Origin of the sequence: Dactylosporangium maewongense, from assembly GCF_039531485.1 — a bacterium.
In the GTDB taxonomy this organism is placed as follows: Bacteria; Actinomycetota; Actinomycetes; order Mycobacteriales; family Micromonosporaceae; genus Dactylosporangium; species Dactylosporangium maewongense.
In genome coordinates this window covers 785,284-1,008,829 of the sequence record NZ_BAAAQD010000001.1, presented here as the reverse complement: position 1 = coordinate 1,008,829, position 223,546 = coordinate 785,284, and the positions used below count along the sequence as shown (strand labels likewise).

Here is a 223,546-nt window from a genome sequence, read left to right as displayed (position 1 = left end):
CGTCGCCCGCCGCGGGCGAGATCCGTATCCGGGTGCACGCGGCCGGGCTGAACTTCGCCGAGGTGATGGCCAGGCAGGGCCTCTACCCCGACGCGCCGCGCCTGCCGTGCGTCGTCGGCTACGAGGTGGCGGGCGTGGTCGACGCGCACGGCCCGGGCGTCGACGGCCCGGCGATCGGCAGCCGGGTGCTGGCGCTCGTGCGCTTCGGCGGGCACGCCGAGCTGGTGTGCGCCCCCGTCGCGCAGGTCGTCGAGCTGCCCGACGCGCTGGGGTTCGAGGAGGCCGCCGCCATCCCAGTCAACTACCTCACCGCGTACCACATGCTCTTCCGCGTGGCGAACCTCCGCGCCGGCCACCGGATCCTCGTGCACATGGCGGCCGGCGGCGTGGGCCTCGCCGTGCTGCAGCTGTGCCGCACCGTGCCGGACGTGGTGACGTTCGGGACCGCGTCGGCCGGCAAGCACGAGGTGCTGCGCGAGTTCGGCTGCACGCATCCGATCGACTACCGCACCGAGGACTACGCCGCCCGGGTCCGTGCCCTCACCGGCGGGGACGGTGTCGACATCGTCCTCGACCCGCTCGGCGGTCGCGACTGGAAGCGCGGGATGCGGCTGCTGCGACCGGTCGGGCAGCTCATCGCGTACGGCTTCGCGAACGCTGCCTCCGGTGAGCGGCGCAGCATCCTTCGGCTCGCCCGGCAGGCGGTGGGCGTGCCGCTGCTGAGCCCGCTCGGCCTGATGAACCAGAACCGCACGGTCAGCGGCGTGAACCTCGGCCACCTGTGGGGCCGCCCCGACCTGCTCCGCGAGGAGCTGTCGGCGCTCATGGACCTGTGGCACGCCGGCGTGGTGAAGCCGCGCATCGACGGCGTGTATCCCTTCGACCGCGCCGCCGACGCGCACCGCCGCCTCGGCGAGCGCCACAACATCGGCAAGGTGCTGCTGGTGCCCTCCGGCTGACCTACGTCGCCGCCCGCACCCACAGGTCCCGGTTGCCGGCGATGACGACCCGCCCGTCGCGCAGCGTCGCGACCGCCTGCGGCGGGGCGTCACCGCAGCCCAACTCCCCGCGCTGCCACGCCCCGGCGCCGTCGCCGAGCCAGACGACGCCGCAGTAGTCGTTGCGCTCGTCCACCTTGTGCTGCCGGGAGTCGTCGATGACGCCGACGACCACCACGGTCCCGTCCCCGCCCGCGGTGACGTCCGCGACCCGCCCGGCCCCCATGCCCTCCACCGTGCCCCGCGTCCACGTCAGCCCGTCGGCGCTGGTCAGCACGTACGTGGAGTCCTGCTGCCCGCCGCCCTCGATCCCGCCGAACGCCAGCCACCGGTCGGCGGCCTTCACCAGCCGGGTCAGCATGAGACCCGCCGGCAGTCCCTCCACTGTGGACACCTGCCAGGTCCGGCCGCCGTCGGTCGACCGCCACGCCCCTGGCTGGTCCCATCCGTAGCCGATCGCGACCACGGTGTCGCCGTCCGCCTCGAGCACCGCGAGCAGCTGCCGCTCCGCCCGGCTCTGCCGTGGTGCCGCCGGCAGGTCGACCCGCCGCAGCGTCACGCCCCCGTCGTCGGAGACAAGGACCGCCGGTGGCTGCTCCTTCTTCGCGGTCAGGTCGGCGTTGACGATAATCCTGCCGCTCGCCGTCCTGACCATCCCCCTGACCAGGCTCCGCGACCCCTGCCCCTCGAACCCGGTGGTCGACAGGTCCAGCCTGGCCAGCTGCTGGGGTTCGCCGCCGCGGTACCGGTAGAGCCCGGAACTTCCGGCGGCGAGGACGCTCCCCTCCGCCTCGACGACGAACCCGTCCCCGCCGATCCCGCCACCGGCCCACCCGCCGCCCTTCCCGGGCGGCCGGTCCCCGCCGGCGTCGCTCCCGCCCGGCGCGGGGTCGATCGCCAGCCGGTCGCACGTCTCGTTCCCCGTCCAGTTCGCCCCGACCGCCCGGAACCCGTTCTGATACGTGCCGATCCCGAGCACGCACCCCCCGACCGGCAGCAGCCGCTGCAACCCCTGCCCTTGCGGGATCCAGTCGGACACCGCCGGCCACTCGACCGCCCCGCCGTGCCTGACGAACCCGAGCTCGGTCGCCGGCACCTTCCCGAGTCCCTTCCGCCCCTCGGTGTCGGCGCTCCACCCGCCGTCGCCGACCTGCTGCCCGCACCCGCCGGAACCCAGCATCATCGCGACCACGACGACAGCACGAACCGCTCGGTACATCCCCGGATCCTCCCAGACCCCCGCGAATCCCATCGCCCGTGCGAGCGGCCGGAGATAGGGAATTTTCCTCTTCTGGGGGTCGGGCGGCGGCCGGAGACTCGCGGCATGGGTGACGAGGCGGTGCCGTGGGCGGCGGAGCTGGGTGAGCGGCTCTTCGTGACGCCGGGGCGATGGGGGTGGCGGAGCGTCGACGTCGTGGCGGGCGAGCGGCACGACGGGCTCGTGCCGTCGGAGCGGCCGGAGTGGGTGGAGCCGCCGCGGCCGGACACCAGCGAGCTGCGACGGGCGGTGTCGGTCGCGTTCTGGGCGCTGATGGGGCAGGTCCTGGCCGTGGTCGGCGGGCTGGTCGCGGCCGGCGTCCTGCTGCCGCGGGTGCGGCAGTGGCTGGCCGAGCAAGGGTTCGAGGGGGACGCCTACCCGGCCGTGCGGCTGTTCGCGGGGATCGGCCTGCTCGTGCTGGCGTTCAAGGTGCTGCCCCGGGTGGGCGCGTACTACGTGGCGCTGCGCAACCAGCGGGAGTTCGAGGCGCCGTTCCGCCGGGCGAGGAGGCTGGAGCGGCAGCGGTACGAGACGGCCGCCGCCGAGTGGAACGACGCGATCCGCCGGCGGGACGAGCGGGTGCACGCGCGCAGGGACGGGCCGGAGTGGATCCCCGTGCTGCCGGAGGTGCCGCCGGCCCGTACGGACGTGATCGGCGGCGACCCGCGCCGGCACGGCTGGGCGAGCCTGCTCGTCACGCTCGGCACGTCGGTGCTGGCCGGCGGGGAGCGGATCGCGCTGATGGACCTCACGGGGCGGGACGTCGGCGGCGGGCTCGAAGCGGTCGCGCGGGCCCGGGGGCGGGCCACGCACCGGGTCGACCTGCCCGGGGCGGGCGTCGACCTGTTCGCCGGCGTCGGCGAGGAGGCGCTGCTCGACGTCGTGACGTACACCCTGACCGGGCGCGACGAGACCGGCGACCTGCGGCACGAGCGGGCCCTCACCAGGGACCTGCTCCGGCAGGTCCTGCGCACCCTCGACGGGCCGGTCACCCTCGCGCGGCTGGCCGCCGGGGTGCAGGTGCTGCGCAGGGCCACGGCCGCTCCGGTACTGACCCCCGCCGAGCTGCGGCAGCTGGCCGAGCGCGTCGGCGAGGTCGGCGACGACGACTGGTCGGTCCGGCAGCTGCGGTTCGTCGCCGGGCAGCTGGCCGTGCTCAGCGACGGCGAGACCGTCCGGGTGGGCAGCCGGCCGCTGTGGGCGGACGCGGCGCTGTCGGTGGTGGCGACGGCAGGCGGCCGGGACGACCGCAAGGACCTCGTCGACCGGATGCTCGCCCACCTCGCGCAGGCCGCGATGCACCGCGGCCGGAGGTTCGCGGACGTGTTCGTCGTGGCGGGCGCGGACCGGCTCGGCGCGGCGACCCTGGAGATGCTGTCGGACAACGCCCGCGCCGCCGGGATCAGGCTGATCCTGATGATCGACCAGCCGCAGGGCGACATCGAGCGGACCGTCGGCACCGGCGGCGCGGTCTGCGTCATGAAGCTGTTCAACCACCGTGACGCCGAGGTGGCCGCCGCGTTCATCGGCCGCGAGCACCGGTTCGTGGTCAGCCAGGTGACCCGGGAGGTGGGCCGGGCGTTCACCGACGGCGGCGGCGACACGTTCACCGGCGCGACCGACCGCGCCTCCAACGCCCTGCCCGGCGCCGTCCGCGAACGCGGCGCCACCACCGGCCTCGCGGAGTCGCGCGGGCACACGTGGTCCGGGGTGCGCAGCTGGTCCTCGACGCAGCAGGTGAGCTCCGCCTCGGTGTCGTCGCGGGTGTACGAGTTCCTGGTCGACCCGCAGCAGCTGATGAGCCTGCCGGAGACCTCGTTCGTCCTCGTCGACAACACGGCGCGCGGCCGCCGGGTCGAGCTGGCCGACGGCAACCCCGGCATCTGCCTGCTGGACCGGGTGGCGCTGCGGGGCGAGGACGGGTGACCGGGGACGCGCTGCGAGGGTTCCGGTTCCACCGCCTGCTGGAGGTCCCCGGACCGGCCGGCGACGAGGAGCTCCGGGCCGCGGTCGACGGCTCCCACGCCGCACTCGCGGGCCACCCGGACGCCGCGGTCATGGCGGTCTGGACGCGCCCACCGGCGGACCGCCGGCTGCGGCTCCTGCTGGCCGGCCGCCCGCTGTTCCCGCCCGCGGTGGACGGCGGGGTGCTGTTCCCGCCCGGCGCCGTCGCCGAGCCGTTCGACGCGGGCGCGGCCACCGCGCTGCTGGACGCGTTCCCGCACTGGGTGGTGTGCGAGGGCCGGTTCGACCCGCTGTGGGGCGGCGAGGAGGGGCGCGGCGCGTTCGACAGCTTCGTCGGCCACCTGAGCGAACCGTTCGCGTTCCTCGTCGTCGCCGGGCCGCTGACCGCCGCCGCCGTCGAGCCCGAGCTGGACGGCCTCGTCACCGACATCGTGGTCCTCGACCGGCCGCAGCTGAGCGAGGCCGGCCGCCGCACCCTGGAGCGCAAGCAGGCCAGGCACCGCGAGCTGACCCGCGCCCAGCTCGGCGGCGCCTGGCGGGTCAAGGTGCTCGTCGCCGGGGCCGTCCCGCGGCAGACGGCCGTCACCGCCGCGATGCTGTGCGCGGCCGCGCAGCTCGACGGCCTGCCCTACCGGCTGATCCCCGGCGACCAGGCGCGGCCGCTGCGGGACGCGCTGGCCGCCGGCGGCTGGTTCACCGCCGGTGCGCCGCTGCTCACCGCGCTGCTCCGACCGCCCCGGCGGGAGCTTCCGGGACTGCGTCTGGTCACCCCGCACACGTTCGACGTGACCCCGGAGCAGCCGCCCGGTGAGAGCGTGCGGCTCGGCGCCGTCCTGGACCGCGCGAGGCACCCGTGCGACGAGCTGTGGCTGCCGTTCGGCGCGCTCAACCGGCACACGCTCGTCTGCGGCACGACCGGCGCCGGCAAGTCGCACACCGTGCGGCACCTGCTCCGGCAGGCGACCCGGCGGGGGCTGCCGTGGCTGGTCCTGGAGCCGGCGAAGGCGGAGTACGCCCGGCTCGGCGGCGCCGTCGTCATCCGCCCTAACGACCCCGACGCGCCGCCGGCCGGTCTCAACCCGCTCGAACCGGCGCCCGGCTTCCCGCTGCAGACCCACGTGGAGCTGCTGCGGGCACTGTTCCTGGCGGCGTTCGCGGCGCACGAGCCGTTCCCGCAGGTGCTCGCCGCCGCCCTGCACCGCTGCTACGAGGAGCTCGGCTGGGACCTGACCCTCGGCGCGCCCGCGCACCCCGGGCAGCGACCGCGCTACCCCACCCTCGGCGACCTGCAGCGCGTCGCCGAGGCCGTGGTCCGCGACGTCGGCTACGGGCGGGAGATCTCCGACAACGTGCGCGGGTTCATCGCCGTCCGCCTGGCCAGCCTCCGCCTCGGCAGCGTCGGCAGGTTCTTCGACGGCGGCCACCCGATCGACGTCGGACGGCTCCTGTCCCACGACGTCGTGCTGGAGCTGGAGGACGTCGGCGACGACACCGACAAGGCGTTCCTGATGGGCGCGGTCGTCATGCGGCTCGTCGAGCACCTGCGGGTCGCGCCGGCCGCCCGCGGCCTGCGGCACCTGACGGTGGTGGAGGAGGCGCACCGGCTGCTGCGCCGCCCCGGCGCGGACACGCCCGGGCCGGCCGCGCACGCGGTCGAGCTGTTCGCGGCGCTGCTGGCCGAGGTCCGCGCGTACGGCGAAGGCATCGTCGTGGTCGAGCAGATCCCCGGCAAGCTCGTCCCCGACGTCGTCAAGAACACGGCGGTCAAGGTCGTGCACCGGCTCGCCGCCGCCGACGACCGGGACCTCGTCGGCGCCGCCATGAACCTCGACGAGGAGCAGTCGCGGCACCTGCTGACCCTCGCGCCCGGCGAGGCGGCGGTGTTCCCCGACGGCGCAGACCACGCGCTCCTGGTGCGGGTGCCCGGCGGTACCGACGCTGAAGACGCGAACAGGTCGGCCGCCGGCATCGGTGCCGTCATCGGCCGGCGCAGCGCCACGTGCGGCGCCGCCTGCCTGCGGTCGGCGTGCACGCTGCGGCACATGCGGACCGCGCAGCAGCTGCTCGCCGCCGAGCCGTGGCTGGCGCTGTGGGCGGAGCTGGCGGTCCTGGCGCACCTCGCCGGCCACCCGACGCCGGCGCCGCGGCCCGACCTCCTCGAGGCCCTCGCGGGCCGGGCGGCCGGCGCGCGGGTCCTGGACTGCGCGATCTCCCACGCCGTCGACGACGCGGTCGCCGTCCGGTCGTCCGTGCTGCAGCCGTCGGTGAGCCCGGACGCCCTCGCCACCCACGTGTGCGCGGCCCTGCGGGCGCCGGGAGGGCACCGGTGCGGGGACGACGCCCTGACGTTCCTCGCGCGGCCGTACCGGTGGGAGCGGGTGCGGCACGCGCTCACCCTGAGCGGGCCGGACGGACCGGACCCGCGGACGGCACGGTGGCAGCGCGAGCTCCACCGGATCATCCCCGGCACGACCCGAGCCGAGCAGCTGGCGGCGGTGACCGGCTGGCTCGCCGAGGAGCACCGCGACCGGCCACGGCGCGACCTGGTGACGTTCGGCGCCCGGCGACCGTCCACTGTGGAGCTGACGGTCGGCGGTGTACCGGACGCCGGGGACTGGCCCGAGCGGGTCGGCACCGCCCTGACCCAGTTCGACGGCTGCACCTGGCCCACCATCCACCTGCTGAACCCGGCCCAGCGAAGGAGCACCCCGTGAGCGACACCGGTTCCACGTCCAACGACTCCGTGTCCAGCTCGATGTCCACCTCGATGTCCACCTCGATGTCATCGTCGAGCGGCGCCGACTCGCGCGGCGACCAGCACAGCGACGCACCGGCCCAGACCACGGCGAGCACCGCCGCCGACCACGACCATGACTTCCACTACTACGTGACCAGCCCCCGCGAGCCGTCCGGCGACGACACCACCGCCGACGCCGCCGCCACGGGCTCCCCGATCGGTGACGGCGGCCAGACCGGCGTCACGCACCCGGCCGACGGTGAGAAGCCGGCCGGGTACTCCACGGGGGTGCAGGACCACGGCGCGGTCGCGAGCGTGCCCACCCAGCACGACAAGGACGTCGCGACCTGGATGGAGCAGGAGGCCCAGATCGCCAAGGCCCTCGCCCAGCAGGCCGAGCTCGAGAAGATGCCCGCCATCGGCGCCACCCACGCGGACACCCTCAAGACACTGGACGACGCCGCCCACTCCGCGGCCGCGGCGTATGTGGGCAACGTCGCCAGGAATCTCGGCGCCGACGAGTACGACGTCCAGCACTACTCCAAGGGCAGCGCGGGCGTGAGTGACCTCGCGAGCAGCGTCGCCATGACCAAGGGCAGCGGCGGGGCGTCGCTGCCCGGTCAGGAGTCTCCTCAGCAGACGGTCGACAAGGCTCAGTCCGCCACGGGTCGCTGACCGGCGCTCCAGTCGGCGGCGGTGTCGCGGACGTACGACTCGTAGGTGCGGGGCGGGAGGTGCACGGCGGCGGCCTCCAGCCCGGCGTCGTGGGCGCTCAGCGCGAGCAGTTCCTCGACCTGTCCGAACCGCCGAGACGCGGTGTCCGGGGTCCAGGACGCCCTGGATCGACGCGACGAGCGCGGGCCTGCATGCCGCGTACGCTACGCGCCGCAACCCCCGCGGCAGCGCCCGAAACCCGACACCAGACCGTGTTACGGTGCTGGTCGATCGGGGGCGAGATACAGATGAGTGAGCGCGGGGCACGGGTCCGCGAGGTGCGCCGCCGCCTCGCGCAGGACGGTCCGCCGTGGACGCGGGACCACGAGCTGGACTTCCAGACGGTCACGATGCCGGAGCGGGACTGCGACCTGCTCCGCGACCTGCTGATCGCCGACGGGGCCGGGACGGTCGTCGAGGTCGGGCTCGCCTACGCCAGCTCCGCCCTCGCGGTCGGCGAGGCGCTGGTCACGGTCGACCCGCCGCACCCCCGGCACGTCATCGTCGACCCCTTCCAGGACCAGGCGTATTCCGATGTCGGCTGGGACCTGCTGCGCGCCGCGGGCCTGGACTCCATCGCCACGCTCATGCGCTCGCCGTCCTCCGCCGCGCTGCCGGAGCTCGTCTCCGAGGGGTTCACCGCCGACGCGGCGTTCGTGGACGGCAGCCACCGCTTCCACGAGGTCTTCGTGGACCTCTACTTCCTGCGCAAGATCGTCCGGCCGGGCGGGCTGGTCGTCATGGACGACGACTGGACGCCGTCGGTGCGCACCGCGGTCCGCTACTACGAGCGGCACCTGGGCTGGACGGCGATGCCCGGCGCCTTCGCCGCCGGCACCCTGCGGCACATCGCCGACGACCCCGCTGCCGAGGCGGTGCCCCGCTGCCGCGCCCTCCGGCTGCCGGACGCGCTGGTCGAGCCGCCCTTCACCGAGTTCCACCCGTTCTGACCGGTCCAACCGGGGCGGGCGGGCCGTCGCCGCCCGCCCCGTGCCGCTCGTCGAGTTACACCGCGTACACCTCGAGCTCGTTCACGCGGACGTAGTTGAGCTGATGGGTCGGTCCGCTACGGCCGGAGATGCGGATCAGCCGGGCCGTCCGCGACGGGAAGGTCGACGTGATGCTCAGCGCCGTGTTGCCGCGCACCGACGCGACCGTCAGGAACGAGATGCCGTTCCAGACCTGGATGTCGTAGTCGCGGATCGGGTAGCCGGCGCTGGTCTTGACCACGACCCTGGAGAAGGTCTTGTTCACGCCGAAGTCGGCCTGGAGCCATTCCGGGTTGTTCGGCGGGTACGTGCCGCTGTTGTTGGCCCAGCTGTACGCGGGGCCGAGGCGGGTGTCGGGGTTGCAGTCCGTGGCCCTCGACGGGGAGTACCCGGAGAAGGTGCTGGACGCCGACGCGAGCGCGCCGCAGGCGAGGTTCTCGATGCCGGTGCCACCGTCGCCGCCGGTGCTGCACATGTTGAACCTGATCAGGCCGGTGTCGTACTCCTGGAACGTCGACTCGCTGAACACGACCGCGGCGCCGCCGCCGTTGTCGTCGCGCTCCTGGCCCGACACGGTGCTGGTGATCGTGCCGCCGCCCTGGACGGGGACGCTGACCGCCGTGCTGGTGGTGCCGCCGCCGTCGAGCTCGAACCACTGGTAGGCGATGGCGTTGCCCCACACCGCGCGGTCCCACGTGGTGATGAACACGTCGGAGTTCTGCCAGCTGTCGATGTCCCGCTTCCTGACCTTGGGGAAGAAGTAGGTCTTGATGATGCCGCCGATCGAGCCGATCACGACCAGCTTCATCTCCCGCTTGCCCTCGAACAGCGAGCCGAACGAGCTCCGGTCCGGCACCCGCCAGCGCTGCAGGTACTCGGAGCCCTGGTTGTTGCGCAGCCCGGTCGGGTTGCACGCGGCGGCGAGACCGGCACCGGCCGCCTGGGTGGCCTGCGGCCCGGCCGGCTGCGCCTGCGCCTGCAACGGCGCGACCGGCACGGGGCCGCCGTAGTTGATCTTCTCGTTGACCGAGAGCACCCACACCTCGTAGGAGGCGACCCGCGTCTCGTCGATCATGTATGGGGTGGGCCGGATGACGCCGTTGAGGTCCACGTAGTAGCCCTGCACCGACGTCGTGGCGTCGCTGGCCGGCGCGACCGCCACGTCGACGACGGAGGTGGGGAGGGCGCCCTCGCCGAAGTTCGGGATGTAGATCTGCGGGTCGTAGCGGTATCCGTTGACGACGAAGTTGAGGGTCTTGCTCTTGAAGGACTGCCACCACGACGCGCTGGTGTCCACGATGCCGCCCGCCTCGGCCTCGGCGATGACGGTCGACAGCAGCGCGTTGGTGTCACCGTCGAACTGCCGGCTGACGACGTTGCGGGTCAGCGCGCGCAGCTGGCTGTTGGCCGACGCCAGGAGCGTCTCGTTCAGCATGTTGCGCAGCTGGCTCTCGATCTGCTGGTCCACGCTCGGGATCACCGCGGCCTGGGCCGCCGGGGCCGGCATGGCGACGGCGGGGATGACGAGCACTCCGCCCAGGAGCACCGTCACCGCCCGCCGCCACATGCGTGAGATCCGGGGTTTGTTCATGGGGTTCCCCTCGGGGTGGTTGTCAGGGCGGAAGCGATGATGCCGCCGCATCCGGCGGCGCGGCGCGGATCCTGAACACGCCTGAACAACCCTGGCCAAAGGCGAACGTCGATCCCTAGACTGTGACCGCTCTGCGACAGTGAGTGATCATGGGGGGTCGGCGACATGGGCGACGATCTGACCGACGCGGGACTGCGTGCCAACGATGTCACCAGCACTCAGCAACTGGCCCAGATCCTGCGTCAGCTGCGCCGACGCGACGCCCGCCGGCGCGGGGAACCCGAGCTCACCTACCGCCAGCTGGCGGCCCGCACCGGATGGTCGATCGGCCTGCTCGCCGGCTACTTCGGCGGTGACATCCTGCCGCCGACGGACCGGTTCGACGTGCTCGTCGAGCTCCTCGGCGCGGCCCCCGGCGAGCGGGGCGTGCTGGCCACCGCGCGCGACCGGGTGCACGAGACGCGCCGCCGCCCCCGCCCGCCGGCCCCGGTCCGGCCCGTGCCCCGCCAGCTGCCGGCGGTGAGCTTCCGCCTGGCCGGACGGACCGCGCACCTCGCCGAGCTGCACCGGCTCGCCCGCGGCGACGACGAGGACGACGGCGGCGCGACGGGACGCATCGCCGTGGTGTCGGGCACCGCCGGAGTCGGCAAGACCACCCTCGCCGTGCACTGGGCCCACCTGGTCGCGGCGCGGTTTCCCGACGGCCAGCTCTTCGTCAACCTTCGCGGCTTCGACCCCGAGCGGCCACCGGCCGACCCGGCGGAAGCGGTGTGCGACATCCTCGACGCGCTCGGCGTCGCCGTCGACGCGCGACCGGGCAGCACCACCGCGCAGGCCAACCTGTGCCGCAGCATCCTCGCCGACCGGCGGGTGCTCCTCGTGCTGGACAACGCCCGCGACGCCGAGCAGGTCCGGCCGCTGCTGCCCGGCGCGCCCGGCTGCTTCACGCTGGTGACCAGCCGCACCCAGCTGACCGGCCTCATCGCCGTCGAGGGCGCCCACCGGGTGATCCTCGACCTGATGCCGCTCGACGAGGCCCGCGACCTGCTCGCGCACCGGCTCGGCGCGCAGCGGGTGGCCGCGGAGCCCGGCGTCGCCGACGAGATCATCGACGGCTGCGCGCGGCTCCCGCTCGCCCTGACCGTGGTCGCCGCCCGCGCGAGCGCCCGCCCCGCGTTTCCGCTCGCCGCCGTCGCCGAGGAGCTGCACCGGGCCCGGGGCAGCCTCGACCCCTTCACCGGCTCGGACGCCGCGGCCGACGCCCGGGCCGCGTTCACCTGCTCCTACGAGCATCTCACCGCGGCGGCCGCGACGACGTTCCGGCGCCTCGGCGGCCACTGCGGCCCCGACCTCACCGCGCCCGCCGCCGCCAGCCTCACCGGCCTCTCCCTTGCCGGGGTGCGCCCCGCCCTGGCCGAGCTGGCGCACGCGCACCTGATCATCGAGCACGTTCCCGGCCGGTACACCATGCATGACCTGCTGCGGACGTTCGCCGTGGAGCAGGCGCAGCGGCTGGACACCGACCACGACCGGGGCGCCGCGGTCGAGCGGATGCTGGATCACTACCTGCACACGGCGTACGCCGCGGCGGTGCTGATGTACCCGGCGCGGGACCGGATCGCCGTGACCGAGCGCCGCGCGGACACGACCCCGGAGCGGCTGCCCGACCGGGAGGCCGCGCACCGCTGGCTCGGCCGCGAACACCGGGTGCTGATCAACGCGGTGACCCAGGCCGCCACCGCGGGATTCGACACCCACGCCTGGCAGCTGGCGTGGGCCCTGAGCGACTTCCTCGACTGGAGCGGCTACTGGCACGACTTCGCCGCCGTGCAGCGCGCCGCCCTCGACGCGGCGGAACGCTCGGCCGACCTGGTCGGGCAGGTCCACGCCGGCCGCTACGCCGCCCGGGCCTGCATCCGGCTGGGCCGCGACGACGAGGCGCGCACCCGCCTCGACCACGCCATCGAGCTGTGTCAGGCGATCGACGAACCCGCCGTGGAGGCCGGCTGCCGCATCAACCTGTCGCTGACCCTGGAACGCGACGCCGACCACCGCGGCGCGCTGGCCCACTCGCTGCGGGCCCTCGAGCTGTTCCGGGTCGCCGACCACGAGTCCGGCTACGCCCTGTCGCTCGGCATCGTCGGCTGGTATCACGCGCTGCTCGGCGACTACGACCACGCCCTCGACTGCTGCCGTCGGGCCCTGGATCTCCAGCGCCACCTGGGCGGCGAGATGCCGTCCACATTGGACAGCCGCGGCTTCGCCTACCACAAGGTCGGCCGCCACGCCGAGGCCGTCGCCTCCTACGAGCGGGCCATCGAGCTCTACCGCGACGCCGGCAACCGCTACTACGAGGCCGACACCCTGGTCCACCTCGGCGACTGCCACTGCGCCGCGGGCGCCGCCGGCCTCGCGGTGCAGGCCTGGCGGCGCGCCCTGGACATCCTCGACGACCTGCACCACCCCGCCGCGGCCGACCTCCGGCTCCGCGTGGACGGCGCCGACCGCCTGGCGTGACGGGCGTTCCCGCGTGTCGGGTGGCTTGTCGCCGGGTGGCGTTCCTCGATGTGGCCCCGGCGCGAAGCGTCCGGCAACGTTCACCAGGCGTTTCCGGCGCCGCCGGCTTCCGGGGCGGTGCGACGCGAGTGGGTGGTGTAACGCGAGTGGCCGGTGTGGCGCTCTTTCCGGCGTGCGGCGCTACCGCGCCGCACGGTCAACCGGACATTCCTGACGGAGGGAACACGGTGAGACATTCTCGTCGAACTACGCTGGCAGTCGTGTCGGCGCTGGTTGCCGGGGCCGGGGCTGTGGCCACCACCTCGGCACCGGCGTGGGCGGTCGGGCCGGAGAGCACGTTCCTGGTGCTGGCGCCGCAGGGGCAGTCGACCGCCAAGGCGGTGAGCCGGGTCGCCGCGGCCGGCGGCACGGTCGTGGCGCGCTACGACCAGATCGGCGTGCTCGTGGCCCGCACGACCAACCCGGCGTTCCAGTCGGCGGTCGCCGGGGCCGGTGTCGACGCGGTCGCGTCCACCGGCGGGCTCGCCACCGCGCTGGACGACGACGAGACGGTGGCCGTCGTCGACTCCGCGACCGTCCAGGCGACCGGCGACCCGACGGGCGAGCCGCTGTGGGGCCAGCAGTGGGACATGACGCAGATCGACGTCCCGCAGGCGCACAAGGTCACCACCGGCAGCCCTGACGTCGTCGTCGGTGTGCTTGACAGCGGCATCTCGAGCACGCACCCGGACCTGGTCACGCAGATCGCCAAGGACAAGAGCGCGTCCTGCATCGGCGGCGTCGTCGACACGACCGAGGCCGCCTGGAACCCGACCACGTCGGACCACGGCACGCACGTCGCCGGCACCATCGCCGCGGCCATCAACGGCGTCGGCGTGGCGGGTGTCGCGCCCGGCGTGAAGGTCGCCTCCGTGAAGGTCGTCAACGACGACGGGTTCATCTACCCGGAGGCCGCCGTGTGCGGGTTCATCTGGGCCGCCGAGCACGGCATGCGGGTCACCAACAACAGCTACTTCATCGACCCGTGGGAGTTCAACTGCCGCAACGACGCGCGGCAGCGGCCGGTCTGGACCGCCGTCCAGCGCGCGCTGCGGTACTCGCAGAGCAAGGGTGTGCTCAACGTCGCGTCGGCCGGTAACTCCAACGTCGACCTGCAGCACAAGTTCGTCGACAGCGGCAGCCCTAACGACGGCAGCTTCCCGGTCGAGGACCGCACCATCACCGGCGCGTGCGTCGACCTGCCCGCCGAGGCTCCGGGCGTGCTCACCGTCTCCGCGGTCGGCCCGACCAAGCAGAAGAGCTACTACTCCTCCTACGGCCAGGGCGTCGTCGACGTGACCGCGCCCGGCGGCGACACTCGCTTCCGCACCGGCGGCAGCCCGTCGACGATCACCGACGGGGTGCTGTCGACGACCTTCAACACGGTGACGAAGACCAACGGCTGGGGCTACAAGCAGGGCACCTCGATGGCCGGCCCGCACGCCGCGGGCGTCGCGGCGCTCGCGCTGTCCGCCCACCCGAACCTCACGCCCGGCGCGCTCGCCTCGTTCATGGAGCGCACCGCCGTCAGCCTGCCGTGCCCGAGCGGCGTCTACAACCCGGTCCCGAAGCTGGTCGGCTACGAGGCCACCTGCTCCGGCGGGAACCGTAACGGGTTCTACGGCGCCGGCGAGATCAACGCCTACAACGTCGTGCGGTAGCTCCACCCTGCCCCGTCCGGCAGCCGTCACCGTCCCGGTGGCGGCTGCCGCGTTTTTGCCCCCGCATGGCACAGCGTCGCATCGGCGACAGAACGCGTGTCAACAGGCGGAGAGCGGTGTTGCGTCTGGACCCGCGAAGGAGGTTTCCCAGCGTGACATTCGAGGAGTACATCGCGGCGCGCGGGCCCAGTCTGATCCGGTTCGCCCGGGTCCTGACCGGTGACCCGCACCGCGCCGAGGACCTCGTGCAGGAGGCCCTCGCGAAGGCGTACCCGCGGTGGAGCCGGATCCTGCGCACCGACCAGCCCGACGTGTACGTGCGGCGGGTCATCGCCAACGCGGCGCACTCGTGGTGGCGGCGGCGCAGCAACCGGGAGCCCGCGGTCGGCGAGCCGGTGGACGGGCCGGCCGCCGGGGACCACGGGACCGAGACGGTCGAGCGCGACGCGATGTGGCGGCAGATCCGCCGGCTGTCCGAGCGGCAGCGCACCGTGCTGGTCCTGCGCTACTACGAGGACCTCGACGACGCAGCGATCGCCGACATCATGCGCTGCAGCCAGGCCACGGTGCGCACGCACGCGGCCCGCGCGCTGCAGGCGCTGCGCCTCCGGCTCGGCGTGACGGAGCCGGTACTGACGGGGAGGACCGGATGAACCACACCGAGCTCGTGGACTCGATCGCCGACGCCCTGCGCCCGCGCGGCGAGGGTGACGTCGACGTGGCGGCGCTGCGCGCCGGCACCATGGCCCGGGTCAGGTCCGCCCGGCGGCGCCGGATCGCGGTCGCCGCGGCAGGGGTGGTGGCCGCCGTGGCCGTGACCGTGACCGTCGAGCCGCAGCTGACCGCAGGCCGGGTGCCGGAGACCGGGGCGCCGCCGAACGTCTCGGCCAACAGGTCGTCCCCGAGGGCCGCGGCCCTGCCGGCGGCGAACGTGCCGGGTGCGGCGCAGCGTCCGGACACGGTCGGGACCGATCGGGCGGTGCTGCACTTCGACGTCGACCTGGCCGCGTTCGGTGGAACAGGCGCCTTGTGGGAGACCGAACCCGGCAGGGAACGGGTGAGCGTCTGGACCGGTTCAGGCACCCGGGATGCCACCACGGACCAAACCGCGAAGGTGGTGATCAGCCAGACCCTGGACCGGGCGCAGTTCGGCGGGATGACCACCCGCACCCTGCCGCCGAACAGTCCGGCACCGGTCACGGTCACCGTGGCGGGCCGGCCGGGGAAGATCCAGGCGTACCCCGGCGGGTGGGAAGCGGCGAAGGTGGCATGGGTGCTGTGGTGGCAGCCGGCCGACGGGGTGTGGGCCGAGGTCACGATGGACGCCGACGACGCCGGCACCGTCGTCGCCGCCGCCGCGACCGGCATCCATCTCGACCGGTCGCAGCGGTGCGCGGTGCCGATCCGGGTCGGTGCCGTGCCGGCCGGCACCGAGTGGGAGAACTGCATGACCGTCATGGCGCCGGCGGGTGCGGACGGCCGGTCGTGGCAGGCGGGTTCCCTGGAGTTCCGGGGACCGCGCGGTGACACGCTGATCCTCGCCTACGGCGACATCCGCGACTGGGACGCCGACGGCGACAAGTACGTGCCGAACCGGATCGTCCGCGGGCGGCCGGCGATGTGGTTCCCGAGCGGCCCAGGTCATCAGCTGGCGGTGCCCGACACCGGAGGTCGCAACCTGTTCGTCAGTATGCACGGTGAGAACGTCACCGAGCAGGACGCGGTCGCGCTCGCCGAGGGTGCGACGTTCAGCGACGACCTGGTCGACCTCGACACCTGGCCGAAGCGTCCGGTCGGCTGAGAGCCGGTGGGGCGCCCCTGTGCGAGGGGGCGCCCCACCATCAGGTCAGGCCATCGGCTGCACGCGGGCGATCCGGATCGTGGTCGCGTTCGCGCCGGCCGCCGCGTAGGCGACGCTGCCGTCCGGATACGCCTTGAACGCCTGGTACGCGTGGTCCTTCGCTTCGACGGTGAACGTGCCGCCGACGGCGCGGCCGGCGCCCGTGTCGTACACCTGCGCCGTCATCGACGAGCCGGACTCCCACGCCAGCAGCATCCGGCCGGAGCCGTAGGCCACCAGGTGCGGATGGGCGGTCTTCGCCGAAGTGGTGACGGTGGCGTCGGACGCGCCGGTGCTGAAGTGTTCGAGGCGGGCCTTGCCGCCCTGGCTCCACGCGGTCCAGTAGCCCTTCGAGGCGGCGAGGACCAGGTCACCGCCGAAGAGCGTGCCGTCGCAGGTGCCGGAGGCGACGGTCCGGTACGGATTGGGCTGCGCGATCCGGCACGCGTTGTCGGTGGCGCAGACCATCGCGAAGCGGGAGACCCGCGGGTCCCAGGCGATGCGGGTCGTCCAGCTGTGACTGCACCCGACCTCGAAGCTCCCGCGGCCCGGCACGAGGGCCCCGGAGGGCCCGACGACCTGCATGCGGTCGCCCTCGTGGATGTCGACGCAGGCACCGTTCTTGACGGTGATGGCGACGCCGAAGTAGGCCGCGTAGTTCGTGCCGTCGTACGCGAGCCGGCCGTGGTGCTGGTACCACCAGATGAACCTGGCGCCGTCGTCGTAGCCGGTGCGGTCGCCGGTCAGGTTCGTCACCTGCCGCTCCCACACCTGCTTGCCGGAGTTGTCGAACCGGATCATGTGCATGGTGTTGCACGGGCTCGACGAGCCGCCGCAGAGGGTGCCGCCGCCGCAGTCGCCCTTGCGGGTGAGCAGCAGCACGCCGCCGTTCGCGTCGGCGGCGACGTCCTGCAGGTCGATGCCGGTGAAGCTGGTCGGGCTGCCGACGAGCTTGTCGTCGCAGCCGAGCCGGCCGAGATACACGCGACCGTCGGTGCCGAGCCACGCCAGCCACGACCCGCCGCCGGGCGCCGCCGCGATCGCCATCGGCAGCGGGTCGGTGTCGCCCTCGCGGCCGTAGCCGGTGACGCGGACCCCGGTGGCGACGTCGGTGACCTTCACGACCGGCGCGGCGCCGACCGGGCGGGAGCAGGCGCCGGCGGTCTGCGCGGAGGCGGACACCGAGGCCGACGGGCCGGCGCTGGTGAGCCCGGCCCCCTGGGCGCCGTCGGCGGGCAGGCCCGCCTGCTCCGCCGCCTGGACCTGCGGCCGCTCCCCGCCGGCGCCGCCGCCTGACCCCGTCGTGACGTAGAGGGTCACGGCGAGTGCGACGGCGGCCACCGTACCGGCGACGACACCGACAATCAGGCGGCGCCTTACTCTGAGCTCCATGTCCGTCCATATTCGATGCCGAAACCCTTTTCGGCAATCGATGTGACGGCGCATGAGCGACTCTTCACGAAGACCAAAGGTTGACTTCCTCCCCACGGCTGAAGCCGGGGGATTCCCGTGGCTGAGGCGCGTTCATGCCGAGCGCCGTTCGGGTGGTTGGCGCTTCGCGGACCGCCCGGTGGCGAGGTCTCCACGCCCGGTGACCGCCAGTCCGGCGGCCAGGATGTTCTTTGCCGCGTTCACGTCGGCGTTGTCCTGGTGCCCGCAGGCGACGCACCGGAAGACCGCTTGGCTCTCGCGGCTGTCCCGGGCGATGTGCCGGCAGGAGTTGCAGGTCTGCGACGTGTACGCGGGGTTGACCTTGACGACGGTCGCGCCGTGGTAGCGGGCCGCGTGTTGCAGGGTGAGCAGGAACCCGCCCCAGCCCTTGCCGAGGATGGCCCGGTTCAGCCCGGCCTTCTGCCGCACGTTACGGCCGGGCTGCTCGGCGGTGCCTCTCGCGCTGGCCGTCATGGTCGTCACGCGCAGGTCTTCGACGGCGACCAGGCCGTGTTCACGGACCAGCCGCACGGCGGTCTGCGCAGCGAAGTCGGCCCGCCGCGCCCGGATGCGGGAGTTGAGCCGGCCGAACTGGGCACGCACCGCGTCGCGTCGGTTGGAGCGGCGGTTACGGCCATCGGTGCACAACGATCGGGACAGGCGTTGCTGCAACCGCTTGAGACGTGCCGTCTCGCCCGGGGTGGCGAAAGCCCGGTCGTGCAGGCCGCCGTCGGAGGTTGCGACCGCAACTGCCACGCCCCGGTCGACGCCGACGGGCGGCCTGCCGTTCCCGGCGGCCTCGGCGACGCCGTCCTCGACGCAGAATGAGACGTACCAGCGCCCGCCGTCCCGGGACACGGTGGCGTTGCGGATGCTGCCGCCGAGCGGCCGGGTCCAGCGGAACCGGACCGGGCCGAACTTCGGCAGCCGCACCTCACCCCACCGCCGGTTCAGCCGCCGTACCGCGATGTGCTTCGGGTCGGGGAACCGGAACGACGGCGCGGTCCGCGTCTTGGACCGCCACCGCACCTTCCACATCCCGTGGGTCCTGCACGCCCGGTCCAGGTCCCGCAGCGTCTGCTGCAGCGTGTGTGACGGGGCGTCGGCCAGCCACCCGCAGTCCGGGTCCTTCTTCGCCTCGGCCATCTGCCGGGCCTGCTCCACATAGGAGATGAATGCGCCGCGGCGACGGTAGACGCGGCGCTGCTCCAGCGCGGTGTTCCACACCGCACGGCAGACCGCGCCGACCGCCTCGGCGTAGGCGGCCTGCTCGTCGGTGAACGCCAGCAGATAGCGGCGGCCGGTCAGCATTCAACGGTCCTTCCGCTGACCGACGTACGCCCGGACCGCAGCCAACGGGGCACCGCCCGTGCTCGCCACGAAGTACGAGTTCGTCCACAGCGTCGGCAGCCGCGAACGAAGTGACGGGAACTCGTCGCGCAGTACCCGCAACGTGCGGGCCTTGACGGCCTTCACCAGCTTATGGACGCCGAACTGCGGGTCGACCTTGACCAGCAGGTGGACATGGTCGGGCATGACTTCCAAGGCCACCAGCCACGCCCCCTTCTCCTCCACGACTCCGCGGATGAGTTGCTCGAGTCGTTCCTCGATCCGGCCGCCGAGCACGCGTCGCCGGTACTTCGGGCACCACACCACATGAAACGCGCACTGAAAGACGATGCTGCTGTTCGACCGCAGCCTGACGGACACACGAACAATACACAGCAACGCGCTTTCCACTGTCCGCGCAGAGTTGACGCGCTAACCCCACGGCTGAAGCCGGGAGTCTGCGCGCTACGCATTTCGATCACGAAAGCGGAGGGTCCTCGCCGACGAGCCCGTCGATGGCCTCACGGAGCAGGTCGGCGTGGCCGACGTGGCGGGCGTACTCGTCGTGCAGGTCCATCACGAGCCGCCGGAGGTTCGGCCGCCTGCCGTCGTCGAACGCCCGGTACTTCGCGGGCTGGTCGAGCCCGCCGTCGGCAAGGGCCTCGGCCATGGCGGCCCGGGAGCGCTCGACCGCGCCGCGCCACAGCTCGTAGAGGTATTCGGCGGAGTCCCCGGCCGCGCTGCGCCACACCCAGTCGAGGTCGGTGGCCGCCTCGGGCGCGTCGAGCGGCGGGCCGGGCGCCCTGCCGGTGAAGTCGATCGTGTACAGCTCCTCGACCAGCGCCAGGTGCTTCAGCAGCCCGGCGAGGGTGAGTGTGGACGGCGGCTGGGCGCGCCGCAGCCCCGCCTCGTCGAGCCCGCCGGCCTTCCACGCGAACTGCGCGCGGGACCGTTCGAGGGCGAACAACTGCATCTCCGCCTCGCCGGCGTCCGGCGGTGGCTCGTTCAGCATCATGCCGATCACGGTAGGATCGGTTCCGGACGTTTCGCGTCCGGATTCACGGAAGGGCGACCGTGGAAAGTCCCGCCTCCCGGGCGCTGCTCGCGCTGGAGCTCGTCCAGGCGAGCCCGGGCATCACCGCCGACCGGCTCGCGGCCAGGCTCGGCGTGTCGGAGCGGGCAGCGCGGCGGTCCATCGCCGTGCTCCGCGACGCGGGGATCCCGATCGAGTCGGTCCGCGGACCGTACGGTGGCTACCGGGTGGGTCGTGGCCTGCGGCCGCCGCCGCTGACGTTCACCGCCGCGGAGGCGCTCGCGCTGGTCATGGCGGTCCTCGACGGTCACCACGACGCCGGTGACCCGGCGAGCCCGGTCGGCGCCGCGCTCGGCAAGCTGGTTCGGGCGCTGCCCGAGCAGGTCGCCGCGCAGGCCGACGCGGTGCGGCGGGCGACCGCACCGGCCCCCGACCGCGCCGCCGCCCGGCCCGACCCGCAGATCACGGCCACGCTCGTGCAGGCGTGCGCCGGCTTCCGGCGGTTGCGGGTGTCGTACCGCAACGAGTCCGGCACCGAGTGGGACGGCGAGGTCGACCCGTGGTCGGTCGTCGTCCGGCACGGAAGGTGGTACCTGATCTGCTGGTCGCACGCGTCCGGCGCGCGCAGGGCGTACCGCATCGACCGGATGCTGGACGTCGCGCTACTCGACACCCGCTTCGACCCGCCGACGCCGTTCGACCCGGTCGCGGTGCTGGAGGAGCATCTCGCGTTCGGCTGGGAGTACACCGCCGACCTGGTCCTGCACCGCCCGCTCGGCGAGCTGTCGGGTCGCGTACCGGCGGCGCTCGGGCGGCTCGAGCCCCTGGACGACGCGTCGTGCCGCCTGATCGGCTCCACCGGCAACCCATGGTGGTACGCCGAGCAGCTCGCCGCCCTGCCCTGCGACTTCCGGATCGTGGGCGGCCCTGAGCTGCGCCACACGGCCCGCGCCATCGGCCGCCGCCTGCTGGACGCCGCCGGACCTACCCCGGGTTGACGGACGGCCCGCCGGACCACTCCCGCCTGAGCGCCGTCCGCTCGCGGGTGCGAGCGCGCAGCAGATCGTCGACCGGCGGCGGCAGACGCGAGTGCCTCGACGCGACGGCCCAGTCCATCGACTGGGTCAGCATGGCGGCGGTCGTGGCCGGCGACGGGAGAGCTGCATGTGGGTCCTCCAGGGATGTCAGGCGAGCGTGCAGGCGGCGCCGTTGAGGGTGAACGCGGCCGGGCGGGCGGTGTTGCCGGTGTGGGTCGCCTGGAAGCCGATGGTCGTGGACGCGCCGGGGGCGAGCACGGCGTTGTAGCTGACGTTGCGGGCGGTCACCTGGCCGCTGCCGGGGCTGATCGTGGCGTTCCAGGCCGACGTGACGGTCTGCCCGGCGGGCAGCGTGAACGCCAGCGCCCAGCCGTTGACGGCGGTGGCGGCGGTGTTGGTGATCGTGATGCTCTCGGTCAGCCCGGTGTTCCACGGGTTGACCACGTCGGCGACCCGGCAGGCCGTGCCGCCGGGCGGCGGGCTGGACACCGGCGGCACCGACGGGCTCGCCGATCCCGGGGCGCTCGGCGAGCCGCTGGGGCCGCCGCCGGGCGTGGCGAGGCCGAAGAACGCGACGGCGTAGGCGGCCATGCCGGCGGAGGGCAGGCTGTGCCCGGCGCCCTGGATGCTATACGCCTCGACCTGGACCGTGCCGGACGCGTCGGCGTAGCGGCGGCGGTTCCATCCGGACTGCGGCGTGTCCGTCGACGTGGGGTTCTGGCTCAGCCCGAACACGTCGGTCCACTGCTCGATCTCCTCCTGCAGCAGCCGGTACGGCACGAGGGTGTCGTTGGTGCCGTGCCACAGCTGCATGCGGGGGCGGGGTCCGGCGTACCCGGGGTACGCCTGGCGTACGGCGTCGCCCCACTGCTGCGCGGTACGGTCCAGCCCGCCGTTGCCGGTGCAGCGGCTGCTGCCGGGCGGGTAGTCCGCGGCGCCGGCGAAGCAGTTGAACGGCACGCCCATGAACGCCGCGCCGGCCTTGAACACGTCCGGGTAGAGGGCGAGCATGTGGTTGGTCATCATGCCGCCGGAGGAGCTGCCGGTGGCGTAGACCCGGTTCGGGTCGCCGCCGTACTGCCGCTGGACGTAGGTCACCATCGAGATGATCGAGACCGGGTCGCTGCCGGCGCCGCGCCGCTTGGCGGTGTCGGACCAGGTGTCGAAGCAGTTGCCGAAGCCGGCCTGCTGGGTGGCGGTCGGGTAGATCACGATGTAGCCGTGCCGGTCGGCGAGCGAGGCGAACTCGCTGCCTGCGTAGAAGCCGGGCCCGGATCCGCCGCAGCCGTGCATGGCCACGACGATCGCCGGGTTGGCGGGGCGGGTGTCGGGCACGTACACGTGCATCCGCATGCCGCCGGGGTTCGCGCCGAAGTTGGTGACCTCGGTGAGGGTCGCCGCGTAGGCGGGTCGCAGGGCGACCAGGCTCAGGCCGGCGGCGAGGACCGCCGCGGCGGGGGCGATCAGGAGCTTCCAGGTGATGTGCATGCGCCATCTCCTCCGATGCCGCGACCCGTGTCACGGCCCGTGGGTGAGATCGATCGATCGGATCGACGAGGACAGCGCGGCTCCCGAACCATGCGCGGCACTTAGTGTGCCTCCGGTCATCACAAGTGTCAATCGACGAGATTCGCTACAGTCGACCGGTCCCGCTCTACCGCCGGAGGTCGCGTGTCCAGCCCGTTCGACATCGAGGAGATCTTCCCGGACGAGGACGCCGCGGCGGTCCGGCTGCCCCGACGGCAGTCCGGCCCCGCACCGCAGGGCCTGGCGGTGACCCTGCTCGCGGACTACACCATGCGCACCGGCGCCTGGCTGCCGTCGGCGGCCATCGCGGCGCTGCTCGCCGAGACCGGGGTCAGCGAGGCCGGCGCCCGCACCGCGATCAGCCGGCTTGCCCGCCGCGGCGTGCTGCACGGCAGCCGGCAGGGGCGGCACAGCTCGTACCGGCTCGCGCCGGCCGCCGTCGCCCACCTGTCCGAGGGCGGGCGCTGGATCGTGCGGTCCGCGGCGGCCGCCGAGCCCTGGGACGGGTGGTGGACGCTGATCGCGTTTTCCCTGCCGCAGCAGGAGCGCACGCGCCGGCGGGCGCTGCGAGGTCAGCTACGGTGGCTGGGGTACGCGCCGCTGTACGACGGGTTGTGGATCTCGCCGCACCCGCTGACGCCGGCCTCCACGGCGCAGGTCGCCGGGGTCGCGCCGGGCGCGGTCACCGTGTTCCGGGCCCGGCACGTCGAGCTCGGCGCCATGACCGGCCGTGAGCCGCTGCGGGCCTGGGACGTCGCGGCGATCGCGGCGCACTACGAGTCCTTCCTGCGGCGGTGGCGGCCGCTGCTGCCGGATGTCACCGCCCGGCGGGTCGGCGGCGCCGACGCGGTGCGCGCCCGGACCGAGGTCATGGACACCTACCGGCGCTTCGCCGTGCTGGACCCGCGGCTGCCGGTGGCCCTCCTGCCGGCCCGCTGGCCGCGCGCGGCGGCCCTCGAGGTGTTCACCGCCGTGTACGACGGGCTGGCCGGCACCGCCGAGGAGCACGTGCGGGTGGTCGCCGGGCGGTTTGCCGACGGGCCGCTGCCGGCCGTGCGGTCGCACACCGTCGCGGACCTCCTCGCCGGCGTCGGCCGGATCGCTGAGGCCAGCGGCGTGTGAAACTCACGGCGCCTCCACGCGCGATCAGATCAGGAATCGAGAAGTCGGTCCGACGAGATCGGATTAGCGTGGACGGGAGCCGACGACAGAGGGAGATGTGATGGCCGACGAGCTGATCCGGGTGCGGGGCGCACGGGTGAACAACCTCAAGGACGTCAGCATCGAGATCCCGAAACGCCAGCTGACGGTCTTCACCGGCGTGTCCGGCTCGGGCAAGAGCTCGCTCGTCTTCGGCACGATCGCCGCGGAGTCGCAGCGGCTGATCAACGAGACCTACAGCACGTTCGTGCAGGGGTTCATGCCGACGCTCGCCCGGCCCGACGTCGACGTGCTCGAGGGGCTGACCACCGCGATCATCGTCGACCAGCAGCGGATGGGCGCGGACCCCCGCTCGACCGTCGGCACGGCCACCGACGCCAACGCGATGCTGCGCATCCTGTTCAGCCGGCTCGGGCAGCCGCACATCGGCTCGCCGCAGGCGTTCTCGTTCAACGTCGCCTCGATCAGCGGTGCCGGCGCCGTCACGGTCAAGAAGGGCGGCCAGACGATCAAGGAGCGCCGCGCGTTCAGCATCACGGGCGGCATGTGCAGCCGCTGCGAGGGCCGCGGCAAGGTCAACGACATCGATCTTTCGCAGTTGTACGACGACAGCAAGTCGCTCAGCGAGGGCGCGCTGACGATCCCCGGCTACAGCATGGACGGCTGGTTCGGCCGGATCTTCAGCGGCTGCGGCTACTTCGACATGGACAAGCCGATCCGCAAGTACACGAAGCGGGAGCTCAACGACCTGCTGCACAAGGAGCCGACGAAGATCAAGGTCGACGGGATCAACCTGACCTACGAGGGGCTGATCCCGAAGATCCAGAAGTCGATGCTGTCCAAGGACGTCGACGCGCTGCAGCCGCACGTGCGGGCGTTCGTGGAGCGGGCGGTCGTGTTCGGGGTCTGCCCCGAGTGCGGCGGCACCCGGCTCAGCGAGGAGGCCCGCTCGTCGAAGATCGACGGTAGGAACATCGCCGACGCGTGCTCGATGCAGATCAGCGACCTGGCGTCGTGGGTCAGCTCGTTGTCTTCATCCCAGCCGTCGGTCGCGCCGCTGCTCGCGGCTTTGCGGCACACCCTGGACTCCTTCGTCGAGATCGGGCTGGGGTACCTGTCGCTCGACCGCCCCTCCGGCACGCTGTCCGGCGGCGAGTCGCAGCGGGTCAAGATGATCCGGCACCTCGGCTCGCCGCTGACCGACATCACGTACGTGTTCGACGAGCCCACGATCGGCCTGCACCCGCACGACATCCAGCGGATGAACGACCTGCTGCTGCGGCTGCGCGACAAGGGCAACACGGTGCTGGTCGTGGAGCACAAGCCGGAGGCGATCGCGATCGCGGACCACGTCGTCGACCTCGGTCCGGGCGCCGGCTCCGGGGGCGGCACGATCTGCTACGAGGGCACCCTGCCGGGCCTTCGCAACAGCGGTACGCTCACCGGCAAGCACCTCGACGACCGTGTCGCACTGAAGCCCGACGTGCGGTCGCCGTCCGGGTATCTCAAGGTCCGCGGCGCGAACGCGCACAACCTGCGCGACGTCGACGTCGACATCCCGCTCGGCGTGCTCTGTGTCGTCACCGGGGTGGCCGGCTCCGGCAAGAGCTCACTGGTGCACGGATCCGTTCCCGCGTTCGGCGACGTCGTGTCCGTCGACCAGAGCCCGATCCGCGGCTCCCGGCGGAGCAATCCCGCGACGTACACCGGCCTCCTCGAACCCATCCGCAAGGCCTTCGCGAAGGCCAACGGCGTGAAGCCCGCGCTGTTCAGCGCCAACTCGGAGGGCGCCTGCCCCAACTGCAACGGCAACGGCGTCATCTACACCGACCTGGTGGTCATGGCCGGCGTCGCCACCGTCTGCGAGGTGTGCGAGGGCAAGCGTTTCGACGCGTCGGTCCTCGACTACCACCTGGGCGGCCGCGACATCAGCGAGGTCCTGACGATGTCGGTCGCCGACGCGTTCGAGTTCTTCGGCCCCGGGACCGACGCGCACACGCCGCCGGCGCACGTGATCCTCGGCCGGCTGGTCGACGTGGGGCTCGGGTACCTGACGATCGGGCAGCCGCTGACGACGCTGTCCGGCGGCGAGCGGCAGCGGCTGAAGCTGGCCACGCACATGGGCGACAAGGGCGGCGTGTACGTGCTGGACGAGCCGACCGCGGGCCTGCACCTCGCGGACGTGTCGCACCTGCTGGGGCTGCTCGACCGGCTCGTGGACGCGGGCAAGTCGGTGATCGTGGTCGAGCACCACCAGGCCGTGATGGCGCACGCCGACTGGATCATCGACCTCGGGCCGGGGGCGGGGCACGACGGCGGGCAGGTCGTGTTCACCGGGACGCCCGCCGCGCTCATGGCGTCACGTTCAACGCTGACCGGGCAGCATCTGGCGGAGTACGTCGGCGCCTGAGTTATTGTCGTACCTCGTCGTTAGTGTGTCGGCGTGGATCTCGAGTTTCCGGCCTCCTGGCGCAAAGTGTTCATCCCCCGCCGGGGCGGCACCCCTGGGCCCGCACTGAAGCACGACCGGGCCCGGGGGACGGAGCTCATCGCCGCTGCGCGGGGCATGATCGACGCCCGGCTCGACCATCCCGACAGCGACCCTTCGCTCGTGGCGCCCGCGCGGGCGTATCTCGCCGACCCCTCCAGCGGCCCTGCCGCCGGCGCGGGGGTGGTGGCGGCGCTCGTCGCCCCCTACGTGGCGTGGAAGGACACGGGCCGGCTGGCCCGGCTCGCCGACCTGTGGATCCCCTCGCGGGGGCTGCTGTTCGCCGCTGCCGCCACGGTGGAGGCGGTCGACCTGGACACCGGCGGTTACATGCACAACAGCGTCCAGGTGCCGGCGCGGGTGACATGGCGGACCCTGCCCGGCTGGGGCTACTTCCCGCACTGGGTCGCGCTCGCCGGGCGGGTCAGGGCGGCGCTGGCGGTCGCGTCCGACGACGACCACGCCGCGGTGGTCGCGATGCTCGCCGGCCACCGGGACCACTCGGCCTACCGGCGGGCCGCCGCCGCGTTCCTCGTCCCCACGCAGCGGGACTGGGTCGACGGCGTCGCCGCGGAGCTGGCCGGCATCACCGACAACTACCGGGCCAAGCTGCTGTGGTGCGCGGCGTCCGGCAGCGCGCACCTGGCCGCGGCGGCGCCCGCCTCCGGCGGCTGGTGGCTCGCCCGCGACACTGAGGCCCTCGCGACCGCCGTGGACGGCACCGGACCCGCCGTCACGCCGCACCTGCTGGAGTGGCTGGACACGGGCAACGTCGACGCCGAGATCCAGCAGCGGCTCGTGAGCGCCCTGGCGCTGTTCCCGACCGACGAGGCGTTCGCGGGGCTGGTCACCCGCCTCGACCGCAAGTACGTGCCGCTCGCCGCCCTCGACGCGGCCCGCCGTTTCCCGGAGCGGGCGCTGCGCATCCTCGCCGCCGACGCCGGCCGGGCCGCGCAGGACATGCTGCGGGTGCACGTCCTCTCGCACCGCGACCTCACCGCCGGCGTCTCTCTGCCGCCCGCCGCGCAGGCGCGGGTCGAGGCCATCCTGGCCGACGACAGCGCCGTGCCCCTGGCGTCGCCGCCGGCGCTGCCGGAGCTGCTGGTCACCCCGCCGTGGACGGTGCGGCGCCCGCGTTCGCGGCCGCAGGTCGTCCCCGGCCTCGGCTTCACCGCCGAGCCCGTGCTCGACTGGGCGCCGGGCGAGCGGGACGCGTGGGCCGCGCGGCGCGTGCCGAATGCGACCTGGTGGGCCCTCGACACCTCCATCGAGACCGCGGTGCGGCACTACCGCGCCGGCGCCCTGCAGGGGCACCACGAGGTCACGCTCATGCTGACCGCCCCCGACGACGTGGTCGCCGAGCTGCTGCCCGACTGGCGCCCCCAGCGGATCTGGGACGCCCCGCAGTGGTTCCCGCCGATCGCCGCCCGCTTCGGGCTCGCCGCGCTGCCGGCCGCCCTGCATCTCGCGGACAAGCAGGCCGGGACGTGCACCGAGCTGCTGCTGCCGTTCGCCTCGCCCGAGGTCGCCACGCACATGGCCCGCTCGCTGCGGCGGCTCAAGTCGCTGCGGGCGCTCGTGCTCGCCTGGCTCGACCGGCACCCGGCGTATGCGGCCCGGGCGCTGACCCCGGCCGCGGTGGGCCCGACCGGCCCGGACCGGCAGGCGGCCGAGGAGGTGCTGCGGATGCTCGCGGTCCGGCACCGCGACGAGGTCCTCGCCGCCGGCACCTCGTTCGGCCCCGACGCCGCTGCGGCGCTCGACGCGCTGCTCGGCGGCAGCACCCTCGACGTCCTGCCGGCGAAGATCCCCGACCTGCCGGCCTGGGCCGACCCTTCGCTGATGCCCCGCATCCTGCTCAAGGACCGCTCCGCCGCCCTCGGCGACGAGCCGGCCCGCCACCTGTGCACGATGCTTGCCATCTCCCGCCCCGACGAGGTGTATGCGGGCGTGCCGCTCGTCGTCGAGCAGCTCGACCGCCGCTCCCTCGCCCAGTTCGCCTGGGTCGTGTTCACCCAGTGGCAGTCGGTCGGCGCCCCGCCGAAGGAGCCGTGGCCCCTGCTCGCCCTGCAGTGGCTCGGCGATGACGACACCGTCCGCCGCCTCTCCCCCGTGATCCGCGCCTGGCCCGGCGAAGGCGGCCACGCGAAGGCCGTCACCGGCCTGGACGTCCTCGCCGGCATCGGCTCCGACCTCGCGCTGGCGCACCTGAGCGGGATCGCGCAGAAGGCCAAGTTCAAGGGCCTCAAGGAGCGGGCGACGGAGAAGGTCGCCGAGGTCGCCGCCTCGCTCGGCCTCACCGAGGAGCAGCTCGCCGACCGCCTGGTCCCCGATCTCGGCCTCGACGCCTCCGGCTCCCTCCTGCTGGACTACGGGCCTCGCCAGTTCGTGGTCGGCTTCGACGAGCAGCTCAAGCCCTATGTCACCGCGGACGGCGGCGCGCCGCGCAAGGACCTGCCGAAGCCGGGGGCGCGCGACGACCAGGAGCTGGCGCCCGCCGCGTACCAGCGCTACACCGCCCTCAAGAAGGACGTCCGCACCATCGCCGCCGACCAGATCCGCCGCCTGGAGGCCGCGATGGTCAGCCGGCGCCACTGGACGGCAGCATCGTTCCAGGACCACGTCGTGGCGCACCCGCTGCTGCGGCACATCGCCCGGCGCCTCGTGTGGACCGCCACCCTCCTTCCGACCGAGCCCAGCGTCGACGCGACCACCGCCGCCGCGGACAACGGTGGCATGACCACGTTCGGCGTGACCGCTTTCCGTGTCGCGGAGGACGGCACCTTCGCCGACGCCGCCGACGACTCGTTCACCCTCCCGCCCACCGCGGCCGTCGCCCTCGCCCACCCCGTCCTGCTCGGCGCGGACCTGCCCGCCTGGGTGTCGCTGTTCGCCGACTACGAGATCCTCCAGCCCTTCGTGCAGCTGGGCCGCGCGGTGCACACACTGACCGCGTCGGAGCGGGCGTCGACGAGCCTCGCCAGGTTCACCGACCTGAAGGTCCCCACGAAGACCCTCCTCGGCCTGGAACGCCGCGGCTGGCGACGCGGCGAGCCCCAGGACGCCGGCGTGCAGTGCTGGATCTGGCGCCCCGCCCCGGACAACCGCGCCATCGTCATCGACCTGGACCCCGGCATCCCGATCGGCGCCCACGACATCTTCACCGACCAGGAGCTCAGGACCATCTGGCTCAACGACCACCCGCGGGGCACCTGGGCCCCACGCACCCTGACCCGCACGTTCGACGCCCTCGACCCCGTCACCGCCTCCGAGATGCTCCGCGACCTGACGGAGGTCCTCACTCCCCAGCAGCCATGACCTCAACCCCGCACACCGTCCGGCGACCGCCGCGGCCAGCGCCGTGTACCGCCTCGTCGTGAGCTACGCCCGCGGCTGGTTCCGCCTGCAGGTACGCCGGTCCTGGCCCCGGCAAGGGATGCGCATCACCGCGTACAACACCACCGGGGGAGCCTGCCTGGTCGCGGGTTCGCCAGCTGGTGCGATGGACCAGTTCGATCTTCAGGGTCGACCAGAAGTACTCCATCAGTGCGTTGTCGAACGAGTCGCCGACGGGCCCCATGGACGGCCGGATTCCGTTGTCGGTCAGACATTGCGAGAAGCGGAAGCTCGTGTGGTTCCCGGCGTCGCTGTGTCTCCTCCGCCGCGGTCAGTGCTGCACCGGGGTCACACCATGATCCGTCAGTTCCGCGATGGTGCGAGCGGCGGCCAGATCGGCCAGGCAGGTCTCGACGTCGCGACCCTGCGCGTCGAAGCCGACCCGTCGCTCGACGACCCGTCCGGCCGGTCAGGTAGCAGCCGTGCACCGCCAGGTAGTCCATGTTGATCTCGATCCCGGACCGCGCCGAGCTCAGGTGACAGCGCCACCCTGCGCGCCGGGCGACCGGCGACGCCGGACCGTTCGAGCCCGGTCTCACGGACGAGGCGGCGGCTCAGCAGCTCTTCGACGAGACTCGACACGGTCGTCTTGTGCAGGCCGGCGGCGATCGCGGCCCGGGACCGCGGCCCGCTGGCGCGGATGTGCCGCAGCGTGCGGCTCAGGTTGCCGCGGAGCACCGCCGGCTGGTCCGTCGTCTCACGGACCGGTCCCACCCCGCACGCTCCATGACCACCATCGTGCCTCCACCCGACGCACCCGGGTTCGGCGGGCGGTCCTACAACTGCATCGCACCGCATGCGGGTGTCGAAAGGCCAGCGATCCAACCGCGTTCGAAAGGCCGTTACCTCCGCTACCCGCGTGGCTGCCGGCGGATCAGGGCCGCGTCGATGACGGCGGACGGGCCGGCCGGGCTGGGGTTGCGCTGCGCGGACGTCAGGTGCTCGGTGACGAGCCGGTGCACCTCGTCGGCGGCGCCCTGCTCGATGAGCGCGAGGATCCGGCCGTGCACCTCGCCGGCCGCGCGGCGTTCGCGCAGTGGTACGCCAGTGGTCTCCCGGATGCGGGTGGCCCAGTCCTGCTCGTGACTGGACCACAGGGCTTCCAGCGCCCCGGCGAGCACGATCAGCGGCGGGTTGCCGCACAGGCCGACGAGGGCCTCGTGGAAGCGGCGGGACACGCCGACGACCTCGACCAGGTCGTCGATGCGGGCCAGATACTCCTCGTGCAGCGCCCGCAGCCGCGGGACCACGGTGTCGGCCCGGTCGGGCCGGCCTGCGCACAGGGCGGCGCAGGCCGGCTCGACGTGGCGGAGCGCGGTGGCGACGTCGTCGATGCCGACGCGTTGCGCGGCGAGGACGAGGCCGAGGTTGTAGCCGAGGTTCGCCGGGGAGGGCCGGTGCACGACCGCACCGCCGAGCCGTCCCCGGCGGACCGTGATCAGGCCTTCCGCCTCCAGGATGCGCATCGCCTCGCGGAACGTCGGCATGCTCACCGGGTAGCGCTGGATGAGTTCCTCCGACTTGGGCAGCGGGGCACCGTCTGCGAGCTCACCGCGCACGATCTGGCCGCGGATGTGATCGGCCACCTGCTCGGCGAGCCGGTCGGCTGAGACCATGGAGGCGGAGTCTAGTAGGCGTCCGGGTCGTCCTGGACCGCGGGTGGGACCGGGTGCCGGTATACCCTGGACGCGTTCTCCCAGGTCATCTTGCGCACGTCGGCGTCGGGCAGGCCACCGATCTCCTCCTCGATGGTGCGCTGGGTGTGCGGCCAGGTCGAGTCGCAGTGCGGGTAGTCCTGCTCGAGGAAGATGTGGTCGACGCCGATGACGTCGCGCAGCGCGAAGGACGACGGGTCCTCGACCGCGCAGAAGTAGAAGTTGCGCAGCAGCACCTCGGCTGGGGTCAGGTCGATGCCCTTCCAGGTGCCGTACATCTCGTGGTAGCTCAGCATGTGGTTGAGCCGGTCGACGAGGCCGGGCACCCAGCCGATGCCGCCCTCCGACAGCACGATCTTGATGCCGGGGAACCGCACCGGGATACGGGAGTACAACCAGTCCACGGCGGAGAACATCGAGTACCCGAAGAACAGCACGCCGACGACGTCCGGTGGGGCGTCCGGGGCGGTGGACGGCGAGGTTCCCGACGAGCCGATGTGCAGGTTGATGACGGTGCCGGTCTCCTCGCAGGCGCGCATGATCGGGTCCCAGTGCCCGGTGTGCAGCGACGGCATGCCGAGCAGGTGCGGTGCCTCGGTGAAGGTGACGGCCTTGAACCCGCGCTCGGCGTTACGGTAGATCTCCTGGGCGCCGACCTCGGGGTCCAGGAAGTACGGCAGCTGGCAGGGGATCATGCGGTCCGGGTAGGCGCCGGACCACGCCTCGATGTTCCAGTCGTTCCAGGCGCGGGTGGCGGCGAGGGCCAGCTCGGTGTCCTTCGTGGACAGTTGCAGGCGCTGGCCGGCGAAGCCGGGCAGGAACGACGGGAAGCACAGCGAGGCGTACACGCCGCTGAGGTCCATGTCCTTGATGCGTTCGTGGATGTCCCACGAGCCGCGGCGCATGTCGTCGAAGCGGCTCGGTTCCATGCTGTACTCGTCGACCGGCCGGCCGACGACAGCGTTGAAGCCGACGTTCGGGAACTCCTTGCCGTCGTAGATCCAGACGTGGCTGCCGTCCTGTTCGACGACCCGGGGCGTCTGCTCGGCGAACTTCGCCGGCATGCGGCCCTCGAACGCGTTGGGCGGCTCGACGATGTGGTCGTCGACGGAGATGAACGTGTACTTGCGGGGCTGGCGGGGCGGGTCGGGCAGGAAGGTCACCTTCGACCGGTCGGCGATGGTGAACGAACTGTTCTGCAGTAACTCGTCGATCGATGCCATGACGTTGCCTTTCAGTCCAGTACTTCGGGCTCGCGGCGCAGCAGTGAGCGCACGGCGCCGGCCCAGAACACGTCGGTGCCGCGCTCCAGCAGTGACTTCTTCATGCCGTGCCGCAGGCCGGGGGCGATCTCCAGGGGGTCGCGGCCGAGCAGCATGACGTCGTAGGCGAGGCGGCAGGCACGGTCGATGCTCGCCGAGCGGTATGTCGCCTCCTGGATCGTCGGGGCGGTGACGATGATGCCGTGGCTGGCGAGGATGACCACGGAGCTGTCCCCGATCCGGCGGGCCAGGTCGGCGCCGAGCGCGGCGTCGTCGACCTCGCCGGTGTATTCGTGCACGAACGCGAGGTCGCCGTCGTACATGCACCCGGTCTGGTGCACGATTTGTGGCAGCACCCCGATCGCGGCGAGCACGGTGACGTAGTACGGGTGGTTGTGCACGACGACCCTGGCGTCGGGCCGGACCCGGTGCAGTTCGGTGTGGATGTGGATGGCCGGGGTGACGTCCCACCGGCCATCCAGGACGGTGCCGTCCCGGTCGACCACGCACAGGTCGGACGCGGAGATCTCCTCCCACCACAGGCCCCACGGGTTGACCCACATGGCACCTTCGGTGCCGCCTTGGCCGTCTTTGACCATGGTGATGTGGCCGGCGATGTTCTCGCTGAAGCCGCTGTTCCCCAGGATGCGGAACGCGCAGGCCAGGGCCTGCCGGTCGGTGAGGTCGACGCCGATCGGCGGGGTGATGCGGGGCGACCAGGTGGCGGTCCCGCCGTCGCGCATGGGCGCGTCGGTCGAGCCGGGCGGTGCTGTCGTGAGTGTCACGGCTCACCTCCAAATCTTTTAGAAGATTAAGCCGCACCCCGCCAGCAAATCAAGCAATCGCTTGGTTGAATTCGCCTCGCCACTGACGTGGCGCCGCCCAAGGCGGCAGCATGACTACCCAGTGGATTGCCGGTCTGCTGGGACCACCGATCCACCGGGTAGACGGCGTGTTCATCAAGCCCCGCGGGCTAGCGCTCCTTGGCGCAGATGACGACGCCCTTGCTGCCGGGCCGTTCGCGCCAGTAGTCGAAGGCGGCGTCCGGCCAGCGGGCGCAGATGATCGAGACGTCCCTGGCGTCCTCGTCGGTGCGGTTCTCGACCCGGCCGAGCACGACGTACCGCGCGCCGGTGGACCCGCAGTCGGCCGTCTCGAACGTCGACGGGGTGGGTTTCCTCAGGCAGTCACCGGCGTCGGGGGCGGCCGGCTCGTCGCGGACGAGGAACCACACGGCGGCGACGGCGACGGCGAGGACCGCCGGGTGCGGCGTCGCGAGATATCGAAGGACATGGCGAACGAACACCAGCGCCACGGACTGTCGGCAAACCGTCTCGGTGTGACTGTGCGCGCGACGTGGCCTGCTACGACAGCGGCGGCGCGCGGGTCAACGCCGGCTTCCTGACCAGCGCCGACTCCAACAACTGACCGTCCGTCGGGAGCCTCGCCGCCCTCACGCGGGCGGCGGGGTGTATCGGTAGACGGCGATGACGAAGTCGGGGCAGACGATCTGGCAGGCGGTACATCCAGTGCAGCCGTCGTGCAGCTCCGGATACCGGTAGCCCTGCTCGTTGACGGTCGCGGACATGCTCAGCACGCTGGGGGGGCAGGCGGCCAGGCACAGCTCGCAGCCCTTGCAGCGGTCGGTGTCGATGACGAGGGTGCCACGGCTCACGGGGTCGTTCCCTTCAGGACGGCCGCCGCGTCCGTCCACTCTGCACCGTCCACGACGGACGGTGGGAAGACGCCGCGGCGGCGCAGCGCGGCGACGGCGTTGTCGGCGGTGAGGCGCAGGTGCGCGAGGGCCGCGGCGCCGGCGGCGTCGGGGTCCCCGTCGCGGATCGCGGCGTATTCGGCGTGCAGGGCGGCACGCTCGGCCGGCAGGGCGTCGTCGATGGAGAACCGGGCCGCGGCCGGGACCAGGCCGCTGAACGTGCGCAGCAGCGCCCGCAGGTGGTTGCGGGCGCCGGCGACGTTGACGACCCGGCGGAACTCGCGGGCCAGGGACTCGAATTCGGCCGGGTCGTCGCAGCCGGCCAGGCTCTCGTCGAGCTTGCCCAGAGCCTCCACGACCGCTGGGTCGCGGCGCGCGGCGACGCGGCGGTTGGTCAACGCGCTGAGCATGCCGTAGAGCTCGAACGCCTCCCGGACGGTGGCGTCGTCGAACTCCGCGACGAACGCCCGCCTGTAGTGGGCGCGTTCGACGAGACCGTCGCGTTCGAGCTGGATGAGGCCCTCGCGGACCGGCACCCGGCTCACGCCGAGCCGCGAAGCGATCTCGTCGAGGTCGAGACGCTGGCCGCTGCGCAGCTCACCGGCGAACAACAGGTCCAGCACGTGCGCCGCGACCGCCTCGCTGGTGTTGGCCCGCTGCAGCTTCACCGGGTCACCAGCTCGCCGATGCCGTACGTCTGCTCCATGGTGCCCTGCTGATACGACGGTCCTTCGGCGGTCGGCACGAACCAGCCGGTCGGGCACATGGTGAGGATCTCCACCAGGCTGAACCCGCCGCCGGCGAGCTGGGTCTCGAACGCCTTGCGCAGCATCCGTTTCGCCTGCAGCACCCCACCGGCGCTGGAGACGGCGCCGCGGGCGACGTAGCCGACGCCCTGCAGCGACGCGACCAGGTCGGCGACCGGGATCGGGTAGCCGTGGGTGTCCGGGTCGCGCCCGTCGATGCTGGTCTTGGTGCGCTGGCCGAGGACGGTGGCGGCGGTCTGCTGGCCGCCAGTGTCGCCGAAGACCCCGTTGTTGAGCATCACGCAGGTGATGTTCTCACCGCGGGCGGCGGCGTGCAGCACCTCCTGCAGCCCTTCGTTGGCCATGTCCCCGTCGCCCTGCAGGGTGAACACGGCGACGCCGGGGCGGACCCGTTTGATGCCGGTGGCGCACGCCGGGGCGCGGCCGTGCAGGCACTGCAGGACGTCGACGTCCATGATGCGCACGAAGCTGCCGTAGCAGCCGTGCCCGACGACGCCGATGCTGCGCTGCACGATGTCGAGCTCCTGCAGCACCTCCAGCAGGATCCGCAGGGCGACGGGCTCGCCGCAGCCGGGGCACAGCGAGTGCTCGCCGAGCAGGAGACTGGGCTTGAAGTCGGCGACCTGTTTCGCCGGGACGGCGGGCGGCCCGGACGTGTCGATGATCATGTCGCACCTAGGATTCGTTCGCGGATCACGGGGGCGTCGAGCAGGGGACCGTAGGAGAGCCCGGACTCGGCGATGCTGACCCCGCCGACGAACCGGACGGCGTCGCGGTCGGCGGCGTGGATGCGCACGTCGTCGAGCATCTGCCCGGCGTTGAGCTCGAAGACCAGGACGTTGCGGGCGCCGGTGGTGGCACGGCGCAGCGCGGCGCCGGGAAACGGCCACAGGGTGACGGGCCGGAACCAGCCGATGCGGTGGCCTTCGGCGCGCAGCCCGGTCACGACGTGCTCGACGAACTTCGCCGCCGTGCCGAACGCCACCACTACGGTCTCGGCGTCGTCCACCATGGACTCCTCGTGGCGCTGCTCCTCCGCGGCGATCCGGTCGAACTTGTCGGCGACCGCGCGCCAGTGCCCGTCGGGGCCGGGGCCGGGGTCGTTGGCCTTGCCCATCGCCCAGGTCCAGATCTGGCGGCTGCGGCCGGTGCCGCCGCCGGTGCCGTCCAGCGCCCAGTCCTTGGCCGGCAGCGGGCCGAAGTCGAGGGCCTGGACGTCGACGCCGACGCGGGTTTGCGCGAGCAGCGGGTCGCCGTACAGCATGACCGGCGCGCGGTGCTTGTCGGCGAGGTGGAACAGCAGCTGGGTGTGCTCGATGGCCTCCGGGACGTCCTTCGGGGCGAGGGTGATCGTGCGGTAGTCGCCCCAGCCGCCGCCGCGGGTGGCCTGGAAGTAGTCCTGCTGGTTGCGGGCCAGGTTGAACACGACGAACGGGGTCTCGTTGAGCGCGGCCTCGGCGATCGCCTCCTGCATCAGCGCGATGCCCTGCCCGCACGAGCCGGTCGCGGCGCGGGCTCCGGCCGCGGCGGCGCCGAGGGTCATGTTGACGCCTTCGATCTCGCTCTCCGCGTTGAGGCAGACCCCGCCGGCCTTGGGCAGCCGCCGTGACATCTCCTCCAGCAGGCCGGTGAACGGTGACATCGGGTAGCCGGTGAAGAACCGGCACCCGGCGGCGATCGCCGCCTCAGCCATGGCGGCCCCGCCGTCGAGCAGCTCCAGGCTCATGCCACACCGGCCCGCACGGTCAGGGCGCCCGCCTCGAGGGCGCGCGCGTTGGCGGGGGCGTGCTGCTGCCGGTAGGGAGGCAGCAGTTCCTCCATCGCGGCGACCAGCGACGCCGCCGCCACCATCGTGGTGAGGGCGTTGTAGGCGCCGAGGAGGACGAACCCGGACGCGTTCGGCGCGCCGCACTCCTTGGCCGCGGCCATCGCGTCGACGACGAAGACCCGCAGGTCGGCGCGGAAGCCGTCGGGATCGACGAGCGGGGTGTTGGCCACGACGATGCCGCCGGGTCGGAGCCGGTCCTGCACGCCCTCGGCGAAGCGATGGTGGGCGAAGATCGCGGACCAGGCTGACGGCAGGATCGGCAGGGCGTGCAGTGGGGCGTCGCCGACGACGACGCCGGCCTTGGACGGCCCGCCGCGCATCTCGCCGCCGTAGTCCGCGGCGAGCATCGCATAGCGCCCCTCCCGGGTGGCGGCGAGGGCGAGGGTCTTCGCGAGCAGCTGGATGCCCTGCCCGCCGACCCCGGTGACGATGAGCTCCCGCTCCATCCGAGCCTCCCTTGACGAGATTTGAATATTGAATACAAAATCTAACTGCACCGTCAAGCACGGCCGAGGAGAGCATGAGATGCGGGCACTGGTACTGCACGGCTTCGGCGATCCGACCGTCGAGGAGGTCCCGGACCCGGTCCCCGGGCCGGACGAGGTCGTCATCGACGTCGCCTGCGTCCAGCCGAGCGTCACCGAGTGCATGCTCATCGCCGGTGACCCGGTCGCCATGCACGACGTCCTCGCCGCCCGGCTCGCCGCCGGGCCGACCCGCTTCGGCGGCCACGAGTTCGCCGGGGTCATCAGCGTCGCCGGGCCGGGAAGCGGGCACGCGGTCGGGGACCGGGTGACCGCCGTCGAGACGGCCGCGTGCGGCACCTGCGCCGCCTGCCGCCGGGACCGCCCGGACGCCTGCCCCTCCCCCGGTGTGCTCGGCTTCACCCGGGCGGGGGCGTTCGCCGAGCGGGTCGCCGTGCCGGCGAAGTCGGTCGTCACCGTCCCGGACGGGGTCACCGCGGCGCAGGCCGCCGCCGTGCAGCCCCTCGCCGGCGCGCTGCACGGGCACGCCATCGCCGAGGTGCGGCCCGGCGACAGCGTCCTGATCCTCGGCGCCGGCGTGATGGGCGTGCTGCACACGCAGGTGGCCCGGCACGGCGGCGCCGGCCTGATCATCGTCACCGGCCGCAGCCCCGCCAAGCGGCGGCTCGCTCTCGCGGCCGGTGCCGATGCAGTCATCGACGCGACCGAGGACGTCCACGCCGCGGTCCTGGAGGCGACCGGCGGCATCGGCGCCGACGTGGTGTTCGAGACCGCGGGCGGCATGCCGAGCGCCGGACTCGCCGGCACGTCCACCTTGGAGCTGGCCGCCCAATGCGTGCGGCGCGGCGGGCGGATCGTCATGGTCGCGGTCCTGCCCCGGCACGCGAGCGCACCGCTGGGCCTGCTGCGGGAGCGTGCCGTGGCACTGCTGCACCCGCGGTCCGGCGCGGGCGGCTACTCCCCCGGCGGCAGCGCGTTCGAGCAGGCGCTGCGCCTGGTGCGCCGCGGCTACGTCGACCTCGACTGCCTGGTGACGCACCGGCTCGACGGCGTCGACGCGCTGCCGAAGGCCCTGGAGATCACCCGCGACAAGGCGGCGCACGCCGCAGCCGGCCCCGCACAGGTCAGCATCGGCCCCTGGGACGCAGCCGCATGAGCCTGCTGATCGGGGACATCGTCACGCTTGCCGCGCTCACCGCCCCTGGACGGACCGCTGCCACCCTCGGCGCGGGGGCGGTGACGTTCGCGGAGCTGGACGTCGCCGCGAACCGGACCGCGAACGCCCTCGCCGCCCGCGGGGTCGGCACCGGCGACATCGTGCTGTGGTGCGCGACGCCCACCCTGCGCTCCCTGGACGTGTTCGTCGCCTGCGCGCGGCTCGGCGCGGTGTTCGCCCCGCTGAACCCCGCCCTGCCGGTGCACGAACGCGACGCGGTCCGCCGGTACCTCGACCCCCGGCTCGTGCTGTCGGACCTGGCGTTCGGCGAGGCGGGAGTCGTACACCACGAAACCCTCGGCAACGGCTCCAGCGTCTGGGACCGGCGGCCGGTGGACGACGCGGCGCCGCACATCGTGTACCTGACCAGCGGTAGCACCGGCACACCGAAGGGCGCCCTGGTCAGCCACCGGGCGAGCTGGCTGCGTGCGGCACCCGGCGGCGGCACGTTCACCAGCGGCCTGCGCGGGCACGGCGGCGTGGTGTGCACGTTCCCGCTGTACCACTACGGCGGCTGGCACTACGTGATGGAGGCCTGGCAGCACCGCACCGCCGTGCACCTGGTGCGCCGCGCCGACGCCGTCGAGGTGATCGACGTGGTCCGCCGGCAGCGCCCCTCGGCGCTGTACTGCATCCCGGCGGTCTGGGAACGTCTGCTGGACCGGGAGCACCGCGCCGCCGACCTGCGCTCGCTCCTGCACGCCGACACCGGCACGTCCAGCGTCGCCGCGGACCTCGTCGAACGGATCAAGGCCAGGCTGCCCGGCACGACCACGACGATCCTGTACGGCTCCACCGAGGCCGGCCGGATGGCGGCACTGCACGACTGGGATCTGGCCCGCAAGCCCGGCAGCGTCGGGCGGGCCGCGACCCCGAACGCCTTGTGGCTGGCCGCCGACGGCGAGGTCTGCGTCGAAGGCCCCGCGCTGATGAACGGCTACCTCGGCGCCGACCCGCTCACCGGCGAGTACCGCTCCGGCGACCTCGGCCGCCTCGACGAGGACGGCTACCTGTTCCTGACCGGCCGCACCCGCGAGGTGATCCGCACCGGCGGCGAGTCGGTCGGCCCGGCGGAGGTCGAGCACGCGCTACGCGACCTGTCGGGCGTGCTCGACGTGGCGGTCGTCGGCCTGCCCGACGACCGGTGGGGCGAGGTCGTCTGCGCGGTGTTCGTGGTCCCCGACGGCTGCCCGCCGCCGACGGTGGCCCAGGTGCGGTCGCATGTGGAGGGCCGGCTCGCCGGGTTCAAGGTGCCCCGCCGAGTCGCGACGACCAGCACGATCCCCCGCACCCCCGCGACCGGCCAGATCCAGCGCGGCCGCCTGCGCGATCTGCTCACCGACCCGAAGGCCTGACGGCCCGGCAACGCCGTTCAGGCACGCAGGCGCTGGCGGAGCTGGGCCTTGGCGACCTTGCCACCGGAGCCGCGGGGCAGGTCCGGCACGATCTCCAGGCGCTCCGGCCAGTTGTCCCGGGACACCCCGCGCACGTCGAGGTGCTGGCGGAGCCCGTCGAGGTCGAGGGTCTCCGCGTCGCGCAGCACGACGAAGGCGCAGACCCGCTCGCCGAATGTCGGGTCCGGCACTGCCACCGCGGCGACCATGGCGACCGCGGGGTGCGAGCCGACGTGGTCCTCGACAGCGGCGGCGCTGATGTTCTTGCCGCCGCGGATGATGAAGTCGGACTTGCGGTCCACGACCCGCAGGTAGCCGTCGGCGTCGATGGTGCAGATGTCGCCGGTGAGCATCCAGCCGTCGGCCGTGAACAGCGCCTCGTTGGCGGCCGGGTCGGCGAAGTAGCCCAGGCACGTGGCGGGGCCGGCGCACGCGGCCTGGCCGGGGCCGCCGACGGCGGTAACGTCGGTGCCGTCCTCGGCGAACAGCCGCACCCGCATCGCGTCGATGACCTTCCCGGCGGTACGCAGCCGCTGGTCGGTGGTGTCGGTGACCGAGGTCCGCGACAGTGCGCCGGTCTCGTTGGAGCCGAAGAACTGCAACACTCTGGCGCCGGTGCGGCGTTCGAACTCGGCGGCCCGCTCGAACGGCACGGCCTCGCCGCCGGTGAACATGACCCGCAGCGACGACAGGTCCACGTCCGAGGCGACCGGCGAGTTGAGCATCATGATGAACTGGGTGCTGACGCAGCACACGACGGTGACCCGCTCGCGCTCGATGAGGCGCAGCGCCTCGTCGGCGGAGAAGCGGGGCATGACCACGGTTGGGGCGCCCAGCAGCGTGGGGGTGAAGTTGGCGGTCCACTGCGCGAAGCCGTAGGGCGCCGGGATCAGCGTCAGGAACACGTCGTCGGGGCGCAGGTCGCCACACTCGACGGCGAGCTCGTGGTAGTAGAACCAGCGGTCCTGGTTGTGCACCACGCATTTGGGCATGCCGGTCGTGCCGGACGTCGAGTTCAGCAGGTGGATCTCGTCGCGGCGCAGCTCGTGCGCCCCTTTCGGCGCGACCGTGCCGTCCTCGAGTTTCTGGATTTCGAGGTGTACGACGATGCCGAGCCCCTCCACGAGTGCGGCGACCGGCTCGTCGCGGTGCCGGGCCAGACTGACGAGCGCGGTGGCACCCCCGACGGTGAGCAGGTGCCGGACCTCCAGACGGGCCGCCCGCGGGCCGATCGCGACGACGATCATGCCGGCCTTCATCGCGGCGAGGTACACGACGTGCACCTCGACGCCGTCGGGCAGCAGGACCCCGACGCGGGTGCCGCGCGGGAGCCCGGCGTCGGCGAGCCGCTGCGCGAAGGCGGTGGAGCGGGCGTCGAACTGCGCCCAGGTGAGCCGGTCGTCGCCGGCGACGAAGGCGACGCCGTCCGGTTGCGCCGCGGCGTGCCGGCGGACGGTGTCGGGCAGCGTCTCGCCGTCCCGCACCTCGGCGAGGCGGTCGGCGACGTAGCGCTCGTGGACGCTGCCGGGCGCCGGCGCGGCTCCGGCGGGGAACAGGTCGTGCACGAAGAACCCCCAAGACCTCTACCAAACAAGCGCTTGGTTGTGCCATTCTGTTCCTGACCCTTCGAGCATGTCAAGGTAGGGAGCGCCGCGTGCCGGACCTCTGGACTGCCCCCGCCGGCACCCCGGCGGACCTTCGCATCCTGCCGCTGCTGCCCATCCCGGCGGACGCCCACGTGGAGCAGCTCATCTGGCACGGCGACCCAGCGGGTCACGGCAACGACCCGCTGCGGCTCACCTCCGTGGAGGGTGCGACCGGCGGCCGGGTGGTGATGCTGCGGCTGGTGCGGGGTGAGCGGCTCGTCGCCGACCTCCGCGTGCGCCACGGCGCACCCCGCGACGAGGCACCGCACCGGCTGCTGCGCACCGACCTCGGCCCAGGCGCCTCCCGCACCCGCACCTTCACGGTCACCGCGGACCAGACCACCGACCACGTCCCGGACACCGAGCCGGTGCTGAGCACCCCGGCGCTCATCGCCTGCCTGGAGGACACCGCCGCCGACGTCCTGCGCCCGTATTTCGCGCCGGCAACCGCGTCACTGGGCACCTGGATCGGGGTACGGCACACCGGCCCGGCCCGCACCGGCCAGCAGTTCGTGGTGACGGCCGTCCTTGCCGACGTCCGCGGCCGGCGCTACCTCTTCGACGTGCACGCCACCCTCGACGGCCGCCCCATCGGTGACGGCCAGGTGGCCCAGACCCTCATCAGGCACTGAAGCTGACCTACCTGGGCCAGCTCACCGTCGTACAGCGACGGCTCCACACGCGTCTCGGCCTGCGCTGCCAGCCGCTCGACGATCCCGTCCGCGAGCGCGGTCTCGGCTCCGCTCAGCGGCCGGTGCAGCCGGATCGCGGCGAGGACCGGCGCGAGCCCCGCGGTGCCGGCGTGGAGGGAGTCCCGGTCAGGCGCGGGCTCCGGCCAGCCGTCGGTGACCCGGTCAGGCAGCCACGGCCCGTCGTCGCGGTGCACGTGGCGCAGCGTCCACGCCCAGGCCGCCTCTCCGAGGTCCCGGTAGGTCGCAGCGTCGCCCATGCCGCCACGCTGTCCGGTGCCCGCGGCGCCGCGGACGTCAGGCGGTGAAGCGCCGGGCCGCGTCGGCTCGCAGCGCCGCCTTGTCCACCTTGCCGCCGGTACCAAGGGGCAGCGACGGCAGGGCGACCAGGTACTCCGGCCAGTTCTGCTTCGACACCCCTGCCGCGTCCAGGTGCACCCGCAGGGCGTCGAGGGTCAGCTCGTCGCGGGTGACGACGTAGGCGCAGACGCGTTCGCCGAGAACCGGGTCGGGGACGGCGACGACGGCGGTCTGCGCGACCGACGGGTGGCCGCCGACCGCCTCCTCCACGACGAGCGCGCTCACGTTGTGGCCGCCGCGGATGATGAAGTCCGCGATCCGGCCGGTGATGGACAGGTAGCCGCCGCCGTCGATGGTGGCCACGTCGCCGGTCAGCAACCAGCCGTCGGGACGGAACAGGGCGGCGTTCGCGGCGTCGTCGTCGAGGTAGCCGGGGGTGCAGCCGGGGCCGCTGGCGGCTACCTGGCCCGGTCCCCCGGCGGCGGTGACGTCGGCGCCGTCGGCGAGCAGCCGCAGCCGCGCCCCGGGGATCGGCCGGCCGGCGGTGGTCAGCCTGGCCGTGCGCGGGTCGTCCACGGTGGTCACCGACAGCGGACCGGCCTCGTTGGAGCCGTAGAACTGCAGCACCGCGCAGCCGGTCCGTTCCTCGAACTCGCGGGCCCGCTCGACCGGCACTCGTTCCCCGCCGGTGAACATGACCCGTAGCGAGGAAAGGTCCGTGGTCGCGAACGCCGGCGAGTTCAGCAGCATGATGAACTGGGCGGTGACCGCGCACAGCACGGTGACCCGGTGTTCCTCGATGAGCCGCAGTGTCTCGGCGGCGTCGAACTCGGCGGTGAGCACGGTCGGGTAGCCGTACATGGCCGGCACGACGTGGGCGCTCCACAGCCCGAAGCCGTACGGGGCGGGCAGCACGCTGGCGAAGACCTCATCGGGGCCGAACCGGCCGGCGGCGTGGGCGAGGGGTCCGAAGTACTTGCGGTTGTTCATCGTCTGCCGTACGCACTTCGGCAGCCCCGTCGTGCCGGACGTGGAGTTGACGAAGAACAGGTCGTCCGCGCCGAGCCCAGGGCCCGGGTGGCCGGCGGCGGGCAGGGACGCCAGGTCGAGTGGGACGTGCCGGGGCGCGCCGCAGCGCGCGGCGATCTCCGCGCCCGGCCGGCCGCGGTGCGACCAGCGGGTGGCGAGTCCCACCGCACCGGTCTTGGCCAGCAGGTGGACGATCTCGGCGTCGCCGGCCCGGGGGCCGATCCCGACGGTGACCAGGCCGGCCTTCTGCGCGGCGAGGTAGGCGACGTGGGTCAGCGCGCCGCCGGTGAGCAGGACGGCGAGCCGGTCCCCGGGCGCGAACCCGGCATCCACATAGGACTGCGCCAGGCGTGATGACAGGACGTCGTATTCGCCCCAGGTGAAGGTGCCCTCGGGGGCGATGAACGCGACCCGGTCGGGGTCGTTGCGGGCGACCATCGCGGCGATCGTCTCGGCGGTCCAGGTGCCGGAGGCGTGGTGGGCGACGACGTCCGGAGGGTACTCAGACACCGGCGCCGCCGTCGAGGCGCAGCACGGCACCGGTGGCGAAGCGCGCTTCGGCGGAGCCGAGGTAGGCGATCGCGGCGGCGACCTCGTCCGGCTCGGCGACCGGCGGGTCGAGCAGCGCCCGGGCGTGCCCGGCCAGCCGCGGGTCCTGGTCCGGCACGGGCACCAGGTTACGTTTCAGCGGCGTGTCCACGGACCCCGGACACACGCAGGCGACCCGCACCCCATCCGGCGCGTACTCCACGGCGAGTGCCCGGGTGAGCGCGACGACCCCGCCCTTCGCGGCGGAATACGCGGCGCTGTACCGCCAGCCGCGGACCCCTGCCAGGGACGCCACGTTGACGACGGCACCCCGCGCGGCGATCAGGTGCGGCAGCGCGGTCCGGCAGGCGAGGAACGTGCCGGTGAGGTTCACCGCGAGGATCCGGTCCCACTCGGCGAGGGTGACGTCGGTGGTGTGCGCGTAGGAGGCGACCCCGGCGACGTTGGCGAGCAGGTCGATCCGGCCGCCCCAGCCGGCCGCGTCGGCGACGGCGGCGGCGACCTGATCTTCGTCGCGCAGGTCGCAGCGGATGCCGTGCACCCCGTCGATGTCCACGGCGGCCGTGTCGAGGCCGGCGACCCGGGCGCCCTCGTCCCGCAGGCGGGTCGCGACGGCCCGCCCGATGCCGGAGGCGGCACCGGTGACGAGGGCGACGCGGCCGTCGTACCGTCGCGGCATCAGCGACCGCCGTCGCGCATCGACCGGGCGTCGTGCCCGGCGAGGGAGTCGTGGCCGACCTCGGCGTTGTGCGCGTGGGCGACGTGGTGCAGGCCGAACACCGAGTCCATCCCGGCGCGCAGGCCCATCAGGTCCTCGGCCTGGTTGACCGCCTTCTTCGTCAGGGCGAGGCCGAGGCGGGGCATCTCCGCGATCCGCCGGGCGATGTCCATCGTGGACGATTCCAGGTCGGCGCGTGGCACGACCCGGTTGATCATGCCGAGTTGCAGGGCGCGGTCGGCGTACACCCGCTCACCGAGGAACAGGAACTCCTTGGCGTGCCGGGGACCCATCACCCACGGGTGGGCGAAATACTCGACGCCCGGGATGCCCATGCGCACCACCGGGTCGGCGAAGAACGCGTCGTCGGCGGCGACGATGAGGTCGCAGCACCAGGCCAGCATCAGCCCGCCGGCGATGCAGGCGCCCTGGACCGCAGCGATGGTCGGCTTCGGCAGTTCCCGCCAGCGCCGGCACATGCCGAGGTACACCTCGGACTCGCGGGCGAAGCGGCTCTCCGCGCCGGGTTTGCCGACGTGGTCCCACCACAGGCCGGCGCGGCGCGGGAACGTGGTGTCGATGTCCCGGCCGGGCGTGCCGATGTCGTGCCCGGCGGAGAAGTGTTTGCCCTCCCCCGTGAGCACGATGACCTTGACCTCGTCGTCGTCGGCGGCGCGGTACAGCGCGTCGTCGAGCGCGTAGGTCATCGCGGAGTTCTGGGCGTTGCGGTACTGCGGCCGGTGCATCGTCACGACTGCGACCGGGCCTTCGGTGCGATACCGGACGACGTCTGCTTCGTCGGTCATGTCCCTTGCTCCTTCAGACCGATGGTGGTGGCGAGGGCGGCGAGGCGGTCGCCGGGGCCGGCGAGGGCGGCGAGGGCCCAGGCCCGTTTGGCGAAGCGGTGCAGTTCGTATTCGACGGTGTAGCCGATGGCGCCGTGGCACTGGATCGCGGCGCGGCTCGCCGCGTGCGCGGCGTCGGCGGCGAGCACGACGGCGCCGTCGACGGCGGGTCCCGCGTCCGCGCCTTCCTGCAGTGCCCAGGCGGCGGCAAGGACGGCGGGCCGGGCGAACTCCAGGCCGAGGTACGCGTCGGCGAGTTGGTGCTTGACGGCCTGGAAGCTGCCGACGGGCGCCCCGAACTGGTAGCGCTGCTGGACGTAGCCGACGGTCAGGTCGAGCATCCGCCGGCCGAGCCCGACCAGTTCGGCGGCGTGGCCGAGGGCGGCCCGCCCAGCGGCGGCCTCGACGAGTGCCGGGTCGTCGGTGAGGACGCCGGCAGCCATGGAGACGACGGCGTCGAGACTGGTGTCCACAGTGGATGCGGCAGTGCTCAGGCCACCGATCCGGGCGACACCGCCGTCGAGGTGCAGCACGAGGTCGGCCTGCCCACCGAACGGGGTGAGGCCGCCCGGCCCGGCGACCGCGATCCGCAGCGACCCGGTGGCGGCCGCGGCGGCCCGGTCGTCGTCGAGCGCGGCGAGCAGCGGCACGGCGACGAACGCGGTCGCGGTGACCGGCAGCGCGACGGCGGCGTAGCCGACCTCCTCAAGGACCGGGACGAGGTCGGTCTCGTCCAGGCCGAGGTCGGCCATGGCGGCGAACACGCCGAGATCGGCGAGCGTGGACCAGCCGCCCGCGGCGAGCGGCGCCCGCACCGCGTCGCGCAGCGCGGTCTGGTCCTCAGTCAACGCGAACCGCACAGTGGCTTCCCTTCACGCTCGTGGCAGGCCGAGCACCCGCTCGGCGACGATGTTGCGCTGGATCTCGTTGGTGCCGGCGTAGATCGGGCCGGCGAGCGAGAACTGGAAGCCGCGGGTCCACGGCGAGTCGAGGACCGCTTCCGCGCCGAGCAGCTCCAGGGCGATCTCGTGCAGCTCGATGTCCAGCCGCGACCAGAACAGCTTGTTGAGGCTCGATCGGGCGCCGGGTGGTCGCCCTTCGACGAGGTCGGTGACCTGGTTGAGGGTGAACAGCTGGTAGGCGCGGGCGTTGAGCCAGGCCCGGGTGACCCGCTCCCGCACGACGGGCCGCAGCCGGTCGCCCTGCGCGGCGGCGAGCGCGACGAGCCGCTGCGCGGTGTGCAGGAACCGGCCCGGGGAGCGCAGCGTGAGGCCGCGTTCGGAGCCGGTCGTGGACATGGCGACCTGCCAGCCCTTGCCGGGTTCGCCGAGGACGGCGCCGGCGGGGACGAACACGTCGTCGAAGAAGACCTCGGCGAAGCCCTCGTCGCCGTCGAGGCGGCCGAAGCCGCGGACCGTCACCCCGCCGGCGTCCAGGGGGACGAGGAAGTAGGTGAGGCCGCGGTGCCGGGCGGCGGCCGGGTCGGTGCGGAACAGACCGAAGAGGTGGGTGCTGAAGGCGCCTCGGGTGGTCCAGGTCTTCTGCCCGTTGAGCCGCCAGCCGCCGTCGACGGGTTCGGCGCGGCTGCTGATGGCGGCGAGGTCGCTGCCGGCGCCGGGCTCGGACCAGCCCTGGCACCACAGGTCCCGGGCGGCGGCCATCCGAGGCAGGAGGGTGTCCTGCTGCGCAGCGGTGCCGAACTCGAACAGAGTCGGGGCGAGCAGGAAGATGCCGTTCTGGGTGACGCGCTGCGGTGCGCCGGCGGCGTAGTACTCCTCCTCGAAGATGAGCCACTGCCACAGCGAGGCGTCGCGACCGCCGTACCGGCGCGGCCACGACACGACGGCCCAGCCGGCGTCGAACAGGGCGCGTTCCCAGTGCAGGTGCTCGGCGAAGCCCTCGCGGGTGTCGCCGGACGGCAGCGGGCCGGGCACGTTGGCTCGCAGCCAGGCCCGTGCCTCGGCGCGGAAGGCGGCCTCGTCCGGGGTGTCTTCCAGGCGGATTCCGGTCATTGGCCGAACTCGTCCCGGACTTTGTCGGCCACGCCGGTGAGGTTGAGCTCGAAGGTGAAACCCTGCTCGTAGCGGTAGCTGCGTTTCGGGTCCCACGGGTCGATGCCGTTGAGCGACTCCTTCGCGGCCCGGATGACCGCCGGGTCCTTGGCCGCGATGTCGTGGGCGACGGCGAACGCGGCGGCCCGCAGCTCGTCGCGGGGCACGACGGTGAGGACCGAGCCGAACGCGTGCAGCTCGGCGGCGGTCGCGGTCGCCGATGTGTACATCATGGCCCGCATCTTGTGCTGCGGCACCAGCCGCGACAGGTGCGTGGCCGCGCCGAGGGCGCCCCGGTCGACCTCCGGCAGCCCGAACGTGGCGTCGTCGGAGGCGACGATGACGTCGGCGTTGCCGACCAGGCCGATGCCGCCGCCGAGGCAGAACCCGTGCACGGCCGCGATGACGGGGACCGGGCAGTCGTAGACGGCGCTGAACGCGGCCGCGCAGCCACGGTTGGCCCCGACGAGGGCGCCGTAGCCGGTGCTCGCCTGGAGTTCCTTGATGTCGACGCCGGCGTTGAAACCGCGTCCCTCGGCGCGCAGCACGACCGCGCGGACGCCCGCGTCGGCGCCGGCCGCGTCGAGGGCGGCGGCGAGGGCGAACCAGCCGGCCACCGGCAGCGCGTTCACCGGCGGGTTGGCCATGACGATCTCGGCCACCCCGAGTTCGTCCACTGTGGACTCGATCACGATGCCTCCGTGGTGAAGGTCGCCCAGCCGTACACGGCGACGGTGCCGTCCTGGGTGGTGCACGTCATCTCGACGTCGAAGCTGTCCTCGTCCTGCCGCACGACGGTGCCGTCGCAGGTGACGGTGTCGCCAGGGAAGACCTGGGCGGCGAAGCGGACCCGGAAGGAGCGGACCGCCGCGGCGCCGAACCGGTCGGTCGCCCAGGTCGCCAGGAACCCGGCCTGCAGCATGCCCAGTGACAGCGGCGCCGGCATCCCGGCCGCCAGGGCGAACAGTTCGTCGTGGTGGATCGGGTTGAAGTCCCCGGACGCCCCCTGGTAACGCACCAGGTCAGTCCGAGTCAGCGGCCCGTAGACGGAGGCGGTCATGCCGTCACCTTCGCTTCGGCGCCGCCCTGACCTTGGGACTGCGCTGCCTGATGACCGGCCCCTCCGCTGCGGTGCGTACCGGTCACCGCCGTCTCCACGCCGGTGAGGCGGGCGGTGGCGACGTGGCGGCCGGTCTCGTCGCGGAACTCGGTGACCATCACCGCGAAGGTGAGGGTGCCGCTGCGGCCCTCCTTGCGGGTGACCGACTCGATCCGGGATCGCCCGGTGAGCCGGTCGCCGGCGCGGGGTGGCGGGCCGTGGAACACGAACTCCTGCTCCGCGTGCAGCCCCTTGCGCTGGTCCATCGCGACCGCCGGCCAGGGGTCGGACCCCCCGGTCTGCCAGAAGAACGCGGTGGTCAGAAACGTCGGCGGGATCACCGGGTCCTCCGCCGTCAGATAGTCGGGGTTCGCCGAGCCGGTCGCGCGGGCGAACTCGCGGATCTTGCCGCGTTCGATGTCGAGGGTGAACGGCTCGCCGGTCACCCCGACTGCACTGTCGTCGACCATGCCGGCCTCTCTACGGGTGTTGACTGCTGACCGAGACGACCTCGCCGGTCATGTATGAGCTGTATTCGCTGGCCAGGAACACGATCACGTTGGCGATCTCCCACGGCTCCGCGGGGCGGCCGAACGCCTCCCGGGTGGACAGCTCGGCGAGCAGTTCGTCCGTGGTGACCTTCGCCAGGTGCGGGTGCATCGCCAGGCTGGGCGCGACGGCGTTGACCCGCACCCCGGAGCGGGCCGCCTCGAGGGCGGAGCAGCGGGTGAGCGCCATGACCCCGGCCTTCGCCGCGGCGTAGTGCGCCTGGCCCTCCTGGGCCCGCCAGCCGATGACGGAGGCGTTGTTGACCACCACCCCGGTGCCGCGCGGGATCATGTGCCGCAGTGCCGCCCTGGTACAGCGGAAGGTGCCGGTGAGCGTGACGTCCAGGACCGTGCTCCACTGCTCGTCGGTCATGTCCACGACGGCGGCGGTGCCACCGAGCCCGGCGTTGTTGACCAGCACGTCGAGCCCGCCACCGAAATGCGAGACGGCAGTGGCGAAGAGGTGCTCCACCTGGGCCTGGTCGGTGACGTCGCACGGCACGCCGAGGACGCCGAGGCGTTCGGCGGATTCGGCGAGGCGGCGCTCGTGCCGGTCGGAGACGACGACCGTGGCGCCCTCCTCGACGCACCGCTCGGCGGTGGCGAAGCCGATGCCGGTGCCCGCGGCGGCGGTGACCAGCACGGTGCGACCGGCGAGCAGCCCGTGGCCCGATGTCTTGTTCGGCATGGTCACGACTCTACCAAGCGCTTGCTTGGCTGACCAGAGGCGCGCCGGGCCTGATCGAGCGGCACCGCGACCGCCGCGGTCGTCGACAGCCGCGGCCGGTCCGGCTCCTCCTCCGTCAACGGCGTAGCAGGTCGCAACGAGTCGCGGCTGCGCACGGCCAGGGCCTGATACACCGCCGTCCCGTGCGCCTTCCAGGCCAGTTCCACGTCCGTCAGGTCCCGCACGACCTTCGCCGGCGCGCCGGCCACCAGGGTCCTCGACGGCACCACGAACTCGGCCCTGACGAGGGAGTGCGCGCCGACGAACGCGTATTCGCCGACGTCGACGCCGTCCAGCACGACCGCGTTGATGCCGATGAGCGCGCCGGCGCCGACGCGGCAGCCGTGCAGGACCGCGCCGTGCCCGACGTGTCCGTCCGGGCCGAGGGTCAGGACCGTGCCGGGGAAGGTGTGCAGGACGCAGGAGTCCTGGACGTTCGAGCCGGCCGCCATGACGATGCGCCCGAAGTCGCCGCGCAGGCTGGCGAGTGGGCCGACGTAGCAGCCGGCGCCGACGTGGACGTCGCCGATGAGCACCGCGGTCGGATGGACGTACGCGGTCGGGTGGACGACCGGCACGACGTCCTCGATGGCGTAGGCGGGCATCAGGCGAACCGCTTCAGCGTGTCCGCGGCCTCGGCCATGATGCGCTCGATGAGCTCCGCGCAGCTGGGCAGGTCGTCGATGAGCCCGGCAACCTGGCCGGTGGCCATGACGCCGGCGTCGGCGCGGCCGTCGACCATGGCGGCGCGGATCAGCATCGGGGTGTTCGCGGCGAGGACGAGCTGGCTGAGGCGCAGGTCGTGGCTGCCGCGCATGGCCCGGCCCTCGCGCAGCATGCTCAGCCACGACCGGCCCGACAGCTTCCGCAGCAACTGCGCGTTGCGGACCGCGCGGGGCAGCCGCCGCAGCGCGCCGGTGTCGGCGAGGTCATCGACGAAGGGGGTGCGCAGGACCCGCTGCGGCACGCCGTCCAGCGCCGCGGTGACGACCGTGTCGGTGACGGTGGCGTCGAGGTACCGCTGCTTCACCGCCGCACCGACCGGGCTGTCGCTGGTGAGCAGGAACCGGGTCCCCATCGCGATCCCGGCGGCGCCGTAGGCGAGGGCGGCGACCAGGCCACGTCCGTCGAAGAAGCCGCCGGCGGCGATGACCGGAATGTCGACGGCGTCGACGACCTGGGGCAGCAGCAGGGTGGTGGGGACCGGGCCGGTGTGCCCGCCGCCCTCGCCACCCTGCACGACGACGGCGTCCACGCCCCACGCGGCGACCTTCTCCGCGTGCCGGCGCGCCCCGACGGACGGCACCACCACCACGCCGGCGGCCTTGAGCCGCTCGATCAGTTCGGGCTTCGGCGCGAGGGCGAACGAGGCAACCCGTACACCTTCCCGGATGAGCAGATCGGCGCGCTTTGCCGCATCGGGGGCGTCGGCGCGCAGGTTGACCCCGAACGGCGCGTCGGTCAGCCGCCGCACGTCGGCGACCGCGGTCACCAGTTCCTCGTAGGACAGGGTCGCGCTGGCGAGGATGCCGAGGCCGCCGGCGTTGGAGGTGGCGGCGGTGAGCCCGGCGTCGGAGACCCAGCCCATGCCGGTCTGCACGATCGGGTACCGGATGCCGAACAGCTCGCAGATCGGCGGCCGCAGCGCACTCACGTGTCGACTTCCCGCGAACGGACCGAGGCCGGGTCGATGACCTCGCGGATCAGGGCGAGCTCGGCGTCGGTCGGCAGCCGGGTCTGCGGTACGTCCGCGGGCACGGTCAGCTCGAAGCCGGTCGCGGAAACGATCTCGTCGACGGTGACGCCGGGATGCACCGAGACCAGACGCATCCGGTGGTCGTCGGTGCCGAAATCGAAGACGCCGAGGTTGCTGACCACCCGCCGGATCTCGTGGTAGCGGCCGGCGGCCGGGTTCGCGGCGGCCCGGTCGTAGCCGACGCCGCTGACCATGTCGACCGTGGCGACGAACGAGCGCTGCCCGTGCCGGGGCACCCAGTAGCTGGTGGGGTGATTGACGGTGTTGCCGGGCGCGCCGCGGACGCCGAGCAGCGCCCGGGTCGGGCGGGCGAAGTCGCCGATGGCGGAGATGTTGGCGTTGCCGTAGCGGTCGATCTGGCTGGGGCCCATCATGACGTGCCGGCGGCCGGTGTACAGCAGGTCGAACACGGCCCGGAACGGGATCCAGCCTTCGACGACCGGCGGGGTGGCGCCGATCGCCCAGGTGCCCTGCGTCAGGTACGCCTCGCCGTCGGACAGCAGCAGGTCCGGCGCGAAGGTGGCACGGGCCAGCCGGGCGGCGATGCTCGGCACCAGGCCGATCGGGCTGGCGAGGATCTCCCCGTCGCCGCGCCACACCTCGGCGCAGGCCACGACGCACACCTCAGCGCGAGTGACAGCGCTCATGCCGTTGCTCACGTCAGGACCCCCAGGTACCGGTCGTAGAACGCCGCCCACGCCTGCGGGTCGGCGGCGGCCGCGACGTATTCGCGCTGGAACGCCTCGTCCCGGCCGTAGTCAGGGGCGCAGGAGGTGAAGTGCGCGCCGCGGGGCGCCTCGACGACCCCGTGCACCATCCACCGCTGCAACAGCAGCGACTGCACGGGTGCGGTCCGGATGAGCTCGGCGGTGTCGACGATCTGCTCGCACGACACGTAGGCCTTGTCGGCGGCGCTGCAGAACAGGTCGTCGAAGTACGGGTCGGGCCCCAGGTACTGGGCGTTGCCGTGCACGTCGGCCCGGTTGAGGTGCACCAGGGCCGCATCGAGGCGCACCGCCGGGATCGCGACGAGTTCCTCGTCGTCGTAGGGCGAGGCGACGGTCCGCAGCGCGGGGTTGACCTTCAGCACGTCGGAGCCGAGCCCGGCACGGCTGGGCATGAAGGGCAGCCGGCACGCTGCGGCGTACAACGCCCAGCGCAGCATGCCCTCGTCGTATTCGGTCACTTCCACCGCGCCCGCCTGGCGGGCCGCCCGGAAGTGCGGCTCGAGCGGGATCGTGTCCAGGGAGACGAACCCGTACACCAGGCGGCGGACCTTCTTGGCGGCCAGGAGCAGGCCGACGTCAGGGCCGCCGTAGCTGACGATGGTCAGGTCGGTGAGGTCGGAGCGCAGGATCGCGCGCACCAGGGACATCGGTTTGCGTCTGGATCCCCAGCCGCCGATCCCGATCGTCATGCCCGAGCGCAGCTGTGCCACGACCTCATCTTCGGTCATCTGCTTGTTCGCCATCGCCGCCTTCTTCACCGCGCAGGCTGGACCTTGCTCGATGAACGTACCAAGCGCTTGCTTGATTGCGCTACACTCGCTGCCGAGCCGTATCTCACGGCCGCGGTCCACGTAGACTCCTGGTGCGAACGGGATTGACGAGGCTGCACAACGACATCGGTGAGGAAGAGCGGGATGGCACGAGAGCCTGGGGATCGACGCGAGCGGATTCTCGCCAGCGCTGCGGCGCTGTTCGCCCGTAAGGGCGTCTCGGCCACGACCGTGCGCGAGATCGCCGACGAGGCCGGCATCCTGTCCGGCAGCCTGTATCACCACTTCGAGTCCAAGGAAGCCATGGTCGACGAGATCGTGACCTCCTACCTGGACGACCTGCGCACCCGCTACAAGCGCGTGCTGGACGGCGAAAGCCACCCGCGGACCCGCCTGCACGACCTCATCGTGGCCTCGCTCGAGGTCGTCGAGGCGCACCCGCACGCCACCGAGATCTACCAGAACGATGTCAACTATCTGACCCAGATCGAACGGTTCGGATATCTGCGCACCGCCGGCAAAGAGGTGCAGAACACCTGGCTGTCCGTCATCGAGGCAGGCATCGCCGAGGGCGTCATCCGCGACGACCTGGACCCCAAGATCCTCTACCGGTTGATGCGTGACGCCGTCTGGCTGTCGGTGCGCTGGTTCAAGCCCACCGCGGCATACCCGATCACCCGCCTCGCCGAGGACTGCACCTCACTGTTCCTGGACGGCCTGGCCAAGTCCCGCTAACTTGATCTTCAACCTCGGGTGGGCTGGCATCGGCCCCTGGCTGATCATGGGTGCAGCCCTTGATCGATCATTCCTCTTGTCTGGGAAGAAGATCCGATCAAGGGCTGCGGAGGATCAGCGTGCCTGACGGTGGCCGTGGTGGTGCGGGTGGGAATCTCGGCCGGTTCCGCGGGGAAGAAATCCACCAGTCCCGACCACGCCGAACAGGTTTAAAGATCAAGTTAGGCGCGGTGCAGGCCGACCGGGCTGATCGGGCCGACGGCACCGGCCGCGAAGGCCGCCTCGACCTTCTCCACCGTCCACTCGGCGTCCTGGGCTCCGGTGCCCTGCACGACGGGGTGCGCGATCATCGACAGCTCGTCGCCGTCGATGCGGACCACCTGCCCGTGCACGGCCGCGGCGGCGTCGGAGAGCAGGTAGATGACCGCCGGGGCGTTCTGCTCCGGCGGCTTGCTCACGTTCTGTCCCTTCGCGGCCGCGCCGAGGTACGCCTCGAACGTGTCGGCCATCCGGGTGTGCGCGTTCGGTGAGACGGCGTTGACCCTCACTCCCGTGCCGGTCAGGTCGGCCGCCCAGCAGTAGGTGAGCGAGGCGACGCCGCCCTTGCTGGCCCCGTAGGCGCCCATTGCCGCCGACCCGGCGTGCGCGCCGGACGTCACGTTCACCACCGAGCCGCCGCCCTGCGCGAGCATCGCCCGGATCGCGTGCAGGCCGCAGTACGCCGTGCCGAGCAGGTTCACCTCGATGACGGCGCGGAACTCGTCGGGGTCCTGCTGCGACGGGTGCGCGAGGCGGAAGATCCCGGCGTTGTTGACCAGGCCGTCGATCGCGCCGAACACCTCGACGCACCGCTCGACCACCGCGCCGGCGCCGTCCCAGGTGCTGATCGTGCCGACCGCCACGTCGGCCTGGCCGCCGGACGCGGTGATCTGCGCAGCGACGGTCAGAGCTAGGTCGGCGTCGACGTCGTTGACGAGCACCGCCGCCCCCTCGGCCGCGGCGAGACGGGCGTAGGCGGCGCCGAGGCCCCGCCCGGCGCCCGTGACGACGACCGCCTTGCCGTCCAGGGCACCCATCAGGCGAGCCGCTCGATCACCATGGCCATGCCCTGCCCGCCGGCGGTGCACATGGTCTCCAGGCCGAACTGTGCGTCGCGGTGCACGAGGCCGTTGAGCAGTGTGGTGGCGATCCGGGCGCCGGTCATCCCGAACGGGTGGCCGACCGCGATGGCACCGCCGTGCACGTTGACGCGCTCCGGGTCGGCGCCCATCTGCCGGTACGCCGGGATCGCCTGCGCGGCGAACGCCTCGTTGATCTCGACCAGGTCGATGTCGCCGATGCCCAGGCCCGCGTTGGCGAGGGCGCGGCGGGTCGCCTCGACCGGGCCGAGGCCCATGATCTCCGGGCTGAGCGCGGACACGCCGGTGCTGACGATCCGCGCGAGGGGGGTCAGGCCGAGCTCGCGGGCCCGCACGTCGCTGAGCACGACCAGGGCGGCGGCGCCGTCGTTGAGCGGGCAGCAGTTGCCGGCGGTGACGGTGCCGTCGGGTCGGAACGCGGGTTGCAGCGCCGCGACCTTCTCCAGGGTGACGCCGGCCCGCGGCCCGTCGTCGTGGCGCAGCACGGTGCCGTCGGGCAGGGTGACCGGGGTGATGTCGCGGTCCCAGAAGCCGTCGGCGAGGGCCTTCTCGGCGTTGTTCTGGCTGCGGACCGCGAACTCGTCCTGTTCGAGCCGGGTGATCCCGCACAGCTCGGCGACGTTCTCGGCGGTCTCCCCCATCGCGATGTACACGTCGGGCAGCTCCCCGCGGTCCCGCGGGTCCGACCAGGGCCGGGACCCGGTGATGCCGTCGAAGCGCGGGTTGCGGGTGCCGGGCATGCCATCCGCCTTCCCCAATGGGTAGTGCGAGACAACCTCGGCGCCGGCGGCGACGAACGCGTGCCCCTCTCCGGCCTTGATCGCGTGGAACGCCATCCGGATCGCCTGCAGCGACGACGCGCAGTACCGGTTGACGGTCGTGCCGGGCACCATGTCCAGGCCGAGGTGCATCGCGACCTGCCGGCCGAGGTTGTACCCCTGTTCGCCGGCCGGCTGGGCGCAGCCGAGCATGAGGTCGTCCAGCGTCCGCGGGTCCAGCGACGGGACCCGCTCCAGGGCGAGGCGCACGACCTGTGCGGCGAGGTCGTCGGCGCGCACGCCGGCGAGGGAACCCTTGTAGGCGCGACCGATCGGCGAACGCACGGCCGAGACGATGACGGCGTCAGGCATCTGCGCAGCCCCTTTCCTTGACGGTTACTGGGAGACCGTCCAGCCGCCGTCGACGGGCAGCAGGACGCCGTTGATGTACGCGGCGGACGGGGAGAGCAGGAACAGCACCGCGGCGGCGACGTCCTCGGGGCGCCCGGCGCGGCGCATCGGGTTGCGGGCGATGAGGTCCCGGCCAAGCGGCGTGTCGCCGAACCCGGCCATCCTCGGCGTGTCGATGAAGCCGGGGGCGACGGCGTTGGCGCGCACCGCCGGCGCGATCCGGGTGGCGAGGTGGCGGGTGTAGCCGGCGATGGCGGCCTTGCCGGCCGAGTACCAGGCCGAGTCGGTGCCGACGAGATTCCCTGCGACGGAGGCGACGTTGACCACCGCCGCGCCCTCGGGCGGGCCGGTGCGCAGCCAGGCCGTGGTGACGGTCTCGACGCTGCCGGCGGTCGCGGTGAGGCCCTCGGCGAAGCCGAGCGGGGCGCCGCCGCTGGCCGGGCCGGCGTTGTTGACGAGGAACCGGGCCGGCCCGCTCGCCTCCAGCGCCGCCGCGACCGCGGCCGGGTCGCGGACGTCGACGACGAGACCGCCCTCGGTCGGGGCCAGGTCCCAGACGACCGGGCGGAGGCCTTGTTCCAGCGCGAGGCGGACGATCGCGGCGCCGATGCCGCTGGCACCACCGGTGACGATGACGGTGTCCATCTACGCCGCCGCGCGCAGGGTTGTCTTGAGCACCTTGCCGCTGGCGTTGCGCGGCAACGCGTCCAGGAACACGTAGGAGCGCGGCAACTTGTAGTTCGCGAGGCGTCCCTTGCAGTACACGGCAAGCTCCTCATGCGTCACTGTGTGGTCCGTTCGCGGGACGATGTAGGCGCGGGCGACCTCGCCGAGGCGCTCGTCGGGGACGCCGATGACCGCGACCTCGGCGACGCCCTCGTGCCGGGCGAGGACCTGCTCGATCTCGGCCGGGTAGGCGTTGAACCCGCCGACGATGAACATGTCCTTGAGCCGGTCGGTGATCCGCAGGTAGCCGCGCTCGCCGATGTCGCCGGTGTGCAGCCAGCCGGCGGCGTCGAGCGCGTCGGCGGTCGCCGCCGGGTCCTGCCAGTAGCCGCGCATCACGTTGTACCCGCGGATGAGCACCTCCGAGGTGACCGGATCGACGGCGACCTCAACGCCGTCGATCGCGGCGCCGCAGGTGGTCGACACGGTGGTCGGGTCGTCGTCGGGGCGGCACATGGTGGCCGTGCCGCAGGACTCGGTGAGCCCGTAGGCGGTGAGCACCCTCGCCGGCTTCAGCTCCTCGCGGAGCCGCTCGATCATGACCACCGGCACCGTGGTGGCGCCGGTGACCGCGACCCGCAGGCTGAAGGTGTCCCACTCCGCCAGGGTTACGATGTCCGACAAGTCGGGTAGGTTCTCCGCCGCCAGCGAGTCGACGTAGCGGTTGCCGAGGAAGCCGTCGTCGACCAGCAGCAGCCGCGCGCCGCTGCGAGCCAGGATGTAGCCGGCCTCCGGCCCCTTGAAGCGGGTGTTCAGCGGGACGAGGACACCACCGGCGGTGACGACGCCGAGCGCGGCGACGACCCACCGCCACGAGTTCGGCGCCCACAGTGCGACCCGGTCACCCTTGCCGACACCCCTGGCGGCAAGGGCCCCGGCGAACCTGGCGACCTCTTCGGCCAGCCCGGCGTAGGTGAGCCGGACCGGGCCGTCGACGATCGCCTCGCGGTCGCGGTGGTGCTCGGCGCCGGAGCGCACCAGGTCCGGCAGCGTCCGGGCACTCAACGGTTCCATGCCACGCACCTTACCAACCAAGCGCTCGCTTGGTAAAGTGTCGAGCATGACAGAGGCTTACCTGGTCGAAGCGGTGCGCACCCCAGTCGGCCGGCGGGGTGGCGGCCTCGCCGGCGTGCACCCGGCCGACCTCGGCGCGCACGTGCTGACCGCGCTCATGGACCGCAGCGGCGTCGACCCGGCCGCCGTCGACGACGTCATCTTCGGCTGCGTCGACGCCATCGGCCCGCAGGCCGGCAACATCGCCCGCACCTCCTGGCTCGCCGCCGGCCTGCCCGACGCCGTCCCCGGCGTCACCGTCGACCGGCAGTGCGGCTCCTCCCAGCAGGCGCTGCACTTCGCCGCCCAGGCCGTCATGTCCGGCACCGCCGACCTCGTCGTGGCCGGTGGCGTGCAGAACATGAGCGCCATCCCGATCTCCGCCGCGATGCTGGCCGGCCGGACGTATGGCTTCGACGATCCGTTCCGCGGCTCCACCGGCTGGCAGACCCGCTACGGTGACCAGGAGATCAGCCAGTTCAGGGCCGCGGAGCTCATCGCCGCGAAGTGGTCCCTCAGCCGGTCTGAGATGGAGGTGTACGCGCTGAGCAGCCATCAAAAGGCGGCCGCCGCCCGGTCCGCGGGCCGCTTCACGCGCGAGACGGCGCCCTACGGTGACGTGTCCGCCGACGAGGGACCGCGCCCGGACACCTCGCTGGAGAAGATGGCCGGCCTGCCCACGCTCACCCCGGGCGGGGTCGTCACCGCCGCGCTCGCCAGCCAGATCTCCGACGGCGCCGCAGCCCTGCTGGTCGCCTCCGAAGCGGCGGTGCGCACCCACGGCCTGCGCCCCCGCGCCCGCGTGCACCACCTGAGCGTCCGCGCCGACGACCCCGTCTACATGCTCACCGGCCCGATCCCGGCGACCGCGCACGCCCTGCGGCGCAGCGGCCTCACCATCGACGACATCGACCTGGTCGAGATCAACGAGGCGTTCGTGCCGGTGGTCCTCGCCTGGCAGCGGGAGACCGGCGCCGACCCGGACCGGATCAACGTCAACGGCGGCGCGGTCGCGCTCGGCCACCCCCTCGGCGCGACCGGGGCCCGGCTGATGACGACGCTGCTGCACACCCTGGAGGACACCGGCGGCCGCTACGGGCTGCAGACCATGTGCGAGGGCGGGGGGACGGCGAATGTCACCATCATCGAACGGCTCTGAACCCGCCGCGCTGGTCACCGGCGGCACCCGCGGGGTCGGCCGGGAGATCGCGGCGCGCCTCGCCGGTGCCGGCTTCCAGGTCCTGGTCTGCGGCCGGCGCGAACCTGCCGACCTGCCGGCCGGGGTGGTCTTCACCGCCGCCGACGTGCGCGAGCCGGACGAGGCCGCCGCGCTGGTGACGACGGCCGTCGACCGGTTCGGCCGGCTCGACCTCCTGGTGAACAACGCCGGCGGCTCCCCCGCGGTCCCGGCCGCGACCGCCTCGCCGAACCTGGTGACCGCCGTCGTCCGGCTCAACCTCCTCGCGCCGTTCTTCGTCGCCCAGGCCGCGAACGCGGTCATGCAGACCCAGCCGGGCGGTGGGCTGATCGTCAACATCGGCAGCGTGTCCGCGCTGCGACCGGCACCGCCGCGTACGCCGCCGCCAAGGCCGGCCTCGAGGTCCTCACCCGCGCCCTGGCCCTGGAGTGGGCGCCGAAGGTCCGGGTCAACACCGTCACCGCCGGTGTGGTCCGCACCGACGACAACGCCGCGCACTACGGCGACGAGGACGCCCTGGCCGCGGTCGCCGCGACCGTCCCCATGGGCCGCATGGCGACCCCCGCCGACATTGCCGACGCGGTGCTGCTGCTGACGTCGCCCCTCGCGGCGTACCTGACCGGGGCGAGTCTCCTCGTCGACGGCGGCGGCCAGCTCCCCCGCTACACCGAGACCGCCCGCCCCGTCACGCCCTGACCATCCGGCGGGTCCTCGCGACGGCGCACGACCGCCTACGCTCTTGACATGTCGCTCGCCTGGCGGGCCAAAGCCACCCTCGTCGCCGTGGCGGCGCTGGCCGCCATCGTGACGGTCAAGTTCGTGCTCCAGATGGCCATCACGCTGATGTCGCAGGCCGGCAACGTTGTGCGGTCGGCACCGAAGCCGCTGCCACGCCTGGCGTAGCGGCGCTACAGGCCGGCGCGGGACAGCAGGAGGCGGCGCAGGGCGACCGGGTCGCCGGCGAGGAGCCGGTTGGCGGTGGCGCGTTTCAGGAAGCGGTGCGCGTCATGCTCCCAGGTGAAGCCGATCCCGCCGAGCAGCTGGATCGACGCCCGGGTCACGGTCCACGCGGCCTCCGTCGCGATCAGCTTGGCGAGGGGCGCCGCGGTGGCGAACTCGGAGGTGCCTGCGGCGCGCAGGGCGTACCACACGGATGACACCGCCTGTTCGAGGTGGACGTGCAGGTCGGCGACGCGGTGCCGCAGCGCCTGGAACGTCGCGAGGGGCACCCCGAACTGCTCGCGGGTGCGCAGGTGCTCGACGGTGACCCGCAGCGAGGCGCGGGCCACGCCGACGGACTCCGCGGCGAGCGCGGCGTGCAGCAGGTCCTGCGCGCGGGCGGCGTCGCGGGCGACGAGGCGGCCGGGCGCCTGCCACAGCACGAGGGTCCCTTGCCCGCGGGTCTGGTCCAGGGTCGGCTGCGGCCGTATGTCCGGGTCGGTGACGGCGTACAGCGCAGTGCCGTCCGACACGATCACGACCCCGGCCGATTCGGCGTCCAGGACGTGCGCGAACGAGCCGTCCAGGACGAACCCGTCGCCGTCGGGCCGGGCGGTGCAGCTGCCGTCGAGGGCGACCGCGCCGATCAGGTCACCGGCGGCGAGTGCCGGCAGCAGCGACGCGGCGGCGGGCAGGTCCGGGTCGAGGGCGAGGGCGGCGACCGTGGTGGACAGCAGCGGCGAGTGCAGCAGCGCGGCGCCGGCCTCCTCCAGGACGATGCCGACCTCGACCAGGGATGCGCCGAAGCCGCCGTGGTCCTCCCCGATGGCCAGGGCGGTCAGGCCGAGTTCCCCGGTGAGCCGGCCCCAGTCCGCGCCGGTGCTGAAGAACGCGGCGACACTCTCGCGCAGCGCGGCGTGCTCCTGCTCTTGTTCCTGCTTCTGTTCCTGCTCCAGGGTCATCGGGTGCCTCGCGGGGTGCGGCCGAGGATCCGGTCGGCGACGATGTTGCGCTGGATCTCGTCGGAGCCGCCGTAAATGGTGTCGGCGCGGGTGAACAGGAACAGCCGCTGGGCGTCGGTCAGCTCATACGGCGCGGCCTCGGCGACGGTCGACGCGGCCCCGCCCACGTCCATGGCCAGTTCCCCGAGGCGCTGATGCCAGCCGGCCCACAGCAGCTTCGCCACCGACGCCCCGACCGGGTCCGGTTCGGTGGCCGACAGCGCCCGCAGCGCGTGGTGGCGCAGGCCCTGCAGCCCGGCCCAGGCCTCCGCGATGCGGTCCGCGACGACGGGGTCGTCGAAGGACCCGTTGGCCCGCGCGGCGGCGACCACGGCGTCGAGTTCGCGAGCGAAGCCGAGCTGCTGGCCGAGGGTGGCGACACCGCGCTCGTAGGACAGGGTGCGGGTGGCGACCCGCCAGCCGTCACCGGGCGCCCCGACGACCAGGTCCGCGTCGGTGCTGGCGCCGTCGAAGAAGACCTCGTTGAACTCCGACGTCCCGGTGAGCTGCATGATGGGCCGCACCTCGACGCCGGGCTGACGCATCGGCACCAGCAGGTAGGACAGGCCGGACTTGCGGGTCGCGGCGGGGTCGGTACGAGCGAGCACGAAGCACCAGTCGGCGGCGTGCGCCAGGGACGTCCACACCTTCTGCCCGGTGATCCGCCAGCGGTCGCCGGACAGTTCCGCGCGGGTGCGGACCCCGGCGAGGTCGGAACCGGCGCCGGGCTCGGAGTAGCCCTGGCACCACAGTTCCTCGGCCCGGGCGATCGGCGGCAGGAAGCGGCGGCGCTGCGCTTCGGTGCCGTGCGCGATGAGGGTCGGTGCGAGCAGGTATTCGCCGATGTGGCTGAGCCGGCCTGGGCCGCCGGCGCGGGCGTACTCCTCGAAGAACACCACCTGCTCGGCGATGCTCGCGCCACGGCCGTACGGCGCCGGCCAGCCGAGGCCGATCCAGCCGGCGGCGCCGAGCTCCCGCTCCCACTTCGCCCGCAGCTCCAGTTGCTCGTGCTCCCGGCCCGGTCCGCCCGCGCCGACCAGCGGGGCGAACTCCCCGGTCAGGTGCTCCCGCAGCCAGGCGCGGACGTCGGCCGCCCGGAGGCTCACCTCAGGCGCCATAGACGGCCGCCGGGGCTGGTGCGCGCGACAGCAGGTCGCGCACGACGGGGCCGAGCTCGTCGGGGTGCCAACGCCGGCCGGCGTCGCGGACCTCGCCGTGCTGCCAGCCGCCGGCGACGCTGACCCGGCCGCCGGAGACCTCGAAGACCCGGCCGGTCACGTCGCCGCTGTCGGCGCCGGCGAGCCAGACGACGAGCGGGGACACGTTGCCGGGGTCCATCTCGTCGAAGCCGGCGTCGGGGGCGCGCATGGCGTCGGCGAAGACCTCCTCGGTCATCGCGGTGCGGGCGCTGGGGGCGATGGCGTTGACGGTGACGCCGTAGCGGGCCAGTTCGGCGGCGGCGACCTGGGTCAGTGCGGCGATCCCGGCCTTGGCGGCGCTGTAGCTCGCCTGCCCGACGCTGCCCATGAGCCCGGCGCCGGAGGTGGTGTTGACGACCCGGGCGGCGACGTCCTCACCGGCCTTGGCCCGGGCCCGCCAGTGCGCGGCGGCGTGCCGTAGCGGAGCGGCGGTGCCCTTGAGGTTGACCCTCATGACGGCGTCCCACTCGTCCTCGGCGAGGTTGACGACCATCCGGTCGCGGGCCAGGCCGGCGTTGTTGACGAGGGCGTCGAGGCGGCCGTGCTCGGCGACCGCCTTGCCGACGAGGGCGGCGGCGAAGTCCCAGTCGGCGATGTCGCCGGGGAACGCGACCGCGCCGGTGTGTGCGGCGACCTCGGCGAGCGCGCCGGCGTCCAGGTCGTTGAGCACGAGGCGGGCGCCGGCCGCGGCGAAGGCGAGTGCGTGCGCCTTGCCGAGTCCCTGGGCGGCGCCGGTGACGATGACGGATCTCATGCGCGGAGCACCTCTCGCTGATACCGGCGGACCTTGTCCCGGACGCCGACGAGGTCGGCGGGGTCGGCCCGGATGACGACCCGGGAGACGCCGAGGGAGCGCAGCGTCTCCAGCTCCCCCACGTTGCCCGGGGCCCTCATGGTGATCTCGACGTCGTCGATGGTGCGGCCGGCTGCCGCGCACTCGGCGGCGAGCGCGGTCCGCAGTTCGGCGAAGCGGTCTGCGCTGACGCCGAGCGGATACCAGCCGCCGCCGAAGCGGGCGGCCCGGCGCACCGCGGCGAGCGAGTGCCCGCCGACGACGATCGGCACGCCGCCGGGGCGGGTGGGCCGGGGGCGGCTGTGCACGTCGTGGAACGACACGAACCGGCCGGTGTGGCTCGCCGGGGCCTGCGTCCAGAGCGCGTGCATGGCGGAGAGGTACTCGTCGGCGCGGGCGCCGCGTTCCTCGAACGGCACACCGAGGGCGTCGTACTCCTCGCGCAGCCAGCCGACGCCGATGCCGGCCAGGAGCCGCCCGCCGCTGAGCACGTCGACGGTGGCGAGGCGTTTCGCGAGGTCGACGGGGTGGTGTTCGGGCAGGATGAGCATGGCGGTGCCGAGGCGCAGCGTGGTGGTGTGCGCGGCGGCGAAGGTGAGCCAGTGCAGCGGGTCGGGGATGTCGTCGCCGGCGCCGAGGCTCATCCGGCCGCCCGGGTCGTACGGATACGCAGAGGTGTAGTCGTCGGGGACCACGACGTGCTCGACGGCCCAGACGGACTCGCAGCCGAGGTCCTCGAGCAGCCGGACGAAGCGGGCGGTGGTGGCGGGATCGGCGGCGCCGGTGCCGCCGAGGACGGGCATGACCCCGAGTTTCAGCTCCACGACGGGTACTCTACCAAACGCTTGCTTGGTACCTTGAGCGGATGGATTTCAGGTTCCGCAAGGGCGTCGCCGTCGTCACCGGTGCCACCGGCGGCATCGGCAGCGCCGTCGCCCGCCTCCTCGCCGCCCGCGGCAGCCGCGTGCTGCTCGCCTACCGCGGCAACGCCGCAGCGGCCGAGGCTCTCGCCGCCGACCTGCCGGGTGCGAGCGCGCACCGGGTCGAGCTGAGCGACCCGGCGTCGTGCGCGGCGCTGATCGACGCGGCACCGGTCGTGCACACCCTGGTGCACGCCGCCGGGCCACACGTGCCGATGCTGCACCTGAGCCGGGTCGCGCCGGACCGGTTCGCCACGCAGCTCACCGAGGACGTGGCCGGGTTCTTCAACATCCTCGCCGCGACCCTGCCGCGGCTGCGAGAATCCCGCGGCAGCCTGGTCGCGGTCACCACCGCCGCCACCCGCCGGTTCCCGGTCCGCGACGGCCTCTCGGCCGGCCCCAAGGCGGCGGTCGAGGCGCTCGTGCGCGGGATCGCCGCAGAGGAGGGCCGCTTCGGCGTCCGGGCGAACTGCGTCGGGCCGGGCATGCTCACCGACGGCATGGCGGCCCGCCTCATCGCCGACGGCGATCTGGACGAGCGCGCCCTGGAGGTGACCCGCGGCAACATCCCGCTGCGGATGTTCGGCACCGCCGCCGACGTCGCCGAGGCAGTGTGTTTCCTCGCCAGCGACCGGGCCCGGTTCATCACCGGCCAGAAGCTCGACGTCGACGGCGGCTACGCCGCCTGACCACACCGTTCGGGCCCGCACGACGAAGGACGTCGTACGGGCCCGATGCGGCTGGGTCAGTGCGCGGCGGTCTTCAGCACACCCATCCGGGTGCGGTACTCGCCGTCGAGGGCCGCGCCGCCGTCCTCGCGGGTCGCGACCACCTCACCACGGACCAGCACGTAGCCGCGGTCGACGGCGCCGCGGACCGCGCCGAGGGCGGGCTCCGCCATGAGCACCGCGACGCCTTCGCCGGCGAGCTGGGTGACGGTGCGCAGCAGCTCCTGCACGACGAGCGGGGCGAGCCCGGTCATCATCTCGTCGAGCAGCAGCACCCGCGGCGAGCCCATCAGCGCCCGGGACACGACGAGCATCTGCTGCTCACCGCCGGACAGCACGCCGACGAGGCTCTTCATCCGGGTCCGCAGGATGGGGAAGCGGTCGATCGCGGTCTGCACCGCACTCCGCGGCAGGCGCAGCAGCTCCGCCATGACCTGCAGGTTGTCCGCGACGTTGAGCTTCGGAAACAGCTGGCGGCCCTGCGGCACCACGGCGATCCCGGCGCGGGCCCGGGCAGCCGGTTTGAGCCGGCTGACGTCCTCACCGTCCAGGAACACCCGGCCGGTCGCCGCGACCGAGCCGTACGCGGCGAGCAGTGCACTGCTCTTGCCGGCGCCGTTCGGCCCGACCAGGGCGGTGATCACGCCGCCGGGCGCGACGATGTCCACACCTTCGACCGCGCTGGCATGCCCGTAACGGACGGTCAGCCCTTCGAGGCGCAGCTCATGAGACGACATGCGGAACCTCCTCGGCGTCATCTGGGGCAGCGGCCGGGGCGGGGTCGGTGGCCCCGAAGTACACCTGCTGCATCTGCGGGCTGTCGAGGCATTCCCGGGGCGAGCCGTCGAACACCGACTGGCCGCGGTCCAGCAGCATGATCCGGTCGACGAGGCCCGCGACGAGGTCGACGTTGTGGTCGACGAGGATCACCGCGTGGCCGCGCCGCTGCACGGTGCGCACCACCTCGGAGATGCCGGTGACGCCAGCCGCGTCCGAGCCGGCGAACGGCTCGTCGAGCAGCAGCACCAGGGGGTCCTGGCCGAGCGCGCGGCCGACCTCGACGAGGCGCTGCTCGCCGAGGGACAGGTCGCCGGCGGGCCGGTCGAGCCGGTCGATGCCGAGCTCCTCGGCGATCGCGGCGACGGCGGCGAGGTCGGCTGGCGGGTACGGGCGGAACGCCCCGCTGAACGACCCGGCGATCATCTGCCAGACGGTGCCGTGCCGCCGGGCGGCCCGGCCGAGCAGCAGGTTCTCCGCGACGGTGAGCTCGAGGGCGAGCTGCGGATACTGGAAGGTGCGGGCCAGCCCGGCCTTGGCGCGCCGGGACGCGGGACCGGCCAGGCGCTGCCCGCGCAGCGTCAACAATCCCTCGGTGGCCGGCTGCGCGCCGGAGATGAGGTCGACCAGGGTCGTCTTGCCGGCCCCGTTGGGCCCGACGAGGCCGAGGACCTCACCGGCGGTGAGCGAGAACGACACGTCCTGCAGGGCGGTGACCCCGCCGTAGCGTTTGGTCAGGCCGGATCCGACGAGGAGCGTCTCAGCCACGGCGTCCCCCCACAAGCTTGGTGAGCCTGCTCGCGTATCCGATGACGCCCTGCGGCGCGATGAGCAGGATGACGAGGACCCCGAGCGCGAGGATCAGCGTGCCGCTGGTCTCCACGGCGGGGAAGTTCAGGGTGAGCTCGACGGCGATGACGGCGCCGAGGACGGCGCCCCAGGGGGTGGCCGCGCCGCCGATGAGCGGCATGAAGATGGCCAGGAACACCAGGTTGAGGGTGAACGTGTCCGGGGTGACGCTGCCGGCCGAGTAGGTGAACAGGCCGCCGCCGACGGCCGCGATCGCGGCGCCGATGGCCAGGGACACGAGGTTCATCACCGGCACCCGCACCCCGGCCGCCTCCACCGCGCGGGGCGCGTCGCGCATGGTCCGCACGATCACACCCCACGGCGACATCCGCAGCCGGTCGAGCAGGAACGCGATGACGCACACGACGACGGTGCAGCCGACGACGACCTGGTAGTGGCTGGGCTGCCAGCCGAGGATGTCGAGCTTGCGGAGGCTGCCGAGGCCCCCCGAGCCGCCGGAGATACCTTCGGCGTCCACCAGCCAGGCGGTGAACGCCATCCCGAACAGCAGCGTCACCGCGGCGAGGAAGAAGCCGGACAGCCGCCGGGTGGCGAGCCCGAGCAGCACGGCGACGGCCGCCGCGACGATCGGCCCGGCGACCCAGGCGAGGATGAGCGGCAGGCCGCTCTTCGTCGAGATCAGGCCGACCGCGTAGCCGCCGATGCCGGCGTACGCGCCGTAGGCCATCGACAGTGATCCCGCCATCAGGTACGGCACGTACATGCCGAGTGCGATCAGCGCGTAGGTGGCGGTCGTGGTGACCAGCGTCTGCTTGTAGCCGTCCGCGCCGACCCAGAGCAGGATCAGCACCGCGCCCACGACGCCGCCCAGCAGGCCGAAGGAGCCGGGGAAGCGCTTCATGCTCGTACCCTCCGCACGAACAGGCCGCTCGGTTTGAGGGCGAAGAACAACAGGGCGACGATCAGCAGCCCGTACACGTGGGACTGTCCGCCGAAGTAGTAGGGGACGAAGACCTCGACGGCGCCGAGCAGCAGCCCGCCGACGAGCGGCGCCCAGACCGAGCCGGTGCCGCCGACCACCATCGCGAGGAAGCCCGACAGCGCCCAGCTGAGCCCCGACAGTGAGCTGACGCCCGCCTTCGGTGCGAACAGCAGCCCGGTGATCCCGGCGAGCAGACCCGACAGCAGGAACGCGATGAGCCGCACCCGGTTGACGGGGAGGCCGAGGAGTCCGGCGGCGTGGGTGCTGTCACCGACCGCGCGTAGCAGCCGGCCGGTACGGGTGCTACGGATCCACACCGCGAGACCCGCGAACGCGACGACGGTGAAGGCGAGCAGCACCAGGGCGCTCGGCTGCACGACCGTGTCGCCGACCGTCACCGGATCGAACGTGAGGAGGTTCTGCCCCGGCAACGTGGTGTAGCCGAACAGGTACCCGCCGAGCTGCTGGATCGCGAACAGCACCGCCGCGACGGCGACCAGGGCGGGCAGTTCGCCGCCGCCGGAGCGGCGCTGCACCGGCCTGACCACGACCAGTTCGGTGACGACGGCGAGCGCCGCGGCGGCGGTGATCGCCACCGCCGCCGCGGCCCACACGTTCATGTCCTCGTAGAGCACCAGGTACGACGTGCACAGCCCGCCGACCATCGCGTACGGCCCGATCGCGAAGTTGAAGAACCCGGCGCCGACCAGGACCAGGTAGTAGGCCAGCGCGAGCAGGCCGAAGAAACACCCCATCTCGAGGGCGGACAACCACAGCTGCAGCTGGCCCATACTGTTACCTCACTACTTGGCGCACGGCGGCTGGAAAGTGGCCCACGGGCCCTTGGGCTTGTTGTCCGCGCCGAACTCGATGAGCGACAGCCCGCACGCCCCGTCCGCGCCCAGGTGCTTGTCGGCGCCGAACGACAGCGTGAAGTTCGCCTGGCCGAAGGTGGCCGGGTAGCCCTTGACGCTCTGGATCGCCTCGTTGAGCTTCTTCGAGTCGTCGACCCCGCCGGCCTTCTCGATCGCCAGCTTGAGCACGTGCACCGAGTCCCATGCCTGGGCGTCGTATGCGGTGATGTCGTAGTCCTTGCCGTACTTGTCCTTCAGCAGGGTCACAAGCGCCTGGGTGCGCGGGTTTGCCGTGTTGATGGAGCCCATGAAGATGAGGCCCTCCAGGGCGCCCGGGGCGGCCAGCTTCCAGGAGGCGGGCTGGTTGCCGATGGACGCGAGCGAGAAGCGCTTCGTGCCTTTCATCTGGCTGCCCAGGGTGTTCTGGGCGAGCACCTCGAACGCGCCGCCGACGCTGGTCACCAGGACCGCGTCAGGGTTGGCGTTCTTGAGCCGGGCCACCTGCGCTGACAGGTCGGAGGCGTTGGCCGCGCCCTTCTCGGTGGCCACGATCTGCACGCAGGACAGCGCCGGCAGCAGCGCCTTGTCGAGCGCGGCGATCGTGGTCGTGTCGTCGGTGAGGACGCCGATCTTCGTGATGTTCGCGGCCTTGAAGGCGCCGCAGTACACCTGTGCCCAGTCCGTGGTGGTGTTGGCGAGCATGTAGATCAGCTCGTTGTCCGGCGGTGCGACCAGTGTGGCGGTGACACCAGTGGGTGCGATGGCGGGCAGGCCGAGCGCCGTGAGCGTCGACTTCGCCTGGAGGATGGCGGCGCTGCCGCTCTGCAGGAACAGTGCCTTGGCGCCCTGGCCGGCGAGCTTCTGCAGCACGGCCGGCACCTTGGTCGGGTCGGACTCGTCGTTCTCGACGACCAGCTGCAGCGGGCGGCCCAGCACGCCGCCCTTGTCGTTGACGTCCTGGATCGCCAGCCGGATCGTCTTGCCGGCGATGGTGCTGTAGGAGGCGCCGGAGCCGGTGCTGTCCTCGTCCAGACCGATGATGATCGGAGCGCCGGACGCGGTGCCGTTGCTCGGCTTTTCGTTCCCCGCCTTGTTACCGCAGCCGGCGACGGTGAGCGCCGCCAGCGCGAGACAGCTGACGATGCGGCTCGTCAATGAAACGCCCATTTGTACCCCTGTCACGGAATTATACGAATCGTCAGCCTCAGGAGGAGTGATCGCGGCGAACACCGCCGGCCGTTTGGCCTCATGTCCACAAACCTAACAAGCGCTTGGTTTTTACATCTTGGCCACGGGCGCCCAGCGTGTCAAGAACGCCACGGACGCACGGACGTAACAGAACCGTCAAAATCCGCGACGAACCGCAACACACAGCGCCGCGGGACGTCCCGCGGCGCTGGTAAGCGACCGGTCGCGCCGGCTACACGGCCAGAGCGTCGACGAGGCAGTCACCGAAGATATCGCGAGGCGGCGCCGTGACGACCACGACGGCCGGAGCGGTGTTGGTCAGACGGCCGGTAGGACCTCGCGGGCGAGGCGCTCGACCTGTTCGTCCCGACCGGGTCCGGACGGCTTCAGGTTGAGCACGGTGAAGCCCATCCCGGTCAGCGCCCGCAGCCGCTCGGCGACCTGGTCCGGCGATCCGGAGATCACGCCGGGCCTGACGTCTCCGACGCGCACCTCGACGTTGGGGGCGCAGGTGATGTCGTCCATCGAGCGGCCGGCCGCCGCCGCGGCGGTGGCGACGCGGTCACGCATCCCGGGCAGGCGGTCCAGCGGCGCATAGCCCAGCGACGGCATCCACCCGTCGACCTTGTCCCGCGGCGCCGGCACGCCGATGCCGAAGGCGCGGAACTCCTCGTCGGACGCGCCACCGCTTGATCCACTAGGCAAATCCCCAGCTCACGCCTGAAACGCAGTTTTGGCATGCCAGCAGTTCCGGCGCGGCGCAGCAGCCGACTGGCATGCCGCAGTGTGGCCGACGCCGCGCGATGAAACCTGGATCGGTGCTGCCACCGGCTTCCTCAGCGCTCTGCGGCCGCTGGAAGGCTGTCGGTGGTGGCGGCCCAGGACCTGAACTCCGTGACATCACCCCGGAGCAGTTTGCCGTGCTGGTTGCTCTTGCCAAGCAGGAGACCTCTCCGCAGCCGACCCAGGCCGGCCCCCCGGTACCGAGGTTTCCGAGGGCCCGGATGCCAAGATCCTCGCGTTCGATCCATCGAGAAAGAGGAACGGAAGGAGGCAGTTGACCAGCGTAAACAAGCAATCGAGTTGAGAGCCGACGGCGAGGCTGGAACCCGCAACCTTCCGATTACTGCTCTGTGTGCGCCGGCGCGGAGGGCTCGACGGGGAGGGAGGGGATGTCGGCACGGTAGAGGCTGAGCAGTATGCCGTGGGGCTCGCCGGTGGGGTCGTCGGTGGGGAGGTGGTCGCTGCCGGCGAACTGCTCCAAGCGCTCGGCGACGCTGCGGGCCTAATCGGGGGTGAGGCGGACGTGGCGCAGGATCGTGACGTCGGCGGTGGTCTCGTCGGCGGGGAGCATCTCGGACAGGGCGGCCTTGACGAGGAAGTCGCCGCCGACGGGGGCGTCCGGGGCGATGCGGAGGCGCTGACTGGTGGGCTCGTGGTACTGCTCGGTGCCGCCCCGGACGCGGCGGGCGCGGTCGCGCGGACCAGGCCGGCCGATGACGTCCTGCGGGAGCTCGCCGCGGAGACGGTCGCCGCGTTTCCGGACGCCGCGGAGATGCAGGAGGTGGGGCCGGCGGACCGGCCCCCACCTCGTCAGACCTTGGTGCAGGTGGCGCCGTTGAGGGTGAAGGTGGACGGGATGCCGTTGGTGCCGGGGACCGAGGTGGCGCTGAAGCCGAAGTTCAGGCTGCCGCCGGCGGGGATGGTGACGTTGTAGTCGGCCGGGTTCCTGGCGGTCACCTGGTTGCCGGTCTGGGCGGGCACGGCGTTCCACATGTTCGTCACGACCTGGTTGCCCGGGAACGTCCACCGCAGGGCCCAGCCGGTGATCGGGGCGGTGCCGGTGTTGCGGATCGTCACGTCGCCGTTGAACGTGCCGCCCCAGTCAGACAGTCCATAGTGGACGGTACAGGGGCCGGACTGTGGCGGCACCGATGGCGAGGCCGACGGTGACGTGGACGGCGTCCGCGACGGGCTGGCGGAGAGTGACACGCTGGGCACGACGCCGCCGCTCTTGGTGATCATGTTGGCGGAGTGGGTGCGGAACGGGGCGAGCTCGGGTGCGCCCTTCATGACGCCGAACTTGCCGTCGACGTTGGTGGCCGAGTACCACCAGAAGGCGCTGCCGTCGCCGCCGGCGGCCTCGAAGTCGCTGTACAGGGCGCTGAACCAGGCGGTCCGATCGACGTTGTGCACGTTGAACTCGCCCATGAAGAAGGGCTTGCCGACGAGGTTGTGCGAGTCGTTGATCCAGGCACGGACCAGGGTCTTCGTCTGCTCGATACCGAGGTTCGCCCAGGACTCCGTCGGGTACGGGTGCGCGGAGGTGAAGTCGATGTACGGCGACTGGTGGATGTACACGAAGGGGTTGCCCTCGTCGCCGCCGAAGCCGTACCGCGTCTCGTGGCCCTCCAGGCCGGTGCCGAGCAGGTGGTTGGGGTCGATGCCCTTGATGAACGCGCCCATCTCGTCGACCCAGGCGCGCAGCGTCGTGCCGCTGGTGTTCTCGTTGGGGGTCTGGTTCTCGTAGCGCGGCTCGTTCATGAGCTCCCACGCCATGATGGTCGGATCGTCCTTGTACTTGACGCCGCTGTAGTGGTTGGTGCGGTTCAGCGCGTACGAGACGTAGTTCTTGTAGCTGGTGAAGCAGCCGGGGCACTTCGACTTGTTGAAGAACTGTCCCCGGCCAGGCTGGCCGCCGGACAGGCCTTCCCACTGAAGGCGGCGGTCGATCCCGCCGTACGCCTCCCAGTAGTTGTCGAAGACCGGGATGAGGCGGATGTTGTGGGTCCGGGCCGACTCGATGATGTAGTCGAACAGGGCGAACTGCTGCTCGTTGTAGACGCCCTTGGCGGTCTCGAAGCCGTGCCAGCTCTCCATGCTGAACATCCACAGGCGCAGGACGGTCACCTTGTCGGCGGCCAGGTTCGTCATGTGCGCGTCGATCTTGGCCTTGTCCATGTACTGGGTCTCGGTGTCACCGGAGCCGGAGCCGTAGGTGAACAGGTCGTAGGTGTTGGTCCCGGCGAAGTAGAAGCTCTTGCCGCCGAGGCAGAAGCGGATGCCGCAGCGCTGGACGAAGGCGGTGGCGGCGGCGGCCTGGTTGACGCCGGTCAGCGTGACGACGGCGCCGACCAGGACCAGGAGGACGGCGGTCAGCGCGGCGGGCCATCGGCGGCGGGCGGGTTTGCTCATGCGGGTTCCTTCGATGCCGATCGGGCGGGGTGTCCCGCGGCCGGCGCCAGCCGCGAGCATTGAACGTGATCGACCTAACCGGTTAAGCGAAGTCAGGTTACGACTCCACCGAACATCGGTCAAGGATGGAACTTAGCCGATTCAGTTAACCAACCGCGCAGCGCTCACCGGGTCAGGTGCCCGCCCTGGCCGACCTCGTACGCCTCGGCGACCCATCCGGCGAACGCGTCGTCGAGCTGCCCGCGGTCGCCGATGCGGAACTGGTGCACGAACAGGCGCTTCGTGTACGGCGACGCGCGCAGGATCCGGGGATCCTCGACCATCCGCTCCAGGTCCAGGTATCCGGCCAGCCCCTGCGTGGTGGGCCGGGCGCCGGCGAACCCGCGCCTGCTGCCCTTGAACGTGATCGTGGTCTTGGCGACCGCATAGGTGAACGGGCCGCACGCCTCGACGAGCTCGACGAATCGGTGGTACAGCTCCACGCTGCCGGCCGGCTTGCCGCGCAGGTGGTCTTCCACTGCCCAGTCATCGCGCCCCATGCGCTCGACCCTAGCCGCCGGTCAGGGGCCGTAGCGGCGGGTCGGCGGGGCAGCGGGTTTCGGGCCCGCGGGTTTGCGGGCGGCGGGGGCGAGGCAGAGCTGGGTCTGCTCCTGCATCGCGTAGGGCTGGGCGGGGTCGGGGCACGAGCCGGCCGGGAAGACCCTGGCGGTGACGGTGTAGGCGTCGGGCTCGGTGCAGTCGACGCGGCGGGCCTGGGCCCCGTCCTGGCGGACGCACTGACCGACCTGGATCGTGGGCAGCTGCTCCGACGGCGCGACGGCGAAGCCGACCCACACGCCGGTGACGATGGCCACGACCGCGCCGGTGAGGGTGCCGGCGGTGATCTTCGCGGCTCGGACGGCCTTCGACCTGGTGCTGCCGGCCGTAATGTTCGCGGGCTTGCGGCGCACCTTGGGGGTCTTCCGCGGCGCGGTCGTCGCGGGGGCGGGTGCCTGGCCGAACGCCGGCTCGGACCACGGCCAGGCTGACGACTGCCGCGACGCGCCGGTCGGGTGTGGGTGGGGGTCCACCCACGGGGTCTGGGGCGGCGCGGAGGCCGTGCTCGTCGAAGCGGCCTCGGGCGACCCGGTCGCCGGGTACGTGGTCCACGCCTCGTGCGGGACGAACGTCTCCTGCGATTCCCACGCCTCCTGCTGATGCCAGGCTTCCTGGGGGGCGTGAGCCGCGTGCGGGGCGGCGTCTCGCGGGTCCCAGGACTCGTGACGGGCCGAAGCCGCGTGCGCAGCTCCGTACGGGTCCCAGGGCTCCTGGTGGCCGGGTGCCGCGCCCCAGTCGTGCGGAGGCGCGGCGGCGTACTGGTCCGGCGTCGTGCGCGGGTCCCAGTGCTCCTCCTCGGGCGAGCCCCAGGAGTCCTGCGGCGCCCCGTCCGGGGACGGGGTCTCGTGCGGGTCCCAGCTGTCGTCTGCCTGAGGAACCGACGCCCGCTGGCGGCCGGAGCCGGGGTGCCTGCCGTACGTCCTGCGCCGGGCGCCCGGCGAGTGGTCCGCGGCGGACGCGCGCGCGGCCGATGCCGGGTGCGCGACGGGGGGCGGCTGCTCGACCGGGGGCTCCGGCTCGGCGTCGGTCACGTGCGAGACGGCGGACGCGTGTGCCCTGGACGCCGGGTGCGGGACGCGCGGCGGCTCCGGCTCCGGAGGCTCGGCGGCCTCGGGCTCCGCGGCCTCGGGCTCCGCGTCGACCACCGCATCAGCCACCTCGTCGGCCGCCGGCGGTCCGGAAACAGGCGGCGCCGACACCGGCGGTCCGGAAACAGGCGGCCCAGACACCGGCGGCCCAGACACCGGCGGCCCAGAAACGGGCGGCCCAGACACCGGCGGCCCAGACACCGGCGGCCCAGAAACGGGCGGCCCAGACACAGGCGGTGCCGACACCGGTGGCCCAGAAACAGGCGGGGCGGAGACCGGCAGTGCCGAGACGGGCGGCGCCGCGGCCGACGGTACATCCGCCGGCGACGCGACAGGCGAGGCCGCATCGACCGGTGCGGCCGCCGACGGCACGCCGGCGGAGGACGGTGCGAAGGGCGACGGCCCGGCGGTCGGCACGAAGTGCGACGGACCGCCAGCCGGTGTGAAGGGCGAAGGCCCGGCAGCGGGCGCGAACGGCGACGGACCGGAGACGGGCGGCGTGAAGACGGGCGGCGACGACACCGGCGGGGCGGAGACGGGCGGCGCGGCGGTGGGCGGTACAGCAGCAGCATCCGCAACAGCAGCAGCATCCGCAACAGGAGCGGCATCCTCAGAGGCCGCGTTCGCGGCAGCGGCAACCGCGCGGGAGGCGGCCGCGGCGGAGACGGTGGCGGCGGTGGCGCGGCGCGGGCGGCGGGCGGCGTTGCGGGGGCGGACCGGCAGGCAGCCGTCGGCGACCGCGAGCGTCGGCCGGCGGTCCAGGGTCGGCTCGAAGCCGAGCCGGTCGCGCAGCAGCCGGGACACGAGCGGGATGCGGGAGGCGCCGCCGATGAGCAGCACGCCGGCGACCTCCTCGGCCATGATGCCCGCCTCCGTGATCGCGCCGCAGGTGGCCTCGACCGTCCGGTCGAGCAGCGGGCGGGCGACCTTCTCCAGATCTTTCCGGTCCAACAGGACCGATTCCTCGAACAGTGGCACCTGGATCGTGGTGGACTCGGCCACGGAGAGCAGTTCCTTCGCGGCGCGGACCGCGTCCAGCAGGCGCCGGCCGGCCCGCCAGTCCTCGACCGTCTGCGGGCGGGTGAGCCGCTCCCACCGGATGGTGTCGTCGGCGAGCACGGCGCCGAGGTGCCTGACGATGGCCGCGTCGAGGTCGAGGCCGCCCGCGTCGGGCAGGCCGCGCTGCGCGAGGACCTCGAACGTCGCGCCCGTCCGGCAGACGACGGCGGCGTCGAAGGTGCCGGCGCCCAGGTCGTACACGATGAGGGACATGCCGTCGGGGACGTCGAGGACGCCGGAGTCGACGACGTGCAGGGCCGCCGCGACAGGCTCGGCGACGAGCCTGGTGGGGCCCAGACCGATCTTCGCGGCGGCGCGCGTGAGCGTCTGCTGTTGGCGGCGGTCCCAGCAGGCGGGATGGCTGAGGGTCACGGTGCTCATCGGCTCGCCCGCGACGCGCCGCGCCTCGGCCGCCACGCGGGCCAGGACCGCCGCGTACAGGTCGGTGACCGGGCACTCGACCCCGCCGAGGACGACGCCGCCGGTGTCGACGCAGCGCTTCGGGTACGCGGCGAGCCGGTCCGGGAACGACTGGCCGAGGGCGAGCGCGTCACGGCCGGCGAGCAGGTGCGGCGCGTTGTCCAGACACGTCGCGGACGGCATGAACTCCTCGCCGTCGAACAGCAGCGGATGGTGCACGCCGTCCGGCCCCGCGAGCACCGCGACGGTGTTCGAGGTGCCGAGGTCGACGCTCAGCTGATAGCCTCCCACCCATTCAGGCTAAATGTCCTACAGGCCCGTTGTCTCACGGTTGGTACGGAGGCGCGACACCCCACCCCCAGCGCGGGACGGGCGCGTCCTTCGGCGGCTGCGCGCCCGGTTGGGAGTTCTCCCGCGCCAGCCTCGTGCCCCACTCCAGGTAGCCCACGAACGCCGCCCGGAACTCGGGGTCGCCGGGCAGGCCGACCTCGTCGGCGGTGTCGAGCATCAGGTTCACCCAGCGGCGCCGCTGCTGCTCGGTGATCGCCCTGCCGAGGTGCTGGCTCAGCATGTACGGGTAGCCGCCGTGCCGCTCCGTGTAGGTGGCCGGCCCGCCGAACACCTCGGCCAGCCACACCGCGACGTGCTCGGCGTGGTGCGGGCTCATGTGCGCGAAGACCGGCGCGAGCACCTCGTCCTGGGGGACCTTGCGGTAGAACGCCTCGGTGAGCTTCTTCAGCGCCTCGGTGCCGCCGGCCCACTCGTACAGCGTCGGTGTCTTGGATGAGTCAACGTCGCTCATGGGGAACACCCGACCACACCCCGCCGTTGTCGATCAAGTACGCACCTTCTGGTGAGTAGGGGGCCCGACTTGAACAAACCCGTGGCGGACAAGCGTTACCACTGCCCGGTGGAGCTCGCCGTCGACGTGATCGGCGGCCGCTGGCGCCCGGTGATCCTCGCGCACCTGAAGGAGGGCGTTCACCGGTACGGCGAGCTCCGCCGCCGCATGCCGCAGATCAGCGAGAAGATGCTGGTGCAGCGCCTGCGCGAGCTGGAGTCCGACGGCCTGGTGTCCCGCCACGACCACGGCACCGTCCCGCCGCACGTCGAATACCGCCTCACCGACGAGGGCGCGAGCCTCGCTCCGGTCCTGCAGGCCCTCTACGACTGGGGCTCCGCCCGCGCCGCCCGCACCGGCACCCCCGTCGGTTAGACCGCCAGCAGGGTCTTGCCGATGGTCTGGCGGGACTCGATGGCGGCGTGGGCGTCGGCGGCGCGGGCGAGGGGGAAGGTCTGGCCGATGACCGGGCGTAGGCGGCCCTCGGCGGCGGCGCGCAGGGCTCGGGTCGCCAGCTCCGGGGCGCGGCGGCCGATCGCCAGCAGGTCCGGGAAGCCGAAGGCCGTCACGCCGTCGCCGGGCTGGGTCGGCGGGCCGCCCGCGGCGCCGTGGACGACGAACCGGCCGGCCGTCACGGCGAGGGCCGCGCGGCCGATGGTGCCGCCAACCCCGTCGTACACGACGTCGAGGTCCTTGAACGGCTCGGTCCAGCCGGGCGCGGTGTAGTCGACGGCCTCGGCGCCGAGGTCGCGGATCAGGGCCAGCTTCCGCTCCCCCGACGCCGCCCCGATGACGCGCGCGCCGGCGTCCAGGGCGAGCTGCACGAGGAGGCTGCCGACGCCGCCCGCGGCCGCCTCGACGAGCACGGCCTCACCCGGCCGCGGGCGGGCGAGCTCGTGCAGACCGAGCGCGGTCCGGCCGTCGGCGACGAGCGCCGTGGCGTCCGGCGTGGGCACGCCGTCCGGGATCGGGACCGTGTCGCGGACCGCGGCGACGGCCAGCTCGGCGTAGCCGCCGGTGCCGTTCAGGCTCGCCACGACCCGCCGCCCGACGAGCGAGGGGTCGCCGCCCGGCCCGACCGCGGCGACGGTCCCGCCGACCCCGTTGCCGAGCACGGCCGGCGGGACCGCGCCCGCTTTCGGGGCCCGGCCGGCCCGGGTCTGCGTCTCGATGAACGTGATCCCGGCCACCTCCACCCGGATCAGCACCTCGTCCGGCCCGGGGACCGGCTCGTCCGCCTCCCCCAGCTCCAGCACCGACGGGGGACCGACCGCACGCCACCACACAGCTCGCATCACCCGGCGATCGTGCAACCTCAACTTGGGTTCAGGTCAAACCGGCGGTTGCCGTGATCCGGTATTAGTTGACGATGGACTATCCGGCGTATCTCGCGACGATGCCGATGCACGCGATCACCGAGGTCTACGGGGAGGACGGGCTGCGGGAGCGGTACCGGCTCGAGGTGCAGCGGTTCGCGCCCCAGGAGCGGGAGCGGCTGGTCGAGGCGCTGGAGCTGGCGGCGCGGTTGCACCAGGACGACCGGCGGGTGCGGGAGCCGTATGTCAACCATCTGCTGCGCGTGGCGATCCGGATCATGCACCACTACGAGGTCGGCGACGTCGACGTGATCGTGGCGGCGGTGCTGCACGACGCGGTCGAGGACCACCCGGACGAGCTGGCCGGCACGCCCGGCGCGACGGCGGAGGCGGCCCTGGCTGTGCTCGCCGCGCGCTTCGGCGAGCGGACGGCGCGGCTCGTCGCGGCCGTGACCAACCCGGTCTACGACCCGGCCGTCGACAAGCACACGCAGTACCGGCAGCACGTGCGCGACAGCCTGGAACGGGAGCCGTGGGCGCGGGTGCTGAAGGTCTCCGACTTCACGGACAACGGCGTCGGGGTCATCCACACCACGGGGCCGAAGGTCGCCTCGTCCGCGGCGAAGTACCGGCCGCTGGTCCCCGTCCTGCGCGAGCTGGTGGCCCGGCCCGACACCCCGCTGTCGCGGCTGGTGAAGCAGCACATCTTCCGCCAGCTCGACCTCGCCGAGGAGCGTTTCGCCGCGATCCTGGACCCGGCGTGACCGGCTACGGGGCCACCCTGACCGCGCCGGGGAGGTCGCCGGGGTCGGCCCAGCGGTAGGCGGTGGTGAGGCCGCGCGGGTCGAGGTGCAGGGCGTTGAGGATGAGGCGGTGCTGGAACTCGGCGTAGACGGGGCCGGTGCCGTCGAACTCGCCGCGCAGCGCCCGGCCGAGGCGGGTGGTGTCGACCTCGCCGGCGCCGAACGGGGCGAGGCGGGCGGCGTCGTCGGGGGTGGGGCGGTCGGAGCGGTACCGGTGCACGAACCGGCCCTCCCGGTAGGCCTCCAGCTGCAGCCAGTCGGAGTCCTCGACCACGTTGGCCAGGGTGGCCCAGCCGGTGCCGGCGCCGATGCGCTCCGCCAGGTCGCCGGGGTCGGCGAACTCGAGGTCGCCCTCGCGCGGGATGACCGCGGTCCGGTCGGGCGCGGCGGGCAGCGCGATCGCGTCGACGCCGGCCACGGCCAGCGCGTCGCAGACCGGTCCGAGCGCGGCGGCCACGAGCAGCGTCTGGTAGCTCGTCCCCATGCGCTGACGGTACCGTGACGGCGATGGACGACTGGCGCAAAGACCGTATCCGGTCGGCACTGGAAGGTCGCAACCCGACCGTGCTGGCCCGGCTGTCGTCGGGGTTCGCGGTGATCGGCGACACGCAGTTCCTGCCGGGCTACTGCCTCCTGCTGTCCGACGACCCTTCCGCGGACCGCCTGGCCGACCTGTCGCGCTCCCGGCGCCTGGCCTTCCTGGCGGACGTGGACCTCATCGGTGAGGCGGTGCAGACCGTGTGCGCGCGGCACGACCCGCAGTTCCGGCGGGTCAATTACAGCGTGCTCGGCAACCTGGACCCGATCCTGCACGCGCACATTCACCCGCGGTACGGGTGGGAGCCGCCGGAGCTGCTGCGCGGTCCGGTCAGCCACTACCCGGCCGCGGCGCACACGGTGCCGCTCGGGCCGGGCCACGACCAGCTGCGGGCCGACCTCGCCACGGAGATCGCCCGGCTGAGCGCCGAGTACGACGAGCCGGCCCGCGTCCCGGAGGACTTCCCAGGACTCTAGCAACGCGGTTGCTAGTTGCGGTACTGTCCGACACATGTCGGTCAGTCGATCCCTGCTGGGCCTGCTCGAAGGGCAGCCGCAGTACGGGTACACGCTGCGCCAGCGGTACGACCGCTGGTTCGCCGGCGGGCATCCGGTCGCCTCCGCCCAGGTGTACTCGTCGCTGCGCCGCCTCGCCGACGCCGGGCTCACCGAGCAGGTCGGCGTCGAGCCCGGCGGCGGCCCGGACCGGCGGCTCTACGGCATCACCGGCGCCGGCGTCGAGGAGCTGGAGCGCTGGCTCGCCGAGCCCGAGCTGCCCGACCTGCGCGCCGCCCGGCAGGTCCTGTTCGCCAAGATCGTGGTCGCGCTGCTGACCAGCCGGCAGCCGCAGCGGATCCTGGAGCGGCAGCGGCAGACGCACATGGCCCGCATGCGGCAGCTGCGCGAGGTCCGCACGGCGGGCGAGCCGATCGAGCAGCTCGACGCCGACTTCGAGATGTTCCACCTCGAGGCCGACCTGCGCTGGATCGACGCCGCCGGCCCCCGCATCGACCGCATCCGGGCGAGCCTCCAAGAGCACCCGTGCTGACGGGCCGGGGGCTGCGGCTCGCGTTCGGCGCCGCGCAGGCGCTCGACGACGTCGACCTGTCCGTCGCGCCGGGCGAGGTCGTGGCGGTCGTCGGGCCCGCCGGCAGCGGCAAGTCCACGCTGCTGCACGTGCTGTCCGGGGTGCTGGTCCCCGACGGCGGCCTCGTCACCTTCGAAGGCCAGGAGCTGAACGGACTGTCCGACGACGCCCGCAGCGCGATCCGCCTGCGCCGCTTCGGCTTCGTGTTCGAGTCCGGCGACCTGATCCCGGAGCTGTCCCTGCTGGAGAACGTGGAGCTGCCGCTGCGCCTGCAGGGCCGCCGCGACTCCGCGGCCGGGCTGCTCAAGGAGCTCGATCTCGCCGACGTCGCCGACCGGCTGCCCTGGGAGGCGCCCGACGACCAGGTGCTGCGGGCCGCCGTCGCGCGGGCGCTCGTCCACGACCCCGCCGTCGTCTTCGCGGACGAGCCGGTCATGGCCGTCGGCGACGCCGCCGGCGAGCTGCTCCTCGACGCGTTCACCGGTGCGGCCCGCCGCCGCGACGCCGCGATCGTGCTCGCCACGCGCCAGGCCCGCGTCGCCGCGTACGCCGACCGCACCGTCTTCCTCCACGACGGTCGGCCCGCCGACTCCCCGATCTGAGGACGTGACATGGCACCCTGGCTGCGCCTCGGGATCCGGCTCACCTTCACCGGCGGACGCCGGGCGTGGGCCCGGATGGCGGTGATGGCGTCCGGCACGGCGATCGGCGCCGTGCTGCTGCTCGGCGCGCTCGCCGCCCCCGGCGTCATCGAGGCGCAGGACCACCGCGAGACCGCACGCGACATCATCGCCGGCCCGGTCGACAAGGACGGCGGGACGCGCTTCACCATGATCCAGGACAGCATCGGCGGGCGGGAGCTCGTCCGGTTCGCGGTCGCGGCCGTCGGAAGCCGGGATCCGCAGGTGCCACCGGGGCTGGCGAAGGTCCCGCTGCCCGACCAGGCCGTCGTCTCGCCCGCGCTCGCCGAGCTCATCCGCACCGACCCGCGGGCCCGCGCCCGCTTCCCGCAGCGGGTCGTCGGCACGATCGGCCCCGCCGGCCTCGTCGCCCCCGACGAGCTGCGCGCCTGGGTGGGTGTCGACCCCGCGGCGCTCGCCGGCGCGCCCGTCATCATCGGCTTCGGCCCCCACGGCGAGCCGCCCATCCCGTGGGAGAAGTACCACATCGGCGAGCGGATCGTCACCACCGCGCTCACCCTGTTCCTGCTGTTCCCGCTCGGCGTGCTGCTCGCCACCTGCTCTGCGGTGGCCCCCGGCGTGCCGAGCCGCCGATCCACCACGCTGCACCGTATGGGTGCCAGCCGCCGCCAGGCGGAGCTGGTCGAGGCGGCCGAGATCGGCGTCGTCTCCGCGCTCGGCGCACTGCTGGGCACCGGCGTGTTCCTGCTCCTGCTGCGGCCGCTGTCGGGCGGCTGGCACCTGGGCCGGTTCCACTGGTTCGCCGCCGACGTGCACACCCCACCCGCGATGATCGCCGCGGTGGTGGCCGGGCTGACGCTGCTCGCCGTCTATCTCGACGACTACGGCTGGCCTCAGCCGACCCTCGATTCTCCGGCGCCGCGCCCGAGCGCGGGCCGTCTGCTCACCCCGGTGCTCGGTGTGGCGTCGGCGGCGTCGGTACTGGTGCCGGGGTTGCCCTTCGCGGCGCAGGCAACCCTCTTCGCCGGCGGCGTCCTGCTGTGCGCCGCGGGCCTACCGGCGGCGGTGCCCGTGCTCACCGCCTGGCTCGGCCGCCGCCTCGCCGCCGTGGGCCCGGTGCAGGTGCGCCTGGCCGGCCGGCGCCTGGACCACACGCCGTCCCACGCGCCGCGGCAGGTCGCGTCGGTCGCCGTGGCGATGTTCCTGTCGGTGGTCGGCCTCGCCGCCGCTGCCGGCTACGCCGAATGGACCGGCCCGAGCCCGCGCAACGGCACCCCGGAGGCGACCTACGTGATCGTCGGCCCGGAGGCCGGGCTGGCGGAAGCACCCGGCGTCGACCGCGTGATCGGGTCGTCCAGCGGCGGCGGACACGCCATCGTCACCGTCTCCACCGATCCGGCCGACGCTGAGGCGTTCGCCGCGTACGTCGCCGCGCACCTCCCGGCGACCTACCTGGAGCGAGCCGGCGACGTCCGGCCCGTCCCGCTCGGCGGGCCGCTGGAGTCGGCGCACGGCTTCGACCGCTCCGCCGGGCTGGTCCTGCTGTCGGTGACGCTCGCCGTCGCCGCGCTGCTCGCCGGGGCCGCGTTCGGGGTCGGCGCCATCGAACGGTTCCTGCAGCACCGCCGGCGCAACGCCCGTCTCCTCGTCCTCGGCGCGCCGTGGCGCACGGTCGCCGAGGCGGAGTTCCTGGCCGCCGCGGTCCCACTGCTCGTCGCCCTGGCCCTGGCCGGCGCCTGCGCCGGCGTCGTGCTCGCCGCCTGGTCCCACACGCTGTCACTGTCCACATCGGACCTGCTGGGCGCCACGGCCCCGGCGCTGTGGGTCGCAGCCGCGCTGCTGGGCGTCCTGGCCGCGATCGCGCCCGCCGCCGTCCGCCGCCGGGCCACCGCCACCGACCTGCGCCGCGCCTAGGATCGGTGGCATGACGATCCTGGTGACCGGCGCGACCGGCAACGTGGGCAGGCTCGTGGTGCAGCGGCTCGCCGCACAGGGAGCGCGGGTCCGCGCCCTCACCCGCTCGCCCGGCACGGCACGGATTCCGGATGGCGTCGAGGTGCTCGGCGGTGACCTCGACGACCCGGCGTCACTCACAGGCGCGCTCCGCGGGGTCTCGCGGATGTACCTGTTCCCGGTCGCCCGCACCGCCCGCGACGTGGTGGAGCTGGCGGCGCGGGCCGGCGTCGAGCGGATCGTCACCCTGTCCTCGGGCGCCGTCACCGGCGGATACGACACCGACTTCCACCTGCCGGTCGAGCGGGCCGTCGAGGGCTCCGGCCTGGGGTGGACGCACGTGCGCCCCGGCGAGTTCATGCTCAACAAGCTGTGGCTGTGGGGGCCGTCGATCCGCGCCGAGGGCGTCGTCCGCGAGCCGTTCCCCGACGCCGCGTGGTGCCCGGTCCACGAGGCCGACATCGCCGACGTCGCGGCCGTGGCGCTGCTGGAGGACGGGCACCACGGCAGGGCGTACGACGTGAACGGCCCCGCGATGATCACCCGCCGGGAGCAGGTCGACGCGATCGCCGCGGCGACCGGCCGGCCGGTGCGGCTCGAGGTGGTGACCGCCGGGCGGGCCCGGGAGCTGTACCGCGCGCAGGGCGGCTTCGCGGCGGCCAACGCGAACTTCCTGCTCGGGTTCGAGGACTACTCCGGAAACGTGCCCTCCGCCGACGTCGAGGCCACCGTCGAGGCCACCGCGCCGGTCCCGGTGGAGCTGCCGACGGCGACGCCGGTGACCGGGCGGGCGGCCCGCACGTTCGCGGAGTGGGCCCGCGACCACGCGGCGGACCTCAGCTGACGACCGGGGTGTTCTGGCAGGCGGTCAGCAGCCAGCGGCCGTCCTCGAGGGCCATCACGTAGACGGGGCTGCCCTCGGCGGTGCCGTCCGGCGACACCGTCGTCTGCCGGACCCGCGCGGCGGCCACGTCGGGCCGGATGAACAGGACGTCGACCAGCTCATACGTGACGGTCGTGCCGCGCATCGCGCCGGGCAGCACCTTCCGCGTGAACTCGCCGATCTCGTCCCGGCCGGTCAGCCGCTTCCCGTGCCCCGTGGTCCAGACCGCGTCGTGGCGGAACAGCGCGACGAAGTCGTCGACCGCCTCCCGCCGCTGCGCGTCCTGCACCCTGCCGACGACGTCCCGGATCGCTGCGATCGCTGTGTCCATGCCGGACACCATCCGACCTCAACCGGGCTTCAGGTCAAGCCCCGTCGGCGCCGAACGCGTCGTTGACGGCGGGGAAGATGGGGACGCGCTGGTGCAGGCCCGCCAGCATGAGGATCCGCAGCTGCAAGGTGCCAGGGGTGACGATGAGGCACAGCCGCAGCCCCTTGGCGCCGCAGGCGTCGGCGAACTGCAGGAGCAGCCGGACCGCGGCGGCGCTGAGGAACTCGACCGCGAGCAGGTCGACGATGACGAGGCTGGGCGGCGGCATGGACGCCACCGCCGCCCAGCACTCGGCGTGCACGTCCCAGCTGGTGTCGGCGTCGACGTCGCCGACGATCCGCAGGATGAGGGCCTCGGGGGTGATGACCGGTGTGACGACGGCCTGGGCACGGTCAGGTTCCATGGTTTCACCGTTCTGACGTGCTGGGTGGAGCCGGTCACGGTGCGGTTCCTCAGTCGGCCTCGGCGTCGGGGTCGAGGGTGTCGTGGTCGACGGCGACCAGCGACATGATCGTTTCCGCGGGAGCCCCCACGGGCGCGTAGAGCCGCAGACTGGTGTCGTTGTCGCGGTGCAGGGCCGTCAGCCGGTGCAGGGCGGCGACGCCGGCGCTGGCCAGGTGGGTGACGCCGGTCAGGTCGACGGTCAGCGACCGGGTGCCGGTGGATCCGGCGTTGCGGATCGCGCGGTCGAACTCGGCGACGGTGGCGGCGTCGACCGAGCCGTCGACGCGGACGCGCGCGCCCTGTGCCGACGGTTGCTCCAGGACCAGCAGGAGCTCGGTGCGGGCGGGCGGCCGGGCGGACGCCCAGGCGAGGTCGCCGGCGGTCAGCAGCCGGGCCGGCTGGCTCACCTGGTGCGACACGGTGGCGGTGGTGCCCTGCTCGTCGTGCTCGATGCGCAGGCCGTCGACCAGCTGGGAGGTCATCTGCAGGCCGAGCCCGCGGTCGACGGACGGGGCGGGTTCGCGCCAGCGGCCCCGGTCGGCGACCCGCACGTCGACGTGGCCGGTGTCGGTCAGGGCGGCGGTGACGGTGAACGTGTGCTCGTCCGCCGAGTCGATCCAGGCGTGGTCGACGACGTTGGTGGCCAGCTCCATCACGGCGTGCATGAGGGCGTCGGCGTCTGGCCCGCCGACGCGCGCCCCGGCCAGCCAGGCCCACATCCGCTCGCGCAGGGGCGCCAGCGAGCGCTGGTCCGCGACCACCGGCAGGTCCAGCGCCGGCGGCGGGCTGACGCGTTGCGCGGCGAGCAGCGTGATGTCGTCGGTGTGCCCGGTGGCCCGGGTCAGCAGTTCGAGGGTCTGCACGCAGAGGCGCTCGGCCGGGGAGTCGAAGTCACCCCGCAATGCCCGGTCGGCGGCGATGTCGGCGGCCGCCTCGGCCAGCTCGACCGAGGTGCCGGCCAGCTCCCGCCCCGGCCGCTCCAGGATGCCGTCGGTGTAGAGCAGGACGAGCTCCCCGTCGGCCAGCTGATCCTTGCCGACCGACGCGTCGGTGAACGCCCCGCCGACGCCGACCGGACCGGCGCCGGTGGCAGGCAGAAACCTGGCCTGCCCCGCGGTGGAGACCACCAGCGGCGGCGGGTGGCCGGCGGTGCAGTACCGCAGCTCCCCGCCGGCCGGATCGATCACCACCAGGCACACGGTGGCCGCCCGCGCCCCACGGATACCGGCAGCGGCGGCATCCAGCGCCGTCATCGCCGCCACGACGTCCGAGGTGGCGGCGAGCCGCTCCCGCACCAGCACGCGCAGCTGACCCATCGTCGCCGACGCGGTCACGCCGTGCCCGACGACGTCCCCGACGATCAGGGCGACCCTGTCGTCCGCCAGCGTGAAGGCGTCGAACCAGTCACCGCCGGCGGCGGTGTCGGCGTCCGCCAGCAGATAGCTGGCGGCCACCTGCAGCCGGGGCAGGACCGGCACCCCGGCGGGCAGCAGCTCGCGCTGCAGGGCCGTGATCACGTCGCGCGCCTGCTCGTAGCGGCGCTCGGCGTCGGCCGTCCGCTGCTGCTCGGCCTGCTGCTCCCGCACCTGCTCGGTCACGTCGACCAGGTCCACGATCACCCCGATGACCGCGCCGTCCGGTCCGTGCCGGGGATGCCATCTCAGGTCCGTGAACACCTCGATCAGTTCCCCGGTGTCCTGCCGCGTCAGCTGCGCCCGGAAGCCGCGGAGATGCACCGGCTGCCCCGAGGCCAGCACCTGATCGAAGATCGGCACGATCTGCTGGCCCATCGACTCCGGGAACGCCTCCCGCAACGACATCCCGATCATGCGGCCGCGCCCCGTGTAGGCCCGGAACTCGGCGTTGGTCGCCACGATCCGGTGGTCCGGCCCTTCGGTGGCGTACGACACCACCGGCAGCTCCTCGTACACCGACCGGACCACGCCCGGGTCGCCGACCACGGCGGACAGCTCGTCCTCGTCCCGCAATTGATCAGGCACTTCCCACAGCCTCCCGTATGACGGCCGATGCGCCTCCCCTCTTTCTCTACCACTTCTGCGGCCGGGCCGCTGGACAGCTCAGGCCGGGCGCCCTATCGGGCGACGATCCGGGCGGGGCCCGGTCAGCCGGACAGGACGGCGGACAGGGCGCTGGCCTGGGTGCGCCAGTCCGCGGGGGCGGACGAGGAAGCAGCCCAACGGGAGCTGACCCGGTTCAGGGAGTCGCGGCCGTTCCACACGGTGTTCGCCTGCGTGGTGCGGAACGACTGGAACTGGGTGCCCGCCTCCGCCAGGTACCCCATGAAGATCCCCTTGAACTGCTTGCCGTTGTCGTCGCAGGTGGAGGGTGCGACGTCGCACGCCTCGGTGAGCACGCCGGAGCGGACCAGCGGCGAGGCGAGCGCCGCCGTGCCGAGCTGGCGGGCGCGGTCCTGGTAGGCGGCGGTGCCGGTGGCCCGGTAGAGCTCCATGGCGGCGCCGATCGCGAGGCCCTGGTTGTAGCTCCACACCGTCTGCCCGTTGTTGGCGCAGCCGGTGGTGAGCCCGTCGTTGACCAGCCCGGAAGCGTTGATCATGCCGCTGGCGGTGAACCAGTTCCACGACGTGACGGCGCGCTGCAGCCAGGTGGTGTCGCCGGCGAGGCGGTTGTGCAGGGCCGCGGTGAGCCGCACGTACAGGCCGATCGTGACCGCGTTCTTGTAGGTGCGCTCCCGGTCCCACCACACGCCGCCGCCGCAGGTGGACGTGTCCCAGAAGCCGTGGACGTAGGACGCGATGGTGACCGCCTCGTCGAGGTAGGCGCGGTCGCCGGTGAGGTCGTAGGCGGCGACCCAGGTCAGGCCCCACCAGGCGCTGTCGTCGATGGAGCGGCTGATGAAGTGCCCGTCGATCGGGTCGGAGGAGCGGGCGCCGGCCGGGAACGCGACCCGGTTCACGTCGAACGTCCGGCGCACCGTCCACAGGTACCGGTTGTCGCCGGTGCGGCGGGTGTAGTCGATGACGGTGCGCAGCGCGACGGCGGAGTTCCACCAGCTCGACGGCCACCACGCGGTGCTCGGGTCGTAGGAGTGCATCAGCGCGTCGGCCATCGCCGAGGGACGGTTCGAGGACGGGCGCGCCCACGCGGTGCAGGTGACGGAGCCAGCCCGCCCGCAGGCCCGGATCGCGCCGCCGTACAGCAGCGACACGGGATCGGCGGTGTTGAACCTGGCGGTGCGCGCCGCCGTGGTGCGGCCGAGCAGCGAGCCGCCGGGCCAGGACGCACCGGCGTCCCAGGAGCGGTCCAGCCACACCTCGTCGCCGGCCTGCGCGCCCGACATGGTGCCCCACGCCATCCCGGCCGCGTCCAGGTGCAGCCCGAACGTCCGGCCGTTGAGGCTGGTCGTCCTGACGGTTTCGGCGTCGGTACCGCCGGAGGCCCCGTCGCACGTCGGTGCGCACAGCGGCAGGTGGCTCCAGCCGGTGCAGGTGACCCCGCCGGCGTCGCCGCACGCCCGGATCACGCCCCGCCGGTGGTGCGACGGGTCGCCCACGTTGTACATGAGGGTGCGGGTGCCGGTCCAGGTGCCCGGGATCGACGCCTTGCCGAGCAGCCCGTCCCAGGTGGCGCCGCCGTCGAAGGACCGGTCGAGCCACACCGAGTCGCCGACGACGCCGGCGTCGATGCTGCCCCACGCCATGCCGTCCACATCGGACACGTGCAGCACGAGGCGGCGGCCGTTGATCAGGACCGTCGGGACGGGGAACGTCTCCTGCCGGGCGAGCGACGGGTCGCGGGTGTCGCAGTAGAGCGCGCAGATCGCGGCCGCGGCGTGCGCGGCCGGCCCGGGCAGCACGATGAACCCGAGCAGCAGCAGGGATACCAGGACGCGTCGCATGAGGTCACCTCAGCACTCTGACATCGGTGGTCGTCAGGGCCCGGTTCCAGACCCTGACCCGGTCGACCTGGCCGGGAAGGAAGTCGGCGGCGGCACCGTTCCACCTGCCGCGGCCGATCGCGAAGGCCCCGCCCGAGGCCCACGCCGAGGATTTCGAGGCGGTCGCGACGAGGACGCCGTTGACGTGGAGGCGCAGCTGCCCGGCGGCGGCGTCGCGGACCCCGACGAGGTGGGTCCAGCCGCCGACCTGCGGCGGGAACGGCGACACCGCGCGGGTCGCGGCGGCGCCGGCGGTGTCCGAGGCGAGCATGGCGAAGGCCCACGCGTTGTCGGCGGCGGAGTACTGCAGGTAGAAGCCGCTGCCCTGGGCGCCGTCCTGGCTCAGCACGGTCGCGAAGTTGGCGGTGGACGTGAGGTTGACCCACGCGGCGACAGTGAAGCTGCCGGCGGTGTCCACGAGGGACCCCGCGGTCGCCGCCGAGCCGCCGGTGAGGGTGAGTGCGCCGCCGCTGTACGCGGCGCTCCCGGACAGCGTGAGGCCGGCCTCGGCGGCGTCGAGCTCGAACGCGCGGACCAGACCGGCGTTGATCCCCGCGGCGGCGGCGATCTCGGCGGCGGTGAGCGCGTGGCCGAACGTGGCGACGTCGTCGACGCCGCCGATGAAGAAGTCGGCGGGCGCGCCGTTCCACCTGCCGCGGCCGACGGCGAGCCCGCCGGCGGCGCGCCAGGCGGTGGTGTAGGCGACGCTGCCGTGCGGGACGCCGTCGACGTACAGGCGGAGCTGGCCGGCGTCGGCGTCGTACACGCCGGCGAGGTGCGTCCAGGCGTTGAGCGTGGGGACCACTGTGGACAGTGCGCGGGTCGCGGCGGCGTTGTCGGTGTCGGCGGCGGGCATCGTGAAGGCCCACCGGTTGTCGGCGGCGGAGTACTGCAGGTAGAAGCCGGACAGGCGGGTGCCGTCCTGGCTGACGACGGTGCGGAAGCCCGCCAGGCTGCCGGGGTTGGCCCGGGCCATCACGGTGAAGCTCGTGTCGGTGCGCACCACCTGCCGCGCGGTGACCGGCGCCGTCGAGCCGGTCAGGTTCAGTGCGCCGCCGCTTACGGTGCCGCCCGCGCCGAGGTCGTTGCCGTTGCCGCTGGCGTCCGACGGCCCGGTGGTGAAGGGCCACGCGCCGGTGAGGCCGTTCGGCACGGACCGCAGCGTCATCAGCGCCAGGGCACCGCCCATGACGGGTCGCGCCGCGAAACCCTGCTGGTTGCCGGAGTCGGTGTCGTGCCAGTCGGAGCACGGCACCCGCGACGTGGTGGTGTTGGCGTACAGGTACGCCTTGGCGATGAGCGCGTCGCGGGCGGCCGGTTGCGCGGCGAGGAACCCGGCGGTCCACAGCTCCCAGTCGACCTTCGTGTACCCGTGCCGCGGGTCGAGCGGCACCCCGTAGGCGTGCTGCTGCGACAGGTACCAGGCGGCCTCCTCCGCGGCGATCGCCGGCGGGACCAGGTTGGTGCCGAGCAGCCGGTCGGCGAACCCGTTGTACTTCAGGCTCCACGTGGTGTCGGCGCCGTCGTAGGTGAGCTTCAGGTGGGTGCGGCCGCCGTTCTGCGCCATCGTCGCCCACTGTCCGATGTAGGCCTTCGCGGTGGCGGCGTAGGTGGTGGTGACGCCGGCGGCGCGGGCGATCGAGTCCATCGCGGCGATGCCGACGATGCCTTTCAGCGCGAGGTTGACGCTGTGGGCGATGAAGCCGGTGAAGTCGTCGGTCTGGTTCTGGTTGCCGGGGTCGGGCAGGTTCGCGACGAGGTAGTCGGCCCACTGCCGCAGCTTCGCCAGGTGCGCGGTGGCGTAGGCGGTGGCCTTCGCGGCGGGCATCCGGGCGATGAGCGCGGCGACCATGATGAGCATGTTCGCGGACTCCTCGACCGGCATGTCCTCCTCGTCGGTGCCGATCCGGCCGAACGCGTTGGGGTAGACGCCGAGATCGTGCGGCGCGTGCGGCTTGTCGAACCCCCGCAGCTCGGTGTAGTCGAACAGCGGCGCGAGCAGCAGCTCCAGGTAGCGCGGGCTGAGCGCGAGGTACGCGGGGAACGCCGGGTACATGACGTCGACGGTGCTGAAGTCGCCGTTGGACGAGATCTCCTTCAGCGTGACCCACGGCGCGCCGCCGCGGCTGACGAGCTCGGTGCCGCCGAACGCCTGCCGCAGCACGAGCGAGCACAGCGCCGCGTACTGGGTGCCGCCCACCTGCTGCGCGGCCGCGGTGACGGCGGCGTCGGTCGCGGCGGCGCCGGCCCGGGCCGCGTCGCGGTCGGCGCGGAACCAGCGCAGCATGTCCTGCCAGGTCGCCCACTGGGTGCGCCAGTACGGGTCGAGGTCGGCGCCCAGGTAGGACACGGCCGGCGTGCGCACGTGCCCGATGACGCAGACGACCGCGGGGCTGCCGGCGGCGCCGACCTGGCCGAGGTCCCGGCTGAACGCGAGGACCGGCCAGGCGTTGTCGATGGCCCGCGGCTGGTTGGTGTCGGCGGTGTTGAGCAGGGTCGCGTTGGCGGCGCCGCGGGCGCGGACGGTCGCGTCGGCGCCGGTCTGCCAGGTGAGCCCGGCGACCTCGTCGGTGGAGAAGACGACGGTGCCCCAGGACGCCTGGTCGCCGGCCTCGCCGAGGACCGTCGGACTGGTCGGTGCGCAGGTGTGGACCCGCTGGTCGCCGACGACGGCGGTGCTCCAGCCGATCTGCTTCGTCCGGTCGCCGTGCGCCCACTCGCCGGAGATGTCGAGGTAGACGCTGACGGCGTGGCTGCCGCCGTCGGTGGCGGTCGCGGTGACGCTCAGGTAGCTCATCGGCACCGACTGGCGGCGCAGGTTCGCGGGGTCGACCGGCGACAGGAACTCGACCTCGAGGCGGACCGCGCCGGCGGTGATCGTGAACGTGGAGCGGGTCGCGGTGACGACGAGCGCGGTCTGCGTGGCGAGGGGCCAGCCGCCGCTCGGCGAGCCCATGAACACGTAGGGCCGGCCGTCGACCCGCACGATGCCGGTCATCGCGGTCGCGGCGCCGGCCCAGAACGTGGGCCAGTTGCCGGGCAGCGTGTCGGCGCGCAGCCACGTCGACAGGTACGGCGACCGGACCGCCAGGGGCGTCGCCGGCGGCCGGATCGGGCTGAACGTGGACGCCGCCAACGCCTCGGCCGCCTCGGCGTCCAGGGTGACCCCGGCCGCGCCGGCCAGCCCGGCGAGTGCGGCGAGCCGGAGGACGTCCCGGCGGGACGCGTGTGGCATCGATGTCACGTTGGGCTCCCCATGGCGGTGGAAGGGCCGACGGATTCGACATCAGCAAACAATTCCGCACGCAAACTGTCAACAGTCCTTATCAATATTCACGAAAGCCAACGGCCACCCGCGCGACAGCGGCCGGCCCGGCAAGGTTCGTACGATCCGCCCGTGGAGCGCGTCGCGGTGGTGTACAACGGCCGGTCCGGGGCGTTCCTGGGCGGCGACCCGCCGGAGGAGCGGCTCGTCCGGCGCTTCGGCGAGTCGGGCGTGACGGCGCAGGTGCGCGCGTTCGCCCCGGAGACCCTCGCCGCCGACGTCGAGGAGCTGCTGAAGGGCGAGCCCGACGCGGTGTTCGTCGCCGGAGGGGACGGCACCGTCCGAGCGGTCGCCGAGCGCATGCTGGGCGGCGACGTCCCGCTCGGGGTGCTGCCGGCCGGCACGATGAACGTGCTCGCCCGCGACCTCGGCGTGCCGGACGACCTGGACCGCGCGGTCGGGGCGCTCCTGGCGGCGCCGGTCCGCCGGATCGACGTGGCGACGGTGAACGGCGTGCCGTTCCTGTGCAGCTCGACACTGGCGATGATGCCGCACCTCGGGCGGCTCCGGGAGCACGCGCGCGGGCGGCGCGGCGCCGGCACGGTGCGGCTGCTCGGGCGCGGTTGGCGGCTGCTGCGGCGGTACCCCCGGCTGCGGCTGACGATCGACGTCGACGGGCGCGTGTACGAGGCGCGCACCAGGGCCGTCGTGGTCTCCTGCAACCCTCTCGACGCCGGACCGGCCCCGATGCCGGGCCGGCAGCGGCTCGACGCCGGCACGCTCGCCGTCTACGTGACCGACGACCGGACCGGCTGGGACCTCCTGCGGGTCGCCGGCAAGCTGGTGCGGGGCACCTGGCAGCGGGACCCGGGGGTCCACACGTACATCGGCGAGACCGTGCGCGTGAAGACGCCGGCGCTGGCGATGATGAGCGTCATGAGCGACGGCGAGATCGCCCAGCTGACGGTGCCGCTGCACTACGAGCTCCGGCGGCGCGCGCTCGCCGTGCTCGCCCCGAGGGACCGGCCGTGACGACGATCGCGCAGATCTCCGACCTGCACTTCGGCCGGCACGTCCCGGCCATGGCGCAGGCCGTGCTGGCCGAGCTGCGCGCCGCCGCGCCGGCGCTGGTCGCGGTGTGCGGCGACCTGACCCAGACGGCGAGCGACGCGGAGTTCCGGGCGGTCCGCGCGTTCCTCGACGAGCTGCCCGCCCCGGCGGTCGTCGTCCCCGGCAACCACGACCTGCCCGGCTGGCGGGTGTGGACGCGGTTCGCCCGGCCGTGGCGGTCGTGGCGCCGCCACCTCGGCACCGACCCGGACGGCCTGGTCACCTGGTCCGGCGACGGCGTCACCGCGGTCGGGGTCACCACCGCGCGCCGGTGGGGCCCGCACCACGACTGGTCACGCGGCCGGCTCGACGCCCGGCAGATCGCGGCCGTCGCCGCCGCGTTCGACGGGGCGCCCGGCGGCGACCTGCGGGTGCTCGTCGCGCACCACCCGTTTCTGCTGACCGCCGCCGGGCGCGCCCGCGGCCTGGTCGGACGGTCCGGTCCGGCGCTGCGGCACCTGCGGGGGCGGGCGGACCTGCTGCTCGGCGGGCACGTGCACCTCGCGTACAGCGGCCTCGTCGACGGCCTCGTCGTCGCGCAGTCCGGCACCGCGTTCTCCGACCGCCTCAAGGGCGAACCGAACAGCTTCAACCTGATCGAGGCCACCGGCGACCGGCTGACCGTCACGGCACGGCGCTGGTCCGGCGACCGGTTCGAGTCGGGCCGGCACAACGCGTACATCCGCGACAACCACCGATGGAGGACCATCGCTTGATCGACGCTCTACAGTGTCGGCATGGCGTTGCGGGGTCGGCAGGTGCTCGTGCTGGTCGCGGCGGTGGTGGCGGCCGTCGCCCTCGCCGTCACGGGGATCGTGCTGGTGCTGGCGAAGGTCGGCGGCGGGGCTCCCGTGAGCGTGACCGCGACCGCGACCGGGGACGGCGACCTCGAGGTGACCCGGGCGATGCTCCTGGCCCGGATGAAGGCCGCCAAGCTGCGCGACCCGTCGGTGACCCGCGACGGCGACCGCAAGCTCGTCCTGACCGCCCGCGGTGCCACGGCCGCGCAGCTGAAGGCCCTGACCGCGCCGGGCCGGCTGCACCTCCGGCGGGTCGCCGCGGCCGCCGACGGCTCCGGCGCCGCCACCTCCTCCCTGCCCGCGCCGACGTCGACCCCACCGGTCGCCGCGGCCCTCGGCGACGCCTACACCGCGGCGTCCTCGGTCACCACCGAGCAGGAGGCGCAGGCGCTGCCGGCCCCGGTACGGGCGGCCTTCGCCTCCCTGCCGCCGGCGGACGTCGCGACCCTCCCGGCCCGGATGCGGCTGCTCATTCCCGAGATCCGCTGCGAGCAGCTCTCGGCCCGCCCCGCCGACGTCGCCGGCGAGCCCGTCGTCGCCTGCGAGGGCCCCACCAAGCTGCTGCTGGACCCGGCCGCCATCACCGGCGCCGACATCGCCTCGGCCGAGGCCGCCCGCTCCGAGCAGGGCATGTGGGTCGTGGTCGCGTCGTTCCGCCCCGACGCGCAGGCCAAGTTCACCAACCTGTCGAAGCAGCTCTTCGACGCCCAGGAGCGCCTCGCCATCGTCCTGGACAACACCGTCGTCTCCGCCCCGCAGATCGCCGGCGTCATCCCCGGCGACGTCCAGGTCACCGGCAACTTCACCGAGTCCAACGCCCGCACCCTCGCCGCCCAGCTCAGCGGCGGCGGCGAACTCCCCGTCCCCCTGACCGTCGCCGTGCAGTAGCTTCCCGGCACGGGGATCATGACCGACTACTTCGTGGCCACCGCCGGGCGCGCGGCGGCCGTCGTGGAGCACGGCCCGGCGGGCGAGCCCGACGTGCCGACGCTGGAGATGAAGTGGGTCGAGCCGGCGGTCCTCGGCAGCAGCCTGTGGGCCATCATCGAGGGCGTCCCCGCCGAGGGTGACCGCGTGCCGCTGGACCTGGACCGCAACGACGCCGCGGGCGAGATCGTCGGGGCGGCCGACGACTACGGGCACGGCGTCCTGCGGATCGCCGACGGGTTCGTGCGGGCCCTCGCCGGGCTGGCCGACGACCGCATCCCCGCCGTCGCGGCCGTCTGGTCCAGGTGCGAGGAGTGGATCGGCGACTGGGAGCCGGGCGAGCTCGACGACACCGTCCTCGGCCTGCGCGACCTCGCCCGCGAGGTCACCCGCCCGGACCTGGGGATGTACATGTGGTGGTCCGGACCCTGACCGTCGCCTGACGATTCTGCTCAGGTCGCGGGGGTGCGCTGCCGAGCGGGCGTTCGGCGTCGTGCTGGCCGCCCTGAACTCGCCGGCGCAGGCGGACGAGATCGCCGCCCGCCTGGTCGCCCGGGCCGCCGAGCCGGTCCCGTTCGACGGCCGCGACCTCCGCGTGGGGGCCGGCGCCGGCATCGCGCTCGCCCGCGGCCCCGGCCACCCGCTCGACCGGCTGCTCAAGTCCGCCGACGACGCCCTGTACGGGGCGAAGGCCGCGGGCCGCAACCGGGCCCGCCGCGCTAGCACTGCGGTGCCGGAACGGGCGTGAGGCAGGCGGCGCGGGCTCAGCTCGGGTCGGCCGGGGGGCGGCGTTGCCAGGCTCGGGGGGCGGTCCACTTGCGGAGCATCGCGGCGAGGCGGAAGGCGAAGACGAACACGGCCGCGGCGACCGCGACGGGCGGCATGGGCAGGCCTGCCTCGTGAGCGGCGGCGACCGCGACGGCTCCCGCGGCGGCGGGGATCGCGTACAGGTGGGTGTCGGCCTTGACGAGGGCGGGCGTCTCGCGGGCGGTGATGTCACGCAGCACGCCGCCGCCGACGGCCGTCGTGATGCCCAGCAGGACCGCCTGGATGGGGCCCAGGTCGTGCTCGAACGCCTTCAGCGTGCCGGTGACGCAGAACAGGCCCAGACCGGCGGCGTCGAAGACGAGGACCGTGAAGGACAGGCGCTGGGCGAGCGGGTGGATGAAGAACGTGACAGCCGCGGCGGCGAGCGGGATGCCGAGGTAGGTGAGGTGCGCGAACGCGGGCGGCGGCGTGTCGCCGATGATGACGTCGCGGAGGATGCCGCCGCCGAGGGCGGTCAGCAACGCCAGGATCACGATGCCGACGACGTCGAACCCCTTGTGGATGGCCATGAGCGCGCCGGAGGTCGCGAACACGTACAGCCCGACGAGCTCCAGGACGGTGACGACGGCACCTGCTGACATGCCGACCAGTGTCGCCTGTTCAGAACTTGTGGGCGGCACCGACCGGCAGCAGGAGGCTCCCCTGGATGCGGCGTAATCCATTTCATGCTGATAAATGGTTATTTTCCGCAAATATTGGAGTACGATCGCCTGGTTGTGTCGAGCGCTTCCCCCGGTGCGGACCGAGAGGGACCTCCCGCATGACCATTCCATCGTGGCGGCTGACCCGGCTGATGCTCGCCATCGGCATCGCCGTCACCATCGTCGCCACCGCGGCAGCACCGGGCACGGCGGCACCGGCCGGGCGCGCGGGCGACTGGACGCACGACGGGTTCGACGCCGGGAGCAGCGGATACAACCCGTCCGAGGCGGTCGTCAACGCCGGCAGCGTCGGCCGGCTCGGGCAGCGCTGGTCGGTGCGGCCCGCCGCCGGGGCGGAAGGGTGCGCGCCCGCGCTGCCGCCGCCGCTCGTCGCCGGCGGCCGGGTGTACGTGCTGGACGGCGAGGGCGTCACGGCGCTCGACGCGGCGACCGGCAAGCGGCTGTGGCGGGACCCGAAACTGTTCGACAGCCTCGACTTCCGCCAGCTCGTCGTCGCCGGCGGCCTGCTCATCGCCACCGGGACGTCGTGCTACGCCAACAGCGACCCCGACGGGCGCGTGGTCGCGCTCGACGCCGCGACCGGGGCCCGCCGGTGGACGCTGACGCAGGAGCCGCCGGTCAACGCGCTCGTCGTCGACGCCGGCACCGTCCTCACGTCCGGGTGGGCCACGGCGACCAACGAGGACACCGTCATCGCGTACGACATCCGCGACGGCCACCGGCGGTGGGACCGCACCGGTGCCGCGCTCGCCGGCCCCGTCTCGTCGGCCGGTCGGGTGCTGCTGCACGACGCGAAGGGCACGACCGCGGTGACCGTGGCCGCGGGGGCGGCGCTGTGGCGGTCGAAGGTGCGGTGGAAGCCCCTGGCGGCGACCGCGGACCGGTTCCTCGCCATCCCCGACCCGGTCGCGCAGGGCGACCTGCGGGGCCTCGTCGCGATCCGGGCCGGCTCGGGCGGCGTGGCGTGGCAGCGGACCGAGGCGGTGGACTCGGTCGCGACGGACGGGCGGCGGGTCTACGCGGCGAGCGGCGGCAGCGTCACCGCGTTCCACGCCGGGCGGGGTTCGAGGCTCTGGTCGCGGAGCCTGCCGGGCGCGGCGCAGGGTCCCGTGCGGGCGGGCGGCCTGCTGTACGTCACCGTCGAAGGCAGACCCGTCGCGATCCTGTCACCGGTCACCGGCGGGGACGTGCCCGGCGCCGCACGGCTGGAGGGCGCCGTCGGGCACGTCGTCGTCTCCGGCGGCCGGATCTGGACCACCGACGGCACCACCCTGCGCGCCTACAGCCCGTGAACCGGCCTGCGCGTCCGCGTCCTGCGGAGTGCGGGCGCCGGTCCGGGTGGCGCCGACGCCGGCGGTGACCACCAGGGCGACGCCGACGACCGCCACCGGTCCGGGCGCCTGGTGCAGCAGGAGCGCGCCGGCCAGGAGCGCCAACGCCGGCTCGAGGCTCATCAGCGTGCCGAAAGCGCCGGCGGTGAGCTTGCGCAACGCGTACATCTCCAGGCTGAACGGCACGACGCTCAGCAGGACCGCCAGTCCGAGCCCCGCGGCGAGCACGGGCCAGGACAGGCCGGCGACGACCGCCGGGCCGGCGACGGCGGTGGAGACGAGACCGGCGACGGCGGTGGAGACGGCGAGGCCCGCGTAGCCGCTGACGTGGTCACCGACGTGCTGGGTCAGCAGGATGTACCCGGCCCAGCACGCGGCGGCCGCCAGGGCGAACGCGACGCCGGCCGGGTCGGTGCCGCCGTGCCACGGCTCCGTCAGCAGCACGACGCCGCCGCCGGCCAGGACGGGCCAGACCAGCGTCGCGCGCCGGCCACGGACCGCCGCCACGCCGAGGGGACCGAGGAACTCCAGGGCGGCCGCGGTGGCGAGCGGGATCCGCGCGACCGCGGCCATGAACGACAGCATCAGGCAGGCGGTGACGACCCCGAGCGCGACGGTGGCCAGGATGCTGGCGCGGGTGAAGTCCCGCCGCCGCGGCCGCACCAGCACGAGCAGGAGCAGCGCGGCGCAGACGAGGCGCAGGCAGACGGCACCCGACGGGCCGACGCTGTCGAACAGGCCGACCGAGGCGGCCAGCCCGATCTGGATGCAGACCATGGAAGCGATCGCGGCGAACATACCGCGAAGTAGACGCCATCCGGATCGTCCACGTCCACGTGTGATTCGCTGATGTACCGTTCGCGAATGCTGAACAATGACCGCCTGCTGCTGCTGGCGGAGCTGGCCCGGCTCGGCTCGATGCGGGAGGTCGCCGACGAGCTCGGCACCACCACGTCGACGGTGTCGCAGCAGCTGGCGGTCCTCGCGAAAGAGGCCGGCACCGCCCTGACCGAGCCCGACGGGCGGCGGGTCCGCCTCACCCCGGCGGGCCGCCGGCTGGCCCGGCACGCGGTGACGATCCTCGCCGCCGTCGAGGCCGCCCGGCTGGACCTGGACCCGTCCGCCGAGCCGGCCGGCACGGTCCGCGTCGCGGGCTTCGCCACCGCGATCCGCCGCTCCCTGCTGCCGATCGTCGCCGCCCTGCCGTCCCGGCATCCCGCGCTGCGCGTCCTCATCCACGAGCACGAGCCGGCCGAGGTGCTGCAGCTGCTCGCCGGCGACCGGGTCGACCTCGGCCTCACGTACGACTACAACCTCGCGCCCGCCCCACTCCCGGACACCGTCGAGGCCACCGCCCTGTGGACCAGCGAGTGGAGCCTCGGCGTGCCCGCGGGCCGCGCCGGCCGCGCCGTTCAGGGCAGCGCGCTGGAGGTGTTCCGGCACTTCGAGGGCACCCACTGGCTCGTCAACTCCCGCAACACCGCCGACGACGACGTGGTCCACACCGTCGCGGCGATGGCCGGCCACACCCCGCTGATCACCCACCGCGCCGACAGCCTCGACCTGATCCAGGACCTGATCGTCGCCGGCCTCGGCATCGGCCTCCTGCCCGCCGACCAGCCCACGATCCCCGGTGTCACGCTGGTGCCGCTGCGCTCCCCCGACGTGACGATGCGCGCGTTCGCCGTGACCCGCCTCGGCCGCCGAGCCTGGCCACCCCTCGCCGTCCTCCTCGACCTGCTGACCACCCCGGCTCACTGACTCCCGCGGCTCACTGAGAGCCGCTCGATCATCGCGGGTGGCCGGTGGCGCCGTCCTCTTCTCGCAGGGGGTCTTCGCGCAGGGCGTGGCCGGTGGTGCTGTCGACGTGGGCGGGGACCGTGCCGTCGTGGCGGTCGCCGGTGGTGACGGTGCCGGTCGGCTCGAACATGAGGATCGCGCCGCCCGGGGACGACGGGCGGTGCTCGACGCCGCGCGGCACGACGAACGTGTCGCCCTTGTGCAGCCGCACGACCCGCTCGCCGTGCTCGTCGCGGACGGCGACGTCGAACTGCCCGTCGAGCACCAGGAAGAACTCGTCCGTGTGCTCGTGCACGTGCCAGACGTGCTCGCCGAGGGTGTGCGCGATCCGCACGTCGTAGTCGTTGACCCGGGCGACGATCCGCGGGCTGTAGACATCGTCGAAGGAGGCGAGGGCATCGGTGAGGTTCACGGGCTGCATGCCTCCCATGGTCCTCGCCTTGTCTTGTACGTTCCTTACTGGGCCTGCTGGGCCTGCTGGGCCTGCTGGGCCTGCTGGGCCTGCTGGGCCGCGATCTGGATCAGGTTGCCGCACGTGTCGTCGAACGTGGCGACGGTGACCGGGCCCATCTCCGTCGGCTCCTGGGTGAAGACGACGCCGAGTGCGCGCATCCGCTCGTACTCCTTGTGCACGTCCTCGACGGCGAACGACGTGAACGGGATGCCGTCCTCGTTGAGCGCCGCCCGGAACGGGGCGACGGCCGGGTGGTTCGCCGGCTCGAGGAGCAGCTCGGTGCCGTCGGGGCGCTCCGGCGACACCACGGTCAGCCAGCTGAACTCCCCCATCGGCACGTCGTGCTTCTTCACGAAGCCGAGCACCTCGGTGTAGAACTTCAGCGCCTTGGCCTGGTCGTCGACGAACACGCTCGCCAGGTTGATGATCATGTTTGCTCCGGCTCTCTCGGGATCAGCCACCGCTCGACGATCTCCCGCAGCGGGCGCGTGTCGAGGTGGTGGTACTTGTACCGCCCCTCCCGGCGCGCCACGACCAGCCCGGCCGCCTCCAGGAGCTCCAGATGCTGGGAGATCGCCTGGCGCGACGAGCTGATGTGGTGCTTCATGGTGAGGCGGCCGCAGAGTTCGAACAGTGTCTGCCCGTCGCGGTCGGTCAGCTCGTCGACGATCGCGCGGCGGGTCGGATCGGCGAGCGCCTTGAAGACGTCGCCACTCATCTCGCTCATGACCCACTCATGATAGGCAAGCAGTTACTTGCATATCAAGTCTCACAGCACCGTCGGTGCCGTGATCGTGAACCGCGCCTCGACCTCCGCCCGCACCCGCTGCCGCTGCGGATCCAGCTCCAGCGGCGCCGGTCCGCCATACGACGCCCGCTTCATCGCCCCGGCGTCGTACGCCTGGAACTGCGCGAACGACTCCGAGCCGCGGCTCAGCCCCGGGTCGGACAGCTCGAGGAGGTCGACGACCTGCGCCCCGAGCGCGTCGGCGTACTCCTTGCCCCGGACGATCGCATCGGCGACCGCGTCCCGCCGCACCTCCTTGAACACCGGACTGTCGGGCCGCAGCGACCACACCGGCCCGTGCACGTGCGTCTGGTCCTGGTTCGCGACGGTCAGCAGCATCTCCCCCAGCGCCGCGAAGTCCCTCACCACCACCGTGGTCGACACGCTGCCGGAGTACGCGGTGACCCGCTCACCCTTCTTGGCCATCTCCGGGTGCACGTGCAGCCCGCTGGTCTCCCGCCGCTCGATCCCGTCGCCATACCGGTCGAACAGCCCCCGCAACGCCTCGACCCGCTCCCGCAGCCGCGTCAGCGTCGCCTCCCGATCCTTGTCCCGCGCGACCACCGTCACCGTGAACTCGGCCAACTCCGGGTCGACCTCACGCACCGCTTCACCACGCACCGCAACCACCGTCATCCCGCGAGCCTAACCACCACCCCCAACACCATCAGCCCAAACCAGCACCCCATGATCCCGTGCGATTCCGGCAGCCAGAGCCGCCAGAACGACTCGGGATCATGAACTAGCGACGCGCTGCGCGGGTGCCGGCGCGGCGCGGGATGCCAAGGGCCAATCTCCCAGAGCCGCCCCTTCCGTCATCCTCCCTGGTGAAGCGCCGGGTGACCCGGTGCAGGGATTGCCCCGCCAGCCGGCCCCGCTTCGCCCCGCGCGCGGGCACGGGCCGCCGGTCGTCAGGCGGGCCAGTCGTCGAGGACGTAGCGGCGGATGAGGGCCGCGTGGGACAGCGGCGTCGACAGGTCCGTCACGTCTCCGTTGGTCGTGTAGTCGAGCAGGACCACCTCGCCGTCCTCCGTGAGCCGCCGCAGCTCCTCGACCTGCTCGGCCGCCCGGTGCTCCAGCACCCAGCGATACACCGGTAAGTAGATCTGGCGGCGGGCCGTCTCGTAGTCCAGCAGCGTGTCACCCGTCAGCCCGCGCCGGTGCCCGTGGACCTGGCCGAACCGGCGGACCGTCCGCTTCAGCCCGGTCATGCCCGTCGCCGTGAGCTTCGCCGGGTCGACGTCGGCGGTGTCGAACACCTTCAGCGCCTGCCAGATGCCCTCGACCGACGCCCCGTCCGTCCCCGGGCTGAACGGCACCGGAATGCTGCCGTGCGGATAGAACGGGCTGAGCCGCACCCACGGCTGCGGCCCCCGCGACGTCACGTCCAGCACCGTCGCTCCCGGGAACGCCGCCGCCAGCGAGGCCGCACCCCGCCGCCTGCTCGCCACATGCACCGCCATGGAAACACCCCTCCCCGTCACACGCATCATGCCCCCGGGGTACGACAATTCTGGGATGGATGATCCGTACGACCTGGCCAGGTTCGTGGTCGCGCAGGAGGACACCTACGACGAAGCGCTCGACGAGCTGCGCCGGGGGCGCAAGCGCAGCCACTGGATGTGGTTCGTGTTCCCGCAGGTGGCGGGGCTCGGGTCGAGCCACATGGCGCAGCGCTTCGCGATCTCGTCGCTGGACGAGGCGCGCGCGTACCTGCAGCATCCGGTCCTCGGTCCGCGCCTGCACGAGTGCGCCGAGGCGATGCTCGGTAACACGGAGGCGACCGCGCGGCAGGTCCTCGGTGACATCGACGCGATGAAGCTGCGCTCGTCGATGACCCTGTTCCAGCTCGCCGCGCCGGAGGACAACGTCTTCGCCCGGGTCGTCGACCGCTTCTTCGACGGCGCCCCCGACGCCGAGACGATCCGCCGGGTCTGAGTCAGGCGGGGCGTTCGAAGGGCAGCGGCATGCCGGCGGCGTCGAGGACGCGGACGTACCCGTCGACGATGGCCGCGAGGTGGTTCGCGGCGTAGGACAGCTCCTCCTCCGCGGCGGCGGTGTCGCCGGAGCGCAGCAGGTCCAGGGCGCGCTGGACCTCACCGGTGAGGACGGACAGCGAGTCACCCTGCACCAGGACGCCGGGGTGGCGGCGGCCGGGCAGTCGTAACACCGCGTAGTTGTGCTGACCCGTCATCATCTCGACCTCGACCCGCGCCACCTCCCGATGGTACGGCGGGCGCACGCCGGAGCAGGGTCGAGGCACTGGCACGTTTCCGGGATTTGTCCGCGTACGGAGTTGCCTACCTTCAATTCCAACAGCACACAGACTTTCCAGGGAGCACACGATGAGCGACTACGACTTCGGCCACGTCGAGACCGGCGAGAACCACGAGGCGCTGGACCAGCTGCACCAGGTCGACGCCAGCGAGAACAACTACGACTCGCAGTTCGGCGTGTACGAGCAGGACCACGCCTCCGCCGAGAGCACCAGCTTCGACCAGGGCCACCACGTCTCCTACACCGACCCGAGCGGCGTGCAGTACGAGGAGTCGGACTACACCTCCTACGACCACAGCGCGGCCGAGACCGACCACGTCTTCGCCGCGGAGGGCTCCGAGTCGGCGTCCTCCAGCGAGTTCCACGAGCTCGAGGCCCTGCAGGCCCGCCTGGACAGCGCGTTCGCCTCGTCGACCCAGATCAGCGGCGTCTCGGCGTAAACAGCAAGCGAAGCCCCTGGCGTGAGGCCGGCCACCACCACGGTGACCGGCCTTCGCCATGCCCACGCTTAGGAGGCGCGGCCGGCGGGTATCGCTGACCCATGGCGCAGTATGAGGTCAACGAGGACGCGGTGGCGTACGCGCGGAAGCTGATCGACGCGCGGCAGTACGTGCTGGACAGCGACTGGGGCGCGGCGCAGCCCAAGGCGGCCGACGACAACGCGTTCCTGGAGAAGCACACGTGGGACGAGTACGCGCGGTGGCATCTCGGGCTGACCGTCGGCCCCGGTGAGGAGACGAAGGCGCGCTACGCGTTCGCCTACGGGGACCTGCGGCGGCTGCACCGCACCGGCCTGATCGCCTGCGTGTACCGGGCGTCGGAGTGGCGCCACAAGGAGGTCGAGCTGGCCGCGCACGACCTCCTCCAGTACCTCGACGAGAAGACCGCCAGGTAGCGCGGAGCTACGGCAGGCGGACGAACGCCACCACGTTCTCCGTGCGCGGCAGCGCCTGCAGGTGCACGGAGACGCCCGTGTGGCCGGCGTTCACGACCTGGTTCTCGCCGATGTACAGCATCACGTGGCCGCCGTTGTTGGTGAAGACGAGGTCGCCCGGTTCCAGGGCTTCCCTGGTCACCCGCTGTCCGACTTTGATCTGATCGTACGTGATGCGCGGCAGCTGCACACCGGCGGCCTGCCAGGCTCGCATGACCAGCCCGGAGCAGTCGAAGGTCTCAGGTCCCGCGGTCGCGAACTTGTACGGCTTGCCGACCTGTGCCTTGGCGTAGGCGATCGCGGTGGCGGCGCGGGCGGCCCGGGTGGAGCCGGTGATCGTCAGCGTCTGACCGATCCTGATCAGGGTCGAGGTGCCGAGGTTGTTGAGCCGCTGCAGGTCGGCGACCGTGGTCCCGTTGCGCCGCGCCAGCCCCCATAGCGTGTCTCCCGCCTGTACGACCACCGTCTGCACGACGGGTTGAGCGGGAGCCGGCGCCGCGTGCGCGATCGCCGCCGGGGCAAGGGCAGCTACGGCCGCGGTGAGCACGGCTGATGCCTTGAGCCAGGGTGCATCCATGCAACGGAACATAACGAGCAATACTCGGAAATGTCCCTCATATCCGAATATTCGCATCAGCGGGCGGGCGGCCGCGTTCGAAGCGGTGGAACGCCGCCCAGCACACCGCGAGCACCACCGCGAACGCCGGCAGCCACAGGATCCGCGCCGCCATCCACCCGGGCGTGTCGGGGATCGTGTGCAGGCCGGGGCGGGTACCGTCGACCAGCAGCGACACCGCGATCATCGCCGTCTGGTGCCACAGGAACACCGTCATCGCCGACAGGTTCAGCAGCGCTACGCATGCCCACGCGACCGGCCGGCGCAGCAGCGCCCGGAGCGGCTCGAGCAGCAGCAACGCCAGCCCGCACTGGGCGAGGCCGAAGGTGACCGCCGCGAGGGTCGGCGGGTTGAGGTTCGACAGGCCTTCGCCGGGCACCCCGACCATCGACGCGGGATAGCCGAACCAGCGGATCAGCACCGCCGTCGCCACGGCCCCGCCGGCCAGCAGCGTCCAGCCGGTCCGCCGTACGTCGAGCGCGCCGCGGGACCAGGCCGCACCGAGGCAGAACGGCACCAGCCACCCCGCGGCCAGGTTGACCCAGCCGAGCCACTCGGCGCCGAGCGGCCCGAAGCGCAGCACGTCCACGGCGATCACCACGCTCAGCGGCCACTGCCAGTGCAGCCGCGACACCAGCGGCGCGACGGCGGTCAGCGCGGCGAAGACCAGCAGGAACCACAGCGGCGACAGGACCAGCTTCACCAGCGTGTGCACGGTCCGGTCGGCGGCGCCGGCGGCCAGCATCGCCGCGACGACGACCGCCCACACCCCGAGCAGCGGTGGCACCGGCCGCAGCAGGCGGGTCAGCCGCGCCGCGAGCCACCGGCGGTAGGGCAGCGTCCGCGGCCGTCCGGCGGTGTACCCGCCGACGAGGAAGAACACGGCGAGCGTCTGGAACAGCCAGGACACGGGTGCCAGGTCGGGCATGAACCGCAGCGGGCTGGCGCCGCGCACCTCGCCACCGTCGGTGACCAGCGCCGTCACCATCCAGTGGCCGAGCACGACCCCGCCGATCGCGAGGGCGCGCAGCCCGTCGACCGCACGGTCGCGGGTCGGCGGGGTCCTGTCTTCCAAGCGCTGCGCAAGGGCGAGCAAAGCCATGCGGCGACGCTACGGTCGGCGCACCCGCACCGTCGTCACGCTGCGGGACTGCATCGCAGTACCACCCCGGTACTACATCGCTGGACGGCGTCCGGTACCAAGGTGGGCATGAATCGTCTCTGGTGGTGGTGCGGCGGGGTCGTCGGCGCGGTCGTCCTGGTGACCGGATACCTGCTCGCGACCGACTTCCCGGCCCGGTCCGACGCGCTCGCGGCGCACCAGCCCGGCACGTGCGGGCTGCTGACCGCCGGCGCGAACGCCCCTTACGGTGTGGTCGCCTCCTGCATGATGCTCGGCCGGCGTACCCCGCCGGGCGGCGACCCCGACGGCACCGTGTTCGTCGTGCTGGAGACCGACCGCGGGCCGGTCGCACTGCGCGTGGAGTACAACGGCGAGGGCGACGCGTACACCGCCGACGCCGTGGAGATCCCGGCCTATCTCGCGCCCGGCATCTCCGGCGACCTCGGCAACCGCATCAAGGACGGCATCAACCAGCGGGGTGGCCTGCGCGCCGAGCCGTGGCGGGTGCACGGCTGAGCACCGGTGCCGGGGCTTGCCGGCCGTGTCGGGGGTTTGCCGGCCGTGTCGGCCCGGGGCCCGAGACCCACGCCCAAAGACCTAGACGCCGGCGGGCCCAAGGCCCGAGGCCGTGACCGACCCGCCCGTGCCAGGCTGAACGCATGGAAAAGCACGCGAGCATGACCAGGCTGCTGCACCCGCACGTCGCACCGCAGGCGGGCGGGGCGCCGCTGGTCACGCCGATCCACCAGACCAGCACCTATGAGCTGCCCCGCACCGACGAGGCCGCGCGGATCGCGGCCGCGGTGGCGCCGACCGGCTACTACACCCGGTATGGCTCGCCCAACGCCCGCGAGGCCGAGGCGATGCTGGCCGACCTCGACGGTGCCGAGGCGGCCCTGCTGGTCGGCAGCGGCATGGCGGCCGTCAGCGCCGCCCTGCTGTCCACGGTGGCCGCCGACCCCGGTGAGATCCTGGCCCAGAAGAGCCACTACACCGGCACGCTGACGCTGTTGCAGGAGATGCTGCCCGCGTTCGGCAGGCAGGTGCGGCTGGTGCCGCAGGAGGAGCTCGCCGCCGCGGCTGGCAGGCAGACCCGGGTCGTCTACGTCGAGACGCCCAGCAACCCGACGATGACCCTGACCGATCTGCGCGCCGTGCGGGCGGCCGCCCCCGACGCGATCATCATCGCCGACAACACCTTCGCCACGCCGTACAACACCCGGCCCCTCGACTTCGGGGTCGATCTGGTCGTGCAGTCGGCCACGAAGTACCTCAACGGGCACAGCGACGTCACCGCCGGCGTCGTCACCGGGTCGGCCGCCCTGATCGCGAAGGCGTGGGAGACCGCGCGGGTCCTCGGCCCGGTCTGCCATCCGTTCGAGGCGTGGCTGCTCGCCCGGGGGCTCAAGACGTTCCCGCTGCGGATGGCCCGGCACAACGCCAACGGGCTCGCGGTCGCGCGGTTCCTGGCCGGGCATCCGGCGGTGCGGGCCGTGCACCACCCCGGGCTGCCCAGCCATCCGCAGCACGACCTCGCGGTCCGGCAGATGCGCGGGCACGGCGGCATGCTCGCCTTCACCGTGGCGGATGCCGATGCTGCGGTACGGGTGCTGCGCGCGACCAAGCTCTGCCGCAACGCGGTCAGCCTCGGCGGCCCCGAGACCCTCATCACGCACCCGGCGTCGCTCGTGTTCGCTCACCAGAGCGCCGAGGAGCTCGCCGCGTCGGGCGTCGACGCGACGATGCTGCGGCTGTCGGTCGGCCTCGAGGAGCCCGAGGACATCGTCGCCGACCTCGCCGCAGCGCTGTCCACAGTGGACTGATGATCCATCTGGCAAGCGGTGGCAAACGGTTGTCGGCGTGAAGAACGCGCTGCTAGCGTCGGGTTTCATCCCCATTGGAGATGCTCGATTCCACCGCCAAGGAGTTGCCATGAGCATCAGGTCCATGCTGCCCCGTGCCCTGCAAAGTCCGGCGCGGCGCGTCCTCACCGTCGTCCTCGCGGCGACGGTCATCGCCACCGTCGGAGGGCTCGGCACCGCAGCCGCGGCGGACGACCCGCCGCGCGCCCAGTACCACGAGATGCACGCCAACTGCACCGTCACCCACCGGCTCGGCGACGACCCCATCGTGTTCCCGGGGCTCGCCGGCGCCTCCCACAACCACTCGTTCATCGGCAACCCCGCCACGAACGCCAACTCGACCCCGGCGTCGCTGGTCGGCGGCGCCACCTCCTGCGAGGACCAGGAGGACGCGTCCGGCTACTGGTTCCCGACCCTGCTGCAGAACGGCAACCCCGTGCTGCCCGACAAGCCGACCGTGTACTACAAGTCCGACGTCAAGGACTACCGCACCGTCAAACCGTTCCCGGCGGGCTTCAAGCTGCTCGTCGGCGACGCCCGCACCCCGGACGCGGCGCACTTCACCGGCAACTGGCAGTGCCCGGGGTACAAGGGCAACGAGATCCCCGCGTCCTGCCCGTCGGGCTCGTCGCTGGTCGTCCGCATGACCGCGCCGAGCTGCTGGGACGGCGTGCACCTCGACACCGCCGACCACAAGTCACACATGGCGTGGCCGGTCAGCGGGGTGTGCCCGGCCACGCACCCGGTGCCGCTGCCGATGCTGGAGATCAAGCTGCCGTACAAGCTGCCCGGCGGTAACACGTCGAACCTGGCGTACTCGTCGGGGGCCAGCTACACGTTCCACTACGACTTCATGAACGGGTGGGACGCGGCACGGCAGGCGTACCTGGTGACCTACTGCATCAACGGCGGGCGCCAGTGCAACGGCTACGGAGAGGACCCGAAGAATCCCTGACGAAGACGGCCCGGAGGCCCTACCGGCCTCCGGGCCCCATCCGGCACGTGCTGTTTGGCGACTCGGGGAATCCGGTCGCCGTCGTCGCTCGGGGCGGCATGCCCGGCGTCGCTCCGGAGGCCCGGCTCCTCCGCTGACGGCAGGACACTGGCGGGAGCAGGGTGCTTGACTATTTCGGGTTGACACGAAATAGTCGGGGCGTGACGGAGGACGACGCTGATGAGATGTTGCGGGCGTTCTCCCATCCGGCGCGGCGGGAGATTCTGCGGCACTGCTGGCACGAGCGGCAGTCGGCGGGGGCGCTCACGGCCGCGTCGGGACTCGCCGCGGCCAGCGTGTCGGAGCATCTCAAGGTGCTGCGCAAGTGCGGGCTGGTGACGCTGCACAAAGAGGGCACGTTCCGGTGGTACAGCACCGACCGCGCCCGTGTGGCCGACCTCGCCGCCTGGCTGCGTGACTTTCCCAACGCCGCGCTTATGGAGCAGCCATGACCAGTCCGATCGTCCACTTCGACATCCACGGCGCCGCGCCTGAGAGCGCGCAGCACCGCTTCTACGCCGGCCTCTTCGGCTGGCAGGTCAGCCCGCGCGGGCCCGGGTACGCGCAGGTCAGCACCGGCGAGGGCGGTCTTCGCGGCGCGCTCGTCGACGCCGAGACGCCCTCGGTCACCGTGGGCGTGGCCGTGGCCGACCTCGACGCGGCGGTCGCGCGGGCCGTCGCGCTCGGCGGCGCCGTGACGATGCCGCCGACCGACAACGGCTGGGTCGTCAAGGCGCAGGTCACCGACCCGTCCGGCAATCTGGTGACGCTCATCCAGGACCGGGCTTAGGAGATCGCCGCCACCAGCTTCGGGAACGTGCCCTTCCCCACTTGGATCAGGCGGCTCTGCATGTCGCGGACCTGCGCGTCGGTGAGGGCCTTGCCGCCCGTGCTGGCGACCAGCGTGATGGTGTAGACCAGGTTCGAGTCGACGCCGACGAGCGTGAATGTCGGCGCGGCCGGCTGCTGCAGGTCGGCGTAGGTGAACGCCTGCTCCCCCACGCCCGGGACGTCGGTGACGGTGCCGTTGAGCGCGGCGGAGTCCCGCAGCTGCTTGGCGGCGCCGGAGCCGGAGGCGACGTCCTTGTAGACGGTCGGCATCGCCATCACCGACGCCGTCGTCACCGTGTTGCCCGACTTGTGCATCCGGCTCACCGTGCAGGAGGCGGTCCCGGCGTACGTGTTCAGGTTGCGCGACGGCGTCGGGTCGCCGACGGCTTCCTCGTACTGGCTGGTGATCGGCCCCAGGTCGACGGTGGGGCAGATGTTCTGGGGCAGCTTCGTCATCTGGAACTTGCCGGGCCCGCTCGCCTGCCCGCCCGTCGTCGAGGTGCCGCCCGGCCCGCCGCCGCTCTTGTCGCCGCTCTTGAGCAGCACGTACGCGACCACGCCGCCGCCGAGGAGCAGCACGACGACGAGGATGAGCCCGAGGCCCACCGCGATCCCGCCGGCCCGGCTGCCGCTGCTGGCCGGCCGCTGACCCGGCGGCTGCCACCCGGGCGCCGCCGGTGGCAGCGGGGTGGGCGTCGCCGACGGCGGCCCGCCGGGCGTCGCGGACGTGGGCGCGTACGGGCTGGCGGACACCGGCATCGGCGCCGGTCGCATGCCGCCGGCGACGGTGGAGTCGGGGAACGCGGCGGCGGGCATCCCGCCCGTGTACGCGCCGGTGTCGTAGATCCCCGTCGTCGGCGGCGCCGAGGTCGGGCGCCCCGGGAACGCCCCCGTCGCGGGCGGACCCGACGTCGGCCCTCCCGGGAACGGCGCCGTCGTCGGCGGACCCGACGTCGGGCGTCCTGGGAACGGGGCTGTCGCGGGCGGACCCGCCGCCGGGCCTGCCGGGAACGGCGCCGCTGAGAACGGGGTGCCGGAGACGGGGACGCCGGTGGTCTGATGGCCGGGCTGGAACGCGACCGGTGCGGGCGAGGCCGACGCCGCTCCCGGGAAACCGTGCGCCGGGGAGCCCGTAGGCTGCGTCCCCGCCGGCTGGAACGGCTGCTGGCCCGGGCCTGGCCGGTTCGGCGTCGCGGGCAGGCCGGACACCGGGGAGCCCGGGACCGCGCCGGCCGGGCTGCCCGTCGCGTGCAGGGCGCCTTCGGCGACGACGAGCTCCGGCTGCTCGGCGACGATCGGCGCGATCCCGATCGACTCGTGCAGCATGGTCGCCACGAGCGGGATCCGGCTCGACCCGCCGACGAGGAACAGCCCCGCGATCGCCGACGCCGGCACGGCCGCCTCGGTCAGCAGCGACCTGGTCATCGAGACCGTCTGGCGCAGCACCGGCCGGGCGAGCCCCTCCAGCTGCTCGCGCCCCAGCGGCACCTCCTTGCCGAGCGCGGGCACCATGACGACGGTGCCGCTGGCCCGCGACAGCATCTCCTTCGCCGAGCGCACGTCGTCCCACAGCTGCCGGCGGCCGGCCGCGTCGGACCACAGCGTGCCGTACGTGGCCTCCAGGAACGCGACGACCGTGGCGTCCACGTCGAGCCCGCCGACGTCGTTGAGCCCGTCGGACGCGACCGGTTCGAAGCCGTGCGGCGACCGCCGCAGGACGGTGACGTCGCAGGTGCCGGCGCCCAGGTCGTACACGACGACGCAGGCCCCGACGGGAAGCTCACCGCCGCGGGTGGCGGCCAGGTAGGTCGCCGCCGCGACCGGCTCGCCCACGAGGTCCACGTCGGCGAACCCCACCTGCCGCGCCGCGTCGACCAGCACCGCGCGCCGGCCGGCGCCCCAGTTGGCGGGGTGCGTCAGCGTGACGGCCGTGACCGGCCCGGCGACCCTGGCGGCCTCCGTCGCGACCCGCTGCAGCACCGCCGCCACGAGCTCCCGGACCCCGACCTCCGCGTCGCCGAGCAGCACGCTGGTGTCGTCGACGCGCCGCTTCGGGTTGGGCTCCAGCCGCTCCGGCGCGCTGCGCGCCAGGTGCGCGGCGTCCCGGCCCGTGTGCAGCCTCCCGTCCGGCCCGAGCAGCACCGCTGACGACAGCAACGGCGACCCGTCGAACAGCAACGGCTGCACCCGCCCGTCGGGCCGCCGCAGCATCGCGATCGTCGTGGACGTGCCGAAGTCGACCCCGAGCCGGAAACCTGTCACGGTCGGCGAGCCTAACCGGTCCCACCACCCGCCGGTCGCCGGACTGTCCTCCACCTGACGCAGCGGGACAGTCCCCCACCGGACACCGCGAACCACCCCGCGGGACATGGCGAAAGCTGCCCCACCGGACACCGCGGAACCGCCCCACGGAACACCGCGAAAAACTGCCCCAAAAAAGTGCCCCCACCCGACACCGCGGGACCGCCCCACGGCGCACCACGAAAAACTGCCCTCCACGGGACACCGCGGAAACTGCCCCCACCGGACGCCGCGGCACTGTCCCAAGGGACACCGCGAGAACCGCCCTCACCGGATCACCCGAGGTCACGTCCAGGGGCCGCCCTCGACCGCACTCCTACCAGCCGAGCGTGCCGGGGCCTCCCTTGATCGGGCCGGTGATGTCGCTGGTGAGCCAGCCGCCGTAGAAGTCACCCGGCTGGGGTGTGACCCGCTCGCCGTCGACCGTGCACTCGTCGAACCTGGACGGGTAGAACGCGAGCATGCCCCGCAGTCCCTCGTATCCGCTCGCCGGCTCCTCATACGACCACGCGCCGCCGGCCACCCCCGCGACGTCCCAGTAGGTGGCGACGCCCTTGAACTCGCAGAACGTCTGGTGCGGCGTCGGCTGGAGGGGCACCGCCACGTCGGCGGGCGGCACGTAGTACACCGGCGGATGCGACGTCTCGAGCACCCTCAGCGCCGCACGCGTGTCCGCGACGATCTGCCCCGCATGCCGGACGACGATGTGCCGCGCCGTCCGCTCGACCCGGGGAGGCCGTGGATAGTCCCACACCGACTCGGTCATACCCCCATCATGCCGCCCGGGTACGACAGAAAACCCGGTAGCGTGCGGGAATGGCGACCGACCGGGGGCGGTCGGTCGACGCCAAGGCCTCCGACGACGCCGTGGCGGAGGGCGACGTGGAGCGGTTCACGGGCTGAGGCTCCCGAGCCACGCCGCCACGGCATCGACGTCGGCGCGGGTGAGGCCGTGCCGGGCGTCGACGGCGTGCAGCAGGGCCGGGGCGGGGTGGTGGGCGGCGACCCAGTCCCGGTCGGCGGCGCCGATCTCGTCGTCGAGCCAGGCGAACGGCCGGCCGGCCGCGAAGGCCACGAGCCCGGGCGTCTTCCAGTGCACCCGGCCCGGCGGGTCCTCGTCGGGGAAGTCCACGACCGGCAGCCGGGGCAGGCCGAGCCGCAGCGCGACGACCTCGTTGGCGTCGTCCATCCAGGTGGTCGCCCAGACCAGCTCGCACGGCAGCGCCGCGAGCCAGGTGCCGTGGGCGGGGTCGAGGCGGGACAGCAGCGGGTTGCCGCCGCCGGTCGCCGGGGCGGAGCGCGCGCCGACCGCGCCGAACGGGATCAGCGGACCGTCGACGTCGAGGAACAGCACCGGCAGCACCTGGACAGCGTAGCCGCGCGGCGATCGGCTCGACCGAGGCCGAGGCCGAGGCGCACGCCCGGCGGCAGCTCGCCGACATCCTCGAGCTCGACCCGGAGGACCTGCCGCTCAGCGGCGGATCGGGTGCAGGCGGATCATGCCCCGGCTGTCGCCGGTGGCGAGCCAGCCGCCGTCGGGGCTGAAGGCGAGGGCCTGGATCGGGGCGCCGGTCGGGCCGGTGGTGGCGATCCGCCGGCGGGTGCGGGCGTCGAGGAGGACGACCCGGCCGTTTGCGTCGCCGGAAGCGATGAGTGCGGCGCGCTGGTCGTACAGGAGCGACGTGATGCGCGCGGTGTGGCCGAGGTCGCCGGCGGTGGCGGTGAGCGTGCCGGCGGCCGGGTCCCACAGCTCGACGACGGCCGCGCCCCCGGTGAACGCGGCGACCGCCAGGGTCTGGCCGTCGGGGCTGAACGCGAGGCGGGTCGCGGGGCTGGTGGTCAGCGCCGCCAGGCGGTGGCGGCCGTCGACGGCGTGGACCTCGACGGTGCGGTCGTGGGCGAACGCGGCCCACCGGCCACCGGGGTCGAGCACGGCGTCGGCGGTCGTGCCGGCGGCGGGGTCCGGCTGCTGGTCGAGCGGGCCGAGCTCGGTGCCGGCGGCGAGGTCCCACAGGCGGTAGCTCCCGCCGGCGAAGCCGACCGCGACCGGGGTGCCGCCGCGCTGGTAGGCGATGTCGGCGATCCCCGCGGTCGGGCGCGCGGCACCGGTGGTCGCCGGGACCGTCGTCGTCGCTCCGGTCGCGGTTGCCGCGTCGGTACGCCACCTGCGGCCGCACTCGTAGCCGCCGGTCGCGAACGTGGTCCCGTCGGGGCCGAACCGGACCGCGCGGACCGGGTTGGTGTGGCCGGTGAGCGGGCCGCCCCGCTCGGCGTGCCCGGCGACGTCCCAGAGCCGGACGGCCGAGTCGCCGCCGCCGGACAGCAGCGTGGCGCTGTCGGGCGCGAACGCGAGGGCGAGGATCGCGCCGCCGTGGCCGGGCAGCTCGGTGGCGGCGCCGAGCCCTACCGCGGGGGCGGGACCGGCGTGCTGCGGCTCCGGCCGTGGCCGGTCCGGGCCGGGCCACCACGCGGCGACCGCGGCGACCCCCGCGGCGAGGGCGGCGAGGGCCGCCCACACGCCGCCGCGGCGCACCCAGTCCGCGACCGTGCGCGCGGGCAGAGCAGCCGGGGCGACGGGGTCGATCACCGGTTCGCTCTCCCAGGCTGGCTCCGCCAGCGGCAGCGGCTCGAACACCACCCCGTCGATCGGCAGGCGCGGCTCCGGCAGCACGGCGGTCGCGGGCTCCGGCAGCACGAGCCCCGGCGGCAGCGCGTCGAACGGCGCCGTCGGCGGCACGTCAAAGAGCACGTCGAACGGCACGCTCGGCTGCCGCTGGCCGGGAATGTGCGGGTCCAGAGGCTGGTCCGTGTGCGGGTCCTCGGGAGATGGCGCGTGCAGGCTGCCGGCGGCGACCACGAGCTCCGGATGGTCCAGGATGCTCGGCGCGATGCGGGTCGCCCGGTGCAGCAGCGTCGCCGCGAGCGGCACCCGCGAGCCGCCGCCGACGAGGAACAGCCCGGCGACCTCGCCGGTGTCGATGCCGGCGGCGCCGAGGGTCCGCAGCGTCACCTCGACGGTCCGCCGCAGGTACGGCAGCGCGAGCGCCTCGAACTCCTCCCTGGTCACGTGGATCGTCGCGGCCGCGACCGGGATCCGCAGGTCGCCGGTCGCGTGCCGGGACAGCTGCTCCTTGACCGCCCGCGCGCCGTGCCACAGCTGGTGGCGGGCCTCCTGGTCCGGCTGGGTCCGCGGCCGGTCCAGCCGCTGCCACACCGCGGGCCCCGCGGTCTCCCGGGCCAGGCCGACGACGGCCGCGTCGAGGTCAAGCCCGCCGACGTCCGCGATCCCGGCCGACGTGACGACCTCGAAGCCGCCGCCGGTCGCCCGGACCGCGCTGACGTCGAACGTGCCTGCGCCCAGGTCGTAGACGACCAGGCAGCGTCCGGGCGGGAGCTCCTGCCGCAGGGTCCCGGTGAGGTACGCGGCGGCCGCCACCGGCTCCGGCACGAACCGGACGGCGCCGAGCCCGGCCCGCTCCGCGCTCTCGGCGAGGACCGAGAGGCGGGTCGCTCCCCAGGTCGCCGGATGGGTCAGCACCACGGTCGGCGGCGGCACGCCGGTGGACCGTTCGGCCTCCACCGCGACCCGCCGCAGGACCGCGGCGACGAGGTCGACGACGGTCACCTCCCGCTCGCCGAGCAGCACGGTCCGCTCGTCGACGCGGCGCTTCGGGTTGGGCTCGTACGCGGCGGGGAACGCGACCGCCGCCCGCTCCGCGTCCGCGCCGGTCAGCAGGTCGCCGCCGGGTGCGGCGAACACGGCCGAGGACAGCAGCGGGCTCGCGTCGAACAGCAGCGGCCGGGCGACCCCGTCGGCGCCGGCGAGCATGGCGACGGTGGTGGAGGTGCCGAAGTCGATGCCGAGCCCTGCCGCGCCGTCCGTCACCACCCGATGACCTTACGAAGTCATGGCTGTTCAGCGGTACACACGAACGAGGTACCTGCGGGCTCGCCCGGCGAGCCGCTACGCTCTGCGTCTTGTCGCTCCCCCGCCGACAGCGAGGAGGCACGTCTTGGACGAACAGCTGCGCCCGCCGGCCGCGCCGTACGCGGCGCCCTTCGTGCCCAGCCCTTCGTCGGGCTCGCCGTCGGGCGCCTCGTCGGACCTGGAATCGCCCAGCGGGGTCCGGGGGGACCGGCTCGCCCAGGCCGCGGCGCAGGCCGGGCAGGCCGCTCAGGTCGCCGCCCAGGCGGCGCAGGTCGCGCAGGCCGCGGCGCAGGCGGCCGCCGTCCGGGTCGCCGGCGCCGCCGGGACCGCGACCCGGCACACCGTCGCCGGCGCCAAGCGGGCCGCGAGCAGCGTCGGCCGGTTCTTCATCGGCATCGGCTTCTTCTGGCGCGGGCTCGCGCTCTTCGTCCGCAGCCCCCGGCTGTGGCTGTGGGCGCTGCTGCCGGTCGCGTTGACCGCGGTCTGCCTCCTCGGCGTCGAGAAGGGCGTCTCGATGGTGATCAACGCCGCCGTCGACTGGCTGCTCGGGTTCGTCGCGAGCTGGCCGTCGGCGCTGCGCTGGGCCCTCGGCTGGGTCATGCGGTGGGTGGCCGAGACCGCGTTCCACCTGCTCATCACGGCGCTGACGGTGCCGGTGACGATGTTCTTCGGCGCGTTCTTCCTGCCGTTCATGACCCGCAGCGTGGTCGCTCTGACCGGCGGCGGCGTCACCCCGCCGTCCTGGTGGCGGGCGTCGCTGGTGTGCCTGCGCCAGACCGCCGTCGTGACGGTGGTCCTGCACGTCGGCTGGCTGGTCTTCCTGCCGCTGCTGCTGCTGCCCGGCTTCAACATCGCCGTCGCGTTCGGGGTCGGGCTGTTCTTCAACGGCTTCCTCGTCGGGGTCCTGGTGCTCGCCGTGTCGCTGCACCACCACGGCGTCCACGGCGCGAAGCAGCACCTGCGGTTCGCGTGGCGGCACCGTTCGTACGTCACCGGCTTCGGCATGATGAGCGTGATCGCGCTGATCCTGCCCGTGCTGTCGCTGCGGTTCCTCGTGATCGTGCCGATCCCCGAGATCTTCGCCGCGCCCGGCGCCGTGCTGTACCTGGTCACGGCGCCCGCTGTACTGGTCGGCGCGGTCCTGCTGCACCGCCGGATCCTGGCTTCCGCGACGCCCCCGCAGTGGGTCGATCCGCGCCTGCGGTACGGTCAGCGCCATGTCGGCAGTGGCCACCTTCAACTCCCTCAAGGCAGCTTCGGTCCCTGAGTTCACCCGCGATCCCGCGGCCGTGCTGGAGAAGCTCGGCACGCCGCTGCGCGTGTCCTTCGACTGGTCGGCCTACGTGATCCTGCCGGTGCTGGAGCTGCTCGGCGACCGCGGCATCACCCTGCACACGTCCGAGCACGAGCAGCTGCTCCACGACGTGCCCGAGGACGACGACAAGTTCACCGTCCTGCTGACCCCCGGGCACCGCACCTTCCTGCCGCGCCTCGACCCCGACGCCTTCGGCGACGCGGAGTTCCGCGACCGGTTCGCCGAGGACCGCATCGACATCGACCCCGCCGACGCGGGCGCCGCCGGGCGCGACGTCATCATCCTGCTCCACGACTGCGTCGCGGACGTCGCCGACGACGAGGTCATGGTCATCCGCATCGGCTGAGGTTCGTTCACCAGTACCGCAGCGCGTAGACGACCGTCAGCACGGACCCGCAGGCGATCACGGCCGCCCGCACCGCGCCGGCCCGCATGACTCCGGCGGCGCGCCCGCCGAGCCATCCGCCCGCCAGCGCGCCGGCCAGCATCGCCGCGGTCTCCGGCCACGCGACGATGCCCGTACCGGCGAAGACCACCACCGCCGTGAGGCCGGCCGCCGAGGCGAGGACGTTCTTGCGGGCGTTGACCCGCCGCGCGTCGGCGTCGGTGCCGGCGCCCATCGTGAGCAGCGCGCTGAGGATGACACCGAGGCCCGCGCCGAAGAAGCCGCCGTAGACGCACGCGACCCACAACGACAGGCGGCCCGCCTCCCCGCGGAACCGCAGGCGGGGTGCGGCGGCGAACAGGACGGTGCCGGCGGCGACGAGGACGGGCACCGCCGCCTGGAACTGCCGGGCGGGCAGCGCCAGCAGCAGCAGCGACCCGGCCGCGCCACCGGCGACCGCGACGGCGACCTCACCCCGGAGCCGGCGGTCGGCGGCGGGGCGGCTGTCCCGGTCGGCGACGGCGGCGGCGAGATGGCTGGGCGAGAGCGCCACGGCGTTGGACGCGTTCGCCACGACCGGCGGCAGGCCGACCGCCATGAGCGCCGGGAAGGTCAGCAGCGTCGCCCCGCCGGCCAGCGCGTTGACGACGCCACCCAGCAGTCCCGCCCCCAGCAGCACGATCAGCTCCACGCCGCCGATCCTGGCCGCTTCGTCACCGGCTGTCTGGAACGAAAGTGCGGTAGCGCCCCGGCGTCGTGCCGAACACGGCGCGGAACTGCCGGCCCAGGTGGCTCTGGTCGGCGAACCCGGACCGGGCCGCCGCCTCGGCCGGCGCCATCCCCGCCCGGAGCAGCCGCCGCGCGACGTTCAGCCGGGCTACCACGCGGAACGCGTGCGGCGTCATCCCGGTCTCGCGGGCGAACCGGCGGATCACGGCCTCCCGGGACAGCGTGAACCGCGCGGCGAGCGTCCGCAGGTCGGCGTCCGTGCCCATGACGGCCGCCGCGAGCGCGGTCGGCCGGGCTCTGCGGCTCGGGACCGGCGCCAGTGCCGACACCACTGCCGGCACCGCTGCCAGCACCGCGCGCAGCGCCGCCGCCATCCCCGGTGGCGGCAGCCGCTCGACGCCGGGCGGCACCGGCACGACCACCGGCGCGGCGCCCTCGAACACGCCGGCCGGCAGGTACACGTTGACGCTGTCGTCCCCCGCGGCCATCGGGGCGGCGGCGTGCGCCAGGTACGCCGGGATGACGATCGCGTGCCCGGCCTCCGCCTCAACGGGGCCGGCGGGACCGCCGAACGCCCGCCGCCCCGACGTGACCACCGTGACCTGCACGGCGTCGTGGAAGTGCGCCCCGATCAGCAGCGGCCCGGCCCCGATCGTGCGCGCGACCTCGACGTCCCCGACGCTGCTGTACCGCCACTGCCGCACCGCGCCACCCTACTTGTCGAAACGGCCGGACCGGCTCCGTCCCAGGGGGACGCACGACACCGACGAAGGAGCCACCACCATGCACCCCGCCGAGATCACCGAGATCCTGAACCGGCCGATCAGCCAGGAGCTGCTGGCCCGCGACCTGTGCCGCCTCGCCTACGTCGCCAAGGACGGCACGCCGCGCAGCATCCCGATCGCGTTCACCTGGAACGGCTCGGAGATCGTCATGTGCACCTCGACGAACGCCCCGAAGCTCCACGCGCTGCGCGCCAACCCGATGGTCGCCCTGACCGTCGACACCGAGGTCCACCCGCCGAAGATCCTGCTCGTGCGCGGGCGGGCCGAGCTGGACGTCGTCGACGGCATCCCGGACGAGTACCTGCAGATGAACGGCAGCTACGCGATGACGCCCGAGCAGCGCGTCGAGTGGGAGGCCGAGGTCCGCTCCCTCTACGACGGCATGGTCCGCATCGTCGTCACCCCGACCTGGGCGAAGCTCATCGACTTCGAAACCACCCTGCCGTCCGCCGTCGAGGAGCTGGTCCGCCGGCGCGAGGCTACGCGAGCCGCCGCAGAAACGAGCGCAGCACGGTGAGCCAGGCGTCGGGCTGGTCGAGGTGGACGTCGTGGCCGGCGTCCGGGACGACGACGTGCTCGACGCCGGGGCGCAGGGCCAGCATCCGCTCCACCTCGCCCTCGGGACCGGTGCCGGCCGCGCCGCGGACCAGCAGGGTCGGGGCGGTGACGGCGGCCCAGTCGTCCCAGCGGGCCTCGCCGGCGACGCCCCTGATCGCGGAAGTCATCACCGCGCCGTCGAAGCGGGGCCAGAAGGCGCCGTCGCGTTCTTCGAGGTCGGCGGCCCAGGCCGCGGCGAGGGAACGGCCGCCGAGGAACTCGACCGCGGCCTGCCTGGTCGGGAACGGCACCGGCCACGACGCGAACCACGCCTCCAGGCGGCTCGGGTAGTCGCCGTCGTCGCCGCCGACGCCGCCCTCCAGCATCAGCAGGCCACGGACCCGGTCGGGGTGCCACGCCGCGACGAGCATCGCGGTGTGCGCGCCCATCGACTGGCCGACCAGCACGGCCGGGCCCTGAGCGAAGGCGTCGAGGACCGCGAGGACGTCGTCGACGTAGGCGCGGCGGGACACGTCGGCGGGGTGGCGGGTCGCGTGTCCGTGGCCGCGCTGGTCCGGGACGATCACCGTGTACGAGTCGAGGAGCCCGAGCGCGGTCGGCTCCAGCTCGGCGGCGCTGCCGGCCAGGCCGTGCAGCAGGACCACCGGTGGACCGTCACCGCCGGCGAGGGCGGACAGGGTCACGTCGGCGCGGGGCACGGTCACGCGTCGTAGAGCCGGCATCGTGATCATCGTAGGCTCTCATGGTGACTGCATCCATCGAAGGGTTCCTCGGCGCGGCGGAGCGGCTCGGCGTGCACAGCTTCGTGCTGCTGCGCGGCGGCCGGACCGTCGCGGAGGGCGCGTGGCACCCGTACGAGATCGACCAGCCGCAGACCCTCTACTCGCTGAGCAAGAGCTTCACGTCGACGGCCGTCGGCCTGGCCGTCACCGACGGGCTGCTGTCCGTCGACGACCTGGTCGAGGACCACCTCCCGGGCGAGGACCTGCGCGGCATGCGGGTGCGGCACCTGCTCACGATGACCACCGGGCACGACAGCGAGTCGGGTGACTCGATGGCCGCGGACCCCGACGACGACTGGGTCCGCGGGTTCCTGCGCCACCCGGTCGTGCACGAGCCCGGCACCCAGTTCGTCTACAACAGCGGCGCCACGTATGCGCTGTCGGCCATCGTGCAGCGGCGCACCGGCGAGACCGTGCTGGACTACCTGCGCCCGCGGCTCTTCGAACCGCTCGGCTTCGGGCCCGCCACCTGGGAGACCTGCCCGCGCGGGATCGTCACCGGCGGCTGGGGGCTGACGCTGCGCACCCGCGACCTGGCGGCGTTCGGGCAGCTGTGCCTGCAGCGCGGCCGCTGGCAGGACCGCCAGCTCGTGCCGGCCGAGTGGATCGACGCGGCCACCGCCGAGCAGGTCCCCAACGTGGACCCGACCGGCTCGCAGGAGTCCCTCGACTGGCAGCAGGGTTACGGCTTCCAGTTCTGGCGGTGCCGGCACGACGCGTACCGGGGCGACGGCGCGTTCGGGCAGTTCATCGTGGTCTCGCCGCGGCTGGACACGGTCGTCGCGGTCACCTCCGGCACCACCGACATGCAGGCCGTGCTCGACGCCGTCTTCGCGCACCTGATGGAGGCGCCCGCCGCGGACCTGCCGCCCCTGGCGCTGCCCGCGCTCACCGGCACCGCCGAGCCGCGCGCGGACATTCCGGGCCGCTTCCACACCGCCGACCCACCCGCACCGCCCCGCCGTCACCATCGTCCGGAGATCGACCAGCCTTCCCGGATTGTCGGTTTCGCCGTTGTACGAGCGGCGAACGGCTGGCTCGCGGAGCTGCACGACGAGCACGGCGTCCACCGGTTCGCGTGCGAGCCCGGCCGCTGGACCTCGTCGACCATGACCACCTCGGACGGCGTGGTCAACCCGATCGCCACCACGGGTGCCTGGCGCGGGCCCACCACGTTCGAGCTGCGGGTCTGCCACACCGGGGATCCGGCGACCCGCTCGTACACCGTGGAATTCGACGACACGGGCGCCACCATCGCCCCAGTGGACTCGGTCGGCTTCGAGTTCACCGAGCACCCGGTGGTGCGCGCCAGGTCGTGAAGGTCCCGGAAAAGTGCCAGGTGGCTCCGATGCGGGGGCGGCGCGATCGTTGATCCGTCAGGGTCAGGTGCAACCGATAGCGCCGCCCCTTCTCGTCGTTCCTTCGCGTCGTCCCCTGAGGAGCCGTCATGCGCCGCCTTGCCGTCACCGCCGCCACCGCCCTGCTGACCGCCGCGACCCTGACGGGGTGCGGCGTCCTCGACAAGGCCACCGACACCCCGACCCCCACCGGCGGCGCGGCCGCCGCCGCGTCGAGCGCCCCCACCCCCACCTCCACCCCCACCAAGTCGGCCGCCGTCGTCAACCTGCCCGACATCTGCACCCTGCTGACGAAGGCCGACGTCAACCGGCTCACCGGCCAGCGGGTCACGCTCATGACCAACGAGGGCGGCGCGACCTCCGGCGCCCGCTACTGCCAGTGGCAGCTCAGCTCCGGCCAGCTCGACGTGACCGTCAACATCGAGACCCGCGACCAGTTCGACGTGCAGAACAAGGACGCCAAGCAGGTCGACGGCATCGGTGAGGCCGCCTACTCCCTCGCCGGCCACCTGTACGTCTACGCCGACGGCAAGGTCGTCGACGTCTACGCCACCTCCGCCTCCACCGACGCCGCCAACCTCAAGGTCGAGCAGCGCACCGCCGAGGCCGTCCTGCCGAAGCTGGCCTGATCCCCAGGGCTCCCCAGGGTCCCCGCCGGCTCAGTCGGTGGGGGTCAGCCCGGTCGAGGCGCGGAACGAGCCGTCCATCTCGAACGGCACCGACTCGTGCTCGTGCGTCACCAGCCAGCGCCCGTCGATGCGGCGCAGCCCCAGCGTCACCCGGAACCACAGGCTGAAGCTCTCCGTCGAGCCGCGCGGCACGGCGGTCAGGCGGTCGAGGCTGGTCGCGAACGCCACGTCGCCGTCCGTGGTGATCTCCAGCCGGGTGACCTCGCGGCGCGGTGGCGCCTCGAAGGTGGCCATCCAGGCCTCCACCACGGCCGGGTCGCGGCCGTCGCCGGGCTGGCGCAGGGGCGGGGCCAGGCTGAACTCGACGTAGCCGGGCGCGTAGTGCGACAGGATGGCCTTGGCGTCACCTGTCCGCAGCAGCGCGGCCTTGCCCTCGATGACTTCCCGGATCTCGTCCATGACGGGTCCTACCTTTCTCTCTTTCCCGGGATGTCGAAGCCGGGCCGGCCGGTTTCGACATCCCGGTGAGAGCGAAGGGGAGAAACCATGAAGTACATGATCCTGATCCAGTCGAACCCGCAGTCCCTCGCGGTCTGGGAGACGCTGACCGACCAGCAGCGGACCGACCTCGGCCTGGGTCACCTGCGGCTGACCGAGGAGATGCGCGAGGCCGGCGTGCTGGTGGTCAGCGAAGGGCTGGGCGACCCGGCCCTCGCCACCCAGGTCTCGGTGCGCGACGGCAGGACGATCACCTCCGACGGCCCGTACGCCGAGGTCAAGGAGCACCTGGCCGGCTTCTACCTGATCGACGTCGCGAACCTCGACGAGGCGGTCGCCTGGGCCGCGAAGGCGCCGGACGCCGCGTACACCCGCGTCGAGGTGCGCCCTGTCCTCGACATGAGCGAATGGGAGCTGTGACCGGGCTGCCGGACCTGTTACGCGAATGCGCGCCGCAGGTCCTGGCCGCCGTGGTGCGCCGCTACGGCGACTTCGAGGCCTGCGAGGACGCGGTGCAGGAGGCGCTGATCGCGGCCGCCGGGCAGTGGCCGGAGACCGGCGTGCCGGAGCATCCGCGAAACTGGCTGATCACCGTGGCGAGCCGCCGGCGGGTGGAGCTGCTGCGCAACGAGACGGCCCGCCGGCGCCGCGAGGATGCGGTCCAGCACGAGCCCGAGCCGCAGGTCCGCGGCGACGACGAGCTGGCGTTGCTGCTGCTCTGCTGCCATCCCGCGCTCAGCGTGCCGGCGCAGGTCACGCTCACCCTGCGGGCGGTCGGCGGGCTCAGCACCGCGGAGATCGCCCGGGCGCTGCTGCTGCCGGAGGCCACCGTCGGCCAGCGGATCAGCCGGGCCAAGCAGCGGATCCGCGACACCGGCACCCGGTTCGAGCTGCCCGAGCCGGGCGAGCTCGGCAAGCGCCTCACCGCGGTCCGTCACGTGCTCTACCTGATCTTCAACGAGGGCTACACCGCCAGCTCAGGCGACGCCCTGAACCGGGTCGAGCTGACCCGGGAGGCGGTCCGGCTGACCAGGCAGCTGCACCGGCGCCTGCCGGACGACGGCGAGGTGGCCGGGCTGCTCGCGTTGATGCTGCTCACCGACGCGCGCCGGCCTGCGCGGACCGGACCGGACGGCACCCTGGTCCCGCTCGCCGAGCAGGACCGGCGCCGCTGGGACGCGGCCGCGATCGCCGAGGGCGTCGCGATCATCACCCGCACGCTGGCGCGGGCCCCGATCGGCCCGTTTCAGCTGCAGGCCGCGATCGCGGCGGTGCACGACGAGGCGGCGCGGGCCGAGGACACCGACTGGCCGCAGATCGTCGCCCTGTACGGGCTGCTGCACGCCCTCGCCCCGAGCCCGATGGTCACGCTGAACCGGATCGTGGCGCTCGCCATGGTCGACGGCCCGGCGGCCGGGCTCGCCGCGCTGGACCGGGTCGCCGGGGAGCCGGTGCTGGCCCGGCACCACCGGACGGCGGCGGTGCGGGCCCACCTGCTGGACCTGGCCGGCGACCGGGCCGGGGCGCGGGAGCAGTACCGGCTGGCGGCACGGCGCACGCTCAGCCGGCCCGAGCAGCGCTACCTGGAGTCGCGGGCCGCCCGGCTCCTCCTCGGCTGACGGCCGTCAGCGGCCCGGGCGCTGCCAGAAGTCGTCGGGCAGGGCGGCGGTCTCGGCGCCGGAGCGTTCCAGGTCGGCGGCCCAGGGAAGCATCGCCTGGAAGGGCGGGGCGCCGGTGGCGGCGAGCTCACGGATCACCGCGACGTTGCGGGCGACGCGGTTGAGGATCGCGCTGCGGATCGGGGAACGGTCGGCGGGGTACCCGTACGCGTCGAGAAGCAGGTGGAAGCGGTGGCGGCGGTCGGGTGGCGTGGGGAAGCCGACCTCTTCGGTGAGGTCCGCCGGGAACAGGGGGACCCAGGTCAAAGCGGAGAAGGCGAGGTCGTCCTCGGCCTGGCAGGGGCTGGCGGTGTCCCAGTCGACGAACCCCGCCAGGGTGTCGCCGGACCAGACGACATTCCACGGCGACGCGTCCAGGTGGCCGATCAGGAGGTCCGGCTGCCAGGGGCGGCCGGTGAACCAGACGGCGTCGGCGGGCGGGCGGAACGCCGCCGTCACCGTGTGCAGCTGCCGGAGCCACCCGCCCACCTGGCGGAGGGCTTCGTCGGAGCGCAGCCAGGCCGGCCACGGGCGGGGGTCGCCCAGGGTCTCGCCGGGCAGGAACGTCAGGCGTTCGCGGCCCTGGTCGTCGAGGCCGAGGGTGCGTGGCGCACCGGCGAAGCCCGCGTCCTCCAGATGCCGCAGCACCGTCTGTACGGTCGCCGTCCATGGCTGGGCGGGGCGGCGGACCTCGTCGCCGACGCGGACGGCGCCGAAGCTGCGCCCGCCGGGGAGCCGGTGTTCGGTCATCCGCCCGTTCTACCGCGCCCGGGACGGCCGCGGCGACCGAATAATCACGGCAGCGGGGTCGCGTGCAGGGTGATCCTGGTGAACGAGCCGACGTGGATGTGGTCGCCGGCGGCGAGCGGCACCGGTTGCTCAGGCTGGATCGGGTCGTCGGCGCCGTTGACGAACGTGCAGTTGGCCGAGCGCAGGTCGACCACCGCCCAGGTGCCGCCGGGCTGGGAGACGAGCAGGGCGTGCAGGTGGGAGACGGCGACGTCCTCGGGCGGGCCGGCGAGGTCGATGTCGGGGTAGCTGCCGCGGGAGCGGCTGCGGCGGCCGATGAGGACCTGGTCGCCGGTGAGGGGGAAGCGGCGGTCGGGGCAGAAGCGGGGGTAGGCGATGGTCGGGTCGGCGCCGTTCCAGGCCTGGACGCGGTCGAAGTGGGCGCGGTCGGCGGAGACCACCACGTGCCAGCCCGCCGGCTCCGGCGCCTCCGCCTCCGGGACCTCCGCCGGCGCCGCCTCCTCCCGCGGTGCCGTCTCCTCCCGCGGTGCCGTCTCCTCCCGCGGGGCCGCCTCCTCCCGCGGCGGGGCGGTGGACGGGACCGCCAGGGTGTCGTAGCCGTCGACCTCGCAGAAGCGGCCGGTCAGCGGCGTGCCGCACTCGGGGCACGCCGCCGGCCGCCGCGGCGAATCCACCGCGGGCGACGGGGGCGACGCGGGCGGGTCCATGGCGGCGCCGCACTCGTCGCAGTAGTCGGTCGTCTCCGACTCGTGTCCCTTCGGGCAGACGGCCACGGTGGTCTCCTTCAGTTCGGGCGGACGCGCGTCGTCTTGCGGGACCCGAGCGACGCGATCTCCGCGTCGATGTCGACGTCCTTGTTCTCGGACCGGCGCTTCAGCTGCACGGTGCCCGTCACGGCGTCCTGGACCTCGACGACCCGGGCGAGCAGCTGCACGGTGTCGGAGCGGCCGGACTCGGTGGCCAGCTGGACGGCGCGGCCGAGGCGCGCAGTGGCGGTGACGGTGTCGCCGGCCTCGCGGGCCGCCAGACCCTCCTGGATCGCGGCGGCCAGCTCGGCGGCGCCGGAGTAGTGCGCGACGCGGCGGTTGAGGCGGGTCGACTTCTCGTCCTCGTCGGTCCAGACCGCGCGGACGAGGCCCTTGGCGAGGACCTCTTCCCCGCGCACCACGCTGACCCGGGCGGCGAGCTTCTCCTCGCCGAGCACACCGATCGTGCCGGGGTCCAGCTCGACGGAGAGGTGGTAGTCGCGGCTCTCCGCGCCCCACGCGCCGATCGGGTAGTCGCCGACGCGGGCGCTGACGTCGGTACGCCGGCCGGTGAGGTCGAGGATCTCCGGGTGGACCTGTTTGACGAAGCGGACCGTGGCGCCGGCGGGGGTCCACAGGCGCAGCGTCACACCGGCGACGGTCTTGCCCATCGCCGCCTCGATCATCGCGCGGAAGTCGGCCTCGAGGCCCGCCGGGTCCTTCATGCCGTCGGCGGTGCCGAGCAGCGCGTCGGCGACCTTGATGAGCTCGGCGGCGCTCCAGTTCTGCCCGACGCCGCGGCTGTCACAGACGAACAGGCCCTTGCACTGCTCCAGTGCCGCGTCGAACGTGCGGGCCGACTCGCCGTTGCGGCCGTCGGTGAGCAGGATCGCGTGGCGGATCTCGGCGCGGTCGGCGAGGAACAGCTCGCGGGCCAGGGTGAGCCAGGTGCCGATCTGGGTGCCGCCGCCGGCCTTCAGGTGCTTGATCGCGCCCTTCGCCGCGGCGCGGGTGGCGGGCCCGGCGACGGCGAGGGTCTGCTGGTCCGGGTACACCATCTGCGCCCAGTCGGTGCCCGCGACGACCGCGAACGCCACCCCGTCGCGCAGCGTGTCGACGGCGACCGCGGCGGCCTTGCGCGCCTGCACGAGCCGCTCCCCGCTCATCGACCCGGAGCAGTCAATCATGATCACCTCGGCGGCGGGGGCACCGGAAGCCACCCCCAGACCGCCGCCGACCGTGACGGTGACGACCGCGTCGGCGACGGTGGCCCCGACCGGCAGGTACTCGTTCTGGAAGACTTCCGCGACGACGTCGGTCATGGCTGGGCCTCTCCTCGGTCTGCTGAGTGGATCGGGACGGCGGCGACGGTGATGTTGTCCGCGCCGCCGGCGTCGCGCGCGAAGGAGGTCAGGGTGCGCGCCACCTCCCTGGCGCCGATCGTGCCGTCGATGGCGTCGGTCCAGGTGGTGTACCGGGTGAGCCCGTCACTGGCGAGCAGCAGCACGCCTCCCGCCTCCGGCCGCAGGGTGACCAGGTGCGGGTCCCCGGCGGGCGCGTCGGCACCCAGCCAGCGGGTGAGCGCCGCCGCCTGCGCCGACAGCCTCAGCGCCGCGGCGTCCACACCCGCGGCGGCGAGCTGCCCTGCGAGCGAGTCGTCGACCGTGAGGCAGCGGGCGCCGCCGTCCGCGTCGAGCCAGTACGCGCGGCTGTCCCCGACCCACCCGACGGTCACCTGCCCGTCCTCGACGACGGCCGCGAGGAACGTGCAGGCCGGCGCGTCTACGGACGCCGCCGCGAGCTGTGCGACGGCGTCGGACGCCGCCCGGTACGCCCCGGCGATGTCCCCACCACCGACGAGCACCCCGATCGCCTCGACGACGGCGGTGGTCGCCGCGGTGTCGGAGTCGGGCGAGCTGGAGACCCCGTCACAGACGACGACGGCCCGCCGCCCGCCGGCGACCCCGATCGCGTACGCGTCCTCGTTGCGCCCCTTGCGCAACCCCCGATCCGTGACGGCCGCGACCCCGGGCAGTTCGTCCTCGGCGTGGTCGAGGCCGACCGTCCGCCGCGCCCCGCAGGCGTCGCAGTAGCCGTCATCACCCACCACTCCCCCGCACGCACCACAGGGCCCGTCCCCGGCCTTCGACGACCGCCAGACACCCCCGGCCGCCGCCCCACCCATACGCCGATCAATGTGACCCGCGTCCAATTGACCAGCGTCTGCGTGGGAGGCGCCCAGGGCCGGTTCAGACCGCTGCCCAGACATACGCCGATCAATGTGACCCGCGTCCAATTGACCAGCGTCTGCGTGGGAGGCGCCCAGGGCCGGTTCAGACCGCTGCCCAGACATGCGCTGATCAATGTGCTGTAGATCAAATTGACCAGCGTCTGTGGGGGTGGCGGCAGAATCAGCCAGCGCATCCGATCGGCCAGCGTCCGTGGGAGTGGCGGCAGGAGCAGCCGACGCATCCGGTTGGGCGGCGTCCGCGGCGGCGGTCAGCGGAGTGCCGCAGGATTCGCAGAAGCGGTCGCCGGCGGCGGTGGGCGTGGCGCACGACGGGCAGGGGGCGGTCACAGCCACGTCCGGGGGCGGACGCGGTTGGCCTGGTCGACGAGGTCGATGCGGGTATCCCGGTCGGGGGCGACCTTCGCCAGGACGCGGAAGGCGCGCTCCAAGCCCAGGCGCAGGTCCCGCTCCGACAGCCGGTGGGTCAGCACGGCAGCGGTGCCCGCGTTGCCGGCCTGGACCCAGGTGAGCGCGGCGCGCAGCGCCTCGACGGTGAGGCGGGCGCGGCGCTCGACGTCGAGGCCGAGGCGTTCGACCCGGCCCGAGACGTCGAGCAGGTCGGCCTCCGCGAGCCGGTCGGCCGGGGCGGCGAGGCGTGCCCGGACCGCGGCGACCTGTGCCGGCACGCTGTGGCTGGAGCTGTCGGGGACCGCGTCGAGGATCGCGACCGCGCCCGCCAGGTCGTCGCGGTCGGCGAGGATCCGGGCGACCCCGAACGCGGCGCTGACGAAGGCGTGGTCGGTGCGCCAGACCGCCGCGTACAGCCGCAGGGCGGTGTCGGTGTCGCCGCCGGCCTCCGCGGCGGCGGCGAGCGCCAGCTGCGGGGCGAGCTCGCCGGGCAGCGCGGCGTAGACGGCGTCGAACGCGGCCCTGGCGTCCGCGGGACGGCCGCCGGCGAGGGCGGCCATGCCGCGGTACCAGTCGACCCGCCAGTCGGCGTCGGTGATCGCGTCGGTGATCGTGTCAAGGTCGGCGGCGGCCCCGGCGAGGTCGCCGGCGGCGATGCGGGCGCGGACCACGGCGAGGGCGACCTCGACCCCGTCGGCGCCGGCGGAGGCCAGGGCCGCCTGCAGCATCTCGGGATCGGCGGTCTGCATCGTGGCGAGCAGCGCCGCCCCCGGGTCGGCGGGGTCGACGGTCGGGACGGGCAGGGCCGCGACGACCTCGGCGCCGTCGAGCCCGTCGCCGGACGTCGAGACCGCCGTGACGACGCCCGCCGCGGTGCCGAAGGCCTTGCGTTCGCCGGTGAACTGGCTCGACACCGCCGGGCGGGGCTGGCCGTCGGCGGCGCTGAGGACCTGGCGCAGGACGCCGGTGAGCTGCTCGGCCATCTCCGCTGCGGAGCCGAAACGGCGGCCCGGCTCGGGGTCCGTGGCGCGCAGCAGCAGCCGGTGATACGACTCCTGCTGCGACAGCAACGGCACCGTCGCCGGGTCGGGGAGGCGGTCGACGAACGTGGTGGTGAAGCCGCGGAAGTCGAAGCTGAGCACCGCCATCGCCCGGGCCACGGTGTAGAGGTCGGAGGCGACGGACGGGCCCGCGGTGGCGACCTCCGGCGCCTGGTAGCCGACCGTGCCCCACACGGCGCTGACGTCGTCGTCGACGCGTCGCACGGCGCCGAGGTCGACGAGCTTGACCCGCTGGTCGGTGTGCAGCGCGTTGTCGGGCTTGAAGTCGCAGTACAGCAGCTCCCGCTCGTGCAGGTAACCCAGCGCCGGCAGGATCTCGCATGCGTAGGCGATGACCTGCGGCAGCGGCAGCGGCTGGCGGACCCCGCCGGTCACCGGGCGGGCGAGGAAGATGTCGCGCAGCGAGAGGCCGCCGACGTACTCCATGACGATGTAGCCGACGCGGTCGCCGCTGCGCGGGTCGGGGTGCGACGCGAAGTCGTAGATCTTCACGATCGACGGATGGTCGACCTCGACCAGGAAGCGGCGTTCGGTGATCGCGGCCGCGGTGGCGTCGGGGTCGCCGGAGTCGATGAGGCCCTTCAGCACGACCCAGCGGTCGCTGACCTCGTCGCCGACGTTGCGGTCGCGGGCGAGGTAGATCCAGCCGAGGCCGCCGTACGCGATGGCGCCGAGCACCTCGTAGCGGCCCGCGACGACCGCGCCCGGCGGGAGCGACGGCCGGAAGCTGTACTGGGTGCGACAGTTCGTGCAGAAGCCTTCGACGAGGCCGGGCCGGTCGCCGCGGGCGCGGCCGACGGGCTGCTCGCAGTTGCCGCAGAACCGGCGGTGCTCCGGCACCTGCGGGTCGGGCAGCACCGCGGCGGCGGGGTCGCGGCGCGGCACGACGGGCAGCGCGGCCAGCACGGGCGCGCCCCGCCCGCGGCCGGTCGTGCGGCCCGACGACGAGCTCGGCGCGGAAGGCGTCGAGGCCTCTGTGACGGGAGCTGTGACGGGAGCCGTGACACCGGCCTGCTTGTGGCCGCACTCGTCGCAGTAGGCGTCCTCGTCGTACGAGCCCGGGCAGCCGGCACGCGTACACCTCATGTCGTGGTCCCTTCGGTGGACAGCGCTTGCTGGTAGGCGAACACGGCCCTGGTCGCCGCCCGCAGGTCGCAGGGCGCGGTCCACAGCAGGTCGCGGGCGGCCTGATACCGCGACATCAGCGCGGGGTCCTCGACGCGGTCGAGGCGGACCGCCTTCGCCCGGTACGCCTCGAGCCGGCCGCGGAGCTCGAGGCGCCGGTCGAGCAGGCCGGTCGCCGCGGTGGCCCGGTCCTCGGCGGCGGTGACGGCGGCGGTCAGGTCGCGGTCGAGGGCGGTGAGCCGCCGGTCGAGGGCCGGCCAGCCGTCCAGGTCGAGCGCGTCGGTGGCGCGGACGGCGGCGGCGACCTCGCCGGCGAACCGGTCGTGGACGTCCGGCGGGTCCGGCAGGCCGGGGTCGGCGATCTTCTCGGCCGCGGCCGCGTACGCCTGGCGCGCCCGCTGCTCGGCGGCGGTGAGCGCGTCCAGGAGCGTGTCGAGCCGGGTCAGCCGGGCCGGCAGCGCGGTGCGCAGCGCGGCGAGGTCGGCGAGCCGCCGGACCACGGCGGTGAGGTCGTCGCGCAGCGCCGTCCAGGCCGGCTCGTCGATCGTGAGCGGGTCGCCGAGCGCGGCGCCGTACACCTGCCGCAGCCGCTGCTGGAGCGGTCCGGTGGTCGGGGTGTGGTCGGCGCCGACCCGATGGTGCGCGGCGACGGCCGCCTCGAGGGCCGTGTCGAGCTCGATGATCCGGCCGGTGAGCGCCGTGCGGGCCGCCTCGATGCGGTCGAGCACCGCGACCGTCCCGGCACACCGCTGTTCGAGGTCGGCGAGGAGGGCGGCCGGCGGCAGTGAGGGCAGGCCGTCGAGCGGGTCGGTGGCGACGGGTGTGGTGAGGATGCGGGCGGTGGCGACGTCGCGGGAGCGCCCCTTGAGCGCCCGCAGCTGCTCCAGGACGTCGCGGACGGCGACGAACCCGGACCACAGCCGGGCGACGTCGGCGCCGGGCCACGCGGCGGCGGTGGCGCCGTGCAACGGCACGTCGCGCAGCACCTGCGCCGGGTGGGTGTCCACGGTGTACAGCGCGGCCGCGAGCCGGTCGTGCGCGGCAGTCAGGTCGGCGACGGCGCGGTCGGTGGCGGTGACCATGGTCGGTCAGTCCACGTACTTCGCGGGCGGCGGCGACGGCACCGGGCCGTACTTGGCGAACCAGGTGCTGTAGATGGTGGTCCAGGTGCCGTTGGCCCGGATGCGGTCCAGGACGCCGTTGACGAAGCGGACCAGGTCGGGCGTTTCGAGGGGCATCGCGACGCCGGACGGCTCGTCGCTGATCCGGGCGCCGACGACCTCGGTGCCGGGGTCCTGCGCGGCGAGGCCGAGCAGCAGCACGTCCACGGTGGACACCGCGTCGACCTGCCCCTGCTGCAGCATGACCAGGCAGTCGAGGGTGCTGTCGGTGGCGACGGCGACCGGCTTCGACGGCTGCTTCATGATCGTGACGATGCTGGTGCTGCCCCGCGTCGCGCACACCTTGCGGCCGCCGAGGTCGGCGAAGTCCTTGATGCCGGAGCCGCGGTTGACCAGCAGCCGCTGCCCGGACGTCAGGTACTCGGTGGAGAACGCGACCTGCTGCATCCGCTCGCAGGTGGCGGTCATCGTGCGGATGACCATGTCGACCTCGCGCCGCTGCAGGACCGGGATCCGGTCGGCGGTGGTGATCGCCCGCCACTGGATCGCGTCGGGGTCGCCGAGCAGCGCGCGGGCGATCTCCCGGGCGATGTCGATCTCGAAGCCGACGACCTGGCCGGTGACCGGGTCGCGGTAGCTGGTGAGGTACGCGTTCTGGTCGATGCCGACGATCAGCCGGCCCCGCGCGGCGATCGTCGCCATGGCCGAGCCGGCCGGCATCTTCCCGGGCGCGGGCAGCGTCGCCGGCGGCCGGAGGCTGGCCCGCGGGTCGCACGCCGGCGGCGGCGTGGCCGGCGGCGACGGCGGCACGGCCGGGTCCTGCACGTTCAGCGGCCGGGGCACCGCCGCGGCGGCCGAGCTGTCGGCCTGCGGCGCCGCCGGGGTCGGCCCGCAGCCGGCGAGGACGAGCACGGCGGCGGCCGCCACGGCGAGCTTCTTCATCGGTACTCCGCGATCCGCTGGTTCAGGCCGAACGCGGCGGCCGCCGCGACGGCGAGGGCGAGCAGCGCGACGGCCACGTCGGCGCCGCCGAGCGCGTCCCCGGCGCCGGCCGCCTCCCGGTCGAAGTGCCGCCCGCTGCCGGCGATCCCCTCGGCGAGGGCCGCGTCGAGCCGGCCGGCCGCGGCGGCCGCGCTGGCGTCGCCGGAGGTGGCCAGGGTGACCGCCTCGGCGTGCCGGCTGCCGTCGTCGAGCGAGCGGACCTGCCGGTGGATGGCCAGCCAGTCGGCGGCGTGCCGCTGCGCGGCCTCCACCGCGGACCGGGCCGCCGCGTCGGGCGCCTGGTCACGCGCCCGCTGCAGAAGGCCGTCCTGCCCGGCCAGCCGCTCCATCATGGCGGTGAAGTCCTGCTCGAACGCCTTGCCGTCGCCGCGGGCGATCAGCGTCAGCCCCTCGTCGGCGCGGGCCTGCAGCGCCGTGATCCTCGCCTCGGCGAGCAACCCGACCTGCTCGGACCCGGCGTCGCGGCCCTCGCTGATGTGGCCGGCCGCGCCCGCGGAGGCGACCGCGAGCCAGCCGCACGCGACGAGCGCGGCGACCGTGGCGAGGACCATGCCGCGGTTGAGCCGCCGGTTGGTCAGGCGCGTCACGTACAGCTGGGTCAGCAGCAGCACGCCCAGCAGCGCCAACCCGAGCAGGGTCACCGTCCACGGCCACCGGGCGACGGCCCGCTGCGCGTCGCCGAGGCGCGCGGCCTCGGCCCGGAACAGGTCCTGGGCGGCCGGCAGGATCGTCTGCCGCATCAGCGCCGACGCCTCCCGCAGGTAGGCGCCGCCGAGCGGGATGCCCTGCCGGTTGTACGTGCGGGCCGACTCGACCAGGCCGGTGTAGACGGGGATCTGCCGGACCAGGACGCCGAGCGCCGCCGCGCTGCGCCCCTCGGCGTTGTGCAGCGCGGCCGTCAGCGCCGACGACGCCCTGGCGATGTCGTCGAGGTACCGCTTGCGCAGCTCCGCCGGCTCGACGCCGTTGGCGAGGAACGCGCTGGCGGCGGTCGCGTCGGCGTCTGACAGCGACCGGTAGATGTCCTGCGCCTGCAGGCTGAGCGGCCCGCTGCGGTCGGTCACGTCGCTGACCAGACCCACCCCGGCCCGCATGGTGAGCACCCCGGCCAGCCCGAACGCGACGGCGAGCACGACCACGGCGGCGGTCAGCGTGGTGAGCCGGCCCGGGCTCGTGGCGGCCCGGCGGATGAGTCGACGCCACGCGGTTGCCAACACACATCTCCCCGTCTCGATGATGCCCACGAACATATCGGGCGGCGTCAACCATCCGACAGGTGCCCGACGCAACTCCCGGCTTCGTGCCAAAGACCTGCGCCCGGCCGAACCGGCAATGTGAAACCTGCGTTCTGTATCCCATGTCTGTTCGCCATTTCCTCACGGTCGTCGCGGCGGTCTCCGCCGTCGCGGTGGCCGGATGCACACCTACATCGCAGTCCACCCCGTCCGCCGGCGCCTCCGGCGCCGCTGCCTCCTCCGACGAGTCGCAGGAGGCCTCCCCGGAGCCGTCGGTCGACCCGTCCCAGGCCGAGGCCGCGGACCCCGCCGCCGCGCCGGCCCGCAAGGCCCTCGACACGCACGGCGGCGACGTCCGGGCCACGCCGGAGGACCGGTTCGCGTTCTACGGCAGCCGCGTCGACGGCGCCGGCGGCGGCTCCCACGTCCGGTTCACCCGCACCTACCGAGGGCTGCGCGTCTACGGCGGCGACATCGTCGTGCACACCGGCCCCGGCGGCACGTACAAGGGCGCCTCCAACAGCCTCGTCAAGCCGCTGCAGGTCGACGTCACGCCGAAGATCTCCGCCACCGACGCCCTGGCGGCGGCGAAGGCACACTTCACCGGCAAGGTCGCCGGCGCCGGCGCGCCCCGCCTGCTGGTCGACGCGTCGACCGGCACCGGCCGGCTGACCTGGGAGAGCGTCGTCGAGGGCGTCGCCAAGGACGGGCAGACCCCGTCGCGGCTGCACGTGCTCACCGACGCCCACACCGGCGGGGTCGTCCGCTCCTGGGACGAGGTCGAGACGATCGCCGGCACCGGCAACAGCCTGTACAGCGGCAAGGTCAGCATCGACGCCCAGCGGTTCGGCACCACGTTCCGGCTGACCGACACCACGCGCGGCCGCGGCACCGTCTGCGACATGGCGCACCAGGAGGACGAGAACGGCAGCTGCAAGCTCTTCACCGACGCCGACAACACCTGGGGCACCGGCACGAACGACGACCCGGCCTCGGCCGCCGTCGACGCCGCCTACGGCGCCGCTACCACCTACGACTACTTCAAGACCGTGCACGGCCGCCGCGGGATCAACAACAACGGCCGCGGGGTGCCGTCGCGGGTGCACTTCGGCGACGAGTACGTCAACGCGTTCTGGGACAAGGGCCGGATGACCTACGGCGACGGCCGCGGCAACGCTCATCCGCTGGTCCAGCTGGACATCGCCGGGCACGAGATGAGCCACGGCATCACCGAGAAGAGCGTCTCCGGCGACCTCACCTACACCGGCGAGTCCGGCGGGCTCAACGAGGCGACCAGCGACATCTTCGGCAACATGGTCGAGTTCTACGCCGCCAACCCCGCCGACCCCGGCGACTACCTGATCGGCGAGAAGATCGACATCTTCGGCAACGGCACGCCGCTGCGCTACATGTTCGACCCGGCGCTGGACGGCAGGTCGCACAGCTGCTGGTCCGCCGAGACCCCGAACGTCGACCCGCACCTGTCCTCGGGCGTGGGCAACCACTTCTACTTCAACCTGGCCGAGGGCACCGGCAAGACCGCGTTCGGCACGTCGCCGATCTGCGGCAAGGCGGGCGCCGTCACCGGCATCGGCCGGGCGAAGGCGGAGAAGATCTGGTACCGGGCGCTGGACGTGTACTTCATCTCCAACACCAGCTACGTCAGCGCCGAGAACCCGGGCAACACCGCCCGCGCCTACACCCTCCAGGCCGCCGCCGACCTGTACGGCAGCTGCGGCGCGGAGTACAAGGCAGTGCAGCTGGCGTGGACGGCGGTCAACGTGGCCGGCACCGACGCCGCCTGCGCATAGGATCACCTTCTGGTCGCTACACGTCGGAGGTCGGTCTGATGGGTCCACTCGTTCAGGTTGAGGATGTCGGGGACGGCGTCCTGCTGCTCGACGCGCGGTGGACCCCGCAGCCGCCTCCGGCGCTGGAGCGCTACCGGGCCGCGCACCTGCCGGGCGCCCGGTTCGTCGACCTCGACACCGACCTCGCCGCACCGCCCGGCTCCGGCGGCCGGCACCCGCTGCCGACCGCCGCGGCGTTCCAGGCGGCGATGCGGCGGCTCGGCGTGGACTCCGGCGCCTCCGTGGTCGTCTACGACGACCGGGACGCGTCGGTGGCGGCCCGGCTGTGGTGGATGCTGCGGCACTGGGGCCACGACGACGTCCGGGTCCTCGACGGCGGCATCGCCGCGTGGATCCGGGCCGGCCGGCCGACCGGGTCCGGCGACCCCGTGCCGGTCCCGCCCGGCGACTTCACCGCCGGCGACGCCCGCGACGACCTGCTGACCGTCGACGAGGTGCCGGACTTCCTCAAGGACGGCGTCCTGCTCGACGCGCGGCTCGGGCCCCGGTTCCGCGGCGAGGTCGAGCCCCTCGACCGGGTCGCCGGCCACATCCCGGGCGCGGTCTCGGCGCCGACGTTCGACAACAGCGACCCCGACGGGCTGTTCCTGCCGCCGGCACAACTGCGGGACCGGTTCGTGGCGCTGGGTGTCACCGGCGACCGGCCGGTCGCGGCCTACTGCGGCTCCGGGGTGACCGCCGCCCACGAGGTCCTCGCCCTCGAACTGGCCGGGTTCACGCCGCGCCTGTACGCGGGATCGTGGAGTGAATGGATCGCCGACCCCGACCGTCCGGTGGCCACCGGCCCGTGACCGGGGGACATCGCGCCGGCCGGACCTGACGGACAATGCCCGCGTGACCGCTGACATCACGCTCAACGCCGGCGAGCGGATCCTGTGGACCGGTGAACCGCAGCACCACCCGCTGTTCGACCGGTCCGACCTGTTCCTCGTGCCGATGTCGCTGTTCTTCCTGGGCTTCGCCGTGTTCTGGGAGCGGACCGCGATGCGGGGCGGGGCGCCGGGGTTCTTCGTGCTCTGGGGCATCCCGTTCATCCTGTACGGGCTGTATCTCGTCGCCGGTCGCCTGGTGGTGCGGGCGCTGCGGCTGCGCTCCACCACGTACACGGTGACGGACCGCCGCGTCGTCGAGGTGTCGCGGCGGCCGTTCACGCGCCGCACGGAGGCGTATCTGAGCACCCTCGCCCCGCCGGTCGTGCGGGACCGCCCCCGCGGCGGCACGGGCAGCATCGCGTTCGGCGAGTTCCCGGGCCTCACGGACGCGTTCAACGAGGCCGGCCTCAACGTCAACCGCCGTCGCCGCGGACCGCGGCCGATCGTCCTGTGGCACGTCTCCCAGCCCGAGTACGTCCGCGGCGTGATCGCCCAGGCGCAGCGCTGAGCGGATCTATGCTGGGCCGCATGACGGGGATCTGGGATCATGCATGTATCGATGCGACGGCCGCACCGCTGGACGAGGCGCTGATCGGGCTGCGGCGGGACATCCACCGGTGGCCGGAGCTGGCGGGTGAGGAGCGGCGGACGGCCGGGCTGGTGGCCGAGCGGCTGCGCGCCGCCGGCCTGGACGTGCGGACCGGGGTCGGCGGGCACGGCGTCGTCGCCGTCGTCGAAGGCGCACGGGAGGGGCGGACGCTGCTGTACCGGGCGGACATGGACGCCGTGGCGGTCGAGCAGGGCACTGCCGGCGCGCACATCTGCGGGCACGACGTGCACACCGTGGTCGGGGTCGGCGTGGCCGAGGTCCTGGCCGGGCTGCGGGACCGGTTCGCGGGGCGGGTCGTGGTGGTGTTCCAGCCGGCGGAGGAGACCCTGGAGGGCGCCAGAGCGATGCTCGACGACGGGGTCCTGGAGCCGCACCTGCCGGAGGAGGCGTACGCGCTGCACTGCGGGCCCCTGCCGGTCGGCGTGTTCGCCGCCATGCCCGGCGCCGGGCTTTCCGGGCTCGACGTGTGCCACCTGGAGCTGCCCGGTGCCGACGCGGGACGCGCGCTGCTGGACCGGATCGCCGCGATGTCGACGGTACGGCGCCCCGAGTCCGACGCGGATTTCGTCGAGCTGCTGGCCGCGCTGCAGACCCCGGACGGGCCGCTGGCCCGGTTCGTCCTGACCGGGTCGCAGCTGGCGGCGGACGCGGACCCGGTCACCGCCGACGTCTGGGTGCGGGCCTGGCCCGAGGAGCGCCACCCCGAGCTGCGCGACGACCTGCGGCGGCTGGCCACGGAGGCGGGCGCGCGGATCACGTTCCCCGAGCCGCCGTTCCCCGCCATGGTCTGCTCGCCCGAGCTGACCGAGGCGGCGGCGGCGCACCTGCGCGAGCAGCCGGGCGTCGACGCGGTCATGACGATGCACGCTGCGTGGCCGTTCAGCGGGGAGGACTTCGCGCTATTCCTGCACCGGATGCCCGGCACGATGTTCTACCTCGGCGTCGGCGAGCAGGGCGTGCCGCACGCGCTCGACTTCACCGCGGACGAGCGCGCCATCGGCGTCGGCGTCCGGGCGATGACGGCGCTCCTGCTGCACCGCCTCGCGTCCTGACCCCGCATGATCCGGAAGACTTCTTGTCGTTCTGGCGACCAGAAGTCTTCCGGGTCACGGAAGCTCTCGCGCGGGGCATCCTCCGGGCGGGTCGCCCTGGCGATCAGCAGGACCGCGGTGGCGGCGAAGAGGGCGCCGGCGAGGCGTTCCGGAGTGCCGAGCAGCATGCCGGTGAGCGGCTGGACCGGGTTCGTCAGGTCGAACGCCCGCTCCACGACCCAGCCGGTGGCCACCGCCGCGGCCGACGCGGCCAGGGTCACCGACACCGCCGGGGAGCGGGCCAGCACGGCGATCGGCACGGCGATGAGCGCCAGCGCGAGCAGCTGCGCCGCCTCCAGGCCGAGGTTGAAGCTGAGCAGCGGCAGGATGAGGTCGGTGCCGGTCAGGGCGAGGCGCTGCAACGTGCCGGCGAACCCCAGACCATGGACGAGCCCGAAGGCGGTGGTCAGGGCCAGCTCGGTGCGCGCCGACAGCGCCGGGCGCACCGCGTGGGCGGCGGCCACGACGATGGTGAGCGCGATGCCCGCGTCCACCACGCGGGTGGGCAGCGACACCCAGCCGAGCGAGGCGAGCGCGAGGCTCACGGAGTGCCCGGCGGTGAACATGGCGGTGATCCCGGCCATGAGCGTGACCCTGGCCCGCAGCCGGGCGCGGCGCAGCGAGCGGCGGGCGGCCGCGAGGGCGATCACGCACAGGAACAGCAGATGGTCGGCGCCCTGCCGGAAGTGTTCGAAGCCGGCGTGCAGCATCGACGCCGCCGGCACGGACGCCGGCGGCGGGGCGGGCACGGCGAGCCGCACGACCGGGGTCTGGTGGGTGAGCAGCGAGGTCCGCCCGTCGGCGGTGACGAGGACCTTGTGCGAGTAGACGACGTCCGTCACCACGTCCCACCGCAGCTCGGCGGACCGGGCCCGGGTGGCGGCGGTGGGCAGCGCGGCGGTGAGCCGGACCCGGGCGGTGTTGAGGCCACGCTGCCGGTCCGCGGCGACGTCGTCGACGGTGACCGGCCAGGTGGCACCGTCCGCGGCGGTGAGCCGGACCCGGTCGCGGACCACGGTGGCCAGCCAGTTCGCGGATGCCCGCACGGCCGGGGCCGGGTCGGAGTCGAGCCGGGTGTGGTAGGCCAGGTCGATCCGCGACAGCGGGATCTGCGCCGTGATCTCCAGGTCGGTGTCGCCCGAGGACCCGACGGAGAGCAGCGTCGTGCCGGGGTCGTGCGCGTGCGCGGACGCCGGCAGGAACGCCTGGAGGACGAGGATGACGGCCGCGAGCGCGGCGGCCTGCAGGAGGCGGCGGATCATCCGGCACCCGTGCCGTAGTCGAGCTGCTTGTCGCGGTACAGGGCGTGCTGATGCAGCCCGCCCGCGGGCGTGCTGGCCCACTCCAGCCACAGCCGCGGGCCGTCGATGCGGAAGTACGCGTTCTCGCTCCTCGGGTCGGCCGTGCCGGCGTAGCCGATCGTGGTCTGGTCCAGCTGCGTCGCGTACAGGTCGAGCAGCGGCTGCGCCAGCTCGGCGGCGGCATCCCCGACCAGGCCCTTGATGACGGCCCGCACCATGGCCTGCTGTCCGGCGTCGAGTCTCGGGAACGGCAGGCCCGCCCGCACCGGATAGCCGGTGTCGGCGCCGGGTCCCATGACGACGTCGTCGTAGGTGCCGGGCAGCCTGGCACCGGCCTGCTGCTCGATCGTGAGCGACTTGAACAGCGCGAACACGTCCGGGCTCGGCTCCCGCGACGGCGATCGGCGCGCCGACGGCTTGTCCGCCCTGCCGCTGGCGGTGGTGGCCGCCGGCGGCGCGCTGCTGAAGTACGGCGAGACGCTGACCGTGCCGCCGCCCGTCGTCACGTGCACCGCGAGGTGCGGGCCGCCGAACTGCAGCGTCCACCGCTGCGTCCCGGACGGCTGGCCGAACAGCGCGATGTGGAAGCCGTCGCGCCCTCCGTCCTCGGCGTCCATCAGCCGCAGCACCTTGGCGTAGCCGCCGGCGGACAGGACGCCGCGCAGCGCGGCGAGCGCGGCCGCCTGCTGCGCGTCGCCGAGGTCGCCGAGCCGCAGGCCGGTGCGCCCGGTGAACTCGCCGTCGGGCCGGCTGGACCAGCTGCACCGCTTCGTGTCCAGGACATCGTCGTGCAGGGCCTGGGTCCGCTGCGACTCGGTGAGCGTCCCCAGGAACGCCTGCACCTCGGCCACGGCCGGGGTGTCCGCCGCGCCTGACTGGGTCGCTGACGGGGCCGCCGACGGCGTGACCGCCGACGGGACGCACACCTGCGACCCGCCGACGCTCGCCGGCAGGCCGCCCGCGGTGTCCGTGTCGTCCGCCCCGCCGCACGCCGCCGCGGTCAGCAGCAGCAGCGCGCAGGCGAGCAGGGTCCAGCGTCTCTGCACAGCGACGAGTATGCCCGTTTTGTCCGGACACGCCGGGGATGTGGCGGCCGTGTCCACCCGACCGGGTCAGGCGGGGTACAGGGTGAGCCTCGGGTCGCGGGCGATCTCGACGGCCTGCTCGCCGGTCAGGGGCGGGTTGCCGGTCAGCGACGGCTCGTTGCTGACGGACACCTCGACGGTGCTGCCGTCGCCGCGTTCCTGCCGCGCCACGTTGCGGATCATGCCGGGCCGCTCGTCGCGGTGGGTCTCCGTCGTGTACGACGGAACCCCGTCCTCCAGGATGCACGAGTACGCCGTGTACGGCGGCGACATGCCCGGCACGACGGTGATCGTGCGGACGGGGTGGCACGAGGTGGTCACCGACGCCGCGTACTGCCGCACCATGGTGATCCGCAGCGCGCCCGTCACACCGCCGGCGGTCACGTCGGCGGTCACCACGTACGCGTAGGTCTCCTCGAGCGTGTCGGCGTCGGCCGGCACCACCCGCCGCTCCACGGTGGGCCGCCCGACGACCCGCGCCCCCGGGACGACCTGCGCCACCACCACCGGGACCGTCCCGGCGAGCCGCTCGACGGCGGACTCGAGGGGCTCGACCGGGTTCAGCCCGAGCAGGCCGCTCGACGTCTGCTCCGGCGCGGTCGGAAACGTGTTCGGCGGGGCGCCGGTCAGGGCCGGTGGCGCCGCCCCCGGCAGGATCAGCGCGGCGGCGAACGCGGCGAGGGCCACCCCGCCGCCGGCGGTCGCGAGGCGGCGGTGCCGGACCCGGCGCCGGGAGCGGCGCACGAGCGTGTCGAGGGTGTCGCGGGCCGGGGGCTCGTCGCTGAGGACGGTGTCGAACAGCTGCTGGTGGCTCATCATGCCTGCCTGACGGTCGGGACCGGGGTCGGGGTCGGTGGCGCGGCGAGGGCGCGCAGGGTCTCCAGGCCGCGGGCGGTCTGGCTCTTCACGGTGCCGACGGAGACGCCGAGGATCTCGGCGGTCTCCTCGACGGAGAGGTCGCAGTAGAAGCGCAGCACCAGCACGGCCCGCCGCCGCGGGCCGAGCTGCGCCAGGTAGGTGTCGAGGGTCAGCCGCTCGACGGTCGCGTCGGCGTGCCGTGGCGGGTCGGGTGCCGGAAGGTCGTCGCCGGGCACCTCGCGCCGCCACGGGCGGCGGTGCTCGTCGACGACGGCGCGGGCGAGCATGCCGCCGACGTAGGCGTCGAGGCTGTGGATCGAGTCCCGGCGGTGCCACTGCCGGAACAGCTTGTCCAGCACCGTCGCCACGAGGTCGTCCGCGAGGTGCCAGTCGCGGCACAGCAGGAACGCGGTCCGGCGCCAGGTGGCCATCCGTGGCCCCGCGTAGTCGCGGAACTCTGCTTCGTCCGACGTCTTCACCCCTGTGGGACGGGCGGCGCGGCGTTCCGGGTTGCCGCGTTGGTGCGACTTCGTAAACCCGGCCCCGCGGCGGCCGATCAATTGGGTGGGAGAGGGGGTGTCCGTGCTGGTCCGGGCGTACGCGTGCGTGGTTGTGACGCTCAGTGCGGCGTACTACCTCACGCCCGACTCGCCGCTGCGGGCGGTGCTGTGGACGGTGATCTCGGCGTCGTCGGCGGTCGCGGTGGCGGCCGGTGTGGCCCGGCACCGCCCGGCGCGGCCGCTGCCATGGGTGCTCGCGGCCGCCGGGCTGGCGCTGTACGCCGTCGGGGCGGCGCTGTTCTACTGGCCGCAGCTGGTCGAGCACCGGCAGCCGGCCGGGCCGTCGCTCGCCGACATGTGCTACCTGGCGCTGTACCCGATGCTCGCCGCGGCCCTGGTGATCCTGGTCCGGCGGCGCAGCCCTGGCGGTGACCGCGCCGCGCTGCTCGACGCGGCGATCGTCACCGTCGGCATGTCGCTGCTGACCTGGGTGTTCCTGATCGGCCCGTATCTCGACGACGCCATCGGCGGCACGATGCTGGAGCGGGCCACGCAGGTGGCGTACCCGCTCGGCGACGGGCTGGTGCTGGCGGTCCTGGCCCGGCTCGGCAGCGGCCGGACCGCCCGCGGGGCGCCGTTCTGGCTGCTGCTCGGCAGCATCCTCACGCTGCTGAGCTTCGACGCGATCTTCGCGTGGCAGTCGCTGCGGGACCAGTTCCACGCCGGCAGCTGGGTCGACGCCGGCTGGATCGTGTTCTACCTCGGGATCGGCTGCGCCGCCCTGCACCCGGACATGCGCCGGCTCGACGAGCCCGTGGCGCCGGGGCCGGCCCGGCTGACCAGCGGCCGCTTCGCGGTGCTGCTCGCGGTCGCCGCCCTGCTCATCCCGGCCGTGATCACGGTCGAGTCGGCGGCGGTGGCGGAGCTGGCGGTGTTCCTTGCCGCGTCGTGCGTGCTCTTCGTGCTGATCCTGATCCGCATGGCGGACCTGATGGCGGCGCTGCGCGACGTCCAGCGGCAGCGCGCCGAGGACCGGTTCCAGCGGCTCACCGAGCAGGTCACCGACGTGCTGTCGATCTGCGGCCGGGACGCGACCATCCAGTACGTGACGCCGTCGGTGCGCTCACTGCTGGATCACCATCCTGAAGCGCTGCTCGGCACGTCGCTGACCGACCTCGTCCACCCTGACGACCGGCAGCGGGTCCTGGTCCTGCTCGGCAACGACGGCGACGAGAACGGCCGGGTCGGGCCCATCGAGTGCCGGCTGCAGCGCGCCAGCGGGCAGTACATCGTGACCGAGACCGTGGGCCGGGTCGTCGACGACGCCGACGTCAGCGGCTACCTGCTGACCACCCGCGACATCACCGAACGCAAGGCCCTGGAGGAGCAGCTCACCCACCGGGCGTTCCACGACGAGCTGACCGGCCTGGCCAACCGTGCCCTGCTCGCCGACCGGGTGCACCACGCGCTGGAGCGGCGCGGGACCCCGTACCAGCACATCGCCGTCCTCGTCGTGGACCTCGACGACTTCAAGACCGTCAACGACTCCCTGGGCCGCTCGGCCGGTGACGCCCTGCTGCGGTCCGTCGGCGACCGGCTGCGCACGTGCCTGCGCTCCGCCGACACCGCCGCCCGCCTCGGCGGCGACGAGTTCGCGGTGCTGCTGGAGCACCTCGACGACGCCGCCGAGGCCGCCCGGGTCGCCGAACGGATCCTCGCCACGCTGCGCCAGCCGCTGTCGATCGGCGGCCGGGAGATCCAGCCGCAGGCGAGCGTCGGCATCGCGCTGCCCGACCCCGACCGGCTCCCCGACGCCGACGAGCTGCTGCGCAACGCCGACGTGGCGATGCACATGGCGAAACGGCAGGGGCGCAACCGGTTCGCCTACTTCGCCCCGAGCATGCACGCGGGCCTGCTGGAGAAGCTCGACCTCGCCGACGACCTGCGCGGCGCCGTCGAGCGGCACGAGCTGCAGGTGTACTACCAGCCGTTCGTCGACCTGTCCGACGGTGCGATCGTGGGCGCCGAGGCGCTCGTACGCTGGCCGCATCCGCGACACGGGTTCATCCCGCCGGACCGGTTCATCCCCCTCGCCGAGGAGAGCGGGCTGATCCTGCCGCTCGGTTACACGGTCCTGGAGGCCGCCTGCCGCCAGGCGGCCGCGTGGCCCGGGCTGAAGATCAGCGTCAACCTGTCGCCGCGGCAGGTCCAGGATCCCGCGGTCGTCCTGTACGTGCAGCAGACGCTCGCCCGGTCGGGGCTGGCGCCGCACCTGCTCACGCTGGAGATCACGGAGTCGCTGCTGCAGGAGGACGCGGAGGTCGCCCAGCACCGCCTCGGCGAGCTGAAGGCCCTCGGCGTGCAGCTGGCCGTCGACGACTTCGGCACCGGCTACTCGTCGCTGTCCCGCCTGCACGACTTCCCGATCGACGTCCTGAAGATCCCGAAGCCGTTCGTGGACGGGGTCGCGGCCGGCGCCGAGCAGTCCGCGCTGGCGCGGGCGATCCTCGACCTGGCCGCCGCGCTGGGGCTCGGCGTGGTCGCCGAGGGCATCGAGCACGCCGAACAGGCCGCGGAGCTGCACCGCCTGGGCTGCGAGGTCGGTCAGGGCTTCCACTTCTCCAAGGCCGTGCCGGCCGCGGAGCTCGACGCGCTGCTGCCTATGCGGCTGGGAGCAGCAGGCAGGTGACGAGCTCCGCCATCCAGTCGGCGACCTGCTTGTCGTCCCAGCGCAGATGGTGCGCGACCAGCCAGCCGGACTGATGGTTGAGCACCGTCCACAGCAGCGTGCCGCCGTGCTCGACGCTCAGCCCGTCGCGCAGCGGACCGAGCGCGGCGACGGACTCCACGAGCCGACGCATGTCGGTGAGGCGCTGTTCCTCCAGCTCCTCCCACGTCTCGTTGATCGCCGGGTCGGCGCCGGCGGCCTGGACGAAGGCCCGGCTGATCGGGGTCAGCGTCTGCGCCCGGTCCGCGACGGTGCGGGCGAACGCCTGGATCAGCTCCCGCTGGTCGTCGACGGCGAGCGCGGCGCGCACCTCGTCCCGGTCGTACAGGGCGATCGGCCGGTCGTCGCCGGCCACCGCCTCCTCGTGGGCGCGGCGCAGCAGCTGCGCCTTGGAGCCGGCCTTGTAGACCGACTCGACGGCGACGCCGGCCTCGTCGGCGATCGCCTGCATCGTGGTGCCGGCGTAGCCACGCTCGGCGAACAGCCGCCCGGCGGCGCGCACGATCGCGGCCCGGGTCGCCTCGGCCTGCGCCTGGCGCCGCGGTGAGCGGTACGCCCGGCTCTGTGTCGTGTCCACGATATTGACTCCATACCTGCTGGCTCGAATACAGTGTGGCTGTACCGAATATAACCGAGGAGCGAACACGATGACAGACCAGTCCGGATACCTGTTGATGCACGCCGCGATCCGGGTCGAGCTCGACCGGCTCGCCACATTCGCGCAAGACTTCGCCGCCGGCCGGCGACGGCCCGGCCCACGCCAGCTCACCGCGCTGCGCGCCCACATCGGCGACGTGATCGACATGATCCACCACCACCACGTCGGCGAGGACCGGTTCCTGTGGCCGATGCTGCGCGAGGCGGTCGGACCGTCCGCGGAGCTGGACGCGCTCAGCGACGACCACGGCGAGCTGGACCCCCTGATGGACACCATCCGGGCCGCCCTGCAGGAGGGCCCGGGCGGCGCCGCCGACCTCGCCGACGCCGCGGTGCGGCTGCGGGACCTGATGACCCCGCACCTCGCCGAGGAGGAGGCGGTCGTCGTGCCGATCGTCGCCGAGCGCATCAGCCCGAAGCGGCACGCGGCCATGGAGAAGGCCATGCGCAAGGCGCTGCCGATCAGGATGGGCTTCGCCGTGCCGTGGGTGATGACCGCGGACGCCGAGCTGGCCCGGCCCGTGCTGCGCAGCGCCCCACTGCGGATGATCCTGCGGCTCACCCGCGGCCGGTACACCCGCCGCCTCCAGGACGCGTACGGCGACCTCGCGCCGGCGAACCCCGACATCGCGCTGACGGCCCGCGCGGAGGTCGTCATCCCGGTCGGCCCCGAGGCCGTGTACGCCGCGATCGCCGACGTCACGCGCATGGGCCGCTGGAGCCCGGAGTGCTACCGCAGCGAGTGGGACGACGCCGCGACCGGCCCCGCGATCGGCGCCCGCTTCAGCGGGTCGAGCCGCCACGGCATCGCCCGCTGGACCCGCGAGTGCGTGGTGACCACCGCGAAGCCCGGCGAGGAGTTCGCGTTCCGCACCCTGTGGCGCGCCCCCTTCTTCGACAGCACCACCTGGCGCTTCCAGCTCTCCCCCGTGCCCGGCGGCACCCGGCTCGTGCAGACGATGGCGCTCAGCGCGGGCCGCGGCATGCTCCTCTACGAGCGGGTCACGGGCCGGGACCGCTCGATGCCGAAGGCCATGGCCACGACGCTGGACCGCATCCGCGCCGACCTGTCCACCCACTCCCCCGCCGGCGTTTGACGCCCGTACCGCGCACCGGCGGCCCAGCGGCAGGAAAACCGAAAGATTCTCGCTTCCTGTTGACAGTGACCGCTGCCTATCGGACGCTGGTCTGACTTCACACCGGCCGCCGGAGCGCGCGTTCCGGCACGCATGAAGGGGCACCGCCTTATGTCCCTGTCGCTACGCCATCCGACCGCATTCCTCACCACACTGCTCGTCTCCGTCGCGGCCGCACTGGTCGCGGCCGCACCACCGGCCTCCGCCGCCGCGATCACCGCCAACGCCGACGCGCTCGACGGCACCTGCGCCACGCTGCGGGTCTTCAACGGCTCCAGCGCGACCGGCTACGTCGTGCGCAGCGGGGCCGGGTACGGCTTCACGTCCTCCGCCTCCGGCGCCACGCCGTTCCGGCTGGAGGCCACCCAGCTCGGCCGGTACGAGCTGTTCGGCTCCGACGGCAAGCCCGCGTACCAGAGCGTCGTCAGCTTCATCATGGCCGGCGACTCCTACGGGGACCGGGCCGACTTCACCGTCACCAAGGCCGGCGACCGCTACCGGTTCACCGCCACGGCCACCGGCCAGACCATGGGCTCGTTCCTGTGGAGCCTCGGCGCGGCCGGCACGTCGTACACCGTGGCCCTCGCCACCGCGACGGGCTGCTTCACCCCGCCCGACATCGACCCGGGGGTCACCGGCACCGCCGCGCCGGGCGTCGACAGCAGCGGCAGGCTCGTCGGCACGATCGACGCGCACGCCCACATCACGGCCGCCGCTGCGTTCGGCGGGCAGATGCACTGCGGCGAGGCGTGGGCGTCCGGCGGCGTGCAGGTCGCGCTCGCCGGCTGCGACACGCACCGCAGCCTCAACGTCGGCGCGCTCTTCGAGGCCATCGTCGGCGGCACCGACGCGGCGAACTCACCCGAGGACGGCTGGCCGACGTTCGGCGACTGGCCGCAGCACAACTCGCTGCTGCACGAGCAGTCGTACTACCGCGGCATCGAACGGTCCTGGCGGGCCGGCCAGCGGGTGCTCAACGCACTGCTGGTCGCGAACCGGTCGATCTGCGAGCTCTTCCCGTTCCGCGACACCCCCTGCGACGAGATGGACCAGATCCGGGTCCAGTCCCGCTACCTGTACTCGATGCAGGACTACATCGACGCGCAGAACGGCGGCGCCGGCAAGGGCTGGTTCCGCATCGCGACCACGCCCGCCCAGGTGCGCAGCATCGCCGCGCAGGGCAAGCTGGCCGTCACGATCGGCGTCGAGAACTCCGAGATCTTCGGCTGCCGCGAGAGCAACGACGTCCCGCAGTGCACCACCGCCCAGATCGACGCCGGTCTCGACGAGCTGCAGGCGATCGGCGTCTCCGGCCTGTACCCGATCCACAAGTTCGACAACGCCTTCGGCGGCACCCGCTTCGACGCGGGCCTCACCGGGGCGTTCGTCAACGTCGGCAACCTGCTGTCCACCGGCCACTGGTGGACCGCGACCAGCTGCACCGGCCCGTCCGACAACGAGCAGCCCCTCGTGCAGGACGACCTCGTCCGGCTGCTGAGCTTCGGGGTGCTGAGCCTGCCGCCCGGCACCGTGCTGCCGGTCTACCCCAGCGGCAAGATCTGCAACACCCGCGGCCTGACCAGCCTCGGCCGCTACCTCATCCAGCGGATGATGGAACGCGGCATGATCATCCACGTCGACCACATGAGCGTGAAGACCGCCCAGGCCGTGCTCGACATGGCCGCGGCCGCCCACTACCCGGGCGTGACCTCGGTGCACAGCTGGTCCGACCCCACCATGATCGACCGGATTCTCGCGCTCGGCGGCTTCGTGGCCACCTACGCCAACTCGGTGCCGGAGTTCCTGAGCGAGTGGCGTGCCAACCGCGCCGCCCCGCACGGCAACGCCATCACCGGCTACGGCTACGGCACCGACGTCAACGGCCTCGGCGACCAGGCGAACCCCCGCCCGGACGCTTCATCCGCCCCGCTGATCTACCCGTTCACCGCCCCCAACGGCACCACGGTCAGCAAGCAGGTCTTCGGCTCGCGGACCTTCGACGTCAACACCGACGGCGCCGCGCAGTACGGCCTCTTCGCCGACTGGACCACCGACCTCATCCAGCGCGCCGGCCCCGACAGCACCCTGCTCCGCCAGCAACTCCTGTCCGGCGCCGAGGCTTACGTACGAATGTGGGAACAGGCGATCGCCTGGTAGCCCTTGCTGATCTTCGCCGCCCAGCTTGATCGAGTAGCGGATCCGGTCGCCATGACAGCCGGATCCGCTACTCGATCACGGCCCTCTGAGCTACGGTCCCGCGGGACGCTACGGGGTCGCAGCGGGTGGGGAAAGTTTCAGAAGGTCGGGGCGGCGAAAAGGTTTCGGGAGTTGTAGAGAACCTTAAATCTCCGCACATCCTGTCACAAGGATTGACGCAGGGCGATTCGTCCTGCCAGGGTGCCGAAAAGGATTTCGTCGATGCGCATCGGCCCCGCCCCCACCCTTGTGACAGGGAGTCCGAATCATGCCCCGAAAACGAACCACCCGCCTGGTCGTCGCGGCCGTCGCGGCGCTCGGCCTGGCCGTGACCGGCGCCTTCATGGGCACGGCGTCCGCCGGTGAGAGCAGCGCCGGCCTGCCGAAGAACGACGCCGCCAAAGGGCTTGTCTACGACGGGCTGCAGCGGCGGGCCGCGGGGCCGTGCGGCGCCGGGCTGCTCGAGGTCAAAGGCACCAGCCCGATCATGTGCACGCACGGCCCGGACGCCGCCCCGGCCGGGCTGTCGGTGAAGACGCCCGTGCCCGCCCTCGCCGGCACGGCCAAGGCCGCGGCCGCCGTGCAGTCGCTCGCGGTCTGCGAAGGTGACGGCACGAGCGGGCGACGGGTCGAGGTGCTGTACATCCACGGCTCGACCAGCCGGTACACGCAGTACCTCGAGACGTTCCGCACCCTCGCCGAGGGCGTCGACACGATCTTCAACGAGAGCGCCAAGGAGACGGGCGGCGAGCGGCACGTCCGGTACGTCACCGAGACCGTCAACGGCGCGTGCCGGCCGGTCGTGCGGGACGTGAAGATCGCCGACTCGGCGCTGAACGCCAACGACTGGGCGCCGCTGCTCAACGCGGTCAAGGCGGCCGGCTACAACCGGACGGACCGCAAGTACCTGCAGTTCGTCGACGCCAACGTGTACTGCGGCATCGGCGGGCTGGCCGGCGACACGCGCAAGAGCGACGCGAACCGGTCCAACACCGGACCGGAGTACGCGCGGGCGGACAACGGCTGCTGGTCGGCCGGCGTCGCCGCGCACGAGCTCGGGCACACGCTCGGCGCCGTCAACAACAACGCGCCGAACGCGTCCGGCTACGGGCACTGCACCGACGAGTGGGACGTCATGTGCTACAAGGACGGCGACAACGTCGTCATCCGCACGGTGTGCACGAACCGGTCCCACGACGACCGGCTCGACTGCAACCACGACGACTACTACCACACCAACCCGCCGGCGGGCTCGTACCTGGCGCAGTACTACAACGTCGCCGACAACCTGTTCCTCATCAAGGGCGGCGGCAGCAACCCGCCGCCGCAGGACAGCAACCTGGCCCGGTCGGCGACGGCGTCCGCGTCGTACACGTCGGCGTGGGAGTCGGTCGCGGCGATCAACGACGGCATCGACCCGCCGTCGTCCAACGACACCGTGAACCCGCGCTGGGGCACGTGGCCGAACAGCGGCCAGCAGTGGGCGGAGCTCACCTGGAGCACGAACCAGACGCTCAAACGCGCGCAGGTGTACCTGTTCGACGACAACCAGGGCATCGACGTGCCGTCGAGCTGGAAGCTGCAGTACTGGACCGGCAGCGCGTACGCCGACGTGCCCGGCGCCAGCGGCTACCCGGTGACGGCCAACGCGTACATCACGGTGACGTTCACGCAGGTCAGCACCGCCCGGTTGCGGGTCGTGCTGCAATCCAACGGCACCAGCTCGGTCGGCCTGCTCGAGGTCAAGGCGTTCGCGAGCTGACCGCCGGCGTGGGCCCGTGCGCCGCGGCTGACGCGCGGGCCCACGTGACGGCCGGCGGGACCAGGCTGCCGATGACCGCGAACGTCGCGCCCAGCAGCAGCCAGCCCGGCGCGCCCCAGCCGACGGCGAGGGTCGTCACCACGAAGGGCGCGAGCATCTGGCCCAGCTGCATGCCCATCGCATAGGCGCCCTGGTACTGGCCGTGCGCGTCCGGCGGCGCGAGCCCGAACGAGATGCCCCACCCGGCGGCCGAGTGCCACAGCTCCGCGGCGACGTGCACCATCGACCCGAGGACCAGCAGCGCCACGGTCACCGGCATGCTCACGCCGCCGCTCAACGCGAACAGCCCGCACGCGGCGAACAGCGCCAGCCCAGCTCGTCGCGAGGCGCGGGCCGCGCCGGGCAGCTCCTCGGTGCCGCGGGCGGCCCGGACCTGGAAGAGCACGACGGCGGTCGTGTTGATGCCGAACAGCACCGCGATCAGCCAGCGCGGCGCGTCGGTGCGGTGCGCGATCCACAGCGGCAGCGCGACCTCGAACAGCCCGAAGTGCGTGGCCATCAGCCCGTCCAGGACCACGAACGCCAGGAACGGCCGGTCCCGCAGCGCGACCAGCCGGGGACCCTCCTGCCGCTTGGGCGCGGCCGGCACCGGGGCGAGGCGGCGCAGCACGAGCGCGGCGCCGGCGTAGGTAACCGCGTCGATGGCGATCAGCGTGAGGTACGCCTGCCGGGTGTCCACGGCGAGCCCGATGCCGGCCACCGCGGCGCCGGCCGCGATGCCCGCGTTGGTGACGGAGCGCAGGTAGGCGCGGGTGTAGACGCGCCGGTCGGCGGGCACCGCGCCGGCGATGACCGCGCCCTTGGCCGCCCGCTGCGCCGCGTCGCCGACCGCCATCGGCACCCCGACCAGCAGGTACGTCCAGAAGTCCTGCACCGTCACCAGCGCCGCCGAGCCCGCGCACAGCACGAGGAGGCCGGCGAGCAGGACGCCACGCGGTCCGCGGCGGTCCGCGACGTACCCCATCGGCGCGCTCGACACGAGGCACACCAGGGCGGTCACGGTCAGCGCGAGGCCGGTCTCCCGCACGCTCAGCCCGACGGACCGGGTCAGGAACAGCGCCACCGACGCCATCGACACGCCGTTGCCGAACGTGTTGATGAGGGTGGCGCCGGCGAGCAGGCGCACGGGTCCGGGTTCGGGAAGCACGCCGGGACTCTAACAAGACGTACGTACGGTTTTCTAGCCCGAGCCCCTGGGTCAGGCGCCGGGCCCCTGCGTCAGGCGCCTGGCTCCGGGGTCAGGCGGCGGCGGGCCAGCTCGGCGAGCAGGACGGCGCCGTCGTGCAGGACGCTGTCGTCGAAGACCGCGCGCGGCGAGTGGTTGTTGGGCATGACGGTGTGGTCGTCGCCGCCCGCCGCGCCGAGGAACAGGTAGGCACCGGGGACCCGCTGCAGGACGCGGGAGAAGTCCTCGGAGCCCGGGTCCGGGTGCTCCATGTGCTGGAACCGGTCGGCCCCGAACACGTCGCGGACCGTGCTCGCCACGAACGCCGCCTCCGTGTCGTCGTTGACCGTCACCGGGTACTCCGGCTCGAACCGCACCTCTGCGCGCAGCCCGTGCGCCGCCGCGATGCCCTCGCACAACCGCACCGAGTCCTGGGCGATCTGCTCAGCGGCGGCGACGCTGAACGTCCGTACCGTCGCGGAGAACACCGCCTCGTCGGGGATGACGTTGCGCAGCGTGCCCGCGTGGAACTCGCCGACGGTGAGCACGACCGGCTCGAACGGGCTGAACCGGCGCCCCACCATCGTCTGCAGCGCCGTCACCATCTCGCACGCGGCCGGGATCGGGTCGCGGGCGTCGTGCGGCGCCGACCCGTGCCCGCCCGCGCCGACGACCCGCACGTAGAGGCCCGCCGCGGCGGACATCAGCGCGCCCGGCCGGCACGCGAACACCCCGCGCGGGAAGTCCGTGGCCAGCACGTGCAGCCCGTACGCGGCGACCACGGTGGAGCCGGCGGCGTCCAGCACCCCCTCGTCGATCATCAGCCCGGCGCCGTTGCAGCCCTCCTCCCCCGGCTGGAACATGAACACGACGTCGCCGGCCAGCTCGTCGCGGCGCCCGGCGAGCAGGTGGGCCGCGCCGACCAGCCCGGCGGTGTGCAGGTCGTGACCGCAGGCGTGCATGGCGCCCGGCACCGCCGAGGCGAACGGCACATCGGCGAGCTCGGTGACCGGCAGGGCGTCCATGTCGCCGCGCAGCAGCACCGCGGGACTGTCTGCACCGCCACGCCGGCCGCCGCGCAGCACCGCCGTGACCGACGACAGCGCGGTGCCGGTCGTCACCTCCAGCGGCAGGCCTTCGAGCGCGGCGAGCACCTTCCGCTGGGTGCGCGGCAGGTCGAGGCCGATCTCCGGGTGCCGGTGCAGATCACGGCGCAGGTCGATGAGGTCGTCACGCAGTCCCATCCCGCAGACGGTACCGCCGCGCGCCACCACTACGCGACGCTGAACGAGCCGTCGGTGAAGGACAGCGACCGGCCGGCGGTGTGCGCGACGGGGTGCGGGCCGGTGAGCGCGGGCGTGCCGATCGACATCGCGGTGGTGCGTTCGAACTCCAGCGCCCGCGAGCTCCACGGCCCGTCGCCGTCCGGGACGGCCAGGTTGACGATCGTGGAGGCGTCGCGCTGGGTGTCGAAGCGGACGTGCGCCGCGACGTGGTGGACCAGGGTGAGCTCGGCCCGCCCGGGTATCGCCGCCGCCGGGGCCGGTGGCGGGTCGCCTGCGGGGACCGCCGCCCGGGCCCAGTGGCCGTCCGGGAACCGGTCCGTGATGCGGTCCGCCAGGCAGGGGCTCGCGGCGATCCACCGCTCGGCCAGCTCCCGGAACGCGCGGTCACGGACCCGCCGGGGGCGGCCCGCCGCGGCGAGCACGCCGGTGCCCGCCCCGGCGAAGGCGGCGCACAGCTGCCCGAACCGCACCGACCCGACGTGGCTCGCGTAGCGCACCGACCGCAGCTCCAGCATCGCCTCGTGCACCACCAGGGCCGCGTCCCGGGCCGCGCCGCGGGCCGGTGGCCAGCCGATCGGCTCGCGCCGGAACGCGCGGCCGCGTGGATCGGCCGCCGCCGCGTCCCGGCCCGCACCCGACAGGTGCCACGTGTCGTCGTCGAAGCCGACGCGCGCCGACGCGGCGCCGAACCGGCCGCGGGCGCCGACCCGCACCTCGACCCCGTCACCGTCGACCGTCAGCGCCGCCCCCGAGCCGTCGCCGGTGTCGAACCGGGCCTCCCGGACGTCCTCCAGCATCACCTCGACGATCGCCTCGCCGGCGTTGTCGGGCGCGGGGTAGCGGCGCGGCGCCTCGAGCCACAGGTAGCCATGGATGCCGTGCTCGCCGCGCTCCAGGTGTACGGTGCGGACCCGGGCCCCGGTCAGGTCGTAGTCGCGGGCGGTGCCGGCGGCCGCCGCCGCGGTCAGCGGGACGACGCCCGGCCGCAGGTCTCCCTTGTAGTCCCGCACGTGCGCGGGCTGGTCCCGCTGCTCCGGCAGCAGGGACTCCAGCCGGTGGCCGGCGGCCTGCTCGATCATCCACGCCCGGCGCGCGGGACTGCCGTCCGCCATCCACCGCAGGGCCGCCGCCGCCCGCCGCTCGCGCAGCCACGACGGACGCAGGAGCGCCGTGTCGAACAGCGGGAACGTGCTGTTGTCCCAGATGTCCGCGAGCCCCACGACCGCGCGCCGGTCGAATCGGCGGCCGTCCGCGGACAGCTCGGCGATCCGCGCCACCGACCGGTCGAGCAGCACGGCGAACGCCCGCATCCGTTCCGCTGTCATGGGCGCGGTTTGCCGGCGACGTCGTAGGAGGCCCGCGCCGCGTCGACGGCCGGCAGGTGCCCGCCCGCCCAGTCGGCGAGCGCGTGGAACAGCGGGCCGAGGCTGCGGCCGAGGTCGCTGATCTCGTACTCGACCCGCGGCGGGATCTCCGGCGTGTACGTGCGGACGACGAGGCCGTCCCGCTCCAGCTGCCGCAGCCGCTGGGTGAGCACCTTCGCCGTGACCGTGCCGATGCGGCGCTCCAGCTCGCTGAACCGCTGCCGCCCGTGCTCGTGCAGCGTCCACAGGATCGGCGTCGTCCACCGGCTGAACACGATGTCGACCACGGGCGCGATCGGACACGCCAGTTCCGGAATGGTTTCCTTCTGCATGGTCACTTTCCTCTAGGTACCTACTATCCCCACGATGCTAGCTTCGCCGGCATGAAGATCGTCGTGACGGGTGCGACCGGCAACGTCGGCCGCCCTCTCGTACAGACCCTGACCGCGGCCGGCGCCACCGTCGCCGCCGTCTCCCGCAACGCCGGACCATCGCACGGCTCCTTCGCCGCGGACCTGGCCGACCCGGCGAGCCTCCGCCCGGCCCTGCACGGCGCCGACGCGCTGTTCCTGCTGGTGCCCGGCGCGCCGGTCGACCACCGGGCGCTCGTCGCCACGGTCCGCGAGTCGGGCGTGCCGCGCATCGTCCTGCTGTCCTCCCAGGCCGCCGGCACCCGCCCCGACACCCCGTCGCACGCACCGCTGCGCGCCCTGGAGGCGGCGGTCCGCGGCGCCGGCGTGCGCTGGACGATCCTGCGCCCGGGCGGGTTCGCCACCAACACGTTCGCCTGGGCACCGACGATCCGTTCGCATCGGGTGGCGTACGCGCCGTACGTGGACGTCGCCCTCCCGCTGGTCGACCCGGACGACATCGCGGCGGTCGCGGCGGCGGTCCTGCTCGCCGGCGCCGAGCACGACGACGCCACGTACGTGCTCACCGGACCGGCGGCGACCACACCCCGCGACCGCGCGGCGGCGATCGCCGCGGCCACCGGCGCGCCGGTCGACCTCGTTGAGCAGACCCCGGAGGAGGCCCGCGCCCAGCTGCTCACCTTCATGCCCCCGCCGGTCGCGGACGGCACCCTGGCCATCCTCGGCCGGCCCCTGCCGGACGAGCAGGCGGTGAGCCCCGACGTCGAGCGGGTGCTGGGCCGCCCGCCCGTCTCGTTCCAGACCTGGGCGTCCCGCAACGCCGCGGCATTCGCCTCCTGAGGCTGTCGAATTCGTGGCTCGCCGTTCGTCTTACCGCCAGTCTGGAACCGACGAGGAGGCAGCGATGCAGTACGTCATGCTCATCTACCAAGGCCCGGCACTCGAGCGGCAGGCCGCGCTCACCGAGGAGGAGCAGAAGCAGGTCTACGCCGACTACCAGGCGATCAACCAGACCCCCGGGGTCACCACCGTGCCACCGCTGGGCCTCGCCGAGCACGCGACCACCGTGCGGGTGGAAGGCGGCAGGACGCTGACGACCGACGGCCCGTTCGTCGGGATGAAAGAGGCCGTCGGCGGCGTGTTCATCCTGGAGGCCGACGACCTCGACGCGGCCATCGAGGTGGCCGCCCGCGTCCCGGCGGCCCGCCACGGCGGAGCCGTCGAGATCCGGCCATCGGAAGTGTATTGGTAACCGCACTCGACGGGATCTTCCGTGCCGAGTGGGGGCGCGTCCTGGCCACCCTCATCGGCGTCCTCGGCGACTTCGACCTCGCCGAGGACGCCGCGCAGGAGGCCTTCACCATCGCCGCCGACCACTGGCCGCGCGACGGCGTGCCGGACAACCCGCGCGCCTGGCTGATCCGCACGGCACGCAACCGCGCCACCGACCACATCCGCCGCGAGCGGGCGCTCGTGCCCAGGCTGGCGCTGCTCGCCGCCGCCCAGGAGGTGGAGATGACCGCGGTCCCCGACGAGCGCCTGGAGCTCATCTTCACGTGCTGCCACCCGGCGCTCGCCGTCGAGGCCCAGGTCGCGCTCACCCTGCGTACCCTCGGCGGCCTGACCACCGGCGAGATCGCCCGGGCACTGCTCGTCCCGGAGCGCACCATGGCGCAGCGCCTGGTCCGCGCCAAACGCAAGATCAAGGCGGCCGGGATCCCGTTCCGCGTCCCGCCGGACCACCTGCTCCAGGAGCGCCTCGACGCCGTGCTCACCGTCGTGTACCTGATCTTCAACGAGGGCTTCGGCGGCCGCGACGAGCTCGCCGCCGAGGCCATCTGGCTGGGCCGCGCGCTGACCGAGCTGCTGCCCGCCGCCCCCGAGGTGCACGGCCTGCTGGCGATGATGCTGCTGCACGACTCCCGCCGCGAGACCCGCTTCCACGACGGCGAGCTGGTGCTGCTCGAGGACCAGGACCCGACCCGGTGGGACGCCGCCCAGATCACCCAGGGCCGCACCGCGCTCGACCGGGCGATCGCACTGGGCGGCCGCGGCCCCTACGTCCTGCAGGGCGCGATCGCCTCCCTGCACGCGGAGACACCGTGCGACTGGCCGCAGATCGCCGCCCTGTACGGCGAGCTGGCCCGCCTGACCGCCTCACCCGTCGTCGAGCTGAACCGCGCCATCGCCGTCGCCGAGACCGAGGGCCCACTGGCCGGCCTGCGCATCGTCGACAGCCTGGGCCTGGACGACTTCCGCTACCTGCACTCGACCAGGGCCGAGCTGCTACGCCGCCTCGGCCGCACCACCGAGGCCCGCGCCGCCTACCTCCGCGCGAGATCCCTCACCGACGACGGCCCCGAACGCCGCTTCCTGGACCGCCGCCTGACCGACCTCCCCGGCACGACACCCCCAGCAGCCGAGGCCGAGGACTGACCCCCGCCGTCAGTCGGGGGGTTCGGGGGCTGTCTCGTCGGTGGTCACGTCCTCGTCGCGGGGGCGTTCGCGGCCTTCCAGGGACACCGCGTCCGAGTCCTTGGCCGGCTCCGGGGGCTGGTCGTCGTCGAGGAAGTCGAGGAACTGGTCGGGGTCGGTGGTCATGGCGATTCCCCTCACTGGATCGCGGAGACGGCGGTCAGGTCGACCGTCTCGCCGCGGGACATGGTGCGCACCGGGAGGCCGTCGGCGAGCCGCTCGAAGTGGTGCAGCGGGTCGCGCATGACGGTGTAGTCATCGTGGTGGATCGGCAGGATGGTGCGCGGGCGGATCAGGCGCGACAGCGCGACCCCGTCGCGGGCGTCCATGGTGACCAGCACGCCGAGGATGCGGGTGCCGCCGAGGTGGATCAGCACCGCGTCGATGTCGCCGAAGCGTTCGGGGATCTGGTCCAGCACGGACCGGCGGAAGAGCGTGTCGCCGGTGATGTAGAGGCGCAGCCGGCGGTGGCCGTCGCGGGACCAGTCGATGACGGTGCCCATCGTCTCCGGCAGGGCCAGGTGCACGCCGGCCGGGCCGTGCTGCGCCGGGACCGCGGTGATCCGCAGCGCCTGGCCGCCGCGCCGCCACGTGACGTCCTCCCACGTGGCCAGGCCGACCGCTTCCGTGAAGCTCCACCTGTACAGCCGGCGCTGCGCCGTGCGGGTCGTCACGAACGGCAGGTCGCGGGGCAGGCCGCGGCGGGCGACCCGGTCGAAGTGGTCACCGTGCAGGTGTGACAGCACGACCCCGTCGAGCGGCGGGAGGTCGTCGATGCCCATCGCCGGCTCGAGGCGCCGCTTCGACCACAGGCCGTAGCCGAGGTACGCGCGCTGCCCGGCGTGCAGGAAGTTGGGGTCGGTCAGCAGCGTGAACGCGCCGAGGCGCAGCAGCACCGTCGCGTTGCCGATGAACGTCGCTGACGTCTCCATGGGTCACCGTTCCGGGATCTCGTGCACGGCCAGCTCCTCGGCCGTGGCCCCACCGCCCGCGGCGCCGGCGTCGTAGGCGATCGCGTCCTTCTCGGTGTCCTCGCCGGTGCCCTCGTCGGGTTCGACGAGCCGGCCGACGGTGCCGCCGCGGGCGCCGGCGCCCGTGTCGTACATCGAGACCTGCGAGCCGAGGTTGGGCTCGACCGGAGCGTCGTCCAGCGCGGTGTCCCGGTCGACGGAGTCCAGCGTCTCGCCGGTCGCGTCGGGGTCGAACGACTCGGCGGCGATCGGCGACGCGGTGGCGTCGGGCCGCGGGCCGACCTCCCCCAGCGACGTGTCGGGCAGTTCGCGGTCGAGCTTGTCGTCCAGCGACTCGGGGTCGGCATGGTCGAGCCCGAGCGGCTGGTCGTCGCGGTCCAGCGGCAGCAGCGCGGGGTCCGGGCCGTCGGCGACCCGTCCGGTGTCGACATCGTCCCCCGCGGTGGAGTCGTAGTCGGCGGTACCGGGAAGCCCCAGGGCCTCGGGGTCGGACACCAGGCTCGGGAAGTTGTCTGTACGCATACTCACCCGCTACCCCACCCGCACGGGGTGACACGCGAACCGGGGCGAATTGTCAGAATTCGCCCCAGGGCGGAATGGGGTCCGCCGTGGCGAGGGGCAGCATCCGCCGCGCGGCGTCCTGGGCCCACTCCACCAGCAGCAGCGTGACGTCGTCGGCCGGGGTGCCTGCGTAGCCCGCCAGCGCGGAGTGGCAGAGCCGGCGCAGCGCCTCGGGGGCCGGCAGCTCGCCGGTGTCACGTTCGACGAGCTCGACCAGCCCTTCGACGCCGAACACCCGGCCGTCACGGCCGACGGCCTCGGTGGCGCCGTCGGTGTACAGCAACAGGCGGTCACCACGCTCCAGCAGCTCCTCGGCAACCTCGCGAAGAACAGCGCCCCGTCGTTGGCCGCGTAGTCGAACGCGTCGCCGCCGACCTCGTAGCAGGGTTCGAGGACCGCCGAGACGACCGCATCCACAGCCGCTGCCGTCCGTCCACCGTGGACGACCGCGGCCGGACGGTCATGAAGACCTGTCCGGCCACAGTGGACTCGACGGGGAGCGGCGGCGGCGGTGCCGCGGGCGGGCGCGGCACCGGCAGCAGGACCCGCTGCTCTGGGCGACTGGAATGAGTCGACCAGGTAGACCCAGACGTCCAGCCCGAGCGGCGCGGCCGCGGCGGCGGCCACGGCGCCCAGCTGGTCCGGCTGCGCCAGCCGGTCCCGCTGGAGCAGGTCCACCACGGCCGCCCGCCACTGCCGGCGGTCCTCCGACGCGGCCACGGCACACCCCCTCGCTGCGGTTCCTACCCCGCCGCCGGCGCGCGAACCATCAACGGCTACGCCAGGGTCCACCGCTGGTTCGTGCCCGAGCCGCACGCCCACAGGATGATCTTCGTGCCGTTGGCGGTGCCGCGGTTGCTGGCGTCCAGGCACAGGCCGGACTGCGCGCTGCTGATGGTGCCGTCGGCGTTGACGTTCCACTGCTGGTTCGCCTGGCCGTTGCAGTCCCAGATGACGACGGCGGTGCCGTTCGTGGTGCCGTTGTTGTAGGCGTCCAGGCACTTGGTGCCGTACACCGTCAACTGCTTGCTCGACGTCACGGTCCAGGCCTGGTTGGCCTGCCCGTTGCAGTCCCACAGCTGCAGCTGCACGCCGTTGGTGGTGCTGGAGTTGTCGACGTCCAGGCACCGGCCGGACTGCACGCCCTGGACGCGCACCGCCGCGGGTGCCGACGCGAGCTGGCGGACCTCGATCGCGTCCAGGTCCGGTGCCCAGGCGGCGACGTTGGAGAACGTGAGCGTGTTGGCCGAGCCGGCGGTCAGCGGCACGATGACCGAGACGGTGCCGGCGGTGGTCCACGACCCGGTCGGCGGGAACGCGACGACCGTCGACGGCTGCCCGTTGACCTGCAGCGTCGCCGTGCGCGTGGTGGGGTCGCCGTTGGTGTACGCGATGGTCGCCACGGCGAGGCCCGCGGACGGTGCGGCGACGGCGTTGAAGCGCAGGGTGCCGCCGTTGCCGATGCCACCGACCTTCGAGCCGCCCGAGCAGCCGGCGCAGGCGGCGACCGTCGCGCCGGTGCGGGTGTTGCCGGTCGCCTCGGCCTCGTAGGTGGTGGCGGCGGCCTCGGTGCCGGTGACGGTCAGCAGCACCGCGTCGTTCGCCGGGACGTTCACGGTGTACGACGTGGCGAAGCTCCCGGCGTTCTGCGCGGACCACAGGTTCCGTACGGATGCCGACGTCGCGGCGAGGCCCAGGTCCGCCCACCGGACGGTCATCGACGCCGCGGCGGTCCCCCGGTTGAGCAGCAGCACGGCGCGCCGTCCCGAGCCGGCGAGCACCTTCCCGTACACCTGCCGCCCCTGCGAATCGGAGACCTTGACGCCCTGCAGTCCGCGCGGGTCCTGGTCGACGGCGATCACCTCGGCGTTGCCGAGCGTCGCCCTCGTCGTGGCGTCCATCGTGGCGAGGTCGTCGCCGATGAGCAGCGGCGCGCCGGAGATCGCCCACAGGCCCATGTGGGTGCGGTTCTGCGCGGCGGTCAGCCCGGGCATGCCGGCGATCATCATGTCGGGGTCGTTGTAGTACCCGGTGTGCTGGGCGGCGGGGTGCAGGCCCTGGTCGAAGTTGCTGAGGACCATCGCCTGGGTGGCGGTCTGGCCGTAGTAGATGATGTCGGTGCTGGTGCGCCACATCGCCCCCATGCCGGGCGCCCAGTTCCACGGGCTCTGCACGCCCCAGTTGCAGATGGACAGCACGAGTGGGCGGCCGGTGGTCGCGGCGGCGCTGGTGACGGCGGCGCTGATCGCGCGGTACGTGCTCTGCGGGTCGAGCCCTTCGGCGCTGCCGCCGCACCAGTCGACCTTGACGAAGTCGAAGCCCCAGCGGGAGAACTGCAGCATGTCCTGCGCGTAGTGGCCCTCGCTGCCGCTGCCGGGCGCCGCCGGGCGGCCGGTCGGGTAGTAGTAGCCGCAGCCGTCGCGGCCGGCGTCGGTGTAGATGCCGGCCTTGAGGCCCTTGCCGTGCAGGTAGTCGGCGATCGCGGCCATGCCGCCGGGCCATTCCGCGGTGTCGACGGTGATGTTGCCGGCGGCGTCGCGGGTCCCCTGCCACCAGCCCTCGTCGATGTTGACGTACTTGTAGCCGGCGGCGGCCAGCCCGGACGAGACGAGGGCGTCAGCCTGCGCCTTGATGACGTTGAAGTTGATCTTCGCGGCGAACGTGTTCCACGAGGCCCAGCCCATCGGCGGCGGCGGGACGGGCACCTGGGTGCCGGTGACGGCCGCCAGGGCGGGCCGGGCCGGGGTGGCGACATACACGGCGAGCAGGGCGAGGAGCGCGAGGAGGCGGACCGCATGCTTCATCTGCTGGTGTCCATGTCTCTAGGCGGGTGGCGACGATTGTTATCGCTCACATGCCACCGCGTCAATGCCCAGTCAGTCGCGGATGTGCGCGCTAACTTGTCGCGGTGACCAGGTAGTCGTCCGCCTCGGGGTTCCAGCGCAGCTGGACCGCGCCGCCGGTCGCGGCGGCCTTGCAGAACTGCAGGAACGTGCGGTAGCCGAGCTTCTTCTCGCTGAAGTCCGGCCGGACCCGGCGGACCTGGTTCTTCAGCCCCGACAGCGCGGCGCCGGCGCCCCCGGCCTCCAGCACCACGGACCGCAGCAGCGCGAACCCGGCCTCCCGGTCGCCGTGCTCGGGCAGCGCCACCTCCGGGTCGCCCTTGGCACGGCCGCCGGACAGCTCGATGACATTGCGGTCGGCGAGGTGGCGCAGCAGCTCCCCGAACGCGCGGAACCCGTAGTCGGACTCGCTGAACGTCGGGTCCTTGCGCAGCAGGGTCCGCTTCAGCGTCGAGGCGGTGACCTCTCCCCCGGAGCTGCCCTGCAGCCCGGCGACGGTCTGCGCCACGATCACGGCGAGCTCGTCGACGTCGCCGACCTCGGGCACCGGCTCCGGCTCCGGCTCGGGCACCGGCTTGGTCCGGCGCGGCTCCGGCTCCGGCGTGGCGCGTGCGGTCCGGCCGCCGCCCCGGGGCCGGCCCGAGCGCGCGTCCACGCCCTCGAGCCGGTCGTAGTACAGGAACTCGTCGCACGCCGGTGGCAGCAGCGCCGACGTGGACTTCTCGACGCCGACGCCGATGACCCGCTTGTTGAGCCCGCGCAGCTTGTCGACGAGCGGGGTGAAGTCGCTGTCGCCGGTGCACAGGACGAACGTGGAGATGTAGTCGCGCTCGAACGCCAGCTCCATCGCGTCGACCGCCATCTTGATGTCGGCGGCGTTCTTGCGCGAGGCACCCATCCGCTGCGGCATCTCGATCAGCTCGACGTGCGAGCGGGTCAGCATCCGGCGGTCCTCGTCGAAGTACGACCAGTCCGCGTACGCCCGGCGGACCACCACCCGGCCGCGCTCGGCGAGGGCGTCGGCGATCGGCCGGAAGTCGAAGGTCATGCCGCCGAGGTGGTCCCGGGCGCCGAGCGCCAGGTTCTCGTAGTCGAGGAAGAGCGCGATCCGGTCTTCGGAGTCCACGCCGGTCACCCTACGCCCGTCGGCGATCATCGGCGCACCGGCCGGACTTTTCGTCCAGAAGCTGGACGTCTACTATGAGCCGGTGGATGCAGGAGCGGACGCGATCCTGGAGGCGCTGCTGCCGGTCATCGACGGGCTGGCGGCGACGTTCGGGCCGATGTGTGAGGTCGTCCTGCACGACTACCGGCGGGGCGAGCAGTCGGTCGTCGCGGTCGCCGGCTCGGTGACGGGGCGCAAGGCCGGCGACGCGATCAGCGAGATCGGCCTGGCCGTGCTCGCCCAGGGCGACGCCGCCACCAACGACGTCAACTACGTCACCCGCGCCCCCGACGGCCGGATCGTCAAGTCCTCGACCATGCCGCTGCGCGACGGCGCCGGCCACGTCTTCGGCGCCCTCTGCGTCAACGTCGACGTCACGGCGCTGCGGCAGGCCGGCGACCTGCTCACCGCCCTGGCCGGCGCGGCGGCCGCGCAGGTGCCGGCCACCACGTTCAGCGACGACTTCGACGATGTCGTCGATGCGTTGGTACGGGCGGAGGAGCTGGCACGGGGAAGGCCGGTGGCGGCGCTGACCCGGCCCGAACGGCTCGCGCTCCTGCGCGCGCTGGACCGGCGCGGCGTCTTCGCCGTCCGCAACGCCGTGCCCCGGGTCGCCGCGCGGCTCGGGGTCTCCCGGTCCGCGGCCTACGCCGACCTCGCCGAGAGCCGGAGGAGCTCCGTTGACACTGGATGACGCGCAGACACCGTTCCTGGCGGTCGACGCGACCGTGGTGCGGGCGAACGCCGACCGCCTCAGCAGGCATCTCGCCGGGCTCGGCGTGCCGCTGCGGGCGCACGTCAAGACGACGAAGTCCGTCGACCTCGCCGCGCTGCTCGACGACGGGCGGCCCGTCCCGATCACCGTGTCGACGCTCGCCGAGGCTTCCGCGTTCGCCGACGCCGGGTACCGCGACATCCTGTACGCCGTCGGCATCGCGCCGGACAAGCTGCCGCGGGTGACCGCGCTGCGCGACCGCGGCGTCGACCTGACCGTGCTGCTCGACAGCGTCGAGCAGGCCGCCGCCGTGCCCGCCGGCGTGCCGGCGCTGATCGAGGTCGACTGCGACGGCCACCGCGGCGGCGTCCAGCCCACCGACCCGGTCCTGCTGGACATCGCGCACACCCTCGCCGCGCGCGGCGCCGTGCCCCGCGGGGTGCTGACGCACGCCGGCGAGTCGTACTTCGCCGACGGCGTCGCCGCGCTCCGTGCGGCCGCCGCACACGAGCGCGACTGCGCGGTGCGGGCCGCCGCGGTGCTGCGGGCGGCGGGCTTCGAGGCGCCGGTGGTGAGCGTCGGGTCGACGCCGACCGCGCACTTCGCGACCGACCTCACCGGCGTCACCGAGGTCCGGGCCGGCAACTTCCTCCTCTTCGACCTCGTGATGGCCGGCATCGGCGTGTGCACGCCGTCGGACCTGGCGATGACGGTGGTCGCCACCGTGATCGGCCACCGCCCCGACAAGGGCTGGATCCTCACCGACGGCGGCTGGATGGCGACGTCCCGGGACCGTGGCACCGCCCGCCAGCGCGTCGACCAGGGGTACGGGCTGGTCGCCGACCTCGACGGCACCCTGTATGACGACCTGCTGATGACCGACGCCAGCCAGGAGCACGGCATCCTCTCGGTCCGCCCCGGCAGCTCCGCCGCGCTGCCCACCCTGCCGGTCGGCGCCCGGGTGCGGATCCTGCCCAACCACGCCTGCGCCACCGCCGCGCAGCACGACCGCTACCACGTGGTCCGGCCGGGCTCCCGCGCCGTCGAGGCCGTGTGGTCCCGAATCAGAGGATGGTGACCACGATGCGGTTCCTGCCGGAGGCCGAGTCGGCCGCGCTCGTCAACGAGGAGCTGGCGTTCACCGCCGTGCGTTCGGCGCTGATCGCCGCCGCCGAGCCGCAGTCGTCGGTCTTCCCCGCCGTCGCCTGCCACGGCTCCGACCCGGCGAACCGGTTCACGGTCAAGCCCGGCGCGTCGGCCTCGCTGGCCGGCGTCAAGGTCGGCAGCTACTGGCCCGGCAACGCCGCCGCCGGGCAGCCCAGGCACAACTCCGTCGTGCTGCTCCTCGACCAGTCCGTCGGCCGCGTCGAGGCGGTCGTCGAGGCGGGCGTCGTGAACGCCTACCGCACCGCCGCCGCGGACGCGGTCGCCGCCTCCGTGCTGGCGCGCGATGACGCCCGTACACTCGCCATCTTCGGAACGGGACACCAGGCGCTCTACGAGTGTCTGGCCCTCGCCCGGGTGCGGCCCGTCTCGACGATCCTCGTGGTCGCCCGCAGCGCCACCAGTGGCGCGGAGTTCCTGTCCCGGCTCGCCGCCCGCGGTCTCACCGGCACGCTCGCCCCCGCCGAGGAGGCCTGCGCCGCCGCGGACATCATCGTCACCGCCACCACCGCCACGGCACCCCTCTTCGACGCCGCCTGGGTGCGGCCCGGCACCCACGTGGCCAGCATGGGCTCCGACGCCGCCGGCAAGCAGGAGCTCCCACCGGCCCTGCTGACCGCCGCCCGCCTCTTCTGCGACCTGCCGTCCCAGTCCGTCCGCATCGGCGAGCTGCAGCACGTCGCCGCCCTCGTCGCCGAGGGCACCCTCACCGTGACCGCCATCGGCGACGTCCTCGCGGGCCGCGCCCCCGGCCGCCGCTCACCCGACGACATCACCGTCTTCGACTCCTCCGGCATCGCCCTGCAGGACCTCTTCATCGCCGAGGCCCTGCTCCGCGCCGGATGACGGTCGGTCCCGCGCCGCGTGCGGTGGCGTGGCAGGCAGCCAGGCGGCGAGGAGCGGCAGCACGGCGCGAAGGTCCGTCCCGCCGGCGGTCGCGTGGGCGGCCGCGCGAGCCGGCCCGGCGTCAGGCGGGGTGCAGGTTGGTCCAGGAGCGGGTGGTGGGGTGTTCGGCGGACCAGGCGGTCAGGAGGGTCTGGGCGTCGGGTTCGGGGGCGGCGAGGAAGAGCTGCTGCTCGCCGGCGAAGTCGCGGGGTTCCTGGACGATCGAGGAGCGGCTGCAGCAGGCGCACAGGTCGACGCGGCTGGCCAGGATCTCGAAGCCGAACTTCCGGCCGGCGAAGGAGGCCGCCAGGGACGAGAGGTCGTCGGCGCCGGCCGTGACGAGCACGGAGAGGGTTGCCGTGGGGGACGGCGCGAAGAGGGCGACCTCGTCGAACACCGGCACCGTCATCTCCCCGAACGTCCGGGAGCCGCTGGGGGCGCCGTCGTGGACGACGACCTCGCCGAAGCGGCGGGACGGGTCGAAGGGGACGTTGATGACGCGGGCTCGGGTCGGGCACAGGCGGACCGCCCAGACGACCTCCTCCACATCGGCGAGGCGGATGCAGGCGGGTCCCAGGTCGGCGTCGATCTCGCCGGTACCGGCGAACGGCGCCAACCCGTAGCCGATCCAGGCGTCCCGGGCGGTCTCCCAGTCGTGCAGGACGGTGGCGGCCGTGCCGAGGTTCCAGAAGGCGGGCTCCTCGGCGCCCCGCTTCACGAACGTGACGGCGGTCTTGCCGGTCTCCAGCGCTCGAGGCCAGTCGCGGGCGAACTTGAACGCCAGCGCCGCGTCGAACCAGACCGCCTTCGCGGCTCGCCGGGGGACCCTCGGCGCCACCGCGGCGAGCAGGTCGCCGGCGCGGGGCCAGTCCTCGGCCTCGAACGCCTCGTAGCCGTGCGCGACCGCGACGACCACGTCACGGTCGGCGGAGCGCAGCGGGTTGAACCAGCGGGCGAGGCGGGAGAGCATGCCGCGGACGGTACGGGCCGCGACCTCACCTCGACAAGATCAGGAGGCGAACGCCTTGCGGTATTCGCGGGGTGGGACGCCGCGGCGGCGGACGAACTGCTCGCGCAGCGTGGCGGCGGTGCCGAAGCCGACGCGGCGGGCGACCTCCTCGATCGGCAGGTCGGCGGTCTCCAGCAGCTCCTCGGCCCGGTGCAGGCGCTGGGACAGCACCCAGGCGTGCGGGGTAGAGCCGGTCGCGGCGGCGAACCGGCGGGCGAAGGAGCGCTGGCTCATCAGCGCCCGGGCGGCCAGGACCTCGACGGTCAGTGGGGCGTCGAGGTTTTCCCGGGCCCAGCCGAGGACCGCGCTGAGGCGCTCGTCGTCGCAGTCGGCCGGCACGGACGCCGCCACGTACTGCGCCTGCCCGCCGTCGCGGTGCGGCGACAGCACCATGTCGCGGGCGATGGCGTTCGCGACCGCCGAGCCGTATTCGCGACGCAGCAGATACAGGCACATGTCCACGCCGGCGGCCGCGCCCGCGCCGGTGACGATGCGCCCCTCGTCGACATACAGCACCTCGGGCATCAGCAGCACGTCCGGGAAGCGCGCCGCCATCGCCGCCGCCCACCGCCAGTGGGTCGTCGCCCGCCGGCCTTCGAGCAGGCCCGCGCACGCCAGGACGAACGCGCCGGTGCAGTGGCCCGCAATGGTCGCGCCCCGCTCGTACGCCGACCGCAACGCCTCCAGCACCGCCGGCGACGGCGCGACGTCGAAGTGCTCCCACGAGGTGACGAGGACCAGGTCGGCCTGGGCGAGCCGGTCCAGGCCGTGCTCCACCATCAGCTTGAGCCCGGCGTCGGTGGCCACCGGCCCCGGCTCGTCCGCGCAGACCGCGAAGTCGAACCCGGGCAGCCCGCGGGACGTGCGGTCGTAGCCGAAGATCTCGCTCACGATCCCGGCCCCGAACGCGCCGGTGCCGTGGTGGACGTACGCGGCGACGTTGCGGAACGGATGATGCATGCCATCATGATGGCAGAAAATCTGCGATCGCGTGCAGATCTGCCACTGTTGTGTTCACGCCGCCGGGCGCAGGCTGAGACCATGTTCGTCATCGACTGCCCCACCCACGGGTCCCGCGTCCTGCTGTCCGAGCGCCGCATCCGCGCCCTGCGCAACACCGACACCGGCGTCCTGCTCGCCCTCGAGTGCTACTGCGGCCACGTCGAGAAGATCAGCACCGGCCGTCGCGCCCCCGCACGGCACGTCCCGGAGTGACAAGATGCCCCGATGTTGCGGGGGTGGCTGAACGCTCGGGCGGTCAAGCGGTTCGAGCGGGTGCAGGACGAGGCACGCATGGCGCGCCGGCAGCTGTACGACGCCGGCCGGTTCGCGGCGTACGCGGAGGCGCTGAAGGACCTCGAGCCCGGCTACCACGAGCCGCGGGTGATCGGCGCGGGCGAGCAGGTCGCGCACACCCGGATCGAGCGGTGTTGCGCGCTGGTACGGGCGGGCCGCCCCGCCGAGGCCGAGGCCGAAGCCGCGCAGTTCGTCGCGGACGGGTGGAGCGACTGGCTGCAGGTCCGGCTGCGGCACTGCATGCAGTACGCCCACCGCGACGAGCCGTCGCCGTTCATGTCGTTGCACACCGAACGGACCGGCTGGATCCGCCTGTACGACGACTGGCTCCCACCGGGCCAGGTCGAGCACCCCACGACTGAGCTGCTGCGCACGGGGATCCGGCAGGGTTGGCTGCTCGCCGCGGAGCACGACCAGCTCGCCGCATGGGTCGACGGCGTCGGCGACCGCCAGCTCGCCGACGTCGTGCGCCACATCGAGCGCTGGGACTAGAAGCCCAGGCGGCCGAACCTGCTGCGGTGGAAGACGAGCGGGGACGGGTCGGGCAGGGCCGAGCGGCCCGCGGCGCTGAGCCGCAGCAGGACAATGGTGTGGTCGCCGGCGGGGACCTCGTTGTAGATCGTGGTGTCGAAGTGGGCCAGGCCGTCGTCGAGGATGAGGGCACCGTCGGCGGTGGCGGTGACGGGCAGGCCGTCGAAGCGCCGGTCGACGGCGCCCGCGAGCTGGCGGGCGACGGCGGAGTGGTGCTCGGCGAGGATCGTGACCCCCAGGTGGGCGGCGCGGCGCAGGTCGGGCCACGTCTTCGACGTGTTCGCGATGCAGAACGACACCAGCGGCGGGTCCAGCGAGACGGACGTGAAGGAGCTCGCGGCGAGGCCGACGGGCACGCCGTCGACCAGCGCGGCGACCGCGACCACGCCGCTGGGGAAGATGCCGAACACCTCGCGCAGGCGGGCCGGGTCGAGGTCCTGGTTGGTCCGCAGCGTGCTCATCGGGTCACCGCCCCGCCGAACGGCACGGAAGCGGTCGCCCCGGCGGGTGGCGCGGGATGCCGCCAGAGGCCGCGGGCGGCCAGCTCGGGCAGGACGCCTTCGCCGAAGCGGTACGCCTCCTCCAGGTGCGGGTAGCCGGACAGCACGAACTCGGTGATGCCGGCCGCCGCGTACTCCTCGATGAGGTCGGCGATCTGCCGGTGGCTGCCGACGAGCGCGGTGCCGGCGCCGCCGCGGACGAGCCCGACGCCTGCCCACAGGTTCGGGTGGATCTCCAGGCCGTCTTTGGTGCCGCCGTTGAGGTCGAGCATCCGTCGCTGCCCCTCGGACTCGCTGCGGCGCAGCCCGTCCTGGACCTGGCGGATCTGCTCCTCGGAGATGCCGGCGAGCAGCCGGTCGGCCTCCGCCCACGCCTCCTCGGCGGTGTCGCGGGCGATGGTGTGCACCCGCAGCCCGTACGCCAGCTGCCGGCCCTCCGCGTCGGCGAGGTCGCGGACCCGGGCGACCTTCGCGGCCACGGCCGCCGGTGGCTCGCCCCAGGTGAGGTAGACGTCGACGTGACGGGCCGCGACGTCGAGGGCCGCCGGGGACGAGCCGCCGAAGTACACCTGCGGCAGCGGCGCGGGGATCTGCGCGAGCACCGCGTCGGACAGCTGGAAGTGCCGGCCCTCGAAGGTGACGGGCTTGCCGGACCACAGGTCGCGGACGATCTCCAGGAACTCGCCGCAGCGCTCGTAGCGGGCGTCCTTGTCCAGGAAGTCGCCGTACATGCGCTGCTCGTGGCTCTCGCCGCCGGTGACGACGTTGAGCAGCAGCCGGCCGCCGGACAGGTTCTGGAAGGTGCCGGCCATCTGCGCGGCGAGGAACGGCGAGGTGAGGCCGGGGCGGAACGCGACGAGGAACTTCAGCCGCTCGGAGACGCTCGCCAGCATGGCGGTGGTGATCCAGGCGTCCTCGCACCACGCCCCGGTGGGGGTGAGCGCCGCCTCGAAGCCGAGCTGCTCGGCGGAGCGCGCGATCTGGCCGAGGTACGGCACGGAGGCCGGGCGGCCGGCGGCACCGGCTGGGGTGCCGTGTCCGCCGCCGACGACCTGCCGGCCGTCTCCGCCGTTGGTGGGCAGGAACCAGTGGAACTTGAGGTCGGTCATCACGCCTGTCCGTGGTTTGGGGGTGGGGTACCGTCGACGGCCCAGCGGCCGAGGTGCTGGATCTTCCATGTGGTCGGGTCGTGGAGGGTGTGGGTGCGGGCGTTGCGCCAGTGCCGGTCGAGGCCGAGACCCGCGGCCGCGGACCGGGTGCCGGCGACCTCGAAGAGGCGGCTGCCGGCGTCGACCGCGGCACGGCTGGTGGCGGCCCGCGCGGCGGCGACGGCGAGCGACGCCGCGCCGGTGAGGGCGGCAGCGTCGGTACGGGTGGCGTCCGCCGAAAGCCCCGTACCGGTACGGGCGGGGTCCGCGGTGAGCGCGGCGTCGGCCCGGTCGATCGCCCTGGCCGCCTCGGCGAGCAGCGCCTCCCCCGCCCGGACGGCCAGCTCCAGCTCGCCGAACGCGTGCACGACGAGCGGGTCGTCCGCGGCCCGGTCGACCCCCGCGTCGGGGTACGGGCGGCTGCGCTCCCGCACGAACGCGGCGGCCTCCGTGAGCGCGGCGCGGGCGATCCCGGCGTCGATGGCGGCGTGCAGCACCTGCGCGAACGCGCCGTAGGTCTGCGGCCCGTCGAACGTCACCGCGTACGGTGTGATCAGCGAGTCGGGAACGTCGACGCCGCGCAGCACGACGGAGCCGCTGGCGGTGGTGCGCTGGCCGAGGCCGTCCCAGTCGTCGATGACCTCCACGCCGTCCGCGTGCCGGTCGACCCACGCGACGTGCAGCGGCCCGTCTGGCCCAAGGTGGGCGAGCACGGGGATGCGGTGCGCGAGCAGCGCCCCGGTGGCGTAGAACTTGCGGCCGTCGAGGCGCCAGCGGTCGTCGCCGAGAGCGGTCAGCGTGGTCCGGATGTCCCGGACGTGCTTCGTGCCGGCCTCGGACTGGGCGTTGCCGAAGCGGCGCCCCGCGAGCACCTCCCCGAAGAGCTGCCGCCGCTGGGCGTCGGTGCCGTTGCGGCGCAGCTGGCCGATGTACGCGTAGTGGCTGTGCGGGATCTGCGCGATGTTCGGGTCGCCGGTCGCCAGCAGCCGGACGACCTCGGTGACGGTCTCCACGGGCAGGCCGGCGCCCCCGTACGGTACGGGCACGGTGATGGCGAGGAGCCCGGACGCGCTGAGCTCGTCGAGCTCCGCGACCGGCAGCACCCGCCGCGCGTCCCGGTCCGCGGCATCACGGGCGAAGCTGCGCGCGAGCCCGGCGGCGACCTCGACAGCCGCGCCGGCGGTGAGCACGGGGACGGTGGTGAGTGCCCGGGTCATGCGCCCTCCCGCAGCTTCGCGTACGCCGCGCTGGGGCTGGTCCCGTCCAGGAGGTACTGCCCGACGATCCGGTCGCGGTAGATCACCGGGTTGTGGGAGGCGAGGGTACGGGCGTTGCGCCAGTGCCGGTCGAGCCGGAACCGTTCGGTGACCGCGGACGCGCCGCCGACCTCGAACAGCTCGGTGGTCAGGTCGAGGACGAGCCGCGCGACCACGCCCTGCGCCCCGAAGACCGCGACGTCCGCGACGTCCGCGCGGTCTGCAAAGCGGTCGGAGTCGGGCTCGGACCGCGCGGCCGAGATGGCGCCGGCCGCCGACAGGACCGCGGCGGACACGACGGTCGAGGCGCCGGCGAGACGGCCGACGACCTGCTGCACCTGCGGGTCGGTGGCCGGCGACGGGTGCGCGGGGTTGTGCAGGTTGCGGGTGCGTCCGTTCACGTAGGCGACCGTGTCGGCGACCGCGGCCCTGGCGATGCCGGCCAGGCTCGCCAGGTGTACCAGCTGAAACACCGCCATCAGGGTGGAGCGGGTCTCCTCGAAGGGCTCGACGTCCTCGGCGGCGACCGGCACGTCCTCGAAGATCGTGGTGCCGCTGCCGGTGAGCCGCTGCCCGAAGCCGTCCCAGTCGTCGATCCGGGTCACGCCCGGCGCGGACGCGGGGACGAGGACGTTCACCGTGCCGTCCTTCCCGGCGGCGGTGGTCTGGATCCAGTCGGCGAAGAGGCTGCCGGTGGAGTAGAACTTCCGGCCGTCGAGCCGGTAGCCGTCACCGGCGGGGCGCAGCGTGCTCTCGGGGGCGAACCAGGAGGTGCTGGCGCGTTCGCTCTGCGCGTTGCCGACGATCACGCCGGCCGCGATCCGCCGCAGCCACCGGTCGCGGACCTCCGAAGAAGCGTGCGCGAGGCGGCTCTCGACGAAGCCGATGTGCCCGCGCAGCAGCTGCGGCAGGTTCGAGTCGGCCCGGCCGAGCTCGATGAGCTGCTCGGTGAACTCGGGCAGCGTGGCGCCGAGCCCCCCGTGCTCGACGGGGATCCGCAGCTTCGTGAACCCGGCCTCCCGCAGCCACTCGACCTCCTCGGCCGGCAGCCGCCGGTCGGCCTCCCGCTCGACGGCGCCCTCGGCGATACGCGCGAAGACGGGGGCGAAGCGCTCGGTGAACGTCATGACGCCCCCAGCCGGGGCACCGCGGTCAGCAGTTGCCGCGTGTACGGGTGCCGCGGTCGCTCGAAGACGTCGGCGGCGGTGCCGTGCTCGACGATCCGGCCGTCCTTCATGACCAGGATCCGGTCGCTGACGTGGTGGATGACGCCGAGGTCGTGGGAGATGAACAGGTAGCTGACCCCGAGCTCGTGCTGCAGGTCGGTGAGCAGGTCGAGCACCTGCGCCTGGATCGACACGTCGAGCGCGGAGACCGGCTCGTCGCACACGACGACCTTCGGCTCGGGCGCGAGCGCGCGGGCGATCGCGACCCGCTGCCGCTGCCCGCCCGACAGCCGCAGCGGCGCCGCGTCGAGGTGGGCGGCGCCGAGGCCGACCTGTTCGAGGAGCCGCACGGCCCGCTCCCGGGCCTCAGCCTTCGAGCCGGGCGGCCGGTCGCCGGTGCCGAGCGCGTCGGTCAGGATGCGGCCGACGGACCAGCGCGGGTCGAAGGAGCTGTGCGGGTCCTGGTAGACGACGCCGACCTGTCTGCGCAGCGGCCGGCGGCGCTCGCTGGTCAGCGCCGACCAGGGTTCGCCGTGCAGCAGCACCTCACCCGACGTCGCCGCCAGGAGGGCGAGGGCGATCCGGGCGGTGGTGGTCTTGCCGGAGCCGGACTCGCCGACGATGCCGAGGGTCTCGCCGCCGAACAGCTCGAACGACACGTCGTCGACGACGGTCCGGTCCACCTTGTCGGGTCCGCGGAACACCTTCGTGAGGTGCCGCGCCTCCAGCACGGGCCGGCCGCGGTCGATCGTCCTCGGCTTGCGGTCCACTGTGGACGGGCCGCTCAGCCTGGTGCCGCGGGTGTGCTCGGACGGGATCGCGGCGAGCAGCATCCGCGTGTAGTCGTGCCGCGGCTCGTACAACACCTGCGCCGCCGGGCCGTGCTCGACGATCTCGCCGTCGCGCATCACGGCGACCTCGTCCGCGAGCCGCGCCACGACGGACAGGTCGTGGCTGATCAGGATGATCGACGTGCCGCGGGCCTTCGACGCGGCGAGCAGGTCGAGCACCTGGGCCTGGACGGTGACGTCGAGCGCGGTCGTCGGCTCGTCGGCGATGAGCAGCGGCGGGTCCAGGGCGATCGCCGACGCGATCAGCGCCCGCTGCCGCAGGCCGCCGGACAGCTCGTACGGCCGCTGCCGCGCCCGCACCGACGGCTCCGGCACCCCGACGGACCCGAGGAGCTCGACGGCCTTGTCGGCCCGTTCGGCGCGGCCGCCCCACCCGTGGATCCGCAGCGGCTCGGACACCTCGTCGCCGACCCGGCGCAGCTGGTCGAGGGAGACGAGCGCGTCCTGCAGCACGAAGCCGACCCGGCGGCCGCGGACGGCCCGCCACGCCCGCTCCGAGGTGTGCAGCAGGTCGGTGCCGGCCAGGTCGATCCGGTCCGCGGTGACGCGGGCGCCGGCGCCGGTGAGCCCGACGAGGGTGCGGGCGGTGACGCTCTTGCCGGATCCTGACTCGCCGACGATCGCGAGGCACTGCCCGGGCCGTGCGGTGAACGAGATCCCCTTGACGACCTGGTCGCCGCCGAACGCCACCCGCAGGTTCTCGACCCGCAGCAGCGTCGCCTGTTTCACCAACGGTCGTGCGTCCACTGTGGTCATCGGGCGGCTCCTCCGAGTCGGTGCTGCAGGGTGCGGCCGAGCGAGGTCACGGACAGCGCCACCAGCACGATCACGACGCCGGGCAGGATCTCCAGCCACCACGAGGTGGTGATGTGCAGGCGGCCGGCGTCCAGCAGCGCGCCCCACTCGGAGCTGGGCGGGGCGACGCCGAGGCCGAGGAACGACAGCGCCGACGCCCATACGATCGACTGGCCGACGCCGAGGGTCGCGACCGCGACGAGCGGCCGCATGGCGTTGGGGAACAGGTGCCGCCGGATGACGGTGAGCCTGCCGTGCCCGAGCGCGGTGGCCGCCTCGATGAACCCGGCCTGCCGCACGGCGAGGACCTGTCCGCGGATCATCCGGGCGTACCCGGGCGCGGAGCCGATCCCGACCGCGACGATCGACGTGGCGAGCGACGGGCCACGGACCGCGATGACCAGCAGGGCCAGCAGCAGCGACGGGAACGCGAACGCGACCTCGAGGACCCGGGTGATGGCCGCGTCGACGACCCCGCCGGCAAGCGCCGCCGTGAAGCCCAGGCCGATCGCGAAGGCGAACGCCAGCGCGGTCGCGCCCAGGCCGAGGCCGAGCGACTCGCGCGCCCCGTAGATGACCCGGGTGAGCAGGTCGCGGCCGGCGTCGTCGGTGCCGAACGGATGTTGCAGCGACGGCGCCCGCAGGGTCGCCGTCAGGTCGATCGCGGTCGGGCTGTCGCCGGTGAGCAGCCACGGCGCGATCGCGGCGACGACCACGAACCCGACGACGAGCAGCGACAGCACCGTGCCGGGCCGCGGCAGGCTCACGGGGCGGCGCGCGGTGAGCGGGATCGTGGTCATCGGGCACCCGCCGTCCGCAGCCGCGGGTCGATCAGCGCGTACGCGAGGTCGACCAGCAGGTTGGCGACGACGTAGATGGCGGCGACGACCAGCACGATCCCGGACACCGTCGGCAGGTCGCGGGTGTTGACGGCGGTGACGAGCACCTGCCCGATCCCGGGCCGGCCGAAGATGTTCTCGGCGATGACGGCGCCGGAGACGAGCGCGCCGAGCGCCCAGCCGGACAGGGTGACCGCCGGGAGGATCGCGTGCCGCAGCACGTGCCGCAGCCGCACGCCAAGGTCCGACATCCCGCGGGTGCGGGCGGTGGTCACGAACGGCTGCCGCAGCACCTGCTCGAACTCGTCGCGGGTCACCTGGCCGAGGAAGCCGGCGAGCGGGATCGCGAGCGTGAGCACCGGCAGGACGCTCCCCCAGGCGCTGGTGCCCCCGATGATCGGGAACGCCCGCAGCTGGACGGCGAAGACGACGAGGAGCACGACCCCGACCCAGTAGTGCGGCAGGCTCGCCGTCAGCGCCTCCCAGGTGGTGCCGAGGCCGGTCAGGAACCGGCCTCGTTTCACGGTCAGCAGGGTGATGCCGAGGGCGAGCGCCCAGGCGACGAGCAGCGCCGCGCCGGTCAGGGTCAGGCTCGGCAGCAGCTGCCCGCCGATGATCTCCAGGACCGGCCGTTTCTGGGTGTACGACGTGCCCAGGTCACCGTGCAGCAGCCCGTTCAGGTAGTCCAGGTACTGCACGACGACCGGGTCGTCGAACCCGAACCGCTCGTTGAGCGGCGCGAGCTCCGCGGCGCTCCACCGCTTGTCCTGCCCGGTCTGCAGGTTCATCAGCGTGTTGGCCCGGTCGCCGGGGACGGCCAGCTGGGCGAAGAACGTGACGGACGCGGCGGCCACGATCACCGCCAGGGACGCCACGGTCTTGAACACCACCCGGATGACGGCGCTCATCCGACGAAGTACGCGTCGGAGAAGACCGGCTCGCCCTGGCTCTTCTCGAGCCACACGTTCTTCAGGTTCTGGGCGACGGCGTAGGTGGAGTTCTGCGTGTACAGGCCGATCCCGGCCGCGTCGTCCTGGATGATCTGCTGTGCCTTGCCGTACAGGGCGTTGGCCTTCGCGGCGTCGGCCTCGGCGTTGGCCTGCTGGATCGTGGTGGACAGCGTCTCGTTGTTGTAGAAGGACCGGTTGCTGCCGTTCGGCTTCTCCGCGGTCGAGGGCCGCCACACGATCCACAGGATCGCGGCGCTCGGGCTGGTCCAGTAGGACGGGGTGGCGTCGAACGTGCTCGGGTCGGAGTACTTGCCGCCCCACAGCTCGGCCTGGGTCGCGGGGATCAGCTTCACGTCGAAGCCGACCTGCTTCCACTGCTCCTGCAGCACCTGCAGGACGGTCGCGCCCTCCTGGGTGAAGATGAACCCGGAGCCGTAGACGAGCTTGATGGTGAGCGGCTGGCCGTCCTTGGTGCGGACCTTCTCGGCGTTGCGGCCCGTCCAGCCGGCCTCGTCGAGCAGCTGGTTGGCCTTGGCCGGGTCGTAGGCGTAGGCCTTGGCGGCCTCGGCGTTGTAGCCGGGCGTGGACTGGCTGACCGCGGGGTTGCCCTCGTACGGGATGACGCCGTGGAAGCCGGCCTCGACGGCGGCCTTCCGGTCCGCGCCGTAGGCGAACGCCTTGCGCACCGCGGCGTCGGTGAACGGGCCGGTCTTCGTGTTGATGTAGAACGAGACGGGCTTGCCGGGCGTGATGTAGCGGATCGTCTGGTACCGCGAGGTCGCGTCCTTCCAGTTGACCGTCGGCACCTCGTACACCACGTGGGACTCACCGGTGCTCAGCGACGCGTAGCGGGAGACGCCGTCGGCGATGAACTTCCAGCGCACCTCGTCGACGATCGCCGGGCCCTCGTGCTTCGCGGTGGCCGGCCAGGACGTGTAGGCCGGGTTCTTGGCGAGCACGACCTCCTCGCCGTGCTTCCACTCCTTGACGGTGAAGCCGCCGGAGCCGATCGGCTTCTCGCAGTTCTCCTTCTCCGTGCGGCTCTTGTACGCCGTCGGCGACTGGATGCCGAAGTAGCCCTGCGTGATGAGGTTCAGGAACGGCGGGTACGGCGAGTTCAGCGAGATCTCGACGGTCCTGGCGTCGACGGCCTTCGCCGACTTGTAGTACGGGTCGATGGAGACCTTGGCGGTGCTGTTGCCGCCCTTGTTCTCCCACAGGTCGAAATTCCAGGCGACCGCCTCGGCGTCGACCGGCGTGCCGTCGGTGAACTTCACGCCGTCCTTGAGGGTGAAGGTGTACGTGAGGCCGTCCGCGGACGCCGCCCACTTCGTCGCCAGCCACGGCTGGACGCTGCCGTCCTCGGCGAGCGTGACGAGGCCGTCGAGGACCTGGCGGGAGATGTACGCCTGCTGGATCCAGCCGCCGAAGATGCACGGCGGCTCCTGGACGTGGCCGTAGACGATGGTGCCGCCGGTCTTCGGCGTCCCGTCGCTGGTCGCCTCGGCGGCACCGCACGCGCTCAGCGACGCGGTCGCAAGCACGGCGGCGGCGATCAGGGTGGCGCGTGTTCTTGTCACGGGGTTTCCTTCGGATCGGTGATGCCGTTCACGGGGAGATGCGCGCCGCCGCGGTACCGGGCGCCGTGGTGCCGCTCGGGCAGCCGGTCGCCCTCGCCGAAGATGCGGTCGCGGAGGGTCTCTCGCTCGTCGTACGTGCTGCGCAGGCGCCCTCGCTCGCGCAGGACGGGCACGACGTGCTCGATGAAGTCGCGGGTGGTCTCGTGGGAGTGGTACTGCAGCAGGTTGATGCCGTCGATGCCGACCTCGTCGAGCCAGCGCTCGATCTCGTCGGCGACCTGCTGCGGGTCGCCGACGGCCAGCAGCGGCTGCCGGCCCAGGTCGCCGAAGCCCTGCAGGAGCTCGCCGACGGTCTGCTCGGGGTCGATGACGCGGAACCGGCTGACCCGGCCCTCGCCGCCGCTGGCGACGTCGCCGACCTTCGCGTCCGGCGGGAAGGCGGTCGGGTCCCAGGGCAGGCCCGCGTGGGCGAGGTAGCCCTCGGCGTTGGCGAGCTCCTGGTACCGCGCGAACTTCGCCTTCGCCTCGGTCTCGGTCGGCGCCACGACGACGCCGGCGATGGTGATGAACTTGACGTCGCCGGCGCGCCGCCCGGCGGCGACGGCCGCCTCGCGGATGCCCGCGATTGTCTTCTGCAGGGCCTCGGTGGACGGGCCGCCGGTGAAGACGACCTCGGCGTGCTTGCCGGCGAACCTGGTGCCGGCCGCGCTGGCGGTGGCCGTGAACAGCACCGGGGTGCGCTGCCGGCTCGGCGACGGCAGGTGCGGCCCCTCGACCTTGAAGTACTCGCCCTCGTGGTGGATCGGGCGGATCTTCGCCGGGTCGGCGAACACGTTGCCGTCCCGGTCGGCGACGATCGCGTCGTCGTCCCAGGAGCCTTCCCACAGCTTGTACAGCACGTCGAGGTACTCGTCGGCCCGCTCGAACCGGTTGTCGTGCTCGACCTCGTCGTCGTGGCCGAAGTTGCGGGCCGCGTTGGGCAGGTAGGACGTGACGATGTTCCAGCCGACCCGGCCCTTGGTGAGGTGGTCGAGGGTGCTGGCCCGGCGCGCCCACGCGAACGGCGGCTCGTAGGTGGTGGAGAACGTGATGCCGAACCCGAGGTGCTTCGTGACGGCCGCCATCGCCGGCACCACCGACGCCGGGTCGTTGTTGGGGATCTGCAGGCCCTGCCGGATGGCGGTGGCCGCGGAGCCGCGGAACGTGTCGTAGGTGCCGACGACGTCGGCGAGGAAGACCGCGTCGAAGCCGCCCTCCTCGAGCAGCACGGCGAGCTCGGTCCAGTACTCGATGTCGTTGAACCGCTCCCGGTTGTTGTCCGGCAGCCGCCACAGCCCGTGGGTGATGTGGCTGACGCAGTTCATCTCGAACAGGTTGAGGATGAGGCGCTTCACGACGCTGCTCCCACTCGTGCCCGCCGGTACCGCGCCGCCGGGTGCGTCACGGGCAGCCGGTCGCCGTGGCCGAAGAGCTTCTGGCGCAGCGTGCCCTCGCGGTACTCGCGCCGGGCCAGACCGCGGTCGCGCAGCACCGGGATGACGTGGTCGACGAACTCCTCGTAGCTGCCGGGGATCTCGGCGTTGACGACGTTGATGCCGTCGACGCCCGCGGCCCGCCAGCGCTCCAGCTGGTCGGCGATCTGCTCCGGGGTGCCGGTGACGCGGCCGTTGTGGGAGGTGTAGTGCGCGACGTCGCGCAGCGTCGGCGGGCGGTCGGTGACCAGGTCGTTGATCCAGCCGAGGATCGACTGGACGCCCTCGGTCTTCAGCTCGCCGACGGGCCGGTCGAGGTCCTTGCGGGCCTCGTGACCGAGGTCGATGCCGATCGCGCCCGACATGTGCGACAGCTGGGCGTCGTAGTCGATCCACTGGTCGAGCTCGTCGCTGCGGCGCTTCGCCTCCTCCTCCGTGGAGCCGACGACGAAGTGCAGGCCCTGGAAGAACTTCAGGTCGTGCGGCGAGCGGCCGAGCTGGACGGCGCGAGCGCGGATGTCGGCGGTGTCGCGGGCGGCGGCCTCGACGCCCGGCGCGACGATGAACACCGCCTCGGCGTTCTTCGCGGCGAACGTGCGGCCCGCCTCCGACGCGCCGGCCTGGAAGAGCAGCGGCGTGCGCTGCGGCGACGGGCTCACCAGGTGCGGGCCTTCCACCTTGTACCGCGGGCCCTCGTGGTCGATCCGGTGGATCTTGTCGTAGTCGGCGTGGATGCCGGTCGCGCGGTCCTGGACGAGCGCGTCGTCCTCCCACGAGCCTTCCCACAGCTTGTACGTGACGTCGACGTACTCGTCGGCCCACGCGTAGCGCTCGTCGTGCTTCGTCAGCCCTTCCAGGCCGAAGTTGCGCGACGCGTTGGGCAGGTAGTTCGTGACGATGTTCCAGGCGATGCGGCCCTTGCTGGCGTGGTCGAGCGTGGAGATGCGGCGGGCGAAATTGAACGGGTGCTCCTGCAGGATCGACGCGGTGAAGGCGATCCCGAGGTGCTCCGTCGCGTAGGCGATGGCGCTCGCGAGCACCGACGGGTCGTTGCTCGGCACCTGCAGGCCGGCCTCGACGTATTTGCGTTCGTCGCCACGGTACGGCGCGTACAGCCCGACCACGTCGGCGAAGAAGATCGCGTCGAACGTGCCGCGCTCCAGGGTCCTGGCGAGGTCGACCCACAGGTCGAGGCTGTTGAAGTCGGCCTGGCGGGCGCCCGGCCGGCGCCAGGTGCCCTGAATGATGTGGCCGGTGGTGTTCATCACGAAAGCGGCGAAGTGCAGGGGTCGCATGCGTCTCTCCTTGTTTCTCTGTAAATACTATAGACTTAGTAGGGTATTGACGCGCAAGACCCCGGGTGGAAGGCGTTGCCGATCCCCCCATCCACGTTTGGAGTGCGCATGCGGATCGAGCAGCTCACATACCTGGCCGCGGTCACCCGGCACGGCTCCCTGCGCCGTGCCGGCGAGGAGCTGCACGTGTCGCAGCCCGCGCTGAGCGAGGCGATCCGCAAGCTCGAACAGGAGCTGGGCGTGCGGCTGCTGGACCGGCGCCGCTCGGGCGCCCGGATCAGCGCCGCGGGTCAGGAGCTGCTGCAGCCGATCGTCGACGTCCTGGAGGCCGTGGACCGGCTCAAGGCCGCCGCCGGCAACCAGCGGACCAGCCGGCGGCTGCTGCGCATCGGCACCGTCAACGCCGGCACCGCAGCCCTCGTCCTTCCCGCCGTGCGCGCCTTCCAGGCCGCCGACAGCGCCGCCGTGGTCGAGGTCCGCAACCTTCAGCAGGACGAGATCCACGTGTCACTCGCCGAGGGCACCCTCGACCTGGGCCTCGTCAACCTCCTCGACGGCGACGACGTGCCACCGGACCTCGAGGCGACCCCGCTGCTCACCGGCCGCCCCGCCGCCGTCCTGCCCGCCGGCCACCCGCTCGCCGCGGGCGCCGAGGTCACCGTCGACGACCTGCGCGCCGAGCGCTTCGTCGCCATGCGCGCGGGCTACCTCATGCACCGCTTCGCCCACCGCCTCTTCGGCGCCGACCTGCCGGCCCGCTGGCACTCCACCGACGGGGCGGAGATGGGCAAGATGATGGTTGCCGAGGGCATCGGCCTCACCGTCCTGCCCGACTACAGCGTGCACGGCGACCCGCTCGAACGCGCCGGCCTCATCGTCACCAGGCCCCTGCGCGGCGACACCACGGTCGTCACCATGGCCGCCCTGCACCGCCGCCAGCCCCGGGTCCCGCCGGCCATCGTCGAGATCCTGTCCCACCTACGCGCCCGCGCCCGCACTTGACCGTTATTTCAGGTGGCCGTCTTTCAGGTGGTCGTCTTTTCAGGTGGTCGTCTTTTCAGGTGGCCGCCCGCAGCCGCTCGCGCCGGGCCGCGGCGTGCCGGTCGAGCGTGGCGAGCCGCTGGTGCCGCACCGGCCCTGGCTCCAGCGCCCGGTGCATGCGGATCTCGCGGGACAGCAGCAGGCCCAGATTGACGGTGAACGGCACCGTCAGGCCGCGGTCGCGCTCCTCGTGCAGGTGGGCGCCGGGCAGCGCCCTGAGCACCATCACCCGGTCGTCGGCCCACAGCACCTCCGGCTCCCCGAACCACCGGCAGGCGGCCAGCTCACGCCGCCGCCGTCGTGATCGTCTTCACGACCACCGGTACCCCCGGTAGCTGCCGGCGGTCACCAGCGACTTGCCGGTGCGGTGCAGCACCCGGCCGTCACCGTGTCCCGTCCGCCGCCAGCAGCGCGTCCGGCCAGGTCCGCTGGTCAGGGGTGTCGGGGACGGGCACGCCGCGCGCGTCCTCGAGGCGCTGCCAGGCGAGCGCGGGCGGGACGCCGTTGAGGGCCAGGATGCCGACCACGAGCATGGCCGAGCGCCCGATCCCGAACCGGCAGTGCGTCACCACGTGCCCGCCCGCGCGGACCAGGCCGGCGAGGCGTCGCAGCTCGGGCAGGACCGCTCCGGGCGCCGGCACGCCGCGGTCCGGGATCGGGACGGCCACGAACTCCAGGCCCGCGTCGCCGGCCGCCCGGGGCTCGTCGGCGAGGTCGACCTCGACCAGCTCCTCGGCGGTCAGCGCGCACACCAGCACACCGACGCCGGCCCCGCGCAGGGCGGCCATCTCGTCCGCGAGCCAGTCCCCACCGCGCGGTTTCGCCATGGTACTGACCCGGCCAGGCCCCGGCAGGTCGACGGTGAACAGGTTCGGGCGCATGCGGCTCCGTTTGCTCTGTGGCCCGCCGGCACGGGTAGGCCGTGCCGGCGGACCGCGTGGATGTGGGTCAGGCGACGTCGAGGACCCAGGTGACGCCGAAGCGGTCCTTGAGCATGCCGTACAGCGGCGACCAACCGGACGGCGCGAGGTCCTGGACGATCGTCGCGCCGCTGGACAGCGCCTTCCAGTAGGCGGTGATCTCGCCGGCATCGCTGCCGCGGACCGAGACGAAGACGGGCTTGTCGCCGGCGTCGTACGACAGCGCGGCGGGCACGTCGTAGGCCATGACGTGGAAGCCGTTGTCCGCCCGGACCTGACCCCACATGACGTGCTCCACGTCGTCGGCGTGGGGGACGAGGACGATCTCACCGCCGAAGGCGGACTGGTAGAACTCCAGCGCCTGACGGGCGTCGCCGCGGAAGTTCAGGTGCGTGGTCGTGGTGATGCTCATCGTATCTCCTCGTGTTTGTCTGGCTGTGCGACCCGAGGCTGCCAGCGGTAGGTGCCAGGTTGTGGCACCTTTGCCGGGCAAGATGGATCTCATGCCGAAGACCTCCGCGCGCCTGCTCGCCCTGCTGTCGCTGCTGCAGACGCGGCGGGACTGGCCGGGGCTGCTGCTCGCCGAGCGGCTCGAGGTCAGCCTGCGGACGGTACGCCGGGACGTGGACCGCCTGCGGGAGCTCGGCTACCCGATCGCGGCGCTCAAGGGCCCCGACGGCGGCTACCGGCTCGGCGCCGGCACCGAGCTGCCGCCGCTGCTGTTCGACGACGAGCAGGCCGTCGCGCTGAGCATCGCGCTGCAGGTGGCCGCGACCACCCCCGGCAACGGCACCGCCGAGGCCGCCGCGCGGGCGCTGCACACCGTCAGGCAGGTCATGCCCGCCCGACTACGCCACCGGATCGACACCCTGCATGTCACCGCCGCTGCTCCCGTGCCGGCTGCTGTCGAGGCAACGGTCGGCGGCGATGTACTCATGGCACTCAGCACCGCCGCACACGCCCGGGAGGTCCTGCGCTTCGACTACACCGACCGCGGCACGCGCCGGGTCGAGCCCCACCACGTCGTGACCTGGGCCGGACGCTGGTACCTGGTCGGCTGGGACCTCGACAGGAAAGACTGGCGCATCTTCCGCGCCGACCGGATCACCCTGCGCACCCCGAACGGCCCCCGGTTCACGCCCCGCCCCCTCCCCGGCGGCGACGTCGCCGCATACGTCACGGGCACCTTCCACCGCAACACCTGCCGCGGCGTGGTGATCCTGGACCTCCCGGCCGCCACGGTCGCCCAGTACACCCGCGACGGCATCGTCGAAGAACTCGCCCCCAACCAGTGCCGCCTGACCCTCGAGTCATGGTCATGGATGTCCCTCGCCGCCTCCATCGCCAGATTCGACGCCGACCTCCAGGTCATCGACCCCCCGGAACTACGCGCCGCCTGCACCCGCCTGGCCCATCGCTACCTGAACGTGACCCCCTAACCCCTGCTCCACACCGCGCCGCGCCGGCATCGACTACCTCGCGCCCAACCGGAGCCCAACACCTCACCCACACCGGCGACCGAGCCGCGCTCACCACCGTGGTCAACCCAGCACACCCCGCACCGAACCCGGCCCCACCCACACCAGAACCGCGACAGCCTGAACCACCCCAACCAGAGCCCAACCACCCCCACCACCCGGCACGCCCCACACCAGACCAGCCCACGACACTCGACCGCAAAAGCCGAACTACCTCACGCCCGACCAGAGCCCAACACCCCGTCCCACACCGCCCCAGCACACTCCCTGCACGGACCCGACCGACCCACTCCAGACCGCAACAGCGTGAACCACCCCTCGCCCGACCAGAACCCAAACACCCCACCTACGCCGACCCAACGCGCACCGCACCGGACCCGCCCACCCATGCCGGGCTGCGGCGGACCCAGACGCCTCGCCAAGGCCGACCCCGCGCACCGCACCGGACCAGGCGCGGGCCGCACGCCGCCGTCACTCGGATGCAACCCCTTCTCCCGGACAACCCGGGGTGCACCCCAAACGGCCCTTGGATCTCGCCTCGCCCCCGCTTCTGGTACAGGCGCTAACCGTCGCTCGGCGGGCCGGCACGCCCCGACTTCACGACTCTCAGGCCGCGCCGGGCGCGCTCAAACCGTCGCTGGCTCCTCCTGGGCGGCGGCGACCGGCATGCCTCATCGCGCCGAAGGCGTTGAGCGCCACACCCCAGATCAGCAGGACGGTCAGCCACTGCAGCCAGGCCTGCGTGCTCATCTGGCCGGATGAGAGGTGCCGCGCCGTCTCGTACGGTGTGAGCCAACGCCACTCGGCGACGGGAGCCAGCGCGAGCCACACCGCGAACGGCAGGAACGTGGCGGGGAACGCGGCCCAGGGCGAGCGCAGCAGCAGCCCCATGCCGGTGCCGACCAGCTGGGCGAGCACCTGCACCAGCACGCCGCCGGCCGCGATGGTCGCCGCGTGGTCCCATGCGCCTGCCGACGCCTTGAACGCCAGGCCCGTCGCGCAGAACAGCATGCCGAGCGCGCCGACGCCGGCCGCCACCAGGACTGCGGCCAGCAGCGTCGGAGTCAGGCGGGCGCGGTTGTCCGAGCGGTGCAGGTCATGGACGAGCAGGATGCCGAGCAGCGGCACGGTGACCGACATCAGACTCTGCGCCGGGTCGCTGAGCCCGGCGAGGGTGCGGTCGGGCGCACCGAGCGCCACCGCCGCGCCCACCAGCAGGGTGGCCGCGACCAGCCAGCGTCGGCGCCTTGTTCCTATGCATCGCCGGATCGCGGTGAGTGTGTGCTGCCACATCGGGTCGCCTCCGTTTCGATCTGAGGCCAACTCTGACGCGGGCAGCTCGGAGGCGCATCGGCCAGATTATGGGGACCGATACCCAACTTTGGTAGGTGCCGCAGCGGCGGGTGTCGCTCGTAGGCTGCGTGCATGTCGGCGCTGCTGTTCGCATTGCTCGTCCCCGGCCCCGGGGACGACATGTCGACGCGCCGGCGTGATCGGCTGGCCGACGCGATCGCGATCGGGCTGGCCACGGTGTATGGGGCGCTGATGGTGCCGCTCGGCGACGCGACGAAGCCCGGTGCGGCCATCCCCTGGCAGGTGGACGTGGGCATCGGCGTGCTGTGCGTCCTCACGCTGGTCGTGCGGCGGCGACATCCGCGCGCGGTGGCGCTGGCGCTGCTGCCGTTCGGGGCGATGTCGGTCATGGCGACCGGGGCGATCACCGTGGCCCTGTTCACGGTCGCGGTCCGGCATCGGGCAGCGGTCGTGCTGTGGCTCGGCGCGGCCAACGTGGCCACCGCCGCCGTGTACTTCCTGCTGCAGCACGACCCGCCGTTCCCCCTGTGGGTCGACCTGCTGATGCGGTCCGTGGTCACGGCCGCGGCCGTCGGGTGGGGGCTGTTCGTGCGGGCGTACCGGCGGCTGACCCAGTCACTGCGGGACCATGCGGCACGTCTCGAGGCCGAGCAGCACCTGCGGGTCGAGCAGGCGCGGCTGACCGAGCGCACGCGGATCGCCCGGGAGATGCACGACGTCCTCGCCCACCGGCTGTCGCTGATCAGCCTGCACGCGGGGGCGCTCGAGGTGCGCACCGACGCGCGGCCGGAGGAGACGGCGCTCGCCGCCGGCGCGATCCGGGGCAGCGCGCACGAGGCGCTGCAGGAGCTGCGCACGGTGTTCGGGATCCTGCGGGACCGGCCCGAGCCGCCGCAGCCCGACCTCGGCGACCTGCCCGACCTCGTCGACACGGCCCGCGCCTCGGGCATGACGGTCGGCTTCATCTCGACGGTACCGGCAGACGGCCCGGCCGTGATGCTCGGGCGGACCGTGTACAGGTTCGTGCAGGAGGGCCTGACGAATGCCCGCAAGCACGCCCCCGGCAGCGACGTCCAGGTGCGCCTCGACGGCACCGCCGGCGCGGAGCTGCGGGTCACGGTCACCAACGACCTGGCCCAGGCGCACCGTTCGCCGATTCCGGGCTCGGGCCTGGGCCTCGTCGGCCTGCGCGAGCGCGTCGCTCTCGCGGGCGGCCGGGTCGAGCACGGCACCGACCGCGACACGTTCCGCCTCCAGGCCTGGCTCCCATGGCCGCCGTGAGCCCACCTCGGCCGAGCGGAGCCGGGCAGCCAATCGGGGTCGGCCGGCCGAGCGGCACCGGACAGCCAGACGGACCCGGGCAGCCAAGCGTGCCCGAGCAACCAGGCAGGGCCGAGCAGCCGAGCGGGACCGAGCAGCCGAGCGGGAGCGAGCAACCAAGCGGGGCCGAGCAGCCGAGGGGTGGGCAGCCGGGCGAGGCGGGGCGGGGCGAGCGGCCGATTCGGTTGGCGATCGTGGATGATGATCCGCTCGTGCGGGCGGGGTTGCGCATCCTGATGGGTGGGTCCCCCGACATCGAGGTGGTGGCGGAGGCGGGAGATGGGGCGGAGGCCGTCAACGTTGCCGGGGCGCACTGGCCTGACGTGATGCTCATGGACATCCGCATGCCGCGCGTTGACGGGCTGGTTGCGACGCAGCGGATTCGGGGGCGGGTGGGGGCGCCGCAGGTGGTGGTGTTGACGACGTTCGACGCGGATGAATATGTGCTCGAGGCGCTGCGGGGCGGGGCGAGTGGGTTTCTGCTGAAGGACACGCCGCCGAGGGAGATCATCGAGGCGGTGCGGACCGTTGCCGGCGGCGGCGCGATCCTCTCCCCCACGGTCATCCGGCGGCTCATCGACCATGTCGCGGACCCGCATGCCGGGCCGCGGCGGGACAGGGCACGGGCGCGGCTCGCGGGGCTGACCGAGCGGGAGCGGGAGGTCGCGGCCGCGCTCGGGCGGGGGCTGACCAACGCGGAGATCGGCGCCGAGCTCGGTATGAGCGTGCCGACCGCGAAGGGGCACGTGTCGCGGCTGCTGTCGAAGCTGGAGCTGAACAACCGCGTGCAGGTGGCGCTGCTCGTCCATGACGCCGAGATCATGCCGTTCGGCACATGATGCGACCCGCCGCCGAGACTGGCGTTGATGGACATGGGATCTGGCTGAGCGTGTCGGTCTGGGTGGCGTTGATGGCACGAGCTGCAATGGTCTCGCGTGCCGGCTTCTTCTGCTGGACGGGCAACAGCTGGCCGCGGTGCTGCGTCGACGCCGCCGAGGTGCTGGACCTGATCCGCCGACCAGCCGCACGCGGCGGGGAGCGGATCCGCCGACCGGTCGCTCGCGGTGGGGACCTGATCCGCTGGTCCCGGGGAAACGGTGGGTCGGGGTGCGGGTCAGGCGGCGCCGAGGCAGACGAACGGGCCGGGGTGGTCCCTGGTGGCGGCGGCGAGGGCGGTCGCGGCGTCGGCGCCGGCGTGGATGTGGCGGTGGAACGCCGTCATCGTGGCCATGGCGGTGTCGTCGCCGACGCGGCTGGTGCTGGCGATGACCGTGGCGGTGCCGGTGGCGAGGAGGGCGGCGGCCATGCCGAGGGTCTCGTCGCCTGGGCGGACCTCGGACTGGCCGAGGTCGCAGGCGGACAGGACGACCATCGTCGGGGGTTTGGTCAGACGTTGGAGGTCGTAACCCATGAGCGGGCCGCCGGCCAGGTCGAGGGCGGAGAAGAGCGGGTTGTCGGGCTCGTGGTGGCCGTGCGCGGCGATATGGGCGATGCCGGCGCCGTCCATGGCGGACAGTGCGGCGGCGGGGGTGGCGGCCGCGCCGGTGAGGGCGGTCGCGGCGCGGTCCAGGGCGGCGATCGCGTGGATCTCAGCCTCGGCGCGGTCGTTTCCGGGGCCCGCGAGCAGCACCGTGGCGGAGGTGACGGCCACGCCGATCAGCGCCGCCGTGGCATGGGCAGCGGCCGAACCGGTCGCTGCCGCCGCGGCTGAAGCAGCGGCGGAGCCGGTCAGCGCCGCCGCGGGTGAGGCAGCAGCCGAGCCGGTCAGCACCGCCGCGGGTGAGGCAGCAGCGGAGCCGGTCAGCACCGCCGCGGGTGAGGCAGCAGCCGAACCGGTCAGCACCGCCGCGGCCGGGTCCAGGGCGGCGGTCGCATGCGGCGCTCCCGAAGCGGGGTCGTTGCCAGGCCCCGCAGACAGCGCCGAGCCGGTCAGCGCCGTCGCGGTCCGGTCCAGAGCGGCGATCGCATGGCTCTCCGCCGAGATGCGGTCGTTGCCAGGCATCGCGGCCGAGGTGACGGCCGAGACAGCCAGCACCGCCGCGGCAGATGCAGCGGCCGAGTCGGTCGGCACCCCCACCGCGTGGGCAGCGGACGAGTCGGACAGCGCCGCCGCCACATGGGCAGCGGACGAGTCGGACAGCGCCGCCGCCACATGGGCAGCGGACGAGTCGGACAGCGCCGCAGTGGCATGGGCAGTGGGCGAGCCGGCCGGCATCGTCGCGGCGTGGTGCAGAGCGGCGATCGCATGACGCGCTGCTGCGGCGCGGTCGGTGCCAAGGCCCGAAGTAGCCGGGAGGGGCAGGCGGGAGCGGGCGGCGAGCCACGTCGTCGCGGACAGCGTGACGGTGACGGGACGGCCGGTGCAGCCGGGCAGCATCCCCCACGGGACGGTCACCAGGGCGCCGGTCGGCACGACCACGAGGGCGCGGTCGGCGATGCGGTCGAGGACGGGGGTGAGCAGGATGCCGGCCAGGGTGGTGGCGTCGCCGGCGGTGGCGGTCGCCAGGGCGGCGGCCATCCTCGGGGGCAGGGACCGGCCCGCGGCGGCGTCGAGATCGGCGCGCAGGCGCAGCAGTGATTCAGCGGCCGCGGCGTAGGAGCCGAGCGGGACGACGGTCGCGTGGCCGTCCACAATGGTCAGTGCTAGCAGGCGCGGGCCGTCGCGGAGGTACGTGACCATCGCGGTGGTGCCCAGGGCGGCACGGACGGCGGTGAACGACGCGGGCCGGGTCGCCGTGCCGGGGCCGGAGACGGTCCAGGACTGCTCGCGGATCGTGCGCAGCAGGGCCGTCTCCCGGTGCCGCAGGTCGGACAGTGTGCGGCCGGGACGGTCCCGGGTGGCGGGGCGGACGCTGCCGTCCAGCTCCGCCTGGCGGAGGACGGCGCGGACCTGGCGCAGCTCCTCTAGGGCGGCGGCCGCGGCCGGGTCGGTGGGCGGGCGGACCGGCGGCAGGAGCATCGCCTGGGCGCGGGCGAGCTCGGACCAGCGGTAGATGTCGCGTGGCGTGCCGTCGCGGACCGCCGCCGCCAGACCCGCGGCGGCCAGGTCGCGGCCGTGTGCGGAGGCGCCCGTCTGCAGGTCGAGGCAGCCGAACCGGGCGCGGTGCCGCTGCAGCTCCCGCAGTCCGGCTTCCCGGTGCCGGGCGGCGGCGGTCGCGTCGAGCAGTTCGCTGCGGGTGAGGTGCCACAGCAGCCGCGTGTCGAGGCGGCTGGATCGTGGCGGCCGCGGTGGGAGGGTCCCTGATGACCTGGCCGCGACGAGGCGGGCGACGGTCGCGTCCTCCCGCAGGCCCAGGTCGTCCAATGTGGACGCGAGGGCCGTCGCGCGGTCGGTGAGGGCGGGGCGGCCCGCGGCCTGCTCGGCGCGCAGGACCAGCAGCAGCGACAGCGCGGCCCAGCGGTGGTTGTCGCGACGCAGAAACGCGGCCCTCGCAACGGTCGCCAGGTCGCGGGCGGCCGTCGGGTCGCCGCGCAGGAGGGCGGCCTCGGCACGGGCGAGCTGCGCCTCCGCGTAGTCCTGGCCGGTCCGCCGACGCCGGAACTGCGCGACGGCCCAGACCAGCTCCTGCTCGGCGTCGCGGAAGAGCCCGGCGGCCGTGAGCGCCCGCGCCCTGTCCAGTGCGAGGATCGGCAGCATGCCGGGTTTGCTCAGCTGGTACCGCGGAGCCACCTCCCGGTAGACGGCGAGCGCGGCGGGGATGTTGCCGTTGAGGTGGTCGAGGTAGCCGAGGCTGTGCCTGGCCATCGGGATGATGCGGTCGAAGCCGGCCCGCTCGGCGACTCGGACGGCGCGCTGGAAGTCGTTGCGGGCCGCCCGCATCCGGGCCAGTCCCATGTGGACGTTGCCGCGGTTGTACAGGGCGCGGGCGAGCGCCTCCGGTTCGCCGCCGGACCGCAGGGCGGCGACGGCCGCGTCGAACTGCCGCAGCGCCTCCTCGTCGCGGCCGAGGCGGCTGAGGACGACGCCGCGCTGGCCGTACACGGCGCCGCGGCCGTCCGGTGGCAGCAGCGCCTCCGCCTCGTCGAGCAGGCGCAGGCCGGCGTCGACGCGACCCTGGTCGACCTCCGCGTAGCCGAGCGTCGCGAGCAGCCGCGCCCGGACGGTCGCGGCGCCGGCCTGGTCAGCCGCGGGGAGCCGGTCGAGCAGGCGCAGGCCCTCCCGGAGCAGCTTGGAACCCTGGACGGGACGCATGTCGGCGGTGACCCGCTGCCCCCGGTCGTGCAGCGCCGCGGCCCGCTCCACGACGACGGCCGGCCCCCCACGGCCACGCGCCGCCGGCAAAGCAGCCGGACGCACGGCCGGCGAGGCAGCCGGAACAACAGGCGGCACAACAGGCGGAACAGCAGCCAGCGAAGCAGCGGCGGGACGCGGCGCGTCTGCCGTGCTCACAGGGCGAGCGCGGGGGTCACGACGGTCGGGCCGGACGGCGGTTGGACGACCAGTTGCGCCAGGCCGCGCGGGACGTTGTCGAAGACGAACCGGCCGTCGGCCCCCGCGTGGACGGCGCTGTCGGGGTGGGCGGCGACCCGCAGCTCGACCCGCAGCGGGCCGGGCGGGGCCAGCCAGCCGTCGAGGCGGACCCGGCCGTCGGCCCGCTCGACGACCGAGATCATCACGGTGAGGCTGGCGGAGTCGAACGTGATGGTGCGGCTGTGCTCGCTGGCCCGGGCGCCGGAGCCGGTCAGGACCTCGCGCTCCAGCCAGGCCATCTCCGTGTCGACGGCGTCGACTTCGAGGGCGAACATGACACGGTCGTCGAGCCCGGCCGGTGGCGGGTCGGTGCGGTCGAGGGCGCCGGCGAGCAGGCGCAGGAGGGTCAGTTCGTCCATGTCGGGTCCCAGGCGGCGTCGGCGAGGAGGAGGTCGCGCAGCTTGTTCAGGCAGCGGCCGCGGGTCGGGCCGATCGAGCCGCGCGGCATCAGCAGCGCCTCGCCGACCTCGGTGTAGTCGGGGCGGTGGACGGTGGCGACGATGCGCAGCAGCCGCCGGCAGCGCTCCGGCAGCTCCGCGAAGTGCCGCAGCAGGACGCGGTCCCGCTGGTCCGTGAGGACCTGGTCGACCGGCCCGGGTGCCGGGTCCTCCAGCTCGACGAGCGCGTCGGGGTCGCCTGCGGGCCTGCCGTGCAGGCGCTGGCGGGCCCGCCACGCGCCGTGCCGGGTCGTCGACACGAGCCAGCCGGTCAGCGACTGCGGTGAGCGGATGCCGTCCAGATGGCGCAGCAACGCCAGCCACGTCGCCTGCACCACGTCCTCGGCCTCGTCGGGCGGCAGGCCGGCGGCCCTCGCCACGTGCCACAGCGTCGGGTTCAGCTCGACGACGACCTCCCTGAGGGCCTCCCGGTCGCCGCCGCGGGCGCGCTCCAGGCAGCCGGCGAGTCGCGTGTACCGGTCGGCCTGCGCCTCCTCCACGTGGGTGTTCATAAGGCGGCCAGCTCGCCGGCGTGCAGCGCGCAGGCGAAGGACGTGCCGCTCCACCGGGCCCAGCCGCGGAAGGCGTCGGGGTCGACGCCGACGCCCGCCGAGCCGCGGACCGGTGGCTGCTCGTCGCCGTCCCACACCGGCATCAGGCTGATCAGCGCCGATCCCGGCCGGCGGACCTGCACCCAGTCGCCGTGGTTGCTGTAGTAGGCGTCGCTGCCGTCCGGGTTGAGCGCGCCGACGGTGACCACCGGGACGTCCGGCGTGCCGGCGACCGAGAGCGCCGTGAACGCGCCCGGGAAGGTCGGCACCGGTGAGCCGTCGTTGCCCGCGGGCACCACGACCGGCACGCCCGCCCCGCCGAGCGCGCCGAGCACCGCCCGCAGCCAGCCGAGCACGAGGGCGTCGTCGGGCAGGTTGGCGGTGACGGTGATGGGGCAGCACACCACGTCGACGAACGTGGGGTCGGCGGTCCGCTGCTCGTGCAGCCAGCCGAACGCGTTGATGAGCTGGTCGATGTGGGTCGTGCCGTCGTCGTCGACCACGGGGACGGACAGGATCCGCGCGTCCGGGGCGACCTGGCGGATCAGCCCGGCGGAGAACGTGCCGTGCCCGAAGCACTTCGGCATGCTGCGGAAGGACGCGGTCTCCGGCGGCCGGAGCCGGGCCGGGCCGCGCCGCCATCCGTACTGGCCGGCGTCGGCCCAGACACCGTCCGGGCCCGGGTCCGGGTCGCCGAGCCACGGTGCGGGCCGGCCGGGCGCGTGCGGGTCCAGCGCGGTGTCCAGCAGCGCGACCACGGGCCGCCGGCCGCCCGGCAGCGCCGACAGCGGGCGGCGGGCCGGCGGCGGCAGGGACGCGGTGACCGGGATCCGGCCCAGCGGCCCGCCGACGAGCGCGGCCAGCTCGGGCAGCGGCCCCGTCTGCCGGACCGCGCCGGGCTTCGGCCCCGGGTTGTCGAACCCGAACGACCCCACGGCCAGGACCGGACCGGGCCACGGCGATGGCCCGGTCCGGAGCTTCAGCAGCGCCAGTACGTCACTGACGGACAGCACGGGCTCGTCCGGCAGCGACAGCTCGGGCCGCCGGACCACCAGCGCCGTCACGACGGGGCGCGTGGCCGGTCCGTCCTCCGGCTCCACCCGCCACCCGGAGCCGAGGTCGGCGAGGCGCGCGTTGCACCAGGCGACCGTCTCGGCGACGTCCGCGCCGGACGCGACGAGCAGCGGCGGGTCGCTGTGGTGCGGCTCGGGCAGCCCCGCCAGCCGGTACCAGTGCCCGGCGCCTTCAAGGTTGAACGGCATCGCGACCTCCGTGACTCGTCCTTCCGACGACAAGAGACCGCGGGGGGCCGCTCAGATACATGCGACCCTCATCCGGGCTACAGCCGGAACTGGCCGACCAGCTGGCGCAGGTCCTGGGACATCTGGGCCAGGCCGGCGGCGGCGCTCTGCGCCTCGGCGACACCGCGGGTGGTGGTGGCCGCGGCGGTGGCGACGCCGGAGATGCTGCCGGCGATCCTGTCCGCGCCGGTGGCCGCCTCCGCGACCGAGCGGCTCATCTCCGCGGTCGTCGCCGACTGCTCCTCGACGGCGGAGGCGATCGTCGCCTGGTACTGGTTGATCTCCTCGACGACGTCGCCCATCCTGCGGATCGCGTCGGCCGCGGCGGCGGTGTCGGCCTGGATCGCGGTGACGCGCTGGTGGATGTCCCCGGTCGCCTTCGCGGTCTCCTGCGCGAGCTCCTTGACCTCGTTGGCGACGACGGCGAAGCCCTTGCCCGACTCGCCGGCCCGGGCGGCCTCGATGGTCGCGTTGAGCGCGAGCAGGTTCGTCTGCTCGGCGATCGACGTGATCAGCTTCAGCACCGAGCCGATCTCGTCGGACGAGGCGGCGAGCTGGTCGACCTTGTCGTTCGCGGCGGCGGCCTCGCGGACCGCGCCGCTGGCGACCCCGGCGGCGTTCGCGGCGTTGCGGGCGATCTCCTGGATCGAGGCGCCCATCTCCTCCGCGCCGGCGGCGATCGCGTTGACGTGCCGCGACACCTCGCCCGAGGCGTCCGACGCGCCGTGCATCTCCCGGCTGGACGTCTCGGCCGCGCCCGAGATGCCGTCGCTGACCTGCGACAGGCTCTGCGACGCCGCGGCGAGCGTGTCGGAGCTGGTGCTGACCTCCCGGATCGACCGGCTGATGCTGTCCAGCGCGGCGTCCAGGTGCGCGGCCATCTGCCCGATCTCGTCCCGGCCCTTGATCTGGGCCCGGTGGGTGAGGTCGCCCTTGGCGAGCGCCTCGAGCACCGCCCTGACCCGGCGGACCGGCCCGCCGATGGCCCGGATGACCGGCACCGACAGCAGCAGCAGGAACACCACCCCGATCAGGATCACGCCGACCGTCGCCCACCGGGCCGTGGTCTGCGCCGTGACCATCGTGGCGCGCTCCTCCTTCACGTGCGCGTCGATGCTGTCCTGCAGCGCGCCGAGCTTGTCGTCGACCGCGTGGTTGCGCTCGGCGATCTCCGGTTCCCGCGCCTGCACCGAGGCCTGGTCCTTCTGGGCGTCCCGGACGAACGTGCCGATGAAGTCGTTGAACTTGATGGCGTCGGCCTTGATGTCCTCGACGGCCGCCCGTACATCGGCCGGCAACGACAACACGTCCAGCTCGGCGAGGGTGTCGGTGACCGAGGCCTGGTCGCCGGGCAGGTCCTCGATGATCGGTGCGACGTCCTTCTCCGCGAGCGCCCGGTACGCGTCGACCTTGAGCTCCGCCTCGCGCGTGTCCAGGTGGTGCATGAGCCCGCTGGCCTCCTGCAGGTCCCGCACGATCTCGGCCTGCTCGGCGAGCGTCACCTGCGCGACGATCCCGACGCCGCCGGTGGTCGCCGAGATGACGACGCCGGCGGCGCACAGCACCCCGATCTTCTGCACGATGCCGAGGTCGGCGAACATGCCCATCTGGTCCCCCATCACACCGACGCCACGGGCGCACCACCCGATCCACCCGATACATCGGCGTTGCGGGCCGGTTGCTGAGTAAGATTCGCCCGGTCGCGCGACGGCCGCGGATCGGGGGCGATGGTGGACGACGAGATCGTGGCGGCCTGGGGGCGGATCGAGGCGGCGCTGGGGCGGGTGTTGCCGGCGGCGCTGGAGCTGCTGCCCGGACCGGCGGACGGCGCCGCGGTCGAGGCCGTCGAGGCGGCGTTACAGAAAGCGCTGCCGGAGGACTTCAAGGCGAGCCTGCTCGTCCACAATGGAACGACCTGGGGGATGCCCAGCCCGATGCCGCTGTACCAGCTGTACGGCACGGACGACCTCGTCGGGCGGACCCGCGAGTGGTGGGACTGCGCGGATCCCGACCCGGAGCTCGACGAGCCCGGCGCCTGGGCGCACCACATCGACGAGGGCTCGCTGCACCTGCGCGGGGCGGTGCGGCCGGTCGTCGGCGGGGAGCGCACCGTCCTCATCGGCGACCTGAACGGGGACGTGCTGTGGTACCTCGACCTGGACCCCGCGCCCGGGGGCACGGTCGGGCAGGTGGTGCGGGTCGACGTCGAGTGCGCCATGTGGGACGTCCTCGCCCCGTCGTGGCGGCAGCTGCTGCTCGACTACGCCGCCGAGCTGGAGCGCGACGCCGCGGGCGAGCCGACGACCCTCGACATCGACGCGCGGACCGGGCCGACGTGCGACTGGGGCGTCAAGGACCGGATCAAGGGGCACCGGCCCGCATGGCTGCGGGACGTCGCGGCGCGGGAGCCGTACGCGTGACAGGGAGCGGCGATACCTTCTGCGTCGACGCGTCGGGCCAGGTGCACGGGGTGTTCCCGCCGGGCGCGCACGTGTTCCCCGTCGGCGCGGCCGAGGTCGGGGCGCTCGACGCCGCCGTGCGGGAGGCGCTGGCGCAGCGGTGGGTCGTCACCGGCGGGTCGGTCGAGCCGGGCCCGTCCCGGACCGGGATGCTCCAGCGGTACGTCCGCGAGCGGCTGCCGGGCCTCCTCGACGCGCTGCTGGAGCAGCGGACCGTCGGGCCCGCGACGCTCGCGCGGGCGGTGGCACGGGTCGAGGCGTTCGAGGAGCTCGGAGCGCCCGAACGGGTCGTCGCGGCGGCGCGCGCGTTCGCGCTGGAGGTCGCCGCGGAAGGCTGGCGCCCGGTCGTCGACCTGGACCTGCTGCTGCCCGACCCGGCCGAGGTGGCCGCCGCCATGGACGACGACGCGACCCTGGCGGTCGCCGACCTGTCGCCGATCGTCCTGCTGGCGGCGCTGTGCGCGGTCGGCCCGGCCCAGTCGGTACCGGCGGAGGATCCGGCGCTGCGATGGCACCGGCTCGGCGGCGAGGCCCCCGACATCCCCCACGAAAGGGCCGTGGGACTGGCGGTGTACGACGAGTGCGTCGAGCGGCTCGACTACGCGCTGACCCCCGACGGCGGGGCGCTGCTGGCGGTCACGTTGCCGACAGAGTGAGCGCGGACGCGGGCACGGGCCGGTGAGATGATCACGTGACAGTCTTCGCCATCGCCCAGATCTCCGTCCACGACCGGCCGCGGTACGAGCGGTACGTCTCCCGGTTCATGCCCGTCCTCAAGCAGTACGGCGGCCGGCTCCTCGCCGCCGACGAGCGGGCGACCGTCGTCGAGGGCGCGTGGCCGCACGACAAGCTGATCCTGATGGCGTTCGAGGACCGGGCCGCGTTCGAGCGGTGGGCGGGCTCGCCGGAGTACCAGGAGATCTCCAAGGACCGGGTCGCCGCCACCGAGGGCGTGGTGCTCCTGGTCGACGGCGTGCCGGGCGCCTGAGCGCGGGACCAGTCAGCCAGGCCCCCGAGCCCGGGCCACCCCGACCGCACCCGCCAGGGAACCTGGTCACGCCGCACGCGGCGCGAACGGCGCGAATCTGAGGAAGTCTCATTCGCGGCGGGTGTCTCGTCCCTAACGTGGAAGCGTGGCTCTGCGTAATCTGAGTGTGAACGTCAGGATTGTCGCGGCTGTACTGGTCGCGGTGCTGGTGGCTCTGGTCAACGGGGTGCTGGCGGTGTCGGCCCTCGGCGGCGCGAGCGATGCCGCGCAGCAGATCTACCGGGAGAACGTGGCGCGTACGAGCGCGGTCGGCATGATCCGGCTGGCGGCGGCGCAGACCCGGGTCGACCTGGCCAACCATGCGATCTCGCACGGGGACCCGACCAACCAGAAGCAGTACGAGCAGGACTTCACCAACGACGTCGACAAGTTCGCCGCGGCGCTGACGGCGTACCGGGCCAGCGGGCCGGCGGGCGACACGGCGACCATCGACGAGCTGAAGACGAGCTGGGACAAGTTCGTCCAGATCGGCCAGACGGTCCAGCTGCCGAACGGCGTGAAGGGCGACATGGCGGCGTGGCTGGACGTGCGGAACACCCAGGTGGCGCCGGTGTTCGCGATCATCAACAAGGACCTTGACACGCTGGAGAGCGCGGAGGCGGGCGCGGCGGCGGCCTCCGCGAAGGCGGCCCGCGACTCCTACGAGTCGAACCGGACGATGGCGATCGTGCTGCTCAGCATCGGGATGGTCGGCGCGCTCGCGCTCGGGTTGTTCGTGGCGCGCGGCATCGTACGGTCGCTGCAGCGGGTGAAGGCGGTCTGTGAGGGGCTCGCCGAAGGGGACCTGACCCGCACGACGGGGCTGACGTCGCGGGACGAGCCGGGGCAGATGGGCCGGGCGCTGGACACGGCGACGGCGCGGCTACGGCAGACGGTGTCGACGATCGACGGGTCCGCGGGCCGGCTCGCCGGGGCGTCGGAGCGGATGTCGGGCGTGGCGACGAGGATCGCCTCGTCGGCGGCGCAGACCTCGGCGCAGGCACAGACGGTCGCCGCGGCCGCGGAGGAGGTGTCGCGCAGCGTCGACACCGTGTCGGCGGGCAGCGAGGAGATGGGCGCGTCGATCCGCGAGATCGCGCAGAACGCCAGCGAGGCCGCCCGCGTCGCCAACGAGGCCGTGCAGATCACCGAGCAGACGTCCGCGACGATGAGCCGGCTCGGCGACTCGTCCGCGGAGATCGGCAACGTCATCAAGGTCATCACGTCGATCGCCGAGCAGACGAACCTCCTGGCCCTGAACGCGACGATCGAGGCGGCCCGCGCGGGCGAGGCCGGCAAGGGCTTCGCGGTCGTCGCCTCGGAGGTCAAGGACCTGGCGCAGGAGACGGCCCGGGCCACGGAGGACATCTCCCGGCGCGTGCAGGCGATCCAGGACGACACCAGCGGGGCGGTCGCCGCGATCGAGCAGGTGTCGGCGGTCATCGCGCGGATCAGCGACTTCCAGACCACGATCGCGTCGGCCGTGGAGGAGCAGACCGCGACCACGTCGGAGATGAGCCGCAGCGTGACGGAGGCGGCCGCCGGCACCGGCGAGATCGCCCAGAACATCACGGGTGTCGCCGAGGCGGCCCGGCTGACCAGCACCGGCGTGACCGAGTCGGAGCAGGCGACCGTCGACCTGGCCCGCATGTCCGGCGAGCTGACGGACCTGGTCCACACGTTCCGCTATTGACGCCGGTCACCGGCCCGGGACGGGAGCGCGCTCGACCTCCCGGGCCATGGCGCGCAGCGCCCGGCGGAACCCGATCCTGCCGACCGCCGTCACGACGAACGGGAACCGCCTGGTCAGCGCGTGCGGCATCACCGTCACGTCCTCGTGCCAGACGACCAGGCTGCGGCCGCCGGGCAGCGGGATCACGTCGAAGGCCGCCGTGCCGTGGATCACCCGGCCGGACTTGTCGACGTCGCACCGGCCGGGCTCGTCGCCGGGCTCGTCACCGGCCGGCGGGCGCCACACGGCCACGGTCATCGGGTCGTCGAACCCGACCCGGCCGATGCCGGAGCGCGCGACGAACGTGGCGCCGATCCCGTCGGGGCGCGGCGTCACGACCCGCACCGACGTCAGCGGCGCCCAGTCGCCGTGCCTGGGCCAGTCGACCAGCGCCGCCCACACCCGCCCGGCGGGCGCGGCGACGTCGAGCGTGACGCTGAAGCGTGCCATGTCCCCATTGTCCGTCGCCGGATGCACCCGCCGGCGTTCGCGGTGGCTACCGTCCGGCAATCCGCGCCGCCCAGACTCGGACGCATGGTGGTGATCAGCAGCTGGAGCGTGCAGGACCCCCCGCAGTCCCGGGCCGAGGTGGCGCGGGAGCTGGTCGCGGTGTGGTTCGTGCACGCGCGCCGCTCGCTCCGCCTGATCCTCAAGGGCTGCTGACGCTCCCCTTCGCTGCCGAGGGCGTTCCGGTGCCGCCGGGGTGGGTGTTGTACCGGTCGGCGCGGTCCTGTCCGGACAGGGCGCCGATCGCGGCCATGATCTCGTCGGTGGCGGCGCGGCGGGCCCGGGGGTCGCCGGGCAGCCCGGTGCAGTGCAGCGGCTCGCCGAAGCGCACGGTGATCCGCGTCCGGCGGGGCAGCGCACCGGTGCCCGCCAGCGCGACCGGGACGACGGGCGCACCCGAGGTGAGGGCCAGCCACGCGACGCCGGTGCGGCCACGGTACAGGCGGCCGTCCCGCGACCTGCTGCCCTCCGGGTAGATGCCGAAGGCGCCGCCGCCCGCGAGGACCTCTACGGCCGCGTCGAGCGCGCCCTGCGCGGCCCGGCCGTCGCCACGGCGGACCGGGACCGCCCCGGTGGCGCGGAACCACCAGCGGCGCAGCCGGCCGCGCTCGAAGTACTCGGCCTTCGCGAGGAACACCACGCGGCGCGGGACGACCAGCGGGATGACGACGCTGTCGTAGAACGACAGGTGGTTGGCCGCGACGATGACCGCGCCGCGCTCTGGCACGAGGTGGAGCCCTTCGACGCGTGGGCGGTACATGAGCGAGAACAGCAGCCGGAGGAGTCGCATCGGCAGAGAATAGCGTCCGAACGGTCGGACGCTATAGTGGTGTGATGAGTCCTCGTCGAACTCTCGCCGAGGCCCGCCTGACGCGGGCCGGCATCATCCGGCACGGCGTCGACGTCGCCTCCGTCGAGGGCCTCGAAGGGCTCACGATCGGCCGGCTCGCCACCGACCTCGGCATGAGCAAGTCCGGCGTCCTCGGCCACTTCGGCGACAAGGAGTCCCTGCAGCTCGCCGTCGTCGAGCTGGCCGCCGACGAGTTCTGGCGCGACGTGTGGGAGCCCGTGGCCGCGGCCCCGGCCGGGCTGCCACGGCTGCGCGCCGTCGCGGGGTCCTGGCTGCGCTACCTGACCGGTGACAGGCCGCCGGGCGGCTGCTTCTTCATGGCGGCCGGCCCGGAGTTCGACGACCGGCCGGGCCCGGTCCGCGACGCGATCGCCGGCGCCGCCGACCGCTGGCACCGCGAGCTGCTGCACCAGGCGCGCCAGGCGGACGGCGAGGTGGCGCGGGATCCCGAGCAGGTGGTCTTCGAGCTGACCGGCATCATGCTGGCGCTGCACGCCGCGCACCGCCTGCGCCGCGACCCGTCCGCCCCGGCCCGCGCGGCGCGTGCGGTGGCGCGGCTGCTGGACCTCCGGGACTAGGCCAGCACGAGCAGGTCGAGCGCGTCGACGACCGGGCCGGGCTCGGTCTCCGCGAACCGCCGCAGGCGGGCCAGGCCCGCCGCGTATGCCTCGTCGCTGATCAGCTTCAGCGGGGTGTGCGCGTCGCGGCGCAGGGCCTGTGCCGCCTCCCGCCACGACGGCGCCGTGGTCTGCGGGACCCGTTCGAGGGCGACGGTGCGGAAGCCGTCCCGGAACGCCGCCTCGACGTCCGCCACGCTCGGGTACGTGTCCAGCACCTCGGCGGCCTCCGGGAAGCACCGCACCAGCGCGAGCCCGTCGTGCCGGCCGGCGAAGACGGACCGGATCAGCAGCGGCGCGCCCGGGCGCAGGACCCGCCGCAGCTCCCGCGCCGCGGCCGCCAGGTCGGGCACGTGATGGATCACCGTCGACACCCAGACCGCGTCGACGGTCCCGTCCCCGACCGGCAGCTGGGCGGCGTGCCCTTCGACCACCGGCCGGTGCAGCGACCGGGCCCGCATCGCCGCCGACGGGTCCACCGCCAGGACCTCGACGCCGGGGAACCACTGCGTGAACGCCCGCGCCCAGCTGCCCGTGCCGGAGCCGAGGTCCAGCAGCCGCTGCCCGGGCCGTGGCGAGACGTGCCGCCCGACCGCCTCCCGCCACGCGTCCAGGCTCGCCTCGCTCAGGTGCCGGTTCGCCTCGAACGCCGCCGCTTCCCTGTCGTCGTACGCGATCCGCCCCATCCGCCGAGCCAACCGCCCACCGGCCCGGGATTCAAGGGAACGTGCATCGATTCACAGCACTGCGGCGATGCCGCGGTCGCGGTTGCTGTTAGCGTGCCTGGCATGCTGCCCCGGTTCCTGGTGTTCGACCTCTTCCACACGCTGGTCGACGGCGCCGACGGCGAGCGCGACCGGGTCGTCGGCGAGATGGCCGAGATGGTGGGGGTCGACCCGTCGGCGCTGCGGCAGGCGTACCGCGACACCTGGGACGAGCGGCTCACCCGCTGGAGCGTCGAGGAGACGATCCACATCCTGGCGGGCCGGCTCGGCGTCACCCCCGCCGAGGACGCCGTCGCCCGTGCCGCCGCGCACCGCCGGGCCCTCGCGCGGCGGGTCCTGGACGCCGCCGGCCCGGCGACCCTCGAGGCCCTGGACGCGCTGCGGGCCGGAGGAGCGCGCCTGGCGCTGGTGAGCAACGCCACCTCGGAGGCCGCCGAGGCCTGGCCGGCGTGCGTGCTCGCGCCCCGCTTCGACGTCGCCGTCTTCTCCAGCGTCCTCGGCGTCGGCAAGCCCGACCCGCGCATCTACCTGGCCGCCGCCGCCGCGCTCGGCGCCGATCCGGCCGACTGCGTGTACGTCGGCGACGGCGCGGACGGTGAGCTGGCCGGTGCCGCCGCGGTCGGCATGCGCGTGGTGCGCACCGTCGAGCACAAGGACACCGACCCCACCTGGCCCGGCCCGGTCATCAGGACCCTCCGCGACCTCGCGGACTGCTCCGTGTAGCGGGGCCGGGCGCCCTACTCGAGGCCGGCGAGGTGGTGCTCGACGCTGGCGACCTTCTTGTCGAGGGCGCCGGTCACGCCCTCGCGCCAGTCGACCTTGATGACGGTGGAGGTGCGGGGGGACTTGGCGTGGACCGCCTCGACCGCGGCCTTGACGACGGCCATCACCTCGTCCCAGGTCTCGCCCTCGACGGCGGTGAACATGGCGTCGGTCCGGTTGGGCAGGCCCGATGCCCGCACGACCCGGACGGCCTCCGCGACGAGGGCACCGACCTCCTCACCCGAGCCGAGCGGGGTGACACTGAACGCGACGAGCACCGACATGCGGCCACCCTACCCAGCCCCGGTCAACACATTCGCAGGAAGCGGTCCAGGACGCGGGTGCCGAAGAGGAGGCCGTCGACCGGGACACGCTCGTCGATGCCGTGGAAGAGCGCGGTGAAGTCGAGGTCCGGCGGCAGGCGGAGCGGGGCGAAGCCGAGGTTGCGGATGCCGAGGCGCTGGAAGGACTTCGCGTCGGTGCCGGCCGACAGCATGTACGGCAGCAGGCGCGCGTCAGGGTCCTCGGCGACCAGCGCGGCGGTCATCGCGTCGACCAGCGTGCCGTCGAACGTGGTCTGCACGGGCGGCATGCTCTTCCACTCGCGGCTGACACCGGGCCCGACGACGGCGTCGACCTCGCTCAGGAACGCCTCCTCGCGGCCGGGCAGCATCCGGCAGTCGAAGATGGCGGACGCGGTCGACGGGACCACGTTGTCCTTGTAGCCGGCGGTGAACATGGTGACGTTCGCGGTGTCCCGCAGCGACGCGCCGATCATGCGGGCGACGGACCCGAGCCGGCCGAGCACGGCCGCCGGGTCATCCTCGGAGAAGGGGACGCCGGTCAGCTCGCTCACCCCGGCGAGGAAGTCGCGCACCGGCGGGGTCAGCACCAGCGGGAACTCGTGCGCGTCGAGCCGGGCGACCGCGGCGGCGAGCCGGGAGACGGCGTTGTCGGTGTGCAGCAGCGAGCCGTGCCCGGGGGTGCCGCGGGTGGACAGCCTGAGCCAGCCGACGCCCTTCTCCGCGGTTTCGACGAGGTACGCACGGACCCCGTCGGCCACGGTGAGGGAGAAGCCGCCGACCTCGCTGACCGCCTCCGTCACCCCGTCGAACAGGTCGGGGCGGTGGGTGACGAGCCAACCGGCGCCGTGCACCCCGCCGGCCTCCTCGTCGGCGAGGTACGCGAAGACGATGTCCCGCGGCGGGACCACCCCGTCGCGGCGGAACCGGCGGGCCACGGCGAGGCTCATCGCCGCCAGGTGCTTCATGTCGACGGCGCCGCGGCCCCACACGTACCCGCCGGACACCTCGCCGGAGAACGGGTGCACCGACCACTCGGAGGCGTCCGCCGGCACGACGTCGAGGTGGCTGTGCACCATGAGCGCGCCGCGGGACGGGTCGCTGCCGGGCAGGCGGGCGAAGACGTTGCCGCGGCCCGGCGCGCCCGACTCGACGTACGTCGTCTCGTAGCCCACGTCCTCGAGCCGCTCCGCCACGTACTCGGCGGCGAGCCGCTCACCGCCGGTGCCGTCCGGCGACCCGGTGTTGGTGGTGTCGAACCGGATCAGCTCACTCGCCAGGGCAACAACCTCGTCCACCCGCAGGACGGTAGCGCTTCGGCGGCCCGGCGGACGACTTGAGGGTTTCCCGCGAACACGACCCGCCGGTCGGACGCGGGTCGGTCAGACCGTGTCGGGTGAGCGGGCGGAACGCGACTCCCGCCGGTGACAGGACCACTCCGGGGCGGTGATCGTGGACGCGACCGCCGAAGCGATTGGAGCGCGCACCTTGGTGACTCGCAGACGAACCATGCTGGCCCTGACGGCCGGCGCGCTGGCCCTGCCGGTCGCGTTGACGGCCGGCGCCGCCGCGACGCCGGCCGCCGCGACCGGGGGCTGGTCCAGCTCCTGGGCCTCGACGGCCGACACCAGCTCCCCGGCGACCACCCTCGCCCAGGTGCGCACCATCATCGGCGCCGACACCGGCGCGGCCGCGGCGCTGACCGGCAAGGGCGTCGGCGTCGCGCTCATCGACACCGGCGTCGCGCCCGTGCCGGGCCTGCCTGCGGCGCAGGTCGTCAACGGCCCCGACCTGTCGTTCGAGTCGCAGGCGGCGAACCTGCGTTACCTCGACACCTACGGGCACGGCACCCACATGGCCGGCATCATCGTCGGCGACGACACCGCGTCGGGGACGAAGGGCCTCGCGCCGCAGGCGAAGCTCACCTCGATCAAGATCGGCACGGCCCGGGGCGCGGTCGACGTGACCCAGATGATCGCCGCCGTCGACTGGGTCGTGAAGCACCGCAACGACGACCCCGCCAACCCGATCCGCGTCATCAACCTGTCCTACGGCTCCGGCGGCAACCCGCCGAACTGGACCGACCCGCTGCAGTTCGCGGTGGAGAAGGCGTGGCAGGCGGGCATCGTGGTCGTCGCCGCCGCCGGCAACAACGGCAACGGCACCACCAAGCTCACCAACCCCGCCATGGACGAGTGGGTCCTCGCCGTCGGGGCGACCACGACGAACGGTACCGACGCGACCAAGGACGACACGCTCGCCACGTTCACGAACCTGTCCACCGGCGGCAACCAGGTCGACCTGCTGGCGCCGGGCACCTCGATCGCGTCGCTGCGCGACCCCGGCTCCAACATCGACAACACCTACCCGTCCGCGCGCGTCGGCACCACCCTGTTCAAGGGCAGCGGCACCTCGCAGGCGACCGCGGTCGTCTCCGCGGCGGCGGCCCTCGTGCTGCAGTCCAAGCCGTCCGCCACCCCCGACCAGGTGAAGGAGTGGCTGATCAAGGGCGGCACCTTCCTGCCGACCGGCAAGGCCGGCACCATGGGCCTGCTGGAGCTCAACGTCAACGGCGCGCTCGCCCGCACCGGCACCGCCGTCGCGAAGCCGACGTGGAACACGTCCAGCGGCAACGGCACGTTCGAGCTGTCCCGCGGCACCAGCCACGTCGTCCTCGACAACACCCCGCTGTCCGGCGAACGCTCCGTCTGGGGCGCCCTGGCCGCACCGCAGTGGGCCGCGAAGGCCGCCACCCAGTCCTCCTGGTCCGGCGGCACGTGGATGGGCTTCAAGATCGCCGGTGACGGCTGGACCGGCACGTCGTGGGCGTCGAAGACGTGGGCCCCGGCGACCTGGGCCGTGACCCCGTGGGCGACCGGCGCGACGTGGACCGATCCCGCGTGGACCGGCCGCACGTGGTCGGGCCGCACCTGGTCCGCGGGCACCTGGTCGGGCCGCACCTGGTCCAGCGACGACTGGTCGGCGACCAGCTGGTCCTAGGTGTGATCCAGGTCACCATTGCGGAGCCAACCTCCAGTGGCGTCGTGCGTCTATCGCTGCGAAAGCTGTACCTCGTCCACTGGAGTGCCGCGATGCCCCTGAAGGTCCGTTCCGCTGTTTACGTCGTGTGCGCGGCCGCCGTCGCCACGATCGGCGCTGTGTCCGCCGTCGCGTTCGCCGACGACGCCCCGCCGCCACCGGCCGTGGTGCCGTCGCCGGTGCCGTCGTCGGTGGCGCCGTCGGTCGTGCCGTCGCCGGCCCTGCCGGTGCCGTCGGTCGTGCCGTCGCCGGCGTCGGCTTCGGCCCTGCCGTCGCCGGTGCCGCGGTCATCGTCGGTCGTGCCGTCACCGGCCCTGCCGTCACCCGTGCCGTCGCCCGTGCCGCGGTCGTCGTCGATCGTGCCGTCGCCGGTGCCGCTCCGGTGACCCCGGCCCGCCTCCGCGGTATCGTCGCGTGCCCGTCCCCTGACCTGCGAGCACCATGACGCTGACGTTCCGCCTGCCCTGGCCGCTGCTGCGCGTGCTGCGCTCGGTGCTGTCCGGCGCGGCCACCTCCCGGGGCACCCCGCCCCGGGAGGGCCCGCCGGCGATCAACGAGCTGTACCACGCGCGGCGGCTCAGCCTGGTGCGGCTGGCCGTCCTCATGGTCGACGACCTGCCCACCGCCGAGGACGTCGTCCAGGACGTGTTCGCCGCGCTGTACCAGCGGCACGGGGCGGACCTGCGCGCGATCGCCGACCCGCACGCGTACCTCACCGCGGGCGTGATGAACGCGTCACGGTCGGTCCTGCGCCGGCGCCGCAGCGCCCGCGCCTACGTGCCACCGCCGGCGTCACCCGCGCCGGCCGCCGAGGACGAGGCCCTGCTGCCGGGGGAGGACCAGGAGCTGCTCGCGGCCCTGGCCCGACTGACCGTCCGGCAGCGCCAGGTGGTGGTCCTGCGGTACTGGTCGGAGCTGTCCGAGCGGGAGATCGCCGAGGCCCTGCACGTGTCCCGCGGCACCGTGAAGTCGACCGCCAACCGTGCCTTGACGATCCTGCGCGACGCCCTGTCGGAGGCCCGACGATGAACACCGACCTCGAACAGCGCCTGCGCTCCGCACTCGCCGCACAGGCAACCCGGGTCACCCCGGACCGGCTGCGACCGGCGCTCCCCCCGACCGCACTTCCGTCGCGCAGCCCGGCGCCCATGCTCCTGCGACGCACCGCCTGGGTCGCCGCGACGCTGCTGCTGGTGGCCGTCGCGGTCATCACGCTCCGGCCGACCGGCCCGGCACCGCAGCACCCGACCGTGGTGCCGCCATCGCCGTCCGGTTCGTCCAACCCGTCGTCCCCGTCGTCCCCGTCGTCCCCGTCGTCGTCGCCATCGCCTGCGCGATCGCTTTCGCACTCGCTTTCGCCGAGCCCCGGCGCGCCCTCCGGCGACCGCGTCGCACCGTCCCAGGGTGACGTGGTCGCGTCGCCGGTCATCCGTTCGTCAGCGCCGTAGCGGACCGGCTCAGTCGCGGTGGATGGTGGTGTACTGGCTGAGCACGGTCGCTCCCGCGCACACCCAGAACACCACCTCCCACCGCTGGAACAGCGCCACCATCGCCGCCACGAACAGCAGCCCCGGCGCCAGCTTTCCCGCACGACCACCCCACCGGCTCATCCCACCGAATCCTACCGGCATGATAGGCATTACGTCTACGACTGCGCTGTTCCGCTGGTGTACTCGCGGACGCGCTCCTCGCAGTCGTCGGCGGCCTCGACGAGGAGCTCCGCCGCGCCGGCCCCGGCGGCGCCGAGGAGCCCGGCCAGGTAGTCGCCCCGCGCGTACGAGTGGGTGGTCTCCTTCCACAGGAACCGCAGCGTCGGCACGGCCTCCGCGGCCCCGAGCCGCCCGAGCCCGCGCGCGGGCGTCTCGGCACCGCACCACTCCCGCTGCTCGGCCATCGCGGTCAGGTCCGCGAGGAGCGCGGGGACGTCCTGCGCGGTGCCGTGCTCGGCGAGGACCCTCACGCCCTGCCCGGCGAGGTCCGGATCGTCGCTCGCCGCCCAGCCGCGCGCCCGGTCGAGCGCCCCGGCACCGAGCCGGTCCAGCACCGCCCACAGCCCCGGCACTCCGCCGGCCACGTTGCGCATCGCGGGGTCCTCGGCCAGATCGAGCAGCACAGGATCGCCGCGCCGGCCGAGCTCCCGCATCGCCTGCGTGCGGGCGGCCGGGCCGTCCGCCTCGACCAGCGCCATCAGCCGCGCGTCCGGCAGTTCCCGCAGTGGCCACCAGGCGCCGCCGCCGCCCGAACGTGGACTCTCGGCGTCGAGCAGTGCCCGGATCCGGGGTTCGCCCGCGGCCCACGCCGACCACGGCCCGTCGTCGATCTCGACGTGGAACCGCAGCTCGTCGTCGTCGGCGCGGGCGAGCACGGCCGGCGCGAGACCCTCGCACATCGCGTCGCCGCCCTCCTCCCACATGGCGTCGAGCGCCCTCGACCAGTACCGGCCCTCGACGACATACGCACGAAGCGCCTGCAGCGCGCGGGGGTCGCCGTCGCGGGCGAGGCCGGCCAGGACGTCGGCGGCCAGCCCGATGCGGCAATCGTCTTCGTCGGTCTCCGCGACCGGCGCCAGGAGGTGCGCGGCGATCGGGGCGCTGTCCAGCCGCAGCGCGCGGGCCAGGCGCAGCAGGTACCAGCTGCGCTCCTCGGTCGAACGGTCATCGCGCGGGTCGTCGACACAGCACCCGTAGACCGCCTCGACCGCCTCCGCGCCACCGTCGGACAGCGCGCGGCGCAGGCCGAGGCCACGGCCGCGGCGGAGCTGGCCCGTGAGTGTGTGTGCATCCACACCGCGCATGATGAAGGCGCTCATCGAGCACTTCAACAGCCTTTTCATCCGGCCGCCGGTGGCGCAGCGGCTCAGGTTCAGCGCACTGTCGCGGCGCGGGCCGATGCGGCTGACCGCGCTGACGGCGACGGAGCAGCTCACCCAGCCCGCCCTCGCCCGCATCATCGCGCTGGAAGCGCCATGAACCTGCCGACCTACGCCGCACCTTCCGCGGGTAGCTTCGGCAGCGGCCAGCTATCCGGGGTGAAGTCACACCAGGTGCCGTCGAACGGAAAGCGCCCCGCCTCGACCGCCGCGGCGACCCGCTCGCCCTCGGCGCGGATCGCCGCGGCCTGCTCGGCGCTCCAGAAGCCGGGCCGGCCGATGCAGTCGGTGAACTCGTCCTCGTCCTTCCACCGCCAGCGCCGGTCCGGGGCGACGTCGATGTCGAGGTGGTGGTCGACGACGTCGATCCCGCCGCCGCGGCGGACCGCCGGGGACTCCAGGTTGACGTACCAGCCGGCGAACTCACCGCCGGCGAAGAACCACCACACCGAGTGCGCGGCGCCGGGCGGGTGCAGCAACAGGACGTCGTAGCCGCGCCACGTCCGGGTCGCGAGCGGCGCCGCGCCGTAGGCCTCCACGGTCGGCGCGGCCCGCAGCGGCCGTCCGTCCGCGTCGACCCGGCATGCGAACTCGGCGCCCTCGGGCAGCCACAGCAGCAGGCCACGGTCGTCGTCGGCGACGAGCCTGGTCGCCTTCGCCCACACCAGGTGAGGTCCGCGGAAGTACCGCCGGACGAAGTCAGCCACCGGCCGATCCTAGAATGCCTGGTATGGCACGGGTACTGGTGACAGGGTCGACGGACGGGATCGGGCTGGAGACCGCGGAGCAGCTGCTGCGGCTCGGGCATGACGTGGTGCTGCACGCGCGCAGCGCGGAGCGGGCCGCGGCGGCCGGGCTGCCGGGTGTGCCGGTGGTCGTGGGGGACCTCGCGTCGCTGGCGGAGACGAAGGCGCTCGGGCGGGACGCCGGGCAGTTCGACGTGGTCGTGCACAACGCGGGCATCGGCGGGCAGGACGAGCGGCGCACCACCGGCGACGGGCTGGAGCGGACGTTCCAGGTGAACGTGCTCGCGCCGTACGTGCTGACCGCGCTCATGCCCAAACCGGCGCGGCTGGTCTACCTCACCTCGGGCCTGGAGTCGGTCGGGATCGCCGACCTCGACGACCTGCAGTACGAGCGCAAACCCTGGCACGGCATGCAGGCCTACAGCGACTCGAAGCTGCACGACGTGGCGCTCGCGTTCGCCGTCGCGCGGCTGTGGCCGCGGGTGCGCAGCAACGCCGTCGACCCGGGCTGGATCCGCACGAAGCTCGGCGGCCCCAGCGCCACCGACGGCCTGCCGGAGGGCGCCGAGACCCAGGTCTGGCTGGCGACCTCCGACGACCCGGCGGCGACGGTCACCGCCCGCTACTTCAAGCGCCGCACCGACCTGAAGGCCAACCCCGCCGCGTACGACCGCTCCGTCCAGGACGCCCTCCTCGCCGCCTGCGCGTCCCTGTCGGGCGTCGAGCTCCCTGAATGACCCTGAATGACCCTGGGTGACCCTGGAGAGTGACCCTGAATGACCGCGAAACCGGACCTCGACTCGCTGCCGAAGATCGGCGCGCCGGCAACCCGGGCGCTGCACGACGCCGGCTACACGTCGCTGCGTGACGTGGCCGGTGTCCCCCGTGTGCGGCTGGCCGGGTTGCACGGCGTCGGACCGAAGGCCCTGCGGCTCCTGCAGGAGGCCCTGCAGGAGCACGGGCTCAGCCTCGGCTGAGCGGCGTCACCAGGTGATGGTGGTGCCGTCGCGGTAGCCGACGCGGCGTGGGGCCACCTGTGACGGGCGCTCGACGAGGACGCAGACGTCGTCGCCGGGCCACCACCAGCCGGCGGCGCGGGCCAGGGCGGCCCACTCGTCGAGCTGCGCGTCGTCGTGCGGGCGGAACCTGGCGAGGCCCAGCTTGCGGATCGTGTCGTAGAAGCCGATCCAGGTCGCGTCCTGCTGGCCGTACCAGCAGACCGGCACCGTCCTGTGTGGACTCAGGGCGGACCGGACCGGCCAGGTGAGGCCGGCGGCGAGGGGCTCGTGCAGCGACCGTTGCAGGACCTCCAGCAGCGGGACCCCGGCCTGCAGGGCCTGTCGCGGCGGGAGGACCGGCCACGGCTTCTTCACCGCGGCGGCGAGCAGGTCGGTGTGCTCGACGGCGTCGTCGAGCGCGCCGCGCAGGCGGGCCAGGCCGGCGGCGATGTCGCCGGCCACCGGTGGTGTCCCTTGTGGACGCCGGTCGCGGACCCAGGACTGCAGGACCTCGTGCGTCGGCAGGCCGGTGAGCAGGGGCAGCGCCTGTCGTGGCGAGGCGACCCAGCGGAACACCGGCACGCGCCGGTGCTGCCGGCGGTAGAGGCCGGCGATGAGGTGTTCGGTGGTCGCCCGGTCTGCCGGGCCGGTGGACCTGCCCGCTTCGAGCCACTCGTCGCGGATCGGCTCCGCGCGATGCCACAGCTCGAGGACCCGGGTTTCACGGGCGGCGGACTGGCGGAGGGTGGGGGCAGCGGCGGAACGCCGCGCCGTGGCGGTCAACGCGCGAGGGCGGACGCGCCCTTCCGGTGAGTGCGGATCATGTCGACCATTCTGCAGGTGCACGGGCAGCGCCCGCAACCCCGTTCAGAGTTTGATGAGTCCGGCGCCGGTCGGGGTGAAGCCGCACGACTCCAGGTAGAAGCCGCTCAGGTGGTCCTCGAAGTCGACGTGGATCCACTCGCAGCCGCCGGCGCGCGCACCCTCGACGGCCGCGGCGACGAGGCCCGTGCCGAGGCCGCGACGCCGGCCGGCGGACGAGACGACGGTGTCGAGCACGAACGCGTGGGACGCGCCGTCCCAGGCGACGTTGACGAACCCGACCAGCCGGCCTTCGGCGCGGGCACAGACCCAGCCGAGGCTGTGCCGGTTGACCCGGGCCCACCACGCGCTGCCGGTCGGCGGATGCCCGAAACCTTCCGCGTGCAGTGCCTCGACCTCAGCGTCGGTGAACGCGCCGCGCCATGTGTACGTCACGGGCCGCACTCTACCCATATATGCTGCGTCAATGTCGTTCCGCCAGGGCACAGGACGGCTGTGTCTGGACTTCGTCCACACGCTGCGCGACCGTGGCAGCGGCACGCCGTTCGAGGGCCTCCCCGACGGTCCGGCGCTCGCGGCGTGGGTCCGGCAGTTCGGCCCGGTCGCGCCGCCGGCCGGCAGCAGCGTGCCCGCGGCGATCGTCGCCGGCGCGTGGCGCCTCCGCGAGGCCGTCCACGCGCTGGTCGTGGCCGGCGCGTCCGCGGCGCCCGCGCAGGTGCGCGACGCGGTCAACGACGCCGCGGCCCGGTCGGTGCCGGTGCCGTTCCTCGACGCCGGTGGCGCGCCGCGCTGGCAGGCCGCCGACCCGGTCACCGCGACCCTGGCGCTGGTCGCCCGCGACGCCCTGGACCTGGTCACGTCGCCCGCCGCCGCGCGGGTGCGGGCGTGTGCCGACCCGTCGTGCGCGGCGCTGTTCCTGGACGCGTCCCACACGGGCACCCGCCGCTGGTGCTCGGCCGACCCGTGCGGCAACCGCGCCCGCAAGCGCCTGGCCCGCGGCCCGTCGAACCCGGCACCGGTCAACGGCACGCCGCCGCACGCGACGGGTCTAGCTACCCGAGCTGCACCAGCTACACGAGCTACACCAGCTACACCAGGGCGCGGCGGGTGAACTCCTGCACGGTGCCGTCGAAGAGCACGTCGGACACCTGGGTCAGCAGGACCCGGACGGTGCCGGTCGCCGGGCTGTTGCTCCACGAGGTGCCGTAGCCGCCGTCCCAGCCGTACGTGCCGTCGGCGTGGACGGCCATGCCGAAGCCCCAGCCGTGCCCGCCGAGCAGCATCCCGCCGCCCTCGATCTGGGCCGGCGTCAGGCGGTTCACCGTCATCGCCCGCAGCGCCGGGCCGCCGCGCAGCAGGTGCCGGCCGAACGCCACCACGTCGTCCACAGTGGATGCCAGCCCGGCGGCGCCGTCGGGGAACGCCGGCTCGCGGGTCCAGGCCTCCGCGGTCGCCACGTCCGCCTGCCGGACGCCCTGGAAGTACACCGCCGGCAGCTCGGCGGCCCGCTCCGGCGGCAGCGAGAAGCCAGTGGAGGTCATGCCGAGCGGTTCGAACAGCCGCTCCCGCAGCGCGTCGCCGAGTGGCATCCCGGCCGCCCGCGCGACCAGCACTCCCAGGATGTGGCCGCTGGAGTTGTACGCCCAGCGCTCCCCCGGCTGGAACAGCAGCGGCAGCGAGGCGAACCGGCGCATCCACTCGTCGACGTCGAGCGGGGTCCTCGGGTCGGGCCGGACGATCGCCAGGTCCAGCGCGTCGGCGGCCCGGACGGCCGGCACCGGCGGGTTGATCGGCGGGTCGGCGGCCGGGTCGAGCAGCAGCCCGTGCCCCATGCGGTAGGTGAGCACGTCCTCGACGGTGATCGCCCGCCGGGCCGGCACCGTGTCGTCGACGTCGCCGTCGGGGCGGCGCAGCACCCGCGGGCCGGCGAGCTCCGGCAGCAGCCGGTCGACGGGCTCGTCGAGGGCGAGCAGACCGTCCTCGACCAGCGTCATCGCGGCCGCGGCGACCATCGGCTTCGTCACCGACGTCAGCCGGACCGGCGTGTCGCGGCGCATCGGCACCGCGTCGGGCCCGGTCGACGTCGAGCCGAGCACCTCGACCCGGACCGGCCCGTCGGCGCCGGCGACCGCGGCCACCAGGCCGGGCACCGCGCCACGGTCGACCAGTCCCGCCATGCTCCCGTGCAGCTCGTCCATGACCTCACCTTATGGTGTTCCCCGTGGAGACGTCCCTGACCGCAGCTGTCGACGCGTTGCGCCGGTCCGGCCTGGAGCCGGTGGTCCGCCAGGCGCCGCGCCAGTGGTCGGCGAGTCCGGTGGAGCCGGGCGCCTGGGTGCGGATGCCGGGCGAGGAGGCCTACGCGGTCGTGACCGTCGCCGACATCCGGCCCGGTGAGCGCGTCGGCGACTGGGAGCAGGTGGACGCCCTGCCGGACCCGGCGGCCGTGCTCGGCTTCACCGCCGCGTTCTACGAGCGCCGCCAGAGCGACGCGCAGCCGCTGGAGCACGGCGACCCGCTCGCGGTGCCGTCCGGCCAGTTCCACTCGGTGTTCCCCGAGGACGTCGTCGCCGCCGTCGAGGAGTGGGCGCAGTGGGAGGCGACCTGGGCCGTCGTCCCCGCCCTCGAGCCCGAGGGCCGCCGCCGGGCCCGGCTGCAGCGGCTGGCGACGTCGAAGCTGACCAGCGACCGGGTCCCCGTCGACGTGGCGCTCGACCCCGCGCTGCTGTCGGTGCTGTCGGAGCGGCAGCTGGAGGACCTCGACGAGACCGTCGCGGGGCTGTTCCTGCCCGGGATCCGGTGGTGGTTCCCGCGCGACCGGACCGGTGGCCGGCTCGCCGGTCGCGTCCAGGTGCTGCTGCGGGAGATCGCGCCGCCGGCGAAACCGGCGGGCAAGGGCATCTGGCTCGCGGTCGGCGTCGTCCCCGGCGGTGGCCTGCGGGCGGGCCTCACGCGGGTGGCCGGCGCGGCGGCACATCACCGCTGGGACCGGATGCCGCAATACTGGCAGTCCCCCGCCACCGGCGTCGACGAGCTGTGGGGCGATGCGCCCAACGCCGGCGCGGTCGTCGACGCGCTGCTGGCCGGGCACGCCATGGACGCCCTGGACATGTGCGGCGTCACCACCGACCGGGCCACCGCGCGCGTGCTGCGGGGGCTGCCGGAGAGCTTCCGGCTGCGGGAGTGGACCGACAAGTGGACCACCAACGCGACCGCCCTCATGGCCGACGCGGCCCCCTGGCGCTGGGCGGGGTCGGTCGTCGACGGGCAGCGCCCGCGGCGCCTGGAGACGCTCGGCGGGTTCGGCGCCAGCCGCCGCCCGGGCCTGTTCCTGGGCTCGGCGAGCGGGGCCGCGCACCTGACCTTCGCGCAGAGCGGCAGCCCGCTCGTGGCGCCGCGGGTGGAGTGGGAGCGCGACCTGGACTTCGACCTGGTCAGGCTCGGCCTCGTCACCCCCGGCCAGATCCCGCTGCGACGCTAGCCCCCGTTCCGGGCCTTTCTGGGCTTTCCGGGACGTTGCGGGACTTTTCGGCGTCATTCCGGTGGCGGTACGCTGCGGGGCATGACGCTGCACGAGGTCGTGCCCGGGGTGCACGCGTGGGTCCAGCCCGACGGCACGTGGTGGCTCAACAACGCGGGCGTCGTCGCCGGCGGTGACCAGGTCCTGCTGGTCGACACGTGCGCGACCGAGACCCGCACCAGGCGCTTCCTCGCCGCCGTGCACGACGCGACCGGCGGCGGCACGATCCGCCTCGCCGTCAACACGCACCTGCACGGCGACCACACGTATGGCAACAGCCTCCTGCCCGCCGCCACCGTCATCGTCGGCCACGAGCACATGCGCGAAGGGCTGCGCGTCGACCCGGTCATCGACGGCTGCCCGCCGCTGTGGCAGCCCGTCCCCGACTGGGGCGCCGTCACCCGCCGGCTCCCCGACATCACCGTGCAGGACCGGCTCACCGTCCACATCGGACAGCGTCGGGTCGACGTCGTGCACCCCGGCGGGCCCGCGCACACGACCGGCGACCTCGTCGCGTGGCTGCCCGAGGAGCGGGTCCTCTTCGCCGGCGACCTCGTCTTCAACGGGCTCACCCCGCTGGTGTTCATGGGCTCCGTCACCGGCGCGATCGCGGCCCTGGACTGGCTCGCCGCGTTCGGACCCGACCATCTCGTCCCGGGCCACGGGCCGCTGCTCACCGCCGCCGACATCGATCCTGTGTTCGACCGGATCCGCCGGTACCTGCGACTCGTCCTCGACACCGCCGACGCGGGCCTGCGGGCCGGGCTGACCCCGCTGGAGGCCGCCCGCGCCTGTGACCTCGGCGAGTTCGCGGGCTGGGCCGACGCGGAGCGGATCGTGCCCAACCTGCACCGCGCGTATGCGGACAGCCGCGGCGCCGACGTCGATCCGGTCGCCGCCCTCACCGACGCCGTCGCCTGGCTCGGCGGCCCCATGGCGACCCGCGTCTGAGGCCGTCCGCGGGTAGGCTCACTGCGATGACAGACTGGATCTTCGCCGTCATCGACCAGCTGGGGCCTGTCGGGGTCGGGCTGCTCATCGCCCTGGAGACCCTCGTCCCGCCGATCCCGTCGGAGCTGATCCTGCCCCTCGCGGGCTTCCGGGCGCGGGCCGGCGCCATGCACCCGGCGCTCGTCTGGCTGTGCGCGACCGCCGGGGCAGTCGCCGGGTCGCTGCTGCTCTACTGGCTCGGCGCCCGCCTCGGGTATGAGCGGCTGCACCGGCTCGCGGGGCGCCGCTGGTTCCTGCTCGCCGGGCAGCGCGACCTGGAGCGCGGCCGGCGGCTCTTCCAGCGGCACGGGTCCTGGTTCGTGGCCCTGTCGCGGTGCGTGCCGGTGCTGCGCAGCCTCGTGTCGATCCCGGCGGGGATCGAGCGGATGCGGCTGCCGAAGTTCGTGCTGCTGACCACCGCCGGCTCGGGCGTGTGGAACGCGCTGTTCATCGGGGCCGGCTGGATGCTCGCCGAGCGCTGGCAGCAGGTCGACCGCTTCAGTGCCCCGGCCGGCACCGCCGTCGGCGTCCTGCTCGCCGCCGGCGCGGTGACCCTCGCCGTCCGCAAGCTCCGCGCGGCCTGACGCCCTCGCCGTCGCGGGAATTTCGCCGGTACGAGCGGCGCTTGCACCTGATGGGTCCTGAGCGAACGGGAGTGACCAGTGGCGGGCAGCATCGTGGCATGCGCGGCGTGCGGCAAACGGAACCGGGTCCCGGCGGCGGCGTCGGGCAGACCCGCCTGCGGCAGCTGCGGCGCGAAGCTGCCGTGGATCGTCGACGCGGGCGACGACACGTTCGCCGAGGTCGCCGAGCGCTCGTCGACCCCCGTCCTCGTCGACCTGTGGGCGACCTGGTGCGGCCCGTGCCGCGCGGTGAGCCCCGCCCTGGAGCAGGTCGCCACCGAGCTCGCCGGCACGGTCAAGCTCGTGAAGGTCGACATCGACAAGGCCCCTGGCCTGTCCCGCCGCTTCGACGTCCGCGCCGTCCCCACCCTGATGATCGTCAAGGACGGCAAGGTCGTCGCCCGCCAGTCCGGCGCCGCCAACGCCACCGTCCTGCGCCGCTGGGTCGAGCAGTCCCTGGCCTGAGTTCCGCCGACCACCGGCCGGCAGGGTCCGGTCAGCCCTTGACGGTGAGGAGGGGGCGGAGCTCGGCGACCGGGGTGGCCACGCCCGCGGTCTCCAGGGTGCGGACGACCGGGCCGACCTCCTTGTACGCCCAGGGTGCCTCCTGTTTGAGGTCGCGGCGCCAGGCGTCGAGGATGTCGCGGCGGCCGGCGAGGGCCGGGTCGCGGTGGTTCAGCGGGGTCACCACGCGGAACTCGTCCAGGAACGCGTCGAGCTCGGCGTCGCTGCCGCGGGAGGCGGAGCCGCGCGGGACGCTACGGCCGGCGCCGTGGCAGGCGCTCTGCAGGGCGCGCGGGTTGCCGAGGCCGCGCAGCAGGTGGCTGGGGGCGCCCATCGAGCCCGGCACGATGACCGGCTCGCCCCACGGGGTCGTGTCGCCGGGGCCCGCGGCGGGGGTGGCGCCCTTGCGGTGCACGACGGTGCCGTCGGGCGAGGGCCACAGGAGGTTGTGCGGCGACTCGTACACCAGCCGCGAATCGACCTGTCCGGCGACGGCGGCGAGGCCGGCCCGCATCATCAGGGCCAGGAAGAAGCGGTTGCCGATGGCGAAGTTGGCCGCGTTGGCGAACGCCGTCAGGTACTTCCCGATGCGGGCGGAGCCCTCGTCGGTCAGCAGCATGGGCAGGATGCGGTTGCGGGGCATCGGCACGCCCCGCGGCCACAGGGCGCGGGCCTGGTCCTGGCCGGTGGAGTTGGCCTGGTGGCCGAGCGAGAGCGACCCCGTGTGCACCATGAGCACCACCCGTCCCGGGGCGAGGCCCCAGGCGTAGGCGGCCGCGCCGTCGTGGATCTCCGAGACGTACTGCAGCTCGGCGAAGTGGTTGCCGCCGCCGACACTGCCGATGATGCTGTCGTAGCTGGTGCCGCCGCCGCTGGTGATCCAGTCGTCGAAACCGGCGGCGGAGGCGACCGGGTGGCCGGCGGCGTGCAGGTTGTCCGGGGCGAGGTCGTCGGGGCGGACCTGCGCCCAGGCGCCCTCCGCGCCGGACGGGACACCGGCGGACAGCAGGCCCGGCAGGCCGTCGCGGAGCAGGCCCTCGCGGTGCGCGGGGGTGAGGCCGATGCGCCGGCCGCCCTCGAAGAACAGGTGCCGCAGGTGCTGCTCGAGGCGGTCCAGGTGCGGCCGGACCCGGTCGACGGTCAGTGACGTGGCTTCGACCCGCATGCCGCAGTTGATGTCGTTACCGACCGCCTGCGGGATGAGGGCTCCGGTCGTCTGCAGGACCGTGCCGATCGGGATCCCGGCGCCCTTGTGGAAGTCGGGGGTGCACACGACCCGGTCCAGCCGGGCGCCCATGGCGTCAAGCGTGGCCGCCGTCTCCACGACGGTGAGCAGCTCGTCGACCACCGCGGACTCGATCGGCACGTCGGGCGCGGCGCAGATCTCCACGGGCACGCCGTGCGGGTTGGGCAGGGTCAGCCAGGAGTCGTCGGTGCGGGCGAGGCGCGGATCGGGCCGCTTGGTGGTCGACATGGTCCGCCCAGGGTAGGAAGGCGCCCCGCCCGCCGTACAACGAATTACCCGTCGAAGTCGGCCTGCTTGACGGCGAACACGTTGCGGTGCCCGACCTGCTCCTGCAGCGACCACAGCAGGTCCGCCTCGGTCGCGTCCTCCCAGTAGCTGATGCTCTCGCCGCCGCTGACCCACGCATACGTGTGTGAGCCCGCCGACGGCGTCCAGTAGTACAGCTGCTTGGCGCCGGACGAGTTGAACCACCAGCGGTTGTTGTGCGAGGCGACGCCGTTCAGCTTGTACCAGGGAAGCTGCAGCGCCTGGCTGGCCGTGGTGCTCGCGGCGAACGTGGTGACGCCGGCGGCGAACGGGAAGCGCACCGCCCGCGGGGGCCGGTTGGGGTAGTCGGCGCAGCCGGAGGCGCACGTGTACTCGGTCATGACGATCGACCGGCTGACCCGGTCCAGCGAGATGGACGACCAGGCCAGGTTCGTGCCCGACGTGGTCGCCGCGGTGATCGTGCCGATCTGGGGCAGCACGTACGCGTAGTTGTGCGCGTAGTAGGTGGTCGCGTTCTGCCGGCCGATCTGCGCGGCGGTCCCGCCCGTGTTCGTCTTCAGGATCTTGCGCATGTCGAAGACCCGCATGCCGCGGCCGGTGTCGGCGACGTACAGGTAGTCGCCGAACCACGAGACGCCGCCGGCGTGGATCTTGATGTCCTTGAAGTCGGGGGCGGCCGTCGTGCCGGTCGGCTCGACCAGCAGGACCTTGCGGTACTTGTTGGGATACGTGGCGTCCCAGTCCACGAGCGTGATCCGGCTGCGCGAGGACGCCCCGTCGCAGCCGTCCTTGGTGTACCAGCTGACCAGGATCAGCTGGTGGCCGTCGTAGTTGCCGCTGTTGGCGGTGCCGATGGCGTCCCGGCTGGTGGTGATGCCCTGCGGGTAGTTGGTGCAGTCGTTGTCGTCGCCGGAGTCGAACGAGAAGCCGGTCTCGTAGCTGATCCCCAGCGAGTCGGTGATCCCGGTCCGGTCGTGGTTGGCGTTGTCCATGACGGTGTGCACGGCCGCGGTGCCCAGCGTGGACACCAGGGCCGAGTTCACCGCGTCGAACTGGTGGTAGTTCGCCGACAGCGTGAACTGGCCGGCGGGCAGCGTGGCCGGCGCCGCCGCGGCGGACGCGCTGGTGGTGGCGGTGACCAGGGTCGCGGCGACGGTGACTCCGGCGGCGACGACAGCAAGGACTCTCATAGACGCGTAACGATAGCCGATATGCCGGAGTTGTGCCGTCCCGATCGAGGGCGGGTGCGATCGGTTTCGGATCAGGGACGCACGGGCATCACTGAGGCAGAGCCGAGGCGGAGCGGGAGCAGGGCCGAGGCACACAGGAAGCAACGAGTTCAGGAGGAGCAATGACCGTCACTGGGATCATCACCGCGCTGATCGTCGGACTGATCGTGGGTGCGCTCGGGCGGCTCGTGGTCCCGGGCCGGCAGCACATGTCGATCCTGCTGACCATGGTCGTCGGTGTCGTCGCCGCGCTGCTGGGCACCGTCCTGGCGAACGCGATCGGCATCGCGACCGACACCCCCGGTGTCGACTGGGGCGAGCTCGTCGTGCAGGTGCTGCTCGCCGCCGTCGGTGTGGCGCTGGTGGCCGGCATCTCCGGCCGGGGCCGCCGCGCGCTCTGAGCAGACGTTCAGCGCTGGCTTCAACGGCGCCCGGCCATCGTGCCGGGCGCCGTTGCCGTATGGTCGCGGCCATGTCGAGCCTGCGGATCGGACCGGTCACCGACGACGCCACGCTCGAGGACTGGCGGCTGGTGCACAACGCGGTCGTGCCGGACGCCGCGATGTCCACCGACGAGGCGCGCGAACGGGTCGGCAGATACCTGCTGGAGGTCGCCTACGACGGTGACGTGCTGGTCGGCTGCACCACGGTCCGCCCGCCCGAGGCCGGCGGCGGGGCGTCCACGGTGATCGTCCGGGTGCTGCCGCAGTGGCGCGGTCGTGGGCTGGGTTCGGCACTGTACGAGCGGGCGATGCGCCAGGCCGCCGAGCAGGCCCCCGACGCAGTCGAGACGGTGGTCTGGGCTGCCAACACCGCCGGTGTCCGGTTCGCCGAGGCGCGCGGCTTCGCCGAGGTGGACCGCTACGAGCCCGAGCCGGGCGCCGTGCCGTACCTCACGCTGCGCCGCCCGTCCGCCTGAGCCGGAGCCCGCTACTGGATCACGAACGTGGTGTAGTACACGTCCATGACCTCCTTCTCCTTCTTGACCGTGTAGGCCGCGACGACCTTCTCCTTGAGCTGCGCCTTGTACTTCTCGCGGCCGTCGGTGGTCAGCAGCTCCTTGGAGTCCATGTTGCTGAACAGCGAGATCGCGGCGTCCAGCGCCTTGCTGCCGTCCGGGGCCTCGGCCGCCTTGTCGGTCGCCTGCAGCGTCATCTTCAGCTTCAGGTAGTGCCCGTCGGCGAGGTTGATCGTGATCGCGTCCAGCGGCACGACGACCCCGGCCACGAGGACCTCGGCCGTCGCCTTCTTCGGCGCGAACATGAAGTACCCGCCGGCGCCACCACCGGCGAGCGCGACCAGGACGATCGCGAGGATCATGATGAGCTTCTTCTTGCCGCCCTTCTTGGGGGCTTCCTCCGTCGCCGCCTTGTCCTTCTCGTCCTTCGCCATGAAGCTCCCCCTCGTGCCTGAACGACCGCCGACCTCCGACGCTTCCTGACATCGGACCGATCGCCCGACAGGTGAGTTGCAGCCAGGTGCGGAGAGGTAGCGCCACGAGCGCACCACCGCGACGCCGGTGCGGTGCCGTGGCCGCTGGGACGCCTGTGACGGGGGCGCCGGCAACCGGCCCGGTGGGGGCGGCACCGACGTACACGGTGTGCGACGGGACGGTTGTGCGCGTGGAACACTGCGATCTTCGGGGGTCGACGTTGGAGGCAGCGGTGGACACGATGGCCAGCACACACTTGCCGGGGACCGCGGGCGAGCACCTGCTGCAGTCCCGGTTCGGGACCGTCGAGCGGGCGGAGCGGTTCTACCAGCAGCAGGTGCTGCCGGAGCTGAACGCCGACATGGTGGACTTCGTCGGCCGGCAGGAGATGATGTTCGTCGCGACGGCGAGTGCGCTCGGGCACTGCGACTGCACGTTCCGCGCCGGGCCGCCGGGGTTCGTGCAGGTGCTCGGGCCGGGACGGGTCGCTTGGCCGGAGTACCGCGGCAACGGCGTGATGGCGAGCCTCGGCAACATCGTGGAGAACCCCCACGTCGGCCTCGTCTTCGTCGACTTCCTGCGCGACGTGATCGGCCTGCACATCAACGGGCGCGCCACGATCGTGCCCGACGCCGAGATGCGCCGGGCGTTCCCCGGCCTGCCGAGCGACACCGTGCCGGGGCGCCGGGCCGAGCGGTGGGTCAACCTGCACGTCGACGAGGCGTACATCCACTGCGCGAAACACATCCCGCGGCTGCGCAAGGTCACCGCCGAGGAGCGCGCGTGGGGCACCGACGACGCGCGCCGCAAGGGCGGCGACTTCTTCCACGTGGCGGCGGAGCGCGCCGGCGCTGACCGCGGCGCCTGATCACCCCGCCCGCTCGTTCAGCTGTACGGCGTCACGGCAGCCACCAGGCCAGTAATGGTCATGCTGGCAATCTGTCCACGCCTTAGGATCGGCGGATGAGCAACCCGAGCCTGACGCAGGTCGAAGCCGAGCACAGGGCCGCGCTGCTGGCCGTCGAGCACTACGCGATCGACATCGATCTCACCGGGCTGCCGTCAGGGCCGCGGGTGCGGTGCGTGTCGCAGGTGCGGTTCACGTGCCGCGAGCCGGGCTCGCAGAGCTTCGTCGACTGCGCCGCCGAGGTCGTCAGCGCCGAGCTCAACGGCGTCCCGCTGCCGCCCGCCGAGGACGGCCGGATCCCGTTGCCGGGCCTCGAGGCGACCAACCACCTGCGGGTCGAGACCGTACAGGCGGAGACCAAGGACGGCGAGGGCGTGCACAAGGCGGTCGACCCCGCCGACGGCGAGATCTACGTGTGGACGTCGTTCGAGCCCGACGAGGCGCACTTCGTGTGGGCGTGCTTCGACCAGCCGGACCTGAAGGCGCCGCACCAGTTCACGGTGCTCGCGCCACCACAGTGGACGGTCGTGAGCAACAGCGGCGACCCGGTCGTCACCACCGCCGGTGCCGCGCGCCGGTGGCAGTTCCCCGCGACGCCGCCGCTGTCGGTGTACAACACGGTCGTCAACGCCGGACCGTTCCACGAGGTGCGCCGCGACGTCGACGGGCACGACCTCGGGCTGCTCACCCGCCGCTCCCTGGCGGCCGTGCTCGACCGCGACGCCGACGAGCTCTTCGCGCTGACCCGGCAGGGGCTCGCCTTCTACGGCGAGGTGTTCCGGATGCCGTTCCCGCAGCGCCGGTACGACCAGGTCTTCGTCCCCGAGTTCGGCGGCGCGATGGAGAACTACGGCTGCGTCACGTGGTCCGACTCGTTCATGTACCGGTCGGCGCCCACCCCGGCGGAGCGGGAGCTGCGCGCGAAGGTGCTGCTGCACGAGATGGCGCACATGTGGTTCGGCAACATCGTCACGATGCGCTGGTGGGACGACCTGTGGCTCAACGAGGCGTTCGCCGAGTTCGCCTGCAACTGGGCGGCGGAGCGGGCGACCGAGTTCACCGACGCGTGGGCCGGCCACCTCGCCGAGGGCAAGCTCCTGGCGTACCTCGCCGACCAGGGCCCGGCGACGCACCCGATCCGCCAGCCGATCCACGACGTCGCGCAGGCGATGTCCATCTTCGACGCGATCACCTACCCGAAGGGCGCGTCGGTGCTGCACCAGCTGATGCGATACGTCGGCGAGGCGGACTTCGAGGCCGGCATGGCCACCTACTTCGCGCGGTACGCCTGGAGCAACACCACCCTGCAGGACCTCATCGACACGCTCGGCGCGGCGAGCGGCCGGGACCTGAACGCGTGGCGGACCGGCTGGCTGGAGACCGCCGGCACCGACCGGATCACGCTGCGCCACACCGGCGACGGCTTCGTCCTGGACGCCCGCGGCCCCGACGGCCCTCCGCGCCCGCAGGTCCTGGCGGTCGGCGCGTACCGCGGCGACGGCGGCGAGCGGCTGGAGCGGACCGCCCTCGTCCAGGTCGAGATCGCCGGCCCCACGACCCCCGTCGACCTGCCCTCCGGCGCCGACCTGTACCTGGTCAACGACGAGGACCTGACCTTCGCCACGACCCGCCCCTCCCCCTTCCCGGCCGCGACGGCGCTGCCGAGCGCCATCTCCCGTGGGGTCGCCGTCGCCACCGTCTGGGACATGCTGCTCACCGGCGAGGCGTCCGCGGCGGAGGCGGTGCGCTGCCTCACCGGCGTGCTGCTCGCCGAGACGTCGGGGTCGGTCATCGAGCCGTACCTGACGCTCGCCGCCGACGTGGCCGAGCGGTGGTCGCCGGACGCCGACCGCCCATCGCTGGTCGAAGCGGTCGCCGCGACCTGCCGCAAGCTCGCCGAGCAGCCCGACCAGGCGCAGGTGGCGCTGCGTACCCTCGCCCGCACCGCCGCCGACCTCGACGAGGTCGCGTGGCTGCGCTCCCGGGCCGGCGACGACGTGGACCTGCGGTGGCGCGCCCTCGCCCGGGCGGCCGAGCTGGGCGGCACCGTCGACGCCGACATCGACGCGCTGCTCGGCGTGGACCCCGACCCCGACGCCTGGGTCCGGGCCACCGGGGTCCGCGCGGCGTCGCCCGACCCGGCGGT

General features: G+C 73.4%; 224 protein-coding genes and 3 pseudogenes (2 of these 227 running past the window's edge). 93 read left to right on the top strand and 134 right to left on the bottom strand.

From position 1 onward, the window contains the following. On the top strand, window positions 1-959 hold the 3' portion of the coding sequence (locus ABD332_RS04540; RefSeq protein ID WP_344499792.1) for a synaptic vesicle VAT-1 family membrane protein. 67 nt of this gene lie to the left of the window's left edge; 959 of the gene's 1,026 nt are visible here — the last part of the coding sequence; its start codon lies beyond the left edge, outside the window; it ends in the stop codon at window positions 957-959. 1 nt (window position 960) lies between these two features. On the opposite strand, the gene ABD332_RS04535 is transcribed toward ABD332_RS04540, so the two are convergent. Next, window positions 961-2,217 (bottom strand): beta propeller repeat protein, encoded by a 1,257-nt coding sequence (locus ABD332_RS04535; RefSeq protein ID WP_344499790.1) that lies wholly within the window; start codon window positions 2,215-2,217, stop codon window positions 961-963. Between the two features lie 105 nt (window positions 2,218-2,322). On the opposite strand from ABD332_RS04535, the gene ABD332_RS04530 reads away from it, so the two are divergent. The 4 genes from ABD332_RS04530 (at window position 2,323) to ABD332_RS04515 (ending at window position 8,622) form a co-directional block, all read left to right on the top strand. After that, window positions 2,323-4,182: a hypothetical protein gene (locus tag ABD332_RS04530; RefSeq protein ID WP_344499788.1), complete on the top strand. Its 1,860-nt coding sequence runs from the start codon at window positions 2,323-2,325 to the stop codon at window positions 4,180-4,182. After that, entirely contained in the window at window positions 4,179-6,935 is a 2,757-nt protein-coding gene (locus ABD332_RS04525; protein ID WP_344499786.1) for an ATP-binding protein, read from the top strand. Before ABD332_RS04530 ends, ABD332_RS04525 begins: the two co-directional genes overlap by 4 nt. After that, on the top strand, window positions 6,932-7,633 hold the full coding sequence (locus ABD332_RS04520; RefSeq protein WP_344499784.1) for a hypothetical protein: 702 nt from the start codon (window positions 6,932-6,934) through the stop codon (window positions 7,631-7,633). Before ABD332_RS04525 ends, ABD332_RS04520 begins: the two co-directional genes overlap by 4 nt. A gap of 287 nt (window positions 7,634-7,920) precedes the next feature. Continuing rightward, entirely contained in the window at window positions 7,921-8,622 is a 702-nt protein-coding gene (locus ABD332_RS04515) for a class I SAM-dependent methyltransferase (protein ID WP_344499782.1), read from the top strand. Window positions 8,623-8,677: 55 nt separating this feature from the next. Here the strand turns inward: ABD332_RS04515 and ABD332_RS04510 are convergent, their stop codons facing one another. Continuing rightward, window positions 8,678-10,252, bottom strand: a complete 1,575-nt coding sequence (locus ABD332_RS04510) for a discoidin domain-containing protein (protein ID WP_344499780.1) — start codon at window positions 10,250-10,252, stop codon at window positions 8,678-8,680. Window positions 10,253-10,417: 165 nt separating this feature from the next. Between ABD332_RS04510 and ABD332_RS04505 the strand changes: the two genes are divergently transcribed. The 4 genes from ABD332_RS04505 to ABD332_RS04490 all read left to right on the top strand — a co-directional run bounded on the left by ABD332_RS04505 (window position 10,418) and on the right by ABD332_RS04490 (window position 16,270). Then, window positions 10,418-12,769, top strand: coding sequence for an ATP-binding protein (locus ABD332_RS04505; RefSeq protein WP_344499778.1), 2,352 nt, complete (start codon window positions 10,418-10,420; stop codon window positions 12,767-12,769). Window positions 12,770-13,029: 260 nt separating this feature from the next. Beyond that, window positions 13,030-14,469, top strand: a complete 1,440-nt coding sequence (locus ABD332_RS04500; RefSeq protein WP_344499776.1) for a S8 family peptidase — start codon at window positions 13,030-13,032, stop codon at window positions 14,467-14,469. Window positions 14,470-14,621: 152 nt separating this feature from the next. Next, window positions 14,622-15,122: a SigE family RNA polymerase sigma factor gene (locus ABD332_RS04495; RefSeq protein ID WP_344499774.1), complete on the top strand. Its 501-nt coding sequence runs from the start codon at window positions 14,622-14,624 to the stop codon at window positions 15,120-15,122. Then, a complete protein-coding gene (locus tag ABD332_RS04490) occupies window positions 15,119-16,270 on the top strand; it encodes a hypothetical protein (protein WP_344499773.1) in 1,152 nt (383 codons plus the stop codon). Before ABD332_RS04495 ends, ABD332_RS04490 begins: the two co-directional genes overlap by 4 nt. 45 nt (window positions 16,271-16,315) lie before the next feature. On the opposite strand, the gene ABD332_RS04485 is transcribed toward ABD332_RS04490, so the two are convergent. The 4 genes from ABD332_RS04485 to ABD332_RS04470 all read right to left on the bottom strand — a co-directional run bounded on the left by ABD332_RS04485 (window position 16,316) and on the right by ABD332_RS04470 (window position 20,084). Then, window positions 16,316-17,701, bottom strand: coding sequence for a hypothetical protein (locus ABD332_RS04485; protein WP_344499771.1), 1,386 nt, complete (start codon window positions 17,699-17,701; stop codon window positions 16,316-16,318). Between the two features lie 132 nt (window positions 17,702-17,833). Next, window positions 17,834-19,051: an RNA-guided endonuclease InsQ/TnpB family protein gene (locus ABD332_RS04480; protein ID WP_344499769.1), complete on the bottom strand. Its 1,218-nt coding sequence runs from the start codon at window positions 19,049-19,051 to the stop codon at window positions 17,834-17,836. After that, window positions 19,052-19,450: an IS200/IS605 family transposase gene (tnpA, locus tag ABD332_RS04475; RefSeq protein ID WP_344499767.1), complete on the bottom strand. Its 399-nt coding sequence runs from the start codon at window positions 19,448-19,450 to the stop codon at window positions 19,052-19,054. It abuts the gene before it with no gap. A gap of 97 nt (window positions 19,451-19,547) precedes the next feature. Further along, the gene (locus ABD332_RS04470) at window positions 19,548-20,084 is read right to left on the bottom strand and encodes a mycothiol transferase (protein ID WP_344499765.1); all 537 of its coding nucleotides are present in this window, start codon (window positions 20,082-20,084) and stop codon (window positions 19,548-19,550) included. Window positions 20,085-20,143: 59 nt separating this feature from the next. Here ABD332_RS04470 and ABD332_RS04465 point away from each other — a divergent pair, with 59 nt between their 5' ends. Further along, complete coding sequence (locus ABD332_RS04465) at window positions 20,144-21,100, top strand: helix-turn-helix transcriptional regulator (RefSeq protein ID WP_344499763.1); 957 nt, start codon at window positions 20,144-20,146, stop codon at window positions 21,098-21,100. Here the strand turns inward: ABD332_RS04465 and ABD332_RS04460 are convergent. Beyond that, window positions 21,087-21,233: a hypothetical protein gene (locus ABD332_RS04460; protein ID WP_344499761.1), complete on the bottom strand. Its 147-nt coding sequence runs from the start codon at window positions 21,231-21,233 to the stop codon at window positions 21,087-21,089. The genes ABD332_RS04465 and ABD332_RS04460 overlap by 14 nt on opposite strands. A 53-nt stretch (window positions 21,234-21,286) precedes the next feature. Then, entirely contained in the window at window positions 21,287-22,627 is a 1,341-nt protein-coding gene (locus ABD332_RS04455; RefSeq protein ID WP_344499759.1) for an extracellular catalytic domain type 1 short-chain-length polyhydroxyalkanoate depolymerase, read from the bottom strand. 183 nt (window positions 22,628-22,810) lie between these two features. Here ABD332_RS04455 and ABD332_RS04450 point away from each other — a divergent pair, with 183 nt between their 5' ends. The 3 genes from ABD332_RS04450 (at window position 22,811) to ABD332_RS04440 (ending at window position 29,633) form a co-directional block, all read left to right on the top strand. Next, window positions 22,811-23,788, top strand: a complete 978-nt coding sequence (locus ABD332_RS04450; protein ID WP_344499757.1) for a PaaX family transcriptional regulator — start codon at window positions 22,811-22,813, stop codon at window positions 23,786-23,788. A gap of 100 nt (window positions 23,789-23,888) precedes the next feature. Further along, the gene (locus ABD332_RS04445; RefSeq protein WP_344499755.1) at window positions 23,889-26,237 is read left to right on the top strand and encodes an excinuclease ABC subunit UvrA; all 2,349 of its coding nucleotides are present in this window, start codon (window positions 23,889-23,891) and stop codon (window positions 26,235-26,237) included. Between the two features lie 33 nt (window positions 26,238-26,270). After that, window positions 26,271-29,633, top strand: coding sequence for a DUF4132 domain-containing protein (locus ABD332_RS04440; RefSeq protein ID WP_344499753.1), 3,363 nt, complete (start codon window positions 26,271-26,273; stop codon window positions 29,631-29,633). 381 nt (window positions 29,634-30,014) lie between these two features. Here the strand turns inward: ABD332_RS04440 and ABD332_RS04435 are convergent, their stop codons facing one another. The 10 genes from ABD332_RS04435 to ABD332_RS04390 all read right to left on the bottom strand — a co-directional run bounded on the left by ABD332_RS04435 (window position 30,015) and on the right by ABD332_RS04390 (window position 37,383). Continuing rightward, window positions 30,015-30,425: a hypothetical protein gene (locus ABD332_RS04435; RefSeq protein ID WP_344499751.1), complete on the bottom strand. Its 411-nt coding sequence runs from the start codon at window positions 30,423-30,425 to the stop codon at window positions 30,015-30,017. Window positions 30,426-30,562: 137 nt separating this feature from the next. Next, window positions 30,563-31,327, bottom strand: coding sequence for a FadR/GntR family transcriptional regulator (locus tag ABD332_RS04430; protein WP_344499749.1), 765 nt, complete (start codon window positions 31,325-31,327; stop codon window positions 30,563-30,565). An 11-nt stretch (window positions 31,328-31,338) separates the two neighbouring features. Then, window positions 31,339-32,589: an amidohydrolase family protein gene (locus ABD332_RS04425; RefSeq protein ID WP_344499747.1), complete on the bottom strand. Its 1,251-nt coding sequence runs from the start codon at window positions 32,587-32,589 to the stop codon at window positions 31,339-31,341. 11 nt (window positions 32,590-32,600) lie between these two features. Then, window positions 32,601-33,413, bottom strand: coding sequence for a class II aldolase/adducin family protein (locus ABD332_RS04420; RefSeq protein WP_344499745.1), 813 nt, complete (start codon window positions 33,411-33,413; stop codon window positions 32,601-32,603). A gap of 188 nt (window positions 33,414-33,601) precedes the next feature. After that, entirely contained in the window at window positions 33,602-33,934 is a 333-nt protein-coding gene (locus tag ABD332_RS04415) for an LppU/SCO3897 family protein (RefSeq protein ID WP_344499743.1), read from the bottom strand. 147 nt (window positions 33,935-34,081) lie between these two features. Next, a complete protein-coding gene (locus tag ABD332_RS04410; RefSeq protein ID WP_344499742.1) occupies window positions 34,082-34,303 on the bottom strand; it encodes a 4Fe-4S dicluster domain-containing protein in 222 nt (73 codons plus the stop codon). After that, complete coding sequence (locus ABD332_RS04405) at window positions 34,300-35,010, bottom strand: GntR family transcriptional regulator (RefSeq protein WP_344499740.1); 711 nt, start codon at window positions 35,008-35,010, stop codon at window positions 34,300-34,302. Before ABD332_RS04405 ends, ABD332_RS04410 begins: the two co-directional genes overlap by 4 nt. Next, window positions 35,007-35,777: a thiamine pyrophosphate-dependent enzyme gene (locus ABD332_RS04400; protein WP_344499738.1), complete on the bottom strand. Its 771-nt coding sequence runs from the start codon at window positions 35,775-35,777 to the stop codon at window positions 35,007-35,009. The genes ABD332_RS04405 and ABD332_RS04400 overlap by 4 nt, the downstream gene beginning before the upstream one ends. Next, a complete protein-coding gene (locus ABD332_RS04395) occupies window positions 35,774-36,835 on the bottom strand; it encodes a hypothetical protein (RefSeq protein ID WP_344499736.1) in 1,062 nt (353 codons plus the stop codon). The genes ABD332_RS04400 and ABD332_RS04395 overlap by 4 nt, the downstream gene beginning before the upstream one ends. Further along, a complete protein-coding gene (locus ABD332_RS04390; RefSeq protein WP_344499734.1) occupies window positions 36,832-37,383 on the bottom strand; it encodes a 2-oxoacid:ferredoxin oxidoreductase subunit gamma family protein in 552 nt (183 codons plus the stop codon). The genes ABD332_RS04395 and ABD332_RS04390 overlap by 4 nt, the downstream gene beginning before the upstream one ends. Before the next feature lie 79 nt (window positions 37,384-37,462). On the opposite strand from ABD332_RS04390, the gene ABD332_RS04385 reads away from it, so the two are divergent. Both ABD332_RS04385 and ABD332_RS04380 read left to right on the top strand, forming a co-directional pair. Then, window positions 37,463-38,578, top strand: a complete 1,116-nt coding sequence (locus ABD332_RS04385; RefSeq protein WP_344499732.1) for a zinc-dependent alcohol dehydrogenase — start codon at window positions 37,463-37,465, stop codon at window positions 38,576-38,578. Beyond that, window positions 38,575-39,993 carry a class I adenylate-forming enzyme family protein gene (locus ABD332_RS04380; protein WP_344499730.1) on the top strand — a complete coding sequence of 473 codons (1,419 nt, stop codon included), beginning with the start codon at window positions 38,575-38,577 and terminating at the stop codon, window positions 39,991-39,993. Before ABD332_RS04385 ends, ABD332_RS04380 begins: the two co-directional genes overlap by 4 nt. Before the next feature lie 17 nt (window positions 39,994-40,010). On the opposite strand, the gene ABD332_RS04375 is transcribed toward ABD332_RS04380, so the two are convergent. Beyond that, on the bottom strand, window positions 40,011-41,597 hold the full coding sequence (locus tag ABD332_RS04375) for a class I adenylate-forming enzyme family protein (protein WP_344499728.1): 1,587 nt from the start codon (window positions 41,595-41,597) through the stop codon (window positions 40,011-40,013). A gap of 89 nt (window positions 41,598-41,686) precedes the next feature. Here ABD332_RS04375 and ABD332_RS04370 point away from each other — a divergent pair, with 89 nt between their 5' ends. After that, a complete protein-coding gene (locus ABD332_RS04370; protein WP_344499726.1) occupies window positions 41,687-42,310 on the top strand; it encodes a thioesterase family protein in 624 nt (207 codons plus the stop codon). On the opposite strand, the gene ABD332_RS04365 is transcribed toward ABD332_RS04370, so the two are convergent. The 14 genes from ABD332_RS04365 to ABD332_RS04300 all read right to left on the bottom strand — a co-directional run bounded on the left by ABD332_RS04365 (window position 42,229) and on the right by ABD332_RS04300 (window position 53,460). Then, the gene (locus ABD332_RS04365; RefSeq protein ID WP_344499724.1) at window positions 42,229-42,627 is read right to left on the bottom strand and encodes a hypothetical protein; all 399 of its coding nucleotides are present in this window, start codon (window positions 42,625-42,627) and stop codon (window positions 42,229-42,231) included. The two genes, ABD332_RS04370 and ABD332_RS04365, sit on opposite strands and share 82 nt — an antisense overlap. A 37-nt stretch (window positions 42,628-42,664) precedes the next feature. Continuing rightward, window positions 42,665-44,206, bottom strand: coding sequence for a class I adenylate-forming enzyme family protein (locus tag ABD332_RS04360; RefSeq protein ID WP_344499722.1), 1,542 nt, complete (start codon window positions 44,204-44,206; stop codon window positions 42,665-42,667). Continuing rightward, the gene (locus ABD332_RS04355) at window positions 44,199-44,924 is read right to left on the bottom strand and encodes an SDR family NAD(P)-dependent oxidoreductase (protein ID WP_344499720.1); all 726 of its coding nucleotides are present in this window, start codon (window positions 44,922-44,924) and stop codon (window positions 44,199-44,201) included. The genes ABD332_RS04360 and ABD332_RS04355 overlap by 8 nt, the downstream gene beginning before the upstream one ends. Continuing rightward, window positions 44,924-45,769, bottom strand: a complete 846-nt coding sequence (locus ABD332_RS04350) for an enoyl-CoA hydratase (protein WP_344499718.1) — start codon at window positions 45,767-45,769, stop codon at window positions 44,924-44,926. The genes ABD332_RS04355 and ABD332_RS04350 overlap by 1 nt, the downstream gene beginning before the upstream one ends. Then, a complete protein-coding gene (locus tag ABD332_RS04345; RefSeq protein ID WP_344499716.1) occupies window positions 45,766-46,668 on the bottom strand; it encodes an acyl-CoA dehydrogenase family protein in 903 nt (300 codons plus the stop codon). The genes ABD332_RS04350 and ABD332_RS04345 overlap by 4 nt, the downstream gene beginning before the upstream one ends. 12 nt (window positions 46,669-46,680) lie before the next feature. Next, window positions 46,681-47,820, bottom strand: a complete 1,140-nt coding sequence (locus ABD332_RS04340) for an acyl-CoA dehydrogenase family protein (protein ID WP_344499714.1) — start codon at window positions 47,818-47,820, stop codon at window positions 46,681-46,683. Further along, complete coding sequence (locus ABD332_RS04335; protein WP_344499712.1) at window positions 47,817-48,551, bottom strand: enoyl-CoA hydratase family protein; 735 nt, start codon at window positions 48,549-48,551, stop codon at window positions 47,817-47,819. Before ABD332_RS04335 ends, ABD332_RS04340 begins: the two co-directional genes overlap by 4 nt. Then, window positions 48,548-48,919: a MaoC/PaaZ C-terminal domain-containing protein gene (locus ABD332_RS04330; protein WP_344499710.1), complete on the bottom strand. Its 372-nt coding sequence runs from the start codon at window positions 48,917-48,919 to the stop codon at window positions 48,548-48,550. Before ABD332_RS04330 ends, ABD332_RS04335 begins: the two co-directional genes overlap by 4 nt. Continuing rightward, a complete protein-coding gene (locus tag ABD332_RS04325; RefSeq protein WP_344499709.1) occupies window positions 48,916-49,428 on the bottom strand; it encodes an FAS1-like dehydratase domain-containing protein in 513 nt (170 codons plus the stop codon). Before ABD332_RS04325 ends, ABD332_RS04330 begins: the two co-directional genes overlap by 4 nt. Before the next feature lie 10 nt (window positions 49,429-49,438). Further along, window positions 49,439-50,194 carry an SDR family oxidoreductase gene (locus ABD332_RS04320; protein WP_344499707.1) on the bottom strand — a complete coding sequence of 252 codons (756 nt, stop codon included), beginning with the start codon at window positions 50,192-50,194 and terminating at the stop codon, window positions 49,439-49,441. Between the two features lie 2 nt (window positions 50,195-50,196). Further along, window positions 50,197-50,838, bottom strand: a complete 642-nt coding sequence (locus tag ABD332_RS04315) for a gamma carbonic anhydrase family protein (RefSeq protein WP_344499705.1) — start codon at window positions 50,836-50,838, stop codon at window positions 50,197-50,199. Beyond that, window positions 50,838-51,821, bottom strand: coding sequence for an NAD(P)H-dependent flavin oxidoreductase (locus ABD332_RS04310; protein ID WP_425552130.1), 984 nt, complete (start codon window positions 51,819-51,821; stop codon window positions 50,838-50,840). Before ABD332_RS04310 ends, ABD332_RS04315 begins: the two co-directional genes overlap by 1 nt. Window positions 51,822-51,883: 62 nt before the next feature. Further along, window positions 51,884-52,636, bottom strand: a complete 753-nt coding sequence (locus tag ABD332_RS04305) for a CoA-transferase subunit beta (protein ID WP_344499701.1) — start codon at window positions 52,634-52,636, stop codon at window positions 51,884-51,886. Window positions 52,637-52,644: 8 nt separating this feature from the next. Next, window positions 52,645-53,460, bottom strand: coding sequence for a CoA transferase subunit A (locus tag ABD332_RS04300; RefSeq protein WP_344499699.1), 816 nt, complete (start codon window positions 53,458-53,460; stop codon window positions 52,645-52,647). A gap of 171 nt (window positions 53,461-53,631) precedes the next feature. Here ABD332_RS04300 and ABD332_RS04295 point away from each other — a divergent pair, with 171 nt between their 5' ends. Beyond that, window positions 53,632-54,222 (top strand): TetR/AcrR family transcriptional regulator, encoded by a 591-nt coding sequence (locus ABD332_RS04295; protein ID WP_344499697.1) that lies wholly within the window; start codon window positions 53,632-53,634, stop codon window positions 54,220-54,222. A gap of 221 nt (window positions 54,223-54,443) precedes the next feature. Here the strand turns inward: ABD332_RS04295 and ABD332_RS04290 are convergent, their stop codons facing one another. From ABD332_RS04290 to ABD332_RS04275, 4 genes are read right to left on the bottom strand one after another with little or no spacing between them, the layout of a single operon-like run. Beyond that, window positions 54,444-55,298 (bottom strand): SDR family NAD(P)-dependent oxidoreductase, encoded by an 855-nt coding sequence (locus ABD332_RS04290; RefSeq protein WP_344499695.1) that lies wholly within the window; start codon window positions 55,296-55,298, stop codon window positions 54,444-54,446. Continuing rightward, entirely contained in the window at window positions 55,298-56,491 is a 1,194-nt protein-coding gene (locus tag ABD332_RS04285; RefSeq protein ID WP_344499693.1) for an acetyl-CoA C-acetyltransferase, read from the bottom strand. The genes ABD332_RS04290 and ABD332_RS04285 overlap by 1 nt, the downstream gene beginning before the upstream one ends. Before the next feature lie 24 nt (window positions 56,492-56,515). Next, on the bottom strand, window positions 56,516-57,175 hold the full coding sequence (locus ABD332_RS04280) for an SDR family NAD(P)-dependent oxidoreductase (protein WP_344499691.1): 660 nt from the start codon (window positions 57,173-57,175) through the stop codon (window positions 56,516-56,518). Continuing rightward, entirely contained in the window at window positions 57,176-58,270 is a 1,095-nt protein-coding gene (locus ABD332_RS04275) for an AMP-binding protein (protein ID WP_344499689.1), read from the bottom strand. 46 nt (window positions 58,271-58,316) lie between these two features. Here ABD332_RS04275 and ABD332_RS04270 point away from each other — a divergent pair, with 46 nt between their 5' ends. The 3 genes and pseudogenes from ABD332_RS04270 to ABD332_RS04260 all read left to right on the top strand — a co-directional run bounded on the left by ABD332_RS04270 (window position 58,317) and on the right by ABD332_RS04260 (window position 60,410). Then, window positions 58,317-59,468 carry an acetyl-CoA C-acetyltransferase gene (locus ABD332_RS04270; protein ID WP_344499687.1) on the top strand — a complete coding sequence of 384 codons (1,152 nt, stop codon included), beginning with the start codon at window positions 58,317-58,319 and terminating at the stop codon, window positions 59,466-59,468. After that, a pseudogene (locus tag ABD332_RS04265) lies at window positions 59,443-60,203 on the top strand (SDR family oxidoreductase). Before ABD332_RS04270 ends, ABD332_RS04265 begins: the two are co-directional and overlap by 26 nt. A 48-nt stretch (window positions 60,204-60,251) precedes the next feature. Next, window positions 60,252-60,410, top strand: a complete 159-nt coding sequence (locus ABD332_RS04260) for a hypothetical protein (protein WP_344499685.1) — start codon at window positions 60,252-60,254, stop codon at window positions 60,408-60,410. A gap of 5 nt (window positions 60,411-60,415) precedes the next feature. Here the strand turns inward: ABD332_RS04260 and ABD332_RS04255 are convergent, their stop codons facing one another. Genes ABD332_RS04255 through ABD332_RS04240 form a run of 4 tightly spaced genes read right to left on the bottom strand, consistent with a single transcriptional unit; the run spans window position 60,416 to window position 64,263 of the window. Next, complete coding sequence (locus tag ABD332_RS04255) at window positions 60,416-61,408, bottom strand: acyl-CoA dehydrogenase family protein (RefSeq protein WP_344499683.1); 993 nt, start codon at window positions 61,406-61,408, stop codon at window positions 60,416-60,418. Continuing rightward, window positions 61,405-62,553: an acyl-CoA dehydrogenase family protein gene (locus ABD332_RS04250; RefSeq protein WP_425552116.1), complete on the bottom strand. Its 1,149-nt coding sequence runs from the start codon at window positions 62,551-62,553 to the stop codon at window positions 61,405-61,407. The genes ABD332_RS04255 and ABD332_RS04250 overlap by 4 nt, the downstream gene beginning before the upstream one ends. A 1-nt stretch (window position 62,554) precedes the next feature. Further along, window positions 62,555-63,400, bottom strand: coding sequence for an SDR family oxidoreductase (locus ABD332_RS04245; protein ID WP_344499679.1), 846 nt, complete (start codon window positions 63,398-63,400; stop codon window positions 62,555-62,557). After that, window positions 63,397-64,263, bottom strand: coding sequence for an LLM class F420-dependent oxidoreductase (locus ABD332_RS04240; RefSeq protein ID WP_344499677.1), 867 nt, complete (start codon window positions 64,261-64,263; stop codon window positions 63,397-63,399). Before ABD332_RS04240 ends, ABD332_RS04245 begins: the two co-directional genes overlap by 4 nt. 41 nt (window positions 64,264-64,304) lie before the next feature. Between ABD332_RS04240 and ABD332_RS04235 the strand changes: the two genes are divergently transcribed. Then, window positions 64,305-65,048, top strand: a complete 744-nt coding sequence (locus ABD332_RS04235; protein WP_344499675.1) for an SDR family NAD(P)-dependent oxidoreductase — start codon at window positions 64,305-64,307, stop codon at window positions 65,046-65,048. Between the two features lie 56 nt (window positions 65,049-65,104). Here ABD332_RS04235 and ABD332_RS04230 read toward each other — a convergent pair whose 3' ends face one another. The 10 genes from ABD332_RS04230 to ABD332_RS04185 form a co-directional block, all read right to left on the bottom strand. Then, complete coding sequence (locus tag ABD332_RS04230) at window positions 65,105-65,824, bottom strand: ABC transporter ATP-binding protein (RefSeq protein WP_344499673.1); 720 nt, start codon at window positions 65,822-65,824, stop codon at window positions 65,105-65,107. After that, window positions 65,811-66,632: an ABC transporter ATP-binding protein gene (locus ABD332_RS04225; RefSeq protein WP_344499671.1), complete on the bottom strand. Its 822-nt coding sequence runs from the start codon at window positions 66,630-66,632 to the stop codon at window positions 65,811-65,813. Before ABD332_RS04225 ends, ABD332_RS04230 begins: the two co-directional genes overlap by 14 nt. Continuing rightward, the gene (locus ABD332_RS04220; protein ID WP_344499669.1) at window positions 66,625-67,575 is read right to left on the bottom strand and encodes a branched-chain amino acid ABC transporter permease; all 951 of its coding nucleotides are present in this window, start codon (window positions 67,573-67,575) and stop codon (window positions 66,625-66,627) included. The genes ABD332_RS04225 and ABD332_RS04220 overlap by 8 nt, the downstream gene beginning before the upstream one ends. Next, a complete protein-coding gene (locus ABD332_RS04215; RefSeq protein WP_344499667.1) occupies window positions 67,572-68,447 on the bottom strand; it encodes a branched-chain amino acid ABC transporter permease in 876 nt (291 codons plus the stop codon). Before ABD332_RS04215 ends, ABD332_RS04220 begins: the two co-directional genes overlap by 4 nt. A 12-nt stretch (window positions 68,448-68,459) precedes the next feature. Next, window positions 68,460-69,677, bottom strand: a complete 1,218-nt coding sequence (locus tag ABD332_RS04210) for an ABC transporter substrate-binding protein (RefSeq protein ID WP_344499665.1) — start codon at window positions 69,675-69,677, stop codon at window positions 68,460-68,462. A 339-nt stretch (window positions 69,678-70,016) separates the two neighbouring features. Next, window positions 70,017-70,403, bottom strand: coding sequence for a hypothetical protein (locus ABD332_RS04205; protein WP_344499663.1), 387 nt, complete (start codon window positions 70,401-70,403; stop codon window positions 70,017-70,019). A gap of 888 nt (window positions 70,404-71,291) precedes the next feature. Next, complete coding sequence (locus ABD332_RS04200) at window positions 71,292-72,893, bottom strand: cellulose binding domain-containing protein (RefSeq protein WP_344499662.1); 1,602 nt, start codon at window positions 72,891-72,893, stop codon at window positions 71,292-71,294. 164 nt (window positions 72,894-73,057) lie between these two features. After that, window positions 73,058-73,432, bottom strand: a complete 375-nt coding sequence (locus tag ABD332_RS04195) for a DUF5655 domain-containing protein (RefSeq protein WP_344499660.1) — start codon at window positions 73,430-73,432, stop codon at window positions 73,058-73,060. 21 nt (window positions 73,433-73,453) lie between these two features. Further along, window positions 73,454-76,348, bottom strand: coding sequence for an Hsp70 family protein (locus ABD332_RS04190; protein WP_344499658.1), 2,895 nt, complete (start codon window positions 76,346-76,348; stop codon window positions 73,454-73,456). A 34-nt stretch (window positions 76,349-76,382) separates the two neighbouring features. After that, on the bottom strand, window positions 76,383-76,859 hold the full coding sequence (locus ABD332_RS04185) for a group II truncated hemoglobin (protein ID WP_344499656.1): 477 nt from the start codon (window positions 76,857-76,859) through the stop codon (window positions 76,383-76,385). Window positions 76,860-76,928: 69 nt separating this feature from the next. On the opposite strand from ABD332_RS04185, the gene ABD332_RS04180 reads away from it, so the two are divergent. Next, the gene (locus ABD332_RS04180) at window positions 76,929-77,273 is read left to right on the top strand and encodes a winged helix-turn-helix transcriptional regulator (protein WP_344499654.1); all 345 of its coding nucleotides are present in this window, start codon (window positions 76,929-76,931) and stop codon (window positions 77,271-77,273) included. On the opposite strand, the gene ABD332_RS04175 is transcribed toward ABD332_RS04180, so the two are convergent. Continuing rightward, window positions 77,270-78,193, bottom strand: a complete 924-nt coding sequence (locus ABD332_RS04175; protein WP_344500716.1) for a zinc-binding dehydrogenase — start codon at window positions 78,191-78,193, stop codon at window positions 77,270-77,272. The genes ABD332_RS04180 and ABD332_RS04175 overlap by 4 nt on opposite strands. Window positions 78,194-78,267: 74 nt before the next feature. Between ABD332_RS04175 and ABD332_RS04170 the strand changes: the two genes are divergently transcribed. Beyond that, window positions 78,268-78,978, top strand: coding sequence for an HD domain-containing protein (locus ABD332_RS04170; protein ID WP_344499652.1), 711 nt, complete (start codon window positions 78,268-78,270; stop codon window positions 78,976-78,978). A gap of 4 nt (window positions 78,979-78,982) precedes the next feature. Here the strand turns inward: ABD332_RS04170 and ABD332_RS04165 are convergent, their stop codons facing one another. Further along, window positions 78,983-79,501 carry a hypothetical protein gene (locus ABD332_RS04165; protein ID WP_344499650.1) on the bottom strand — a complete coding sequence of 173 codons (519 nt, stop codon included), beginning with the start codon at window positions 79,499-79,501 and terminating at the stop codon, window positions 78,983-78,985. Between the two features lie 23 nt (window positions 79,502-79,524). Here ABD332_RS04165 and ABD332_RS04160 point away from each other — a divergent pair, with 23 nt between their 5' ends. From ABD332_RS04160 to ABD332_RS04140, 5 genes are read left to right on the top strand one after another with little or no spacing between them, the layout of a single operon-like run. Continuing rightward, complete coding sequence (locus ABD332_RS04160) at window positions 79,525-80,031, top strand: HIT family protein (RefSeq protein ID WP_344499648.1); 507 nt, start codon at window positions 79,525-79,527, stop codon at window positions 80,029-80,031. 34 nt (window positions 80,032-80,065) lie between these two features. Then, on the top strand, window positions 80,066-80,602 hold the full coding sequence (locus ABD332_RS04155; RefSeq protein WP_344499646.1) for a PadR family transcriptional regulator: 537 nt from the start codon (window positions 80,066-80,068) through the stop codon (window positions 80,600-80,602). Beyond that, window positions 80,596-81,243, top strand: coding sequence for an ABC transporter ATP-binding protein (locus ABD332_RS04150; protein WP_344499644.1), 648 nt, complete (start codon window positions 80,596-80,598; stop codon window positions 81,241-81,243). The genes ABD332_RS04155 and ABD332_RS04150 overlap by 7 nt, the downstream gene beginning before the upstream one ends. 9 nt (window positions 81,244-81,252) lie before the next feature. After that, window positions 81,253-83,196 (top strand): ABC transporter permease family protein, encoded by a 1,944-nt coding sequence (locus ABD332_RS04145; RefSeq protein WP_344499642.1) that lies wholly within the window; start codon window positions 81,253-81,255, stop codon window positions 83,194-83,196. Between the two features lie 10 nt (window positions 83,197-83,206). Next, window positions 83,207-84,079: an SDR family oxidoreductase gene (locus ABD332_RS04140; protein WP_344499640.1), complete on the top strand. Its 873-nt coding sequence runs from the start codon at window positions 83,207-83,209 to the stop codon at window positions 84,077-84,079. Here ABD332_RS04140 and ABD332_RS04135 read toward each other — a convergent pair. The 5 genes from ABD332_RS04135 to ABD332_RS04115 all read right to left on the bottom strand — a co-directional run bounded on the left by ABD332_RS04135 (window position 84,072) and on the right by ABD332_RS04115 (window position 92,044). Next, on the bottom strand, window positions 84,072-84,449 hold the full coding sequence (locus ABD332_RS04135) for an SgcJ/EcaC family oxidoreductase (protein WP_344499638.1): 378 nt from the start codon (window positions 84,447-84,449) through the stop codon (window positions 84,072-84,074). The two genes, ABD332_RS04140 and ABD332_RS04135, sit on opposite strands and share 8 nt — an antisense overlap. A 34-nt stretch (window positions 84,450-84,483) precedes the next feature. After that, window positions 84,484-84,852, bottom strand: coding sequence for an STAS domain-containing protein (locus ABD332_RS04130; RefSeq protein WP_344499636.1), 369 nt, complete (start codon window positions 84,850-84,852; stop codon window positions 84,484-84,486). Window positions 84,853-84,901: 49 nt separating this feature from the next. Next, window positions 84,902-86,893 carry a SpoIIE family protein phosphatase gene (locus ABD332_RS04125; protein WP_344499634.1) on the bottom strand — a complete coding sequence of 664 codons (1,992 nt, stop codon included), beginning with the start codon at window positions 86,891-86,893 and terminating at the stop codon, window positions 84,902-84,904. A 122-nt stretch (window positions 86,894-87,015) separates the two neighbouring features. Next, entirely contained in the window at window positions 87,016-88,770 is a 1,755-nt protein-coding gene (locus ABD332_RS04120; protein ID WP_344499632.1) for a glycoside hydrolase family 76 protein, read from the bottom strand. A 4-nt stretch (window positions 88,771-88,774) separates the two neighbouring features. Further along, a complete protein-coding gene (locus tag ABD332_RS04115) occupies window positions 88,775-92,044 on the bottom strand; it encodes a glutaminase domain-containing protein (protein WP_344500714.1) in 3,270 nt (1,089 codons plus the stop codon). A gap of 162 nt (window positions 92,045-92,206) precedes the next feature. Between ABD332_RS04115 and ABD332_RS04110 the strand changes: the two genes are divergently transcribed. The 5 genes from ABD332_RS04110 (at window position 92,207) to ABD332_RS04090 (ending at window position 95,659) form a co-directional block, all read left to right on the top strand. Further along, window positions 92,207-93,106, top strand: coding sequence for a diacylglycerol/lipid kinase family protein (locus tag ABD332_RS04110; protein ID WP_344499630.1), 900 nt, complete (start codon window positions 92,207-92,209; stop codon window positions 93,104-93,106). Further along, window positions 93,103-93,900: a metallophosphoesterase family protein gene (locus tag ABD332_RS04105; RefSeq protein ID WP_344499628.1), complete on the top strand. Its 798-nt coding sequence runs from the start codon at window positions 93,103-93,105 to the stop codon at window positions 93,898-93,900. Before ABD332_RS04110 ends, ABD332_RS04105 begins: the two co-directional genes overlap by 4 nt. 21 nt (window positions 93,901-93,921) lie before the next feature. Next, window positions 93,922-94,872, top strand: a complete 951-nt coding sequence (locus ABD332_RS04100) for a SecDF P1 head subdomain-containing protein (RefSeq protein ID WP_344499626.1) — start codon at window positions 93,922-93,924, stop codon at window positions 94,870-94,872. An 18-nt stretch (window positions 94,873-94,890) separates the two neighbouring features. Then, the gene (locus ABD332_RS04095; RefSeq protein ID WP_344499624.1) at window positions 94,891-95,343 is read left to right on the top strand and encodes a hypothetical protein; all 453 of its coding nucleotides are present in this window, start codon (window positions 94,891-94,893) and stop codon (window positions 95,341-95,343) included. Between the two features lie 61 nt (window positions 95,344-95,404). Further along, window positions 95,405-95,659, top strand: a complete 255-nt coding sequence (locus ABD332_RS04090) for a diguanylate cyclase domain-containing protein (RefSeq protein ID WP_344499622.1) — start codon at window positions 95,405-95,407, stop codon at window positions 95,657-95,659. A 16-nt stretch (window positions 95,660-95,675) separates the two neighbouring features. On the opposite strand, the gene ABD332_RS04085 is transcribed toward ABD332_RS04090, so the two are convergent. Beyond that, entirely contained in the window at window positions 95,676-96,320 is a 645-nt protein-coding gene (locus ABD332_RS04085; RefSeq protein ID WP_344499620.1) for a trimeric intracellular cation channel family protein, read from the bottom strand. 65 nt (window positions 96,321-96,385) lie between these two features. Between ABD332_RS04085 and ABD332_RS04080 the strand changes: the two are divergent. Then, window positions 96,386-97,540: pseudogene (locus tag ABD332_RS04080) on the top strand (outer membrane protein assembly factor BamB family protein); the annotation flags it as partial. Window positions 97,541-97,567: 27 nt separating this feature from the next. Here ABD332_RS04080 and ABD332_RS04075 read toward each other — a convergent pair. Beyond that, on the bottom strand, window positions 97,568-98,530 hold the full coding sequence (locus ABD332_RS04075) for an EamA family transporter (protein WP_344499618.1): 963 nt from the start codon (window positions 98,528-98,530) through the stop codon (window positions 97,568-97,570). Window positions 98,531-98,596: 66 nt separating this feature from the next. On the opposite strand from ABD332_RS04075, the gene ABD332_RS04070 reads away from it, so the two are divergent. Further along, window positions 98,597-99,493 carry a LysR family transcriptional regulator gene (locus ABD332_RS04070; RefSeq protein ID WP_344499616.1) on the top strand — a complete coding sequence of 299 codons (897 nt, stop codon included), beginning with the start codon at window positions 98,597-98,599 and terminating at the stop codon, window positions 99,491-99,493. Window positions 99,494-99,521: 28 nt separating this feature from the next. Here the strand turns inward: ABD332_RS04070 and ABD332_RS04065 are convergent, their stop codons facing one another. The 5 genes from ABD332_RS04065 to ABD332_RS04045 all read right to left on the bottom strand — a co-directional run bounded on the left by ABD332_RS04065 (window position 99,522) and on the right by ABD332_RS04045 (window position 102,236). Beyond that, window positions 99,522-99,953 (bottom strand): cupin domain-containing protein, encoded by a 432-nt coding sequence (locus ABD332_RS04065; protein ID WP_344499614.1) that lies wholly within the window; start codon window positions 99,951-99,953, stop codon window positions 99,522-99,524. A gap of 35 nt (window positions 99,954-99,988) precedes the next feature. Further along, window positions 99,989-100,417, bottom strand: a complete 429-nt coding sequence (locus ABD332_RS04060; protein WP_344499612.1) for a VOC family protein — start codon at window positions 100,415-100,417, stop codon at window positions 99,989-99,991. After that, entirely contained in the window at window positions 100,414-100,713 is a 300-nt protein-coding gene (locus ABD332_RS04055) for an ArsR/SmtB family transcription factor (RefSeq protein WP_344499610.1), read from the bottom strand. Before ABD332_RS04055 ends, ABD332_RS04060 begins: the two co-directional genes overlap by 4 nt. Before the next feature lie 42 nt (window positions 100,714-100,755). Further along, a complete protein-coding gene (locus ABD332_RS04050) occupies window positions 100,756-101,409 on the bottom strand; it encodes an SIMPL domain-containing protein (protein ID WP_344499608.1) in 654 nt (217 codons plus the stop codon). 275 nt (window positions 101,410-101,684) lie between these two features. Next, window positions 101,685-102,236, bottom strand: a complete 552-nt coding sequence (locus tag ABD332_RS04045) for a DUF6939 family protein (protein ID WP_344499606.1) — start codon at window positions 102,234-102,236, stop codon at window positions 101,685-101,687. A 55-nt stretch (window positions 102,237-102,291) separates the two neighbouring features. Here ABD332_RS04045 and ABD332_RS04040 point away from each other — a divergent pair, with 55 nt between their 5' ends. Beyond that, the gene (locus tag ABD332_RS04040; protein WP_344499604.1) at window positions 102,292-102,711 is read left to right on the top strand and encodes a DUF1810 domain-containing protein; all 420 of its coding nucleotides are present in this window, start codon (window positions 102,292-102,294) and stop codon (window positions 102,709-102,711) included. Window position 102,712: 1 nt separating this feature from the next. Here the strand turns inward: ABD332_RS04040 and ABD332_RS04035 are convergent, their stop codons facing one another. Then, window positions 102,713-102,991 carry a DUF6959 family protein gene (locus ABD332_RS04035; protein ID WP_344499602.1) on the bottom strand — a complete coding sequence of 93 codons (279 nt, stop codon included), beginning with the start codon at window positions 102,989-102,991 and terminating at the stop codon, window positions 102,713-102,715. A gap of 127 nt (window positions 102,992-103,118) precedes the next feature. On the opposite strand from ABD332_RS04035, the gene ABD332_RS04030 reads away from it, so the two are divergent. Together ABD332_RS04030 and ABD332_RS04025 are read left to right on the top strand one after the other, a co-directional pair. Then, complete coding sequence (locus tag ABD332_RS04030; protein ID WP_344499600.1) at window positions 103,119-103,490, top strand: hypothetical protein; 372 nt, start codon at window positions 103,119-103,121, stop codon at window positions 103,488-103,490. Between the two features lie 101 nt (window positions 103,491-103,591). After that, window positions 103,592-103,945, top strand: a complete 354-nt coding sequence (locus ABD332_RS04025; protein ID WP_344499598.1) for a hypothetical protein — start codon at window positions 103,592-103,594, stop codon at window positions 103,943-103,945. Between the two features lie 7 nt (window positions 103,946-103,952). On the opposite strand, the gene ABD332_RS04020 is transcribed toward ABD332_RS04025, so the two are convergent. Continuing rightward, on the bottom strand, window positions 103,953-104,561 hold the full coding sequence (locus ABD332_RS04020; protein WP_344499596.1) for a C40 family peptidase: 609 nt from the start codon (window positions 104,559-104,561) through the stop codon (window positions 103,953-103,955). Between the two features lie 37 nt (window positions 104,562-104,598). Beyond that, window positions 104,599-105,702, bottom strand: a complete 1,104-nt coding sequence (locus tag ABD332_RS04015; RefSeq protein ID WP_344499594.1) for an acyltransferase family protein — start codon at window positions 105,700-105,702, stop codon at window positions 104,599-104,601. A 108-nt stretch (window positions 105,703-105,810) separates the two neighbouring features. On the opposite strand from ABD332_RS04015, the gene ABD332_RS04010 reads away from it, so the two are divergent. The 5 genes from ABD332_RS04010 to ABD332_RS03990 all read left to right on the top strand — a co-directional run bounded on the left by ABD332_RS04010 (window position 105,811) and on the right by ABD332_RS03990 (window position 109,369). Next, a complete protein-coding gene (locus ABD332_RS04010) occupies window positions 105,811-106,239 on the top strand; it encodes a hypothetical protein (protein ID WP_344499592.1) in 429 nt (142 codons plus the stop codon). A 143-nt stretch (window positions 106,240-106,382) separates the two neighbouring features. Beyond that, a complete protein-coding gene (locus tag ABD332_RS04005) occupies window positions 106,383-107,546 on the top strand; it encodes a trans-sulfuration enzyme family protein (RefSeq protein WP_344499590.1) in 1,164 nt (387 codons plus the stop codon). A gap of 109 nt (window positions 107,547-107,655) precedes the next feature. Further along, window positions 107,656-108,540 carry a DUF1996 domain-containing protein gene (locus ABD332_RS04000; RefSeq protein ID WP_344499588.1) on the top strand — a complete coding sequence of 295 codons (885 nt, stop codon included), beginning with the start codon at window positions 107,656-107,658 and terminating at the stop codon, window positions 108,538-108,540. A 200-nt stretch (window positions 108,541-108,740) separates the two neighbouring features. Continuing rightward, the gene (locus ABD332_RS03995; protein ID WP_344499586.1) at window positions 108,741-109,031 is read left to right on the top strand and encodes an ArsR/SmtB family transcription factor; all 291 of its coding nucleotides are present in this window, start codon (window positions 108,741-108,743) and stop codon (window positions 109,029-109,031) included. Beyond that, entirely contained in the window at window positions 109,028-109,369 is a 342-nt protein-coding gene (locus tag ABD332_RS03990; protein WP_344499584.1) for a VOC family protein, read from the top strand. Before ABD332_RS03995 ends, ABD332_RS03990 begins: the two co-directional genes overlap by 4 nt. Here ABD332_RS03990 and ABD332_RS03985 read toward each other — a convergent pair. The 4 genes from ABD332_RS03985 to ABD332_RS03970 form a co-directional block, all read right to left on the bottom strand. Beyond that, window positions 109,366-111,672 (bottom strand): Hsp70 family protein, encoded by a 2,307-nt coding sequence (locus ABD332_RS03985; RefSeq protein ID WP_344499582.1) that lies wholly within the window; start codon window positions 111,670-111,672, stop codon window positions 109,366-109,368. The two genes, ABD332_RS03990 and ABD332_RS03985, sit on opposite strands and share 4 nt — an antisense overlap. A 355-nt stretch (window positions 111,673-112,027) precedes the next feature. Beyond that, window positions 112,028-112,477: a DUF427 domain-containing protein gene (locus ABD332_RS03980; protein WP_344499580.1), complete on the bottom strand. Its 450-nt coding sequence runs from the start codon at window positions 112,475-112,477 to the stop codon at window positions 112,028-112,030. Between the two features lie 126 nt (window positions 112,478-112,603). Continuing rightward, window positions 112,604-113,065 carry an HAD domain-containing protein gene (locus ABD332_RS03975; RefSeq protein ID WP_344500712.1) on the bottom strand — a complete coding sequence of 154 codons (462 nt, stop codon included), beginning with the start codon at window positions 113,063-113,065 and terminating at the stop codon, window positions 112,604-112,606. Window positions 113,066-113,182: 117 nt separating this feature from the next. Further along, on the bottom strand, window positions 113,183-115,600 hold the full coding sequence (locus ABD332_RS03970) for an Hsp70 family protein (protein WP_344499578.1): 2,418 nt from the start codon (window positions 115,598-115,600) through the stop codon (window positions 113,183-113,185). Window positions 115,601-115,724: 124 nt separating this feature from the next. Between ABD332_RS03970 and ABD332_RS03965 the strand changes: the two genes are divergently transcribed. Beyond that, window positions 115,725-116,906 (top strand): EI24 domain-containing protein, encoded by a 1,182-nt coding sequence (locus ABD332_RS03965; protein ID WP_344499576.1) that lies wholly within the window; start codon window positions 115,725-115,727, stop codon window positions 116,904-116,906. Then, complete coding sequence (locus tag ABD332_RS03960) at window positions 116,857-117,300, top strand: hypothetical protein (protein ID WP_344499574.1); 444 nt, start codon at window positions 116,857-116,859, stop codon at window positions 117,298-117,300. Before ABD332_RS03965 ends, ABD332_RS03960 begins: the two co-directional genes overlap by 50 nt. 7 nt (window positions 117,301-117,307) lie before the next feature. Here ABD332_RS03960 and ABD332_RS03955 read toward each other — a convergent pair whose 3' ends face one another. Together ABD332_RS03955 and ABD332_RS03950 are read right to left on the bottom strand one after the other, a co-directional pair. After that, window positions 117,308-118,030 (bottom strand): TSUP family transporter, encoded by a 723-nt coding sequence (locus ABD332_RS03955; RefSeq protein WP_344499572.1) that lies wholly within the window; start codon window positions 118,028-118,030, stop codon window positions 117,308-117,310. A 22-nt stretch (window positions 118,031-118,052) separates the two neighbouring features. Then, window positions 118,053-118,772 carry an AraC family transcriptional regulator gene (locus ABD332_RS03950; protein WP_344499570.1) on the bottom strand — a complete coding sequence of 240 codons (720 nt, stop codon included), beginning with the start codon at window positions 118,770-118,772 and terminating at the stop codon, window positions 118,053-118,055. Window positions 118,773-118,851: 79 nt separating this feature from the next. Here ABD332_RS03950 and ABD332_RS03945 point away from each other — a divergent pair, with 79 nt between their 5' ends. After that, window positions 118,852-119,370 carry a pyridoxamine 5'-phosphate oxidase family protein gene (locus tag ABD332_RS03945; protein WP_344499568.1) on the top strand — a complete coding sequence of 173 codons (519 nt, stop codon included), beginning with the start codon at window positions 118,852-118,854 and terminating at the stop codon, window positions 119,368-119,370. Here the strand turns inward: ABD332_RS03945 and ABD332_RS03940 are convergent. After that, complete coding sequence (locus tag ABD332_RS03940; RefSeq protein WP_344499566.1) at window positions 119,333-120,133, bottom strand: alpha/beta fold hydrolase; 801 nt, start codon at window positions 120,131-120,133, stop codon at window positions 119,333-119,335. The genes ABD332_RS03945 and ABD332_RS03940 overlap by 38 nt on opposite strands. 23 nt (window positions 120,134-120,156) lie before the next feature. Between ABD332_RS03940 and ABD332_RS03935 the strand changes: the two genes are divergently transcribed. Together ABD332_RS03935 and ABD332_RS03930 are read left to right on the top strand one after the other, a co-directional pair. Beyond that, window positions 120,157-121,512, top strand: a complete 1,356-nt coding sequence (locus ABD332_RS03935) for a serine hydrolase domain-containing protein (RefSeq protein WP_344499564.1) — start codon at window positions 120,157-120,159, stop codon at window positions 121,510-121,512. Between the two features lie 128 nt (window positions 121,513-121,640). Next, window positions 121,641-122,180 carry a DUF3558 family protein gene (locus ABD332_RS03930; protein WP_344499562.1) on the top strand — a complete coding sequence of 180 codons (540 nt, stop codon included), beginning with the start codon at window positions 121,641-121,643 and terminating at the stop codon, window positions 122,178-122,180. A 30-nt stretch (window positions 122,181-122,210) separates the two neighbouring features. Here the strand turns inward: ABD332_RS03930 and ABD332_RS03925 are convergent, their stop codons facing one another. Further along, window positions 122,211-122,639 (bottom strand): YybH family protein, encoded by a 429-nt coding sequence (locus ABD332_RS03925; protein WP_344499560.1) that lies wholly within the window; start codon window positions 122,637-122,639, stop codon window positions 122,211-122,213. Between the two features lie 87 nt (window positions 122,640-122,726). Between ABD332_RS03925 and ABD332_RS03920 the strand changes: the two genes are divergently transcribed. Together ABD332_RS03920 and ABD332_RS03915 are read left to right on the top strand one after the other, a co-directional pair. Continuing rightward, entirely contained in the window at window positions 122,727-123,098 is a 372-nt protein-coding gene (locus ABD332_RS03920; protein ID WP_344499558.1) for a YciI family protein, read from the top strand. Further along, the gene (locus tag ABD332_RS03915; protein WP_344499556.1) at window positions 123,086-124,297 is read left to right on the top strand and encodes an RNA polymerase sigma factor; all 1,212 of its coding nucleotides are present in this window, start codon (window positions 123,086-123,088) and stop codon (window positions 124,295-124,297) included. The genes ABD332_RS03920 and ABD332_RS03915 overlap by 13 nt, the downstream gene beginning before the upstream one ends. Window positions 124,298-124,303: 6 nt before the next feature. On the opposite strand, the gene ABD332_RS03910 is transcribed toward ABD332_RS03915, so the two are convergent. The 8 genes from ABD332_RS03910 to ABD332_RS03875 form a co-directional block, all read right to left on the bottom strand. After that, on the bottom strand, window positions 124,304-125,086 hold the full coding sequence (locus ABD332_RS03910) for an aminoglycoside phosphotransferase/kinase family protein (protein WP_344499554.1): 783 nt from the start codon (window positions 125,084-125,086) through the stop codon (window positions 124,304-124,306). A 44-nt stretch (window positions 125,087-125,130) separates the two neighbouring features. Then, on the bottom strand, window positions 125,131-125,859 hold the full coding sequence (locus ABD332_RS03905; RefSeq protein WP_344499551.1) for an FHA domain-containing protein: 729 nt from the start codon (window positions 125,857-125,859) through the stop codon (window positions 125,131-125,133). Window positions 125,860-125,870: 11 nt separating this feature from the next. Then, window positions 125,871-127,154, bottom strand: a complete 1,284-nt coding sequence (locus ABD332_RS03900; protein ID WP_344499549.1) for a VWA domain-containing protein — start codon at window positions 127,152-127,154, stop codon at window positions 125,871-125,873. Then, window positions 127,151-127,939, bottom strand: coding sequence for a PP2C family protein-serine/threonine phosphatase (locus tag ABD332_RS03895; protein ID WP_344499547.1), 789 nt, complete (start codon window positions 127,937-127,939; stop codon window positions 127,151-127,153). Before ABD332_RS03895 ends, ABD332_RS03900 begins: the two co-directional genes overlap by 4 nt. A gap of 467 nt (window positions 127,940-128,406) precedes the next feature. Continuing rightward, the gene (locus ABD332_RS03890; protein ID WP_344499545.1) at window positions 128,407-130,617 is read right to left on the bottom strand and encodes a serine/threonine-protein kinase; all 2,211 of its coding nucleotides are present in this window, start codon (window positions 130,615-130,617) and stop codon (window positions 128,407-128,409) included. Further along, complete coding sequence (locus tag ABD332_RS03885; RefSeq protein WP_344499543.1) at window positions 130,614-131,738, bottom strand: hypothetical protein; 1,125 nt, start codon at window positions 131,736-131,738, stop codon at window positions 130,614-130,616. Before ABD332_RS03885 ends, ABD332_RS03890 begins: the two co-directional genes overlap by 4 nt. Window positions 131,739-131,744: 6 nt before the next feature. After that, entirely contained in the window at window positions 131,745-132,719 is a 975-nt protein-coding gene (locus ABD332_RS03880) for a glutamate ABC transporter substrate-binding protein (protein WP_344499541.1), read from the bottom strand. After that, window positions 132,716-133,996: a hypothetical protein gene (locus ABD332_RS03875; protein ID WP_344499539.1), complete on the bottom strand. Its 1,281-nt coding sequence runs from the start codon at window positions 133,994-133,996 to the stop codon at window positions 132,716-132,718. Before ABD332_RS03875 ends, ABD332_RS03880 begins: the two co-directional genes overlap by 4 nt. Before the next feature lie 140 nt (window positions 133,997-134,136). On the opposite strand from ABD332_RS03875, the gene ABD332_RS03870 reads away from it, so the two are divergent. The 4 genes from ABD332_RS03870 to ABD332_RS03855 are packed head-to-tail and all read left to right on the top strand — an operon-like array spanning window position 134,137 to window position 138,419. Continuing rightward, window positions 134,137-135,825 (top strand): M4 family metallopeptidase, encoded by a 1,689-nt coding sequence (locus tag ABD332_RS03870; RefSeq protein WP_344499537.1) that lies wholly within the window; start codon window positions 134,137-134,139, stop codon window positions 135,823-135,825. Between the two features lie 38 nt (window positions 135,826-135,863). Then, window positions 135,864-136,676, top strand: coding sequence for a sulfurtransferase (locus ABD332_RS03865; protein ID WP_344499535.1), 813 nt, complete (start codon window positions 135,864-135,866; stop codon window positions 136,674-136,676). Window positions 136,677-136,719: 43 nt separating this feature from the next. Then, a complete protein-coding gene (locus tag ABD332_RS03860; RefSeq protein WP_344499533.1) occupies window positions 136,720-137,265 on the top strand; it encodes a hypothetical protein in 546 nt (181 codons plus the stop codon). 20 nt (window positions 137,266-137,285) lie between these two features. Beyond that, window positions 137,286-138,419: a M20 metallopeptidase family protein gene (locus ABD332_RS03855; protein WP_344499531.1), complete on the top strand. Its 1,134-nt coding sequence runs from the start codon at window positions 137,286-137,288 to the stop codon at window positions 138,417-138,419. 290 nt (window positions 138,420-138,709) lie between these two features. Here ABD332_RS03855 and ABD332_RS03850 read toward each other — a convergent pair. The 4 genes and pseudogenes from ABD332_RS03850 to ABD332_RS03835 all read right to left on the bottom strand — a co-directional run. Beyond that, window positions 138,710-139,168: pseudogene (locus tag ABD332_RS03850) on the bottom strand (HupE/UreJ family protein); the annotation flags it as partial. 548 nt (window positions 139,169-139,716) lie between these two features. Then, window positions 139,717-140,805 (bottom strand): DUF3500 domain-containing protein, encoded by a 1,089-nt coding sequence (locus tag ABD332_RS03845; RefSeq protein WP_344499530.1) that lies wholly within the window; start codon window positions 140,803-140,805, stop codon window positions 139,717-139,719. Window positions 140,806-140,871: 66 nt separating this feature from the next. Continuing rightward, window positions 140,872-141,660, bottom strand: a complete 789-nt coding sequence (locus tag ABD332_RS03840) for a hypothetical protein (RefSeq protein WP_344499529.1) — start codon at window positions 141,658-141,660, stop codon at window positions 140,872-140,874. Continuing rightward, complete coding sequence (locus tag ABD332_RS03835; protein ID WP_344499528.1) at window positions 141,660-142,181, bottom strand: SigE family RNA polymerase sigma factor; 522 nt, start codon at window positions 142,179-142,181, stop codon at window positions 141,660-141,662. The genes ABD332_RS03840 and ABD332_RS03835 overlap by 1 nt, the downstream gene beginning before the upstream one ends. Before the next feature lie 97 nt (window positions 142,182-142,278). On the opposite strand from ABD332_RS03835, the gene ABD332_RS03830 reads away from it, so the two are divergent. Beyond that, complete coding sequence (locus ABD332_RS03830) at window positions 142,279-144,891, top strand: putative bifunctional diguanylate cyclase/phosphodiesterase (RefSeq protein WP_344499527.1); 2,613 nt, start codon at window positions 142,279-142,281, stop codon at window positions 144,889-144,891. Here ABD332_RS03830 and ABD332_RS03825 read toward each other — a convergent pair. Further along, complete coding sequence (locus tag ABD332_RS03825) at window positions 144,863-145,507, bottom strand: TetR/AcrR family transcriptional regulator (protein ID WP_344499526.1); 645 nt, start codon at window positions 145,505-145,507, stop codon at window positions 144,863-144,865. The two genes, ABD332_RS03830 and ABD332_RS03825, sit on opposite strands and share 29 nt — an antisense overlap. A 70-nt stretch (window positions 145,508-145,577) precedes the next feature. On the opposite strand from ABD332_RS03825, the gene ABD332_RS03820 reads away from it, so the two are divergent. The 3 genes from ABD332_RS03820 to ABD332_RS03810 all read left to right on the top strand — a co-directional run bounded on the left by ABD332_RS03820 (window position 145,578) and on the right by ABD332_RS03810 (window position 150,681). Then, the gene (locus ABD332_RS03820) at window positions 145,578-146,684 is read left to right on the top strand and encodes a hemerythrin domain-containing protein (RefSeq protein ID WP_344499525.1); all 1,107 of its coding nucleotides are present in this window, start codon (window positions 145,578-145,580) and stop codon (window positions 146,682-146,684) included. 150 nt (window positions 146,685-146,834) lie between these two features. After that, window positions 146,835-148,880, top strand: a complete 2,046-nt coding sequence (locus tag ABD332_RS03815; RefSeq protein ID WP_344499524.1) for a hypothetical protein — start codon at window positions 146,835-146,837, stop codon at window positions 148,878-148,880. A gap of 307 nt (window positions 148,881-149,187) precedes the next feature. Beyond that, entirely contained in the window at window positions 149,188-150,681 is a 1,494-nt protein-coding gene (locus ABD332_RS03810; protein ID WP_344499523.1) for a DUF7402 domain-containing protein, read from the top strand. On the opposite strand, the gene ABD332_RS03805 is transcribed toward ABD332_RS03810, so the two are convergent. From ABD332_RS03805 to ABD332_RS03790, 4 genes are all read right to left on the bottom strand, one after another. Next, window positions 150,662-151,888: an MFS transporter gene (locus ABD332_RS03805; protein ID WP_344499522.1), complete on the bottom strand. Its 1,227-nt coding sequence runs from the start codon at window positions 151,886-151,888 to the stop codon at window positions 150,662-150,664. The genes ABD332_RS03810 and ABD332_RS03805 overlap by 20 nt on opposite strands. Before the next feature lie 71 nt (window positions 151,889-151,959). After that, window positions 151,960-153,150, bottom strand: a complete 1,191-nt coding sequence (locus ABD332_RS03800; RefSeq protein ID WP_344499520.1) for a M20 metallopeptidase family protein — start codon at window positions 153,148-153,150, stop codon at window positions 151,960-151,962. Window positions 153,151-153,179: 29 nt separating this feature from the next. After that, a complete protein-coding gene (locus ABD332_RS03795; RefSeq protein ID WP_344499518.1) occupies window positions 153,180-154,517 on the bottom strand; it encodes a hypothetical protein in 1,338 nt (445 codons plus the stop codon). Then, the gene (locus ABD332_RS03790) at window positions 154,514-154,888 is read right to left on the bottom strand and encodes a winged helix-turn-helix transcriptional regulator (RefSeq protein ID WP_344499516.1); all 375 of its coding nucleotides are present in this window, start codon (window positions 154,886-154,888) and stop codon (window positions 154,514-154,516) included. Before ABD332_RS03790 ends, ABD332_RS03795 begins: the two co-directional genes overlap by 4 nt. Before the next feature lie 51 nt (window positions 154,889-154,939). Between ABD332_RS03790 and ABD332_RS03785 the strand changes: the two genes are divergently transcribed. The 3 genes from ABD332_RS03785 to ABD332_RS03775 all read left to right on the top strand — a co-directional run bounded on the left by ABD332_RS03785 (window position 154,940) and on the right by ABD332_RS03775 (window position 157,363). Continuing rightward, window positions 154,940-155,767 carry an SDR family oxidoreductase gene (locus ABD332_RS03785; RefSeq protein WP_344499514.1) on the top strand — a complete coding sequence of 276 codons (828 nt, stop codon included), beginning with the start codon at window positions 154,940-154,942 and terminating at the stop codon, window positions 155,765-155,767. 64 nt (window positions 155,768-155,831) lie between these two features. Next, entirely contained in the window at window positions 155,832-156,179 is a 348-nt protein-coding gene (locus tag ABD332_RS03780; RefSeq protein ID WP_344499512.1) for a YciI family protein, read from the top strand. Further along, the gene (locus ABD332_RS03775; protein ID WP_344499510.1) at window positions 156,173-157,363 is read left to right on the top strand and encodes an RNA polymerase sigma factor; all 1,191 of its coding nucleotides are present in this window, start codon (window positions 156,173-156,175) and stop codon (window positions 157,361-157,363) included. Before ABD332_RS03780 ends, ABD332_RS03775 begins: the two co-directional genes overlap by 7 nt. Before the next feature lie 9 nt (window positions 157,364-157,372). Here ABD332_RS03775 and ABD332_RS03770 read toward each other — a convergent pair whose 3' ends face one another. From ABD332_RS03770 to ABD332_RS03745, 6 genes are all read right to left on the bottom strand, one after another. Then, window positions 157,373-157,528, bottom strand: coding sequence for a hypothetical protein (locus tag ABD332_RS03770; protein ID WP_344499508.1), 156 nt, complete (start codon window positions 157,526-157,528; stop codon window positions 157,373-157,375). An 11-nt stretch (window positions 157,529-157,539) separates the two neighbouring features. Continuing rightward, window positions 157,540-158,334, bottom strand: coding sequence for an MBL fold metallo-hydrolase (locus ABD332_RS03765; protein ID WP_344499506.1), 795 nt, complete (start codon window positions 158,332-158,334; stop codon window positions 157,540-157,542). A gap of 3 nt (window positions 158,335-158,337) precedes the next feature. Beyond that, complete coding sequence (locus tag ABD332_RS03760; protein ID WP_344500710.1) at window positions 158,338-158,895, bottom strand: DUF5709 domain-containing protein; 558 nt, start codon at window positions 158,893-158,895, stop codon at window positions 158,338-158,340. 52 nt (window positions 158,896-158,947) lie between these two features. Next, the gene (locus ABD332_RS03755; RefSeq protein WP_425552114.1) at window positions 158,948-159,217 is read right to left on the bottom strand and encodes a SpoIIE family protein phosphatase; all 270 of its coding nucleotides are present in this window, start codon (window positions 159,215-159,217) and stop codon (window positions 158,948-158,950) included. A 493-nt stretch (window positions 159,218-159,710) separates the two neighbouring features. Beyond that, window positions 159,711-161,738 (bottom strand): RICIN domain-containing protein, encoded by a 2,028-nt coding sequence (locus ABD332_RS03750; RefSeq protein WP_344499504.1) that lies wholly within the window; start codon window positions 161,736-161,738, stop codon window positions 159,711-159,713. A gap of 91 nt (window positions 161,739-161,829) precedes the next feature. After that, window positions 161,830-162,903 (bottom strand): NYN domain-containing protein, encoded by a 1,074-nt coding sequence (locus ABD332_RS03745; protein WP_344499502.1) that lies wholly within the window; start codon window positions 162,901-162,903, stop codon window positions 161,830-161,832. Between the two features lie 82 nt (window positions 162,904-162,985). Between ABD332_RS03745 and ABD332_RS03740 the strand changes: the two genes are divergently transcribed. From ABD332_RS03740 to ABD332_RS03730, 3 genes are read left to right on the top strand one after another with little or no spacing between them, the layout of a single operon-like run. Continuing rightward, complete coding sequence (locus ABD332_RS03740; RefSeq protein WP_344499500.1) at window positions 162,986-163,636, top strand: helix-turn-helix transcriptional regulator; 651 nt, start codon at window positions 162,986-162,988, stop codon at window positions 163,634-163,636. Further along, a complete protein-coding gene (locus tag ABD332_RS03735; RefSeq protein ID WP_344499498.1) occupies window positions 163,623-164,735 on the top strand; it encodes an alanine racemase in 1,113 nt (370 codons plus the stop codon). The genes ABD332_RS03740 and ABD332_RS03735 overlap by 14 nt, the downstream gene beginning before the upstream one ends. Window positions 164,736-164,740: 5 nt before the next feature. Next, complete coding sequence (locus tag ABD332_RS03730) at window positions 164,741-165,667, top strand: ornithine cyclodeaminase family protein (RefSeq protein ID WP_344499496.1); 927 nt, start codon at window positions 164,741-164,743, stop codon at window positions 165,665-165,667. Window positions 165,668-165,788: 121 nt separating this feature from the next. Here ABD332_RS03730 and ABD332_RS03725 read toward each other — a convergent pair whose 3' ends face one another. After that, window positions 165,789-166,676, bottom strand: a complete 888-nt coding sequence (locus tag ABD332_RS03725) for a hypothetical protein (RefSeq protein WP_344499494.1) — start codon at window positions 166,674-166,676, stop codon at window positions 165,789-165,791. 39 nt (window positions 166,677-166,715) lie between these two features. Further along, window positions 166,716-167,675 (bottom strand): helix-turn-helix domain-containing protein, encoded by a 960-nt coding sequence (locus ABD332_RS03720; RefSeq protein WP_344499492.1) that lies wholly within the window; start codon window positions 167,673-167,675, stop codon window positions 166,716-166,718. 81 nt (window positions 167,676-167,756) lie between these two features. On the opposite strand from ABD332_RS03720, the gene ABD332_RS03715 reads away from it, so the two are divergent. Beyond that, window positions 167,757-167,930: a hypothetical protein gene (locus ABD332_RS03715; protein WP_344499490.1), complete on the top strand. Its 174-nt coding sequence runs from the start codon at window positions 167,757-167,759 to the stop codon at window positions 167,928-167,930. Window positions 167,931-167,942: 12 nt separating this feature from the next. Then, complete coding sequence (locus ABD332_RS03710; RefSeq protein WP_344499488.1) at window positions 167,943-168,503, top strand: hypothetical protein; 561 nt, start codon at window positions 167,943-167,945, stop codon at window positions 168,501-168,503. On the opposite strand, the gene ABD332_RS03705 is transcribed toward ABD332_RS03710, so the two are convergent. The 10 genes from ABD332_RS03705 to ABD332_RS03660 are packed head-to-tail and all read right to left on the bottom strand — an operon-like array spanning window position 168,500 to window position 180,394. Next, a complete protein-coding gene (locus ABD332_RS03705; RefSeq protein WP_344499486.1) occupies window positions 168,500-169,003 on the bottom strand; it encodes a flavin reductase family protein in 504 nt (167 codons plus the stop codon). The two genes, ABD332_RS03710 and ABD332_RS03705, sit on opposite strands and share 4 nt — an antisense overlap. After that, complete coding sequence (locus ABD332_RS03700; RefSeq protein WP_344499484.1) at window positions 169,000-170,151, bottom strand: LLM class flavin-dependent oxidoreductase; 1,152 nt, start codon at window positions 170,149-170,151, stop codon at window positions 169,000-169,002. The genes ABD332_RS03705 and ABD332_RS03700 overlap by 4 nt, the downstream gene beginning before the upstream one ends. Then, a complete protein-coding gene (locus ABD332_RS03695; protein ID WP_344499482.1) occupies window positions 170,151-171,407 on the bottom strand; it encodes an SfnB family sulfur acquisition oxidoreductase in 1,257 nt (418 codons plus the stop codon). The genes ABD332_RS03700 and ABD332_RS03695 overlap by 1 nt, the downstream gene beginning before the upstream one ends. Next, on the bottom strand, window positions 171,404-172,573 hold the full coding sequence (locus tag ABD332_RS03690) for an acyl-CoA dehydrogenase family protein (RefSeq protein WP_344499480.1): 1,170 nt from the start codon (window positions 172,571-172,573) through the stop codon (window positions 171,404-171,406). The genes ABD332_RS03695 and ABD332_RS03690 overlap by 4 nt, the downstream gene beginning before the upstream one ends. Further along, complete coding sequence (locus ABD332_RS03685) at window positions 172,570-174,219, bottom strand: dipeptide ABC transporter ATP-binding protein (RefSeq protein ID WP_344499478.1); 1,650 nt, start codon at window positions 174,217-174,219, stop codon at window positions 172,570-172,572. The genes ABD332_RS03690 and ABD332_RS03685 overlap by 4 nt, the downstream gene beginning before the upstream one ends. Next, window positions 174,216-175,058, bottom strand: a complete 843-nt coding sequence (locus ABD332_RS03680; protein ID WP_344499476.1) for an ABC transporter permease — start codon at window positions 175,056-175,058, stop codon at window positions 174,216-174,218. The genes ABD332_RS03685 and ABD332_RS03680 overlap by 4 nt, the downstream gene beginning before the upstream one ends. After that, on the bottom strand, window positions 175,055-176,005 hold the full coding sequence (locus ABD332_RS03675; protein WP_344499474.1) for an ABC transporter permease: 951 nt from the start codon (window positions 176,003-176,005) through the stop codon (window positions 175,055-175,057). Before ABD332_RS03675 ends, ABD332_RS03680 begins: the two co-directional genes overlap by 4 nt. Beyond that, a complete protein-coding gene (locus ABD332_RS03670; protein ID WP_344499472.1) occupies window positions 176,002-177,627 on the bottom strand; it encodes an ABC transporter substrate-binding protein in 1,626 nt (541 codons plus the stop codon). The genes ABD332_RS03675 and ABD332_RS03670 overlap by 4 nt, the downstream gene beginning before the upstream one ends. After that, window positions 177,624-179,021 (bottom strand): NtaA/DmoA family FMN-dependent monooxygenase, encoded by a 1,398-nt coding sequence (locus ABD332_RS03665; protein ID WP_344499470.1) that lies wholly within the window; start codon window positions 179,019-179,021, stop codon window positions 177,624-177,626. The genes ABD332_RS03670 and ABD332_RS03665 overlap by 4 nt, the downstream gene beginning before the upstream one ends. Then, complete coding sequence (locus tag ABD332_RS03660) at window positions 179,018-180,394, bottom strand: LLM class flavin-dependent oxidoreductase (RefSeq protein ID WP_344499468.1); 1,377 nt, start codon at window positions 180,392-180,394, stop codon at window positions 179,018-179,020. Before ABD332_RS03660 ends, ABD332_RS03665 begins: the two co-directional genes overlap by 4 nt. A gap of 108 nt (window positions 180,395-180,502) precedes the next feature. On the opposite strand from ABD332_RS03660, the gene ABD332_RS03655 reads away from it, so the two are divergent. Beyond that, complete coding sequence (locus ABD332_RS03655) at window positions 180,503-181,396, top strand: LysR family transcriptional regulator (protein ID WP_344499466.1); 894 nt, start codon at window positions 180,503-180,505, stop codon at window positions 181,394-181,396. A gap of 55 nt (window positions 181,397-181,451) precedes the next feature. On the opposite strand, the gene ABD332_RS03650 is transcribed toward ABD332_RS03655, so the two are convergent. The 3 genes from ABD332_RS03650 to ABD332_RS03640 form a co-directional block, all read right to left on the bottom strand. After that, window positions 181,452-181,685 carry a hypothetical protein gene (locus tag ABD332_RS03650; RefSeq protein ID WP_344499464.1) on the bottom strand — a complete coding sequence of 78 codons (234 nt, stop codon included), beginning with the start codon at window positions 181,683-181,685 and terminating at the stop codon, window positions 181,452-181,454. 133 nt (window positions 181,686-181,818) lie between these two features. Continuing rightward, window positions 181,819-182,316, bottom strand: coding sequence for a protein-tyrosine phosphatase family protein (locus ABD332_RS03645; RefSeq protein ID WP_344499462.1), 498 nt, complete (start codon window positions 182,314-182,316; stop codon window positions 181,819-181,821). A 67-nt stretch (window positions 182,317-182,383) separates the two neighbouring features. Then, a complete protein-coding gene (locus ABD332_RS03640; protein ID WP_344499460.1) occupies window positions 182,384-182,767 on the bottom strand; it encodes a VOC family protein in 384 nt (127 codons plus the stop codon). A 91-nt stretch (window positions 182,768-182,858) separates the two neighbouring features. Here ABD332_RS03640 and ABD332_RS03635 point away from each other — a divergent pair, with 91 nt between their 5' ends. Next, entirely contained in the window at window positions 182,859-183,794 is a 936-nt protein-coding gene (locus ABD332_RS03635; RefSeq protein WP_344499458.1) for a helix-turn-helix transcriptional regulator, read from the top strand. A gap of 645 nt (window positions 183,795-184,439) precedes the next feature. On the opposite strand, the gene ABD332_RS03630 is transcribed toward ABD332_RS03635, so the two are convergent. Then, window positions 184,440-185,126, bottom strand: a complete 687-nt coding sequence (locus ABD332_RS03630; protein ID WP_344499456.1) for a hypothetical protein — start codon at window positions 185,124-185,126, stop codon at window positions 184,440-184,442. 132 nt (window positions 185,127-185,258) lie between these two features. On the opposite strand from ABD332_RS03630, the gene ABD332_RS03625 reads away from it, so the two are divergent. After that, entirely contained in the window at window positions 185,259-186,428 is a 1,170-nt protein-coding gene (locus ABD332_RS03625; RefSeq protein ID WP_344499454.1) for a sensor histidine kinase, read from the top strand. An 89-nt stretch (window positions 186,429-186,517) separates the two neighbouring features. Next, window positions 186,518-187,306 carry a response regulator transcription factor gene (locus tag ABD332_RS03620; RefSeq protein WP_425552113.1) on the top strand — a complete coding sequence of 263 codons (789 nt, stop codon included), beginning with the start codon at window positions 186,518-186,520 and terminating at the stop codon, window positions 187,304-187,306. 275 nt (window positions 187,307-187,581) lie between these two features. On the opposite strand, the gene ABD332_RS03615 is transcribed toward ABD332_RS03620, so the two are convergent. The 5 genes from ABD332_RS03615 to ABD332_RS03595 all read right to left on the bottom strand — a co-directional run bounded on the left by ABD332_RS03615 (window position 187,582) and on the right by ABD332_RS03595 (window position 194,846). Further along, on the bottom strand, window positions 187,582-190,764 hold the full coding sequence (locus tag ABD332_RS03615) for a CHAT domain-containing protein (RefSeq protein WP_344499452.1): 3,183 nt from the start codon (window positions 190,762-190,764) through the stop codon (window positions 187,582-187,584). A gap of 89 nt (window positions 190,765-190,853) precedes the next feature. Beyond that, window positions 190,854-191,297: a hypothetical protein gene (locus tag ABD332_RS03610; protein WP_344499450.1), complete on the bottom strand. Its 444-nt coding sequence runs from the start codon at window positions 191,295-191,297 to the stop codon at window positions 190,854-190,856. After that, window positions 191,285-191,887, bottom strand: a complete 603-nt coding sequence (locus ABD332_RS03605) for an RNA polymerase sigma factor (RefSeq protein ID WP_344499449.1) — start codon at window positions 191,885-191,887, stop codon at window positions 191,285-191,287. The genes ABD332_RS03610 and ABD332_RS03605 overlap by 13 nt, the downstream gene beginning before the upstream one ends. Beyond that, a complete protein-coding gene (locus tag ABD332_RS03600; protein WP_344499448.1) occupies window positions 191,884-193,188 on the bottom strand; it encodes a S8 family peptidase in 1,305 nt (434 codons plus the stop codon). The genes ABD332_RS03605 and ABD332_RS03600 overlap by 4 nt, the downstream gene beginning before the upstream one ends. Before the next feature lie 77 nt (window positions 193,189-193,265). Then, on the bottom strand, window positions 193,266-194,846 hold the full coding sequence (locus tag ABD332_RS03595; protein ID WP_344499445.1) for a methyl-accepting chemotaxis protein: 1,581 nt from the start codon (window positions 194,844-194,846) through the stop codon (window positions 193,266-193,268). Between the two features lie 108 nt (window positions 194,847-194,954). Between ABD332_RS03595 and ABD332_RS03590 the strand changes: the two genes are divergently transcribed. The 4 genes from ABD332_RS03590 to ABD332_RS03575 all read left to right on the top strand — a co-directional run bounded on the left by ABD332_RS03590 (window position 194,955) and on the right by ABD332_RS03575 (window position 198,406). Then, window positions 194,955-195,647, top strand: a complete 693-nt coding sequence (locus ABD332_RS03590) for an SMI1/KNR4 family protein (protein ID WP_344499443.1) — start codon at window positions 194,955-194,957, stop codon at window positions 195,645-195,647. Then, window positions 195,644-196,342, top strand: a complete 699-nt coding sequence (locus ABD332_RS03585) for a hypothetical protein (protein WP_344499441.1) — start codon at window positions 195,644-195,646, stop codon at window positions 196,340-196,342. Before ABD332_RS03590 ends, ABD332_RS03585 begins: the two co-directional genes overlap by 4 nt. Window positions 196,343-196,377: 35 nt before the next feature. Further along, entirely contained in the window at window positions 196,378-196,674 is a 297-nt protein-coding gene (locus tag ABD332_RS03580) for a DUF1330 domain-containing protein (RefSeq protein ID WP_344499439.1), read from the top strand. Between the two features lie 145 nt (window positions 196,675-196,819). Then, window positions 196,820-198,406 (top strand): methyl-accepting chemotaxis protein, encoded by a 1,587-nt coding sequence (locus tag ABD332_RS03575; protein WP_344499437.1) that lies wholly within the window; start codon window positions 196,820-196,822, stop codon window positions 198,404-198,406. A 6-nt stretch (window positions 198,407-198,412) separates the two neighbouring features. On the opposite strand, the gene ABD332_RS03570 is transcribed toward ABD332_RS03575, so the two are convergent. Further along, window positions 198,413-198,895: an SRPBCC family protein gene (locus ABD332_RS03570; protein ID WP_344499436.1), complete on the bottom strand. Its 483-nt coding sequence runs from the start codon at window positions 198,893-198,895 to the stop codon at window positions 198,413-198,415. 84 nt (window positions 198,896-198,979) lie between these two features. Between ABD332_RS03570 and ABD332_RS03565 the strand changes: the two genes are divergently transcribed. Continuing rightward, window positions 198,980-199,108: a hypothetical protein gene (locus ABD332_RS03565; protein WP_344499434.1), complete on the top strand. Its 129-nt coding sequence runs from the start codon at window positions 198,980-198,982 to the stop codon at window positions 199,106-199,108. Here ABD332_RS03565 and ABD332_RS03560 read toward each other — a convergent pair. Then, window positions 199,095-199,742: a lysophospholipid acyltransferase family protein gene (locus ABD332_RS03560; protein WP_344499432.1), complete on the bottom strand. Its 648-nt coding sequence runs from the start codon at window positions 199,740-199,742 to the stop codon at window positions 199,095-199,097. The two genes, ABD332_RS03565 and ABD332_RS03560, sit on opposite strands and share 14 nt — an antisense overlap. Before the next feature lie 44 nt (window positions 199,743-199,786). On the opposite strand from ABD332_RS03560, the gene ABD332_RS03555 reads away from it, so the two are divergent. Then, the gene (locus tag ABD332_RS03555) at window positions 199,787-200,380 is read left to right on the top strand and encodes a TetR/AcrR family transcriptional regulator (protein WP_344499430.1); all 594 of its coding nucleotides are present in this window, start codon (window positions 199,787-199,789) and stop codon (window positions 200,378-200,380) included. Here ABD332_RS03555 and ABD332_RS03550 read toward each other — a convergent pair. Then, window positions 200,377-201,105 carry a class I SAM-dependent methyltransferase gene (locus ABD332_RS03550; RefSeq protein WP_344499428.1) on the bottom strand — a complete coding sequence of 243 codons (729 nt, stop codon included), beginning with the start codon at window positions 201,103-201,105 and terminating at the stop codon, window positions 200,377-200,379. The two genes, ABD332_RS03555 and ABD332_RS03550, sit on opposite strands and share 4 nt — an antisense overlap. A gap of 102 nt (window positions 201,106-201,207) precedes the next feature. Here ABD332_RS03550 and ABD332_RS03545 point away from each other — a divergent pair, with 102 nt between their 5' ends. Then, on the top strand, window positions 201,208-201,867 hold the full coding sequence (locus ABD332_RS03545) for an HAD family hydrolase (RefSeq protein WP_344499426.1): 660 nt from the start codon (window positions 201,208-201,210) through the stop codon (window positions 201,865-201,867). A 14-nt stretch (window positions 201,868-201,881) separates the two neighbouring features. Here ABD332_RS03545 and ABD332_RS03540 read toward each other — a convergent pair whose 3' ends face one another. Together ABD332_RS03540 and ABD332_RS03535 are read right to left on the bottom strand one after the other, a co-directional pair. Beyond that, window positions 201,882-202,190, bottom strand: a complete 309-nt coding sequence (locus ABD332_RS03540; protein ID WP_344499424.1) for an MTH1187 family thiamine-binding protein — start codon at window positions 202,188-202,190, stop codon at window positions 201,882-201,884. A gap of 23 nt (window positions 202,191-202,213) precedes the next feature. Continuing rightward, window positions 202,214-203,512 carry a M20/M25/M40 family metallo-hydrolase gene (locus tag ABD332_RS03535; protein ID WP_344500704.1) on the bottom strand — a complete coding sequence of 433 codons (1,299 nt, stop codon included), beginning with the start codon at window positions 203,510-203,512 and terminating at the stop codon, window positions 202,214-202,216. A gap of 187 nt (window positions 203,513-203,699) precedes the next feature. Between ABD332_RS03535 and ABD332_RS03530 the strand changes: the two genes are divergently transcribed. The 4 genes from ABD332_RS03530 (at window position 203,700) to ABD332_RS03515 (ending at window position 206,695) form a co-directional block, all read left to right on the top strand. Next, entirely contained in the window at window positions 203,700-205,208 is a 1,509-nt protein-coding gene (locus tag ABD332_RS03530; RefSeq protein WP_344499422.1) for a S8 family serine peptidase, read from the top strand. A 92-nt stretch (window positions 205,209-205,300) separates the two neighbouring features. Then, window positions 205,301-205,633 carry a hypothetical protein gene (locus ABD332_RS03525; RefSeq protein ID WP_344499420.1) on the top strand — a complete coding sequence of 111 codons (333 nt, stop codon included), beginning with the start codon at window positions 205,301-205,303 and terminating at the stop codon, window positions 205,631-205,633. A 55-nt stretch (window positions 205,634-205,688) separates the two neighbouring features. Beyond that, on the top strand, window positions 205,689-206,276 hold the full coding sequence (locus ABD332_RS03520) for an RNA polymerase sigma factor (RefSeq protein ID WP_344499418.1): 588 nt from the start codon (window positions 205,689-205,691) through the stop codon (window positions 206,274-206,276). After that, window positions 206,273-206,695 carry a hypothetical protein gene (locus ABD332_RS03515; RefSeq protein WP_344499416.1) on the top strand — a complete coding sequence of 141 codons (423 nt, stop codon included), beginning with the start codon at window positions 206,273-206,275 and terminating at the stop codon, window positions 206,693-206,695. Before ABD332_RS03520 ends, ABD332_RS03515 begins: the two co-directional genes overlap by 4 nt. Window positions 206,696-206,704: 9 nt before the next feature. On the opposite strand, the gene ABD332_RS03510 is transcribed toward ABD332_RS03515, so the two are convergent. Together ABD332_RS03510 and ABD332_RS03505 are read right to left on the bottom strand one after the other, a co-directional pair. Then, window positions 206,705-206,857: a hypothetical protein gene (locus ABD332_RS03510; RefSeq protein WP_344499414.1), complete on the bottom strand. Its 153-nt coding sequence runs from the start codon at window positions 206,855-206,857 to the stop codon at window positions 206,705-206,707. 35 nt (window positions 206,858-206,892) lie between these two features. After that, entirely contained in the window at window positions 206,893-208,032 is a 1,140-nt protein-coding gene (locus tag ABD332_RS03505; RefSeq protein WP_344499412.1) for a hypothetical protein, read from the bottom strand. A 10-nt stretch (window positions 208,033-208,042) separates the two neighbouring features. On the opposite strand from ABD332_RS03505, the gene ABD332_RS03500 reads away from it, so the two are divergent. Further along, complete coding sequence (locus ABD332_RS03500; RefSeq protein WP_344499410.1) at window positions 208,043-208,216, top strand: hypothetical protein; 174 nt, start codon at window positions 208,043-208,045, stop codon at window positions 208,214-208,216. A 10-nt stretch (window positions 208,217-208,226) separates the two neighbouring features. Here ABD332_RS03500 and ABD332_RS03495 read toward each other — a convergent pair whose 3' ends face one another. Next, window positions 208,227-208,823: a ribonuclease FAU-1 family protein gene (locus tag ABD332_RS03495; RefSeq protein WP_344499408.1), complete on the bottom strand. Its 597-nt coding sequence runs from the start codon at window positions 208,821-208,823 to the stop codon at window positions 208,227-208,229. 23 nt (window positions 208,824-208,846) lie between these two features. On the opposite strand from ABD332_RS03495, the gene ABD332_RS03490 reads away from it, so the two are divergent. Together ABD332_RS03490 and ABD332_RS03485 are read left to right on the top strand one after the other, a co-directional pair. Next, entirely contained in the window at window positions 208,847-209,599 is a 753-nt protein-coding gene (locus ABD332_RS03490; RefSeq protein WP_344499406.1) for an SDR family NAD(P)-dependent oxidoreductase, read from the top strand. 39 nt (window positions 209,600-209,638) lie between these two features. Continuing rightward, window positions 209,639-209,839, top strand: a complete 201-nt coding sequence (locus ABD332_RS03485) for a helix-hairpin-helix domain-containing protein (RefSeq protein WP_344499404.1) — start codon at window positions 209,639-209,641, stop codon at window positions 209,837-209,839. Window positions 209,840-209,845: 6 nt separating this feature from the next. Here ABD332_RS03485 and ABD332_RS03480 read toward each other — a convergent pair whose 3' ends face one another. Then, a complete protein-coding gene (locus ABD332_RS03480) occupies window positions 209,846-210,643 on the bottom strand; it encodes a DUF6745 domain-containing protein (RefSeq protein WP_344499402.1) in 798 nt (265 codons plus the stop codon). Window positions 210,644-210,727: 84 nt separating this feature from the next. Then, complete coding sequence (locus ABD332_RS03475) at window positions 210,728-211,117, bottom strand: GNAT family N-acetyltransferase (RefSeq protein ID WP_344499400.1); 390 nt, start codon at window positions 211,115-211,117, stop codon at window positions 210,728-210,730. A 31-nt stretch (window positions 211,118-211,148) separates the two neighbouring features. Between ABD332_RS03475 and ABD332_RS03470 the strand changes: the two genes are divergently transcribed. Then, entirely contained in the window at window positions 211,149-211,793 is a 645-nt protein-coding gene (locus ABD332_RS03470) for a CGNR zinc finger domain-containing protein (RefSeq protein ID WP_344499398.1), read from the top strand. Here the strand turns inward: ABD332_RS03470 and ABD332_RS03465 are convergent. Next, the gene (locus tag ABD332_RS03465) at window positions 211,771-212,880 is read right to left on the bottom strand and encodes a serine hydrolase domain-containing protein (RefSeq protein WP_344499396.1); all 1,110 of its coding nucleotides are present in this window, start codon (window positions 212,878-212,880) and stop codon (window positions 211,771-211,773) included. The genes ABD332_RS03470 and ABD332_RS03465 overlap by 23 nt on opposite strands. Window positions 212,881-212,903: 23 nt before the next feature. Between ABD332_RS03465 and ABD332_RS03460 the strand changes: the two genes are divergently transcribed. The 4 genes from ABD332_RS03460 (at window position 212,904) to trxA (ending at window position 216,280) form a co-directional block, all read left to right on the top strand. Further along, on the top strand, window positions 212,904-214,163 hold the full coding sequence (locus tag ABD332_RS03460; protein ID WP_344499394.1) for a hypothetical protein: 1,260 nt from the start codon (window positions 212,904-212,906) through the stop codon (window positions 214,161-214,163). Window positions 214,164-214,244: 81 nt separating this feature from the next. Next, window positions 214,245-215,153, top strand: coding sequence for an MBL fold metallo-hydrolase (locus tag ABD332_RS03455; protein ID WP_344499392.1), 909 nt, complete (start codon window positions 214,245-214,247; stop codon window positions 215,151-215,153). A 26-nt stretch (window positions 215,154-215,179) separates the two neighbouring features. Continuing rightward, window positions 215,180-215,776 carry a DedA family protein gene (locus ABD332_RS03450; RefSeq protein WP_344499390.1) on the top strand — a complete coding sequence of 199 codons (597 nt, stop codon included), beginning with the start codon at window positions 215,180-215,182 and terminating at the stop codon, window positions 215,774-215,776. Window positions 215,777-215,854: 78 nt separating this feature from the next. After that, a complete protein-coding gene (gene trxA / locus ABD332_RS03445) occupies window positions 215,855-216,280 on the top strand; it encodes a thioredoxin (protein ID WP_344499388.1) in 426 nt (141 codons plus the stop codon). Between the two features lie 31 nt (window positions 216,281-216,311). Here trxA and ABD332_RS03440 read toward each other — a convergent pair whose 3' ends face one another. After that, window positions 216,312-217,793 (bottom strand): RtcB family protein, encoded by a 1,482-nt coding sequence (locus ABD332_RS03440; protein ID WP_344499386.1) that lies wholly within the window; start codon window positions 217,791-217,793, stop codon window positions 216,312-216,314. A gap of 44 nt (window positions 217,794-217,837) precedes the next feature. Further along, window positions 217,838-219,022 carry a hypothetical protein gene (locus ABD332_RS03435; protein ID WP_344499384.1) on the bottom strand — a complete coding sequence of 395 codons (1,185 nt, stop codon included), beginning with the start codon at window positions 219,020-219,022 and terminating at the stop codon, window positions 217,838-217,840. Window positions 219,023-219,183: 161 nt separating this feature from the next. On the opposite strand from ABD332_RS03435, the gene ABD332_RS03430 reads away from it, so the two are divergent. Together ABD332_RS03430 and ABD332_RS03425 are read left to right on the top strand one after the other, a co-directional pair. Continuing rightward, window positions 219,184-219,462, top strand: coding sequence for a GlsB/YeaQ/YmgE family stress response membrane protein (locus ABD332_RS03430; protein ID WP_344499382.1), 279 nt, complete (start codon window positions 219,184-219,186; stop codon window positions 219,460-219,462). A 71-nt stretch (window positions 219,463-219,533) separates the two neighbouring features. Further along, entirely contained in the window at window positions 219,534-219,980 is a 447-nt protein-coding gene (locus tag ABD332_RS03425) for a GNAT family N-acetyltransferase (protein ID WP_344499380.1), read from the top strand. Between the two features lie 11 nt (window positions 219,981-219,991). Here the strand turns inward: ABD332_RS03425 and ABD332_RS03420 are convergent, their stop codons facing one another. Then, complete coding sequence (locus ABD332_RS03420) at window positions 219,992-220,453, bottom strand: flagellar basal body-associated FliL family protein (RefSeq protein ID WP_344499378.1); 462 nt, start codon at window positions 220,451-220,453, stop codon at window positions 219,992-219,994. A gap of 281 nt (window positions 220,454-220,734) precedes the next feature. Here ABD332_RS03420 and ABD332_RS03415 point away from each other — a divergent pair, with 281 nt between their 5' ends. Both ABD332_RS03415 and pepN read left to right on the top strand, forming a co-directional pair. Beyond that, window positions 220,735-221,361 (top strand): pyridoxamine 5'-phosphate oxidase family protein, encoded by a 627-nt coding sequence (locus tag ABD332_RS03415; protein ID WP_344499376.1) that lies wholly within the window; start codon window positions 220,735-220,737, stop codon window positions 221,359-221,361. A gap of 95 nt (window positions 221,362-221,456) precedes the next feature. Continuing rightward, window positions 221,457-223,546 carry the 5' portion of an aminopeptidase N gene (gene pepN / locus ABD332_RS03410; protein WP_344499374.1) on the top strand. The gene runs 331 nt beyond the window's last position, so 2,090 of the gene's 2,421 nt are visible here — the first part of the coding sequence; the start codon lies at window positions 221,457-221,459; its stop codon lies off the right edge, out of view.

Coding starts and splice junctions, on each gene's coding strand:
- ABD332_RS04535 (WP_344499790.1), bottom strand. CDS start 2,217: ATGTACCGAGCGGTTCGTGCTGTCGTCGTGGTCGCGATGATGCTGGGT.
- ABD332_RS04530 (WP_344499788.1), top strand. CDS start 2,323: ATGGGTGACGAGGCGGTGCCGTGGGCGGCGGAGCTGGGTGAGCGGCTC.
- ABD332_RS04515 (WP_344499782.1), top strand. CDS start 7,921: ATGAGTGAGCGCGGGGCACGGGTCCGCGAGGTGCGCCGCCGCCTCGCG.
- ABD332_RS04510 (WP_344499780.1), bottom strand. CDS start 10,252: ATGAACAAACCCCGGATCTCACGCATGTGGCGGCGGGCGGTGACGGTG.
- ABD332_RS04505 (WP_344499778.1), top strand. CDS start 10,418: ATGGGCGACGATCTGACCGACGCGGGACTGCGTGCCAACGATGTCACC.
- ABD332_RS04490 (WP_344499773.1), top strand. CDS start 15,119: ATGAACCACACCGAGCTCGTGGACTCGATCGCCGACGCCCTGCGCCCG.
- ABD332_RS04485 (WP_344499771.1), bottom strand. CDS start 17,701: ATGGAGCTCAGAGTAAGGCGCCGCCTGATTGTCGGTGTCGTCGCCGGT.
- ABD332_RS04480 (WP_344499769.1), bottom strand. CDS start 19,051: ATGCTGACCGGCCGCCGCTATCTGCTGGCGTTCACCGACGAGCAGGCC.
- ABD332_RS04470 (WP_344499765.1), bottom strand. CDS start 20,084: ATGATGCTGAACGAGCCACCGCCGGACGCCGGCGAGGCGGAGATGCAG.
- ABD332_RS04460 (WP_344499761.1), bottom strand. CDS start 21,233: ATGCTGACCCAGTCGATGGACTGGGCCGTCGCGTCGAGGCACTCGCGT.
- ABD332_RS04455 (WP_344499759.1), bottom strand. CDS start 22,627: ATGCACATCACCTGGAAGCTCCTGATCGCCCCCGCCGCGGCGGTCCTC.
- ABD332_RS04445 (WP_344499755.1), top strand. CDS start 23,889: ATGGCCGACGAGCTGATCCGGGTGCGGGGCGCACGGGTGAACAACCTC.
- ABD332_RS04430 (WP_344499749.1), bottom strand. CDS start 31,327: ATGGTCTCAGCCGACCGGCTCGCCGAGCAGGTGGCCGATCACATCCGC.
- ABD332_RS04425 (WP_344499747.1), bottom strand. CDS start 32,589: ATGGCATCGATCGACGAGTTACTGCAGAACAGTTCGTTCACCATCGCC.
- ABD332_RS04400 (WP_344499738.1), bottom strand. CDS start 35,777: ATGATCATCGACACGTCCGGGCCGCCCGCCGTCCCGGCGAAACAGGTC.
- ABD332_RS04395 (WP_344499736.1), bottom strand. CDS start 36,835: ATGAGCCTGGAGCTGCTCGACGGCGGGGCCGCCATGGCTGAGGCGGCG.
- ABD332_RS04390 (WP_344499734.1), bottom strand. CDS start 37,383: ATGGAGCGGGAGCTCATCGTCACCGGGGTCGGCGGGCAGGGCATCCAG.
- ABD332_RS04385 (WP_344499732.1), top strand. CDS start 37,463: ATGCGGGCACTGGTACTGCACGGCTTCGGCGATCCGACCGTCGAGGAG.
- ABD332_RS04380 (WP_344499730.1), top strand. CDS start 38,575: ATGAGCCTGCTGATCGGGGACATCGTCACGCTTGCCGCGCTCACCGCC.
- ABD332_RS04365 (WP_344499724.1), bottom strand. CDS start 42,627: ATGGGCGACGCTGCGACCTACCGGGACCTCGGAGAGGCGGCCTGGGCG.
- ABD332_RS04355 (WP_344499720.1), bottom strand. CDS start 44,924: ATGCCGCGACGGTACGACGGCCGCGTCGCCCTCGTCACCGGTGCCGCC.
- ABD332_RS04350 (WP_344499718.1), bottom strand. CDS start 45,769: ATGACCGACGAAGCAGACGTCGTCCGGTATCGCACCGAAGGCCCGGTC.
- ABD332_RS04340 (WP_344499714.1), bottom strand. CDS start 47,820: ATGACCGGAATCCGCCTGGAAGACACCCCGGACGAGGCCGCCTTCCGC.
- ABD332_RS04330 (WP_344499710.1), bottom strand. CDS start 48,919: ATGACCGCCTCCGTCTACGGGCCGCTGACTCGGACTGACCTGGTGCGT.
- ABD332_RS04325 (WP_344499709.1), bottom strand. CDS start 49,428: ATGGTCGACGACAGTGCAGTCGGGGTGACCGGCGAGCCGTTCACCCTC.
- ABD332_RS04320 (WP_344499707.1), bottom strand. CDS start 50,194: ATGCCGAACAAGACATCGGGCCACGGGCTGCTCGCCGGTCGCACCGTG.
- ABD332_RS04315 (WP_344499705.1), bottom strand. CDS start 50,838: ATGCCCGCCTACGCCATCGAGGACGTCGTGCCGGTCGTCCACCCGACC.
- ABD332_RS04310 (WP_425552130.1), bottom strand. CDS start 51,821: ATGGGCTGGGTCTCCGACGCCGGGCTCACCGCCGCCACCTCCAACGCC.
- ABD332_RS04305 (WP_344499701.1), bottom strand. CDS start 52,636: ATGAGCGCTGTCACTCGCGCTGAGGTGTGCGTCGTGGCCTGCGCCGAG.
- ABD332_RS04300 (WP_344499699.1), bottom strand. CDS start 53,460: ATGGCGAACAAGCAGATGACCGAAGATGAGGTCGTGGCACAGCTGCGC.
- ABD332_RS04295 (WP_344499697.1), top strand. CDS start 53,632: ATGGCACGAGAGCCTGGGGATCGACGCGAGCGGATTCTCGCCAGCGCT.
- ABD332_RS04290 (WP_344499695.1), bottom strand. CDS start 55,298: ATGGGTGCCCTGGACGGCAAGGCGGTCGTCGTCACGGGCGCCGGGCGG.
- ABD332_RS04285 (WP_344499693.1), bottom strand. CDS start 56,491: ATGCCTGACGCCGTCATCGTCTCGGCCGTGCGTTCGCCGATCGGTCGC.
- ABD332_RS04280 (WP_344499691.1), bottom strand. CDS start 57,175: ATGGACACCGTCATCGTCACCGGTGGTGCCAGCGGCATCGGCGCCGCG.
- ABD332_RS04275 (WP_344499689.1), bottom strand. CDS start 58,270: ATGGAACCGTTGAGTGCCCGGACGCTGCCGGACCTGGTGCGCTCCGGC.
- ABD332_RS04270 (WP_344499687.1), top strand. CDS start 58,317: ATGACAGAGGCTTACCTGGTCGAAGCGGTGCGCACCCCAGTCGGCCGG.
- ABD332_RS04260 (WP_344499685.1), top strand. CDS start 60,252: ATGTCGCTCGCCTGGCGGGCCAAAGCCACCCTCGTCGCCGTGGCGGCG.
- ABD332_RS04255 (WP_344499683.1), bottom strand. CDS start 61,408: ATGACCCTGGAGCAGGAACAGAAGCAGGAACAAGAGCAGGAGCACGCC.
- ABD332_RS04245 (WP_344499679.1), bottom strand. CDS start 63,400: ATGAGATCCGTCATCGTCACCGGCGCCGCCCAGGGACTCGGCAAGGCG.
- ABD332_RS04235 (WP_344499675.1), top strand. CDS start 64,305: ATGGATTTCAGGTTCCGCAAGGGCGTCGCCGTCGTCACCGGTGCCACC.
- ABD332_RS04230 (WP_344499673.1), bottom strand. CDS start 65,824: ATGTCGTCTCATGAGCTGCGCCTCGAAGGGCTGACCGTCCGTTACGGG.
- ABD332_RS04220 (WP_344499669.1), bottom strand. CDS start 67,575: ATGAAGCGCTTCCCCGGCTCCTTCGGCCTGCTGGGCGGCGTCGTGGGC.
- ABD332_RS04215 (WP_344499667.1), bottom strand. CDS start 68,447: ATGGGCCAGCTGCAGCTGTGGTTGTCCGCCCTCGAGATGGGGTGTTTC.
- ABD332_RS04210 (WP_344499665.1), bottom strand. CDS start 69,677: ATGGGCGTTTCATTGACGAGCCGCATCGTCAGCTGTCTCGCGCTGGCG.
- ABD332_RS04200 (WP_344499662.1), bottom strand. CDS start 72,893: ATGAGCAAACCCGCCCGCCGCCGATGGCCCGCCGCGCTGACCGCCGTC.
- ABD332_RS04195 (WP_344499660.1), bottom strand. CDS start 73,432: ATGGGGCGCGATGACTGGGCAGTGGAAGACCACCTGCGCGGCAAGCCG.
- ABD332_RS04185 (WP_344499656.1), bottom strand. CDS start 76,859: ATGAGCGACGTTGACTCATCCAAGACACCGACGCTGTACGAGTGGGCC.
- ABD332_RS04175 (WP_344500716.1), bottom strand. CDS start 78,193: ATGCGAGCTGTGTGGTGGCGTGCGGTCGGTCCCCCGTCGGTGCTGGAG.
- ABD332_RS04170 (WP_344499652.1), top strand. CDS start 78,268: ATGGACTATCCGGCGTATCTCGCGACGATGCCGATGCACGCGATCACC.
- ABD332_RS04165 (WP_344499650.1), bottom strand. CDS start 79,501: ATGGGGACGAGCTACCAGACGCTGCTCGTGGCCGCCGCGCTCGGACCG.
- ABD332_RS04160 (WP_344499648.1), top strand. CDS start 79,525: ATGGACGACTGGCGCAAAGACCGTATCCGGTCGGCACTGGAAGGTCGC.
- ABD332_RS04155 (WP_344499646.1), top strand. CDS start 80,066: ATGTCGGTCAGTCGATCCCTGCTGGGCCTGCTCGAAGGGCAGCCGCAG.
- ABD332_RS04145 (WP_344499642.1), top strand. CDS start 81,253: ATGGCACCCTGGCTGCGCCTCGGGATCCGGCTCACCTTCACCGGCGGA.
- ABD332_RS04140 (WP_344499640.1), top strand. CDS start 83,207: ATGACGATCCTGGTGACCGGCGCGACCGGCAACGTGGGCAGGCTCGTG.
- ABD332_RS04135 (WP_344499638.1), bottom strand. CDS start 84,449: ATGGACACAGCGATCGCAGCGATCCGGGACGTCGTCGGCAGGGTGCAG.
- ABD332_RS04130 (WP_344499636.1), bottom strand. CDS start 84,852: ATGGAACCTGACCGTGCCCAGGCCGTCGTCACACCGGTCATCACCCCC.
- ABD332_RS04120 (WP_344499632.1), bottom strand. CDS start 88,770: ATGCGACGCGTCCTGGTATCCCTGCTGCTGCTCGGGTTCATCGTGCTG.
- ABD332_RS04115 (WP_344500714.1), bottom strand. CDS start 92,044: ATGCCACACGCGTCCCGCCGGGACGTCCTCCGGCTCGCCGCACTCGCC.
- ABD332_RS04100 (WP_344499626.1), top strand. CDS start 93,922: ATGGCGTTGCGGGGTCGGCAGGTGCTCGTGCTGGTCGCGGCGGTGGTG.
- ABD332_RS04095 (WP_344499624.1), top strand. CDS start 94,891: ATGACCGACTACTTCGTGGCCACCGCCGGGCGCGCGGCGGCCGTCGTG.
- ABD332_RS04085 (WP_344499620.1), bottom strand. CDS start 96,320: ATGTCAGCAGGTGCCGTCGTCACCGTCCTGGAGCTCGTCGGGCTGTAC.
- ABD332_RS04075 (WP_344499618.1), bottom strand. CDS start 98,530: ATGTTCGCCGCGATCGCTTCCATGGTCTGCATCCAGATCGGGCTGGCC.
- ABD332_RS04070 (WP_344499616.1), top strand. CDS start 98,597: ATGCTGAACAATGACCGCCTGCTGCTGCTGGCGGAGCTGGCCCGGCTC.
- ABD332_RS04065 (WP_344499614.1), bottom strand. CDS start 99,953: ATGCAGCCCGTGAACCTCACCGATGCCCTCGCCTCCTTCGACGATGTC.
- ABD332_RS04060 (WP_344499612.1), bottom strand. CDS start 100,417: ATGATCATCAACCTGGCGAGCGTGTTCGTCGACGACCAGGCCAAGGCG.
- ABD332_RS04055 (WP_344499610.1), bottom strand. CDS start 100,713: ATGAGCGAGATGAGTGGCGACGTCTTCAAGGCGCTCGCCGATCCGACC.
- ABD332_RS04050 (WP_344499608.1), bottom strand. CDS start 101,409: ATGACGGTGGTTGCGGTGCGTGGTGAAGCGGTGCGTGAGGTCGACCCG.
- ABD332_RS04045 (WP_344499606.1), bottom strand. CDS start 102,236: ATGGCGGTGCATGTGGCGAGCAGGCGGCGGGGTGCGGCCTCGCTGGCG.
- ABD332_RS04040 (WP_344499604.1), top strand. CDS start 102,292: ATGGATGATCCGTACGACCTGGCCAGGTTCGTGGTCGCGCAGGAGGAC.
- ABD332_RS04030 (WP_344499600.1), top strand. CDS start 103,119: ATGAGCGACTACGACTTCGGCCACGTCGAGACCGGCGAGAACCACGAG.
- ABD332_RS04025 (WP_344499598.1), top strand. CDS start 103,592: ATGGCGCAGTATGAGGTCAACGAGGACGCGGTGGCGTACGCGCGGAAG.
- ABD332_RS04020 (WP_344499596.1), bottom strand. CDS start 104,561: ATGGATGCACCCTGGCTCAAGGCATCAGCCGTGCTCACCGCGGCCGTA.
- ABD332_RS04015 (WP_344499594.1), bottom strand. CDS start 105,702: ATGGCTTTGCTCGCCCTTGCGCAGCGCTTGGAAGACAGGACCCCGCCG.
- ABD332_RS04010 (WP_344499592.1), top strand. CDS start 105,811: ATGAATCGTCTCTGGTGGTGGTGCGGCGGGGTCGTCGGCGCGGTCGTC.
- ABD332_RS04005 (WP_344499590.1), top strand. CDS start 106,383: ATGGAAAAGCACGCGAGCATGACCAGGCTGCTGCACCCGCACGTCGCA.
- ABD332_RS04000 (WP_344499588.1), top strand. CDS start 107,656: ATGAGCATCAGGTCCATGCTGCCCCGTGCCCTGCAAAGTCCGGCGCGG.
- ABD332_RS03990 (WP_344499584.1), top strand. CDS start 109,028: ATGACCAGTCCGATCGTCCACTTCGACATCCACGGCGCCGCGCCTGAG.
- ABD332_RS03980 (WP_344499580.1), bottom strand. CDS start 112,477: ATGACCGAGTCGGTGTGGGACTATCCACGGCCTCCCCGGGTCGAGCGG.
- ABD332_RS03960 (WP_344499574.1), top strand. CDS start 116,857: ATGTCGGCAGTGGCCACCTTCAACTCCCTCAAGGCAGCTTCGGTCCCT.
- ABD332_RS03945 (WP_344499568.1), top strand. CDS start 118,852: ATGCACCCCGCCGAGATCACCGAGATCCTGAACCGGCCGATCAGCCAG.
- ABD332_RS03940 (WP_344499566.1), bottom strand. CDS start 120,133: ATGCCGGCTCTACGACGCGTGACCGTGCCCCGCGCCGACGTGACCCTG.
- ABD332_RS03930 (WP_344499562.1), top strand. CDS start 121,641: ATGCGCCGCCTTGCCGTCACCGCCGCCACCGCCCTGCTGACCGCCGCG.
- ABD332_RS03925 (WP_344499560.1), bottom strand. CDS start 122,639: ATGGACGAGATCCGGGAAGTCATCGAGGGCAAGGCCGCGCTGCTGCGG.
- ABD332_RS03920 (WP_344499558.1), top strand. CDS start 122,727: ATGAAGTACATGATCCTGATCCAGTCGAACCCGCAGTCCCTCGCGGTC.
- ABD332_RS03915 (WP_344499556.1), top strand. CDS start 123,086: ATGGGAGCTGTGACCGGGCTGCCGGACCTGTTACGCGAATGCGCGCCG.
- ABD332_RS03910 (WP_344499554.1), bottom strand. CDS start 125,086: ATGACCGAACACCGGCTCCCCGGCGGGCGCAGCTTCGGCGCCGTCCGC.
- ABD332_RS03900 (WP_344499549.1), bottom strand. CDS start 127,154: ATGACCGACGTCGTCGCGGAAGTCTTCCAGAACGAGTACCTGCCGGTC.
- ABD332_RS03890 (WP_344499545.1), bottom strand. CDS start 130,617: ATGAGGTGTACGCGTGCCGGCTGCCCGGGCTCGTACGACGAGGACGCC.
- ABD332_RS03885 (WP_344499543.1), bottom strand. CDS start 131,738: ATGGTCACCGCCACCGACCGCGCCGTCGCCGACCTGACTGCCGCGCAC.
- ABD332_RS03880 (WP_344499541.1), bottom strand. CDS start 132,719: ATGAAGAAGCTCGCCGTGGCGGCCGCCGCCGTGCTCGTCCTCGCCGGC.
- ABD332_RS03870 (WP_344499537.1), top strand. CDS start 134,137: ATGTCTGTTCGCCATTTCCTCACGGTCGTCGCGGCGGTCTCCGCCGTC.
- ABD332_RS03865 (WP_344499535.1), top strand. CDS start 135,864: ATGGGTCCACTCGTTCAGGTTGAGGATGTCGGGGACGGCGTCCTGCTG.
- ABD332_RS03855 (WP_344499531.1), top strand. CDS start 137,286: ATGACGGGGATCTGGGATCATGCATGTATCGATGCGACGGCCGCACCG.
- ABD332_RS03840 (WP_344499529.1), bottom strand. CDS start 141,660: ATGAGCCACCAGCAGCTGTTCGACACCGTCCTCAGCGACGAGCCCCCG.
- ABD332_RS03820 (WP_344499525.1), top strand. CDS start 145,578: ATGACAGACCAGTCCGGATACCTGTTGATGCACGCCGCGATCCGGGTC.
- ABD332_RS03815 (WP_344499524.1), top strand. CDS start 146,835: ATGTCCCTGTCGCTACGCCATCCGACCGCATTCCTCACCACACTGCTC.
- ABD332_RS03810 (WP_344499523.1), top strand. CDS start 149,188: ATGCCCCGAAAACGAACCACCCGCCTGGTCGTCGCGGCCGTCGCGGCG.
- ABD332_RS03800 (WP_344499520.1), bottom strand. CDS start 153,150: ATGGGACTGCGTGACGACCTCATCGACCTGCGCCGTGATCTGCACCGG.
- ABD332_RS03795 (WP_344499518.1), bottom strand. CDS start 154,517: ATGACAGCGGAACGGATGCGGGCGTTCGCCGTGCTGCTCGACCGGTCG.
- ABD332_RS03790 (WP_344499516.1), bottom strand. CDS start 154,888: ATGCAGAAGGAAACCATTCCGGAACTGGCGTGTCCGATCGCGCCCGTG.
- ABD332_RS03785 (WP_344499514.1), top strand. CDS start 154,940: ATGAAGATCGTCGTGACGGGTGCGACCGGCAACGTCGGCCGCCCTCTC.
- ABD332_RS03780 (WP_344499512.1), top strand. CDS start 155,832: ATGCAGTACGTCATGCTCATCTACCAAGGCCCGGCACTCGAGCGGCAG.
- ABD332_RS03770 (WP_344499508.1), bottom strand. CDS start 157,528: ATGACCACCGACCCCGACCAGTTCCTCGACTTCCTCGACGACGACCAG.
- ABD332_RS03765 (WP_344499506.1), bottom strand. CDS start 158,334: ATGGAGACGTCAGCGACGTTCATCGGCAACGCGACGGTGCTGCTGCGC.
- ABD332_RS03760 (WP_344500710.1), bottom strand. CDS start 158,895: ATGCGTACAGACAACTTCCCGAGCCTGGTGTCCGACCCCGAGGCCCTG.
- ABD332_RS03750 (WP_344499504.1), bottom strand. CDS start 161,738: ATGAAGCATGCGGTCCGCCTCCTCGCGCTCCTCGCCCTGCTCGCCGTG.
- ABD332_RS03730 (WP_344499496.1), top strand. CDS start 164,741: ATGCGGTTCCTGCCGGAGGCCGAGTCGGCCGCGCTCGTCAACGAGGAG.
- ABD332_RS03725 (WP_344499494.1), bottom strand. CDS start 166,676: ATGCTCTCCCGCCTCGCCCGCTGGTTCAACCCGCTGCGCTCCGCCGAC.
- ABD332_RS03720 (WP_344499492.1), bottom strand. CDS start 167,675: ATGCATCATCCGTTCCGCAACGTCGCCGCGTACGTCCACCACGGCACC.
- ABD332_RS03715 (WP_344499490.1), top strand. CDS start 167,757: ATGTTCGTCATCGACTGCCCCACCCACGGGTCCCGCGTCCTGCTGTCC.
- ABD332_RS03710 (WP_344499488.1), top strand. CDS start 167,943: ATGTTGCGGGGGTGGCTGAACGCTCGGGCGGTCAAGCGGTTCGAGCGG.
- ABD332_RS03705 (WP_344499486.1), bottom strand. CDS start 169,003: ATGAGCACGCTGCGGACCAACCAGGACCTCGACCCGGCCCGCCTGCGC.
- ABD332_RS03700 (WP_344499484.1), bottom strand. CDS start 170,151: ATGACCGACCTCAAGTTCCACTGGTTCCTGCCCACCAACGGCGGAGAC.
- ABD332_RS03695 (WP_344499482.1), bottom strand. CDS start 171,407: ATGACCCGGGCACTCACCACCGTCCCCGTGCTCACCGCCGGCGCGGCT.
- ABD332_RS03690 (WP_344499480.1), bottom strand. CDS start 172,573: ATGACGTTCACCGAGCGCTTCGCCCCCGTCTTCGCGCGTATCGCCGAG.
- ABD332_RS03685 (WP_344499478.1), bottom strand. CDS start 174,219: ATGACCACAGTGGACGCACGACCGTTGGTGAAACAGGCGACGCTGCTG.
- ABD332_RS03680 (WP_344499476.1), bottom strand. CDS start 175,058: ATGACCACGATCCCGCTCACCGCGCGCCGCCCCGTGAGCCTGCCGCGG.
- ABD332_RS03675 (WP_344499474.1), bottom strand. CDS start 176,005: ATGAGCGCCGTCATCCGGGTGGTGTTCAAGACCGTGGCGTCCCTGGCG.
- ABD332_RS03660 (WP_344499468.1), bottom strand. CDS start 180,394: ATGCGACCCCTGCACTTCGCCGCTTTCGTGATGAACACCACCGGCCAC.
- ABD332_RS03655 (WP_344499466.1), top strand. CDS start 180,503: ATGCGGATCGAGCAGCTCACATACCTGGCCGCGGTCACCCGGCACGGC.
- ABD332_RS03645 (WP_344499462.1), bottom strand. CDS start 182,316: ATGCGCCCGAACCTGTTCACCGTCGACCTGCCGGGGCCTGGCCGGGTC.
- ABD332_RS03640 (WP_344499460.1), bottom strand. CDS start 182,767: ATGAGCATCACCACGACCACGCACCTGAACTTCCGCGGCGACGCCCGT.
- ABD332_RS03635 (WP_344499458.1), top strand. CDS start 182,859: ATGCCGAAGACCTCCGCGCGCCTGCTCGCCCTGCTGTCGCTGCTGCAG.
- ABD332_RS03630 (WP_344499456.1), bottom strand. CDS start 185,126: ATGTGGCAGCACACACTCACCGCGATCCGGCGATGCATAGGAACAAGG.
- ABD332_RS03625 (WP_344499454.1), top strand. CDS start 185,259: ATGTCGGCGCTGCTGTTCGCATTGCTCGTCCCCGGCCCCGGGGACGAC.
- ABD332_RS03610 (WP_344499450.1), bottom strand. CDS start 191,297: ATGGACGAACTGACCCTCCTGCGCCTGCTCGCCGGCGCCCTCGACCGC.
- ABD332_RS03605 (WP_344499449.1), bottom strand. CDS start 191,887: ATGAACACCCACGTGGAGGAGGCGCAGGCCGACCGGTACACGCGACTC.
- ABD332_RS03600 (WP_344499448.1), bottom strand. CDS start 193,188: ATGCCGTTCAACCTTGAAGGCGCCGGGCACTGGTACCGGCTGGCGGGG.
- ABD332_RS03595 (WP_344499445.1), bottom strand. CDS start 194,846: ATGGGGGACCAGATGGGCATGTTCGCCGACCTCGGCATCGTGCAGAAG.
- ABD332_RS03590 (WP_344499443.1), top strand. CDS start 194,955: ATGGTGGACGACGAGATCGTGGCGGCCTGGGGGCGGATCGAGGCGGCG.
- ABD332_RS03570 (WP_344499436.1), bottom strand. CDS start 198,895: ATGGCACGCTTCAGCGTCACGCTCGACGTCGCCGCGCCCGCCGGGCGG.
- ABD332_RS03565 (WP_344499434.1), top strand. CDS start 198,980: ATGGTGGTGATCAGCAGCTGGAGCGTGCAGGACCCCCCGCAGTCCCGG.
- ABD332_RS03560 (WP_344499432.1), bottom strand. CDS start 199,742: ATGCGACTCCTCCGGCTGCTGTTCTCGCTCATGTACCGCCCACGCGTC.
- ABD332_RS03555 (WP_344499430.1), top strand. CDS start 199,787: ATGAGTCCTCGTCGAACTCTCGCCGAGGCCCGCCTGACGCGGGCCGGC.
- ABD332_RS03550 (WP_344499428.1), bottom strand. CDS start 201,105: ATGGGGCGGATCGCGTACGACGACAGGGAAGCGGCGGCGTTCGAGGCG.
- ABD332_RS03545 (WP_344499426.1), top strand. CDS start 201,208: ATGCTGCCCCGGTTCCTGGTGTTCGACCTCTTCCACACGCTGGTCGAC.
- ABD332_RS03540 (WP_344499424.1), bottom strand. CDS start 202,190: ATGTCGGTGCTCGTCGCGTTCAGTGTCACCCCGCTCGGCTCGGGTGAG.
- ABD332_RS03525 (WP_344499420.1), top strand. CDS start 205,301: ATGCCCCTGAAGGTCCGTTCCGCTGTTTACGTCGTGTGCGCGGCCGCC.
- ABD332_RS03520 (WP_344499418.1), top strand. CDS start 205,689: ATGACGCTGACGTTCCGCCTGCCCTGGCCGCTGCTGCGCGTGCTGCGC.
- ABD332_RS03515 (WP_344499416.1), top strand. CDS start 206,273: ATGAACACCGACCTCGAACAGCGCCTGCGCTCCGCACTCGCCGCACAG.
- ABD332_RS03510 (WP_344499414.1), bottom strand. CDS start 206,857: ATGAGCCGGTGGGGTGGTCGTGCGGGAAAGCTGGCGCCGGGGCTGCTG.
- ABD332_RS03500 (WP_344499410.1), top strand. CDS start 208,043: ATGAAGGCGCTCATCGAGCACTTCAACAGCCTTTTCATCCGGCCGCCG.
- ABD332_RS03490 (WP_344499406.1), top strand. CDS start 208,847: ATGGCACGGGTACTGGTGACAGGGTCGACGGACGGGATCGGGCTGGAG.
- ABD332_RS03485 (WP_344499404.1), top strand. CDS start 209,639: ATGACCGCGAAACCGGACCTCGACTCGCTGCCGAAGATCGGCGCGCCG.
- ABD332_RS03470 (WP_344499398.1), top strand. CDS start 211,149: ATGTCGTTCCGCCAGGGCACAGGACGGCTGTGTCTGGACTTCGTCCAC.
- ABD332_RS03465 (WP_344499396.1), bottom strand. CDS start 212,880: ATGGACGAGCTGCACGGGAGCATGGCGGGACTGGTCGACCGTGGCGCG.
- ABD332_RS03455 (WP_344499392.1), top strand. CDS start 214,245: ATGACGCTGCACGAGGTCGTGCCCGGGGTGCACGCGTGGGTCCAGCCC.
- ABD332_RS03450 (WP_344499390.1), top strand. CDS start 215,180: ATGACAGACTGGATCTTCGCCGTCATCGACCAGCTGGGGCCTGTCGGG.
- ABD332_RS03440 (WP_344499386.1), bottom strand. CDS start 217,793: ATGTCGACCACCAAGCGGCCCGATCCGCGCCTCGCCCGCACCGACGAC.
- ABD332_RS03435 (WP_344499384.1), bottom strand. CDS start 219,022: ATGAGAGTCCTTGCTGTCGTCGCCGCCGGAGTCACCGTCGCCGCGACC.
- ABD332_RS03430 (WP_344499382.1), top strand. CDS start 219,184: ATGACCGTCACTGGGATCATCACCGCGCTGATCGTCGGACTGATCGTG.
- ABD332_RS03425 (WP_344499380.1), top strand. CDS start 219,534: ATGTCGAGCCTGCGGATCGGACCGGTCACCGACGACGCCACGCTCGAG.
- ABD332_RS03420 (WP_344499378.1), bottom strand. CDS start 220,453: ATGGCGAAGGACGAGAAGGACAAGGCGGCGACGGAGGAAGCCCCCAAG.
- ABD332_RS03415 (WP_344499376.1), top strand. CDS start 220,735: ATGGCCAGCACACACTTGCCGGGGACCGCGGGCGAGCACCTGCTGCAG.